Below are 166,715 nucleotides of genomic sequence, written 5' to 3'. Positions count from 1 at the left end.
TTTTATGTACGACGCTGACCTCTTGTGGGAGCGGGCTTGCCCGCGAAGGCGGTGTGTCAGGCGACATTGATTCTGGATGTGACGGCCTCATCGCGGGCGAGCCCGCTCCCACATTGGATCAGTGGTGCCGCCAATTTTATGTACGACGCTGACCTCTTGTGGGAGCGGGCTTGCCCGCGAAGGCGGTGTGTCAGGCGACATTGATTCTGGATGTGACGGCCTCATCGCGGGCGAGCCCGCTCCCACAGGATTGAGAGCAGTCAGTTACTTAAGTGGTTTATCGAGCAACCGGAAAAACCGCTCGCGCACCTGCAAGCTGTCGCTGTGCGCCACGTTGAAGCGCAGGAACTGACTGGCATTCGGCCCTTTGCTCAGCAAGGTACCCGGAGCCAATACCATATTGTTCTCCAGCCCTTGGCGAGCCAGGTTCTCGGCGTGCAAGCCGTCTGGCAGCCGCGCCCAGATAAACACGCCTTCGCCGGGCAACGAGGAAAGCGAGCACCCAGCCTCCGCCAACCAACCGGCCACACGACTATTGGACTCATACAACCGGTCCACCGTGCGCCGCGCATGCTTGGCATAGCTGCCGTCGCTGAGCATGGTGCAGGTGATCTGCTCCGCCAGTTCCGACGTCACCCCGCCGCAGGCCATTTTCAGCGCGACCATGCGTGCAGCCAGTTGCGGTGACAGTACGGTGTAGCTGACGCGGCTGTTGGCGGTCAGGGTCTTGGAGAAGCCCGACACATAACTCACATTGTCCAGCCCGCTGGCCGCCAGGCGCGGGGTGCGGCGTTGCTGGATGTCGCAGTACAGATCGTCTTCGACGATGTGCAAGCCATGGCGGTGACTCAGCTCCAGCAAGCGGTAGACCTGGGCCGGGGTGAACGAGTGGCCGGTGGGGTTATGCAGCGTGCTGTTGGTCATGTACAGCACGGGTTTGTGGGCGATCAGCAGTTGCTCGAAAGCGTCGAGGTCCATGCCGTCGCAATCCCGGGCGATGGTGATGACCTTGGCCCCGTGCAACGCCAGGTTGGCGTGCATGTTGAAGTAGCAAGGGTCGTCGAGCAGCACGGTGTCGCCGGGTTTGACCAGCAGGCGCATCAGCAGGTCGATGGCCTGCATGGTGTTGGCGGTGGTGATGATCTGGTCCACCGGCGCTTCGATGCCGAAGGTGGCCAGCTTGACCCGCAAGGCCTGACGCAATGGCAAGTAACCGCCGGCCACGCCGTACTCGCCCATGCGCAACGATGTTGCTCGCAGGGTGGCGCGCACGGCTTTCTGCAATTCTTCGGCGGGTAGCCACGAGGTCGGCAGAAAACCGCAGCCGGGACGCAGCGTGCCGTTGTCCAGCAGCAGGGCGCGACGAATCACGCTGAGGGTGTCCTGGGGTTGCAGGTCCGGGCCGGTGCCACTTTTCAGCGCCGCTTCGGAGCGATGCACGTAATGTCCGGAGCCCTGGCGAGACACCACCAGCCCCTTGGCCCGCATGCGGTCCAAGGCATCGACCACCGTGGACTTGCCTACGTTCATCAAGTCGGAGAGTTCGCGAATCGGCGGCAGCTTGGCGCCGTGGGGCAGGCCACCGGTACTGATCGCCTGGGTCAGTTGATCGACGATCTGCTGCACCAGCGGCGCGCCGGGCTGGAATTCAATGGCGGCAATGACTGCGCGTTGAACCTGCATTTTACTGGTCTCTCCGGCAGTAAAGTTCGTTGGATTCTATACGAACTTGCCCTGATCAGGACAAGCCTCTCTCTCTACCATGCCCTTACAGACTTTTCTGAATGTCGGCCTTTGTCGGCGGGCGTTCACCCGGTTCCTGAGGTGCTGCATGAGTGTCGAAACAACGGTCGCGGTAGCCAAACCGGTCATAAACCTGCGGTTATTCACGATCCGGATCATCACCGCCGTCTCGCTGTTCGCGGTGCTGGGCAAGGCCAACGTCTGGCTCGACACGGCCACCAACAGCATCCTGGCCCTTGGATATCGCGCCCTGTTGCTGCTGTTACCCCTGACTTTACTGGTGCTTGGCCGTCGTTCACTGAGCGTCACGCTGCTGTGTGCAGGGCTCGGGCTGGTGCTTCTTGCGATCACCAGTAACCAGGGCATGGTGATGTTTGCTGCCGCACTGTTTGCCTACGGCATTGCCATTGCCGGTTACCTGATCAAGAGCGAAGCGGCCCAGACCAAGGAAGGCGCGGCCTACAACCGCGTGGCCATGAACATGGGCAGCCTGGTGGCCGGTTTGATCCTGCTGTCGCCGTTGCTCACGCCTACGATGTTTTTCCTCGGTGCGGCGGCGTTCGTGTTGCTGTGCCTGCCGATCGCCCTCGGCGCGACTTTTACCACCGAACCGGTGCTGGCCCGCCCGGCCAATCAGGTCGGCAGCAACTGGGGCAACAAACTGCCGTGGGTGATCGCCGGCATCATCATGGGCATCAAGCTGTTCGGGGTGTTCTCGATCCTGCCACAGGCGATCCTGCTCAAGACCGGCGAGCTGCCGGCCTGGTACGGCTTGATGCTGATCCTCAACAGCGCCGTGGTGGTGTTTGCCCAGGTGCCGGTGATGAAGCTGATCGAGCGCACCGGGCGCTTCAAGGTCGTGGCGGTGATCGGGATCATCGTCGGCGGCTTTGCCGTGCTGTCTTCGCCCGCCGCGTTCCACGTCGAAACCCTCGCCGGGGCGTTGATCTGGGTGGCGCTGCTGTCCATCGCCGAATGCGCGTTCAGCTATCTCGATTACTTCTCGGTCAAGCAGAACAACATGTTCGTCAAGGAAGTGTCCCTGGGTGTCGGGGCCGGGTTGACGGTGTTGATCATGCGGGTGGTGCCTGCGCCCTACAACGCGCTGGTGCTGGCCGTTATCGGTGCCGGAGGGATCCTGGCCTGGTACTGGCTCAACCGTAAATCCAATGCGTCGTTGCATGACTGAGTCATCGCCGTTGCGGTTTTCACTTTGCAGGTCGGGGGCATTAATGAATACGACTTCATGCGTAGTAGTGGTCGGTTACAACGGCAATCGGGTTCACGATATCCAGAAACTGCGCGAGCTGTGCAAGTCGCTCTACAACGCCAGGCTCATCCTGCTGGTCGAGAAAATTCAGCCCCATGACGACCAGGTGGCCGATCACGTCTGCAGCACTTCGCTGGCCGAAAAAGATGTGGCGGCGTCCCTTGAACTGGTGGTGGGGTGTCTGAATGCCGACAACTGGAAACTGATCGGCGTACTGCCATTCTCCGATCGCGGCGTGCTGCTTGGTGCAGCGCTGGCCAGCCACTTCGGCCTGCCGGGCATTACCCCGGACGAAGCGCGGGCGGGGCTGGACAAGCAGATCTTTCGCCGGCTCGAAGCGGCGGCCGGCACCTCCCCAGAAGAATACCGACCGGTGTTTTCCGCACGAGTCGAAAGCCTGGCGGAACTGCGCCAGCGCGTCGTTGAACTGGGCGGCAAAGCCTTCATCAAACCGGCCTGCGAAGGCGCCAGCCGGGGCTGTCGCGTCATCCATCACCCTTCGGAATGCGATGACGCCTGGCTGGCCCTGAAGCCTTACCGCGAAGGCGGCATCGTCCTTGAAGCGCTGGTGCAGAACGCCCGGGAATACAGCTGGGACTACGTGGCCGGCAGCACCTGGGTGACGGAAAAAACCACCACCGAAGGCGCCTACCGCGCAGAGATCCAGCAAGTCGTGCCCGCACCGCTTGCGACTGAGGTACAGACGCGTTTGATGGCAGCCGGTCGACATATGTCGGGTCTGGTGTCCCGGGACAACGGCGCCTGGCACAACGAAGTGTTCCTGCGTAGCGACAACCTGACTTCCGCCGTGGAGACCAACATGCGCCCCGGCGGCATGCACATCTGGGACCTGGCCAAACGAGCCTTCGTCAATTTCGATCCGTGGGAACGCTGGGTGCGCTGGGCGGTAGAAGGCCGGACCGAACAGCATGAGCCAGTGGCCCGCGGTTACTGCGGCATTCGCCTGCTCAGGGCGCCGACAGGCGGCATCCTGCGCGCGACGCCAGACATCGAGGCCCTGGCCCGCGCCCTGCGTATCGACCTGGTGGAAGGGCAGTACGCCAAGCGTGTCGGTGACTCGGTCAGCGCGCAGATCAAGGACAACTTCTCATTCATCGGCCACATCGTGCTGTTCAACGAACGCTACGGGCAACTGAGCAACGACCTGTTGCGTCTGGCCGAGGCGATTGAGTCACGCATCGAGGTGACTTGCCCGGCACCGGCCACCCGCGCCGTGGGCTGAGCCCGCAAGCACCCGTTTTTTGCATTACTGATCAAGAGGGTTCGATCAATGATCCAGCACATGACCTGCGATGAACGCTTCATCGCCCTGGCCAAAGAGTTCGGTTATGACATCTACGGCGAAAACACAGCAGGCGGGCATTACGCGCCGCTGATCCGTCATCACGATGAGCTTTACATCAGTGGCCTGGTGCCGCGCATGAACGGCAAGATCCATTACCCCGGCCGGGTCGGGCTGGACCTCAACATGGCCGATGCGCAAGCGGCGGCCAGCATCAGTGCGATGCGCGGCCTGGCGCTGATCGTCGATGCCATTGGTTCGCTGGACAAGATCAAGTCATTGATCCGGGTCACGGTCTATGTGAAGTCCACGGCGGACTTTGTCGATTTAAGCGAAGTGGCCAACGGCGCCTCGGATGTGTTCAGCCATGTGCTGGGCGATGCCGGTAAACATACACGCACCACGATAGGTGTGTATCAGTTACCCAAGAATGCGGCGATAGAAGTGGACATGATCGCCGCCTTGCGTCCATCGGTTTTATAAATTATTCCCCCGGCTTTACAGCGCTGAACCGTTAACTTAAGGTTTAGCGCTAAAGTATGGGGAATAAAAAGAAAGGGCGTGCGAATGGATAACTTTCAAGGTGCGTTTTTTTCATATAAGGACTTTCGTCAGAGCCTGCACCATCAAGCGGTAAGTGCCAAAGTGTGGAAAGGCACCGAACTGGCGGGTATGCGTCAGGCCCTTGAAGCCAGCGACATTGATATTGTCGCATTGGCTCACGACAAGAGCATTGAAGGCTGTGAGGTGACACCTGGCATGGCGATCGCCATGCAATGGCTGAACCCCGGTGTGACGCTCAACGGTCATGCCCATTCCTGGTGGCACCTGTTTGTCATCCAGTGTGGCAGTGGCGTGTTGACCCTCGGCGATGCCGACGGGGTCAACGTCAACAATGGCGACGTGTTGCTGGTACCGGCGTGGACCAGACACGGCTTCGTCAACACCAGCAAACACGAGCCACTGGCGATGCTGAACATGAGCAACATGCCGCAAATGGCGCTGCTCTCGAACTTCGCCGACAGCCATGGCCTGATCACCACCCAGGCGTAATTTCCCCCCGCAAACGCCCAGGGAGCCCACCTTCGTCGGCTCCCTTTTTTTGTTTTCAAGACCTGCCCCCTGTATCGCTTTTTGCAACGTTGTTGCCGGGGTTTTGGTTGTGTGTCTGTCGGTGGGAACCAAATTTCTGTATCGATTGAAACGGGCAAATTCTGTATCTATCCAGCTTTGATCCAACTAACTACGATCACTTCCAATGCACGTCAATCCCTGCAGTTGGTCAATGGAGTGTTCTATGGAAAACAGGAAGCTAAAACTGTATGTCGGCGCAGACTATGTCAGCGCTTTTGCGATGTCGGCTTTTGTGGCGCTCAAGGAAAAGCAACTTTCATTTGAACTTGTTAGTATTGATCTGAAAGCGCGCGAAAACTATTTGGCGAGTTATCGCGATCTTTCGCTGACCTGCAAGATTCCAACGTTAGTTCACGATAATTTTGCCTTGTCGGAATCATCGGCGATTGCCGAATACCTCGATGAACTCTCCCCGGGGCATAAAAAGCTCTACCCGCAGGACCTCCGGCAGCGCGGCCGTGCCCGTCAATTGCAGGCTTGGTTGCGCAGTGACTTGCTGGTGGTGCGCAAGGAGCGGCCGTTTGACCTGGTGTACTTCGGCAAGAAAAACACCGCGCTGTCCGACGAGGCCCAAACCGCCGTCGAGCGCCTGTTCTTCGTCGCCGAGCATTTGCTGGAAGAGGGCGCCGAGCATCTGTTCGGTGACTGGAGCATTGCCGACACCGACCTGGCAATCATGCTCAACCGACTGGTTGCCAACGGCGATCCGGTGCCGGCGCGGCTCGCGGCGTATGTACGTCGCCAGTGGGATCGCGACAGCGTCCGGGCATGGATGGACATAGAGCGCAAAGCGCCGGCCATCGCGTAACAACACTCAGGGCAATCACCAGGAGCGCGGTCATGCAAGGACTGTCGGAGCACGAACGCTACAAACCCTATAACTCACGCACCATCCGCGACACACCTTACTGGCACAAGCTGACGCCGGCGTTGCAGGAGGCGATGACCGTGGTGGCCCGGGTCATGCCGTTTCGCACCAACGAATACGTGTTGGGCACGCTGATCGACTGGAACAACATTCCGGACGACCCGATTTTTCGCATGACTTTCCCCCATAAGGACATGTTACTGGCGGAGGAGTATGCCTCGCTCAAGCAATTGATCGAGCTGGATGACAGCGCGGCGATCAAGCGGCGGATCGAGGCGATCTGGCGGCGCATGAACCCGCATCCGGCCGGGCAGTTGACCCACAACGTTGCCACCCTCAACGGCAAAGTCCTGCCGGGCATCCAGCACAAGTATCGCGAGACCGTGCTGTTTTTCCCCGGTGCCGGTCAGACCTGTCACGCGTACTGCACCTTCTGTTTCCGCTGGGCGCAGTTCATCGGCGAGGAAGAACTCAAGTTCAATGCCCGCGAATCCCGGGAGCTGGTCAGTTACCTGAGGGTGCATACCGAAGTGACCGACGTGCTGATTACCGGCGGCGACCCGATGATCATGAACACCCGCTCCCTGGCCGGTTACATCGAGCCGCTGCTGGCGTTGCCACACCTGAAGAACATCCGCATCGGCACCAAGTCCGTGGCGTACTGGCCCCAGCGTTTTGTCAGCGACAAGGATGCGCCTGAGCTGCTGGAGCTGTTCCGACGCATCGTCGCGGCGGGGAAAAACCTGTCGATCATGGGCCACTACAACCACCCGGTGGAGATCCGCCAGGTCATTGCCCGCCAGGCCATCGAGCGCATTCGCTCGACGGGCGCGACGGTGCGCATGCAGGCGCCGGTGATCCGCCATATCAACGAAAACCCCGCCGACTGGGCCGCGTTGTGGACTGAGGGAGTGCGGCTTGGGGCCGTGCCTTATTACATGTTCGTCGAACGTGACACCGGCCCCAGCCATTATTTCGCAATGCCGCTGGCCCGGGCCTTCGAGATCTTCCAGGCGGCGTACCGCACGGTGTCGGGGCTTGCGCGCACGGTGCGCGGGCCGTCCATGAGCACCTTCTACGGCAAGGTGTTGATCAACGGCATCGAGACCGTCGCCGGGGAAAAGGTGTTCGTCCTGCAGTTCCTCCAGGCCCGCGATCCGCAATGGGTGTTGCGCACGTTCTACGCGCGCTTCGATCCACAGGTGACCTGGTTCGACGACCTGCAACCGGCTTTCGGCGAGCGTGCGTTCTTCTTTCAGACCGAGCTCACCGCCGTGCCGGAATTGATACCCGTGTTGCTGGAAACGGCGTAGGAAAATTCATGAACAATGGGGAGATATGGATATGAGCAGTATCCCGTTTGATCAACGCGAGGGCGTTATCTGGCTCGACGGCGAGTTCGTCGAGTGGTCCCAGGCGCAGTTGCATGTGCTGACCCATGGCCTGCATTACGCGAGTACCGTGTACGAAGGCGAGCGGGTCTACAACGGCAGGATCTTCAAGCTGCGCGAACACAGCGAGCGCTTGTATCGCTCGGCGCAACTGATGGATTTTGCCATCCCCTATGGGCTGGCTGAACTGGAAGCGGCCAGCCATGAGCTGCTGCAACGCAACAAGGTCGTTGAAGGCTACCTGCGCCCGGTGGCCTGGCGCGGCAGCGAGATGATTTCCACCTCGGCGCGTTTCAACCGTGTGCACCTGGCCATCGCGTGTTGGCAGTGGCCGAGCTATTTCGACCCGGCGGCGCGCATGGCCGGCATCCGTTTGAAGACCGCGACCTGGCGTCGTCCGCCGCCGAGTAGCAGTCCGTTCGAAGCCAAGGCCTCCGGGCACTACCAGATCGCCACGCTGAGCAAGCACGACGCCGAGAACAATGGCTACCACGATGCGCTGATGCTCGACTGGCGCGGCCATGTTGCCGAAGCCACCAGTGCCAATGTGTTCTTCGTCAAAGGCCGGACGCTGCACACACCGGCACCGGATTGCTTTCTCAATGGCATCACCCGCCAGACGGTGATCGAACTGGCCAAGGCCCTGGACTACCAGGTGGTCGAACGCACGATTTTGCCTACAGAGCTTGGCGACTTCGACGAGTGTTTTCTCACCGGCACCGCCGCCGAAATCACCCCGGTGCAGAGCATCGATGGGCAACGTTACCGACCGGGTGACGCCTGCCGCGACTTCATCGCCGCCTACACCTCCACCGTCAACGCCGGTTAACCCGCCAGGAATCTCACCATGTCAGACCAAGGGATTGTTGCGTCTCAACCTTGCATTTCGCTCGGCCATCGTCATGAAGAACTGTCGACGTTGGGCTGGACGGTGCTGACCCCGGACGAATTTTCCGATGATGTCGTAGGCACCTTGCGCGAGTTCGGCCCGATCATTCCGCAGTTCAACGGCCAGATGGCCTTTGCCATTACCCGCAAGCCGGGTTACGAAGACTTGCCGTATTCCCAGAGCATGAACGGCATTGGCCCGCACACCGAAGCGCCGGTGTACGGGCCGCCGCCGCGCTACCTGGCATTGCATTGCCATAAACAGGCCAGGTGCGGTGGCGGGCACACCGGTTTGGTGGACGGTTACGAGTTTCTCAAGTCCCTGGAGCGCAGTGAGCCAGAACTGCGTGAGTGGCTGGATGACACGCCGGTAGAATTCGTCGCCACCGCCAAACCGGGGGAGCCGGGACAGCGGCGGGTCAAGGAGTACATCCTCACGCCTACGCAAGACGGGGATATTTTCCGCTTCAGCTACAACCAGTTTCACTACGGCGACGTGAACCCTCCCAAGGAAGCGTTGCAGCAATCGCTGGTGACCAACAGCACCTCGCCGCTGGCCAGGTTTGCCGTGCTCGGTGAAGCGTATTTCGTCGAGCACAACGTTCCGGTGCTGATTCCCGACGGGTGCCTGTTGATTTGGGACAATTGGCGAATGATCCACGCCCGCAGTCGTTACACTGACCCGGCGCGCAACCTGACCCGCTATTGGCTGGCCTGATTTTTCCGGCGCCCTTCATTCTTTTGGCGTACCCCTTGGCGGGTACGCGTCTTACAGGTATCGCGTCATGCAAACAGCAATCGAGATCGCCCAGGTCGATCATCAACTGATCGTGCGGCTCAATCAGGCCTGGACCAAGCGCGCCACGGTGTGTTCGCCGGACAGGGGACAGGTCAACGAGGAATTCGACCCGACGCGCCCGGACTACCCGGAGTGCATGGTGCCGTTCTTCCATCATCCGAAATTTCAGGCCTTGAGCGACGAGCTCAAAAGCAGCGTGGTGACCTGGGGCTGGATCGGCTACAACCTGCGCACCGTCACAGCCGAAGAACATGTGGTCAATCCGGCGCTGAGCGTCATCGCCAATCAGTACCTGGGCAAGGATGACTGGCATTTTCGCGAGGCCATGCAACAGACCCTGATCGACGAGCACTACCACACGCTGATGCACCTGCGCGCCATCGAGCGGACAAAGCTGGACCGGGCGCTGGATCAGGATCTGGACTTGCCGCCCTCCGTCACCTACCTGCGCCTGAAAGCCCAGCGGGAAGCACTGCCCGAGCAATGGCAGCGGGATCTGGCGGCGATCACTTTTGCGGTGGTGGCCGAGATCAGCGTCAACGCCTATCTGGACTTGCTGGCAGACGACCAGACCATCCAGCCGCAGAACCGCCGGGTGGCCGAGCTGCACAATCGTGACGAATATGCCCACAGCAAGGTGCTGGCCGAAGTGTCCAAGGTCATGTACGCGAACATGCCGCCCATCCAGCGGGAATTTTTCGCACGCAACCTGTCGGTGGCGCTGAGTGCTTTTATTGCTCAGGACTACTCGATGTGGGAGGCGATTCTGACGCAGCTCGGGGTCGAGGATGCGGCGCTGATCATTGCCGACACCCTCGAGAGCAACAAGAACGCGACCATCATGCGCGACTACAGCGGTCTGCATAAGTTGGCCCATGACCTGGGCATCAGCGACCAGATCGATTTCGATTTCCGTCCGACCCTCAAAACCACGGCGGCCGCCTGAACCCGGAGGTGTCCATGTCTGCTCCTGTGTACGAAGTGTTCGCTATCCGTGTCGGCGCAAACGCCCAGCGCACCGCCAGGGAGAATTTTCTCTACGATGCCTGCTGCGGTGATCCGAATGCGCCGATGCCGCTGGACTACTACTTCTGGATCATCCGCAATGAGCAGCAGGTGATCGTGGTCGACACCTGCTTCCAACCGGCCACGGCGGACCGGCGCAATCGCCAGATGTACCGCCTGCCGGAAGAATCCCTGCGGCAACTGGACATCGATCCGGCCGAGGTCGATCACCTGATCCTGACCCATTTGCACTGGGATCATGCCGGCAACCTCGGACTGTTCCCGAAGGCGACCGTGCATTTGCAGGAAGCGGAACTGCGTTTCTGCACCGGGCCGAAAATGGCCCATCGCACGGTGAACAAAACCTACGAGGTCGAGGACGTGATGTCGGCACTGCCGCCGCTGTTCGAAGGGCGGATGCGTTTACACAACGGTGTTGTCGAGGTAGCTCCCGGCGTGACCCTGCATCCGGTAGGCGGACATACGCCGGGCAGCCAGGTGGTACGGGTCAATACCGGACGCGGCTGGATTGTGCTGGCCTCGGATGCCGCGCATTTGTGGGTCAACATTCGCGAGCGCAGTCCGTTTCCGATTCTCGATGACCTGGCGCAGACCCTCGAAGCCTTCACCGAGATCGACCGCCTGGCCGACAGCGAAGACCACGTCATCCCCGGCCACGACCCACTGATCGCCGAGCGTTTCCCGCACTGGAATGACGACCCACATATCATTTGCCTGCACCAACCCCCGATCTGAACCCCACCCCAAAAACCTGTGGGAGCGGGCTTGCTCGCGAAGGCGTCAGCACATTCAACATTGATGTGTCTGACACAACGCTTTCGCGAGCAAGCCCGCTCCCACAGGTTCGTGGTCAACCCTGTTTTTTCAGGATTTGGCCCAACGTCTGCAAAGCCTCATCAATCCGCGGCGTATACGGCGTGCCACAGCCTATGCGCACAAAGTGATCGAAGCGATTGGCATTGGAAAAGATATCCCCAGGCGAAATCTGGATACCGACGTTCAACGCATCATGAAACAACGCCATGGACGAATGCCGGCGAGGCAGTTCCACCCATAACAGCGTGCCGCCCTGGGGGTTGGTCACGCGGGTGCCGAGGGGGAAGTAACGAATAATCGCCTCGCTCATCTGTTGACGTTGTTGGGTCAGGGTTTTCCTCAAGCGCCGCAGGTAGCGTTCGTAGGAGGGTGTACGCATGAATTCGTTGGCCGCCAGTTGCGATAACGCCTCGCACCCCCGCGATTGCGCATGCTTGAGCATCTCCACGCGGTCGTGCCATTTGCCGGCGCTGATCCAGCCCAGGCGCATGCCCGGTGCCAGGGTTTTGTTCAGCGAGGCGCAATAAATCACGTTGTCGGTGCTATCCCAATGTTTGAGCGTGGACAGCGGCCGCTCGGTGTCCACCAGGTCGCCGTAGGTGTCGTCCTCGATCAGCACGGTGTTGTGCTCTGCACACAGTTTCACCAGCCGGGCCTTGTTGGCGTCGGGCATGATGCTGCCCAACGGGTTTTGCAGGTTGGGGATGACGATCAGCGCCTTGATCCGTTCGGGGCCTTGCAACAGCCGTTGCAGGGCCTGCAGATTGAGCCCGGCATGGGCCGAGGCCGGGACTTCCAGCACGCGCAGGTTCAGGCTTTCGAGAATTTGTAGCAGGCCGTAGAAGGTCGGGGACTCCACGGCCACGGTGTCGCCGGGGCAGGTGACCGCGCGCAAGGCCAGGTTGATCGCTTCGGTGGCGCCGTTGGTGATCACGATCCGCTCGGGGGCCAGGTGGGTCTTGCTGGCCAGTGCCCGCCGGGCCAGGATGCTGCGCAATGCACTGTTGCCGCAGGCGCCGCCCGCTGCGCCGATCAGGCAGGTGTCGTTGCGCAGGGCCTTGATCATGTTGTCTTGCAAGGTCTTCAGTGGGTAAAGCTCAGGTGCGCAATAGGCGCTGGCGAAGTTGACCTTGATCGTCGCGCGCTGGCTGGCCTTGAGCACCGCGCAGACCTGTTCATGAATGCCGACATACGCGCGGGTATCCAGCGCCGGCGCCAGGGCAATCGGGGCGGGCCTGGGCAGGGTGTCGGGCTGGCGAATGTAGTTGCCGGAGCGCGGCCGGGCTTCCAGCACACCGCAGTCTTCCAGTTCCCGGCATACCTGCACGGCGGTCGACAGGCTGACGGCGTGTTTTTCCATCATCAAGCGGATCGAGGGCAGGCGTTCACCGGTTTTCAGGGTGCCGCTGCGGATAGCGTCCAGGTAGTGGTTGGCCAGCTGGCGATACAAGGGGGGCGTGTTCATGACGACCTCGGCAGTTGCACCACTGAGGTCTGGGCTGGAAAGTGAGTTGACGCTCCCCGCAGGCGGACCCGTGGTGCTCATGGGTGAAGGGAAGTGGTGTTCTGCGTCGATACTGGAAGAGTAATCGCGGTTTTGCCCGAATCACGGGCAATAAAAAGCCCCGCTCTGATGGCGGGGCTCTTTAGGGGGCGCTGAGGACAGTGTGGCGAGGTTGCCTTACTGTGCGGCGATGGAATAACCGTCGAACGCGGTCTGCTGTTGCAGGGCGGTGATGATGTTCTTGCGGTTGACGGCCAGTTCGGCACCGCTGTTGTCCAGGAACGTCTCGCTTTCCAGTTCAGCTTCGTCGCCTTCGCCAACGAAGGTGAAACCGAGGAATTCCAGGGCTTCACGGTCGACGTTCAGGCGCGAGCGCGGGGTGCGCAACGGCAGGGTGACGCTCATGCCGTCCTTGCTGATGGTGAACACTTCGACTTCTTTCTTTGCCTTGGCGGCTTTGCCCTTGCCGCCGCTCGGGTTGCTGATGGCCTGGTGGGTCTGGTTCAGTACTTTCAGGGCCAGGCCGTAGACGATTTCCTGGAACGCCGGGTCGTCCTTGAAGCTGGACAGGATGCGGCTGATCGGGAATTTGCTGCTCAGGTCTTCGAGGGCGGCGATGTCGGCAGCCTCGGCGTCCTTGAGTTGCTTGAGCTGGCCCATCAGTTCGTAGGCTTTGTCATCGTCGAAGCTGTCGTGGGCCTGGCGGATCGCGGCACGCAGTTCGCGGATCTGGTCGCTTTCGCGGGTGGACTGGAAAGCGTCCAGCACCATCTCGCTGATGGTTTTTGCCTGGGGTACGTGTTGTGAAAGATTGATGGAGTTTTCGTATTCCGCTTTGGACGACAAGGTGACTACGGTTTCAGCGGTGTTGGAATCGGACATTGAAATTTCACTACTTCTATAACTTGAATAGGGGCGAGAAAGCCCGGCGGCTTTTTCAGGTCGCCTAATCTATTGGACCGGGGCGGCGTTGTCACGGCCCAATAGACGAAGCCCCTGTAGGAGCTGCCGCAGGCTGCGATCTTTTGATCTTGAAAAATCAGGATCAAAAGATCGCAGCCTGCGGCAGCTCCTACAGGGGCGCGTATTCAGTCAAGGATGCAGGAGTTTCTGCGCGCGCTTGTCCGCCAGATGCTGAACCACCAACCGGCCGATCAGTACCAGCAAGGTCAGGCTGATCAGCAACACCGAAATCGCCGCGACGCTCGGGTCGACGTTATCGCGCAAGCCGCTCCAGATGCGCTTGGGCAGGGTGTCGACGTTGACGCTGGTGATGAACAGCGTGACCGCCACTTCTTCCCAGGACAGGGCGAAACCCAACAGCGCGGTGGAGGCCAGACCCAACTTCAGGTTCGGCAGGATCACCATGAATGTGGTCTGCATCAGGCTGGCGCCAAGGTTGCGCGAGGCCAGTTCGATACGCCGGTCGATCTGGCTGAGGGCCACCAGCATGGTCACTACGCCGTATGGCACCACCATGATCACGTGGGCAATCACCACGCCGGTCAGGGTGTCGTAGCCCATGCCCGGCGCGAAGCGACCGAGCTTGGTTTCCATGAAGTACAGCACCAGCGCGGAGATCACCGGCGGGATCGCCATTGGCAACAGCACCAGGCCGATCAGGGCCGTGGCCCATTTGGAGCGCATGTACCAGATACCGAGGCTGAAACTGGCGGCCAGCAAGGTGGCGATGACGCTGGTGGCGAAGGCGATGGTCAGGCTCTGGCTGATGGCGTGGAACCAGTCCGGGTTGCTCACCAGCGCTTCGTAGTGGCGCAGCGACCAGTTGCCTTCGGGCATCGACAGGAAGCGTTTGCTGGTGAACGACACCGGAATGACCGTCAGCAGCGGGAACAGCATGAAGGCCATGGCGACCACGGCCAGCAGCCGCGTACTCAGGCTTGTGCGATGGGTATTCATAGTGATCTCAGCCTACCAGTCGGTTGACGCGGGTCATTTTCAACAGCACCCAGATCAGCGCGCTGACCAGGGCCAGCAACACCACGCTCAGTGCCGCGCCCAGGCCCCAGTTGCTGGTCTGGAACATTTGCAGGAACACATACTCGGCGATCATCACCGTTTGCCCGCCACCCAACAGCACCGGGGTGATGAAGAAGCCCAGGCAAAACACGAAGACCATGATGAACGCGCCCAGAATGCCCGGCAGGGTCTGCGGCAGCAGCACTTGCCAGAAGGTACGCAAGGCACCGGCCCCCAAGCCGCGCGAGGCCATGAGCACACGTTGGTCGAGTTGACGCATGGTCGACAGCAGCGGGAACACCGCGTACGGGATCATCACGTGGAGCATGCCGATGACCACGCCGATTTCATTGCGGCTCAGTTGCAGCGGTTGATCGATCAGGCCCATGCCCATCAAACCGTTATTGAGCACGCCGTTGCTGCGCAGGGCGATCAACCAGCCAAAGGCCCGTACCAGCACGGAAATCCAGAACGGGATGAAGATGCAGATCTCCACCACGCGCTGCCAGAACGGCGGGCTGAACACCCAGCAGTACGCCAGCAGGTAACCGATCATCAGGGCCAGGCCACTGACGGTCAGACACAGGCGCAAGGTGCGCCAGAGCATTTCGTGGATCGCAGGGTCCGTGGCGATGCGCTGGTACTGCTCGATGCCCGGAGTAGGCAGCGAGAAGCTCCAGCCGACCACGCCGAGAAACGGCAGCACGTAGAAGACCAACAGCAACACCGGCAGCGGGAACAGCAGCAGGCCGCGCTCCAGGCCCGGCGAGCTGAAGCGGGGCTTGGGGGTGGTCAGGGTTGAGGTCAGGGTGGTAGTCATGGTCACAGGCTCACTTGGACAACCGTGTCAGGTACTCTTCCAGGGCTTTGGAGTAGTTGTCGGCGTACCACTGGGCGTTGAGAGCGATCTGTTTTTTCAGATTGTCTTCGGACGCACAGTTGCCTTCCAGTTGCTTGGCCGACATCAGTTTTTCCGTGGCGCTGTTCGACGGGCCGTTGCCCAGCAATTCAAACAGCTTGAGCTGGCCTTCGGGTTGCAAGGCTTGCTGGATGAACTGCATGGTCGGTTGAGTGCCGCCCGGGTTACCGTTCAGCACGGCCCAGCTGCTGGAATTGATAAAGCCGTTGTCGAAGCTCCAGCGCACGCGGTTGTCGGTGTCTTCGCTGAGCAGCTTGGCGCGGGTGTGCCAGATCGCGCCCACCGACACTTCGCCGTCGACCATCAATTGCTGACTCTCGGCCCCCGAGCTCCAGAACGACAGGACGTGAGGTTTGATCTCGTCGATCTTCTTCATCGCCCTCGGCACGTCCAGCGGGTACAGCTGATCGGCCGGAACTCCGTCGGCCAGGAGCGCCGCTTCGAGCATGCCGTTCATCCATTTGTACAGCGTGCGCTTGCCGGGGAATTTCTTCACGTCCCAGAAATCGGCCCATGTCTTGGGCCCGTTGTCGCCGAATTTTGCGCTGTCCCAGGCCATGACATAGCTGAACTGGTAGCTGGCGATGCCGAAATCGGAGGAGAGCGCCGGGGCCACTTGATCGCGCTTGATCACGTTGTAGTCCAGCGGCTGCAGGATCTTTTCCCGGCCCAGCACGATGGCGCTGTAGCTCTCGACGTCGACCACGTCCCAGCTTGGTTGACCGCTGGCCAGTTGCGAGCGGATTGCGCCCTCGGTCGGGCCGGCGCCGTCGATGCGCACCTGGATGCCGGTGTTCTTGGTGAAAGTGTCGGTCCACGCCGAGCGGAACGCGTTGAGAGCATCGCCACCCCAGTTGACCACCACCAGCGGTTTGTCCGCCGACCAGCTGATGCCGCTGCGCAGCGCCAATGGCACCGCAGCCAGCAGGCCCATGGCCTGAATGAAGGTGCGACGGTTGATCTGACCGTCACGGGCCTTTTCGATAAGCACTTCGATGCAGTCTTGTTGGTGATCCTGGCGCATGGGCAAGTCCTCAGTTGGCGGGTGTCTGCGTGGACACCGGCCTTTTTGTTGTCATTGGAAGAGAGCTTTGTGACGCAGTTTTTTGTGGTTCAGGCCTGTAGCAGAAAGCTTTGCTGCACCGGCCAGCTCAGCCACACCGGCGCACCGCTGGCCATCGACGCGCCCGGGTGATTGCCGGGGACGGACAGGTTGATCGGCAACGTATCGCCGCCGACCTTGAGTGCCAGATGGGTACTGGAGCCTTGATAGACCTTGTCGGTGAGTTGTGCGGGCATCACGTTGTAGCCGTCCCGGGTCGGACACTCGCTGTGCAGTTCCATGTGCTCGGGGCGCACGGCCAGCACGATCGGCGCCTGGCTCAGTGCGTTCGGCGCCTGGGCATGCAATACGCTGGTGCCGCAGCGGCCGCTGGCGGTCTGGCCGTTGCGGGTCAGGTTGTCCAGTGGGAACAGGTTCATCTTGCCCAGGAACTCGGCGACGAAACGACTCTCGGGGCGGTTGTAGATGTTTTCCGGGGTGTCGACCTGAGTCAGCTTGCCGTGGTTGAAGATCGCGATGCGCGAGGACAGTGCCAACGCTTCGTTCTGGTCGTGGGTGACGAACACGAAACTGGTGCCGACCTGACGGTGGATGCGTTGCAACTCGGTTTGCAGCTGTTCGCGCAGGTTCTTGTCCAGCGCCGACAGCGGCTCGTCGAGCAGCAGCAGTTCCGGCTCGAACACCAGCGCCCGGGCAATCGCCACGCGCTGCTGCTGACCACCGGACATCTCGGCGGGCTTCTTGTGCATGTGCGCACCGAGGCCGACCACTTCAAGGATGTGCTTGACCCGGCGGTTGCGTTCTTCGGCCGGGACTTTACGGATGCGCAGCGGGTAGGCGACGTTGTCGGCCACGCTCATGTGCGGGAACAGCGCATAACCCTGGAACACCATGCCGTAGTTCCGCTTCTCGGCGCTGCGCTTGATGATGTCGACGCCTTGTTCCATCAGCTTGCCCGAGGTCGGGCTGAGGAAACCGGCAAGGATCATCAGCAAGGTGGTCTTGCCCGATCCGGACGGACCCAGGAGGGTAAGAAATTCGCCTTGGCGAACGTCGAGATCGACGTTATCCAGCGCCGCGAAACGGCCGTAATACTGGCTGATACCTTGAGCGCTGAGCTGGATCGCTGAACGGCTGGACACAATGAGGTTCCTCTTTTTATTGCCCATATGACGTACGAGGACGGATGTGAATCCGAAATGGGCTTTGGGCTCATTATTGTTAAAAGTATCGCTACATCAATGGAATTATTTTGCCCGTATTGGTTAGTTTTTTTACCCGATTTCCCCTGATCAAAAACATCCCTGTAGCAGCTGGCGAAGCCTGCGTTCGGCTGCGCAGCCGTCGCAAGGCTTGAATGCGCGGTCTTGAAGTAGAACTGCGTTGTTTGAATCAACGACTGCTGCGCAGCCGAACGCAGGCTTCGCCAGCTGCTACATACGTGTGCATTTCAGAGGGTGTCCTGCCAGGTCTGGCGGGACGATTGCAGCTGCGTCTTGACCCAGTTGCTGAAGGCCTGGACCACCGCGCGGTCCGCCTTTTGCGGGTCGGTGGCCAGGTAATAACCACGGTGCAGATCGATGCTGATGTCGAACGGCCGCACCAACAAACCCTTGGACAAGGCATCGCCGCTGATCAGGTTGTCGCCGATGGCGATGCCCTGGCCGGCAATGCAGGCGGACTGTGCGCAGTGCGCATCGGAGAACAGGATGCCGCTCAGCGCGTTGACCCCCGAAGCACCGGCGGCGGTCAGCCAGATGCGCCAGTCCGAGTAGTCGGTCATGTGCAGCAAGGGGTAAGTGCTGAGCTCCTGTGGGTTTTTCAGTCCGCCTAGCGCGTTGATCAAACGTGGGCTGCACACCGGGAAGAAGCGCAGAGCCACAATCTCTTCAACATTCATTTCCGGCCAGTCGCCAATCCCGTAGGCGATGAACAGATCGACGTTGGGGTTGTTGGTGTCGTCCGGCGTGCGCGGGGAAATCAGCTGCAGCTGCACTTGCGGGTACTGCCGCAAAAACGCACCGATGTGGTGGCACAACCAATAGGTGGCGAACCCCGGCGCACAACTGACGCACAGCCGGCCGGAGACTTCCTGATCGTCGATCAACTGCCCGGCATCGAGCAGGTTCAACAGGATTCCGTGCACCTCCCGTGCATAACGCTCGCCCTGGTACGTCAGGCCAATGCCACGGCCAATACGTTCGGTCAGGGCGAAGCCGACACATTCCTCCAGCTTGCTGATCTGGTGGCTGATGGCGCTGCGGGTCAGGTTCAGCTCACGGGCCGCTACAGAGACGCTGCCGAGGCGGGCAACTGCATCAAGGGCGCGCAGGGCTGTCATTGAAGGAAATCGCATAAATCATCCCGTTCAAAGGTGGAAGAAAGGCCTGCAGACACCGGTCACCGGTGGCTTCCCATATGGTGAGGTAAATCGAACGGTCAGGCCAAAAAAAATCGATTGTTGTATCGGTTGATTCAACAATACTAGCGCTAATTGTCATCGGCCGGTCAGGCCCACCCTCAAACCGGGGGCTGCCCGCGACCTTTCCTGCTGACTGGAACAACAGTTTTTTCAGGTTCCCGACCCGCCTGGCGCCCGGTGGACCTTTCAATCTCCTGAACTCAAAGGTGGCTTACATGGCTGAGTCCGATAACTTTTCCTCTACCCATTCCGTGCAGGGGACCTATGCCGACCTGATCCTCGCCAACGGGCGTATCTACACCCAGGACCCCGCTAATCCATGGGCCGAGGCCGTGGCCATCCGCGACGGCAAGTTGATCGGTGTCGCCAGCCTCGGCCAGATCGAGATGTACAAGGGCCCGAACACTCGCGTGCATGACCTGCAAGGCGCGTTCTGCATGCCCGGCCTGCACGACATGCACACCCACCCCGACCTCGCACTGGCGCCGCGCTACAGCGACGACCTCGACGTCGGCATCGAAGACCCGACCCCGGAACAACTGCGCGAAAGCATCCTCGCCTACGCCGACAGCCATCCCGGCGACGGTTGGATCTACGGCCAATACTGGGTGCGCTACACCTTCCGCGAGGCAGGTTTAACGCCGGGCCGCGAGTGGCTCGACAGCGTGATGCCGGACCGCCCGGTAGCGCTGCTCGACCGTATGTGGGGCACCATGATGGTCAACTCCAAGGCCCTGGAACTGGCCGGCATCGACCGGCACACGGCCGACCCGCGCAACGGCTATTTCGAGCGTGACGAACTGACCGGCGAACCCACCGGCCTGATGATCGACGGTGCCTACGCGATGATCCACGCCGCCATGCCACCGACGCCGGTCAGCGTGCTGCGCCGCGCCTATCGCGATGGCGTGCATTTCCAGAGCTCGCGCGGCGTCACGGCGAGTAAATACGTACACGTCTGCGAGCAGCGTTTGCAGGCCCTCAAGGAACTGGACGACAGCGGCGAACTGACGGTGCGCATCGAAGCGGCGATCAGTTGGCAGGACGACATCTTCCCGGTGCGTCGTCGCTGGGAGCTGCTGGCCGGCGAACGTCACTACTACCGCAGTGCGCGCCTGAGCGCCAACGCGGTGAAGTTCCATTTCGACGGCACGGTCGAGCCGAAGTCCTCGTACCTGCTGACGCCATGGCCGCAGGAGTCGAGCTGGCGCGGCAAGCTCAACCTGACCCCGGAACACATCACCGACATGGTGGTGGACATGGACCGCAAGGGCATCCGCGTGATTGCCCACTGCACCGGTGACGGCGCGTCCGACGTGTTCCTCGATGCCGTGGCCGAGGCCCGTCGTCGCAACGGTTTCAGCGGTGTACGCCACCAGTGCGCCCACAGCACCTTGCTGCACCCCGGCAACCTGCCGCGCTTCAAGGAACTGAATGTCATCGCCGAATTCTCCCCGGCCGCCTGGTACCCGACGCCGTTCGCCAGCGGTGCACGCTCCGGCTACGGCCAGGAGCGACTCAAGCGCATCTACGATTTCAAAGGCGTGCTCGCCGCAGGCGGCACCGCGGTGATGGGCACCGACTGGCCGGTGGCGTCCATCGACCCGTGGCTGGCGCTGGAAACCATGATCACCCGGCAAAACCCGTGGAACGACGACCCGGCCTGCTTCGGCGACCCGATCAGCCTCGAACAGGCGCTGACCGTGATCACCAGCAACGGCGCCGTGGCCATGGGCCTGGAACACAGCACCGGCAGCCTGCAAGTGGGCAAGGCGGCGGACCTGATCGTCATTGACCGCGACCTGTTCGCCAAGCCGGCGCGCAACTACATCCACAAGACCCAGGTGCTGCTGACCTTCGTTGAGGGGCAACTGGTCTACGACCGTCATTCGGCGCTCGAAACAGTCGGCCTCAAGGCGGTGTGGCAGGGCGAACCACCGGTGCTGGAGGGCAAGGCAGAATGACTTCCCCACGCATCGCCGTGACCGTGGTGTCGGGGTTTCTCGGCGCCGGTAAAACCACACTACTCAACCGCATGGTGCGCCGTGCCGAAGGCAGTCGGCTGGCGGTGATCGTCAACGATTTCGGCGAGCTGAACATCGATGCGGCCATCGTTTCCGAAGTCACCGACGCGGTGTACAGCCTGCAAAACGGCTGCATCTGCTGCACCGTGCAGGAAGACCTGCTGGCGCAGCTCGGCAGCCTGGCGCAGCTTGAACCAAGGTTGGAGCGCATCGTCATCGAGTGCAGCGGTGTGTCCGACCCGCAGCGCATCGTGCAGACCCTGGCCTACCCGCAACTGCGCAGCCAGATGCAATTGGACATGGTCATCACCGTGGTCGACGCCACCCGTCATCTGCAACTCGACGGTGAGTGCGCGCGCCTGGCTCGCGCACAAGTGGCCGCTGCCGACTTGCTGTTACTGAACAAGACCGACCTGGTCGACGAATCACAGCTGCAGGCGCTGCGCGATGCCTTGGGCGCCAGGACTCGCGTGCATGAAAGTGTGCAGGCCGAACTGCCCGATGCGCTGTGGCTGGATACCGACCTGGACCTTGAGCCCCGGGCGCTGAAACCGCTGACGCGGGTTTCCGACGGCGATCATGGCGAGATGTTCAGCAGCTGGTTGTGGCAGAGCAACGCGGCCCTCGACGTCGAAGGCTTGCGTGGCTGGTTGAAGGCACTGCCCAGCGATGTATTCCGGGTCAAAGGCTTGGTGCTGCTGACGCCGGGCAGCACGGCGCACTGGCTGCAACATGTCGGCACCCGCAGTCAGTTTCTGCCGGCACTGGATGATGCCCAGGCCAGCGCCACACGCCTGGTGTTCATCGCTCGCCGCGGCTTCAATGGCTGGGAGGCATTGGGACAAGGGCTGGAAGATTGCACCGTGAAAGACTGCACCGTGAAAGAGAGTACCGTGGCATGACATCGACAGAACAACGTCTGCGTGAAGAGTTGGCGGCCTGCTACCGCTTGATTGCGCACTTTCGCATGACCGACCTGATCTTCACCCACATCTCGGTGCGCATTCCGGGGCCGGAGCATCACTTTCTGATCAACCCTTACGGGCTGATGTTCGATGAGATCACTGCGTCCAACCTGGTGAAGATCGACCTCGATGGCCACGCCGTCGAGCCGTCGCCGTACCCGGTGAATCCGGCCGGTTTCGTGATTCACAGCGCGATCCACGGTGCCCGTGAAGATGCGCAGTGCGTGTTGCACACCCACACCAGATCCGGGTGCGCGGTGGCGGCGTTGAAGTGCGGGTTGTTGCCGGTGAACCAGATTTCCATGGAGTTCTACGGTCGCGTCGCTTATCACGATTACGAAGGCGTAGCGCTGGACTTGAGTGAGCAACAACGGCTGGTGGCGGACATGGGTGACAAGCCGGTGCTGATGCTGCGCAACCATGGCTTGCTGACGGTGGGCGAGACCGTAGGGCAGGCGTTTATGCGCATGTATTACCTGGAAAAGGCCTGCGACATTCAATTGGCGGCGCAGGCTGCCGGTGAACTGGTGCTGCCGTCGGCGGAGGTTTGCGCGCACACCGAACGGCAGTTCAATGATCCGGGGCGGCCGTTGGATGAGGGTGAGTTGAGTGATCCGGATGCCATGCAATTGGCCTGGGCGGCGTTGTTGAGAATGCTGGATCGTGTGGCGCCGGGGTATCGCGACTAGCTCTGCCCTTGTGTTGAACGGGCCGGCCCCTTCGCGGGCAAGCCCGCTCCCACAGTGTTTTCGGGTGTTCACAGATCTTGCGTACACCCACTAACCCTGTGGGAGCGGGCTTGCTCGCGAAGCAGGCTCCTCGGTCTGTCAGGCCTGCCGCGGTGTATTGAGGTTCATCGACCGCACCGACAATGCCGACGCTGTCTCTTCATCGATCGGCAACGAAAACCGGAATGTCGCCCCGCGCCCCGGCACATCGATCAACTGAATCTCGCGCCCGTGCAATTGCAGGATGCGATGCACGATCCGCAGTCCCAACCCGCCATCACGCCGTGCGCCGCCAATGTTGAACGGCCGCAGGAACAACCCTTCGCGCAGTTCCGGGGCGATGCCGGGGCCGGTATCGCTGACCGTGACTTCGATGAATGAGCCTTGCGGACGCAGGCCCAGTTCGACCTCGCCACCGGCCGGAGTATGGCGCAGGGCGTTGTCGAACAGGTTGGTCAGCACCCGCTCGATCAACCCTAGATCCGCGCAGGCCGCCGAGGCATTTGGCGCGAACGTGGCCTTGAGTTCGACTTTGCGCGCTTCGGCGGTGAGTTCGAATTTCTGGAAGATGTCCTGGGCCAGGTCGGTCAGGGAAAAGCGTTCCAGCACCGGCTGCACAAAACCATGTTCCAGCCGCACCAGTTCCAGCAGCGACTGCGCCAGACCGCCGACCTTACGGCTCTGGTCCAGGGCGATGCCGAGGTAGCGACGGCGGTCGGCAGGGGACAGCGTGGCGTCCTTGAGCGACAGGGTTTCCAGATAACCGTGCAACGAGGCCAGCGGCGTGCGCAAGTCGTGGGAGATGTTCGCCACCAGTTCGCGGCGCTCCTGATCCTGGCGGGTCAACGAACGCCATTGCTCGCCCAGGCGTGCCTGCATCTGCCGGAACGCCGCATCGAGCACGGCGATTTCATCGTGGCTGGCAGCTTTTTCCACCGCGACGGGCAGGGCCGGTGTGACCGGCACGCCATCGATGTCGAACTGGCTGACGGTTTCAGTCAGGCGGCGCAACGGCCGGGTAATCAGGGCAAACGCCGTGAGACCGGCAATCAGGCACAGCAGCGCCACCAGGCCGATGGACAACAGCGCCGTGTTGAGCGCCGCGCTGGTCGCGCCACGTTCGGCCAGGCGGTCGTGATCCTCACCGAGCAGCACCACGTAGAGATAACCGGCCGGCTTGCCGTCGACCTTCAGCGGTGCAGCGCTGAACACCTTGCGTGCATCGACGCTGCGCGGGTCGTCGCCGGGAATCGGCAGCGGATCGCCCCGCAGCAGGCGCTGGATCGGCGCGAGGTCGACCCGCTCCCGACGGATCCGGCCCTCGGGCGCGGCACTGCCGACAATCTTGCCCTCGGTGTCGAGCAAGTACACCTCGACACTGGGGTTGACCTGCATCAGCTTGCTGAACAAATCGCGCACGGCATTGGGCATCAGGCCCTGGGTGTCCATCAGCACCGTGTCGCTGGCGATGTGCTGCGCCAGGTCGCGGGACAAGCCTTGCACCACTTCCTGTTCATGCATCTGGTTGGAGCGCACCTGCATCCACGCCGACGTGCCGCAGCACACCAGCAGCAGCACGGCGAACACCAGGGACAGGCGTTGCGTCAGGGTCAGCCTCATGGCTGCGGCTCCTCGCCTGTGGCGAATTTGTAGCCGCGCCCCCAGACCGTGAGGATGCGCACCGGTTGCGCCGGGTCGGCCTCGATCTTGGCGCGCAGGCGGTTGATGTGGGTGTTGACCGTGTGCTCGTAGCCTTCGTGGCTGTAGCCCCACACGGCGTTGAGCAGGTCTATGCGCGAAAACACCTTGCCGGGTTGGCGGGCGAAGAAGTACAGCAAGTCGAATTCCCGGGGCGTGAGGTCCAGGCGACGTCCGTCGAGGGACACCTCGCGGGTGATCGGGTCGATCGCCAGGCCGTCGGTGAGCAGGCTGCCGGCGTCCATCTTCAGGTTGCGCGCCATGGCATCGACCCGGCGCAGCAACGCCTTGACCCGGGCCACCAGTTCGAGCATGGAAAACGGCTTGGCCAGATAGTCGTCGGCACCCAGTTCGAGGCCGAGAATCCGGTGCACTTCGCTGGAGCGCGCGCTGGTAATGATGATCGGCGTGTAGCGGGCCATGGCGCGGGCGCGGCGGCAGATTTCCAGGCCGTCGACACCGGGCAGCATCAGGTCGAGGACCAGTGCGTCCCAGTTGCCTTGCTGCAGCAGGCGCATGCCTTCATCGCCATCGGCGCTGTGCACCACCTCGAACTGCTCATCGCGAAGATGCAGGCAGATCAGGTCGGCGATATGCATATCGTCCTCGACCACCAGGACGCGTTTGGTCTGTTCCATCCAGCTCAATCCTTCGGTGCAATGGGCGCATGCCATTCGGCTTATGTTCAAAAAAACCTGTAGGAGCGGGCTTGCTCGCGAAAGCGTCAGGTCAGCCAGTATCACCCTCGACTGACACTGCGCCTTCGCGAGTAAGCCCGCTCCCACAGCAATAACAGTGTTCAAGGTTGACGATATTCATTGTGCGGGTTTTTCGGGGTCTGAGTTATCACGAATTGTTTAACTTCCCGTGAGGATTTGGCGATCACCCAAAGCCTAGGCTGTGTTCCATGAAGCACCCCTGGATTTTTGGAGGCGAGCATGTTTTCACGACGGCAATTTCTTGTAGCGAGCGGCGGGCTAGGGGTGACAGCCCTGGCGATCGGCCTGTTGCCGAAGTTTTCCACAGGCACTGCATTGATCAGCGAGGCCAGCGCAGCGGAGGCATTCGAAGTGACCCACAGTGACAAAGAATGGCACGCCATCCTCAGTGACGAGCAGTACGACATCCTGCGCGAAGAGGGCACCGAAAGGGCCTACAGCAGCCCGCTGAACAACGAGCACCGCGACGGCACCTTCGTCTGTGCCGGATGCGAGTTGCCGCTGTTTTCCTCGGCGACAAAGTTCGACAGCCGCACCGGTTGGCCGAGTTTCTGGGCACCCCTGGACAAGGCTGTGGCAACCCGCCAGGACCGAGCGTTCGGCATGGTCCGTGAAGAGGTTCATTGCCGGCGCTGCGGCGGGCATCTGGGTCATGTCTTCGACGACGGCCCGAAACCCACCGGCCTGCGCTACTGCATGAACGGCCTGGCGATGAAATTCGTGCCCCAGACGGTGTGATTCCCCTCCACTCACTTTTTGCAGGTAATCGCCATGTGGCTGCTGGTCCTCGCTTATCTCGGTGGTGTGCTGACGATTGTCAGCCCGTGCATTCTGCCGGTGTTGCCGTTTGTCTTCGCCCGCACCGGGCAACCCTTCGTCAAAAGCGGACTGCCGCTGCTGGTGGGCATGGCGCTGACCTTCGCGCTGGTCGCCACGTTGGCGGCGGTGGGCGGTGCCTGGGTGGTGCAGCTCAACCAGTACGGGCGCTGGCTGGCGCTGGTGTTCGTGGCGCTGTTCGGACTGACATTGTTGCTGCCGCAATTAGCCGAGCGCCTGACCCGGCCACTGGTAGCGGCGGGCAGTCGTTTGTCCGAGGTGGCTGGCGCCGATGCGCGGCCACGTCCTGGTGCTTCGTTCCTGATCGGCGTGGCCACCGGCCTGCTGTGGGCACCCTGCGCCGGGCCGATCCTCGGTTTGCTACTGACCGGTGCGGCGCTGCAAGGCGCCAGCATTCAAACCACCCTTTTGCTGCTGGCGTATGCCGCCGGTGCCGCCACGTCCCTCGCGCTAGCCTTGTTGCTGGGCGGCAAAGTCTTCGCCGCGATGAAGCGCTCCATTGGCGCGGGCGAATGGGTGCGTCGCGGTCTCGGCGCGGCGATGCTGGCCGGTGTGGCGGCGATTGCCCTGGGGTTGGACACGGGGGTTCTGGCGCGGTTTTCCACGGCGTCGACCGGTGGTGTCGAGCAAGCGTTGGTGGAAAAACTGTCCGGCAAGTTACCGCGTAACGGCGGCGCGATGATGGCGCAGAACACGACCTCCGGGGGCACGGTGCAAGTGGCCGAGAAATCCCCGGGCACCTTGCCGGTCGAAGGCAACCTGCCGCCACTGGATGGCGCCGAGCAGTGGCTCAACTCGCCACCCCTCGATGCCCAGGCGCTGAAAGGCAAGGTCGTGCTGGTGGATTTCTGGACCTACTCCTGCATCAACTGCCTGCGTTCGCTGCCCTATGTGAAAGCCTGGGCCGAAAAATATCGCGATCAGGGCCTGGTGGTGATCGGCGTGCATGCGCCGGAGTTTGCCTTCGAGCGCGACGTCGGCAACGTCACCAAGGCCATGAAAGACCTGGGCATCAACTACCCGGTGGCCATCGACAACGAGTTCAAGATCTGGCGCGCCTTCAACAACGAATACTGGCCGGCGCACTATTTTGCCGACGCCCAAGGGCGTATCCGCTATCACCATTTTGGCGAAGGCGCATACGACGAATCAGAGCGGGTCATCCAGCAACTGCTGCGTGAGGCCGGTGCCGCCAAAGTCTCGGACGGGCTGATCAATGCCAAGGCCGACGGCGTGCAAATGGCGCCGGACAGCAACGAAGTGCAGTCGCCGGAAACCTATGTCGGCTACCAGCGCGCGGAACATTTCGTACCGGAAACCGCGCTGGTGCCGGACAAGGTCGCGGCCTACAACCCACCGACACAACTGGCCCTCAACGACTGGAGCCTGGGCGGCCAGTGGCATGTCGGCCCGGAGCGGGCCACCGCCAGCGCACCGGCCAGCCGCATCGTCTATCGCTTCCACGCCCGTGATTTGCATTTGGTGCTCGGCCCTGGCGCCGATGGCAAGCCGGTGCGCTTCAAGGTGCTGATCGACGGCAAGGCTCCCGGCGATGCCCACGGCATGGACGTGGCCCCCGATGGCAGCGGCACCGTGACGGACCAGCGCTTGTATCAACTGGTGCGCCAGAGCGGCGGCGTGACCGACCGGACCTTCAGCATCGAGTTTCTTGATCCGGGTGCGTCGGCTTACGCCTTCACCTTCGGCTGATTACTTTCCAACGCTTCAGGAGTTCGCCCCATGAAAACACTCATCACCTGGCGCCGTACCCTGCTGGGGCTGGCGGCTGCCGGCATCATCAGCCAATGCTCGGCCTTCTCCTTCGGTGGCGCTGAAGAAGGGGTCATCCTTCCACCGCCGGCCCTCGACGAAACCACCCAGGCCCGTAGCGAAACCGCGGTGTTCGCCGGTGGCTGCTTCTGGGGTGTTCAAGGGGTGTTCCAGCATGTCAAAGGCGTGAAGAACGCCGTCTCCGGCTACGCGGGCGGGGCGGCCGATACCGCGCAGTACGAGCGCGTCAGCAATGGCAATACCGGCCATGCGGAGTCGGTCGAAGTCACGTTCGATCCCGCTCAGGTCAGCTACGGCACCTTGCTGCAGATCTACTTTTCGGTGGCGCACAACCCGACCGAACTCAACCGCCAGGGGCCGGACAGCGGCACCCAGTATCGCTCGGCGATCTTTACCAAAAGTGCCGAGCAGCAGCGGGTCGCACAGGCCTACATCGCCCAGCTCGACGCCGCCCATGCCTTCGACAAGCCGATCGTGACCCGGCTTGAAACCTTCAACGGTTTCTACCCGGCGGAGGAAGAGCATCAGGATTTCCTGACCGAACATCCGACCTATCCGTACATCGTGATCAACGATTTGCCGAAGGTCGCGCAGTTGAAGCAGCTGTACCCGAATCGTTATCAGGAACAGCCGGTGCTGGTGAAGGCGGGGATGTAAATGGCGATCAGCGAATGCATGGCCTATTCGGCCGACGGGTGCTTGCCCCACCTCTGTACGGCGAATTCGACGAAACGCCGCAGTTTCGGCAAACGGTGGCGATCCTGGGCATAGACCAGGTGCATCGGCCGACTGGGCGGGCAGTAATCGGGCATCAAGGCCAGCAGCTTTCCGTCCTTGAGGTCCTGCTCGACCAGGGCGTCGGGCATCATCACGATGCCCATGCCGGTGCGCGCCGCTTGATGCAGTCCCGCCGAACTGTTGATCAGCATCGGCCCGCTAACCCCCACGCTGACTTCGCCATCGGGACCGGCCAGGCGCCATTCCTTTTGCACCGATTGCCAGTCATCCCCAGCGGGATAGGCAAAGGACAGGCAGTCGTGCTGTCGCAGGTCTTCAGGCGTTTGCGGTGTGCCCCGACGGGCCAGGTACTCCGGGGATGCGCACATGGTCAGGGTGTAGTCGATCAGCGGGCGGGCGATCAGGTTGGAGGGCTCCAGCGCACCCAGGCGAAACGCTACATCCAGACCGTTTTCCAGCAGATCCGGGCGCCGGTTGGTCAGTACCACGTCGAGTTTCACCCGCGGGTTTTGCCGGCTGAACTCACTCAGTGCCGGCGCCAGGCGTTCGGTGCCGAAGGTCAAGGGCGCGGTGATGCGCAAGGTGCCACTCGGTTCGTCCAGAGCCTGTTCGGCCAGTCGCTCGGAATCGGCCACCAACCCCAATACTTCCAGGCAACGCTGGTAATACGCGGCACCGAACTCGGTCAGCCGCTGGCGCCGCGTCGTGCGGTTGAGCAGGCGTACACCCAGCCGCTGCTCCAGGGCCTTGAGGTGGTTGCCGACCATGGTCGTGGACATATCGCACTGCAACGCGGCGGCGGTCATGCTGCCGGTCTCCACTACTTTCACGTAAACGGTCATTGCCTGGAATAGATCCATTATCAAGCTCAACTTTAAAATGATTGAAGATTTCCAGCATTTATCCAGCTCAGGTGGCTAACCATACTGCAAAAACACCGACCCTTGCTGGAGCTTGATGTCATGACCGCCGCCTGCCTGATGAGCACTTACCAACCCCTGGCCCTGAGTTTCAACAAGGGCCTGGGCACTCGCCTGTGGGATCAGGCCGGTCGCGAATACCTGGATGCAGTCGCCGGTGTGGCGGTGACCAATGTCGGCCACTCCCACCCGAAAATCGTCGCCGCCATTACCGAACAGGCCGGGTTGCTGCTGCACACCTCGAATCTCTACAGCATCGACTGGCAGCAACGGCTGGCGCAGAAACTGACCCGCCTGGCGGGCATGGACCGGGCGTTTTTCAACAACTCCGGGGCCGAAGCCAACGAAACCGCACTGAAAATCGCCCGGCTGCATGGCTGGCACAAAGGCATCGAACAGCCGCTGGTGGTGGTCATGGAGAACGCGTTCCATGGCCGCACCCTCGGCACGTTGTCGGCCAGCGATGGCCCGGCTGTGCGCCTGGGTTTCAACAAGCTGCCGGGGGATTTCGTCAAAGTGCCGTTCGGCGACCTCGACGCGCTGGACAAGGTGCAACAAGCCCATGGCTCGCGGATCGTGGCGGTGCTGATGGAGCCGATCCAGGGCGAAAGCGGTGTGCAACTGGCGCCACCGGGCTATCTCAAGGCCGTGCGCGAACTGTGCAACCGGCGCTCATGGCTGTTGATGCTCGATGAAATCCAGACCGGCATCGGCCGCACCGGCCAATGGTTTGCGTTCCAGCACGAAGGCATAGTCCCGGACGTCATGACCCTGGCCAAAGGCCTGGGCAACGGCGTGCCTATCGGCGCGTGCCTGGCCCGTGGCAAGGCAGCCGAACTCTTCACGCCGGGTAGCCACGGCAGCACCTTTGGCGGCAATCCGTTGGCCTGCCGGGTCGGATGCACCGTGCTGGATATCGTTGAAGAACAAGGGCTGCTGGAAAACGCCCAGGTTCAGGGAGAACGCCTGCTCGAAAGATTGCGTACAGAATTGGCGGGCAACCCGAACGTAATGGCGATCCGTGGCCAGGGGCTGATGATCGGCATCGAACTCAAGCAACCGATCCGCGACCTGAGCCTGATCGCCGCCCGGGATCACGGTTTGCTGATCAACGTCACACGGGGCAAAACCATTCGCCTGCTGCCGCCGCTGACGATTGATGAGCGGGAGGTGGAGATGATTGTCAGAGGGGTGAGTCTGGCGATTTTGCAAGTTCTCGATTGACTTGAGTAATCGTTCAGCGTTGGCTTTGGAACTTAGTAGGTAAGCAGTTTCATCAAGCACGTCGACGCTAGCCGGCGTGTTCTTTTTCCTACCGCAATGACTCAACAAGTATTGGATAAATCGCATGGTCTTCTCCGCATCTGGATAGATGTTCAGTATCCGTTTGCATTTCAAAAGACGTTTCCGCGAGTGCTGTAGTCCAAATCCGGTTTGAACGGGTCAGATGCAGTGGTTACCCTGTGTTCGTATTACGCCGAAAAAATCCGTGATTTCAGCTCGATCCATCAACTGAATTTTTGCACCGGTAAACCCTTCGAACAAACGCTGATGCTCCGCAAACCCACTGGACCCTTGCCGCTGGCGATAACTGCCCGCCCACTCCAGCAAGGCGATCAGTAACAGATCCTGTTCGTCGCGCCCGGCCTCGCGTTGTCGAATGTTGATCACGCAATCCTCGTCCCCGACGCTCAACCAGATCAGCGCAGTCGCCCGTGACAGGAGTTCGCTGACGATCCAGCCATACACGCCTTCGATCACCCAGCGCTCTTGTTTGGCCGCGATCCGCGCAATGGTCAACGCTTCGGCGCGGGGGCGGGGGATGCTGTGTTCGTCGGACAGCCAGTGAATCCGGTCGAGATCGGTCCAGGGCTCACGCAATTGCTCGGCCAGCCGCTGCGCCAGCCAGCTTTTGCCGGAGCCGGAGTTGCCGATGATCAGGGTGCGGGTGAGGTTCATGAGAGACACCGATGAATAGTGGGGCGAACCTGCTCGCGAAAGCGGTGCTTCAGTCAGCATTGATGCTGGATGTGCTGGTCTTATCGCGGGCAAGCCTACAGGTACACCAGAATCCACCGGCTTGTGCGCCTTGAGGTCCATTGGTAACTTGCCGTGCGTCACTGCTCATCATTACTGTAAGCCCTTTTATAGTGTCAGTTTTTAGACATTGCCGTGATGTGGGAGTTTGTAGTGAGGGCGATCAGGTTGGCTCAGTTGTGAGTTGGGCTTACCTTTACTGCCGGGCTCAGGAAGTCTATGTGATAGCCAGAAGAACCGTCCCCAATTGCTATATGAACTCCATTAATCCCTTCGTTTAATTGAGAGTTAATTTTGTAGTCAATGCTATTTGCGATTGTGTCGTTTACTCCAATAGCAAACTCAGTCAGCTTAAGACCTCTAGGCCCTGCTGCAAGATCCAATAGTTTTATGTGTTCATTGCCATTTATTTTTAGTGAGGTGATTGTATTGTCTTCAATGGCTAATAGTGCACCTTCTTCAGATATGCGATCGCTCAACCATTTTAAAGAGATTTTTAAGCCTTCTGGTAATGTTGGGTTGGGTCTTCTAAGAACTGTAAGTATTCCGGATATCTTTAAAGTTCCACGAAATGAAAATGGGCTCGGTTCTTGTGGGTTCATGTGAGCATAATGAACTTCAAAAAACTCCGCCACGGACTGAATGAAGTTGTTTTCTATGTCCTCTGTAATTAAAGCGTAAGGTTGAGCGTGAGGGGCTATCGTTATTTGCGCGTCAGCATCATTTCCGCTCAAAAAAAATGAGTTGTGTGAGTTTAGCATGTTCAGTATGCGTCTTTGTGTACTTAATGCTCGTTCAAAGTCGCTTATTAATAGTAGGTTTAAGCTATATAGTGCTGCTTCTAAAGTAGGTTCGAATACTTGTGTTGCACAAAAGATGCTTTTTTTGTGTTTGGTGTTTTTCGCAATATCAAATGTTTTTTTCGCTGCGTCATTAGTGAATGAAAAAATGATGCTGCTTTTTGGGAGTCTGTCGATGTCAGAGATGTTGATGGACTTGAATCCTAGCTTCGAGCACTCTTGGAGAAACTCTTCAGAGTCTGCAATTATAGAAGGCTCTTCTTGACAAAAAAGTGTTGATATCATCGTTTTGGATAACATTGGTGCCTCTTTGATTTTTCGATGGGCGGCAAGAGTGATCTTGACGCCCATCTTTATCATTTACTCTTCAGTATGAGCCCAAGCTAACGGCGCCCAGCCAAAGTTTTCCGGGCCGGAAGTTATGCGAGTAAGCTTTTCTTTAATGGCACTTTTCTTTTTCATTTGATCATCCTTTTTCATTTTGTTGGTTTTGTGCTCCCTGGTGGTCTTGAAGGGGGCGAAATAATTAATACAGATTTTTTTGATCTGTTAAATAGGTGGTTTGAGGTTTTTTTAGAATTAATGATGCTCGTTAGTCGTCCTGTAAGATGCTCTTGGTTATTTGCGTAAGTAGTGTCTGTAGTCCTCTTCCGAAAAAATAGTATTTCGCCGAATTTGGTTGTGATGGACGATCTGAAATCGTTAGGTTGGTCTATGAGGCTTCTTTTTAAGAGGAGCTCTACATTCAATCGTTAATAAGGGGCTGTCTAGTGCAGGAATCAAAGAAATATCTGACGGATACATCCGTACACCAAGCCTTGCTACTGGCTGATCTAACAGATCCCGCCGCACCCGATCACGCCATTCGATTATTACTGAAGGAGGTTCTTCAGGGATTAGCGGATAAAGGCTGGCCACAAGCGCAAGTGCAGACGGGCCCGAGAATTGTCTCTGCTGAAGAGAACTACGGATTGCTTGGTTATGACCCATCTGAGATTACGCTTGGTAGTGCACACACTCGATGGGTTGACGAGTGGTCTCTGTTACGGACGCAAACCACTAGCCAAATTCCATCTGCGCTTCAGAGAGCGGCCCAGCTACGACAACCGGGGCAGTCAATATTATTGGCTGCACCTGGCATCACTTTTCGTCGCGACAGCCGGGATCGTTGGCATTGTGCGGAACCGCATCAGATGGATATCTGGGTGCTCGGCGATCCTGATTTGTCGACGCATGAGCATTTGCTTTGCCTGGTCGGCGATATCCTCGAATCTGCCGTGCCTGATATGCCTTGGATCTACAGTGATAGTCCGCATCACTACACTGAGGGCGGGATCGAAGTAAATCTGTTGAATGACGGCGTCCCGGTAGAGGTTCTGGAGTGCGGTCGAATTGCCAAATCTTTGTTGGAGCGACTGAAGATCGATCCTTTGCGCCATGGAGGACTGGCGCTGGGAATGGGGTTGGATCGCTTGACTATGCTGCGAAAAGGCATCCCCGATATTCGTTTGCTGCGTGATCAGAACGAACGAGTACAGGCACAGATGCATGATCTGAATCCGTGGAGTGCCGTCTCTCGGTTGCCTTCGATAACTCGTGATATTTCGTTAGCGGTAACGCCGGGGCTAAGCGAGGAAGTGTTGACTGAAAGGATGTTGCAGGCGGCTGGTGATTGTTCAGATTGGATCGAGGAAATGCAAATCAAAGGGCGCTGGGAGTTCACAGAACTGCCTTCGCAGGCCATCGATCGCCTCGGATTGCTGCCGGGGCAGGAGAATGTGCTACTACGTGTTGTACTGCGTGATTGTTCGCGATCAATCACCACAGCTGAAGCGAATGCCTTGTATTCGAAAATTCAGGTGGCACTTCATGAAGGTACGCCGGGGGCGGGTTACAGGATGGATTTCCCCAATATTTAACTGGCCTCTTCGCGAGCAGACCCACAGGATCTGGAAATAGCACAAGAAGTGCGTACGCCAGAAATCCAGTGTGTGCGAGCCTGCTCGCGAAAGCGGTATGACAGTCACAATTGTAGAGGCTGAAAGACAGCCTTCGCGAGCAGGCGGGATCAGCACACCGTCGTTCCCACAGTTTTGTGGTGTTTTCTCTACCTCAATCATCGCCTTGCGGCGCAACCATCCTGGTCTTCGGTGCTCCGTTCGAGTTGTGCTGATAGATCGTCTGCGGCTGCCCCAGCTCATTGAAAAACACCTGCCCGATCCCCGCCGAGTTCCACAGCCGCTCTCCGGCTTCGGCGTGTTCGGGCACATGCGGCACGATGCGCATGCGTCGACGTTTGGTCAGCCAGTTCAGCGGCGAGCGTGGCGAGTACAGCCAGCGGTTGAGGCGGTCGAACCACTCGAGCAGGGTGGCCGGGAATTCGTTCTTGATGCCGCTGCTGGTGATCTGCCAGATGCGCGGCCCGGCCTTGCGGTGGCGGATCAGCACTTCGTAGACGAAGGAATAGTGCACATCGCCTGACAGCACCACGTAGTTACCCGGCGTGCGTGAGTGGCGGAAAATGTTCAGGATCACCTGGGCCGCGCCGCGATGGGCCATCCAGTTTTCCGCGTCCACCAGCAGTGGATAACCGCACCAGCTGAATACCCGCTGCACGGTTTCAATCAGTTTGACGCCGAAGATCGGCGCCGGTGAAACGATGATCGCACTCGGGTGGTCCAGCAGTTCCTGTTGCAGTTCGCTCAGGGCTTCCCAGTCGAGCAAGCCGGAAGGCTGCTTGAGGTTCATCTCGCTGCGCCAGCGCCGGGTACGGGTGTCGATCACCACGATGGCGGGGGTGGTGGGCAGCACGTAATGCCAGTGCTGAAACTTCAGCAGATCACCGATCAAATCATCCTGAACGGCGCTGTCGAGGTGACTCTGATGTGCGCTGGTGCTCAACGCACAGGCCTTTTCCAGCACGGCAGTGAACGCATCCGGATTGTTGCCCCAGCCCTGGCACAGCATGTACGCCAGCAGCGCGTTGCCGATGATGCGCCGGGAGAACGGATGGCTGTAGGCCGTTTCCTCCCATTGCGCGGAAAGGTTCCAGTCATCGGTGATGTCGTGGTCGTCGAAAATCATCAGCGTCGGCAGATGCGCCAGTGCCCGCGCGACGTTGCCAAGGCCTGCCTTGAAGGCATCGATGTGCGTCTGTTCAAGGGCGTAGCGTTTGAGCCGTTCCGGTGTCAGCGTCGGTGCCTGGGGGGCGATCAGGGTCCAGGGCACTGGCGACCAGACCAGCAAATACATGGCCATGACTTCGGCGAAGGTCACCAGGTGATTGTCGGCACTGCTGCTGGTGAAAATCGGCTTGCGCGCGCCACCGAAAAAACGCTCGCGCAAGGTTTCATTGCTTTGCAGTGCCGGCAGCAGATCCGCGCGGTGGTAGTAACTGGCCGGATGCTCGTAGAGCCTGGCGCTGTCGCTGACCACCGCGCCTTCGAGGTGCTCCCCGAACAGGCCCAGACGCTCGATCAAGGCGTGAATCGCCCGCAACATCGGCCCCGCGACATCGTCGGCGTAGACCTGATCACCGGTCATCATCAGTAGCGCCGGGCGGTCCTTGGCGGCGTGTTTTTGCGCCAGCAACTGGTCGACGCAGAGCAATCCGTCAACGGCCGGGTGATGAGGTTTGCGGCAAGAGCCGTGCAGCAATTGATCGACCCGCGCACGCAGGACGAAGTTCGGGCAACGGGCATCGCCATACAGCAGGTGCGGCGCCCAGTCGGCGATACCTTGTTCTGTGCCATCGATCAGCAGGTCATAGTCGATCGACTCGTCGCTGGGCAGGGCGCAATCGAGGTGCACATCGATCAAGTGCACAAAGGCATGAGCCCCCACTGCAATCACCGTGCATTGCCCGGCATCCAGGCAGACATCGCCGACGCCCTGCAGGCGCAAGGTCAGCGCCAGCGCCCGGGAACCCACCAGCCACAGCACCAGCCGCGTGGGCTCCAGGCGCCGCAACAGCGGGCCGGCCAGGACCGGGGGCAAGGCATGATCATCAGGCAGTGGCAGCGTTTCGGACATCCGGCTTCAAGACTCTTGGGGCGTGGAAACGGGCGATGATAGCGCAGGTGGCGACGGCACCGGCTAGTCGATCCCGTTTCTGCCTGTCACCAAATGAAAAGCCATTGTCGTCTGATGAGAAGCGTCTCAACAGGCCTCGTCCTACAGTCCAATCAGCGCAATTCGATGCAACACGCCCACATTGCAGATTGGAGAATAAGAAAAATGGCCAAAGCCGTACGCTTTTACGAAACCGGTGGTCCCGAAGTTCTACGTTATGAGGACGTCGAAGTCGGCGAACCCGGTCCCGGCCAGGTTCGGCTTCGTCATGTGGCAGTCGGCCTGAATTATGCCGACACCTATTTCCGCAACGGCACCTACCCGATTCCGATGCCCAATGGCATGGGCGTCGAGGCCTCTGGCGTCGTCCAGGCCGTTGGTGAAGGGGTCACCAACGTTGAAGTCGGTGATCGCGTCACCTACACCGGTTTCCTCAACACCCTCGGCGCCTACAGCACCGAGCGCCTGATCCCGGCCGCGCCGCTGATCAAGCTGCCGGAAACCATCAGCTTCGAGACTGCTGCCGCGATGACCATGCGTGGCCTGACGTCTTCGTACCTGATGCGCCGCATCTACGACTTCAAGCCGGGCGACAGCATCCTGTTGCATGCCGCCGCTGGCGGTGTCGGCCTGATCGTTTCGCAGTGGGCCAAACTGCTGGGCCTGAACGTGATCGGTACGGTTTCGACCGAGCAAAAGGCGGAAATCGCACGGGCTCACGGTTGCGACCATACGATCAATTACAGCCATGAAGATGTCGCCGCTCGCGTTCGCGAACTGACCGATGGCGTGGGCGTCAACGTGGTGTTCGACAGTGTTGGCAAGAACACCTTCATGGGGTCGCTGGATTCGTTGAAACCCCGTGGCCTGATGGTTTGCGTGGGGACCGCGTCCGGCCCGATCCCGGCGTTCGACCCGGTGATGCTGGCGATGAAAGGTTCGCTGTACCTGACCCGTCCGGCCCTGGCCAACTACATCAGCGACCCGGCCGAAAAAGCCGCCCTGGCGGGCGAACTGTTCGACCACGTCGGCAGCGGCCGGATCAAGATCGAGATCAACCAGCACTACGCCTTGCAGGATGCCGTGCAGGCCCATCGCGACCTTGAATCTCGCAAGACTACCGGCTCATCGATTTTCGTCGTTTAAGGAGCGACCAGCCATGAAAGTCGAACAATTGACCTGCAGCATTGGCGCCGAACTGATCGGTGTCAACCTGGCCGATGCGGTGCATGACGACGGTCTGTTTGCCGAGATTCGTGCCCAGTTGCTCAAGCACCGCGTGGTGTTCCTGCGCGACCAGGACATCACCCGCGCCGAGCACGTGGCCTTCGCCCGGCGCTTCGGCGAGCTGGAAGATCATCCGGTGGCCGGCAGTGACCCTGATCATCCGGGGTTGGTGCGGATCTACAAGAATCCGGACCAGCCGATGGACCGCTACGAAAACGCCTGGCACACCGACGCCACCTGGCGCGAAGCACCGCCGATGGGCTGCGTGCTGCGTTGCGTGGAATGCCCACCAGTGGGCGGCGACACCATGTGGACCAACATGGTGCAGGCCTATGCGAACTTGCCGGAAGACGTAAAGGTCAAGATCGCCGACCTGCGTGCCCGCCATAGCATCGAAGCGAGTTTCGGTGCCGCCATGCCGATTGAAAAACGCCTGGCACTCAAGGCGATGTACCCGGACGCCGAACACCCGGTGGTGCGCACCCATCCGGAAACCGGCGAGAAGGTGCTGTTCGTCAACGCTTTCACTACCCACTTCAGCAACTACCACACCCCTGAGCGGGTGCGCTTCGGCCAGGACGCCAACCCCGGCGCCGGCGAGTTGCTGCGTTACCTGATCAGCCAGGCGTACATCCCCGAGTATCAGGTGCGCTGGCGCTGGAAGCCCAACAGCATCGCCATCTGGGACAACCGCAGTACCCAGCACTACGCCGTCATGGATTACCCGCCGTGCCATCGCAAGATGGAACGCGCCGGGATCATCGGCGACAAGACGTTCTGATCGAACGCCACCTGCATCCGCACTCGCAGCATTCGCACTCGTAAACACGTCTGCCCGGCACGACCCCGGGTGGGCGCAACAATCATAAGAACTGGCATAAGAACTGGAGTAACCCATGCAATTCTTCGACGATTCCCTGCACCCGGAAAACATGGAAAAGGTAGTCATTACCGTGGCCCCGTACGGCCCGGAGTGGATGCCGGAAGATTTCCCGGAAGACATCCCGCTGACCATGGACGAGCAAGTCCAGAAAGCGGTCGAATGCTATGAAGCCGGCGCCACCGTGCTGCACCTGCATGTGCGCGAACTGGACGGCAAGGGCTCCAAGCGCCTGTCGAAGTTCAACGAGCTGATCGCCGGTGTGCGTGAAGCCGTGCCGGACATGATCATCCAGGTCGGCGGTTCGATTTCCTTCGCTCCGGAAAGCGATGGCGAAGCAGCCAAGTGGCTGTCCGACGACACCCGCCACATGCTGGCCGAGCTGACGCCTAAACCGGATCAGGTCACGGTGGCGATCAACACCACCCAGATGAACATCATGGAGCTGCTGTATCCGGAATACCTGGAAGGCACCTCCCTGGCCAACCCGATGACTCAGGCTGCCTACAGCGAGATGACCGTACCGGCAGGTCCTGCCTGGGTTGCCGAGCACCTCAAGCGCCTGATGGACAACGGCATCCAGCCGCACTTCCAACTGACCGGCATGCACGCCATGGAAACCCTCGAGCGCCTGGTGCGCCGTGGCGTTTACAAAGGCCCGCTGAACCTGACCTGGATCGGCATCGGCGGCGGTTTCGACGGCCCGAACCCGTTCAACTTCTTCAACTTCATCCACCGCGCGCCGGACGGTTGCACCCTGACCTCCGAGTCGTTGCTGAAAAACGTCATGCCGTTCAACACCATGTCGATGGCCATGGGCATGCACCCGCGTGTGGGCAACGAAGACACTATCATTGATCACAAGGGCGACCGTTTCGGCTCGGTTGCACAGATCCAGCAAACCGTGCGCATTGCCCATGAACTGGGCCGTGAAATCGCCACCGGCAAAGAAGCCCGCGAGATCTACCGCATCGGCGTGCAGTACGAAACCATCGAAGAAACCCTGTTGGCCAACGGCATGGCCCCCAACCGCAAGGCTGGGCAGAAAGGTACTCCGCAACGCGGTTGACCGTGGGTCGGGACGAGAGGCCGTGACCTCTCGTCCGCCTGACCGTTACACGCTTGATAACAAAAATAAAACAAAGCTCTTGAGGAGGCTGCATGGCCTTTCACCCAATCGCCGCCGACGATGACGACTCCAGCGGAGTCGGCGTTGCGCGCCAATATGCCTGGATCGTCTTTGCCTTGACGTTCGGCCTGTTGATTTCCGATTACATGTCGCGTCAGGTACTGAACGCGGTCTTCCCACTGCTTAAAAGTGAGTGGGCGTTGAGCGACGGACAGCTCGGTCTGCTCAGTGGCATCGTCGCCCTGATGGTCGGCCTGCTGACGTTTCCCCTGTCGTTGCTGGCAGACCGCTTCGGCCGGGTCAAGAGCCTGGCGCTGATGGCGTTCCTGTGGAGCGTGGCGACCCTGGGTTGCGCGTTGGCCCAGGACTACCAGCAGATGTTCATCGCGCGGTTCATGGTCGGTGTCGGCGAAGCCGCCTACGGTAGCGTCGGCATCGCGGTGGTGATTTCGGTGTTCCCCAAACACATGCGGGCCACCCTGGCCAGTGCCTTCATGGCAGGCGGCATGTTCGGTTCGGTGTTGGGCATGGCTTTGGGCGGTGCGATTGCCGCCAAGCTGGGCTGGCGCTGGTCGTTCGCCGGCATGTCGCTGTTTGGCCTGTTTCTGGCGGTGCTTTATCCGCTCATCGTCAAGGAAGCGCGCATCGCGCCACAACGTGCCGCGCAAATTGCGAACAAGACGGCTGCCGCGGTCAAGCGTCCACTGCGCACGCTGTGGTCCAGCCGTTCGGTAGTGTCGACCTACATCGCCAGCGGCTTGCAGTTGTTCGTCGGCGGTACGGTGATGGTGTGGATTCCCAGCTACCTCAATCGCTACTACGACATGCCCACCGACAAGGCCGGCGGCATGGCGGCGGTCATCGTGTTGTGCAGCGGCGCGGGGATGATCCTGTGCGGCATGCTCAGCGATCGCCTGTGTCGCAATTCGCCGGAGCGCAAGGTCAGCCTGGCCATCGGCTTCTGCCTGGGCAGTTGCCTGCTGTTGTCGGCGGCGTTTGCCTTGCAGGCAGGGCCAGTGCAACTGCTGCTGATCTGCCTGGGCATGGCGATTGCTACCGGCACCACCGGCCCCGCCGGCGCGATGGTTGCCAACCTGACGCATTATTCGGTGCACGGTACGGCGTTCGCCACGCTGACCCTGGCCAACAACATGCTGGGGCTGGCACCGGGACCGTTCATCACCGGCCGGGTGTCCGACCTCATCGGTCTGCATGCCGCGTTTCAACTGGTGCCACTGGTCAGCCTCGCGGCGGCGGCGGTGTTCTTTTATGCCAAGTGTCACTACCACAAAGATATTGCCCGGCTTCAGGGTCAGAGCGTGCCTGACCCTGTCGGTGAAGCGGGTTTAGAGGTGAAGTTGTGAGTCGTCGTTTACGTATTGATGTGTTTTTCGATTTTATCTGCCCCTGGTGCCTGATCGGCAAACGCCAACTGGAGCATGCGCAGGTACAGTTTCGCAGTCGCCACCCGGATGTGCAGATCACCACGGCGTGGCATGGCGTGCAGTTGCTGCCCCAGATACCGGTAGAAGGTGAACCCTTCGCCGATTTCTATCGCAAGCGCCTGGGCAATGCCGACGCCATGACCATGCGCCAGGCCCAGGTACAGCAGGCTGCCAGTGCGGTTGGCCTGGCCATCGACCTCAGCCGTATCGAGACGATGCCCAACACCGCAGACGCCCATCGCTTGTTCGAGCGTGTCAGCGAACTGGGCAATGCCAGTCAGCGTGAAATGGTTCTCGAACGACTGTTCGCCGCTTATTTCCTGAGGCGCGAAAATCTCGGCTGCCGCGAGACCTTGCTGGCCATTGCCCGCTCCTGCGGCATCGCTGCGGACGGGCTGCTCGATTGCCTGAAGGGCGATGCCACGCCGTTCGAAGGATCTCCCGGCGCGACCAGTGGCGTGCCGAGCTTTCAGTTCGACGGCCGCATGACGGTGATCGGTGCACAACCTGCCCAGGCGCTGCTCGGGGCCATGAACGAGGCCCTCAAGGAAAGTGATCGCGAGCGGCAGCCAGCATGAGCCGGCGCATTCCCGTGCCAGCCGGCAAGCACCCGCAGGCCGGTGGCCGGGCGCTGTTCGAGTTCGAAGACAAAAGCCTGGCGTTGTTCAACGTCGACGGGCAGTTGTTTGCCATTGACGACAGCTGCCCGCACCAGGGTTCTTCGCTATGCGGAGGGCGTCTTGAGGGTCGGGTGATTCAATGCCTCGCCCATGGTTTGCGCTTCGATTTGCACAGCGGCTACCTGCTCAATTCCAGGCAGGTCAAAGTCACCAACTACCCGGTCGAGATCATCGACGGCCAGGCGTTTATCGTCATCGCTACCGAGGAGTCCGCGCCATGAGCGCCATTGCTCTTACCCGCATCCACAGTCGCACGCGCGAACTGGCACCGGGGTTTATCGTCAGCCTGATCGTGGCGGCCGCCGCGTCGTTTTTGTCCGAGCACTACGGTGCGCCGGTCATGCTGTTTGCCTTGCTGCTGGGCATGGCCCTGAATTTTCTCGCCGATGACGGCCCCTGCAAGGCCGGTATCGAGTTCACCGCCCGCACCGTGCTGCGCATTGGCGTGGCGCTGCTGGGCATGCGCATCACCCTGGAGCAAATGGCGGCGCTGGGCTGGAAGCCGATCGCGCTGGTGGTGATCCTGGTGGTGGTGACCATCAGCGTGTCTGTGATCGCCGCCAAGGCCCTGGGATTCCAGCGCCTGTTCGGCATGCTCACCGGTGGCGCCACGGCCATCTGCGGCGCCTCGGCGGCCCTGGCGCTGGCAGCGGCGCTGCCGAACCATCCGCAGAAAGAGCGGGCGACCCTGTTCACGGTCATCGGCGTGTCGGCGCTGTCGACTCTGGCGATGATCGTCTACCCGATGATCGCCAACTGGCTGGAGTTGTCACCGCAGGTGGCGGGCGTGTTCCTCGGCGCCACGATCCACGACGTGGCCCAGGTGGTCGGCGCCGGCTACAGCATGTCGACCGAGACCGGTGACACGGCCACGGTGGTCAAGCTGATGCGTGTTGCGATGCTGCTGCCGGTGATCGTCACCGCGGCGATGATCACCCGCATGCAAGGCGCCGATCCGACCGGCAAGCGCCCGCCGCTGTTGCCGTGGTTCGCCGTCGGTTTTCTGATTCTGGCCTGCATCAACAGCACCGGATGGATAGCGCCCGCGGTGCAAGGATCGGTCAACGAACTGTCGCGCTGGTGCCTGGTGATTTCCATCAGTGCCCTGGGCATGAAGACCCGGCTCAGGGAGCTGGCGGCAGTCGGGATCAAGCCGATTCTGCTGATGGTGGGGGAGACGGTGTTCCTGGTGGTGCTGGTGCTGTTGTTGCTGCACTGGGGGCTCTAGGCCCTGTCAAGAAAGCCTGTTTGCGAAGCCTCTTTTGTAGCAGCTGGCGAAGCCTGCGTTCGAGGACGAAGTCCTCGCAAATCCGGTATACGTGGGTTGACTGACACACCGCGTTGCATGGTTTTACGACTGCTTCGCAGCCGAACGCAGCCTCGCAGGCTCGGCAGCTGCTACAGAGAGCCGAACTGCGTCTACTCCTCGCTGGTGCCTGGTGATTTCCATCAGTGCCCTGGGCATGAAGACCCGGCTCAGGGAGCTGGCGGCAGTCGGGATCAAGCCGATCCTGCTGATGGTTGGAGAGACGGTGTTCCTGGTGGTGCTGGTGCTGTTGTTGCTGCGCTGGGGGCTCTAGACCCTGTCAAGAAAGCCTGTTTGTGAAGCCTCTTTTGTAGCAGCTGGCGAAGCCTGCGTTCGAGGACGAAGTCCTCGCAAATCCGGTATACGTGGGTTGACTGACACACCGCGTTGCATGGTTTTACGACTGCTTCGCAGCCGAACGCAGCCTCGCAGGCTCGGCAGCTGCTACAGAGAGCTGAACTGCGTCTACTCCTCGCTGGTGCCTGGTGATTTCCATCAGTGCCCTGGGCATGAAGACCCGGCTCAGGGAGCTGGCGGCAGTCGGGATCAAGCCGATCCTGCTGATGGTTGGAGAGACGGTGTTCCTGGTGGTGCTGGTGCTGTTGTTGCTGCACTGGGGGCTCCAGGCCCTGTCAAGAAAGCCTGTTTGTGAAGCCTCTTTTGTAGCAGCTGGCGAAGCCTGCGTTCGAGGACGAAGTCCTCGCAAATCCGGTATACGCGGGTTGACTGACACACCGCGTTGCATGGTTTTACGACTGCTTCGCAGCCGAACGCAGCCTCGCAGGCTCGGCAGCTGCTACAGAGAGCTGAACTGCGTCTACTCCTCGCGCAGTGCGGCGCCCGGCCGGTGTCACAAACACCGGTCTTTCGCGGCGACTGTACCAGCAGTCGCCGTTTTTTTGTGCGGTCGACTCAGGATTCTTTCGGGCCGGTGACAGGTTTAGCTGTGGATTGTTTTTGCGCACGCCATGAAGCCGGCGGCATACCGAACTGACTGATAAACCACCGCGTAAACGAACTCGCCATCGAATAGCCGAGCATGTCGGCAATCCGGCTGAGCGAATAGTTCGGGTTGTCCAGGTAACGCAGCACCAGGTCTCGGCGCACGTCGTTGATCACGTCGTTGAAGGCGCAGTTGTCGTCCTTGAGGCGGCGTTGCAGGGTGCGTACGTTCATGCCCTGGCTTTGGGCCACCTGTTCGATGGTGGCGCGCCCCATGGGCAGCAGCAGGTAGATGGCCTTGCGCACCTCGAACAGCATCGAGGTGCCTTCGTGGTTCTGCAGCGAGTCGAGGTAGCTCTGGGCGTAGCGGGCCATGGCCGGGTCGGCGTTGGGGTTGGTCATGTCCAGGCTGATGTCAGGGCAGACGATGCCGTTGAACTCGCTGCCGAACTCCAGGTTGCAGCCGAACAGGCGGCGGTGCAGGTGCAGGTTGTCCGGTGGCTGGTGCATGAAGTTGACGCTGTAGGGATGCCAGTGTGAGCCGAGCAGGGCCGAGCACAGCCGGAACATCACGCCAATGGCCAACTCCGTGGCCTGGCGGCTGGGCATCGGCGTTTCGGTGACCACCTCTTCGCGAATGATCACCATCTTGCCGGCCTCTTCAATGAAGATGGCCAGCGAGTCATTCATCAGGTGCCGGTAATCCACCACGACCTGCAAGGCATCGCGCAGGGTGCGCTGGTGGCTGAGCAGCAGGCTGACCACGCCGAAGTCCGAGAGCTGGCGCGACTCGGCCATGCTCAGGCCGAAGGTCTGGCAGCCGCTGGCGGTGGCCGAGTCTTCCAGCAAGCGGACGGCGGCATCGATATGGATGCGGTGTTCAGGGGCTTGCAGTTGGGCCTTGCTCAAGCCGACTGCTTCCAGCACGTCGCGCGGGTTGAAACCCAGGTACTGGGTGACCTCCAGGTAGTTGGTCAAGACGGCGGCGCGAACAAGCTTGGTCATGCAAAGTCTTCCCTGGGCCGATGGCGTTTGGCGTGAGCGTGGCGACTATATCCAGCGTATCAACAGTTGAACAGTTGTCATGTCGTTGATGGATTTCATGCTGTCCGGTCACCCATCTTCTACGCTGCATGGAGCCACCGGCGCTCATCCGTTGATTACAGTGACCTTGCGCCAACCTGCGAGGTTTTTAGACCAGTGGTCGCACTGTCCAAGTGTCCGACAATTTGTCATCAAAAGAAAAGTGCCTGACGTCCAATGTAAAGCGCTTCGGGTGGGCGCTCTTTAATGTCGACACTACAAAAAGCCCCTGGCGAAAACAGCCAGTCGAGTTATCGAGAAAGCGAAGGTGTTGACCGTGGACAAACTGCAAACTGCCGCCACCATTCTGATCGTTCCGGGTCTGCGCGAGCACGTGGCCGAACATTGGCAAACACTGCTTGCCGCCAGGCTGAGCAACGTGCGCAGTGTGGCGCCGCTAGAGACCGACAAGCTCGACTGCATGGCCCGTGTGCGGGCGATTCAACACGAACTCGAACAAATCGACGGCCCCGTGATTCTGGTGGCCCACAGCGCCGGCGTGCTGATGGTTGCGCACTGGGCTGCGCACTACAGCCGACCAATCAAGGGCGCTTTGCTGGCCGCGCCACCAGACCTCGATGCGGTCTGGCCGTCGAACTATCCATCTTCCGAAACCCTGCGTAGCCAGGGCTGGAACCCATTGCCACAAGGCCAGCTGCCATTTCGCAGCATCGTGGCCGGCAGCACCAACGATCACCTGGCCAGTCTGGCTGCGGTCACCCGCATGGCAGAAGGCTGGGGCGCCGAGTTGCTCAATCTGGGCGAAGTCGGCCATCTCAATCCGGCCGCAGGATTTGGCCATTGGCAGCAAGCTGAAGCACTCATCCTGGAGCTGGATCGCTAGTACAAGGAGCTGGACTGGCAGTACGCCAACCGGCATTTGCCCTCATTCCTTAAACGCAAACCCGAAGAGGTTTGTGCGAGGGCGGCTGCGCTTAAAACAAAGACAAAAAGGCGGAGACAACGCAATGCACAACAATAAGAGTCACGGCTTCACCGCGCCACGCTGCACCTTGCTGGCCTCGGCCATTCTCGCGGCAACCGTACCGGCGGCCCATGGGGCCGAGATCGAGACGGGGAATCCGGACTGGAACGTACGCGTGGATAACACCATCAAGTACAACTACGGCGTGCGTACCGAAAGCGCCGACAAGCGCATGTTGGGAACGCCGAACAACAACGACGGCGACTACAACTTCCGCAAGGCCGGTACCAACATCACCAACCGTATCGACCTGTTGACCGAAATGGACGTGGTCTACAAGAACGCCATGGGCTTTCGCGTCAGCGCCGCCAGCTGGTACGACAAGGCCTATGACAACACCGGTTCCAACTCCAACCCGTTCGTCAACGGCAACGATGCGCGTTCGGGCCTGATCGCCAACGATCCGCGCCTGGCCGGGGTCACCCATGACAACGTCGGCAACGGCAGCCCGCACCTGAGCAATTATGCCCAGCGCTACTACAGCGGCCCTTCGGGCGAAATCCTCGATGCCTTCGTGTTCTACAGCACCGAAGTGGGCGAGGAGTCGATGTTCAGCGTCAAGGCCGGCCAGCACAACGTGTTCTGGGGCGAGACCATTCTCAACCCGGTGCACTCGGTCAGCTATGGCCAGTCCGGCCTCGACCTGGCCAAGCTTGCCGCGTCGCCGGGTACCGAAGCCAAGGAGCTGTTCGTTCCGCGTAACCAGCTGTCGATGACGTTCACCGTCAATCCCGAGCTGACCGTGGGTGCCCAGTATTTCCTCAATTGGGATGCCGCGCGCCTGCCGGAAGCGGGTACCTATTACGGTGGTTCCGACCTGGTTGGCTTCGGCGCGCAATCGTTCCTGTTGGGCAACACCAACGGCGTGGTACCGGGCAGCCCGCTGGGTTGTGGCCTGGCGCCGTGCAACGCCTTGACCAATGTGCGTCGTGGCAAGGACCTGACCCCGCATGACAGCGGCGACTGGGGCGTCATGGCCAAATGGTCGCCGGCGTGGCTGGATGGCACCCTCGGCGTCTACTACCGCGAAACCTCGGAAATCCTGCCACAAGCCTGGCTGGACGCCAGGGGTATTACCTCGGCCAACCCGAACGGCACCCGTCCGGCGGGGCAAGTGCCTGCGGTGATCAATACCCTCAATTCGCTGGACACCGCCACCTATCAACTGGCCTATGCCGACAACATCAAGATCCTTGGCCTGAGCCTGTCCAAGGACGTGGGTGGAATCAGCGTGGGTTCGGACCTGAACGTCCGCCACAACATGCCGCTGGCCAGTATCCCGGCGATCGTCAGTACCCGCAGCCCGCTGGGCCTGGGTCAAGGGCTTGGCCTGCTGCCAGCGCGTACGGACGCCACCGGTGTGGTCTATGACACCCCGAGCCGTGGCGACAGCATGAGCGCCACCGGTGACACCCTGCACTGGACGCTCAACGGTCTGATGACCTTGCCTAAAACAGCTGTGTTCGACCAGGCAACCGTGCTGGCCGAGTTGTACTACAGCAACCTGCTCAAGCTCGATAGCGAAAACGAGGCGCTCTACAAAGGCAAGGGCAGCTATCGCGGTATCGACGCGCCGACCCGTGACAACTGGGGGCTGGCAGTCAACTTCACACCGACCTGGTACCAGGTATTCCCGGGTGTCGATCTCAACGCGCCGATGTCGGTCAACGTCGGTCTCGACGGTGTGTCGCCGGTCTCCGGTGGCGGTGCCAAGGACACCGGCAACTATGCCGTGGGCGTGGGCGCCATTGTCTACAACAAATACTTTGTCGACCTGAAGTACGTGGACTCCTTTGGCCAGACCGACAAGTGCAACAAGAGCGGTGTAAGCACCGGCCCAACCGGTGGTGACGGCTCCACCCCGAACGCCTTTAGCGGCAACGAAAACTACGCCTGTTACGCCGGCGGCTACTCGTCCTTCTCCGGAGGTGGTGCCACGACTGAGGACCGTGGCGCCGTGTACCTGACGATGAAAACTACATTCTGATTCACCACTGATTTGCTTAACGCAAGCAGGAGAATAACAAGATGAAATTTGTAAAAACCGTGTTGGCCGCTTCGCTGGCCATGGTCTTCGCCGCTCAGGCACAGGCTGCTGTTTCAACTCAGGAAGCTGCCAGGCTTGGCACCAGCCTGACCCAGGCAGGGGCTGAAAAAGCCGGGAACGCTGATGGTTCCATTCCTGCCTACAACGGTGGCTTGACCACGCCGCCGGCCAGCTTCAAGGCCGGCGACAGCATGCGCCCGGATCCGTTTGCCAGTGAAAAGCCTGTGCTGGTGATCGACGGCAAGAACGTCGATCAGTACAAGGGCCTGCTCACGGCGACCACGGTTGAACTGGCCAAGCGTTTCCCGACGTTCCGTGTCGACGTGTTCCCGACGCACCGCACCGTGTCGCTGCCTCAAGCGATACTGGATAACGGCGTGAAGAACGCCAGCGGCGCCAAGTCCCTGGAAGGTGGCCTGGCCATCGACAACGTGCTGCCGGGCATTCCATTCCCGATTCCGCAGTCGGGCAACGAAGCGATGTGGAACTTCCTGTTGCGCTACCAAGGCGTCAGCATCAGCTCCAAGTACGACTCCTGGAACGTTGACTCCGCGGGCGTTCCTAGCCTGGCGACCACCGGGCAAGCGAACATTTCCTACCCGATCTATGAAAACCTCTCGCAGCCGATCAGCAGCGCCGACGTGTACTACCAGATGAAGCTGGCGTACACCGGCCCTGCGCGCCGTGCCGGCGAGGCGATCATGCTCAAGGACGCCGCCAACCCGTTGCAGCAACCGCGTCGCGCCTGGCAGTACCTGCCGGGCCAGCGTCGGGTGAAACTGGCGCCGAGCCTGGCTTACGACACGCCAAACCCGGGTACCGCAGGTGCGGGCACCTACGATGACGTGTTCGTGTTCAACGGTGCGCTGGATCGCTACGACTGGAAACTGGTCGGCAAGCAGGAAATGATCGTGCCTTACAACACCTACAAGCTGACCTACGTCCAGGATCCGAAGTCGCTGACCACCGCCAATCACTTGTCACCGGACTTCGTGCGTTGGGAAAAACACCGTGTATGGGTCGTCGAAGGCAACCTCAAGGCCGGTGCCCGTCACATCTACGCCAAGCGCCGCTTCTACCTCGACGAAGACAGCTGGACCGCTTTGGCCTCGGATCAATATGACGCCCGTGGTCAGCTCTATCGCGGTTCCTTCGCCTTCCTGAGCCAGAGCTACGACAAGCAGGTTCCGGACTCGACGCCCTTCATGATCTACGACCTGGTCGGCGGTTCCTACAACATCAACGGTGTAGTCGGCCCTTACGGCGGCATCAAGTACATCGAGCCGCTCTCCAAGGCGCAGTGGTCTTCGGAATCCCTGGCCGGTGCCGGTATTCGCTAAGCCAACCGCAAGCAAACGGTCGCACGATCCACTGTAGGAGCGAGCTCGCTCGCGATGGACTCGAGAACACCGCGGGGAACCAGGCTCCCCGCGTCATCGTTAACGCCCATCGCGAGCAAGCTCGCTCCTACAAACGGCATGACCTGCACGGCGTGAGGTTTTACCGTCAGGCACACGCAAGTGTGCCTCGACGCGGTTTTCCGAAGAGGACGCAGCATGTGTTCGTATAAAAATAATATTTTGCGTTTGGCGTTCGGCGTTGTGCTCGGCCTGTCGCAGGGCGTCGCCCAGGCGGCCGATTACGTCGATGTGCTGGACCTGCCCGCCAGGGTCAGCGCCTTGGCCATCAACAGCCCGTTGTCCGGCATGACCCGCGCCGGTGGGCGTGTGATTACCGTCGGCCAGCGTGGCCATATTCTGTTTTCCGATGATTCGGGAAACCACTGGCAACAGGCCGCCGTACCGGCCAGTGCCGACCTCACTGCGGTGAATTTTCCGACCACCACCCAAGGCTGGGCGGTGGGTAATGACGGCGTGGTGCTGCACAGCAGCGACGCCGGCGCGACCTGGCAAAAGCAGCTCGACGGTCGTCAGATCGGCGCCTTGCTGGTCAAGCATTACACGGCGCTGGCCAGCGCCGAACCGGGCAACGAGCAATGGCCCCAGTTGGCTATGGAAGGCCAACGACTAGCCGATCAGGGCGCGGACAAACCGCTGCTCGACGTCTGGTTCGCCAACGACAAGACCGGCTATGTGGTCGGGGTATTCAACCTGATCCTGCGCACCGACGACGGTGGCCTGACCTGGACGCCATTCCAGGACCGCACCGACAACCCCCAGGGTTTCCACCTCAACGCCATCGCCTCCACCGGCGACGGTGTGTACATCGCCGGCGAGCAAGGCCTGCTGCTCAAGTGGGACGACAGCGCCCAACGCTTCAATGCCGTGCCGACGCCTTATCAAGGCAGCTTCTTCGGTGTGCTCGGCAAGCCTGGCGAGGTGCTGATCTACGGCCTGCGCGGCAACGTGCTGCGCAGCACCGACGGCGGCCAGAGCTGGACCGCACTGGACACCGGCCTGCACGTCAGCATCACCGCGGGCCTGATCGATGCCCGTGGCAATTATCGCTTGTTCACCCAGGGCGGGCAGATGCTGGTCAGCCAGGGGACGGGCGCGCAGTTGCATCTGAAGCAGCAACCGGCACCGACCCCGGTCGCCGGTGCCACCCAGTCCGCCGATGGCGCATTGGTGCTGGCCGGCAGCCGTGGTGCCCGGACGCTGTCCGCCGATCCAGCCCTCGAACCCTAAGAGCGAGAACCCAGACATGGGCAATATCAAACAAGACGCCATGCCGGTGATCCGCGAACTGCGGGATTTCGACCACCGCTCCGGCAACCTTCTCGAACGGCTGGTGTTCAACTACCGCCCGCTGTTCATGCTGTTGATGGCACTGGCCACCGTGGTGCTGGGCTTCATGGCCGTGACTCGCCTGGAGCTGCGCCCAAGCTTCGAAAAAATGATTCCCCAGAGCCAACCCTACATCCAGAACTTCCTGGAAAACCGCCAGTCGTTGCGCGGGTTGGGCAACTCGGTGCGGGTGGTGGTCGAGAACACCCAGGGCGATATTTTCGACCCCGAGTACCTCGACGTGCTCAAGCAGGTCAACGACCAGCTGTTCCTCACCGAAGGCGTCGACCGTGCGTGGATGAAGTCGCTGTGGAGCCCGGCCGTGCGCTGGACCGAAGTCACCGAGGACGGTTTCCAGGGTGGCCCGGTGATGCCCGACACCTACTCGGGGCAACCTGAGCAGATCGAGCAGTTGCGCCAGAACATCTCCCGCGCCGGCATCGTCGGCAGCCTGGTGGCCAGCGATTTCAAGTCGACCATGCTGATCGTGCCGCTGCTGGACAAAGCCGCGGCCGGTGGCCAACGAATCAATTACCACGCGTTCTCGCAGATGCTCGAAGAGCAGTTGCGCGACAAGATCGAATACGCCGGCGACAGTGCTGCGCGAAAATCCGGGGTCGAAGGCACCGGCCATTACAAGGTGCGGGTGATCGGCTTCGCCAAACTCATGGGCGACCTGATCGACGGCCTGATCCAGGTGATGATGTTCTTCGGCCTGGCCGTCGTCACGTCACTGGCCATCATCTACGCCTACACCCGTTGCGTGCGCAGCACCCTGCTGGTGGTCGGCTGCTCGCTGATCGCGGTGGTCTGGCAACTGGGCATCGTCGCCTGGCTCGGATACGCCATCGATCCGTACTCGGTGCTGGTGCCATTCCTGATCTTCGCCATCGGTGTGTCCCACGCGGCGCAGAAGATGAACGGCATCATGCAGGACATCGCCCGTGGCACCCATAAGCTGATCGCCGCGCGCTACACCTTCCGCCGTCTGTTCATCGCCGGTGTCACCGCGCTGCTGGCCGACGCCGTGGGCTTCGCCGTGTTGATGCTGATCGACATTCCGGTGATCCAGGACCTGGCAATCACCGCCAGCATCGGTGTCGCGGTGCTGATCTTCACCTCACTGCTGCTGATGCCGGTGGCCCTGTCCTATGTCGGTGTCGGCGCGAAAGCCGCCGAGCGTGCGCTGAAAATCGACAACCGCGCTGAGAAGCACAAAGGCTTCGGCAAACTGTGGGACGCGCTCGATCGCTTCACCACCGCCAAGTGGGCCACGGGTGCCGTTCTGGTCGCGGTGTTGATGGGCATTGGCGGTTTCATGGTCAGCCTGAACCTGAAGATCGGCGACCTGGAAAGCGGGGCGCCGGAGCTGCGCGCCGACTCGCGCTACAACCGCGACAACGCCTACATCACCCAGCATTACGCGCTGTCCAGCGACCTGTTCGCAGTGATGATCAAGACCGCGCCGGAAGGCTGCCTGAACTACAAGACCCTGGTGCTCGCCGACCGCCTGGCCTGGGAGCTGCAACAGTATCCGGGCGTGCAGGCGACCGCGTCCTTGGTCAACGCAGTACGCCAGATCACTGCCGGTACGTATGAGGGCAACCCCAAGCTCAACAGCATCCAGCGCAACCAGGACGTGCTCAACTACGCCGCCCAGCAGGCCTCGGTCAACTCCCCGGAACTGTTCAACACCGATTGCTCGCTGATGCCGGTGATCACCTTCCTCAAGGATCACAAGGCTGAAACCCTGGACGCGGTGGTGGCGATTGCCGACAAGTTCGCCAAGGAAAACAGCACCGCGGATCGCCAGTTCCTGCTCGCTGCCGGCAGCGCCGGTATCGAGGCGGCGACCAACATCGTGGTGCGTGAAGCCAATCACACCATGCTGTTGTACGTGTACGCGGCGGTGACGCTGTTCTGCCTGATCACCTTCCGCAGCTGGCGGGCCACGCTGGTGGCGCTGTTGCCACTGGTGCTGACCTCGATCCTCTGCGAAGCCTTGATGGTGGCCATGGGCATCGGCGTGAAAGTCGCGACCCTGCCGGTGATCGCCCTCGGCGTGGGCATCGGCGTGGACTACGCCTTGTACCTGCTCAGCGTGCAATTGCACTTCCAGCGCCAGGGCCTGCCGCTGTCCCAGGCTTACCGCAATGCCGTGTCGTTCACCGGCCGGGTGGTCGGGCTGGTGGGCATCACCCTCGCCGCCGGCGTGGTGTGCTGGGTCTGGTCGCCGATCAAGTTCCAGGCCGACATGGGCATCCTGCTGACCTTCATGTTCCTGTGGAACATGCTCGGCGCGCTGATCCTCATTCCGGCCCTGTCCTACTTCCTGCTGCGCGAACGGGCCCCTCAGCCTGGTTCTGTCGCGGCAGCCGTAAACACTGAATCCACTGAACGTCCCGGCATGCCGCATGCCGTGACCACTTCCGAGTAAGCCAAGATGTCTGATTACAAAGCACCCCTGCGCGACATGCGCTTCGTACTCAACGAAGTTTTCCAGGTGTCCCGGCTCTGGGCACAATTGCCCGGCCTGGCCGACGTGATCGATGAAGAGACCGCCGCCGCCATCCTCGAAGAGGCCGGCAAGATCAGCGGCGAAGTGATCGCGCCACTGAACCGCGCCAGCGACGAACAGGGCTGCACCTGGAACGACGGCGCGGTCACCGCCCCGGACGGTTTTGCCCAGGCCTATCAAGCCTTCGCCGAAGGCGGTTGGGTGGGTGTCGGCGGTGATCCGCAGTACGGCGGCATGGGCATGCCCAAGGCCATTTCGGCCCAGGTCGAAGAGATGGTCAACTCGGCCAGCCTGTCGTTCGGCCTGTACCCGATGCTGACCGCCGGTGCCTGTCTGTCGATCAAGGCCCACGCCAGCGAAGAACTGAAAGCGGCTTACTTGCCGAACATGTACGCCGGCACCTGGACCGGTTCGATGTGCCTGACCGAAGCCCATTCCGGTACCGACCTGGGCCTGATCCGCACCAAGGCCGAACCCCAGGCCGATGGCAGTTACAAGGTCAGCGGCAGCAAGATTTTCATCACCGGCGGCGAGCACGACCTGACCGAGAACATCATCCACCTGGTGCTGGCGCGATTGCCCGATGCACCGGCCGGCCCGAAAGGCATCTCGCTGTTCCTGGTGCCGAAAGTGCTGGTCAACGCCGACGGTTCGCTGGGTGAAAACAACGCGCTGTCCTGCGGCTCCATCGAACACAAGATGGGCATCAAGGCCTCCGCCACCTGTGTGATGAACTTCGATGGCGCCACCGGCTGGATCGTCGACGCACCGAACAAAGGCCTGGCGGCGATGTTCACCATGATGAACTACGAGCGTCTGGGCGTGGGTATCCAGGGCCTGGCCCAGGGCGAGCGCTCGTACCAGAACGCCGTCGCCTACGCCCGTGACCGTCTGCAAAGCCGCGCACCGACCGGCGCGCAGCACAAGGACAAAGCGGCCGACCCGATCATCGTGCATCCGGACGTGCGCCGCATGCTGCTGACCATGAAAGCCTTGAACGAAGGCGGCCGTGCGTTCTCCAGCTACGTGGCCCTGCAACTGGACATTGCCAAGTACAGCGAAGACGCACCGACACGCCAGCGCGCGCAGGATCTGGTATCGCTGCTGACCCCGGTGGCCAAGGCATTTCTCACCGACATGGGCCTGGAAACCACCATCCACGGCCAACAGGTGTTCGGCGGCCACGGCTACATCCGCGAATGGGGCCAGGAGCAACTGGTGCGCGACGTGCGCATCACCCAGATCTACGAAGGCACCAACGGCATCCAGTCCCTGGACCTGGCCGGGCGCAAGATCGTCGGCAGCGGCGGGGCGCTGTACCGCTTGTTCGCTTCGCAAATCCGCGAATTCACCGCCGGCGCCGGCGCGGACCTCGGCGAGTTCACCCAGCCGTTGAACGCCGCCGTCGACACCCTCGACGACCTGACCGCGTGGCTGCTGGACCGGGCACAAAACAACCCGAACGAAATCGGCGCGGCCTCGGTCGAGTACCTGCACGTGTTCGGCTACACCGCGTACGCCTACATGTGGGCGCGCATGGCCAAGGCCGTCATGAGCGGCGATGCCGAGGACGATTTCTACACCAGCAAACTGGCCACCGCGCGTTTCTACTTCGCCCGGTTGCTGCCGCGTATCCACTCGTTGAGCGCATCGGCCAAGGCCGGCAGCGACTGCCTCTACGAGCTGCAAGCCGATCAGTTCTGATCGAAAGGACAAGGAACCTTAAACATGATGGCGACAAAAATAATTCCGCCCGCCGACGGCGCCTATGCCTATCCCTTGCTGATCAAGCAACTGCTGCTGTCCGGCGTGCGCTACGAGCCGGGCCGGGAAATCGTCTACGCCGACAAGCTGCGCTACAGCTACCAGACCCTCAACAAGCGTATTCGCCGCCTGGCCAATGCGCTGACGGCGGCCGGGGTCAAGGCCGGTGACACGGTGGCTTTGCTCGACTGGGACAGCCACCGCTACCTGGAATGCTTCTTCGCCGTGCCGATGATCGGCGCGGTGCTGCACACAGTGAACATTCGCCTGTCGCCGGAGCAGGTGCTGTTCACCATGAACCACGCCGAGGATGACCTGGTGCTGGTGCATGATGATTTCCTGCCCCTGGTCGAGCAGATCCACGATCGGCTGGAAACCGTAAAAGGCTACCTGCAGCTCACCGATGACGAGGCGACCACCACCTCGCTGCCGGTACTGGGCGAGTACGAGCAAGTGCTGTCCCTGGCCCCGGACCAGTACGACTTCCCCGATTTCGACGAGAACTCGGTCGCCACGCTGTTCTACACCACCGGCACCACCGGCGACCCGAAAGGCGTGTACTTCAGCCATCGGCAATTGGTGTTGCACACCCTGAATGCCGTCGGCACCCTGGGCGTCTATCAGGGCCAGCCGCTGCTGCGTTCCGACGACGTGTACATGCCCATCACGCCGATGTTCCATGTGCATGCCTGGGGCGTGCCGTACGTCGCGACGCTGATGGGCATCAAGCAGGTCTACCCTGGCCGCTACGAACCCAATAGCCTGGTCAGGCTGTACCGCGAAGAGAAGGTGACCTTCTCTCACTGCGTGCCGACCATCCTGCAGATGATCCTCAACTGTGAAGAAGGCAAGGCGACCCGTTTCGACGGCTGGAAAATGCTCCTGGGCGGCAGCGCGCTGACCCTGGGCGTGGCCAGCGAAGCCAATGCCAAGGGCATGGTGGTGCACGCCGGTTACGGCATGTCCGAAACCTGCCCGTTGCTGTGCCTGACCTACCTTCGCGACGAGGACCTTCAGCTATCCGCCGAAGCCCAGCTGCCGATCCGCATCAAGACCGGCACGCCGGTGCCGCTGGTCGACCTGAAGATCATCGACGCCGAGGGCAACGACGTGGCCCATGACGGCGAGTCCCTGGGCGAGATCGTGGTGCGCGCACCGTGGCTGACCCAGGGCTATCTGAAAGCCCCGGACAAAGGCGCGCAGCTGTGGCACAACGGCTGGCTGCACACCGGCGACATGGCCTCGATCGACAAACTGGGCGGCGTGGAAATCAAGGACCGCATCAAGGACGTGATCAAGACCGGCGGCGAGTGGATCAGCTCCCTGGACCTGGAAAGCCTGATCAGCGAACACCCGGCCGTCATGTCCGTCGCGGTGGTGGGCATCGTCGATGAGCAGTGGGGCGAACGGCCCATGGCCATGGTGGTGTGCGAGCCGGGGCAATACCTGGACCGCAAGATCCTCGAGACACACCTGCAAGCCTTCGTCGACGGCGGCCGCATCAACAAATGGGCGATCCCCAAGCAGTTCAAGTTCGTCGCCGAAATCCCCAAGACCAGCGTTGGCAAGATCAACAAGAAGCTGATCCGGGAAACTGAAGCGAACTGAGGGATAAACCTGGCACTGTTGTTGTAGGAGCGAGCCTGCTCGCGATGGACTAAAGAGCGCTGTGTTTAACCAGGAAATACGCGCAATCGTTAACGACCATCGCGAGCAGGCTCGCTCCTACAGGAATTCACCGGCGCCGGGCGGTTTCTGGATAGCCCGGTTGGCGTCATCTTTGTCATAGTCCTGGCCAGAGATAACACCCCGTTGGTCGCAGTTTTCAGCGCTTGTGCCAAGCTGAACGGGGTGTTGAACCGCCGTGCATCAGTCAAACCCCAGGAAGCCCACGACATGAACCTCACCCGTGCATCAAGCGTCCGCCACGAGTTCTACAAGGCCGTCTGGTTCTACTTCAAAGTGGTGTGGCCGATCTTCTCGATATTGCTGCTGGTGATCATTGCGTTCGGCCTCATCATCGCCCACCTCGAAGGGTGGAGCCCGTATGACGGCGTCTACTTTGCCTTCGTGACCGGCTTGACCATCGGCTATGGAGAACTGGTGCCCAAACTGGGCGTGTCACGAGTGCTGGCGATCTTGCTGGGTTTCAATGGGGTGCTGATGACGGCGACATTTGCGGCGATCAGTGTCCGGGCGATTGAAGTGACGGTGACGGCGTCAGCGAAGGACAAGGAATAGGGGCAACCAACACGCACTCTCCTGTGGGAGCGGGCTTGCTCGCGAAGGGGCCAGTACATTCAACATCAATGTTGCCTGGACCGACGCCTTCGCGAGCAAGCCCGCTCCCACAGTTTTTGCAGCCGGCAGGCTAAGCCTCCCAACCCGCCCCAGTCACCGCCGCCTGTACCAGCGGGTGCAAGTCCGCCCCTTTATGTTCCGTCTGCCAGGCCAGCAACTCCCTGCGCATACTCGGCGCCCAGTACATCTGCATATGATTGCGCACGCTGAGCACCGCCTGTTGCTGGTCCGGCTGGCTGGCGAAGTACTGGGCGATCTGGTTGGCCATCTTGATCAGGTTGTCCGTGCTCATCGGCGTACCTCCGCTTTGGCGCCACGGGCCCGGTCCTTGAGCAGACGATGCTGTTCATCGCTGAACTCCTGGAAGCGCTTCTGCCACTCCGAAGGGTGGTAGACGCGACTGACCTCCACGGCAGTGACCTTGTACTCCGGACAGTTGGTGGCCCAGTCGGAGTTGTCGGTGGTGATCACGTTGGCGCCCGATTCCGGGAAGTGGAAGGTGGTGTACACCACGCCCGGGGCGACCCGTTCGGTGATCCGCGCCCGCAGCACGGTCTGCCCGGCGCGGCTGCCGATGCCGACCCAGTCGCCTTCGTTGATACCACGGCTCTCGGCGTCGGTCGGGTGGATTTCCAGACGATCTTCGTCATGCCAGGCGACGTTGTCGGTACGCCGGGTCTGGGCGCCGACGTTGTACTGGCTGAGGATGCGCCCGGTGGTCAGCAGCAGCGGGTAGCGACTGTTGACCTTCTCCTCGGTGGGCACGTAACCGGTGAGCATGAAGCGCCCCTTGCCGCGCACAAACTCTTCGATGTGCATGGTCGGCGTGCCGTCCGGTGCCTCGGCGTTGCACGGCCATTGCAGGCTGCCGTGGCGATCCAGTTCGGTGTAGCTGACGTTGGTGAAGGTCGGCGTCAGGCTGGCGATCTCATCCATGATTTGCGACGGATGTTTGTAGTTCATCGGGTAACCGAGGGCATTGGCCAGGGCCACGGTGCCTTCCCAGTCGGCCTTGCCGCCCAGCGGCTCCATGACCTTGCGCACCCGGGAGATGCGTCGCTCGGCGTTGGTGAAGGTGCCGTCCTTTTCCAGGAACGAACTGCCCGGCAGGAACACATGGGCGAACTTGGCGGTTTCGTTGAGGAAAATATCCTGCACCACCACGCACTCCATGGCCGACAGGGCTGCGGTGACGTGCTGGGTATTCGGATCGCTCTGGGCGATGTCCTCGCCCTGGCAATACAAACCCTTGAAACTGCCGGCCAGGGCCGACTCGAACATGTTGGGGATGCGCAGGCCCGGGTCGGGTTGCAGGGTGACGTTCCAGGCTTGTTCAAACTGCGCCCGTACTGCTTCGTTGGAGATGTGCCGGTAACCGGGTAGCTCGTGGGGGAAGGAACCCATGTCACAGGAGCCCTGCACGTTATTCTGCCCGCGTAGCGGGTTCACGCCCACGCCTTCGCGGCCGATGTTGCCGGTGGCCATGGCCAGGTTGGCGATGCCCATCACCGAGGTGCTGCCCTGACTGTGTTCGGTGACGCCAAGGCCGTAGTAGATCGCCGCGTTGCCGCCGGTGGCATACAGGCGAGCAGCGGCACGGATATCGGCAGCGGGCACACCACAGACAGGGCCAAGCGCTTGCGGCGAGTTTTCCGCGCGGCTGACGAACTCACTCCAGATCGCGAAATCGCTACCCTCGCAACGGGCGTCGATAAAGGCCTGGTTGAGCAGGCCTTCAGTGACGATAACGTGGGCCAGCGCATTGAGCATGGCGACGTTAGTGCCAGGGCGCAGGGCCAGGTGAAATTCGGCACGGGCATGCACCGTATCCACCAGATCGATGCGTCGTGGGTCGATGACGATCAGCCGCGCGCCTTCACGCAGGCGGCGTTTGAGTTGGGAGGCGAACACCGGGTGGGCGTCGCTGGGGTTGGCGCCCATCACCAGGATCACGTCGGCCTGCATCACCGAGTCGAAACTCTGGGTGCCGGCGGACTCGCCCAGGGTTTGCTTCAGGCCATAGCCGGTCGGCGAGTGGCAGACCCGCGCACAGGTGTCGACGTTGTTGTTGCCAAAGGCCGCGCGCACCAGCTTTTGCACCAGGTAGGTTTCTTCGTTGGTGCAGCGGCTGGAGGTAATGCCACCGATGGAGTCGCGGCCGTATTTTTGCTGCAGCCGACGGAATTCGCTGGCAGCGTAGGTCACCGCTTCATCCCAGCTGACTTCCTGCCAAGGGTCGCTGATGTGCTTGCGGATCATCGGCTTGGTGATGCGATCCGGGTGGGTGGCGTAGCCCCAGGCAAAGCGCCCCTTGACGCAGGAGTGGCCGTGGTTGGCCTGGCCGTTCTTGTCCGGAACCATGCGCACCAGTTGGTCGCCTTTCATCTCGGCGCGGAACGAGCAGCCCACGCCGCAATAGGCACAGGTGGTGATCACACTGCGTTCGGGCTGACCGAGTTCGACCACGCTTTTTTCCATCAGGGTCGCAGTAGGGCAGGCTTGTACACAGGCGCCGCAGGACACGCACTCCGAGTCGAGGAAGTTATCCCCACCGGCAGCGGCCACCCGGGATTCAAAACCGCGCCCGGTAATGGTCAGGGCGAAGGTGCCCTGGGTTTCCTCGCAGGCACGCACGCAGCGGTTGCAGACGATGCACTTGCTCGGGTCGTAGTCGAAGTACGGGTTGGAAGTGTCCTTCACGTCGGCCAGATGGTTGTCGCCCTCATAGCCGTAACGCACCTCCCGCAGGCCGACCTGACCGGCCACGGTTTGCAGTTCGCAGTTGCCGTTGGCCGAGCAGGTCAGGCAGTCCAGCGGGTGATCGGAGATGTACAACTCCATGACATTGCGCCGCAGCGTCGCGAGCTTGGGCGTCTGGGTGTGCACGCTCATGCCTTCGCTGACCGGCGTGGTGCAGGACGCCGGGTATCCGCGCATGCCGTCGATCTCCACCAGGCACATGCGGCAGGAGCCGAAGGCTTCCAGGCTGTCGGTGGCACAGAGTTTCGGAATGGTGGTGCCCAGCAGCGCAGCGGCGCGCATCACCGAAGTGCCTTCGGGCACGCTGATGCTGCGGCCGTCGATGCTCAGGGTGACTTGCACCTGGCTGTCGCGGGCCGGGGTGCCCAGATCGATGTCTGTGTTCGGGTCGAAGAGAGTGATCATTGCTCGGCCTCCGAGGGCTGCAAGCCGAAGTCGGCGGGGAAGTGCTTGAGGGCGCTGGCGACCGGGAAGGAAACCATGCCGCCCAACGCGCACAGCGAACCGTATTGCAGGGTGTCGCAGAGGTCCTTGAGGATGATCACCTGCTCATCGCGACCGTTCTGGTCAGGCGCGGCCAGCAGGCGATCGATCACCTCGACGCCGCGGGTCGAGCCGATGCGGCAAGGCGTGCATTTGCCACAGGATTCCTCGGCGCAGAACTCCATCGCGAAACGCGCCATATGGGCCATGTCCAAGGTGTCGTCCGCCACCACCACGCCACCGTGACCGAGCATCGCGCCGATGGCCATAAAGGCTTCGTAATCCAGCGGCGTGTCGAATTGCGAAGGTGGCACCCAGGCGCCGAGCGGGCCGCCCACCTGCGCAGCCTTCAGCGGACGACCACTGGCAGTCCCTCCGCCGTAGTCTTCCACCAGTTCCCGCAGGGTCAGGCCAAAAGCCCGTTCCACCAGGCCGCCGTGACGAATATTGCCAGCCAACTGGAAGGGCATGGTGCCCAGGGAACGGCCCATGCCGTAATCGCGATAGAACTGCGCCCCCTTGGCCAGAATCAGCGGCACCGAAGCCAGGGTCAGCACGTTGTGCACCAGAGTCGGCTGGCCGAACAGGCCCTGCAACGCAGGAATCGGTGGCTTGGCGCGAACGATCCCGCGCTTGCCTTCGAGAGAGTCCAGTAGCGCGGTTTCTTCACCGCAGATGTAAGCACCGGCTCCGACGCGTACTTCCATATCGAAGGCCTGGCCACTGCCGCCGACATCGGCGCCCAGGTAACCGGCTTCCCGGGCGATGTTCAACGCTGCACGCAGCGTGGCCACGGCATCCGGATACTCTGAGCGTACGTAGATGTAGCCGAAGGTGGCACCGACGGTAATGCCGGCAATCGCCATGCCTTCGATCAGCAGGAAAGGGTCGCCTTCCATCAACATGCGATCGGCAAAGGTGCCGGAGTCACCTTCGTCGGCGTTGCACACGATGTATTTCTGCGCAGCTTGAGTGCCGCGCACCGTGCGCCATTTGATCCCGGCAGGGAAGGCCGCGCCGCCACGGCCACGCAGGCCCGAATCGAACACCGCCGTCGCGGTCTGCTCGCCGCCAATGGCGATGGCCTGGGTCAAACCCTCGAAACCGCCGTGGGCCCGGTAATCCTCCAGCGACAACGGCCGGGTAATGCCAGCGCGGGCGAACAGCAGGCGTTGTTGAGTCTTCAGATAAGGCAATTCTTCCACCAGGCCCAAGGCCAGTGGATGGGTAGCCGGCTCGCCTTGGAGTGCGTCGAGCACGGACGGTACATCGGCAGCCGTCAGCGGGCCGAAGCCGATACGACCTTGCGGGCCGTCAACTTCCAGCAGCGGTTCCAGCCAATACAGGCCGCGCGAACTGGTGCGCTGAAGCTCCAGTGGCAGATTGCGTTCCTTCGCCTGAGTGATCAGGGCCGTCGAGACCTCGTCGGCGCCCACAGCACGGGCAAGAGAATCACAGGGCAGATAAAGAGTCGGCATCACGCGTCCTCCCGGCAAGCGTCGAGCAATGCATCCAGACGCTCGGCACTGAGCCGCGCATGCACCCGGCCATCCAGCTCCAGAGCCGGCGAACAGGCGCAAGCGCCAAGGCAATACACCGGCCGCAAACTGATGCTGCCATCGGCGCTGCTGCCGTGATCGTCCAGTTGCAGGCGCTCACGCAACTGCGCAGCCAACTGTTCGGCGCCACGGCTCTTGCACGACTCGGCCCGACACAGCCGCAGGATATGCCGCGCAGGCGGCGCAGTACGGAAGTCATGGTAAAAACTGATCACCCCACGAACCTCGGCCTGGCTCAGGTTCAGGGCATGGGCAATCTCGGGGACGGCGACATCGGGGATGTACCCAATGCGCTCCTGAATATCATGAAGAATGGGCAACAGCGCACCCGGAGTACCCTTGTGGCGCTCCAGCAGACTGTTGACCACAGGCAGGTGCAACATCTCATCAGGCATTCAGCAATCCTCACGGTCACGGACAAACCAGAAGGTCGTCGGTCGTCCGAAAGTGTCGGCTGCGGCACTCACACCACGTCACGGTATCGTGGCAATTTGGCCGTTGGCCAGGGCACCCTGAGCGGGCATCTTGTTGTGCCCGGCACGGTCTTCGCCGCACCTCTACTGGGCATAAAGGGCAGCTTGCCACGCTGCTATTGATTGAACCGCACCAAAGCGACGTGCTCGGTTCTGCCTACGACTATCCATTAAGTCTAGATGAGTGGTGCACGGGGCGTTCACGCACTGGCCTAATGCCCGGAGGGCTTGTCGATGGCTGATGTATAGCAAGCAATACAGGTGAGAAGAAGCATCAGAGCCGTGGCCAATTCTACGGAGCAGACGCGCTGAAGTATTCCGCTGCAGCCCCAACGCACAACCCCTGTAGGAGCGAGCTTGCTCGCGATGGCGCCAGCCCAGCCAACATCAATACCGAAGGTGCACCGCAATCCCTGTGGGAGCGGGCTTGCCCGCGAAAGCGCCAGCCCAGCCAACACAAAAGCTGAATCAGCTGCCACCCTAGCAAGCCACCCACACCCCACAGGCCTCAACCACTAAGCTTCAGCCTTAGCCCCCGCCCGCTTAGACGCCAGCCCATTATCTCGATCCCGCACCGACACTTTCATCACATCATCCACCACTGCCTCAATCCCGCTAGAAATGAGTAATGAAGTTGAGTCTCAGTCGTCTATGTTTGCGCGTCCTACAGCTCAGAGCCAACACAGAGTAGGAAAAATCTGATTTCGCCCATTAGCGGCTTATGGATGAGTCATACCTGCCTGGAAGAACGTAGATTCCCTCCTGCAAATTTTACTTGCCAAGGAGAGGTCGTATGGCGTTTGACGCTTTTATCAAAATCGAAGGTATTCCAGGCGAAGCGCTTGACGAAAAATACCGCAACTGGATCGAAGTGAGTGGCTACAGCTTTAGCACCTATCAAAGCACTTCAGCCACCGCCAGCTCTGCCGGTGGCGCAACTGCCGGCCGGACAACGTTGAGCCATTTCACTTTTACCAAAACGCTGGACAAGTCCAGCTGCAAACTGATGGAAGCCAGTTGCGCCGGTGAGCACCTGAAAGAAGTCACTCTGGTGCTGAGCCGTGCGGGTACCGAGAAGCTCAAGTACTACGAGATCGTGCTCGAGGAAGTCATCATCGCCGACTACACGCAAAATGCCGCAGCCGGCATTCCAGTTGAAATCGTACAACTGAATTACGGCCGCATTAAAACCGTGTACACCCAGCAAAAACGCAGCGATGGTGCAGGCGGCGGAAACATAGCTGGCGGCTGGGATCGCATCGGCAATAAAAGATATTCGTGAGGCACAGATGACAGAGCCTCTAGCGTTTATCAACTCCCGAACCCAGTTTTTTGAATCCCTCAAGGCCGAACTGCGACTAACTGGCATCGCAAGAACCAAGTTTGACGCACTCAACAGCCATATCGCCAACACTGTGGTGTTGGCAGGTGAGTTAGTGATCATCGGTGATGTAACGACCGCATCCAGTACCTATCAAGAGGCGTACTTGATGACCAAAGCGAGGGACATTCACCTCGCTCTGCTGACTAATCAAGTCGACGCCGACGACTTCTTTCTCGACAACTTCGAATTGCTGCAGGACTTACTCGGCTATGGCGCTATTGGCGCCGGGGTTGTCAGTGATGGGTGGAGCAAACACATGGCTGCGATCAAGACTACGCTAGAGGAGATCGAGCAGGCCCATGAAAACTATCTGCGCAGCGGATCTATTGCCCCCAGAGACAGGTTCTACAGCGAACGCGCCAGGTTGTTCGTCAAGCTGGAAAAACAACTGGGCAATGTAGCCTCCTACGGCTCGGGGCTTCGTTCCCAAGGTTCGATAAAACGAATGCTGGGGATTTCGACCAAGAGTTACATGAGTACTGGAGAGATTGCCGGATATGCGCAGAAGGTCAGTGGCGTGGCCAGGGCGGCGAAGCTGATCAAGCGAGGAGTCTACATTGGCACTGCGTTGGAGGTTGCCTCTGCCGGGCTGAAGATCAAGCAGGCATGTGCGTTGGGACGGGAGGATGAGTGTACGAAGGCGAAGTCCGTCGAGGGTTCTTCTTTGGCGGGAAGCCTTGTTGGTGGAGCCGTTGTAGGAGCCATTGGAGGGCAGGCAACAATCTTTGGGTGCATGTTGGTGTTAGGTGTCGCAAGTGGCGGGCCTAGTGCACTCGTATGCGGCGTAGTTGGCGGTGCAGTGGGTGGGGTCGAAGGAGGGAAGATAGGCGAAATGGCAGGTGAATATATTGGCGAATACCTCTTTGAGAAAATAGCGCAGTGAATAACGCCCACGTCGGTTTGATATTTTTAATAATACTTGGTCCACTTTTATTTGTAGCGATATGGTTGATTTATATTGTGCAAGCTCACACCGAAAAAGCGGAAGCGTTGCTGTGTAATAGTCATTTTGTGAAAGTTAACAAGGCCGCATTTTCTAATTTCGGTGTTGTTGGGAAAGTTATGCGCAGTGGGGTTCTCACTATGGTTTTGATGATGCCGGGAATTTCCGTCAGACGAGGTATCGTTAATGCTGCTGAAGTCGAAAAATTTCCCAAGGGTTTGAAACGAATTCTAGTTGTCTCATGGGGGTTGTGTTGGCTATTAAGTCTTGTTTTTATTATTTTTGGGGGCTGCGTGAAGTATATTAAGTGAATTGGGCGAGTGGCAGATATATTGCTGGCTGGAAAATGGCTTATGCCGTGATTGGAGGAAACGTAGGCGGTTGGTTGTAGGTGAGATCGGCGAAAAGTTTGGAAATTCGTGTAGAGAAGCTGTTTATGAAGTCTTGCCATAATGAATAATGTTGCGCTGGCGATCATCGTAATATCGATACTTTTTCTTGGAGTCGTATCGGCGTGCTGGATTCTTTTGTCTTCATATCGTTTTACTGAGATGGTAGAAAGTTACCTGAATAAAAGTAGGTTTGTAGAGAATAATCGCAAGGTGCTTTCCCATGCGGGTTTGATGGGGCTGCTCATCAGGAATTGCGCAATGGCACTAATGTTTTTGATTCCTCGACTCTGTGAAAGGCGTGGCCTAATAGAAAAAGATGAGTTGTTGAATCTGCCGATTCACCTAAAGCGAAAGTTATTGGTGCCATGGTTTATTAGTGGTGTCTCGTTATTTGCGGCATTTATCTATTGGCTTTTTGTCGTTTAATTCTAAAGCGTAATTGGAACCGCTTTCCCATGGGTCGGCCTTGCTTAGACACCATAGAAGTAGGGGGGGTGGCAAGTTACAAATCGGGAACGGCTAAAAGGGGACAAATTTATTTTCTTTTTCGGCTTGAGAAATAAATCTTTCCCCTTTCTTCCCCTGTGGCTATCGGATACGTTATAGGGGGCGCCGGATTACTGGGGTGTGCTGTGGCTGGCGGTGGGCAAGGTTGGCGAGAGTACTGGAGGATGGGTAGGTGAAGTGGTTTATGAGTCATTGCAACAATGAGTGATCTTGCATTGGCAGGTATCGGGATTCTCATAATTTTTTTCGCAATGGTGACCTCATGCTGGATGTATGTATTTTCTTATCTGTTTACCGAGTTGATAGAGAGTTACCTCAATAAGAGTAAATTTGTAGCAAGTAATCGTAAGGCTTTGTCCGGGTTGGGATTGCTCGGTAAGCCGGTCAGAAATGGTTCGGTGGCATTGATTTTTTTATGTCCTAAACTTTGCGAGAGGCGTGGTCTAATTGAAAAGGATGAGTTGTTGAATTTGCCAATAAGCCTAAAGAGAAAGTTGTTGGCGCTCTGGATTTCTGCTGGAGCTTTGCTTTTTGTGGCGTATGTTTTTTGGATTTTTGTCCTTTGATTTTAGTACGTAGTAAAGGGCGTCCTTATTACCTTTGTGTTGGTTTGGCTTTTACTCTATTTAGCAGCAAGGAAGTGCTAGCGGAAAGTTATATGTAACGAAGGGCGTTGACTGATGGCTCGTGGAAAAGTTAAGCCGATATCAAGAAAATGCAGGTTTTGCGGAGCGATAAATGAAGCAAACTCAAGAGGAATTAAAGGCGGTCTCTGCTATGGATGCAGAAAATCAAGGCATGAGCGAGTGGGAGCTATTGTGTCGAGGGCGCAAAAACTCCGCTTAACGGTTGTGCTTAGCGTTATTTCTGTCTTTTTTTTAACATTGGCCGGTTATGCAATTTATTTCAAACACATCGTGCTGCCTTATGGAAGTCGAGTGCGATCCAGCTTATTGGAGTTCGACGGCTTGGGGGTTATATTGCCAGCGCTGTCGCTGATTCTGCTCTCGGTGGGTACTTTATCTATCATTGCGGTCAATAATTGTTCTAACGGAAAGGTGTATGAGAAAATAATGAATATCAGTCTGTGTGCAGGCTTGTTCTTGTATTCAATAATTATTTTCTTTGGTAGCGAGTTTCACTACAGGTTATTTAATTAAGGTGGGACTGTCGGGACTGTCAGATTTTTTGTGTTCGGGCCCGTGTCTCTTTGGCCGCCCACCCTCATTCATTGAATGTCTTTCAAATAATCCTTGAGCGCGATGAGCGGACCATCAAGCTGCTCCATCGTCTGAATCCCGGAAAACTCCCCCGCCAACCTCCCCAACTCCCGCCCCAGCGGCTTATCCACACCCCCAACAGCCTCCAACGCCAACCCCACACACTCACCCACCTTCACCTGAATCCCCTCAACATCCCCCCGCCGTACCAGCAACTCAAACACATCCCGCTGGTAGTCACCCATGACCAGATCGTCACGCAAAATCGGGCTTGAATCGTCCGATTCGTAAGCCAGCTTGAGGGAGAAGAGGGCGACGGTTTCCAGGTGCAATTCCATGGGGGGAATCCTTGATGTATGTCGTTTTGACCGAGGATGCGAAGATCAAAAGCATCGCTGGCAAGCCAGCTCCCACAGGACGGCGGTGGGGCAGGTGCTTTTCTTTGGGCGAAAAAAAAGGCCTTGCTAAGCAAGACCTTTCTTAATTTTGGTGCCCGAGGGAGACTGTAGGCATCCATATAATTCGTGGCTTGCAGCAAGATTTTAACAGTAGGGATACAAGCAGGGATACAGATTCATTCCGGCTGCGTCGTTACCATTGATGGGTAGAGTAATTTAAAACGAGCCAGGGCGACAGAAGACTCAATGTTTTCAACAAAAGTTCTCACATTCTCCATCGCTTCCATAACCCAGCTTGCTGGAAAGGAGTGCTCCTCTCCGTCCTTGTCCTTTCCATTCCGATGAACGACGTCGTGCCTGATCTGTACAAAGCTAAGAAGTCGGACCTTGAGATCCTCGTCTGGAAAAATATCTATCTCTAGGGCGATCTTAAACATCGCCTCGATTTTAGGGAGGTTGTGATACAGCAATCCCTTGAGATACGTACGGATCTTGTCGCTAACGACATTAGGGTTAGCCAAGATGACACTTAGCGGGACCTTCTCGGCTGAAAGCTCCTTATCCTTGACCGCTAGGCGTTGCATGGCTTTACCGCTGGTTAGCACCGCTCCTTGGAGTGTGTCGCCTAGGTATGCCTCCATCGAGCTAATCGTATCGGCAAAAATCATCCTTTGAATTACTTCCGCCGAGCGTCTAAAAACACCTTCTTCGCTGCCTGAGCACTCTGCTAGCACGTCGCCCAGATGAAAGTAATTAGAGAGATAGACTTCGTAAGGTCTCTGCGGAATAGAGTTATTGAGCCATTCGTTTTCTTGTGAGTCATCTGATGCAAAGGGGGCTTCATCTGCATCGACATTCACATGGGGATGATCAATCAGTTCGATGAAGCAACCAGCAGGTGAGTTCTGAATGTGAATGTTGAAAAACTCTCCGCATTGATCGCATTCCATTTCACCATCATCTTCAGATAGGGAGTCCGAGAGAGGCTCAACGCACCAATCTACCTCCGGCACCTCGACTGTGGTGCAGGCTTCTTTCTCACATACTGGACATTCAAATCTTGCTGTGGTCGTTAACAGACTCATGGAGTGCTCAGTCGTTTTGATGGGGTGGATCGCGATCAGCGTAGATCACGACTACGAAAATCGCCGGGGCCCCTGGAGCATACGCGAAGCTACGGGGTCGGAAACCCGCGGGATCGTGGTAGCGGCAGCTTACCCAGCTTACTGAAATTTCAATGTTGAAATTGAAGGGATTGTCGAAGAAAAAGGGTCACCTTTACCGCATCTGTAAAGGTGTCCCGTCGTGTTGATGATTGTGAACACCAGGGCACCGTCAACCGCGGGGATCGATGTCAACTACGTCAACCTGTCAACCAATGTGAAAAAACCTACCACTAACACGAAGGCGCGGGTTCTCTGCCCCGTGTCTATCCGAAATAACCAGGGTCCCCAGCGACATCCCAAGTCATAGTGCAGATGCACTGGTGAAAAGCAGTTCACTAAGCTGGGCATTTTTCCGCTAACACGATCACGCGGGTTTCGACCCCGTGTCGAACTAAACACTCCAGGGGCCCTCGCCCGACAACGTCCGAACTCGGGGGCGCAGTTTTCAGCCTCCGGTGTGCTTCTACATCCCCGGGACTTCGGGGAAATTTTCAAGGGCAAATGAATGTTGCGCATTAAGAACATGACGGTCGATTTTCTGTCGCTGGGGGCATCCCGGAAAATGGGGGCGGGGGTGCATTGCCATTAGCGCTTAATAAGCGTGTAACTCGTGTAATGCGTGTAACAAATATCGATAAGTAATTGAAAATATTAGATTATTTATAAGTTACACGTCCGTCGCCTGTTCCGTTCGCCGTATGTAACATGGGGAGCCTGTGTAACGCTGAAGCAAGAAGGACTTGTGCGACCTGTTGGGCTGCTTGATGAGCGTGAAAAGCTGGTTTTGGGCAAAAGCAGTCACAAACCGATTCTAGACCGCAAGACGTCTCAATCACCATCGGGCATCCCCCGTGGCTCTTGACGTAAGATTTCTCTAGGCGAGGTTCGGATGCTAACGGTACAGTCGACTTAGCGCATATTGGTTTGGAGTTTTTGCTCCTGTATTTCACCTCTGTTCCCCGATCTGGTTTGGGTTCACACCTCGTGGCAACAGCATCCAAGATTAAAATGATTCAACTAAACAGAGAGCAATTTTCTTGAGTCTCCGGTTTTCTACAGAAGGTCCAGCATTCCCTGAGCAACTGGTTGATTCGTTGCTGACTGGAGAGGTGGTTTTTCTTTGCGGTGCGGGCGTGAGTGCGCCGCAACTTCCAGATTTCAAAAGCTTAGTCGAGCAATGTTTTAAGCGGCTAGGAATGGAAAAGAGCGCCTCCGAGGAGCAGTCATTTGAAGATGGGCGCTTCGAAGAAGTGCTGGGCTCTCTCAGTCGTCGTATTGTCGATCCAGCTGATATGACAAAGACAGTGGTGGACTTACTAAAACCCCGAGAAAAACCTGATCTCACTCATCACCGCACCATTTTGCGCCTATCACGCAATCTCGAAAATCGTCCAGTTATCGTCACTACTAACTTCGATACGATGCTTGAAAAAGCTCTTCTCGAATTCGAGAGTGTCGATCAGACACGGCAGCTAAGCTTTGCGGGGCAGGACCTACCGACGCCAGGTAGCGCTAATTTCGGTGGAATCATCCATCTCCACGGCCGCATAGCTGATGCACAAATTGATTTAGAAGAAACACCGCTTGTCGTAACCAGTGCAGATTACGGCGACGCCTACATGCGTTCAGGATGGGCGTCTCGTTTCTTGTTCGACTTGTGTCGATGTAAGACCATCGTACTTATCGGCTATAGCGCAGGTGACGCTCCTGTTCGTTATTTCCTAAATGTTCTTGAGTCCGATCGACAGAGATTTCCAGATTTGCGCGCAGTCTACGCGTTAGATTCGGTCAATGCGCGAGAGGAACCTGATGCGCGTTGGAGTGCACTTGCGGTCCAGCCGATCGTGTACGAAGTAATTACCGACTCTAAAACTGGCAAGCGAGACTACAGTGCATTGTGGCGTGACCTAGATCTGCTCGCTGACGTTGTAGAGCGGCCGCGAATAACCCGGCGAGCATGGGCTGAGGCTATTTTGAGGAAGCATTTTTCTGATGCTCAGCCGTCCGAGCTCGATCGAGTTTTGTGGCTGCTCAGAGGAAATCGCGATGTTTGGCCAGTCGCAATTTCTACCATTGAGGATGTCTCTTGGCTGGAATTCTTTGTCGAACGAAAGGCTTGGTGTAATGAAGATGCAGCGTGGATTTTCGCTGCATGGCTCAACCGCGATCTCCAGTCTGCTGCCCGATTTAGCGTAGCTGTTGCTTGGCTGAAACGGCTTGGAAAACCTTTCGCGGAGGCTATTGCTCGTCATATTCGTCAGACAAAGGGGCTACCAGAGTTGTGGCTGCGAGCTTGGCGCTTGCTTTCGAGTTCTCAGCCGCTTGATAGGAGCTTTGAGGAGCAGTCCTTCGCCATACAGGGTAGGCTCAGTAGTCAAGTGGTGCTGAGCGCTGATCTTTACAAGGCTGTCGAAATTCTTGCGCCGGTGCCTGAACTAACTTCTCGTGGCGATTCTCAATCTGTCCCCTATCGAGTCTCCGACATACTTGGGGTGAGATGGTCGGTTCAGGACCAGGGTGAAATTAAAGACCTATTGGACACCCTTGTTGCGATCGAACAACCAAATGTCATCATGGCTATTGCCACAGCTAAACTTCAAGAAATCGTATGTATGTCAGTTGATTTTGATTCAATTGATGAAGATTTCGATAGTATTGAGTTTTCGGTCCCATCGATTGAGCCGCACACTCAAAATGATCACCATGGGGGGGTAATATTCCTCGTCGAGCTACTTGCACGTTTACTTCCGGAGGGTACTCAGGCGGGTAGAGCCGTGTGCCGGTCTCTGGCAGAGTCTTGGCGTGGAATCACAGGCTTTCTTGGAATTCGCTTGTGGCTTCACGCGTTGCGTAACCCTGCACTCTTCACCGCAAATGAGGCCATAGCTGGAATAGAGGCGCTCCCACGTAATGCTTTTTGGCATATACAGCGTGAGCTCGCACTCGTACTGCGTGAGCGTTCGAAAGATGCGAATCCAGAGTTAGTTGCTCGGATTGAACGGCGGGTTCTTACTGAGGCTGATACCTATTTTGAACGTTACACGATCGAGGAAGGGCAGGTCGATTGGCGCAGCCATGCCTCTGATGCCGAAGTGTGGCTGCGCCTTAGTATGCTCGAGGCTGCAGGTGTTTTGTCTGAAACTGGATGCGCCGTTCTCATCGAAATTAAAGGACGTCGTGAATACCTTAATCGTGAAGTGGAAGATCGGGACCTCTTCAGATCCTACTCGACTGGGGTGCGCATGGTTGTGGGCGATGTCCAACCGATTGTCGACGCAGAAGACGATGAGCGTCTTGAGATTGCAAAGGCGGTAACTCAAAGTTCTGATATCAGGAAGCAACTCGGATGGAGTGTTTATTGCCGCACTGATCCCAGTGGTGCGTTTGATACTCTTAGCGGGGCGCCGCTTGACTCCTCAAACGTTCCGCTGTGGGGCGACCTGATCGGTTCCTTGTCGTTTCGACAGGAGGAAACTGATTCAATAGTTCGCGAGCTGACCATTAGTGTTTTCAGGGCTCTTGAACTAGCATCTGACGCTTTTATTGCACCCATAGTCAGTCGATTAGCAGACCTTTATTTCAGTGCGCCAAGGCAATCGGCGCCAGAGATTGTGAAGTGGTGGAAACGGTTGTTCGATATTGCCTTAGCTCAAGACATTGAGCCTATGGATGCTAGCCGCGAGCTATTTTCTGACGCTATTAATTCTCCAGGTGGGCGCCTTACCGAAGCCGAGCTGCTTGATATCCATCAGAGTCGCCAGGCAGGAGAAATAATTGGGGCGAGTCGGCTGGATTTAATCCTTCATGCGACTACTGCCGTGGGCCGTCAAGGCGTGTTTGCACGCGCGATTCTCATCCGAGATGCTGCCTTTATCCTATCGATGGACTGTCGGACTATCGTCAACGCTCTTGATTCTGCGCTTGACGGAACATCGAGCGAGGCCATGGCGTTGCGAGCAGTACTAGTTAGTCAGTCAGGGGTGTCGGCAGTTGTATCTTCGGCATTCAGCCAGCACATTCTACTAGGTGTCATCGAAGACAATGGACGGGAACGTAGGTCTCTTGGCGCAGCTGCAAAGATCCTTGCTCCGGCGTTGGCGATAATTCGCCAAGAACAAGATGCCGCCCAGTGGGGTATCGGACTTGAGCAAACGGCTTCATCGCTACGTCGCGGCGCACCGGCATTGCGCGAGGGGGCGGCACAGGTACTCAAACAGTGGATCTGGAAGTTAGACGGTGGACCTGGGGACGCATGGCGCACCTGCATAGGTCCATTGCTTTCTAGCATATGGCCGCGTGATCGTGCCTTGTGCGAGAAACAATTAACAGTCCATTTCGCTGAGTTGGCGATCGCATCGGCCGATGCATTTCCTCAGGCGCTAAAGCAATTGCTTCCTTATTTAACGCAGGTTGATGGTCACTTCAGCCTGCATACCATCGAGAAATCTGACATGCCTGAGAGGTTTCCTCAAGAGACGTTGATTCTACTGTGGCGCATCTTTGGCCCCGGCTGCGCCGGCGTCTATGGATTACCCAAGATACTTGAGCGCATGATCAAAGCCGAAGCGGCTATTGAGTTGGATCGCCGACTTCAATGGCTTGATCAGAAGGCGCTCCGATTCGAGTAGAGGCAATACGACTCGGCAGGTTTGCCGCTAGACTTTTCGCACGGCGCTCTTTTGATAGCTCTTGAGCTGCGAAAAATTAGGATGAGTCAGTTTCAAATGCAAGGATAGTTTCATGAAAAAACAAATATTGATGATAACGTCTGAAAATGATCTTACTTGTGATTATTTGATAAAGTCGTATTCGGATGTTTCATTTTTTAGGCTTGATTTTGACAGGTTTTCAAAATACGGCATGGCTGTTAGCGAAAATGGATTTCACATCGAATCAAATGAAGGGTCAATAGACTCTGAAACTTGTCGGTCAATTTACTACCGCAAGCCAGTTGTTGAGGATTTGTGTGGTGTATTCGAAAAAAAGTATCATTCATTTGTACATAAGGAAGCATATTCATTAGTTGAGGGTATTGCCGAGTCCTTTGAGGGGCGCTGCTTGACACGGCCCTCGGTGATGAGGAGAGCAAATAATAAAGTTGTTCAACTCATTCTTGCCAAAAAAATTGGCTTCAAACTGCCATTATCTTCTATTACGAACTGTCCATCTAATATCGTAGCGGTCTGCAAAGGGGATAAGATAGTAAAACCGTTGGCTGTTGGTACTGTAGTCAGTGATGGTGTGAAGGAATTTGTGCAAACAAATGTCTTTGATGATCGTATTACAACTGAAAATTTAAAGTATTCGCCCGCCTATTTTCAAGAATATGTAAGTAAGGACTATGAGGTTCGATCTACTTTCGTCGATCAGATAGAGTTTTCAGTGAAGATCCAGTCGGAAAATAAAATCGACTGGAGGAAAATGAATAATAAAATTCAGTATGAGGAAATCCGGCTGCCGGATAATATTTATAGTATGTGTGTTCTTTTTATGAAAGAGCTGAATATGTCATTCGGATGTTTTGACTTTATAGTTCGAGACGGAGAATTTTATTTTCTAGAAATGAATGCCAATGGTCAATGGGCATGGCTGGAGTTAGAGGTAGGCGTAAAAATATCAAAAAAACTTGTGGAGTACTTGGGTGAGTAAAATTATAACCGCTTGCTTCTTGTTTTTGTGCAAGTCACTAAACTGGATACCTTTTTTTCATCTTTCTTGTGATGATCGTTACGGCTCCTACGCGGTCACTACCACAGCAAGATTTTCGGTGTTGGCATTGTCGGTAGGTATGTATAAGGTTTATTTTTTAACTTGGTGTAATAAAAAATTTTCACCTTGGTTTGTATTGGATTTTCGTTCCGTAATGGCTTATCCCTCGACTCAGGTAGTCGACCTGAAAGCCGAGAACTATTTCTTAGAAATGAAGAGTACTAACCGATCTGAAGAGGAGTTGAAGGTTCAATACGAGTTTCTTAAAGAGGGCTACAATAATGCCTGCGCAAGTAAGTCGTCGATGTTATCTAAGGTTTCGTCTCATGCATCTACCTACTTAGTTCTCGCTGGGTTCTATGCTTATGTATTTAATGAGCTTTGGAAGCTTGATGGTTGGCCAAAAGTTTCTGCAGCGGTATTTATTTTTATTGGTGTTTTATTTTTGATTACAGCAGGGGTTTTTACATTTTCATTTTTGCAGGTTTCGAGTGAGATACGATCAAGATTTAGCGATGTTAAGGCTCCTGATGGCTCAAGCTATCTTGCTCAAGCTAAACATGCGTATGTTAATTGGTATGCGTCGAAGCTTGAAAATACGGTTTTAGCCTCAAAGATAAAGAATATTGAGCTAAATATGGTTGTTGCATTTCTATTAGTCGCGTCTCTATGGGTCTTTGTATTTGTTTCTGGCAGTGACCAGAATAAAACACAGGGTGCTCAGTTGACGACAGATCTGGAGATTCAGATTTTAAATAGCGAGGGGGTATTAGATAAAGAGGGGTTGAGTAAATTTTTTAATATTATCAGCGGGCCCAAGAATCGCCCTGCCGATCAGTATGTTATCCTGAGTAGTAACTCTGCGGATTCTGAAATTTATTCCAGTTTGGTAGGCGTCGCTAGGTCTATAGTTGGAAGTGATCATGTGTCGGAGCTCCGGCTTTCAAACTCTTCTGGTTTGAAAAGTAGCATCATTGTTAAGATAAAAAAGGAGGACGTAAAATGAAGCCGTATGTGTTGAACTATAGTGAGTCGCTCATAATGCCATCAGGATGTTCCATTAAACACCTTGCTGATAGCACTTTGGTGACAAGTGTTGTTGAGCCAAGTGATCCTGATGAGATTTATGCAGATTCCACTTTGATCACTAGGACGCTTGAGCCAGATGATAGTGATGAGGTTTTGTTCGGGTCTACTTTAATCACGAAGACACTTGAGCCCACTGACGATGATGATCTCATTGCTATGAACTATTTTAATCGGCAAAATATGAGCACTATGATAACAGAGACTATTGAGCCGGCCGACCCGGATGAGATTTTCCACTAGTTTATAAGTCTGAAAGGCTCTGCGTAGCAAGTTAGGGCTCAACAAGCCTAGGACTGACTAGTCGTAGCAAAACAGCCCGCGAGCGCGGGCTGATTCGGGGTTCACGCTGTTAGAAGATTTGCTAGTGAAATGTTGCGGGCGGCGACTGCTAGGTCGGAACTGTCAAGTTTCGAATGGAAGGGACCGAAGCGAGGCACTTCAAGTCCGGACAAAGCATCTCCCATCCCACCCTTTGCGTAACTCACGGCAAGTATCCGCGCTCCCACAGCTACTAATAGCTTCGTTGCTGCATTCCACTCTTCATCTAATCTAAACCCTATCGCGTTCAAAGCCGCTTTTTTGGCCTCATCCCCACGTTGTTGCGCGTTTGAAATTTGAGTTTCGATGGTGTCGAGTTCGGCTTGCAGGGCGGTGAGGATGAGTTCTTGCCTTCTCACTTGCTCATCCGTTATTGCAAGTTGCTTGGCGGCTTTCTGGATTTCGCTATTCGCGGTTTTTTCACCTTCATTGTCGCCACTGGCAAGGCTCCGGGCGTAGAGGCTGGCTGCGTCTCGCTCGGCTTGCTGTGCTTTTTCCAGAGCTTGTTCTGCCTCCGATTGAATCGCCCGAAGGCGCTCATTCAAGTGCGCTTGTGTCCGTTCCAATGCTTCGACCTGGGAGGCTGATTCGGACATCGCTTGGACGGATTCCGTTTTGATTTGGTCGACCCGCTCTAGGCGGTCTAGGTGAGTGAGCTTTTGTTCAATTCGTTCCAGCTCGCTGGAGATGGCGCGTACACGGCTTTGGGCGCTCGATAGTCTGTCCTCGGCGGCTCTGCCCTCTGGGCTTCCTATCATATTGCCGATAGGACTGTAGTTGCTGGGCGCATTGCGCCAAGCTGCCTCCAAGTGGGGGAGACTGTTTTCCAGCGTTTCGCGTTCAGAGATTAAAGCCGCCTGTTGCTGTTTCAATTCGTTCATGGTCAGTCCTAAAGTCAGATTTTTGGTTGTGTGTGCCTGGCTGGCGAGGCCGGAATAAGCCGGCGCTACCTCATGAATTAGGCAGCGACTTAGGCGGCCTGCGCTTCGCGCTCGCCTTGCTCAGGTACTGCTACAACCACGTAGCAACGCTGCAAACCAAGTCCAGGCAGGCGCACAGCGGTCGACGCTTTGCCATCGGCTCCCGGCTCCAATACGCCTCGACGTAACAGCTCCTTGTTAACCGCGTTGATGTTCATGCCCTTGAATACTTCGGAGCGCCAAGCTTCGGGCAGTACGTAGTAAGTAGTCGTCGTATGCAGCGTGTCGCCCATTCCGTGTTCCAGCGACTTGCGAAAACCCAGTCGGTCAATGGTGCGCGGACCGTGCTCGTCGATCTTCGCGGCGGCTGACTCCCAACGGGTAAAACGACTTTCACCGAAGCGCTCGATCACCTGGCGCAACCGCGCCAAAATTGCGTCCCCTTCGAAGTTACCGGCGCCGCCGCGCTCATTCATCCAGGCACTGAGGCACACCCGGGCTGCGGTGGTGGCCGTGCCGTCAGGCCAGCCGGTAATCCCCATCGCGGTGGCCAGCTCTCCGGCTGCGGCAGCCAACCCAAAGCGGGCAGCCGCTCGATGTGCCTGACCGCTGGCCGATGCTGGGAGTGCTTTAGCGATAAAGCCCTCCAGGGTGTGGCGCAGGATCGCCGCCCAGCCATGCTGCTTACCGGGCTCACAGAGGACCGACAGGAAGGCGGTCAATGGTGTGCCGTAGTACTTGGCCACCCGCGCCTTGAGCGCATCCGACAGGGCGGCCGCGTCATCAAAACCGTTCAGCACATCGAACATGCCCAGGCCTTTGCTGGCATCCGCTGGCACGGCGAGCATCCGCACTTCCATGCCGGCTTTCAGCTCCTTGTTGGCTTCGGCCATGTGCTGCGCCAACGTCTTCTCGCCGGTCGAGAGAAAGAGCAAGCGCCACTCCTGCACCTGTCGGCCCGCTTGTCCTCGATCATTGGCGCGAGCCTTCCCGGTTCCGTTGCCGAGCATGTACACCGTTTCGCCAATGATGCGCGGGTCGCACATGCCGATTTCATCCAACACTAGAAGCCCATCCGAATGCGCGGCGGCGATGGATTCCAAGGCGTTATCCGTCGAGCGCCAGGAACGCACCAGACGCGGCCCGCCGTAGATCGAAGCGGCCACTTGCAGGTGGGTGGTCTTGCCGCCCGAGCTGTCGCCGTAAAGGTGAAAGCCGCCGGATTCATGGCCGAGCATGTGCAGTAGTGGACCGGCAAACGCTACGCTGGCCACAAACGCCAAGCGGTGATTACCGATGCACAGGGCGCCGATCTGTTCTTGCCACTGCTCCAGAGTGCCGGCTTCACTGATGGGTGGAAGCTGTGCGCCGGCCTCATAGAAGTGCAGGTGTTCAGTGTGTGAACCGATCTGTTGTTCGGGCAGCAAGAAGGCGCTGTCGTGCCAGCCCAAGCGGGTCACCAGTCGAGCGCGTTGAGCGCTGTCGAAGCCGCCAAGGTAACTCTGCAGGTCGTTGCGGGCATTGCGACCGGAGCGACTGCCGGCTAGGCGCAGCCCCATGTCCACCAGCGGTCCGAGCACGTCCTTGCCGAAGTCGCCGGTCATGGTCCGCGCCGGGATGTTCCAGCGTTTTTTCGCCCCGTCCGGATCGTCGAACTCGACCAACAAACCCCAGTTGTGACCCTGCGCATCTCGGGTGCGAGCCAGGATCTCCAGCGGGGAGCACACCGGGCGCGCCTCGCCATCGTCACCGGAATAAAACACGCCTTCTGGCGTCAGGCGGAAGCCGCCGGGCAGCAGATCGTTTTTGGGTTTCGCGGCACGCTTGGTCATTGGCTTGGGTTTCACTTCAGGTGGTTCGGCCGGTGCTTGCTCCGGCTCAGCGCCGAACAATTCACCGCTACGCTCCAGCTTGGCGAAGTGCGCCGTCGTCCAACCTTTGGCTTGGGCATCGGCGGCGTCGTCGCCGTTATCCCATTGACCACCCTTGGCGAAGGTTGGTTGGTCATTCTTGAGGGTGGGCCTACGTTTGAAGACGTCCAGGGCGATCACGCGCACCGACGCGGCGCCGGCTTGTTGCAGTTGTTCGGCGACGGAGTCCATGCAGCTTATGCCACTGGCGTCGTTGTCTGGCCACAACACCACGGACCGACTTTTGAGCGGTGTCAGGTCGGCCTTGTGCCAGGAGTTCGAGCCGTTCGGCCAGCATGTGGCCACGTAGTTTGGCAGCAGATCCGCCGCGGCGTCCGCAGCCTTTTCGCCTTCGCACAGAATGACCGGAGCCCCGACGCGTTGCGCCAGTTCATCTAGACGCAGCAGAGGACGCGGCTTTGGCAGACCCTGCCAACGCCATTGCTGCGTTTGACTGTCGGCACGCTGGCACCAAGTCAATGGTGCAAACACCTTGCGCGGTTTGCCGTCTTCATCCGGGCCCAAGTCGAAGCGATAGAGCGCCATGACTGGTTGGCCTTGAGTATTGCGATACATCCAGACTTTGGACGGCGTACCGTGTTGCCGGTGTTTGGTCGGGCATTTACTCATGGCCTCAGCCGGGATCGGCTGAATGGCGAGCCATTCCGGTGTTTTGCTTTTGCTGGGTTCCGGCTTCGCTTGCACGGCCCCAGCGGAAACGCTCAGCAGGTCCGCCAGCTTGTTGCAGGCCTCGACGTCGGTGCCGCCATCCAGATAGCGCACCAGATCGATCAGATCACCGCCCTTGTCGTTAGTGGCAAAATCCGCCCAGGTGCCCTTGCTCAAGTTGACCTTGAGCGAGCCGGCGCGCTTGTCGGCGCGGGTTGGATTCGGAGCGGTGTATTCCTTGCCTCCATCCACGCGCTTGCCGTTGGGCAGCCAGTGAGCAAGCACACGATCAATGTTCTGCAACGCAACAGCTTTGACTTGAGCGAACGTGGGTCGACGGACGTTGGAAGTAGAGGCAGTCATGCGCCACCTCCTTGGGCCAATTGCAACCCACTGGTGACGTCGTCAATGATCGCCTTGGCCATCTCACTCAAATAATGCGAAGCCCAGACCATTGAGGCGTTGTCATTCTCCATACCGCTCAGGAAAGTGAGTTTGTTCACGCAATCCATGAGCAGGGAGGCTTGTTCAAGCGCTTCTTCGCACGAGATGCCGGCATTGATTCGGAACAATGGCTGGTTCTGAGCGTTGCACTTGGCAAAGGTGGCGCCGCCAACGGTATTGATCATCATCGAAGGATTCATTGCGCGCCTCCGCCCATGGCTTGCCGGGTGGAGTTGTCGGCGTGAACGGCGAGGGTACGGATCAATCCCAAGGTGCCCCGAACGTCCCACAGGGCGGCCGCGATGACATGGTTGGCTAGGCGGGGGCCGTTACAGTCGAACTGATCTTCAAGCAGCAAAAGCACAGAGTTGGCCCGTTCCACAGCACAGGTAAGGGCATCAATTGGAACACCGGCTTCGGCGTCGTTGTGGACGCAAAGCAAGTCCTCGGGCAGGGCGAAACTGAGAGCGGAATTCATTGGGCACCGCCTGCGGCTTCGAGAGCGCGAGCTTTGACCATGTGAGCGTTGTAACGGGTGAGGCGTGTAGCGAGACTGGAGTTGGCGTGTAAAGCGGCGAGAGCCATTGCACGGTGTGCAGCAGCGCGAATTTTGGACGGATTGAGGGCGTGCATGGGGTGAAACTCCTATTGTTGAGGAGCTACCACCGTCCGCCGTCAAACGAATTAGGGTGGTAGCTGTGCGCAGGTTGACGGACCGGGACAATAGGAACCCGGCAGACCCGAAGGTCTCCCACGCACAGCCACCATAAAACAGGAATGCGGGCACAAAAAAAGCGCCTGCAATCGTAATGGGGGCGCCTGTGCGCCTATTGTTGATCGGGCCGTCAAACCCGGTCGCTGATTTTGCAGCGACGGCCAGAGAGTAACGCCGTGTTTTTAAAAGTGCAACCGTGCGGAGATCTTGCGCATTTTTTCGAAGCGTCATAAATTGTGCGGGCATATAGATTTACCTCAACGCCTCCGGATCGCTCCCGGGGGCGTTTTCGTTAGTGCTGGGTAGTGACTGGGCGGGCGAGGGTGAGCCATTGCAAGTGGTATCCTCGGCGTGCCCTTTGCTGCATCTGCTGTAGCGCTTCGGGATTGCGCAGCAGGTTTGGAATCAGCTCGCGAGCGTCACTGATCACCACGTCTGCTGGCGGCTGAACCGCTAACAACGTCCACTCCAGGTTCTGCCACAGCACGATCAACACCTGAGCGCCGGCTGAGATCGCCTGATCGCGGAGGGCAAGCAAGCGCTGGCGACCTTTGATCTCTGCTGATGAAGGTAGAGACGCTTCAAGTACGCCTACGAGATCCAATGCTTGGTGGGGAAGAAAGGTCGGAGTCATGCGGCCTCCTGCACGCAGGCAAACAGTGGCGGCGGTGTTTCGCCTTTGAGCCAAGCCAGGATCTTGCTGTCCTCGGCGCACCGTCGGCGATGTTCTACCGCGAGCAAATCGCGTCGTTGTGCCAGGCATTCATCGACATAGCTGGTCAGATCGGAGGTCATGCGCATTTCACGATGAAGGCGTTCGCTAGCGTTTTTTTCATCCGCAAGATCCTGCTCTGTGAGGTGTCGCCACACCGTGGGATCGTTGGCGTAACCAGTCGATTGATCAACCAACCAGTACGTGACCCAGTCGGTCAAACCAAGCGATTTCAAGGCAGCGCGGCGGCCTTCTTTCATCGCGAAATGCCCAGTGCCGTGAATGCTGGAAAACTCTCTGCGCACCGCGTTTTTGCGGATCAGTTCAGGCAATTCCCAAGGATTGGGTTTAAGCGGAAGGACCAGGCCATCAGGGTTGAAAAAGAAGGCTTCTTGTTCCTCCCCGTTCCAACTCACACCCGCGATGGTGCGGTGCCGCCAGTTGATTGCATCAGGTTGATAGAGTCGGAATCCGACGCTGTAGGAGTCGAGAAACGGCCCCTTGAATGGGCTGTAGTTGCGCTTCATGCGGCCACCTGGTCACGCGCCTCGATACGGCTGCGCGCCCATGCCTGAACTTCGGAAAGAACCCAAGCGACAGGTGCCCCGCGAGCGTTGCTGTTGCTCAATTTGACGGGCTGGGGAAAGCCGCAATCGGGACGCTGCATAAGCTTGTAGATGGTCGAGCGTTTCATGCCAACGATGCCCTCGACTTCGGGCATGCGGATCAAAGTCGAAGACGCATCGAATAGTGGGCTAGCAGTTGCAGAGGTGAGGCGGGGGAATTCGGTAATTGAGGTTTTCACAGATCTTGCTCTCGATAGGTTTGGACGAGAGCAATGATCTAGGTGAGGAAAAACGGTGAGCAGTTCACTTCCAATTGAAATTTCTGGTTTACAGCACGAGATTGCGTATGAGGATGGTCTCCACGCTCTTACGTGTCAGTGCCTTTTCGGTTTCGAGGGTGATCCATTTGGGACGCTGGTTCGGTGATTTAGCGACTTCTCGTTCCAGCCACGCATGCACAGCCGTTTTGATGTTCCTCTCAGGCATTCCGCTCGCCAAGTAGTGGCGGGCCTGATTAACGATTGCCGCGTCGCGGGCACTGATGTCCTTAGTACGCTCGATTCCACTGAAGATGCCGCCTTTTTTGCGGATGGCATTCTTGATAGCCCGATCAGCGATGGGCGACAGCTCGTCATTGATCAAGCAGGGTAGGGAGGTGATCGGCTCCAGATGGAGGACATACTGATCAAGTGCCTGGGTGCGTTCGCCCGGGTCGATCTGCATCTCCACGAACTGGCAGTAGAAATCCCACGGCCAGTCAGTTGGAGGTTCAGCTACATGTAACCACGCCTGTTGATCGGCGACACGCATCCAATCGGCCAAGATCCCTAGCGCTTTCACGGCACAGGCCATGATGTATGCAGCATGCGCCTCTCGCTCCGACGCCGAATAACAGTTGGTGTACTGGCGAACCCAATGCGCGAGGCGCGCTCTGTGGTCGGTGGAGGCATACTGGAAAATTGTCTCTTCATGCACCGTTGCCTTGATGCACATGCTGCTTAAATCGCTATCGATGTCGCCGGTCTGAATGCGCAGACAGCACTGATCGATTAAATAACACACGTCAGTGAGCTGTTCGCGGCAGAGTCCGTAGAGCGGTTGGGCAGAGAGATACGCGATCAGGCCAGACGTCAGCGCTGTACGAGGAGTGATTTGGTGGTCAATCATCGCCAAGTATCTCTTGTATCGCGTAACGCTTGATCCCACGCCCTACGTTTTGCAGGCGTAACCAGCGAGAGTCGTGCTGTAGCCGAGTACGCCGAGCATCGGCCCGCAGCAGGCGAGGGCTTGTTCTGACGTTACACGTTAGGTCGGCGTTACATCGGGTGTACGGAAAGTCGCGCAAGCGTGTAACAGCTGTGAAAGCCAATGAAGCTGGGTGTTTGGCCAAGGCCGTTACACGAGTAACACCCGTAACACGCATTTTTGAGGGTGGCTGTATGGACGTACTCATACCGCTTTCCCGAACTGTCCCTTGATAACCTTTCCGCTTGCTAACGCATCGAGGTGATCCGCATACCACTGCATCATTTTCACTCGGTGCTCAAGGTATTGAGCCTTGTTGTATACACCAGAGATTCCCTCTTCTTTGTGAGCAAGCTGCGCTTCGACATGCTCTTTCGGCCAACCGTGTTCCCTGAGCAGAGTGCTAGCGGTATGGCGAGTACCATGGCCAACCAAGCGACCTTTGTAACCAACAGTCGCAAAGACTTTGTTGATGGTGTTTTCACTGATGGTCGGGTTCTTAGCGCCGACTCCGGGGAACAGCCATCGACTGCGCCCGGTGAGACAGTGGAGTTCTTTGAGTGCGGATAGCGCCTGCTTAGGAAGTGGGCACACGAAATCCCTGCGCATCTTCATCTTCGCGGCAGGTGTCGTCCAGATCGCTTTATCAAGGTCGAACTCTTTCCATTCAGCTAAGCGAACCATTCCCGGTCTCGATGCCGTCCATATGCAAAGCCATGCCGCAGTTCGGGCTGTTAATCTGCTGGGTGTGTTTTTCAGCGCGGTCAGAAAGTCACCAAGCTCAGGTTCCAGCAAATGAGGATGCTGTTGAGTTTTTGGTGCTTGGGCGGCGATATCACGAAGACGGCTCCCTGGGTCGTTTTCGGTCAAGCCCAATCCAATGGCTCTACCGAAGATCTGATTGATCCAGGTGCGACACTTTTCCGCTACGTTGTGAGCGTCTCTCGCTTCTATGGATGCTTGGAGATCTGCGCAATCTGTGCGGGTAATTTCGTCGAGAGGTTTATCCCCCAGCGCGGGGAGGATGTCCTTGTCGAGGTACGTCCGGATCTTATTGAGGGTGGAAGGGGCAAGACCCTTTTCTTCTTTCGCCTTTAGCCAGGCGTCGGCAGCCGCGCGGAAGGTTCTAGTTTTAGCCGCATCGATTGCAGCTTTCGCGGATCGCTTTTGCTCAAGGGGGTCGGCACCGCTACTCACTACCTTTCGTAGATCAGCAGCTTTGTCCCGTGCCAACGCACCACTTACTTCCGGGTAACCCCCGAGCCCCATCCAAGCCCAATTGCCCGCCGGGCGTTTGTAGCGGAGCTGCCAGGATTTACCACCATCTGGTTTAACCCTGAAGTAGAGGCCGTTTCCGTCTAGCTCTCGGTATTCCTTTGATTCCGGCTCCAGTCCCGCAAGTGTTGTGTCAGCGAGAGGGCGGCGCTTGATGTCTGCGCGCTTCATCCTTGTATCCCAAAGTTCGGTATTTTTCTCAGGATACAAGTAGGGATACAGGGATACAACGGATATGGGGAGACAGGGGTAGACAGACAGGCACAAAAAAACCGGCCAAGTGGCCGGTTTCTCTGGGTCTGAGAGGCTGGTAGAGACTCTCAGATACTGCTATGTGGTGCCCCGAGGGAGACTCGAACTCCCACTCCTTTCGAAAACGGATTTTGAATCCGCCGCGTCTACCAATTCCGCCATCAGGGCTCAATGGCGGCGAAGTATAGAGATGAGATAACCGCTGGTCAATCAGGTACATGGAGAATTTTTGATAATTCCGCTAGACTTCCCGGCCCTGCTAGACGAACCCCATCATGCGCGTTGCTGACTTTACTTTCGAGCTCCCCGATTCGCTGATCGCCCGCCATCCTTTGGCCGAGCGTCGCAATAGTCGCCTGTTGACCCTTGATGGGGTCAGCGGCGCCCTGGCACACCGTCAATTCACTGATTTGCTGGAGCATTTGCGCCCCGGCGATTTGATGGTGTTCAACAATACCCGGGTGATTCCGGCGCGGCTGTTTGGCCAGAAGGCTTCCGGCGGCAAGCTGGAAATCCTGGTGGAGCGGGTGCTCGACAGTCATCGCGTGCTGGCCCATGTGCGTTCCAGCAAGTCGCCCAAGCCTGGGTCGAAGATCCTGATCGACGGCGGTGGCGAGGCCGAGATGCTGGCGCGGCACGATGCGTTGTTCGAACTGGGGTTTGCCGAGGAGGTGTTGCCGCTGCTCGACCGTGTCGGGCACATGCCGCTGCCTCCTTATATAGACCGCCCGGATGAGGGCGCCGACCGTGAGCGTTACCAGACCGTCTACGCCGAGCGTTTGGGCGCGGTGGCGGCGCCGACGGCGGGGCTGCATTTCGATCAGGTGCTGATGGAGGCGATTGCCGCCAAGGGCGTCGAGACGGCGTTCGTGACCTTGCACGTTGGTGCGGGTACGTTCCAGCCGGTGCGGGTCGAGAAGCTCGAAGACCACCATATGCACAGCGAATGGCTGGAAGTCGGCCAGGACGTGGTGGATGCCGTTGCCGCCTGTCGCGCTCGCGGTGGTCGGGTGGTGGCGGTGGGGACCACCAGCGTGCGTTCCCTGGAAAGCGCCGCCCGCGATGGCGTGCTCAAGCCGTTCAGCGGCGATACAGACATCTTTATCTACCCTGGCCGGCCGTTTCATGTGGTCGATGCCCTGGTCACCAACTTCCATTTGCCCGAATCCACGCTGTTGATGCTGGTTTCGGCGTTCGCCGGTTATCCCGAGACCATGGCCGCCTATAAGGCCGCCGTCGACAACGAATACCGCTTTTTCAGCTACGGTGATGCGATGTTTATCACCCGTAACCCCGCACCACGTGGCCCAGAGGAAACAGAATGAGTCGCCAATGTCGTATGTCTTTCGAGCTGCTGGCCACTGATGGCAAGGCTCGTCGCGGTCGTTTGACCTTCCCGCGCGGTACCGTCGAGACCCCGGCCTTCATGCCGGTGGGCACCTACGGCACGGTCAAGGGCATGCTGCCACGGGATATCGAGGCGACTGGCGCTGAAATCATTCTGGGCAACACCTTCCACCTGTGGCTGCGCCCGGGCACGGAAGTGATCAAGAAGCACGGCGACCTGCACGATTTCATGCAGTGGAAAGGCCCGATTCTGACTGACTCCGGTGGTTTCCAGGTGTTCAGCCTGGGCGCCATGCGCAAGATCAAGGAGGAGGGCGTGACTTTTGCCTCCCCGGTCGACGGCGCCAAGGTGTTCATGGGGCCGGAAGAGTCGATGCAGGTCCAGCGTGACCTGGGCTCCGACATCGTGATGATTTTCGACGAATGCACGCCGTACCCGGCTGATGAAGATGTCGCCCGTATTTCCATGGAATTGTCTCTGCGTTGGGCCAAGCGTTCGAAAGAAGCCCATGGCGACAACACGGCGGCGCTGTTCGGCATCGTACAGGGCGGCATGCACCAGGACCTGCGCATGCGCTCCCTGGAAGGCCTGGACAAGATCGGCTTCGATGGCCTGGCCATCGGCGGCCTGTCGGTGGGCGAGCCCAAGCACGAGATGATCAAGGTGCTGGATTACCTGCCGGGCATGATGCCGGCTGACAAACCTCGTTACCTTATGGGCGTTGGCAAACCGGAAGACTTGGTTGAGGGTGTGCGCCGCGGTGTGGACATGTTCGATTGCGTGATGCCAACCCGTAATGCCCGCAACGGGCATCTGTTCATTGATACCGGCGTGCTGAAGATCCGTAACGCGTTCCATCGCCATGATGATTCGCCGCTGGATCCGACCTGCGATTGCTATACCTGCCAGAACTTCTCCCGCGCTTATCTGCATCACCTGGACAAGTGCGGCGAAATGCTGGGAAGCATGCTCAATACCATCCATAACTTGCGCCATTATCAAGTGCTTATGGCTGGTTTGCGCGAGGCTATTCAACAGGGTACATTGGCCGCCTTTGTCGATGCCTTCTACGCCAAACGCGGGTTGCCTGTTCCGCCTTTGGACTGAGTTTTCTGACCCCAAGATTCAACATTTGCAACTGGAGTGCTAAATGAGCTTTTTTATCTCTAATGCCATGGCAGACGCTGCTGCACCTGCGGCAGCCCCTATGGGCGGCGGTTTCGAGTGGATTTTCCTGGTCGGCTTCCTGGTCATCTTCTACCTGATGATCTGGCGTCCACAGGCCAAGCGCGCCAAAGAGCAGAAGAACCTGCTGAGCAGCCTGCAAAAGGGCGACGAAGTTGTGACCACCGGCGGCATCGCCGGCAAGATCACTAAAGTGGCCGACGATTTCGTCGTTCTGGAAGTTTCCGACACCGTCGAAATGAAATTCCAGAAAGGCGCCATCGCCGCGACGCTGCCAAAAGGCACGCTCAAAGCGATCTAAGTTTCAACTTCATTTTCAATCGACGGGGCGCGCAAGGCGCCCCGCGTCATAAACGGGCGGCGTGATGCTGAACAAATATCCTCTGTGGAAATACATTCTGATCCTGGCGGTGCTGGCGGTCGGTCTGATTTATTCCGCTCCCAATCTTTATCCTGATGACCCGGCCATTCAGGTCAGCGGTGCAAGCACTGCGCTGCAGGTCAATCAGGCTGATCTGGATCGCGTGAGCGCTGCGCTCAAGGAGTCCGGGATCAACGTCAAGGCTGCCACGCTGGCAGAGGGCGGCAAGGGCGGGCTGATTCGCCTGACCAAGGCTGAAGACCAACTGCCGGCCAAGGACGTTGTGCGCAAGGCGTTGGGTGATGACTACGTCGTTGCATTGAACCTGGCACAAACCACCCCGCAATGGCTGCGCAACCTCGCTGCGCACCCGATGAAGCTGGGTCTGGACTTGTCCGGTGGTGTGCACTTCCTGCTGGAAGTGGACATGGACAAAGCCCTCGACGCACGCCTGAAAGTCTACGAAGGCGACGTCAAGAGCCTGCTGCGTAAAGAGAAGCTGCGCTATCGCAGCCTGCCGCAACTGGGCGGTGCCATTCAGCTGGGCTTCGCAGATGAAGACAGCCGCGAACAGGCCCGTTCGATCATTCGCAAGAACTTCAACGATTTCGACATTGTTCCGGCCGACCTCAATGGTCAACCGGTGCTGCGTCTGGCGATGACCCCGGCCAAGCTGGCGGAAATCCGTGAATACTCCATCAAGCAGAACTTGACCACGGTACGTAACCGCGTCAACGAGCTGGGTGTTGCCGAACCGATCGTCCAGCGTCAGGGCGCCAACCGCATCGTGGTTGAGCTGCCGGGCGTGCAGGACACCGCCGAAGCCAAGCGTATCCTCGGCAAGACGGCCAACCTCGAGTTCCGCCTGGCCGCTGAGCCTGGCGCTTCGAAAGCCACTTCCGAGTCCTTCGAGTTCCGTGAAGGCGGCCGTCCTCCAGCGCTGATCGAGCGCGGCCTGATCATCACCGGTGACCAGGTGACTGACGCCAAGGCCGGCTTCGACGAGCACGGCAGGCCAGAAGTGAATATCCGTCTGGATGGCCACGGCGGCGAGCTGATGAGCCGTGCGACCCGTTCGAACGTTGGTCGCAGCATGGCTGTGATCTTCATCGAGCAGCGTCCGGTCACCACCTACACCAAGCAAGTGGTCAACGGCGTCGAGAAAGACGTGCCGGTCCAGAGCTTCAAGGAAGAGAAGAAGATCATCAGTCTGGCGACCATCCAGTCGCCGCTGGGTGCTCAATTCCGCATCACTGGCCTGAACGGCCAGGGCGAGTCGTCCGAGTTGGCGCTGCTGCTGCGTGCCGGTGGTCTGGCTGCACCGATGTACTTTGCTGAAGAACGCACCATTGGTCCAAGCCTGGGTGCCGACAACATCACCAAGGGTATCGATGCGTCGCTGTGGGGCATGCTGTTCGTCTCGCTGTTCATCATGGCCATCTACCGCTTCTTCGGCCTCATCGCCACCGTCGCGCTGGCGGTGAACATGGTGATGCTGCTGGCCCTGATGTCGCTGCTGGGTGCAACGCTGACCCTGCCGGGTATCGCCGGTATCGTGTTGACCATGGGTATGGCGGTCGACGCCAACGTGCTGATCTTCTCGCGGATCCGTGAAGAGATCGCCGCCGGCATGACCGTGCAGCGGGCAATCAACGAAGGCTTCGGCCGGGCATTCACCGCGATTCTCGACGCCAACCTGACCACTTTGCTGGTCGGCGGCATCCTCTTTGCCATGGGCACAGGTCCCGTCAAGGGCTTCGCAGTGACCATGTCCCTCGGGATCTTTACCTCGATGTTCACGGCCATCATGGTGACCCGCGCGATGGTCAACCTGATCTTCGGCGGTCGTGACTTCAAGAAGTTGTGGATTTAAGGGGCTGCCATGTTACGTACAATCAACTTCATGGGCGTTCGCAACTTCGCGTTCGGCGTCACATTGTTTCTTACCGCACTGGCAATATTCAGTGTCTTCCATAAGGGCATGAACTGGGGCCTGGACTTCACCGGCGGTACGCTCATCGAGCTGACCTACGAGCGTCCGGCCGACGTTACCAAGGTGCGTGAGCAACTGGTGACCGCCGGTTATCACGAAGCCATCGTGCAGAACTTCGGTGCAACCACCGACTTGCTGGTGCGCATGCCTGGCGAAGACCCGCAGCTGGGTCACCAGGTAGCCGAAGCCTTGCAGAAGGTCGGCGGCGAGAACCCGGCGTCGGTCAAGCGTGTCGAGTTCGTCGGCCCGCAGGTGGGTGAAGAACTGCGCGACCAGGGTGGCCTCGGCATGCTGATGGCGCTGGGCGGCATCCTGATCTACCTGGCGTTCCGCTTTCAGTGGAAGTTCGCGGTCGGTGCGATCGTTTCCCTGATCCACGACGTGATCGTGACCATCGGTATCCTGTCGTTCTTCCAGATCACTTTCGACCTGACGGTGCTGGCGGCGGTACTGGCGATCATCGGTTACTCGCTCAACGACACCATCGTGGTATTTGACCGGGTTCGTGAGAACTTCCGTGTACTGCGCAAGGCCGACCTGATCGAGAACATCAACATCTCGACCACGCAAACCCTGCTGCGGACCATGGCGACTTCGATCTCCACCTTGCTGGCGATCGCGGCCCTGTTGTTCTTCGGTGGCGACAACCTGTTCGGCTTCTCCATCGCTCTGTTCATTGGTGTTCTGGCGGGTACTTACTCGTCGATCTACATCGCGAACGTGGTGCTGATCTGGCTGAACCTGAGCACGGAAGACCTGATTCCTCCGGCCAACACCGAGAAGGAAGTCGACGATCGTCCTTGAAGGCAAAGTCTTCAAGTGATGTAGTCCAAAAAAGGCGCGAGTTGAACTCGCGCCTTTTTTTGTGCTCCAAGGCAGGGAGAAGCGCGGGTTTATCCCGCATGTGATGGTCCAGGAGGTTCATGTGAACAAGTCGATGCTGGTTGGTGCGGTACTGGGTGCTGTCGGTGTAACTGCCGGGGGTGCTGTGGCCACCTACAGCCTGGTTAAAAGCGGTCCGGAGTACGCACAAGTACTCGCCGTTGAGCCGGTCAAGACACAAATCAAGACTCCACGTGAAGTGTGCAAGGATGTAACGGTCACCCGGCAGGCGCCGGTGAAAGATCAACATCAGATCGCCGGTACGGTGGTCGGTGCGTTGGCAGGTGGATTGCTGGGTAACCAGATCGGTGGCGGCACCGGTAAGAAAATCGCCACGGTCGCGGGTGCTGTCGGTGGTGGTTATGCCGGCAACAAGGTGCAGGAAGGCATGCAAGAGCGTGATACCTACACCACGACCCAGACCCGCTGTAACACTGTTAACGACATCAGTGACAAGGTTGTAGGTTACGACGTGCGTTATTCGCTGGACGGCAAGGAAGGCAAGGTGCGCATGGATCGTGATCCGGGCAACCAGATTCCGGTGGATAAGGAAGGCAAGCTGATCCTGTCGGAGAATCAGGCGGCTCAGTGATCTGCTGAAGCCGGATTGAAAAAGAAGCACCCTGCGGGGTGCTTTTTTTGTGCCCACAATTTCTGCATCACCACCAATCCCCCTGTGGGAGCGGGCTTGCTCGCGAAGGCGGTCCAACATTCAATATCCATGTTGGCTGATACACCGTCTTCGCGAGCAAGCCCGCTCCCACATTGGGTTTGTGGTGTTTTGAAGGGCAAATTCCAGGCATAAAAAAAGCACCCCGCAGGGTGCTTTTTCTGTCGCTGGAAGCTTAGCGCTTCAGCGAGGCCGGCAGGTGCGGCTGGATCGCCGTCAGCACTGCCTTGAAGCATTTGGTGTTGCCGGCAACGACGTGGCCTTTCTCAAGGAAGTCGTGACCGCCGGTGAAGTCGCTCACCAAACCGCCGGCTTCCTGGATCAGCAGGGCGCCTGCAGCCATGTCCCACTCGGACAGACCCGACTCCCAGAAGGCGTCGAAACGGCCGGCGGCCACGTAGGCCAGGTCCAGGCTCGCCGAACCTGCGCGGCGGATGCCGGCGGTCTGGCCAACCAGGGCGCGGAACATGCCCAGGTAGTTGTCGAGGTTGTCCATCTGGTCGTCACGGAACGGGAAGCCGGTACCCAGCAGGGCGCCGTCCAGGCTGGTGCGGCCGCTGACGCGCAGGCGACGACCATTCAGTTGAGCGCCGCGACCACGGCTGGCGGTGAATTCTTCCTGGCGAACCGGGTCCAGAACAACAGCGTGTTCCAGGCGACCGCGGTATTTGCAGGCGATGCTGACAGCGAAGTGAGGAATGCCGCGCAGGAAGTTGGTGGTGCCGTCCAGTGGGTCGATGATCCACAGGTACTCTTCGCCTTCGATGCCGGTGCCGGCGTGCATGCCGGTCTCTTCACCCAGGATCGAGTGATTCGGGTAGGCCTTGCGCAGGGCGTCGATGATTTTCTGTTCGGCGGCGCGATCCACCTCGGATACGTAATCCTTGGCGTCTTTTTCGTCGACCTTGATGGTATCCAGGCGCTCGATGGAGCGGAAGATCAATTCACTGGCGCTGCGGGCGGCGCGCAGCGCGATATTCAGCATGGGCTGCATGGATGTGTCACCTAAGGTTGTTAAAGAAAGCCGGGCATTCTATCAGAAAGTTTCTACAGGAGAAGGACGACGTTCGCTTTCATGGCTTAACGGTAGGTTCAGCTGTAAGATTCTGCTCCCGATTATTGTGTTCGAGAGCGCCTCCCTTGCTGCAAAACATTCGTGTCGTCCTGGTCAATACCAGCCATCCGGGCAATATCGGCGGGGCTGCGCGTGCCATGAAGAACATGGGGCTGTCGCGGCTGGTGCTGGTCGAGCCTCGTGTGTTCCCGCATCACGAGGCCGATGCCCGTGCCTCCGGTGCCGGGGACATCCTTGAAAACGCGCAAGTCGTCGCCACCTTGGAAGATGCCCTGGTCGGTTGCAATCTGGTGCTTGGCACCAGTGCTCGCGACCGGCGCATTCCCTGGCCGCTGCTCGATCCCCGTGAATGCGGAACGAAGGTGGTGGAGGAAGCCGGGCAGGGCGCGGAGATCGCCCTGGTGTTCGGTCGTGAAGATTCCGGCCTGACCAACGAAGAGCTGCAGCGATGTCATTATCACGTGCACATTCCATCAGACCCTGAGTTCAGTTCGCTGAACCTTGGGGCGGCGGTGCAGGTGTTGGGTTATGAAGTGCGCATGTCCTGGCTGGCGGCCCAAGGTCAGCCGAGCAAGGTCGAGAAGGAAGAAGTGGCTTCGGTCAAAAGCGCTGAGCTGGCGACCATGGACGAGCTGGAACGATTCTATGAGCACTTGGAGCAGACTCTGGTGGCCATCGAATTCCTCGATCCGGAAAAGCCACGGCACTTGATGGCGCGCCTGCGCCGGTTGTACGGACGCAGCTCGGTCAGCCGGGCGGAAATGAATATATTGCGTGGCATCCTCACGGAAACCCAGAAAGCGGCCCGTGGTGAGCTCCTTAAGCGGAAGGATTAATGATGTTCGAGCGTTTGCGTGAAGATATCCAGAGCGTATTCCACCGAGACCCGGCGGCGCGTAACGCTTTTGAAGTCCTGACCTGCTACCCCGGCATGCATGCCATCTGGATTCACCGTTTGTCGGCAATGCTGTGGCGCGCTGACCTGAAATGGCTGGCGCGGCTGGTGTCGAATTTCGGCCGCTGGCTGACCGGGATCGAGATCCATCCGGGAGCCAAGGTCGGGCGTCGTTTCTTCATTGACCATGGCATGGGCATCGTTATCGGTGAAACCGCCGAGATCGGCGATGACGTGACCATTTATCAGGGCGTGACCCTCGGTGGTACCAGCTGGAACAAGGGCAAGCGTCATCCGACCCTGGGTGATGGCGTGGTGGTCGGGGCGGGCGCGAAGGTGCTCGGCCCGTTCACTGTCGGTGCCGGGGCCAAGGTGGGTTCCAATGCGGTCGTGACCAAGGAAGTGCCGCCGGGTGCCACTGTGGTGGGGATTCCGGGGCGGATTATCGTCAAGCCCGACGAAGAACAGGACGCCAAGCGCAAGGCCATGGCCGAGAAGATCGGTTTTGATGCCTACGGTGTGACTGAAGATATGCCCGACCCGGTGGCGCGTGCCATTGGTCAGCTGCTCGATCACCTGCAAGCGGTCGATGGGCGTCTGGAGGGGATGTGCGGGGCGCTGAAGGACCTGGGCAGTAATTACTGTGCGAAAGATCTGCCTGAGCTGCGCGAAGAAGATTTCGCGTGTGTGAAGGACAAGGATCAGAGTCAGGCCAGCTAGACCGCGCCGCTCCCTTCGCGAGCAAGCCCGCTCCCACATTGGATCGCGTCCGTCTGGACAACTCGGTCAGCTGTGGGAGCGGGCTTGCTCGCGAAGAACGGTAACGCGGTATTGCTGGTCGTTCAGCCCCAGCCTTTGCTATGATGCGCGCGCTCTTTTGCGGGTAAACCTGACTAAAGTACTAGGTCTTATAGTTGACTTAAATACTCGGGAATTGCATACTCGCCTCATTCCGAACTCCGTGGTAATTGTCCATGCGACTGACTACAAAAGGCCGATACGCCGTGACCGCCATGCTTGACCTGGCGTTGCACGCGCAGCACGGGCCCGTGTCCCTGGCCGATATCTCCGAGCGCCAAGGCATCTCCCTGTCCTACCTCGAACAGCTTTTCGCCAAATTGCGCCGCAGTAATCTGGTGTCCAGCGTGCGTGGTCCGGGCGGTGGCTACCAATTGTCCCGCGACATGCAGGGCATCCAGGTCGCCCAGGTGATCGATGCGGTGAACGAATCGGTCGATGCCACCAAATGCCAGGGGCAGGGTGATTGCCATCAAGGCGACACCTGCCTGACCCACCACTTGTGGTGCGACCTGAGCCTGCAGATTCACGAATTTCTGAGCGGTATCAGCTTGGCTGACCTTGTGACTCGCCGTGAGGTGCAAGAAGTAGCCCAGCGTCAGGACCAGCGCCGTTGCAACAGCAAGGTGCCACGCCTGGACAAGATTGAAGCGTCCGCCGTCGAATGACAGCCAAAGAGCTAGCGGCACGCCAGCCAGCCTGATTTAGGAGATAGTCCATGAAATTGCCGATTTACCTTGATTACTCTGCGACCACCCCGGTTGATCCGCGTGTCGCGCAAAAGATGAGTGAATGCCTGCTGGTCGACGGAAACTTCGGTAACCCGGCGTCCCGTTCCCACGTGTTCGGCTGGAAAGCTGAAGAGTCCGTTGAAAACGCCCGTCGTCAGGTGGCCGATCTGGTCAATGCCGACCCGCGCGAAATCGTCTGGACCTCCGGTGCCACCGAATCCGACAACCTGGCAATCAAGGGTGCGGCACATTTCTACGCCACCAAAGGCAAGCACCTGATCACCACCAAGATCGAGCACAAGGCTGTCCTGGACACCATGCGCCAACTGGAGCGTGAAGGTTTCGAAGTGACCTACATCGAGCCTCGTACCGATGGCCTGGTGACCCCTGAGATGATCGAAGCCGAACTGCGCGACGACACCATCCTGGTTTCGGTCATGCACGTGAACAACGAAATCGGCACCATCAACGACATCGCAGCGATCGGCGAACTGCTCCGCTCCAAGGGCATCCTGTTCCACGTCGACGCCGCTCAGTCCACCGGCAAGGTCGAGATCGACCTTTCGAAGCTGAAAGTCGACATGATGTCGTTCTCCGCCCACAAGACCTACGGTCCTAAAGGCATCGGCGCCCTGTACGTAGGCCGCAAGCCACGCGTACGTATCGAAGCGACCATGCACGGTGGCGGTCATGAGCGCGGCATGCGTTCCGGTACCCTGGCGACCCACCAGATCGTCGGCATGGGTGAAGCTTTCCGCGTAGCCAAGGAAGACATGGCTGCCGAGAACGCGCGTATCAAGGCCTTGAGCGACCGTTTCTACAAGCAGGTCGAGCACCTGGAAGAGCTGTACATCAACGGCAGCATGACCGCCCGCGTTCCGCACAACCTGAACCTGAGCTTCAACTACGTTGAAGGCGAGTCGCTGATCATGGCGCTCAAGGATCTGGCGGTTTCGTCCGGTTCGGCCTGCACCTCGGCGTCCCTTGAGCCTTCGTACGTACTGCGCGCCCTGGGCCGCAACGACGAACTGGCACACAGCTCGATCCGCTTCACCTTCGGCCGTTTCACCACCGAAGAAGAAATCGACTACGCCGCGCAGAAAGTCTGCGAGGCCGTAACCAAGCTGCGCGCTCTGTCGCCGCTGTGGGACATGTACAAAGACGGCGTCGATATCTCGAAGATCGAGTGGGCGGCACACTAAACAAAGAAGCCGCCGGATACAGGTCCTGTAGCAGCGCGGCGGTAAACGCAGCGCAACTGCAGGGTCTCAAGAGCGGCCCTGATGAGTGAGGATTGAGAATCATGGCTTACAGCGAAAAGGTCATCGACCACTACGAAAACCCGCGCAACGTCGGCAAGATGGACGCGGAAGATCCTGATGTCGGCACCGGCATGGTCGGCGCTCCGGCGTGCGGCGACGTGATGCGCCTGCAGATCAAGGTCAACGACGCCGGTATCATCGAAGATGCCAAGTTCAAGACTTACGGCTGCGGTTCGGCTATCGCTTCCAGCTCCCTCGCCACCGAGTGGATGAAGGGCAAGACCCTGGACGAAGCGGAAACCATCAAGAACACCCAGCTGGCTGAAGAACTGGCCTTGCCGCCAGTGAAAATCCACTGCTCGGTACTCGCTGAAGACGCCATCAAGGCGGCGGTTCGCGACTACAAGCAGAAGAAAGGCTTGATCTAAGCATTTGGCGACGAGTAAGGAGTCAACGATGGCTATCAGCATGACAGAAGCGGCGGCTAAGCACGTGCGACGCTCCCTCGACGGGCGCGGCAAAGGTGAAGGGATTCGTCTGGGTGTTCGCACCACGGGCTGTTCCGGCCTTGCCTATGTGCTGGAGTTTGTCGACGAGGTGGTTGCTGAGGACCAGGTGTTCGAAAGTCACGGCGAAAAAGTGATCATCGACCCGAAAAGCCTGGCCTACCTGGACGGCACCGAGCTCGATTTCGTCAAGGAAGGGTTGAACGAAGGCTTCAAGTTCAACAACCCCAACGTGCGCGGTGAATGTGGCTGCGGCGAAAGCTTCAACATCTGAGGCTTGTCGTGGGTACTCCTTGTCATTTCGCTTTATTCGAGCTGCAACCGAGTTTCGATCTGGACCTCGATCAGCTGGCTACGCGCTACCGTGAGTTGGCGCGCAGTGTTCATCCGGACCGCTTTGCCGACGCTTCCGAGCGTGAGCAGCGGTTGGCGCTGGAGCAATCCGCGAGCCTCAACGAGGCCTACCAGACGCTCAAGAGTCCACCCAAGCGCGCGCGTTACCTGCTCGCCTTGAATGGTGGCGAGCTGCCGCTGGAGGTCACGGTGCATGATCCGGAGTTTCTGTTGCAACAGATGGAGTTGCGCGAAGAGCTCGAAGACCTGCAGGACAGCGCCGACCTCAATGGCGTTGCCGTCTTCAAGCGTCGCCTGAAGGCAGCCCAGGATGAGCTGAACCAAAGCTTCGCAGCTTGCTGGAACGATGCCGCGCACCGTGAACGGGCCGAACGCCTGATGCGGCGCATGCAGTTCCTCGACAAGCTCACCTACGAAGTGCGCCAGTTAGAAGAGCGCCTCGACGATTAACCCAGTGCCGCTCCGGTCGCACGCCTGATATACAGATAAGTCCTGATAACGATGGCCCTACTGCAGATCGCCGAACCCGGCCAAAGTCCTCAACCGCACCAGCGTCGTCTGGCTGTGGGGATCGACTTGGGCACTACCAATTCGCTGGTCGCTGCATTGCGCAGTGGTCTTTCCGAGCCACTTGCCGACGCAGAAGGGCGGGTCATCCTGCCGTCTGCCGTGCGCTACCACGCCGATCGCGTCGAGGTTGGCGAATCGGCCAAGCTGGCTGCCGCCACCGACCCGTTGAACACCGTGCTGTCGGTCAAGCGCTTGATGGGTCGTGGTCTGTCCGACGTCAAGCAATTGGGCGAGCAACTGCCGTACCGCTTTGTCGGTGGCGAGTCGCACATGCCGTTCATCGACACGATCCAGGGCCCGAAAAGCCCGGTCGAAGTCTCTGCCGATATCCTCAAGGTCCTGCGCCAGCGCGCTGAAGCGACCTTGGGTGGCGAGCTGGTCGGTGCGGTGATCACGGTTCCGGCCTATTTCGACGACGCTCAGCGTCAAGCCACCAAGGACGCGGCCAGGCTGGCCGGTCTGAACGTGCTGCGCTTGCTCAATGAGCCGACCGCGGCTGCCGTGGCTTACGGTCTGGATCAGCACGCCGAAGGCCTGGTCGCGATTTACGACCTGGGCGGCGGTACCTTCGATATTTCGATTCTGCGCCTGACCGGCGGTGTCTTCGAAGTCCTGGCTACCGGTGGCGACAGCGCCCTGGGCGGCGATGACTTCGACCACGCGATCGCTGGCTGGATCATCGAGAGCGCCGGTCTGTCCGCCGACCTCGATCCGGGTGCGCAACGCAATTTGCTGCAAGCCGCCTGTGCGGCCAAGGAAGCCCTGACCAACGCTTCGGCTGTTGAGGTTGCCCATGGCGACTGGAAAGCCGAGCTGACCCGCGAAGCCTTCAATGCGCTGATCGAGCCGATGGTCGCCCGCAGCCTGAAAGCCTGCCGCCGTGCGGTGCGTGATTCCGCTATCGAACTGGAAGACGTGCACGCCGTGGTCATGGTTGGTGGTTCGACTCGCGTGCCTCGCGTTCGCGAAGCCGTCGCCGAAGCCTTCGGTCGCCAGCCACTGACGGAAATCGACCCGGATCAAGTGGTCGCCATCGGTGCTGCGATCCAGGCCGATACCCTGGCCGGTAACAAGCGTGACGGCGGCGAATTGCTGCTGCTGGACGTGATTCCGCTGTCCCTGGGGCTGGAAACCATGGGCGGCCTGATGGAAAAGGTGATTCCGCGCAACACCACCATCCCCGTCGCCCGCGCCCAGGACTTCACTACCTATAAAGACGGCCAGTCGGCCATGGCCATCCACGTATTGCAGGGCGAGCGTGAGCTGATCAGCGACTGCCGCTCCCTGGCGCGCTTCGAGCTGCGCGGCATTCCGGCGATGGTGGCTGGCGCGGCGAAGATCCGCGTGACCTTCCAGGTCGATGCCGACGGTCTGCTCAGCGTTTCCGCCCGGGAACTGGGTTCGGGCGTTGAAGCCAGCATTCAGGTCAAGCCGTCCTACGGCCTGACCGACGGCGAAATCGCCAGGATGCTCAAGGACTCGTTCCAGCATGCCAATGACGACAAGGTCGCCCGCGTACTGCGCGAGCAGCAGGTCGACGCCCAGCGTCTGATCGAAGCGGTGCAGGCAGCTCTTGAGGCCGACGGCGAGCGCTTGCTCGACGCCGAAGAGCGCATGGTCATCGACATGCAGATGCAGGAACTGGCCGAACTGATGAAAGGTACCGATGGTTACGCCATCGAGCAGCAGACCAAGCGTCTGTCGCAAGTGACCGATGCTTTTGCTGCCCGCCGCCTGGACTCGACGGTGAAAGCCGCGCTGGCGGGCCGCAACCTGAATGAGATTGAGGAATAACGATGCCGCAGGTCATTTTTCTGCCACACGAGAAGTTTTGCCCCGAAGGCATGGTTGTTGAAGCTGAGACAGGTATTTCCATCCTCGAGCTGGCCCATGAGCACCACATCGAGATGGAAAGCGCTTGCGGCGGCGTCTGCGCCTGCACCACCTGCCACTGCATCATCCGCGAGGGTTTCGACTCGCTGGAAGAGGCTGACGAGCTGGAAGAGGACTACCTTGACAAAGCCTGGGGCCTTGAGCGCGAGTCCCGCCTGGGGTGCCAGGCCAAGGTTGGTACCGAAGACCTGACGGTCGAAATTCCGAAGTACTCGCTCAATCACGCCGCCGAAGCGCCGCACTGATTCAAGGAATTGTCATGAAACTCAAGTGGACTGATGTGCTGGAGATCGCGATCCAGCTGGCTGAAAGCAAGCCCGACGTGGACCCTATGTCGGTCAACTTCGTCGATCTGCGTAAATGGGTGATGGAATTGCCCGATTTCGACGACATGCCTGAGCATTGTGGCGAAAAGATCCTGGAGGCCATTCAGGCCCACTGGATCGAAGAACGCGACTGAGCCACGCCGCAGGTTAGGCAATACCCGAGAACCCGCGTATAATTCGCGGGTTTAATTTTTCGTAAATTACCGTTTCTGGAGTTACACCATGGCTGTTCAACGTACTTTCTCCATCATCAAGCCTGACGCCGTTGCTAAAAACGTTATCGGCGAGATCACCACTCGTTTCGAAAAAGCTGGCCTGCGCGTTGTAGCTTCGAAACTCAAGCAACTGTCCAAAGCCGAAGCCGAAGGCTTCTACGCTGAGCACAGCGCTCGTGGTTTCTTCAACGACCTGGTTGCTTTCATGATCTCCGGTCCGGTTGTCGTTCAGGTTCTGGAAGGCGAGAACGCTATCGCTCTGAACCGTGAGCTGATGGGCGCTACCAACCCTAAAGAAGCTGCTGCCGGCACCATCCGCGCTGACTTCGCTGACTCCATCGACGCCAACGCCGTACACGGTTCGGACTCCGAAGCCGCTGCCGCTCGCGAAATCTCGTACTTCTTCGCAGCTACTGAAGTAACCACTCGCTAAGCATTGGCTTAAGAGTGAAGGTGAATCCATGACTACATCGACTGTAAAAACTAACCTGCTGGGTCTGACCCAGCTGGAAATGGAAAAATTCTTCGACTCAATCGGGGAGAAGCGTTTCCGTGCCGGTCAGGTAATGAAATGGATTCACCACTTTGGTGTCGATGATTTCGATGCCATGACGAACGTCAGCAAGGCCTTGCGCGAAAAGCTCAAGTCTGTTGCCGAGGTCCGTGGTCCGGAAGTGGTCAGCGAGGACATCTCCAGCGACGGCACCCGCAAGTGGGTGGTGCGCGTGGCGTCCGGCAGCTGCGTCGAGACCGTGTACATTCCCCAGGGCAAGCGCGGCACCTTGTGCGTTTCGTCCCAGGCAGGCTGTGCCCTGGATTGCAGTTTCTGCTCCACCGGCAAGCAAGGCTTCAACAGCAACCTCACCGCCGCCGAAGTCATCGGCCAGGTGTGGATTGCCAACAAATCCTTTGGCAGCGTCCCGGCAACCGTCGACCGTGCCATCACCAACGTGGTGATGATGGGCATGGGTGAGCCGCTGCTGAACTTCGACAACGTCGTCGCGGCCATGCATTTGATGATGGACGACCTGGGCTACGGCATTTCCAAGCGCCGTGTGACCCTGTCGACCTCCGGCGTGGTGCCGATGATCGATGAGCTCTCCAAGCACATCGACGTCTCCCTGGCGTTGTCCCTGCACGCACCGAATGACGCATTGCGTAACCAATTGGTGCCGATCAACAAGAAGTATCCGCTTAAGATGCTGCTCGAGTCGTGCCAGCGCTATATGTCGAATCTCGGCGAAAAGCGCGTGCTGACCATCGAATACACCTTGCTCAAAGACATCAACGACAAGGTCGAGCACGCCGTGGAAATGATCGAGCTGCTCAAGAACATCCCGTGCAAGATCAACCTGATTCCGTTCAACCCGTTCCCGCACTCCGGTTACGAGCGCCCGAGCAACAACGCCATTCGGCGTTTCCAGGATCAGCTTCATCATGCCGGTTTCAACGTCACCGTCCGCACCACCCGTGGTGAAGACATCGATGCGGCCTGTGGTCAATTGGTAGGGCAGGTGCTGGATCGCACCCGTCGCAGCGAACGTTATATCGCCGTGCGTGAACTGAACGCCGAAAACGATATGGCTCAAGACGCTGCGAATAAGTAACCAAGAGAGGATCTCTATGTCCCTGCGCTTTGCGCTGCTTTTGCTGTTGGCCAGCCTGTGTGCTGGCTGCGTGCTTTCGGGCGATTACAACCCGATGAAGACCAGCAAGGGCCGTGATGAAGCGCGTGAGGCCTATGTGCAACTCGGTATCGGGTATTTGCAGCAAGGCATGACCGAGCGGGCCAAGGTTCCGCTGAAGAAAGCGCTGGAGCTGGATGGCTCCGACCCGGATGCCAATGCGGCGCTGGGGCTGGTGTTCCAGGCCGAGATGGAACCGGAACTTGCCGACGAGCATTTTCGCAAGGCGCTGGCTTCCCGTCCCGCCGATGCACGAATCCTCAATAACTACGGCAGTTTTTTGTTCGAGCAGAAACGTTACAAGGAAGCCTACGAGCGCTTTGAACAAGCCGCTGCAGATTCCCTGTATCCTGAGCGTTCGCGGGTGTTCGAGAACCTGGGCATGACCGCTGCGATGCTCGGTCAGCGGGATCTGGCCCAACAGCAACTGGAAAAAGCCCTGCGCCTGAATCGCCAACAACCACGTGCATTGCTGGAAATGGCTGAGTTGTCTTACGAAGACAGGCATTATGTGCCCGCGCGTGACTATTACGACCGTTTTAGCCAGCTCTCCGAACAAAATGCACGTAGTCTATTGCTCGGCGTTCGGCTGGCAAAAGTGTTCGACGACCGCGACAAGGCCGCAAGTGCAGGCCTGCAACTAAAAAGACTCTATCCCGGTACGCCGGAATATCAGCAATACCTGTCGGAGCAATGATGAAAGCGGCGCATCCCGAAGTTGTAGCAGCGAATCGCGTAAACCCCGGTGAGACTTTGCGCCAGGCCCGCGAAAGCAATGGCTGGTCGCTGGCCGAAGTGGCCCTCAAGCTCAACCTCACCACCACTTCCCTGAGCAATCTGGAAGCCGGCGCCTTCGACAAGCTGCCCGGGCATACTTTTGCCCGCGGTTACATTCGCGCCTATGCCAAATTGCTCGGCATGGACCAGGCCGTTCTGGTCCAGCAATTCGATCAGTCCACCGGTACCGATTCCCAGGGCAGCAATGTCCACAGCCTGGGTCGTATCGAAGAGCCGGTCCGGGTTTCCCACACCATTTTGCGAATCGTCAGCCTGCTGTTGCTGGTCGCGGTGATCGGTGGCGGTTTCGTCTGGTGGCAGGATCAGACCTCGATGCGCACCAAGGACCTGATCGGTCTGGCACCAGAGCACGTTGAAGTCGAAGGTGCCGACGGTACGACACAGATTCATCCGCTGGACGAGCCGGAAGACCAGGCCGTCGCGGAAGGTCAGACTGACGGCGGAACCGCCCTTGCGCTGCCACAGGCCGACGTTCCGGCTGAAGCGCCAGAGCAGGCTCAGGCTCAATCGACTGCGCCAGCCACCCCGGCAGCGCCGACCACGCCAGCTGCACCCGCGCACACCACCGCGCCCGCTGTCGCAGCGCCGGTGGCCCCGGCAACTCCGGCTCCGGCAGCTCCAGTTGTTCCAGCCCCGGTTACGACTGCACCGGTAGCCCCTGTTGCTCCTGCTCCTGCTCCAGCGCAAGCCGCGCCAGTGGCCGGTCAAGGCCAGGTTCAGGTGCAGTTCACCTCCGATTGCTGGACACAAGTGACCGACGGTAGCGGCAAGGTGCTGTTCAGCGGTCTCAAACGCAAAGGCGACAGCCTGGCAGTCAATGGCAAACCACCGTTCGCCGTGCGTCTGGGCTTTGCCCGCGGCGCTCAGGTCAGCTACAACGGCCAGCCGGTTGATGTCGCTCCGTTCACCAGTGGCGAGACTGCTCGCCTGAAGTTGGGTCAATAAGTCATGCACGGCGAATCTCCAATCAAACGTCGCGAATCCCGCAAGATCTGGGTCGGTAACGTGCCTGTTGGCGGCGATGCGCCTATCGCTGTGCAGAGCATGACCAACAGCGACACCAACGATGTCGCGGCCACGGTCGCGCAAATCAATCGCCTGGAAGCGGCCGGCGTCGATATCGTGCGGGTTTCCGTACCGGACATGGACGCCGCCGAAGCCTTCGGCAAGATCAAGCAGCTGGTCAAGGTGCCCCTGGTTGCCGACATTCACTTCGACTACCGCATCGCCTTGCGCGTAGCTGAACTGGGTGTCGATTGCCTGCGGATCAACCCGGGCAATATCGGTCGCGAAGACCGTGTGCGCGCGGTGGTCGATGCCGCCCGTGACCGCGGGATCCCGATCCGTATCGGCGTGAACGCCGGTTCCCTGGAAAAAGACCTGCAAAAGAAATACGGCGAGCCGACGCCGGCGGCGCTGGTCGAGTCTGCCTTGCGCCACGTCGAGCACCTTGAACGCCTGAACTTCCAGGACTTCAAGGTCAGCGTGAAAGCCTCCGACGTGTTCATGGCCGTCGAAGCCTACCGCCTGCTGGCCAAGGAAATCGTCCAGCCGCTGCACCTGGGCATCACCGAAGCCGGTGGTTTGCGTTCCGGCACGGTGAAATCTGCCGTGGGCCTCGGTATGCTGCTCGCCGAAGGGATTGGCGATACTATCCGCATCTCGTTGGCGGCCGACCCGGTCGAGGAAGTGAAAGTCGGCTACGACATTCTCAAATCCCTGCACCTGCGTTCCCGTGGCATCAACTTCATCGCCTGCCCGAGCTGCTCGCGGCAGAACTTCGATGTGGTCAAGACCATGAACGAGCTGGAAGGGCGCCTCGAGGATTTGCTGGTGCCGCTGGATGTCGCGGTGATCGGTTGCGTGGTCAACGGCCCGGGCGAAGCCAAGGAAGCCCATATCGGCTTGACCGGCGGCACGCCGAACCTGATTTACATCGACGGCAAGCCGTCGCAGAAGCTGACGAATGACAATCTGGTGGATGAGCTTGAGCGCTTGATCCGGCAGAAGGCGGCCGAAAAGGTCGAAGCTGACGCTGCCGTTATTGCGCGCGGCTAAGCCTGGCTAAAAAGAGCCGAACGAATTAAGGAATTTAAGTGAGCAAGTCTCTGCAAGCCATTCGTGGCATGAACGATATCCTGCCCGAACAGACTCCCCTGTGGCGTCATTTCGAAGGCACCGTTTCGCGCCTGCTGGATAACTACGGTTACAAGCAGATCCGCATGCCGATCGTCGAGTTCACCGAACTGTTCAAGCGTTCCATCGGTGAAGTGACCGACATCGTCGAAAAAGAGATGTACACCTTCGACGACCGCAACGGCGACTCCCTGACCCTGCGCCCCGAAGGCACGGCGGCCTGTGTGCGCGCGGTGCTGGAACACGGCATCACCGGCGGCGGCCAGGTTCAGAAACTCTGGTACATCGGCCCGATGTTCCGCCACGAGCGTCCGCAGAAAGGTCGTTATCGCCAGTTTCACCAGATCGGTGTCGAAGTATTCAACCTCGACGGCCCGGACATCGACGCCGAACTGATCGTGCTGACCTGGCGCCTGTGGGGCGAACTGGGCATCCGCGATGCGGTCAAGCTCGAGCTCAACAGCCTGGGCACCAGCGAATCCCGTGGTCGTTATCGCGAAGCTCTGGTCGAGTTCCTGTCCCGGCATCTGGACAAACTGGACGAAGACAGCCAGCGCCGCCTGAAGACCAACCCGTTGCGGGTCCTGGACACCAAGAACGCCGAGACACAGGCGATTCTGGTCGATGCGCCGAAAATGGCCGATTACCTCGACGAAGAATCCCGCGTGCACTTCGAAGGCCTCAAGGCTCGCCTGGACGCCGCCGGCATTCCCTACGTGATCAACCCGAAACTGGTTCGCGGGCTGGATTACTACAGCAAGACCGTTTTCGAATGGGTCACCGACAAACTCGGCGCCCAGGGCACCGTATGTGCCGGTGGCCGTTACGACGGCCTGGTGGAGCAGATGGGCGGCAAACCGACCGCCGGCGTTGGCTTTGCCATGGGCATCGAGCGACTGGTGCTGTTGCTGGAAACCCTGGAGCAGATCCCGCAAGAGATCTCCCGTCAGGTCGACGTCTACCTCTGCGCCTTCGGTGAAGCCGCCGAACTGGCTGGCCTGACCCTGGCGGAGCGGGTTCGCGACCAGTTGCCCAACCTGCGCCTGCAAGTGAATGCCGGCGCCGGCAGTTTCAAAAGCCAGTTCAAGAAGGCCGACAAGAGCGGTGCGCTGTACGCGCTGATCCTCGGTGACGACGAAATGGCCCAGCAAGTGGTAGGTTTCAAACCCCTGCGTGGCCAGGGCGAACAACAAAGCATTGCCTGGGATGCGCTTGCTGCACACCTGGCCACCTGCGTCGTGCAGGGTTGAAGCTGTCTAAACAGCCGAATTAGCGATTAAGGAGTATTGGGGTGTCGAGTACCGAAGACGAACATTTGATGGAATTGAAGGAATGGTGGTCACGCAACGGTAAGCCCCTGGTCACTGGCGGCCTGTTGGCGCTGGTCATCGTGTTCGGCTGGCAGGCGTTCCACAAGTATCAGAGCAATCAGTCGCAAGGCGCCTCGATTCTCTATCAGCAATTGCTCGAAACCACGCTGACGCCTGACGGCAAGCCTGATGCGGCCCGTGTTTCGGACCTGGCCGGCAAGCTCAATAGCGAGTTCGGCGGCAGCGCCTACGCGCAGTACGGCAGCCTGTTCGTGGCCAAGGTTGCGGTCGACAGCGGCAAGCTGGACGACGCGGCCAGCGAGCTCAAAGCCATTGTCGCCAAACCGGCCAACCCGGCGCTGGGCGAAATCGCCCGTCAGCGTCTGGCCCAGGTACTCGGCGCGCAGAACAAGGCCGACGAAGCGCTGAAGCTTCTCGAAGGCGATGCCGACAAGGCATTCCTGGCCACTCGCGAAGAGCTCAAGGGCGACCTGCTGGTGCAGTTGGGTCGTACCGACGAGGCGAGCGCGGCGTATCAAAAAGCCAAGGCGGCACTGTCGGATGAAGCGGCGGTCGGTGGCCTGCAAATCAAGCTGGACGACCTGGCCAAAGGGGATGCGTGACGTGATTCGTTGGAAACATGCAGCATTGCTGGCCCTGGCCATTTTGGCCGCGGGTTGCAGCAGCAACAGCAAAAAAGAATTGCCACCAGCCGAGTTGACCGACTTCAAAGAAGAAGTGGTTCTGCACAAGCAATGGAGTCGTTCGATCGGTGACGGTCAGGGCGAAACCTACAACATGCTGGTTCCGGCCATCGATGGCGATACCATCTATGCCGCCGACGTCACTGGCGTGTTGATGGCGATGGACCGCAACACCGGCGATGTCAAATGGAAGAAAGACCTCGAACTGCCTGTCTCCGGCGCCGTTGGTGTCGGTTACGGTCTGGTCACCATCGGTACGATCAAGGGCGAAATCGTTGCCCTGGACGCCATCAACGGTGAAGAAAAGTGGCGCGCTCGCGTGTCCAGCGAAGTACTGGCGCCGCCAGCCAACAACGGTGACGTCGTGGTGGTTCAGACCCAGGATGATCGTCTGATCGGCCTGGATGCTTCCACCGGTAACCGTCGCTGGATCTATGACAGCACGCCTGCGGTACTGACCCTGCGTGGTACCAGTGCGCCGATCGTGACCAACCGCCTCGCGGTGGCTGGCCTGTCGACCGGTAAAGTGGTTGCCGTGGACATCTCCAACGGCGTACCGGTGTGGGAACAGCGCGTAGCGATCCCGCAAGGTCGTTCGGAGCTGGAGCGCGTGGTCGATATCGACGGTGGCTTGCTGCTGTCGGGCGAGACGCTGTATGTCGCCAGCTATCAGGGTCGCGTTGCCGCTCTGGACTTGCAAAGCGGCCGTCAGCTCTGGCAGCGTGATGCTTCCAGCTATGCCGGTGTCGCCCAGGGTTTCGGTACCGTGTATGTGAGCCTGTCTTCGGGCACCGTTGAAGGCGTCGACGAGCGTTCCACCACAGCCTTGTGGAGCAACGACTCGCTGGCCCGCCGTCAACTGTCGGCTCCGGAAGTGTTCTCCAGCTACGTTGCAATCGGTGACCTGGAAGGTTACCTGCACCTGCTGAGTCAGGTGGACGGTCGTTTCGTCGGCCGCGAGCGCATCGACAGCGACGGCCTGCGTGCCCGTCCGCTGGTGGTGGGTGACACGATTTATGTGTATGGCAACAGCGGCAAACTGGAAGCCCTGACCATCAAGTAAAGGTTTGACTATGCTTGGGGTTAACCACCCCAGGCTGCTTCACTTGTGGGAGCGGGCTTGCTCGCGAAGGGCGTCAACGATGACGCGTACAGCCTGGATAAACACGGTGCTGTTACGGTTTTTTGCGAGCAAGCCCGCTCCCACAGTGTTGCCCCGAGCACCAGCCGCTGCCTCGCAGCGGCTTTTGTATTTTCTGAAATAACGAAGTGGAGAGCCGCATGGTTCCCGTAATCGCCCTGGTGGGCCGACCGAACGTCGGCAAGTCCACCTTGTTCAACCGCCTGACCAGGACTCGTGACGCCATCGTCGGCGACTTGTCCGGTCTGACCCGTGATCGCCAGTACGGTGAGGCCAAGTGGCAAGGGCGTTCCTACATTCTGATCGACACCGGCGGTATCTCCGGTGACGAGCACGGTATGGACGAAAAGATGGCCGAGCAATCGCTGCTGGCCATCGAAGAAGCAGATGTCGTTCTGTTCCTGGTAGATGCCAAGGCCGGTTTCACCGCCGCCGACCAGATGATCGCCGAGCATTTGCGCAAGCGTAACAAGCGTTCCCACGTGGTGGCCAACAAGGTCGACAACATCGACCCGGAAATGGCCCGCGCCGAATTCGCCCCGTTGGGCATGGGCCATGCGATCCCGATCGCCGGTGCCCACGGCCGTGGTATTACCCAGTTGCTGGAAATCGCCCTGAGTGACTTCCCGAAAGACGACGACGAGCTGGAAGAAGGCGAGGAAGAAGACGTCGCCGAAGGCGAGGAAGCCAAGCGCATTCCTGGCCCAAGCGAAAAAGACGGGATCAAGATCGCGATCATCGGCCGTCCGAACGTCGGCAAGTCGACCCTGGTCAACCGCATGCTCGGGGAGGACCGGGTAATCGTCTACGACCAACCCGGCACCACCCGCGACAGTATCTACATCCCGTTCGAGCGTAACGACGAGAAGTACACGCTGATCGACACCGCCGGTGTGCGCAAGCGCGGCAAGATCCACGAAGAAGTCGAAAAGTTCTCCGTGGTCAAAACCCTGCAGGCGATCAAAGACGCCAACGTGGTGATCTTCGTGATGGACGCCCGCGAAGGCGTGGTGGACCACGACCTCAACCTGCTGGGCTTTGCCCTCGAGGCCGGTCGTGCATTGGTCATCGCGATCAACAAGTGGGACGGCATGACGCCAAGCGAGCGCGACTTCGTCAAGATCGAGTTGCAGCGTCGTCTGTTCTTCGTCGAGTTTGCCGATATTCACTTTATTTCGGCACTGCACGGCACTGGCGTGGGCAACCTCTACGCGTCGGTACAGAACTCGTTCAAGTCCGCGGTTACCCGCTGGCCGACGAGCCGCCTGACCCAGATCCTGGAAGACGCAGTCAGCGAGCACCAGCCGCCGATGGTCAACAGTCGCCGGATCAAGCTGCGTTATGCCCACCTCGGTGGCGCGAACCCGCCGATCATCGTGATCCACGGTAACCAGATCGAGAAGGTGCCGAAGTCCTACGTGCGTTACCTGGAAAACACGTACCGCCGTGTGCTGAAGCTGGTCGGTACGCCGATCCGCATCGAGTTCAAGGGTGGCGAGAACCCGTACGAAGGCAACAAGAACACGCTCACCGACCGTCAGGTCAACAAGAAGCGTCGTTTGATGTCGCACCACAAGAAGGCCGACAAGAAGCGTCGCGACAAGCGCTGATTGAGGTTTTTCCCGTGGGATGGAAAGGGCGCCAATGGCGCCCTTTTTCATGCCTGCCGTTTGGGCTATCCTCGGATTCCCCCGCGCCGCCGTAGAGCCGGGTGTAGAGCAGGGAACCACCGATGATCACCAGCAAGCTGCCGAATGTCGGCATCACCATCTTCACGCAGATGTCTCAGCTCGCGGCACAGACCGGCGCGCTCAATCTGTCCCAGGGTTTTCCCGATTTCGCCGCCCCGCAGGCCCTGTGCGATGCGGTTGGCCGGCATATCGCCAGTGGCCATAACCAGTATTCGCCGATGACCGGGCTGCCGGTGTTGCGTCAGCAGATTGCGGTGAAGATCGCCCGCAACTATGGCACGCAGGTGGATGCGGATACTGAAGTGACGGTCACCCCAGGCGCGACTGAAGCGATTTTCTGTGCCATTCAGGCGGTTATCCACAGCGGTGACGAAGTCATCGTGTTTGACCCGGCGTACGACAGTTACGAACCTTCGGTGGAACTGGCCGGCGGTCGTTGCGTGCACGTACAACTGGGCTTGAACGATTTCAGTATCGACTTCGAGAAGCTTGCCCAGGCACTGAGCCCGCGCACGCGGATGATCATTCTCAACACCCCGCACAACCCCAGCGGCGCATTGATCAGCCGTGCCGAACTCGACCAGTTGGCAGCCTTGATCCGCGATCGCGACATCTATGTGATCAGCGACGAAGTCTACGAACACCTGGTGTATGACGGTGTGCCTCACGTCAGCGTGCTGAATCATGAAGAGCTGTATCAGCGTGCCTTCGTGGTCAGCTCGTTCGGCAAGACCTACCACGTCACCGGCTGGAAAACCGGCTACGTGGTCGCGCCACCGGCCCTCACGGCGGAGTTGCGCAAGGTGCACCAATACGTCAGTTTCTGCGGCGTGACCCCGCTGCAATACGCCTTGGCCGATTACATGGCCGAGCATCCCGAGCATGTCGAGGAGCTGCCGGGTTTCTATCAGGCCAAGCGCGATTTGTTCTGCGATCTGCTGGCGCCGTCGCGATTCAGTTTCACCCGGGTGACCGGCACCTATTTCCAGTTGGTCGATTACTCGCAGATCCGCCCTGACCTCAATGACGTCGAGATGGCCCTGTGGATGACTCGCGAGCATGGCGTGGCCAGTATCCCGATCTCGGTGTTCTACCAGACGCCACCGGTCGGCCAACGCCTGGTGCGGCTGTGCTTTGCCAAGCGTGAGGAGACCCTGCGTGAAGCAGCGGAAAAACTATGCGTGATCTGAGTGCATTGCCGAAACTGACCGTTGCGCTGATCCAGACCTCTCTGGTCTGGCACGACCGCCAGGCCAACTTCGAGCATTTCGAGCCATTGCTGGAACAGGCTCGCGGAGCGGACCTGATCATTCTGCCGGAGATGTTCACCACCGGGTTCTCCATGGAATCCGAGACCCTCGCCGAAGCGGAAAACGGCCCCACCAGCAAGTGGCTGCGGGTTCAGGCGGCAAAGCTTGATGCGGTGATCACTGGCAGCGTGATCGTCCAGGCCGCCGACGGCAGTCATCGCAATCGCCTGCTGTGGGCACGCCCGGATGGCGAGGTGCTGCATTACGACAAGCGTCACCTGTTCCGCATGGCCGGTGAGCATAACCACTACACCCCTGGCGAGCGCCAAGTGCAGTTCGAGCTCAAGGGCTGGCGAGTGCGGCCGCTGATCTGCTACGACCTGCGCTTCCCGGTGTGGAGCCGTGACGCCCAGGACACGGATCTGTTGCTGTACACCGCCAACTGGCCAGGTGCGCGGCGCCAGCACTGGAACCGCTTGTTGCCTGCGCGGGCGATCGAGAACCTGTGCTATGTGGTGGCGGTGAACCGCATCGGGACTGATGGCAAGGGCTTTGCCTATACCGGTGACAGCCAGGTGCTGGATTTCCAGGGTGAGACGTTGCTCAGTGCCGCAGAGGCTGACGGGGTGTTCAAGGTGGTGCTGGATGCGGCAGAGCTGGCGGCGTACCGGCAGCGGTTTCCGGCGAATCTGGATGCCGATACTTTTGAGTTCACCTGAGGTTTTCGCTGCCTGACAGGACCTCTTCGCGGGCAAGCCCGCTCCCACAGTTGACCGTTGCGAACACAAATTTTGTGTGCGCCCACATACCCTGTGGGAGCGGGCTTGCCCGCGAAGGGGCCGGTTCAGACAACAAAAATGGCAGGCAAACAAAAAGGCCCCGAGGTTCACACCCCGGGGCCTTTTGCATTTCAGCGATGGTTACGCCGCTTTCGCTTCCGGTTGGCTCAGTGAACGGTTCAGTGCGCTGAACAGGGCCTTGAAGCTGGCGGTGGTGATGTTTTCGTCGATGCCGACGCCATGCACCGCACGTTCACCGTTCACACGCAGTTCAATGTAGGCCGCAGCCTTGGCATTGGTGCCCGCGCCGATGGCGTGCTCGTTGTAGTCCATGATTTCCACCGGTACCGGCAGGCCGGCCACCAGTGCTTCCAGGGCGCCATTGCCCTTGCCGCGCCAGTGCAGGTTGGTTTCGCCCTGACCTTTGCTGGCCACTTCCACTTCAACGGCACTGTGACCGTTTTCTTCCTGCAGGCGATGGCTGACCAGCGCGTACGGGGTGTTGGCCTGCAAGTACTCGCTGTGCAGCAGGGCGTGGATCTGCTGGGCGGTCATTTCCAGGCCCAGGCGGTCGGTTTCACGCTGCACGACCTGGCTGAATTCGATCTGCATGCGACGCGGCAGGCTGATGCCGTACTCCTGCTCCAGGAGGTAGGCGATGCCGCCCTTGCCCGACTGGCTGTTGACGCGGATGACCGCCTCGTAGCTGCGGCCGATGTCGGCCGGGTCGATCGGCAGGTACGGTACTTCCCAGAGTGCATCGGATTTCTGCTGGGCAAAGCCTTTGCGGATCGCATCCTGGTGCGAGCCGGAGAATGCGGTATGCACCAGGTCGCCGACGTACGGGTGACGCGGGTGCACCTGGATCTGGTTGCACTCTTCGACGACTTTGCGCACGCCGTCGATGTCGGAGAAGTCCAGCTCAGGGTTCACGCCCTGGGTGTAGAGGTTCAAGGCCACGGTCACGAGGTCGACGTTACCGGTACGCTCGCCGTTGCCGAACAGGCAGCCTTCGACGCGGTCGGCGCCGGCCATCAGGCCCAGCTCGGTGGCGGCAACGCCGGTGCCACGGTCGTTGTGGGTGTGCAGGCTGATGATCACGCTGTCACGACGGTTGATGTGACGGCCGAACCATTCGATCTGGTCGGCATAGATGTTCGGGGTCGCGCATTCCACTGTGGCCGGCAGGTTGAGGATCATCTTGTGCTCGGGCGTCGGGTTCCAGACCTCGATCACCGCATCGCAGACTTCCTTGGCGAACTCCATTTCGGTGGCGCTGAAGGTTTCCGGCGAGTATTCGAAGGTCCACTCGGTGTCCGGCTGCATGGCCGCGTATTTGACGAACAGCTTGGCGGCGTTCACGGCGATGGCCTTGACCCCGTCCTTGTCCTGGTTGAAGACAATGCGGCGGAAGGAAGGGGAGGTCGCGTTGTACAGGTGAACGATGGCTTTCTTCGCACCGCGCAGGGATTCGAAGGTGCGCTCGATCAGGTCTTCACGGCCCTGGGTCAGCACCTGGATGGTGGTGTCGTCAGGGATGTGGTTGCCTTCGATCAGGGTGCGGACGAAGTCGAAGTCGGTTTGCGAGGCGGCCGGGAACGACGCTTCGATTTCCTTCACGCCGACCTGCACCAGTGTTTTCCAGAAGCGCAGCTTCTTGACGGCGTCCATCGGCTCGATCAGCGACTGGTTGCCGTCGCGCAGGTCTGAACTGCACCAGATCGGCGCGGCGGTGATGGTTTTCGACGGCCAGGTGCGGTCTGGAATGTCGATGGTCGGGAACGCGCGGTATTTCGAAGACGGGTCTTTGAGCATGCTCATCGGGAAATCCTTATTGTGTGGGCCGAAAAAAGGCGGCCTGCCGGTGGATCAAAAGTTCTTGGACTGACGCTTGGGACGAGGCACCACGATTCAGCCCGGCAGTCGTGCGCTGACGAGGCACAGGCTGCGGTGCTGGCGGAGCTGAATGAGGGTGTGAGAGGTTTTCATGCCCTCAACCCTAACCTTGGGGGGGAAGGTTGGCAAGCAGTCGAAAAAAATTGAGAGGAATACTCGTGAGCGGGTGTTTATCGAGATTTTATTGCTTCAAATGGTTGCGATGATCTTGTTTTTTGCACGAGGTTTGAGCGGTGCGCAATTGAGTGAAGCACGATTTCAGGGGGCGGCCTTGGGTTTTCTGGTGACTGGAATGCCGCCTTCGCGGGCAAGCCCGCTCCCACAGGTACAGCGCAATATCTGTGGGAGCGGGCTTGCCCGCGAAGGGGCCAGAAGCCTCGGCGAAGATTCAGGGCTGAAACGCACCAATGAAGATAGCCGGATCGACCCGCGCATCGTTCAGGCTGATGTTCCAGTGCATGTGCGGGCCGGTCGCGCGGCCGGTCGCGCCGACTTTGCCGACCACGTCACCACGGGCCAGTGGCTGCCCCACCTTCACATCGATTTTCGACATGTGGCAGAACATGCTGATAAAGCCTTGGCCATGGTCGACGAACACCGTGTTGCCATTGAAGAAGTAGTTGCCGATCAGGATCACCTTGCCGGCGGCCGGGGTCTTGATGGGCGTACCGCCGGGCACGGCGAAGTCCAGTCCGGAGTGGGGATTGCGCTCTTCACCGTTGAAAAAACGGCGTACGCCGAACTTGCTCGACAGTGGCCCGTTCACCGGTTTGTCCAGCAGCAGGTTGCTTGGGGTGTTGGGGCTGAACGTACGGTAGGCAGTAATCTGCTCGGCCAGTTCACGCTCGATGCGCTTGAGATTTTCCGGGTCCGGATTGACCTGTTGGGTGTTCTTCAGGGTGATGCGCTGTTCCGGGTATTTCTTGTTGCCAACCGTAAAACTCAGATTGCGACCGCCGCTGCTGACCGATTGAGCCCCCGGCTTGACCGTCAGCGGTACGCCGACAATGGCCAGCCAGTTGTTCTGTTCCTTGACCACCAGTACCGGTTTGCCTTGGTAAGTGGCTTTTGGCGCCTGGGCGGAGGTGCCCAGGTCCACCACGGCCACGCCGCCCGGCACCGGTTTGTTCAGCTGGCGGGTGATGTAGCTGTCGGCGTGTGCGTTGAAGGTCAGGAGCAGCAGCAACAACGGAGCAAAGAAACGCGGCATGGATCAATCCAGTAAAGAAAGGGTGACGGGCGTCAGGTGATTGTCTTCGACCCGTACTTGCAGTTCGCCTTCGCCCAGTTTGGCCTTCAGGCGTTGGCCGGTATGGGTTTGCGCGGCGTTGCGGATCGCGTTGCCGCGCTCGTCCAGCAAGATGCTGTAGCCGCGGCCGAGGGTCGCCAGCGGGCTGACTACATGCAATGTCTGCATCTGGCTGTGCAACTGCAGGCGACGGTTCTTCAGCCCTTCGCGGATGGCGCGCGGCAGGCGTTCGGCCAGGCTGTCGAGGCGCTGGCGCAACATTGCCAGTTGCCGGCCAGGATGTTGTGCGGCCAGACGGGTTTCCAGACGGATCAAGCGTTCGCGACGGGTGTTGAGGCTGCGCTCGAACGCGCGACGCATGCGCATGTCCAGGTCGTCCAGGCGTTGCGCTTGCTGGCGCAGGCGCTCGCCGGGATGACGCAGGCGACGAGAGATACCTTCCAGACGCAGGCGGTCGCGCATCAAACGGTCACGCATGCGCATCACCAGCCGGCGGTGCAGGCTCTCGACCCGACGCACCAGGTCGCTTGAGTCCGGTGCCAGCAGTTCGGCGGCGGCGGAGGGCGTCGGGGCGCGAACGTCGGCGACGAAATCACTGATCGACACGTCGGTTTCATGGCCGACCGCGCTGACAATCGGTGTCACGCAAGCGTCCACGGCGCGGGCCACGGCTTCTTCGTTGAAACACCAGAGATCTTCCAGCGAACCGCCGCCCCGGGCCAGGATCAGGGCGTCGAAACCCCGGGCATCCGCCAGTTTCAGGGCGCGGACAATCTGTGCGGTGGCTTCGCGGCCCTGTACGGCGGTGGGGATCAGCGTCAACTGCACCTGCGGTGCGCGACGGCGGAACACGCTGATGATGTCGCGGATCACCGCCCCGGTGGGCGAACTGATGATGCCGATGCGTTGCGGATGCGCCGGCAGCGGCACCTTGCGTTCGGCACTGAACAGGCCTTCGGCGCTGAGCTTTTCCTTGAGTGCATCGAAGGCCAGGCGCAAGGCGCCATCGCCAGCCGGCTCCACGGTGTCGAGGATCAGCTGATAATCACCGCGTCCCTCGAACAGCGAGACTTTGCCACGGACCTTGACCGCCAGGCCGTCCTTCAAGGCCTGGCGAACCCGTGCCGCGTTCTGCCGGAACAGCGCGCAACGCACCTGGGCGCCACTGTCCTTGAGGGTGAAATACACGTGGCCGGACGCCGGGCGGGCGAGGTTGGAGATTTCGCCTTCGACCCAGATGTTGCTGAACACGTCTTCGAGCAACACCCGCGCGCGGCCGTTGAGCTGGCTGACGGTCAGGACTTCGCGGTCAAGGCCGAGTCTTGCAAAGGGATCTTTAATCATGGGGCGCAGTTTAAAGGCATTCGGTGGTCAATCTCCATGTGTCGGCACAATTCCCTTGTGGAGCCGCTTGATGTGGGAGCGGGCTTGCTCGCGAAGAGGGTGTGTCAGCCACATTGATCCGGGATGTCAGTCCGCTTTCGCGAGCAAGCCCGCTCCCACAAAGGTAAAGTCACCGCCGGGTATTCAAGGAAGATACGTGAATGAATGTGTTCGAACTGTTGAACCAATGGCCCTTCGGCCCGCTGGACTGGCTGGTAATCGGTGCCGGCATCGCCCTGGCCTACATCGTGTTCGGCATCGCCGGCTTTGGCACCGCGCTGGTGGCGGGGCCGATTCTGATTCTGTTCATGCCACTGTCGAAAATCGTGCCCTTGCTGGTGCTGCTCGATTTTGTCGCGGCATTCGGCAATCTGTTGCCTTCGCGACGCAATGTGGCCAGGCCGGAGCTGTTGCGGTTACTGCCCTGCATGGCCGTGGGGTGCACGCTGGGGGTGATTTTCCTGCTGAACCTCAAGTCCGACCTGTTGCTGTTGTTGATGGGGTTGTTTATCAGCGCCTATGCCATTTACAGCCTGTGGATAAATGTCCGTCCGGCGCAGTTGTCCGCCGCGTGGGCGCTGCCGATGGGGACGGTGGGCGGAATGTTTGGCGCGTTGTTTGGCAGCGGCGGCTTTCTCTATGCGATCTATTTGAACAGCCGGCTGCCCAAGGAGGCGGCGCGGGCGACCCAGAGTGCGCTGATCAGTTGCAGTACGGTGGTGCGTCTGAGCCTGTTTGCCATCGCCGGTGTGTATGCCGATTTGCCGTTGCTGGTGCTGGCGGTTTGTCTGTTACCGGCGATGGTGCTGGGGCTGTGGTTCGGTCGACGGCTGACCATGCGCTTGTCCCGCGAAGCGTTCGTGCGGCTGGTGACGTGGCTGGTGCTGGCCAGCGGGGTTGCATTGATCGGGCGCTATCTCGGCACCTGAAGATTCAAGCTGTGGCGGGGGCTTTTTGTGGGAGCCCCCCAGTGCAAGTTGTTCAGTCGTTGTACTGGCTCAACAACCGCTCCAGTCGTGCACTGAGGCGGCGTTTGATTTCGGTCTCGATGTGCGGGGCGAAATCGTCGATCACGTCTTGCATGATCAACTGCGCGGCGGCGCGCAATTCACTGTCCAGGTGCAGCAAGTCATCCGGGTTCTTGCTGGCGGCAGGCGCCGGCGTCGCCGTGGTGACGGGGTCAACGATGGGGGCAGGGGTTGTCGCTACGACGGGGGGCGAAGGCTCGCTTACGGCGTCGAACAACATGGGAATCTGTTCCTGGTCACCTTCCTCGACCGTGTCGGTCAGCAGGGGCGGTTGCAGGTTGTCATCGCCGAGCAACTGGCGGATCGACTCAAGGTCGTCCAGCAGGTGCGCGGACTGTTGCAGCGGTTTTGGAGTGTCCATTGAAAGGCTCAGAGTCGCTGTAAACGGTGATCTTGCAGAGGATAGCCCTGTTCGCGGTAGAAACGGAAACTCTCCCGCGCGGCCGCTCTGATCGTCGGATCTTCCACCACCACTTCCGCCACTCGGGCGAACCTGTTGGCGAAGGCCGGGACTTTCAGGTCGAGATTGACCAGCAAATCCTGATGCTGACCGCAGTCATCGCCCAGCCCCAGGACAATCAAACCCTCAGGTTCGCTGTCGGCGGGGCCGTGGGGCACGAAGCTTTCGCCCTTGAACGCCCACAGCCGCGCATCAAGATCGTCACGCTGGGCCGCGTCACTGCAATGCAGGTAGATGCGGTGGCCCATGCGCCAGGCTTTCTCGGTGAGCTTGCAGGCAAAGTCCAGGCGTGCCGAAGGATCGGCGCTGGGCAGGATATAGAAGTCGACTTTGGTCATTGCGGTTCCAGAGCGGCAAGCGGCGTCACCGGGAAGTGACACCGCCGCCCTTCAGCGGTTTCAGGCTTTGGCGCGGTCCAGCAGGTATTGGGTCAGCAGGGGAACCGGACGGCCAGTGGCGCCCTTGTCCTTGCCGCCGCTGGTCCAGGCCGTGCCGGCGATGTCCAGGTGCGCCCAGTTCAGGTTCTTGGTGAAGCGCGACAGGAAGCAGGCTGCGGTGATGGTCCCGGCTTTCGGGCCGCCAATGTTGGCGATGTCGGCGAACGGGCTGTCCAGCTGTTCCTGGTACTCATCGAACAGCGGCAGTTGCCAGGCACGGTCGTCGGCGGCCTTGCCGGCGCTCAGCAGTTGATCGATCAGCTCGTCGTTGTTGCCCAGCAGGCCAGAAGTATGGGAACCCAGCGCAACTACGCAGGCACCGGTCAGGGTGGCGATGTCGATGACCGCTTGCGGCTTGAAGCGCTCGGAGTAGGTCAGGGCGTCGCACAGCACCAGACGGCCTTCGGCGTCGGTGTTGAGGATTTCCACGGTCTGGCCGCTCATGGTGGTGACGATGTCGCCCGGGCGCGAAGCGTTGCCGCTCGGCATGTTTTCGGCGCAGGCCAGGATGCACACCAGGTTGATCGGTAGCTTCAGTTCGAGCACGGCACGCAGGGTGCCGAACACGCTGGCGGCGCCGCCCATGTCGTACTTCATTTCATCCATGCCGGCGCCCGGCTTGAGGCTGATGCCGCCGGTGTCGAAGGTGATGCCCTTGCCGACTAGCGCGTACGGCTTCTCGGACTTCTTGCCGCCGTTGTATTGCATGACGATCAGGCGCGGAGGCTGGGCGCTGCCCTGGCCGACGGCGTAGAACGAGCCCATGCCCAGGGCCTTGATCTTCTTCTCGTCGAGGACTTCGACTTTGAGGTCCTTGAATTCTTTGCCGAGGTCTTTGGCCTGCTCACCGAGGAAGGTCGGGTGGCAGATGTTCGGCGGCAGATTGCCCAGGTTGCGGGTCAAAGCCATGCCGTTGGCGATGGCGGTGGCGTGGGTCACGGCGCGCTGTACTTCAGCCTGGGCAGCCTTGATGGTCAGCAGGGTGATTTTCTTCAGCGCGCGGGGTTCGGCTTTCTGGCTCTTGAACTGGTCGAAGCTGTACTCGCCGTCCACCAGGGTTTCGGCCAGCAGGCGGGATTTGCCATAGCTGTCGCGGCCTTTGACCACGACTTCGTCGAGGGCCAGCACTGCATCGCTGCCGCCCAGGCCTTTGAGGGTGTTGAGGATGCCGGCGATGATCTTGCGGAACGGGCGGTCACCCAGCTCGTCGTCCTTGCCCACACCCACCAGCAGCACGCGCTCGGCCTTGAGGTTCGGCAGGCTGTGCAGTAGCAGGCTCTGGCCGACCTTGCCGGCCAGGTCGCCGCGCTTGAGCACAGCGCTGATCGCGCCGCCGCTCAGTTCGTCGAGTTGTCGGGCAACAGCGCCGAGCTTGCGGCCTTCGCCGACGGAGACCACGAGAGTGGCGGTCTTCAACGTTTCGGGGTTGACGCTTTTTACAACCAGTTCCATGTCCGGGTCCCTGAATTGATGGTTATCACGCATGCGCCCGACACCTTATGTGCGTCGATTGCTTATAAACAGAAAGGCGCCAGGATCGACCGGCGACAAAGGCCGCAGTTTGAACCTCGCTACCGGCGGCTGACAACCCTCGGTTGTACGATTGTGGGAGTGAGCCCGGGATGCATTGCGCAGTGACAGGCGCACTCAATCACAGGATAATGCGCCATCTTTTTTCGGCGGCTCTGCCTTGCGGGCTGTCCGATACGTTTGCTTGTTTGGCCGCCTTAGCCTGACAACCCTGGAGTGTCTGGTTTGATCGTCTTCCGTTATCTATCCCGCGAAGTCCTGTTGACCTTGAGCGCCGTCAGTGCCGTGCTGCTGGTCATCATCATGAGCGGTCGCTTCATCAAATACCTCGCCCAGGCGGCTTCGGGCCTGCTGGATCCGGGTTCGTTGTTCCTGATCATGGGTTATCGCCTGCCGGGTTTCCTCCAGCTGATCCTGCCGCTGGGGCTGTTTCTCGGGATCCTGTTGTCCTACGGGCGCCTGTACCTCGAAAGCGAAATGACCGTGCTCTCGGCCACCGGCATGAGCCAGCAGCGGCTGGTTTGCATGACGCTGTTCCCGGCTACCCTGGTTGCGCTCATCGTGGCGTGGCTGAGCCTGAGCCTGGCGCCACAGGGGGCCAATCAGTTTCAGTTGCTGTTGAACAAGCAGGATGCCCTGACCGAATTCGATACCCTGGAGCCGGGGCGCTTCCAGGCTTTGCGTGACGGCACCCGGGTCACCTATACCGAGAGCATGTCCGATGACCGCGTCAATCTGGCGGGTGTGTTCATCTCGCAGAAAAACATCAGCTCCAATAACAAGGATCGCGGGATTTCCGTGCTGGTGGCGGAAAAGGGACGCCAGGAAATTCGTCCGGACGGCAACCGCTACCTGATCCTTGATAACGGCTATCGCTATGACGGTAGTCCGGGACAGGCCGACTATCGGGCGATCAAGTACGACGAGTACGGCGTATTGCTGCCAAAGCCGGACGTCAGCGACGAAGTCACCGACCGTGATGCGATGCCGACCAGTACGTTGATCGGCAGTGACGACATTCGCCTGCGCGCCGAACTGCAATGGCGCATGTCTCTGCCGTTGCTGGTGTTCATCGTGACCTTGATGGCGGTGCCGCTGGCGCGGGTCAATCCGCGTCAGGGCCGATTCCTCAAATTACTGCCGGCGATTCTTCTTTATATGGGTTACCTGACCATTCTGATTGCCGCCCGCGGTGCCCTCGACAAGGGCAAGATCCCCGCGGTGTTTGGCTTGTGGTGGGTGCACGGGATTTTCCTGTCCATCGGCCTGGGCTTGCTCTACTGGGAGCCCTTGCGCTTGAAGAGGGCGAGTCGCCGCAGCGCGCAGGAGGTGGCCCGTGGTTAAGCTGGATCGCTACATTGGTAGCAGTGTGTTCGTGGCGATCCTGGCGGTGCTCGGGATCATTCTCGGTCTGGCGACCCTGTTTGCCTTTATCGACGAGATGAGTGAAGTCAGCGATACCTACACCCTGGTCGATGCGCTGAGTTATGTGTTGTTGACCGCGCCGCGCCGGATGTACGAAATGCTGCCGATGGCTGCGCTGATCGGTTGCCTGATCGGTTTGGGCAGCCTGGCCAGCAACAGTGAGCTGACCATCATGCGCGCCGCCGGTGTATCGATCGGCCGGATCGTCTGGGCGGTCATGAAACCGATGCTGGTATTGATGCTGGCCGGTGTGCTGGTCGGCGAGTACGTCGCACCGCCCGCTGAAACCACAGCGCAGGCCAATCGCTCGCTGGCCCAGGGCAGCGGTGATGCACAAAGCGCCAAGCACGGCTTGTGGCACCGCCAGGGCGATGAGTTCATTCACGTCAACTCGGTACAACCCGACGGCATTCTGTATGGCGTGACCCGTTATCGCTTCGACAACGAACGGCACATGCTGTCGGCGAGCTTCGCCAAGCGTGCCGACTTCGTAAACGAGCACTGGGAATTGTCGGATGTCACGACCACGCTGTTCCACGAGCGCAGCACCGAAGTGGTTTCGACCCCGGTAGAGCGCTGGAACATTGCGTTGAGCCCGCAGTTGCTGAACACAGTGGTCATGGTGCCCGAGTCGCTGTCGATCAGCGGCTTGTGGAGTTACATCCACTATCTGGCGGACCAGGGGCTGAACAACGGCCGCTACTGGCTGGCATTTTGGGTCAAGGTTTTGCAGCCGGTGGTGACGGCCGCGCTGGTGTTGATGGCGATTTCCTTCATCTTTGGTCCGCTGCGTTCGGTGACCCTGGGTCAGCGGGTGTTCACCGGCGTTCTGGTGGGCTTCACCTTCCGCATCGTTCAGGATCTGCTGGGGCCTTCGAGCCAGGTATTCGGCTTCCCACCGTTGCTTTCGGTGCTGGTGCCGGCGGGTATTTGTGCTGTGGCGGGGCTCTGGCTGTTGCGTCGAGCAGGTTGATGGCGGGTTGATGGCGGGCATTTTCCGACCGCTTTGACGTTAGAAAACGCCCTTGTCGCAAGACCGGGGCGTTTTTGTAGGCACCGTCTGACCTGCGAACGTGACGCTTGCGCCGTGGATCAGGTACAATTCCCGGCTATTTTTCGGCGGGCCATGCCTGCAGCCTTTTTGAGTGTTGATCCGTGAGTGATTTGAGTCATATCCGCAATTTCTCCATCATCGCCCACATTGACCATGGCAAGTCGACGCTGGCCGATCGCTTCATCCAGATGTGTGGCGGCCTCGCCGAGCGCGAAATGGAAGCCCAGGTCCTGGACTCCATGGACCTCGAGCGTGAACGCGGGATCACCATCAAGGCGCACAGCGTCACCCTGTATTACAAGGCTCGCGACGGTATCAACTACCAGCTGAACTTCATTGATACCCCCGGCCACGTTGACTTCACCTATGAGGTGAGCCGTTCGCTGGCCGCCTGTGAAGGCGCGCTGCTGGTGGTCGATGCCGGTCAAGGCGTTGAAGCGCAGTCGGTTGCCAACTGCTACACGGCGATCGAGCAGGGCCTGGAAGTGATGCCGGTGCTGAACAAGATCGACCTGCCACAGGCCGATCCGGACCGCGTCAAAGAAGAAATCGAAAAAATCATCGGCATCGATGCCACCGATGCGGTCGAGTGCTCGGCCAAGACCGGCCTGGGCGTCGACGAAGTGCTCGAACGCCTGGTCGCCACCATTCCTGCACCGACCGGCAACTACGAAGATCCGCTGCAAGCGTTGATCATCGACTCCTGGTTCGACAACTACCTGGGCGTTGTTTCCCTGGTACGTGTGCGCCACGGTCGTGTGAAGAAGGGCGACAAGATCCTGGTCAAGTCCACCGGCAAGATCCACCTGGTAGACAGCGTCGGTGTATTCAACCCGAAGCACACCCCTACCGCTGACCTCAAGGCCGGTGAGGTGGGCTTCATCATCGCCAGCATCAAGGACATTCACGGTGCGCCAGTGGGCGACACCCTGACCTTGAGCACGACGCCGGACGTTGATGTACTGCCAGGCTTCAAACGTATTCAGCCGCAGGTTTACGCCGGTCTGTTCCCGGTCAGCTCCGACGACTTCGAAGATTTCCGCGAAGCCCTGCAAAAACTCACGCTCAATGACTCGTCCCTGCAGTACACCCCGGAAAGTTCCGACGCCCTGGGCTTCGGTTTCCGTTGCGGGTTCCTCGGCATGCTGCACATGGAAATCATCCAGGAGCGCCTGGAGCGCGAGTACAACCTGGACCTGATCACCACGGCGCCGACGGTAATTTTCGAGCTGCTGCTCAAGACCGGTGAGACGATCTACGTCGATAACCCGTCGAAGCTCCCGGACCTGTCCTCGATCGAAGACATGCGCGAGCCGATCGTGCGCGCCAATATTCTTGTGCCGCAAGAGCACCTGGGCAACGTCATTACCCTGTGCATCGAAAAACGTGGTGTGCAGGTTGACATGCTGTTCCTCGGTTCCCAGGTACAAGTGACCTACGACCTGCCGATGAACGAAGTGGTGCTGGACTTCTTCGATCGCCTGAAGTCCACCAGTCGCGGCTATGCTTCGCTGGACTACCATTTCGATCGTTATCAATCGGCCAGCCTGGTGAAACTGGACGTGCTGATCAACGGTGACAAGGTCGACGCCCTTGCGCTGATCGTGCACCGTGACAACTCGCACTACAAAGGTCGCCAGTTGACCGAGAAGATGAAAGAACTGATTCCGCGGCAGATGTTCGACGTGGCAATCCAGGCCGCCATTGGCGGGCAGATTGTGGCGCGGACAACCGTCAAGGCGCTCAGAAAGAACGTATTGGCCAAATGCTACGGTGGTGACGTCAGCCGTAAGAAGAAGCTGCTGGAAAAGCAAAAGGCCGGTAAGAAACGCATGAAGCAGGTCGGCAACGTGGAAATTCCACAGGAAGCCTTCCTTGCCGTGCTCAGGTTGGATAGTTAGGTCCTATGTCGCTAAATTTCCCGCTGTTGCTGGTCATTGCCGTGTTCGTCTGCGGCCTGTTGGCGTTGCTCGATCTGTTGATCCTGGCCCCGCGTCGGCGTGCCGCCATCGCGTCCTATCAGGGCAGCGTCAGCCAGCCTGACATGGTCGTGGTCGAGAAGCTGAACAAAGAGCCGCTGCTGGTTGAATACGGCAAGTCGTTCTTCCCGGTGTTGTTCATCGTGCTGGTGCTGCGTTCGTTCCTGGTGGAACCGTTCCAGATTCCTTCCGGTTCGATGAAGCCAACCCTGGATGTCGGCGACTTCATCCTGGTGAGCAAGTTTTCCTACGGGATCCGCTTGCCGGTGATCGACAAGAAAGTCATCGAAGTCGGTGATCCGCAGCGCGGCGACGTCATGGTGTTCCGCTACCCGAGCGACCCGAACGTCAACTACATCAAGCGTGTGGTTGGCTTGCCGGGCGACACGGTTCGCTACACCGCCGACAAGCGCCTGTTCGTCAACGGTCAATCGATTGCCGAACAACTGGTCGGCTCCGAGCCGGGCACGCTGGGCAGCGCTGAGCTCTACAAGGAAAAACTCGGGGTGGCCGAGCACATGATCCGCAAGGAAATGAGCCGCTACCGCGCCATGCCGGACCATTCGTGGACCGTGCCGGCCGGGCACTACTTCATGATGGGCGACAATCGCGACAATTCGAACGACAGTCGCTACTGGGATGATCCGAACATTCCCAAGGATCTGCTGGGCATGGTTCCCGACAAGAACATCGTCGGCAAGGCCTTTGCGGTCTGGATGAGCTGGCCGGAACCCAAACTCAGCCACCTGCCGAATTTCTCGCGGGTTGGCCTGATCAAGTAATCAGACACGGCGCTGTTGAACACAGCGCCGAATGCATTTCTGGAACCGGCACAATGGGCGCCAGAGGCATGAAAACAATGATATTCAGGACGTTATTTTTGAACACAGCTTTAATTGTCCCAAGCCTGCGCCGCCTTACGGCGATGGCGGTGGAATCCAGCCACGAACTCAGCGTGGGTAAATCGTGAGCGTCTCCTTAAGCCGTCTAGAGCGTCAGCTCGGCTACACCTTCAAGGATCAGGAACTGATGGTCCTGGCCCTGACTCACCGCAGCTTTGCCGGGCGCAACAACGAACGCCTGGAGTTCCTCGGTGATGCCATCCTCAACTTCGTCGCCGGTGAGGCGTTGTTCGAGCGATTCCCTCTGGCCCGCGAAGGCCAGTTGTCGCGTTTGCGCGCGCGTCTGGTCAAAGGTGAGACCCTGGCCGTACTGGCCCGTGGTTTCGATCTGGGCGAATACCTGCGCCTGGGCTCGGGCGAGCTGAAAAGTGGCGGTTTCCGTCGCGAGTCGATTCTGGCCGATGCCCTCGAAGCATTGATCGGTGCGATCTACCTCGATGCCGGCATGGAAATGGCCCGCGAGCGTGTGCTTGCCTGGCTGGCCGGCGAGTTTGAAGGCCTGACACTGGTCGACACCAACAAAGATCCAAAGACCCGCCTGCAGGAGTTCCTGCAGTCCCGTGGTTGTGAGCTGCCGCGTTACGAAGTGGTGGATATCCAGGGTGAGCCGCATTGCCGGACGTTCTTCGTCGAATGCGAAATCATCTTACTGAATGAAAAAAGCCGAGGTCAGGGTGTGAGCCGTCGTATTGCCGAACAGGTAGCGGCCGCCGCAGCACTGATTGCCCTGGGTGTGGAGAATGGCAATGACTGATACAAACGCAACTCGCTGTGGCTATGTTGCCATCGTCGGCCGTCCGAACGTGGGCAAGTCCACGCTGCTGAACCACATCCTGGGTCAGAAGCTGGCGATCACCTCGCGCAAACCGCAAACCACCCGTCACAACATGCTCGGTATCAAGACCGAGGGCGATGTGCAGGCGATCTACGTCGACACCCCCGGTATGCACAAGGGTGGCGAGAAGGCCCTGAACCGCTACATGAACAAGACCGCTTCGGCGGCGTTGAAAGACGTCGACGTGGTGATCTTCGTGGTCGACCGCACCAAGTGGACCGAAGAGGACCAGATGGTTCTCGAGCGCGTCCAGTACGTGACCGGCCCGCTGATCGTGGCGTTGAACAAGACCGATCGCATCGAAGACAAGGCTGAGCTGATGCCGCACCTGAGCTGGTTGCAGGAGCAGTTGCCGAATGCGCAGATCATCCCGATTTCCGCACAGCACGGGCATAACCTCGATGCACTGGAGCGCGTGATTGCCGAGCACCTGCCGGAAAACGATCACTTCTTCCCGGAAGACCAGATCACCGACCGCAGCAGCCGTTTCCTCGCCGCGGAGCTTGTGCGCGAGAAAATCATGCGCCAGATGGGCGCCGAGCTGCCGTACCAGATCACCGTTGAAATCGAAGAGTTCAAGCAGCAGGGCAAGACCCTGCATATCCATGCCCTGATCCTCGTCGAGCGCGATGGCCAGAAGAAAATCATCATTGGCGACAAGGGCGAGCGCATCAAGCGTATCGGCACCGAAGCGCGCAAGGACATGGAGCTGCTGTTCGACTCCAAGATCATGCTCAACCTGTGGGTCAAGGTTAAGGGCGGCTGGTCCGATGACGAGCGGGCATTGCGTTCGTTGGGTTACGGCGACTTGTAAACCCGATTGGCATTGCACCGTAGAACCCTGTGGGAGCGGGCTTGCTTGCGAAGAGGATGTAACATTCAGCAGTGATGTTGACTGTTACGCCGCCTTCGCGAGCAAGCCCGCTCCCACATTGGTTTTGGGTTGTATGTAAAACGGCATTCCTTCATTGAGCACTGCGATTTTTATGTCCCAACCCATCGCCCAACTCGCCTACGTCCTGCACTCCCGCGCCTATCGCGAAAACAGCGCTTTGGTGGACTTCCTCACGCCGCAAGGTCGGCTGCGGGCGGTGTTGCGCAGTGCACGGGGCAAGGCCGGGACGTTGGCGCGGCCGTTCGTGCCGCTGGAAGTCGAGTTCCGGGGCAAGGGCGAGCTGAAGAATGTCGGGCGCATGGAGAGTGCCGGGGTTTCCACCTGGCTCAATGGCGAGGCGCTGTTCAGTGGGCTTTATCTCAATGAGCTGCTGATTCGCCTGTTGCCCGCTGAAGATCCGCTCCCTTCGGTGTTCGATCATTACGCCGCCACCTTGCTGGCCTTGGCCGAAGGTCGCCCACTGGAGCCCTTGCTGCGCTCCTTCGAGTGGCGTTTGCTCGATGACCTCGGCTACGGTTTTTCCCTGACTGCTGATATTCATGATCAGCCCATCGCGCCGGACGGTGTGTACCGCCTGCAAGTGGATGCGGGGCTGGAACGGGTCTATCTGCTGCAGCCTGGCCTGTTCAATGGCGCCGAGCTGTTGGCCATGGCCGAAGCCGACTGGTCCGCCCCCGGCGCTCTGTCCGCCGCCAAGCGCCTGATGCGCCAGGCGTTGGCCGTTCACCTGGGCGGCCGTCCGCTTGTCAGTCGCGAGCTGTTTCGCAAGCCCTGATCACACCGTATGCTGTGCACCGAACTTTCTCTTCTTCTGGAGCGCTTCCGTGACCACCAGCACCCGTATTCTTCTTGGCGTGAACATCGACCACGTTGCCACCCTGCGTCAGGCCCGGGGCACCCGTTACCCGGACCCGGTCAAGGCGGCACTGGACGCGGAAGAGGCGGGCGCCGACGGCATCACCGTGCACCTGCGTGAAGACCGTCGGCACATTCAGGAGCGCGACGTGCTGCTGCTCAAGGACGTGCTGCAAACCCGCATGAACTTCGAAATGGGTGTCACCGAAGAAATGATGCAGTTCGCCGAGCGCATTCGTCCGGCGCACATTTGCCTGGTGCCGGAAACCCGTCAGGAACTGACCACTGAAGGCGGTCTGGACGTGGCGGGGCAGGAAGCGCGTATCAAGGCGGCGGTCGAGCGCCTGTCGAAGATCGGCTCCGAAGTGTCGCTGTTCATCGATGCCGATGAGCGCCAGATCGAAGCCTCCCGCCGTGTCGGCGCGCCTGCCATCGAGCTGCACACCGGGCGTTATGCCGATGCCGAGACGCCGACCGAAGTCGCCGAAGAGCTCAAGCGTGTGGCCGATGGCGTTGCGTTTGGTTTGGCCCAGGGCCTGATCGTCAATGCTGGCCATGGCCTGCACTATCACAACGTTGAAGCCGTGGCGGCGATCAAGGGCATCAACGAGCTGAACATCGGCCATGCGCTGGTGGCCCATGCGCTGTTCGTTGGCTTCAAGTCGGCGGTTTCGGAGATGAAGGCGCTGATTCTGGCGGCGGCTGCCAAGGCCTGAAGAACGACACAAAACCAATGTGGGAGCGGGCTTGCTCGCGAAGGCGGAGTGTCAGTCAACGGAGATGTTGAATGATAAGCCGCTTTCGCGAGCAAGCCCGCTCCCACATTTGATCCAGGTTGTTCTGTCAGAGCGGCGAAGGTTCCTGCGCCGGCTTGCTCTTGTCGATCCCCGGAACAAGCAGTTTGCCCTCGGCGACCTGATCGCCCTCAAGCTGCGGCTGGGTTACCCAGGTCAGGATGTCGTAGTAGCGACGGATGTTTGCCACGAAATGCACCGGTTCGCCACCACGGGCGTAGCCGTATCGGGTTTTGCTGTACCACTTCTTTTCCGACAGACGCGGCAGGATCTTCTTCACATCCAGCCATTTGTCCGGGTTCAACCCTTCCTTGGCCGCCAGTTTGCGTGCGTCATCCAGGTGGCCGCTGCCGACGTTGTAGGCCGCCAGGGCAAACCAGGTCCGGTCCGGCTCCTGAATCGAATCGTCGAGCTGGTCTTTCATGTAGGCCAGGTACTTGGCGCCGCCCATGATGCTCTGCCTGGGGTCCAGGCGGTTGGACACGCCCATGGCCTGCGCGGTGTTCTGGGTCAGCATCATCAGGCCGCGCACGCCGGTCTTGGACGTGACCGCCGGTTGCCACAACGACTCCTGGTACCCGATGGCCGCCAGCAGGCGCCAGTCGACTTTCTCTTTCTTGGCGTACGACTTGAAGTGCTGTTCGTACTTGGGCAGGCGTTGCTGCAAGTGTTGGGCAAACGTGGTGGCGCCCATGTAGCCGAGGACGTCGACATGCCCGTAGTAGCGGTCCTTGAGGCGTTGCAGGGTGCCGTTCTTCTTGACCTTGTCGAGGTAGTCGTTGATTTCGTTGAGCAGGCTGTTGTCGTCGCCCGGGGCGACGGCCCAGCTCTGGTTGCTGGCGTCACCGAGGTCGAAGGCGACCCGGATGTTGGTGAAGTACACCTGGTTCATCGCCACTTCGTTGGAGTCGACCAGGGTCAGGTCGATCTGACCTTCGTCCACCATGCGCAGGAGATCGACGACCTCGACCGCGTCAGACTCTTCGTATTCGATGCCGGGAAACTTCTGTTTCAGCTGCGCCAGTTGTTCGGCGTGGGTGCTGCCTTTGAGCACCATGATCTTCTTGCCCACCAGATCCTTCGCATCGGTCGGCCGTGACTGGCCGTTGCGGTAGATGATCTGCGGGGTGACTTCCAGATAGGAGTGGGAGAAGCGCACCTGCTTCTTGCGCTCTTCGCTGCTGACCAGGCCGGCCGCCGCCAGCACCGGGCCATTGGGCTTGCCGACCTGGTTGAACAGGTCATCGAGGTTGTCGGCGGTCTCGATCTTGAGCTCGACCCCCAGATCGTCGGCGAAGCGCTTCACCAGCTCGTATTCGAAGCCGGTTTCACCGTTGCGATCCTGAAAGTAGGTGGCGGGGCTGTTACGGGTAACCACCCGCAGCACACCATCCTCCTTTACGCGCTCGAGCGTGTTGGGTTTATCAACACAGCCACCGAGCATCAGGAAGAGTCCGGTTGCGATCAGCCATTTGGCGTACCGCGGACGCAAAGCCGTTGGGAAAAACATCTGCGCAGTATACGCAAAGGACCACGGGCGCCATATCTCGACAGCGAGGGGGTTGTCTGCTAGAGATCACAAAACCGGCCGAAACCCCGCAGGAATGGGCTTTGCCTGCATTTTGTTACAGTAAAAATAAGCTGTCGCCACACGCCCAATTAATCTGACTTTCGAGGCAGAAACACAGATCGACACCCGAGTGCAACCGTGCGTAGCGTTTCGGGTGATGTCGCGGGCTGTTTAGGCTAGAATGCACGGCCTCAAAGCACACCCCTTCCCGAGGCTGTCCCGAAGATGTTGATCCTGCGCGGCGCTCCTGCCCTTTCTGCCTTTCGCCACAGCAAACTCCTTGAGCAACTGAGCCAGAAGGTTCCGGCTGTCAGTGGCCTGTATGCTGAATTCGCTCACTTCGCCGAAGTTACCGGCGTCCTGACCGGCGACGAACAGCAGGTGCTTGCGCGCCTTCTGAAGTACGGTCCAAGCGTTCCGGTACAGGAACCGACCGGTCGTCTGTTTCTGGTGCTGCCGCGTTTCGGCACCATCTCGCCATGGTCGAGCAAGGCCAGCGACATCGCTCGCAACTGTGGCCTGGCGAAAATCCAGCGCCTGGAGCGCGGTATTGCGTTCTACGTGGCCGGCCAGTTCAGCGACGCTGAAGCCCGGCTGATCGCCGACGGTCTGCACGACCGCATGACCCAGATCGTCCTCGGCAACCTCGAACAGGCTGCCGGCCTGTTCAGCCACGCCGAGCCAAAACCCCTGACCGCCATCGATGTGTTGGGTGGCGGCCGCGCCGCGCTGGAAAAGGCCAACACCGAGCTGGGCCTGGCCCTGGCCGAAGACGAGATCGACTACCTGGTCAACGCCTTCGTCGGCTTGAAGCGCAACCCGCACGACATCGAACTGATGATGTTCGCCCAGGCGAACTCCGAGCACTGCCGTCACAAGATCTTCAACGCCAGTTGGGACATCGACGGCGAGAGCCAGGAAAAAAGCCTGTTCGGCATGATCAAGAACACCTACGTGATGCATAGCGAAGGCGTTCTGTCGGCTTACAAGGACAACGCTTCGGTGATCGTCGGCTCCGTGGCCGGTCGTTTCTTCCCGGACCCTGAAACCCGCCAGTACGGCGCGGTGCAGGAGCCGGTGCACATCCTGATGAAGGTTGAAACCCACAACCACCCGACCGCGATCGCCCCGTTCCCGGGCGCGTCCACCGGTTCCGGCGGCGAAATCCGCGACGAAGGCGCGACCGGTCGTGGCGCCAAGCCGAAGGCCGGCCTGACCGGCTTCACCGTGTCCAACCTGCAGATCCCGGGCTTCGAACAGCCGTGGGAAGTGCCGTACGGCAAGCCTGAGCGCATCGTGACCGCGCTGGACATCATGATCGAAGGCCCGCTGGGCGGCGCTGCGTTCAACAACGAATTCGGTCGTCCGGCCCTGACCGGCTACTTCCGTACCTTCGAACAATCGATTACCACCCCGCACGGTGACGAAGTTCGCGGTTATCACAAGCCGATCATGCTGGCTGGCGGCATGGGCAACATCCGTGAAGAACACGTCAAGAAAGGCGAGATCGTCGTCGGCTCCAAGCTGATCGTGCTCGGCGGCCCGGCGATGTTGATCGGCCTGGGTGGCGGCGCGGCTTCTTCCATGGCCACCGGCACCAGCTCGGCAGACCTCGACTTCGCTTCGGTACAGCGCGAAAACCCGGAAATGGAACGTCGCTGCCAGGAAGTCATCGACCGTTGCTGGCAGCTGGGCGACAAGAACCCGATCAGCTTCATCCACGACGTGGGTGCGGGCGGTCTGTCCAACGCCTTCCCGGAACTGGTCAACGACGGCGACCGTGGTGGCCGTTTCGAACTGCGCAACATTCCAAACGACGAGCCGGGCATGGCCCCGCACGAAATCTGGTCCAACGAATCCCAGGAACGTTACGTTCTGGCGGTCGGTCCGGCTGATTTCGAGCGCTTCAAGGCGATCTGCGAACGTGAGCGTTGCCCGTTCGCCGTGGTCGGTGAAGCCACTGCCGAACCGCAGCTGACCGTGACCGACAGCCACTTCGGCAACAGCCCGGTGGACATGCCACTGGAAGTGCTGCTGGGCAAGGCTCCACGCATGCACCGTTCGGTGGTTCGTGAAAACGAGCTGGGCGACGATTTCGATCCGTCGACCCTCGACATCGCCAACTGCGTCGAGCGCGTTCTGCATCACCCGGCCGTGGCCAGCAAGAGCTTCCTGATCACCATCGGCGACCGCACCATCACCGGCCTCGTGGCCCGTGACCAGATGGTCGGCCCGTGGCAAGTGCCGGTGGCCGACGTTGCCGTCACCGCCACCAGCTTCGACGTCTACACCGGTGAAGCCATGGCCATGGGCGAGCGCACTCCGCTGGCACTGCTGGACGCCCCGGCGTCGGGCCGCATGGCCATCGGTGAAACCCTGACCAACATTGCGGCTTCGCGCATCGGCAAGATCTCCGACATCAAGCTGTCGGCGAACTGGATGTCGGCGGCCGGTCACCCGGGTGAGGACGCACGCCTGTACGACACCGTGAAAGCGGTCGGCATGGAACTGTGCCCTGAGCTGGGTATCACCATTCCGGTGGGCAAGGACTCGATGTCCATGGCCACGCGCTGGAACGATGAAGGCGTGGACAAGTCCGTCACGTCGCCAATGTCGTTGATCGTGACCGGTTTCGCGCCAGTGACTGACATCCGTCAGACCCTGACCCCGCAACTGCGCATGGACAAGGGCACCACCGACCTGATCCTGATCGATCTGGGTCGTGGTCAGAACCGCATGGGCGCCTCGATCCTGGCTCAGGTTCACGGCAAACTCGGCAGTCAGGCTCCGGACGTCGATGACGCCGAAGACCTCAAAGCCTTCTTCGCGGTGATCCAGGGCCTCAACGCCGACGGTCATCTGCTGGCTTACCACGACCGTTCCGACGGTGGTCTGCTGACCAGCGTTGTCGAGATGGCCTTCGCCGGTCACTGCGGCCTGAGCCTGAACCTCGACGGTCTGGCGGAAACCAGCGCCGACATCGCCGCCATCCTGTTCAACGAAGAGCTGGGCGCCGTGATCCAGGTTCGCCAGGACGCTACCCCGGACATCCTCGCGCAGTTCAGCGCTGCCGGCCTGGGTGACTGCGTGTCGGTGATCGGTCAGCCAGTCAACAATGGCGAGATCGGCATCACCTTCAACGGTGACACCGTATTCGAAGGCCAGCGCCGTCTGCTGCAACGCCAGTGGGCCGAGACCAGCTACCAGATCCAGCGTCTGCGTGACAACGCCGACTGCGCCGAGCAAGAGTTCGACGTGCTGCTGGAAGAAGACAACCCTGGCCTGAGCGTCAAGCTGAGCTACGACATCAACCAGGACATCGCCGCGCCTTACATCAAGAAAGGCATTCGCCCACAGGTTGCCGTACTGCGTGAGCAGGGCGTCAACGGTCAGGTGGAAATGGCGGCTGCGTTCGATCGCGCCGGTTTCAACGCAATCGATGTGCACATGAGCGACATTCTGGCCGGCCGTGTCGACCTGAACGAGTTCAAGGGTATGGTCGCCTGCGGTGGCTTCTCTTACGGTGACGTGTTGGGTGCCGGTGAAGGCTGGGCGAAATCCGCGCTGTTCAACAGCCGTGCCCGCGATGCGTTCCAGGGCTTCTTCGAACGTAACGACAGCTTCACCCTCGGCGTGTGCAACGGTTGCCAGATGATGTCCAACCTGCACGAGCTGATCCCGGGCAGCGAGTTCTGGCCGCACTTCGTGCGCAACCGTTCCGAGCAGTTCGAAGCCCGTGTTGCCATGGTGCAGATCCAGGAGTCGAACTCGATCTTCCTGCAGGGCATGGCCGGTTCGCGCATGCCGATCGCCATCGCCCACGGTGAGGGCCATGCCGAGTTCTCCAGCGAAGAGGCACTGCTGGAAGCCGATCTGTCCGGTTGCGTGGCGATGCGTTTCGTCGACAACCACGGCAAGGTCACCGAAAACTACCCGGCCAACCCGAACGGCTCACCGCGCGGGATCACCGGTCTGACCAGCCGCGACGGTCGCGTAACGATCATGATGCCGCACCCGGAACGTGTGTTCCGCGCCGTGCAGAACTCGTGGCGTTCCGATGACTGGAACGAAGATGCACCGCTGATGCGCATGTTCCGTAATGCTCGTGTGTGGGTGAACTAAGCGCTGTGTACAAGCTCAGCTTTTTTGTTCCCGACAGTCATGTCGACGTGGTCAAGAGTGCCGTGTTCGCCGCCGGTGGCGGGCGGATCGGTGCTTACGACCACTGTGCATGGCAGGTGTTGGGCCTTGGCCAGTTTCGTCCACTGGATGGCAGTCAGCCGTTCATTGGCGAGGCAGGGCAGGTCGAGCAGGTCGAGGAATGGAAGGTTGAGCTGGTGGTGGCGGATGAGTTGATTCGCCCGGTGGTGGCGGCTCTGAAGCAGAGCCATCCCTACGAGACACCGGCTTATGAAGTCTGGCGACTGGAGGATTTCTGATTCTCCGGTGCTGAAATGAAAAACCCGCTGAAAGTGATTTCAGCGGGTTTTTTGTTGCTTGCGATTCAAAGGATGTACACCGATCCAGTGTGGGAGCGGGCTTGCTCGCGAAGGCGTTCTAATCGGCAACATTGATGCTGAATGTGATGGCCTTTTCGCGAGCAAGCCCGCTCCCACATTGGTTCGGTGTGTTTCCGAAATCTAGACCTTGGCACTGACTTCGCTACGATTGACCAATGCTTCCAATGCATCACTCAAACTCGGCGCCTTGTCACCAATCAGCAGATGCCAAACGCCACCGTCCAGCTGACTCACACCCTGGCAACCCAGCGCTTTCAAATCACATTCCGACAAGGCCTTGCCATCGGCCAGTTGCAGGCGGATGCGGGTCATTGCGATGCAATCGAGTTGCAGCACATTGTCGCCACCGCCCAGCGCATTGAGCCATTGCTGCGCCTCGGGTGTCGCCACGGCGGCAGGTTGCGTTGCCTCGATTTCTGCCGCCGGTGAAGACACGATGGCGCGACCCAACGCCGGCATCGCCAGGCGAATCTCGTCGGCGATGGCATCGGCCATCGGCCCGACCACCACCTGCAAACTCCCGCCCTTGCCCGGACGCACCACGGCCATGGCGCCGAGCGCTTTCAAATCTGTATCCGAGGCCTTGTGGCGATCCACCATGTCCAGGCGCAAGCGCGTGGTGCAGGCGCCGACGGTGATCAGGTTTTCGGCACCGCCCAGGGCCTTGATGTAAGCCCCGGCGCGTTCATTGTCGGCCACCGCCACCTGCGGGGCGGCAGCGCTGGTTTCGCGGCCCGGTGTCTTCAGGTCGAAACGACGGATGCAGTAATCGAACACCATGTAATAGATCACGGCATACGCCAGGCCCACCGGGAACACCAGCCAGCCGTTGGTGGATTTGCCCCAGCCCAGCACCATGTCGATGAAGCCGCCGGAGAACGTGAAGCCCAGGTGAATGTTCAGCGCATTGGTGATGGCCATCGACAGACCGGTCAGCAACGCATGCAGCAGAAACAGCAGCGGCGCGAGGAACATGAAGGCGAATTCGATCGGCTCGGTCACGCCGGTCAGGAACGCGGTCAGGGCCATTGACAGGAAAATCCCGCCCATCACCTTGCGTCGTTCCGGCAGGGCGTTGCGGTACATTGCCAGGCACGCGGCGGGCAGGCCGAAGATCATCATCGGGAACATGCCGGTCATGAACTGACCGCCTTTCGGGTCACCGGCGAAGTAGCGCGACAGGTCGCCGGTGACCAGCGCACCGGTGGTGGGGTCGGTGAAATTGCCGAACACGAACCACGCCATGTTATTGAGGATGTGGTGCAGGCCAGTGACGATCAGCAGGCGGTTGAACACGCCGAAGACGAACGCACCGATGCTGCCACTTTCCATCATCAGTGTGCCGAAGCTGTTGATGCCGTGCTGGATCGGCGGCCAGATGTAGCCGAACACTACGCCCAGGCCCACAGCGGCGAACCCGGTGACAATCGGCACGAAACGCCGGCCACCGAAGAATGCCAGGTATTCCGGTAGCTTGATGTCCTTGAAACGGTTGTACAGCGCGCCGGCCATCAGACCGCTGACGATCCCGGCGAGCATGCCCATGTTGATGCTCGGGTCGAGCACTTTGAGCGTGGCGATCATCACCAGGTAGCCGATCACCCCGGCAAGCCCCGCCGTACCGTTGTTGTCTTTGGCGAAACCGACCGCGATGCCGATGGCGAAGATCATGGCCAGGTTGGCGAAAATCACCTGACCGGCGTCGTGGATGATCGCGATGTTGAGCAGGTCGGTATCGCCCAGGCGCAGCAGCAGGCCGGCAATCGGCAGGATCGCGATTGGCAGCATCAGTGCGCGGCCGAGGCGTTGCAGGCCTTCAATAAAGTATTGGTACATGGCGGTTCTCCCTGGATTCTTGTTGTTCTTTAGCTCAGAGGCCAATGCTGGTGGCAGGCATGACGCACGGCGCTGGCACTGCTCAGCTTGAGCAGGCCCAGGCTGATGCGCCGGCATTCGCTGGCATCGAGATGGCGCACGCGGTCCTTGATTTCACCGATCTGTACCGGGCTCACCGACAATTCGCTGACTCCCAGGCCGATCAACACCGGCGTGGCCAGTGGATCGGACGCCAGTGCACCGCACACGCCGACCCAACGTTTGTGCTGCGCCGCACCGGCGCAGGTCTGGGCGATCAACCGCAGCAGGGCCGGGTGCAACGCATCGACGCGTGCGGCGAGACCGGCGTGGTCGCGGTCCATGGCCAGGGTGTATTGCGACAGGTCATTGGTGCCGATGGACAGGAAATCCGCGTGCTCCGCCAGTTGCTCGGCCAGCAGCGCGGCGGCCGGCACTTCAATCATCACCCCCAGCTCCGGGCGTTGCGCCAGACCGAGTTCACCGCACAAGGCGTCGAGGCGCTGGCGAATGTGCAGCAGTTCATCAACTTCAGTGATCATCGGCAGCAGGATCCGGCAGCGTGACAACGGGCGCAGGTGCAGTAGTGCGCGCAGTTGCTGGTCGAGCAGTTCCGGGCGAACCTGGGCCAGACGAATGCCGCGCAGGCCGAGCACCGGATTGGCCTCGGCGGGCAGTGGCAGGTAGTCCAGTTGCTTGTCGCCACCGACGTCGATGGTGCGGATGATCACTGACTTGTCGCCCATGGCATCGAGCACCGCTTGATAAGCCTGGTGTTGTTCCTGTTCATCCGGGGCAGTCAGGCGGTCGACGAAGAGAAATTCGGTGCGCAGCAAGCCGACGCCGTCGGCGCCATTGGCCAATGCGTCTGCCGCTTCCGTGCTGGATGCCACGTTGGCCGCGACTTCAATTTGCAGGCCATCGGTGGTCAGTGCCGTTGTATGCGCCTGGGCCTGTTGTTCGGCGCGGCGTTGTTGCTGTTGCTGTTGCAGCTGGCGCACGTCCGCCAGGCGCTCGGCATTGGGTGTCAGTTCGAGGCGACCGCCGTCGGCGTCCAGCACCACCGGTTGCCCCTGTCGTTGATCCAGCAGCGTCGAACCCAGTGCGACCATGCACGGCAGGCCTTTGCCCCGGGCCAGAATCGCCACGTGGGAAGTCGCACCACCCTCGGCCATACACAACCCGGCGACGTCTTGCTGGCTCAGTTGCAGCAAATCGGAAGGCGTCAGTTCATGGGCCGCGACGATGGCGCCGGCCGGCACGTCGTAATGCCAGGTATCGCCGAGCAATACGCGCAGCACCCGTTGCTTGAGGTCGCGCAGGTCATTGGCGCGTTCGGCGAGCAATGTGCTACCGGTTTGCTGGAGGACTTCGCATTGCGCGTCGATGGCCTGGCTCCAGGCATGAGTCGCGGCCGTGCCTTGGGCGACGGATTGACTGGCGGCGTCCAGCAAGGCCGGATCTTCGAGCAGCGCCAGGTGTGCGGCGAAGATCGCCTCTTCGGCGCTGTCCTTGTGTTTTTTCGCCAAGGCCAGCGTGTGGTCGATGTCGCTGCGCACCTGGCTCAGTGCCGCGTCCAGAACCTGGCGTTGCTGCTGCGGATCATGATGGCCGGCATCCACCGGCAGGCTGATCGCATTCAGGCGAAACAGCGGCCCGCCGACCAGGCCGGGCGCCGCGCAGACGCCGTGCAACACACCGGCTTCGGCGGGGCGATTGCGTTGGGCAATCGTCGGTGGCGCGGTGGCGTGACTGTCTTCGGCCAAGGCTGTGGATAACGCGGTCAGCAAGGCTTGCAGCGCGGCTTCGGCATCCGGGCCTTGGCAACTGACCTGGACTTCTGCCTGCTCGCCGATGGCCAGCCCCATCAGGCCGATCAGGCTGTCGCAGGTTGCCGACTTGCCGGCGAAATGCAGCCGCGATTTGCTTTTGAAACCTTGCGCGGTCTGACGGATCAACGCGGCCGGCCGCGCGTGCAGACCACCACGGTGAGCAATGCGTGCGAGGCCGACAATCTCTGCGCCGGCAAACTCGACATCGACCTCTGCGGTCGATGTCTGTCGACGAATGATGTGCAGCAGCGGCTCACCGACTTTCACCGATTTGAGGGTGATGGGCCGCGCCTGAAAGTCCTGGCTGTTAGTGAGGATCAGCAGGCTGACCAGGCTTTTGCACTGTTGCGCGACCTTGTCCAGGTCGTAGCGCAGCAGGGGTTGGCCATTGGCGACGCGCGCACCTTCCTTGACCAGCATGGAGAAACCCTGACCCTGCAATTCGACCGTGTCGAGGCCCAGGTGCAGGAGCAATTCCGCGCCGTTGTCGGCTCGCAGGGTCACCGCATGACCAGTGCGGGCGACATGCACCACCACGCCCGCGCAGGGGGCGTGAAGCGTGTCGTTGAGCGGATCGATGGCGATGCCGTCACCCATGGCGCCGCTGGCAAACACCGGGTCCGGGACTTTGGCGAGCGTGAGCACCGGGCCGCTGAGCGGGGCGCTTAAAGTCAGCTCTTTATTGTTGTTGTGCATGGCTCGGTCTCATAAAAATGCAGTTCAGATCAACTCGCGATCCTTCTGTAGGAGCGAGCTTGCTCGCGAAGAACCTGAGAACAACGCGTTCATTCAGGAAACACGCGTTATCGTTAACGTCCATCGCGCGCAAGCTCGCTCCTACAAGGGGGGTTAGTGCGTACGAGTGACTTTGCTCAAGTGCCGTGGCTGGTCCGGGTCCATGCCGCGGGCCACGGCCAGGCCGGCGGCCATCACGTAGAAACTCTGGATCGCCAGAATCGGGTCGAGTGCCGGGTGTTCGGCGCGGGTCAGCGTCAGGTCGCGTTCGGGCACGTCATCCGGTGCGGCCAGCAGGACACGGGCGCCGCGCTGGCGCATGTCGGCCGCCAGGCTCAGCAAACCGGCCTGCTCGGCACCCCGTGGGGCGAACACCAGCAGCGGGTAGTTGTCGCCGATCAGGGCCATCGGGCCGTGACGGACCTCGGCGCTGCTGAAGGCTTCGGCCTGGATCGCCGAGGTTTCCTTGAACTTGAGCGCGGCTTCCTGGGCGATGGCAAAACCGGCGCCACGGCCGATCACCATCAGCCGCTGGCAATCGCGCAAGGCGTCGATGGCCGGGCTCCAGTCCTGTTGCGCGGCGTCGCGCAGGCCATCGGGTAAGGCAGAGCCGGCCTCGAGCAGTTCGGCGTCTTCTTTCCAGTGGCCAATCAGCCGGGCGCTGGCGCTGAGGGTGGCGATAAAACTCTTGGTCGCGGCGACGCTGCTTTCAGTGCCGGCACACAGCGGCAGGCTGAATTCACAGGCTGCTTCGAGCGGCGAGTCCTCGGCATTGACCAGCGAAATGCTCAAGGCACCGCGCTTGCGCAACAGGCGCAGGCTGTTGACCAGGTCCGGGCTTTGCCCCGATTGCGAAAAAGCGAATGCCGCCTGGCCGCTGACCTTCAACGGTGCCTGCTGCATGGTCACCACTGACATCGGCAACGACGCCACCGGGATGCCCAGCAGTTGCATGGTCAGGTAGGCGAAGTAGCTGGCGGCGTGGTCGGAGCTGCCGCGGGCCACGGTCATGACCACTTGCGGCGGCTGACGGCGCAGGCGTCCGGCGATCTCGATCAACTGCGGGTCGAGTTGTTGCAGCTGGGCTTGCACGGCCTCGAACGAGGACAGCGCCTCTTCAAGCATTTTTGAAGTCAATGTCTTCTCCTTCGACCATGACAGCGGTCAGTTTCAGTGAGCGATCCAGCCGCACGCAGTCGGCCCAGGCCCCCGGTTGCAGGCGCCCGCGTTCGGTGATGCCGAGGTAGTCGGCGGGGAATTGCGACAGGCGCTGCGAGGCTTCGGCGATGGGCAGGCCGATCTTCACCAGATTGCGCAGGGCCTGATCCATGGTCAGGGTGCTGCCGGCCAGGGTGCCGTCGGGCAGGCGCACGCCGCCCAGGCATTTGGTCACGGTGTGGCTGCCGAGTTTGTATTCGCCGTCGGGCATGCCGGCGGCGGCGGTCGAGTCGGTGACGCAGTACAGGCACGGGATCGAACGCAGGGCCACGCGGATCGCACCGGGATGCACGTGCAGCAAGTCCGGAATCAGTTCGGCGTATTGGGCGTGGGCCAGTGCCGCGCCGACGATCCCCGGTTCGCGGTGATGCAGCGGGCTCATGGCGTTGTAGAGGTGGGTGAAGCTGCTGGCGCCGGCTGCCAGCGCAGCCACGCCTTCTTCGTAACTGCCCAGGGTGTGGCCGATCTGCATGCGGATGCCGCGGGCGCTGAGGTCACGGATCAAGGCGTCGTGGCCGGCAATTTCCGGGGCAATGGTGATCACCCGGATCGGTGCGAGCGCCAGGTACGCTTCGACTTCGGCCATCAGCGCGGTGTGGGCGAAGTTGGGTTGCGCGCCGAGTTTGCCGGGGTTGATGTAGGGGCCTTCGAGGTGCACGCCGAGCACCCGGGCGCAGCCTTGGGGTCGCTGCTCACAGAATTCGCCGACGGCCTTGAGCACGCGCAAGATCTCTTCGTTCGGTGCGGTCATGGTGGTGGCCAGCAGCGACGTGGTGCCGAAGCGTACGTGGGTGCGGGTGATGGTTTCGAAGGCCGGCGTGCCCTCCATGATGTCTTTGCCGCCGCCTCCGTGCACGTGCAGGTCGATGAAGCCCGGCAGCAGGTACGGCAGATCGTTGTCCGCTGGATCGCAGGACACGCCTTCGATGGCGACGACCTTGCCGTGTTCGTGAACCAGCCGGCCGCGAACCCAGCCGTCGGGGGTGAGGATGTTGTCTTCGGACATGTGGGGATCTCGGTGTTTAGCGACGCAGCTCTTTATCTACGAAACTCTTTATCTACGAAGCTCTGCGACAAAGTCGTAGTAGTCGTTGCGGCAATAGGTGTCGGTGACTTCGATCGGTGTGTTGTCTTCCAGGTAGCCGACCCGTGTCATCAGCAGCATGGCGGTGCCGGGGGCGATACCGACCAGCGCGGCGAACTCGTCCGAAGCGTTGATCGCCTGGATATGCTGCAAGGCGCGGACAACCGGTTTGCCGATGCCGTCGAGGAATTGGTAGAGGGAGTCGCCGATCATTTGCGGCTTGGGAATGATCGAGGCGGGCAGGGTGCTCATCTCGATAGCCATCACGGTGTCGTCGGCTTTACGCAGGCGTTTGAGGCGCACGACTTTGTCGTTGGGCGACAGGCCGAGGCGGATCAGTTCTTCGTGGGTCGGCAGGGTGATTGTCCGCTCCAGCCATTGCGAACTGGGAACAAATCCCTTGAGGCGCAGCATTTCACTGAAGCTTGAAAGGCGCGACAGCGGTTGTTCGAGGCGCGGCGTGATGAAGGTGCCGGAGCCCTGGTTGCGACGGATCAGGCCTTGTTCGAGCAGCACTTCCAGCGCCTTGCGGGCAGTGACGCGGGAGATGCCCAGTGTCTCGCTCAGGTTGCGCTCCGAAGGCATGGCCTGCTCGGCTTTCCACTGGCCGGCATGGATCGCCGCTTCCAGGTTGCGCGCCAGTTGCAGGTAGAGCGGCGTGGGCTGGGTGTCGTCGGGGCGCAGGGCGTGGAGATCGTTCATGGCGGTGTCCGGGGCGGATATTGGAGTGTTGTCACCCTTGAATGGAGCAAAAACTAATACCACTTAAATACCATGTCAATGCCACTGACTGGCAGGGGCGCAGTAAATCAGGCTCTGAAGAGCGATTGAAATGGGAAGGTGTTCGAAGTGGTATTAGAGGTTGGGAGTTCAATAGCAAAGATCGCAGCCTGCGCCAGCTTCTGGGAAGGGAACTGGTATCTCCCCGGCAGGTGCTGTCGCAGGCCGCGATCTATTGAATTTATTTTTTCGAGGGCGACCGACGGTGGCGGTCAGAGGAGGAATTTCGACCTGTAGCAGCTGGCGAAGCCTGCGTTCGGCTGCGTAGCAGTCGTAAAACCTGAGTGCGAAGTATTCCTGACACAACGCGTCGGCTGATTTCACGACTGCTTCGCAGCCGAACGCAGGCTTCGCCAGCTGCTACAAGGTGGGTGGTGCTATTACGGACGAATCTCGATCATCGTGCCGTCCGGCACCAGGTTCCAGACTTCGCGCATGTCCATGTTGCGCATGGCGATGCAGCCGTCGGTCCAGTCCAGGGTGTGGAACAGGTCTTCCGGGGTGTCTTCGCTGTCCGGGGTGCCGTGGATCATGATCATGCCGCCGGGCTCGACGCCTTCACGACGGGCGCGGGCAGAGTCGCTGATGTTCGGGTAGGAAATGTGCATCGCCAGGTTGAAGCGGTCGCTGATCTTGCGCCAGTCGACCCAGTAGAAACCTTCCGGGGTGCGCTTGTCGCCTTCCATCAGCTTGGGCCCCTTGGGGCGCTTGCCCAGGGAAATGCGATAGGTCTTGAGCGGCTTGCCGTCATTGATCAACTGCAATTGATGGGAAGACTTGAGAATCAGGATCTTCTCGATGACCTTGCCGTCCAGGGTTTCCACGGCAGAAGCCTGGGACACCGTGACGAACGACAAACAGAACAGGGCAAGCAACCAGCGCATTGAAACGATTCCCCAGGAGGTGTCGCGACTATTTATGTATAGAAGTTTTTGCAGGAGCTGCCGCAGGCTCGTGCCGCGTTCGGGCGGTCTTTCGGCGCCTTTGAGTGATGCCGGGATGACATCAGATAATGGCAGGCTGAGCAAGTGGCGGGATCGATTCAGACCGAACGGGATAGACCTCGGTCCGCCGGTCAGCGAAGAAGCATTCTAAGGTACGGCCCACCGTGCGGAAAGCCAGCTCATCCCATGGAATGTCCGCTTCGTCGAATAGTTGCACTTCCAGGCTCTCGGGGCCGGCGGAAAAATCCAGGTCCGCCAGTTCGGCACGGAAGAACACATGCACCTGGCTGATGTGCGGCACGTCGATCAGGGTATAGATGCTCAGGTTGCGCACCCGGGCGCAAGCTTCCTCGGCGGTTTCGCGAATGGCTGCCTGCTCGATGGTTTCGCCGTTCTCCATGAAACCGGCGGGCAGGGTCCAGTAGCCGCGACGTGGCTCGATGGCTCGCCGGCACAACAACACCTTGGTGCCCCAAGTCGCCACGCAGCCGGCGACGATGTTGGGGTTCTGGTAGTGAATGGCCTGACAGCTGTCGCAGACAAAACGCAGGCGCGAATCGCCCTCGGGAATGCGCTGGGTTACCGGGTTACCGCACTGGCTGCAAAATTTCATGCTGGGGTTCCTGAATGCTGCGCCTATCTTGGCGTGCGGCAGTGCCGGTCGGCAAGTTGTCGTTTCGCGACATGGGACGGTTGCGGGGGTTGGGCGGCCGCAGCGATTGGTGCATGATGCCGGGTAAGGCACAAATCGAGAACACTCATGCTGGACGAGCTACTGCATCGGGTTAGTAACCACACTCCACGCACACTGGAGACCGATCGTCGTTTTCCCGAGGCCGCGGTGCTGGTGCCCATCACCCGCAGTGACGAGCCCGAGCTGGTGTTGACCCTGCGTGCCAGTGGCCTGTCGACCCATGGCGGCGAAGTCGCCTTCCCCGGTGGTCGCCGCGACCCCGAAGATCCCGACCTGATTTTCACCGCCCTGCGTGAAGCCGAGGAAGAAATCGGCCTGCCGCCGGGGCTGGTCGAGGTGATCGGCCCGCTCAGCCCGCTGATCAGCCTGCATGGCATCATGGTCACGCCCTATGTCGGGGTGATCCCGGATTTTGTCGAATACCGGGCCAACGATGCCGAGATCGCCGCGGTGTTCAGCGTGCCTCTGGAGTTCTTCCGCAAAGACCCCCGCGAACATACCCATCGCATCGACTATCAGGGCCGCAGCTGGTACGTGCCGAGCTATCGCTTTGGCGAATACAAGATCTGGGGGCTGACGGCGATCATGATCGTCGAGTTGATCAACCTGCTGTATGACGCCAAAATCAGCCTGCATCAGCCTCCCAAAAGCTTTATCAATATCTGAAGCCATCGTTCGAATGGCACTGCCCGAGCCCTGAGGAAAACAACAATGAAATACCGCCTGGGCGACGCCCGTGTCGAAACCCATCCACAGAGCTGGGTCGCCCCCAATGCCGTGCTGGTGGGCAAGGTCAAGCTGGAAGAGGGCGCCAACGTCTGGTTCAACGCCGTGCTGCGCGGCGACAACGAATTGATCCTGATCGGCAGGAACAGCAACGTCCAGGACGGCACCGTGATGCACACCGACATGGGCTACCCGCTGACCATCGGTACCGGCGTGACCATAGGCCACAACGCCATGCTCCACGGCTGCACCGTCGGCGACTACAGCCTGATCGGCATCAACGCGGTGATTCTCAATGGCGCGAAGATCGGCAAGAACTGCATCATCGGCGCCAACTCGCTGATCGGCGAAGGCAAGGAGATTCCGGACGGCTCGCTGGTCATGGGCTCGCCCGGCAAAGTGGTGCGCGAATTGACCGAGCCGCAAATCAGGATGCTGGAAGCCAGCGCTGCTCACTACGTGCACAACTCGCAGCGCTATGCCCGCGACCTGGCCGAGCAGGAAGAATGACTGCCGCTGAACGCCCGGTAGCATCGCCCTGCGTGAACATTTGTGCGCTGGATGACGATGACATCTGCACCGGTTGCCAGCGCACGGTGGAAGAAATCACCCGCTGGAGCCGCATGGACAACGCCGAGCGGCGCAAGGTGTTGGGGTTGTGTCATGAACGGGCGAAGGCCAGCGGGTTGATCTGGATGCTCAACAAAACACCGAACCGGTAGCAGCTGGCGAAGCCTGCGTTCGGCTGCGAAGCAGGCGCAAATTCTGAGTCCCCAGTCTTCCAGAAAGTCCGCGTTGCCTGATTCCACGACTGCTGCGCAGCCGAACGCAGGCTTCGCCAGCTGCTACAAGGATTGCGTTGCATCATGGTTCGAAGTTCGCCGGGGTCGCCGCCGTGTGGCTGATCATGGCCTGGCGTCTGCGCAAACAGGCTGTCGTCGGCTGAAGTTCATGTAAAATGCCGCGCTTTCTCCCTATGGGAAGCGTGCTTCCCTCGATGATCCGCTTCTTTGAGGACCTTCAGATGACCCGTATCGGAACTCCATTGTCGCCCACCGCGACCCGCGTATTGATGTGTGGCTGTGGCGAGTTGGGCAAGGAAGTGGTGATCGAGCTGCAACGCCTGGGCGTTGAAGTGATTGCCGTGGACCGTTACGCCAACGCGCCGGCCATGCAGGTGGCGCACCGCAGCCACGTGATCAACATGCTCGACGGTGCCGCCTTGCGTGCCGTGATCGAAGCCGAGAAGCCGCACTTCATTGTCCCGGAAATCGAAGCCATCGCCACCGCGACCCTGGTGGAACTGGAGGCCGAAGGCTTCACCGTGATCCCGACTGCCCGCGCCGCGCAGTTGACCATGAACCGCGAAGGCATCCGTCGCCTGGCCGCTGAAGAGCTGGACCTGCCAACCTCGCCGTACCACTTCGCCGACACCTTCGAGGACTACAGCAAAGCCGTTGAAGACCTCGGTTTCCCATGCGTGGTCAAGCCGGTCATGAGTTCCTCGGGCAAGGGCCAGAGCTTGCTGCGTAGCGTCGATGACGTGCAGAAGGCCTGGGACTACGCCCAGGAAGGTGGCCGTGCCGGTAAAGGCCGGGTGATCATCGAAGGCTTCATCGATTTCGACTACGAAATCACCCTGCTGACCGTGCGCCACGTCGGCGGCACCACCTTCTGCGCGCCGGTCGGCCACCGTCAGGAGAAGGGCGACTATCAGGAATCCTGGCAGCCGCAAGCCATGAGCCCGGTTGCCCTGGCTGAATCCGAGCGTGTCGCCAAAGCCGTAACCGAAGCCTTGGGTGGTCGTGGCCTGTTCGGCGTCGAACTGTTCATCAAAGGTGATCAGGTGTGGTTCAGCGAAGTCTCGCCGCGCCCGCACGACACCGGTCTGGTCACGCTGATTTCCCAGGACCTGTCGCAATTCGCCCTGCATGCACGGGCCATTCTCGGTCTGCCGATTCCGTTGATCCGTCAGTTCGGGCCTTCGGCTTCGGCGGTGATCCTGGTGGAAGGGCAGTCGACCCAGACCGCTTTCGCCAACCTGGGCGCTGCCCTGAGCGAGCCGGATACCGCGCTTCGCCTGTTCGGCAAGCCTGAAGTCAACGGCCAGCGCCGCATGGGCGTGGCCCTGGCGCGCGACGAGTCGATCGAAGCCGCCCGCGCCAAGGCAACCCGTGCTTCGCAAGCGGTTGTCGTAGAGCTGTAAAACTTCTCGGGCAAGTCTGCAATCCCTGTGGGAGCGGGCTTGCCCGCGAAGGCGTCGGCACATCAAACATGGGTGTTGACTGACCCACCGTCTTCGCGGGCAAGCCCGTTCCCACAGGATCGGTGCCAGGCATCAGGTCCGGGTCGACCTATAATTTGTGGATGCCCAAGACCCTTCATCAAAGCTTCAGGCCTTTACCCCATGAATTCCCAAAGCATCATCGTCCCGAAAATCTCCACCCTGCCGGTGCACGAACCCCGGGCCCGGGCCGTTGTGCGCTGGCTGGTGCGCAAGAACATCATCCAGGAAGAACTGACCACTTGCGGTCGCACCGGCAATCGCATGGCCCACGCCATCGCCGACGGTGCCCGCGCAGTGGTCCTGCACCCCGAAGCCCTGCCGTTCGGCGAGCCGATCAATGGCCTGGAGATCATCACCAAGCGTTGTATCTATACGCCAGCCAAGGGGTTCCTTGAAGAGGCGGGCTGCGCCGAGTGTCGCAAGGAAGTCGGTGAAGCGCTGTTCGAAAGCCTGGAAGACTGGATGCCGGGGCGTACCGACAACTTCACCTGCCCCGAATGCGGGCATGAAGACGACATCAACGGCTTTCTGTTCCTGCAGGAATGCGGCTTCTCCAACCTCGGTTTCATCTTCAATAACTGGGCCGAAGCCGGGTTCAAGCAGAGCTTTCTCGACGAATTCGCCGATTGGCTCGATCAGCCGGTCAGTTGGGTGAAAGTCGAGTTGTAGGCGGCGCCAATCCCCGTATGTCAGTAATGCCAATAATAGACAGAGTTTTACATTGAACCCGAGAGGGTGTCTGACTATAATGGCGCGCTTCCATTTTCCCGCTCGGGAGCCCCCGCGATGCTGCGTATCAGCCAAGAAGCTCTGACATTCGACGACATTCTCCTAGTGCCCGGTTATTCCGAGGTGCTTCCTAACGAAGTCAGTCTCAAGACCCGCCTTACCCGTGGCATCGAGCTGAATATTCCACTGGTCTCCGCCGCCATGGACACCGTCACTGAAGCCCGTCTGGCAATCGCCATGGCTCAGGAAGGTGGTATCGGTATCATCCACAAGAACATGACCATCGAGCAGCAAGCTGCCGAAGTGCGCAAGGTCAAGCGTTACGAAGCCGGTGTGGTCAAGGACCCGATCACCATCGTCGCCGACGCTACCGTGCGCGAACTGTTCGAATTGACCCGCATGCACAATATCTCCGGCGTTCCGGTGCTGCACAATGGCGACCTGGTCGGCATTGTCACCTCCCGTGACGTGCGTTTCGAGAACCGTCTGGAAGCCACTGTCCGTGAAGTGATGACGCCTAAAGAGCGTCTGGTCACGGTCAAGGAAGGCGCCGACAAGAACGATGTGCGTGAACTGCTGCACAAGCACCGCATCGAACGCGTGCTGATCGTCGACGACAAATTCGCCCTCAAAGGCATGATGACCGTCAACGACATCGAAAAAGCCAAGGCTTACCCGCTGGCCAGCAAGGACGATCAAGGTCGTCTGCGCGTTGGCGCTGCAGTCGGCACCGGTAAAGACACCGGTGACCGCGTTGCAGCCCTGGTCGCCGCCGGCGTTGACGTGGTGGTGGTCGACACCGCTCACGGTCACTCCAAAGGCGTGATCGACCGCGTTCGCTGGGTCAAGCAGAACTTCCCTGAAGTGCAGGTCATCGGCGGCAACATCGCCACCGGCGCTGCCGCCAAGGCCCTGGCCGAAGCCGGCGCTGACGCCGTCAAGGTCGGTATCGGCCCTGGCTCGATCTGCACCACCCGTATCGTCGCCGGTGTCGGCGTGCCGCAAATCAGTGCCATCGCCAACGTTGCCGCTGCCCTTGAAGGCACGGGTGTGCCGTTGATCGCCGACGGCGGCATCCGTTTCTCCGGTGACCTGTCCAAGGCCATCGTGGCCGGTGCCTCCTGCGTGATGATGGGCTCGATGTTCGCCGGTACCGAAGAAGCGCCGGGCGAGATCGAACTGTTCCAGGGCCGTTCGTACAAGGCTTATCGCGGCATGGGTTCGCTGGGCGCCATGTCCCAGGCCCAGGGTTCCTCCGACCGTTACTTCCAGGACTCCTCGGCAGGCGCCGAGAAGCTTGTACCTGAAGGGATCGAAGGGCGTGTTCCGTACAAGGGCACCCTGAGCGCGATCATCCACCAGTTGATGGGCGGCCTGCGTTCCTCGATGGGCTACACCGGCAGTGCCGACATCGAAGAGATGCGCACCAAGCCCGAGTTCGTGCGGATCACCGGCGCCGGCATGGCCGAATCCCACGTTCACGACGTGCAGATCACCAAGGAAGCGCCAAACTACCGCGTAGGTTGAGCCTTCAAGCAACACGTTAAGCAACCGGGGCTGTTTTATTCAGCCCCGAGTTGTTTCTGAATCACGACTGTTTCCGAATTTTTTAGACGAGACTGAATCATGGCCCTCGACATTCACGCTCACCGCATCCTGATCCTCGACTTCGGTTCCCAGTACACCCAGCTGATCGCCCGCCGCGTGCGTGAAATCGGTGTGTACTGCGAACTGCACCCGTTCGACATGGACGAAGATGCGATCCGCGAATTCGCTCCTAAAGGCGTTATCCTCGCCGGCGGCCCGGAGTCGGTTCACGAAGCCAACAGCCCTCGCTGCCCGCAAGCCGTCTTTGACCTGGGCGTCCCGGTCTTCGGTATCTGCTACGGCATGCAGACCATGGCCGAGCAACTGGGCGGCAAGGTTGAAGGTTCCGAGCTGCGTGAGTTCGGTTACGCCCGCGTTGACGTGGTCGGCAAGAGCCGCCTGCTCGACGGCATCGAAGACCACATCGACGCCGATGGCCTGTTCGGCCTCGACGTATGGATGAGCCACGGTGACAAGGTCACCCGGATGCCGGAAGACTTCCACATCCTGGCCAGCACCCCGAGCTGCCCGATCGCCGGCATGTTCAGCGACGAGCGTCGTTACTACGGCGTGCAGTTCCACCCGGAAGTGACCCACACCAAGCAGGGCGGTCGCATCCTGTCGCGCTTCATCCTCGACATCTGCGAGTGCGAAGCCCTGTGGACCCCGTCCAAGATTGCTGAAGACGCCATCGCCCAGGTTCGCGCCCAGGTCGGCACCGACAACGTCCTGCTCGGCCTGTCCGGCGGCGTGGACTCGTCCGTGGTTGCCGCACTGCTGCACAAGGCCATCGGCGACCAGCTGACCTGCGTGTTCGTCGACAACGGCCTGCTGCGCCTGCACGAAGGCGAGCAAGTGATGGCCATGTTCGCCGAGAACATGGGCGTCAAGGTGATCCGCGCCAACGCCGAAGAGCAGTTCCTGGGCAACCTGGCCGGCGAAGCCGACCCGGAGAAGAAGCGCAAGATCATCGGCCGCACCTTCATCGACGTGTTCGATGCCGAATCCTGCAAGCTGGACAACATCAAGTACCTGGCCCAGGGCACCATCTACCCGGACGTGATCGAGTCGGCTGGCGCGAAAAGCGGCAAGGCCCACGTGATCAAGTCGCACCACAACGTGGGCGGCCTGCCGGAAGAAATGAACCTGAAACTGGTCGAGCCACTGCGCGAGCTGTTCAAGGACGAGGTCCGTCGTCTGGGCCTGGAACTGGGCCTGCCGTACGACATGGTCTACCGTCACCCGTTCCCGGGCCCGGGCCTGGGCGTGCGCATCCTCGGTGAAGTGAAGAAGGAATACGCCGACCTGCTGCGTCGTGCCGACCACATCTTCATCGAAGAACTGCGCAAGGCCGACTGGTACCACAAGGTCAGCCAGGCCTTCGTGGTGTTCCAGCCAGTGAAATCGGTTGGCGTGGTGGGCGATGGCCGTCGTTACGCCTGGGTCGTGGCCCTGCGTGCCGTGGAAACCATCGACTTCATGACCGCGCGTTGGGCACACCTGCCTTACGAACTGCTGGAAACCGTCAGCGGCCGCATCATCAATGAAATCGAAGGCATCTCCCGCGTCACCTACGACGTGTCGAGCAAGCCGCCGGCGACCATTGAGTGGGAGTGATCCACTGCAGGCCCTGATGGCCTGAAGACTGGACCAAATAGAGCCGCGTGAAACCAGAGTTTCACGCGGTTTTTTTGTGCGTGGCTCGCAGGTCAACGTCTCAGGGAACCCGGGTCAGTGTCATGCCCATGCCGGTGAGGGCGTCCATCAATTCCTTGAACGTACCAAAACGCTGGTTGTTGATACTCCACTTGGCGTTTGTGATGTAGAAACCTTTGACATCGCGTGCGATAGGCGTGTGCACCAAGAGTCCCGCCCTGCTGCGATGAACCAATTCAAATTCGCTGCCGATTTTTTCCAGGGTAATCATTCCTGGCTCTTTGAGTACAACGCTCAGCGCCTGTTCCCTGACCAGCCCAGGCGGCAACTCCAGTTGTAGCCGCAAGTCGTTTTTGACGAAGACTTGCGTCAGGTGTTCCGAATGTGTTCCGGTTCTTCCCGGATCTGGCTCGATACCTCTGGCCTGACCTGCTTCGGCACTTTCGATGCGCAGGCCGATACCACCCTCGAGCTCGCTGATCCCCGGAACTCCGTTAAAGGTATTGGCGTGAGATTCACCGACCAGCGCCACCCAACGATGCGCACCCCTGGCTGCCTGGTCGGCATCGATGACCGTCTTGGCGAAGTAGTTCATCATTTCTTGCCGATAGTTGGCGGATGCGCCGGAAATTCCTTTCGATTGATAACTGGCCGTGCAGTCAATGGCCTGCACGCGGATGTGGTTTTTTTGTGCAGCCTTGACCACTTCGCGAAAGGAAAAACGACCGGAAGGGTCAGTTCCGTGGCCCTTGTCGAGCTGTTTCAGGTAGCTCTCCAGATCCTCCGACAGATCGCCACCCCGGTTGAAGATGTCCAGGTCGGCCTGGTGATAGTCAGTGAGCAAATGCTCCATGTACAAGGTCTTGACCTTTTGCTTGGCGAGTATGTCCATGTTTTCGATGAGGAATTGCTTGCTGCCGACGCTCGAGTGGTTTTCGCCGATCACCAGGCCTGGAGATTCCTTGAGCAGCGTCTTGATGATGTCTTTCGGTTTGCTGGCCGCGCTCAGAGCCGGGATGGCGGGGTGTGGCGGCAGTGAAGCGTTGGCAAAGTAGTCATGTGCATCCCGGTACAAAGTTTTGCGCAATGCCTTGAACTGGCTGGTGGGCCCCTCCGGATTTCGGATGTTGACGAAATGGTCATTCAAAGTTTTTTCATCCACTTCGTTCCAGGCCACGGGCTTGAGTTCCTGTCGTAACTCGGTGGGAACATCGTAGGGTGTTGGGGCGCTATCGATGTCGGGCAGAGGGGCGGCCGGGCGTCCCCACGGCAGTTGGTCGAAAAATTTCCCGCCCCCCTTCAGTCCGGGGCGACCGAGAAGTTCCCACTCACCTTCGGCGTTCAGGCGAACCGGCAGGTTGCGGTGGAAGGAGAATGGGTTGGCCGGGTCGATGATCACCCAGGTTTTCATCTCGTTGACGTAGCGGACCTGATAGTAGGAATAGTCGATCCCGATGTAGTTGCCGCCAGTCGGGGGCTGGTAAATGTTGCGATACTTGCCTTCGTCGCTGACCACTTGCAGACCATCGAGAATTTCATTGGTCTGGAAAGGGGCCAGCGCGCTTTCGCTGTCCAGGGGCGGGACTGGGCGTGTGGTGATCACCGAGGGGCGGGGCGTGGCGCCGGCGGTGTATTCAGGCTCGGCGAGGTTTTCCTGGGGAGTGAACTCTTCCTTGGCGCTGCCGACTTCCGATATTTCAACGGCGCCGCGCAGGGCCAACAGGTTGAAAAGGCTGTCGATAGAGGCGGTGATGGCGCCAATGACCCCGCTTTTGCGATCGGCAACGCTGTGTCCATTGACGGCTTCGGCGATGTTCAGGCCAATGTTGGCCAGGCCGGCACCGACGGCCGCAAGGGCGACCGGCCAGCCAGCGACGGCCATGGCGCCAAAAAGTCGGGTAAATGTTGAAAGATAGCCGATCCACATTTTCTCCCGCAGATCGCCATTGGATCGCAGCGACAGATCGGCATCGTCGAACATGCGCTCCCTGACAGAGTCGCGAAGCCAGGTAAAGGCATCCATTTCCAGCGCCGGCCAATCCAGGTTGAGCTGACTGTTGTCGTAGGAACCGCCGAAAAAGAGCAAATCGATGGTGTGGTTAAGACCAACGTTGTCGCCATCCTGTTGTTGGGCCGACAGAGGGAAATGCGCCATGAAACGTGCGCGTTTGTCGGCCTTGTTGTTCTGGTTCATCAGCCACCAGTGCAAATCGTGGGGCGTGCCGAATACATGAAATGCATCCAGCTCGCCGGGCGTATAGACGATCTGGTAACCCTTTTGATCGACGATGCACAGGATGTCGGTGGATTGGTAATTGCCGATGGTCAGGGGCATGACCCGAAGGCCTGTGACGACGGGCGCTTCGGCCTTGAGCATGTCCAGGGTGATCGGCCAGGAGATATTGCCGGCCACGGCCTTGAGCACGGTCTTGAGGTTTTCGTTGCTCAGGCGTGAGCCATCATGTTCTTCCAGGGCCTTGGAGATGAAGTTGAGTTTGGCCAGGGTCCGATAGTCGTCCGAATGGTTCACCCAGAAGCTACCCATCTTTTTCCAGTAGAGGTCGTGAAAATTGATGCGCCACAGGTCCTTGATGACCACGCTTGGGTACATCTTCACTTCGTTGGTTTCGTTGTAGATCCGGGCGTTGGCCCCCTCGTTGTAGAACCCTCCGTCACTGTCCAGCAGGTCGGCGTTGTCCTGGTCGTGGGCTTGAAAGCGCTGGATCACCAGTTGCGGCAAGGTCAGCGACTCAATGGGCTTGGGGTAGTGTTCCCAGAACAGGAAGGCCTTGGTGCTTGTCACCGAGGTGTTGTCGAATCGGTGCCACCAGACGTGGTCCGGGTCGATGTGCTGGATGCCGTACTTGTCCAGAATGCCACGGGCTTCGATATGGGCCATATCGTGCATGTCGGGGCAGGCTTCCACGAACGGGATCACCAGGTCTCTGAGGGCCTGCTCGTCATCGGGGTCGGGAAGTAGGAATTGTGAGTTTGTATCTGTGGAATTCATTTCTCTCTCCTTGAGAAATGGATGGGTTTGAAGTCGGCACTATGGAGGGCGGACTACAGCCTGGTCTGTAGGAATAACGGTGCGCAGTGTCAGGTATTGATGGATCTGTGCTGTCAGAGACAGATCCAGACAGAGTGCCGTCCGGCTGTGGCCCGTCGTCACGCCCGCTTTGCTGTTTCTTTCACAACTGCGGGTGTATCGTATTCGCCTTTTGCGGGCCCAGGGCCTGCCGCGTTCAAGTGAGGTAGTTGAGTTCATGTCCTTTACCCGTCGCCAAATCCTCGGTGGCCTGGCTGGTCTTGTTGTCGTTGGTGTCGGTGCGGGTGGTGCGTCGCGATACTGGTTGGGCAAGATGGCCGATGCGGATGCCGGTCACGACTATGAGCTGATTGCGGCGCCGCTGGACGTGGAGTTGGTGGCCGGGCACAAGACCCAGGCCTGGGCCTTCGGCCCGTCGGCGCCGGGCACCGAGTTGCGGGTGCGTCAGGGTGAATGGCTGCGGGTGCGCTTCATCAACCACTTGCCGGTGGCGACCACCATTCACTGGCACGGCATCCGCCTGCCGCTGGAAATGGACGGCGTACCCTACGTCTCGCAATTGCCGGTGCTGCCGGGCGAATACTTCGACTACAAATTCCGCGTACCGGATGCCGGCAGCTATTGGTATCACCCGCACGTGAACAGCAGCGAAGAACTCGGTCGTGGGCTGGTCGGGCCACTGATCGTCGAAGAACGCGAGCCGACTGGTTTCAAGTATGAAAAAACCTTGAGCCTCAAGAGCTGGCATGTCGACGAGGCGGGCAATTTCGTCGAGTTCAGCATTCCCCGGGAAGCGGCTCGGGGCGGCACGGCGGGGCGCTTGTCGACCATCAACGGAGTCTCGCAGGCAGTGATCGAGTTGCCCGCCGGGCAGATCACTCGCGTGCGCCTGCTCAACCTCGACAACACATTGACCTATCGCCTGAACATTCCCGGCGTCGAAGCGCAGATCTATGCACTGGACGGAAACCCCATCGAGCCACGGCCGCTGGGCAAGGAATACTGGCTCGGCCCCGGTATGCGCATTTGCCTGGCGATCAAGGCCCCGCCAGCCGGTGAGGAGTTGTCCCTGCGTAACGGTCCGGTGCGCCTGGGTACCTTGCGTTCAGTGGCCAATACCGACGCACCGAGCGAATGGCCACCGGCATTGCCGGCCAACCCGATCGCCGAACCGGACCTGGCCAATGCCGAGAAACTCAACTTCAATTTCGAATGGGTTGGCTCGGTGTCGGTCAACGTCGACAATGGCAAGCCGCCGAGCCTGTGGCAGATCAACGGCAAGGCCTGGGACATCACCGACAAGACCTGCGCCGACCGCCCGATCGCCAAGCTGGAAAAGGGCAAGAGCTACATTTTCGAATTGAAGAACATGACTCAATATCAGCACCCGATTCACCTGCACGGCATGAGCTTCAAGGTGATCGCCTCGAACCGGCACAAGGTGATTCCGTACTTCACCGACACTTATCTGCTGGGCAAGAACGAGCGCGCGCAAGTGGCGCTGGTGGCGGATAACCCCGGGGTCTGGATGTTCCACTGCCATGTGATCGATCACATGGAAACCGGCCTGATGGCCGCCATCGAGGTGGCGTGATGCGTCAGATTCGTCCCGCCGCCATCATCGACCGCAGCCGTGATCGCGAATTCATGCGTGAAGCCCTGGCCCTGGCCGCCCAAGGTGCGGCCCTGGGCGAAGTGCCGGTGGGCGCGGTGCTGGTGCAGGATGGAGAGATCATTGGTCGCGGTTTCAACTGTCCGATCACTGGCAGTGACCCGAGCGCCCATGCCGAGATGGTCGCCATCCGGGCTGCCGCCCAGGCCGTGAGCAACTACCGCCTGCCGGGCAGCACGCTGTATGTGACACTGGAGCCGTGCAGCATGTGCGCAGGCCTGATCGTGCATTCGCGGATTGCGCGGGTGGTGTACGGTGCTCTGGAGCCGAAAGCCGGGATCGTGCAGAGCCAGGGGCAGTTCTTTACCCAAGGCTTTCTGAATCATCGGGTGCTGTATGAAGGCGGGGTGTTGGCGGAGGAGTGCGGGGCGGTGCTCAGCGAATTCTTCAAGGCTCGTAGAGCAAAACCGGCAGACTAAACACGGACTCATTGTGGGAGCGGGCTTGCTCGCGAATGCGGTGTGTCAGTGACTTATATGCCAACTGACACTCCCTCTTCGCGAGCAAGCCCGCTCCCACATTTGATCTTCAGTGGCCGTTACTTGCGAGCCACAATCACTGCCCGCATCGGCGCCGGCAGCCCTTCAATCGTCTTGCTGTGATCTTCGGGATCGAGGAAATCACTGAGCGACTGATACTTCATCCACTCCGTCCCGCGCTGTTCCTCGACCGTGGTGGTGCTCACATCCACGCACTTCACGTCCGTGAACCCGGCACGACGCAGCCACAATTCCAGCGCCGGCACCGACGGCAGGAACCACACGTTGCGCATCTGCGCGTAGCGGTCTTCCGGCACCAGCACCTGGTGCTTGTCGCCTTCGACCACCAGGGTTTCCAGTACCAGTTCACCACCTTTGACCAGGCAATCCTTCAGCGCCAGCAAATGCTCGATGGGCGAACGGCGGTGGTAGAACACCCCCATGGAAAAAACCGTGTCGAACCCTTCGAGGTTCGGCGGCAGGTCTTCGAACGGGAAGGGCAGGTGCCAGGCATTCGGCTCGGACAGGTAGCGCTGCACCGCCTGGAACTGGCAGAAGAACAGCCAGTTCGGGTCGACACCGATCACGCTGTCGGCACCGGCGCCGAGCATGCGCCACATGTAATAGCCGTTGCCGCAGCCGACATCGAGGATGCGCTTGCCCGCAAGGTCCAGATGCGGGGCGACCCGCGACCACTTCCAGTCCGAGCGCCATTCGGTGTCGACGTGCACGCCGAACAGGTCGAACGGCCCCTTGCGCCATGGCGACAGGCCCATCAGCGCGGTGCGCATTTGCGCGCGGGTCTCGTCGCTGCAATCGGTGTCCAGCTTCAAGCCATTGAGCAAGTCGATTTCACTTGGCTGGATCTTCGGCAGGGCGTCCAGCGCGCTTTGCCAGCGTTCCAGGTCGCCATGGCCTTTTTCCATTTTCTTGTCGAGTTGCGCCTGCAGGGTGTTGGCCCATTCGGCCAGCGGTGTGCCGGTCAGACGGCGGGCGAGGGGAGACAGATCAATCATGGCAGGGCAATCAACGAGGCAAAGTTAAGACACTGGAACCACGGCACGACTTTCGAGAACCCGGCGGCCAACAGGCGTTCGCGGTGTTCTTCGAGGCTGTCGGGCTTCATGACGTTTTCGATGGCGCTGCGCTTCTGGGCGATTTCCAGCTCGCTGTAGCCGTTGGCGCGTTTGAAGGCGATGTGCAGGTCGGTGAGCAACGCGTGTTCCTGCTCGTCTTCGAAGCGCAGTTTTTCCGAGAGGATCAGGGCACCGCCGGGCAACAGCGACTGACGAATGCGCGAGAGCAACGCGGTGCGTTGGTCCGGGGCGATGAATTGCAGGGTGAAGTTCAACGCCACCACCGAGGCCGGTTGGAACTCCAGCGCCAGGATGTCGCCCTCGATCACCTCGACCGGCAGCAACTCCTGGAACATCGAGTCCTGGCCATTGAGGTATTCGCGGCAGCGCTCGACCATGGCGGCGGAGTTATCCACAGCGATGACGCGGCAACCGTCGGTGCGCACATGCCGGCGCAGGGCCTGGGTCACGGCACCCAGCGACGAGCCCAGGTCGTAGAGCACGCTGCCCGGTTGGGCGAACTGCGCGGCGAGCACGCCGAGGTTTTCGACGATGGTCGGATAGCCCGGCACCGAGCGCTTGATCATGTCCGGGAACACCCGCACCACGTCCTCGTTAAAGGCGAAGTCAGGCACCTGGGCCAAAGGCTGGGCGAAAAGGCGATCGGGTTCTTTGCTCACGGCAGTTCCAGCGGTATCGGTGAAAAGGCCGGCATTTTAGCCAAGTTGGCGCGGGGATGCGCGGGTTGTCTGATAAACCGCCAAATGAGCGCGCAATCCAGGTAGCAGCTGCCGAAGGCTGCGTTCGGCTGCGAAGCAGTCGTAAATCTTGCGACTCGTTTTTCAGGTGGACTGGATGGCGAGGGCTTCGCCCTCGAACGCAGCCTTCGGCAGCTGCTACAAAGTGCGGCGGGACTGGGGAAATGCCGAGGCAGTGATGCCCCATTGCCCCAGCCAGTAGCTGAGAATGATCACATAAGCCGCCGCGTCGAACGGCACCACGAACCGGCTGATGCCAATCACACTGTCCGAAAACACAAACGCCACCGCACCACCGGCAGCCAGCAAGGCCGAACGCTTGGGCACATCACTGCCAAGCCGCGCCAGCGCGCGCCAGAGCATGGCGCTGATCGCCAGGCCGTAGACGATCACCGGAATCAGCAATGGGCCCAGCCCGTGAGCGATCAGAATCCCCAGCAGTACCGCGCCGACACCGAGGGCGATGATCAGGGGTAAAAGAGCCAGACGCCGGCAATCGCTCAAGTAGGCTTTCAGATACGCCAGGTGGGCGACCAGAAATGCGCCCAGGCCAAACACGAACAAGTCCCCCGGCCAGGCCAGCAACACGTCGCCGAGCAAGGAAAAGATCAAGCCCAGGCTGATCCAGCGCCGATATTCGCCGGGCGGTGCGTCATGCAGCCAGCCGAGCAGGGCCAGCACCGGCAGCGGCTTGACCAGCAGACACAGCAGAGAGGCATGCACGCTCAGGCCATAAAGAAAGGTCACCGCGCCCATCAGCGCCAGAATCAGCCAGCCCACGGTCAGTTAACCGAGATCGCGCAGTCGAACGATTCCACCGGCAGCACTTCCGGTGCCCACGGCTGTTGCGAGGTCAGGCGCAGACGTCCCGTACCGGTCGCAAAAGCCTGGAAGCGCCAGGTCGAAACCCCGGCCGAACCGACGATGCCGGCATCTTCCGGATTTCGATACACCTCTGGCCCCAAGGCGTGCAGTACGCCGCCGGCCGAATCCTGGATCGCCCAGCGATAACCCGTGGTCGGATTGCTCGGCAGGGTCAGGATCAGGTTTTGCCCGTTGGTGAGTTTCACCGGGCATTCGCTCTGTTTTTCCACAGTCACGTTGTGTGCAGGTTGCGTGGCGCACGCGGCCAGCAAGGCGAGGGCGAGGGGGACAAGCAGGCGAATGGAGGACATAGGGTCGGGGGCTCCGGCGTTCACGACGAACGGCGAGCATAACTTAAGATGAGACAAAGTGTGACAGTCAGCCTGGACGGTGGTGTCAGGACTGACGCCTTCGCGGGCAAGCCCGCTCCCACAGGGAATCGAGGCGGTCACAAAACTTGTGTACAACCTCAATCACTGTGGGAGCGGGCTTGCCCGCGAAGACGGCAGTACAGGCGCTACAAGAACATCAGAACAACACCTTCGCCACATCCGCAAAGCGCCTGGCAAAGTGCACGGTAATACCGTCCTTTAAATACTCCGGCAGCTCCTCGAAATTGCCCTGATTCGCCTCCGGCAGTATCAGCTCGAAAATCTTTTGCCGCCGCGCCGCAATCACCTTTTCCCGCACCCCGCCAATCGGCAGTACATGCCCGGTCAACGTCAATTCACCGGTCATGGCCACGCCTTTCTTCGGTGGCTGGTTGCGCGCCAGCGATAGCAGGGCGCTGGCCATGGTCACACCGGCGCTCGGGCCGTCTTTCGGCGTGGCGCCTTCCGGCACATGCAGGTGGACGAAGGCTTCGTCGAAGAACTTCGGATCGCCGCCATAGGACTTCAGGTGCGAGCTGACGTAGCTGTAGGCGATCTCCGCCGACTCTTTCATCACGTCACCCAGTTGCCCGGTGAGCTTGAACCCACGGTTGAGGGTGTGGATGCGCGTGGCTTCGATCGGCAGGGTCGCGCCGCCCATGCTGGTCCAGGCAAGGCCGGTGATCACACCGACACCCGACAGCACTTGCTCGTTGCGGAACACCGGTTTGCCGAGGGACGTTTCGAGGTCTTTCGGGCCGAGCTTGATCACTGCCTTCGGCTCGTCGAGCAGTTTCATCACCGCTTTGCGCACCAGTTTGCCGAGGTTTTTTTCCAGCTGGCGCACGCCGGCTTCACGGGCATAGCCGTCGACCAGCGCCTTGAGCGCGCTGTCGCTGATGCTCAGGCTGCCCCTGGACACGCCGGCCTTCTCAAGCTGCTTGGGCCACAGATGGCGCTTGGCGATGGCGACTTTTTCTTCGGTGATGTAACCCGACAGGCGAATCACTTCCATGCGGTCGAGCAACGGGCCGGGGATCGAATCGAGGGTGTTGGCGGTGCACACGAACAACACCTTCGACAGGTCCATCCGCAGGTCCAGATAGTGGTCGAGGAATTCGACGTTCTGTTCCGGGTCGAGTGTTTCCAGCAAGGCCGAAGCCGGGTCGCCCTGATAGCTTTGGCCCATCTTGTCGATTTCGTCGAGCATGATCACCGGGTTCATCACTTCGACGTCTTTCAACGCCTGCACCAGTTTGCCCGGCTGTGCGCCGATGTAGGTGCGGCGATGGCCCTTGATCTCGGCTTCGTCGCGCATGCCGCCGACGCTGAAGCGGTAGAACGGCCGACCCAGGGACTCGGCGATGGATTTGCCGACGCTGGTCTTGCCCACGCCCGGCGGCCCCACCAGCAATACGATGGAACCACTGATCTCGCCTTTGTAGGCGCCGACTGCGAGGAATTCGAGGATGCGGTCCTTGATGTCATCGAGGCCGGCGTGGTGTTTGTCCAGTACCTTGCGCGCGTGCTTGAGGTCGAGTTTGTCCTCGCCGTACACGCCCCATGGCACCGAGGTTGCCCAGTCGATGTAATTGCGGGTGACCGCATATTCCGGCGAGCCGGTCTCGAGGATCGACAGCTTGTTCATTTCTTCTTCGAGGCGTTTCTGCACCTGCGTCGGCAGGACTTTGCCCACCAGCCGCTGCTCGAACTGTTCGAGATCGGCGCTACGGTCGTCCTTGGTCAGCCCCAGCTCCTGCTGGATGACCTTGAGTTGCTCCTTGAGGAAGAACTCGCGCTGATGTTCACCGATCTTGCGGTTAACTTCGGCGGAAATCTCTTTTTGCAGGCGCGCGACCTCGACTTCCTTGCGCAGCATCGGCAGGACTTTTTCCATGCGCTTGAGCATCGGCACGCAGTCGAGCACTTCCTGCAGCTCACTACCGGTGGCCGAGGTGAGCGCGGCGGCGAAGTCGGTCAGCGGCGACGGGTCGTTGGGGCTGAAGCGGTTGAGGTAGTTCTTCAACTCTTCGCTGTACAGCGGGTTGAGCGGCAGCAGTTCCTTGATCGCATTGATCAGCGCCATGCCGTAGGCCTTGACCTCGTCGGTCGGCTCGGTGGGCTGGTGCGGGTATTCGACTTCCACCAGGTACGGCGGGCGGTGATGCTTGAGCCAGGTCTTGAGGCGGACGCGGGTCAGGCCCTGGGCGACGAATTGCAGTTTGCCGTTTTCGCGGCTGGCGTGGTGCACCTTGACCAGGGTGCCGTAGAGCGGCAGGGCTGAGGTGTCGAAGTGGCGCGGATCTTCCTGGGGCGTGTCCATGTAGAACAGGGCCAGGGAATGGTGTTCGGACTTGGCCACCAGGTCGAGGGTCTCGGCCCACGGTTCTTCGTTGACGATGACCGGCAGCACCTGGGCCGGGAAGAATGGCCGGTTGTGGATCGGGATGATGTAGACCTTGTCCGGCAGGTTCTGGCCAGGCAGGGCCAGGCCTTTGCCAGGTTTGTGCTGAGGGGCGTTTTCCGGATCGGCGTATTCGCTTGGGTCTTCAGGGAATTCTTGCTGGTCGCTCATGGGGGCACCTGCGCAATGGGTATGGGTCTTAGATGGGGCAGGTTGGCGGTGGTTTCAACGGGCATTTTCTGCAAGGGCGTGTTTCGACGGCGTGTTCAGCGCAGAGACAGGTTAGCTGAACCATGGCTGTGCGCGGTCAATTGTGGGAGCGGGCTTGCTCGCGAAAGCGCTGGTTCAGTCAACATTGATGTTGAGGCTGCCGGCCCCTTCGCGAGCAAGCCCGCTCCCACAGTGGTCCGGGGGTGTTTTGAAATCTGCGGCCACAAAAAAGGCGACGTCCTCACGGGCGTCGCCTTTGTTTTGACTGCCGCTAAAACTTACTCGGACAGTTTGTACGCAATCACATAGTCACCCATTTTGGTGCCCAATGAGCCGTGGCCACCGACGACCAACAGCACGTACTGCTTGCCGTCCTTGCCGGTGTAGGTCATCGGCGTAGCCTGGCCGCCAGCCGGCAGGCGCGCTTTCCAAAGCTCGTTGCCGGTGTTGACGTCATAGGCGCGCAGGTATTGGTCCAGCGTGCCGCTGAGGAAGCCGACGCCGCCGGCGGTGACCATCGAACCGCCCATGCTTGGCACGCCGAGTGGCAGGCCGATAGGCAATGGCGAACTGTCGCGGCTGGTGCCGTTCTTGCGTTTCCACACGACTTTGCTTGTGGTCAGGTCGATGCCGGCCACGTAGCCCCAGGCCGGAGCCTGGCACGGTACGCCGAACGGCGACATGAACGGGTGCATGATCACCGCGTAAGGTGCGCCGGTGTTCGGTTGCACGCCCGCTGTTTCGCTTTCGCGTTTGCTGCCGGCCGCGACTTCGGCGCGAGGCACCATCTTCGAGACGAAGGCCATGTAGTTCGGGCTGGTGAACAGCATGTGGCGAACCGGGTCGACCGACACTCCGCCCCAGTTGAAGACGCCGACGTTACCCGGATAGATCAGGCTGCCCTGTTCCGACGGCGGGGTGTACTGGCCTTCGTAACGCAATTCCTTGAACTGGATGCGGCACAGCATCTGGTCGAACGGGCTGGCGCCCCACATGGCTTTTTCGGTCAGTTGCGGGGCCAGCAGGTTCAGGTCCGAACGGGCCTGGGTCGGCGCGGTGTGGTCACCTTTCACGGCGCCTTGCGGAACCGGGACTTCCTTGATCGGGATGATCGGCGTGCCGTCACGGCGGTCGAGTACGTACAGGCTGCCTTGCTTGGTCGGTTGGATCACGGCCGGCTTGATGCCGTCGGCGGTTTTCATGTCCAGCAGGGTTGGCTGGCTGCCGACGTCCATGTCCCACAGGTCGTGGTGAGTGAACTGGTAGTTCCAGCGCACCTTGCCGGTGGCCAGGTCCAGCGCGACCAGGCCGGCACTGAACTTCTCGGCGCCCGGGGTGCGGTCCGCGCCCCACTGGTCAGGGGTCTGGTTGCCCAGTGGCAGGTAGACCATGCCGAGTTTTTCGTCGACGCTGGCCAGCGACCACATGTTGGCCGAATTGCGGCTGTAGTGTTCGCCCTCTGGCAGCGGTTCGGTCGCGTCGGGATTGTTGCTGTCCCAGTTCCACACCAGATGACCGTCGTGTACGTCAAAGGCACGGATCACGCCGGATGGCTCGTTGGTCGACTCGTTGTCGGTGACGTGGCCACCCATGATCACCAGGTCGCGGGTGATCGCTGCCGGCGAGGTGGCGTAGTAGCCACCCGGGGTGAACGGTCCGATGCCTTGAGTCAGGTCAACCACACCGTTTTTACCGAAACCTTCGCAGACCTTGCCGGTGTCGGCGTTGAGTGCGATCAGGCGTGCATCGGCGGTTGGCAGGTACAGACGACGCGGGCAGGCCTGGGCGACGGCTTTGCCGGCCTCGGAAATCACTGCGGAGGCGGCGTTTTCAGACTTGGCGTAGGCCGCTTCGTCGTAGTACGACACGCCACGGCAGGTCATGTGGGCGAAGCCCTTGAAGCCCACCGGGCTCTTGATCTGCGGGTCGAAACGCCACAGTTCCTTGCCGGTGTCCGGGTCCAGCGCCAGCACCTTGCTGTGGGCGGTGCAGGCATAGAGCATGCCGTTGGCCTTGAGCGGGGTGTTTTCGTTGGTCAGTTCCACCGGGTCATCGGCGGTTGGCAGATCGCCGGTCTGGATACGCCAGGCTTCTTGCAGCTTGCCGACGTTGGCCGGGGTGATCTGCTTGAGCGGCGAATAGCGGTCACCGAATTCGCTGCGACCATAGGCCTGCCAGTCGCCTTCGGGCATCTGCGGCGCGGTGCTGGTCATGTCCGCGGTGTCGCGGCCCAGTTCGCCCAAGGTCTCGCCTGGGTGGGTGAACTGGCTGGCGACGGCGGTGGCACCGGCCAGGACCACGGCCATGCTCAAGGCGCCCGTGCCCACAGGGGCAGGGCCGTTGATCAGCAATGGACGACGGAACCACGGCAGCAGCATCACCACGCCGAGGGCGAACCACAGCGCCAGGCGCGGCACCAGTTGCCACCAGTCGAGGCCGACTTCCCACAGCGCCCAAACGGTACTGGCGAACAGCATCAGTGCGTACAGGCCCAGCGCCGCGCGACGGGCGGCGATCAACAACACGCCGCTCAGCGCGATGCCGATACCGGCCAGCAGGTAATACAGCGAGCCGCCGAGCATGCTCAGCTTGACCCCCCCGGCCAGCATGGCCAGGCCCATTAGCAGAAGCAGGATACCGAGCAGGCTCGGCAGCAGACGGCTTCGACTCAAGGCACCATCAGTGCTCATAGTGTGGTTCTCCGTGACGTTTCAAGTAGTCCCGCGCAAGTTCACTGTAGATGACGATCTTGTGCGGGCATGGTTCAGATAAAAGCTGTTGGGTTCACGCAATCCCTTGTGGGAGCGGGCTTGCTCGCGAAAGCGCTGGTTCAGTCAACATTGATGTTGAGGCTGCCGGCCCCTTCGCGAGCAAGCCCGCTCCCACATGGGTTTTGTGGTGTTGGTCAGAACGACGACTGGACCTTGATCCCGCCGATCAGAGCGTCATCGACCTCGTTCACGCCTCCGGGATGGCGGATGTATTGCAGGTTCGGGCGCACGGTCAGCCAGTTGGTCACGTGCACGCCGTAATAGAGTTCGGCGCTGTATTCGGTGTCCTGCGGCGGCAGGAAGGCCGGGTCGTCGTAGTCGAAGACGGCGTGTGCCTGATTGGTCGCCTCGGCATTCTTGCGAAAGGCCGGGTTGACGTGGACGCGGGCCATGGCGAAACCGATGTCATCCCGGGCGCGCGCGTCGAACGGGCCTTTGTAGACGAGGCCCGCCTGGACGTAGTTGTCGATCGCGTTGGTCTTCTTGTCGTGCATCGTGCCGTTGGCGAACAGGCTCAGGCCGCGGGAGTGATCGCTGGCCAGGCTGGTGACTTGCTGCTGAAGGCCGAGCCACACGCCGTGTTTGCTCGAGGCGCTGCGGTAGGCTTCGCCACTCAGTGCGGCAGGCTGGCCATTGCTGTCTTTGTAGACATCGGTGGCGTTGGCGCTGCTGTAGTAGTAACCGGCGCGGTATTCACCTGGCAGGCCGTTGAGCTTCGGCGTCCACACCAGTTCTACCGGCAGGACCGCGCCCTGGGTGCCGCTGCCGCTGAGCTTGAAGCCGTTGCCGCGATCGAGGTTCGACGGGTTCTGCTCGTACGCGCCGACCTGTGCATAAAGCTCTGGCGTCAGATGATATTTGACCCGCATCGCCCACTGGCTGACCGGCCAGTTGTACCAGATGTCGCCCGCCCAGTTACCGACCTGGGAGCCGCAGAACGCCAGGTTCTGGAAGTCGCAGGGGAAACTGTTGAAGTCTTCGCCTTCACCGAAGCGGCCGACCTTGATGTCGAGTTTTTCTTCGAGGAATTTCTGCTGATACCACATCTGCGTCAGGCGCCAGGTCTGGCCACGGCCCCAGACTTCCTGGGCCGAGGTAAAGCCGCCGACACGCGGATCGTTGATGCGGTCGTTGCTGATGTTGTTGCCGCTGCGTTCGGTGATGGTCAGCTGGAACTCGGCGGCGTCCCAGCCGAGGATCTTCTGCAAGTCCAGATGAGTGCCAAGGGCAAACTGGTCGCTGTAGCGCGCGGTGCGATCGTGATCGTAACCACCGTGCAAATTGCTGCCCATTTCGCCGGTGTAATCGACTTTGAAGTCGTAGCCTTTTTCCGCAAGCTCGGTACGAGTGCCGTTCCAGTCGCCGAGCATCCAGGGGGAGTCGCTATCGAAGGCCGGAGCCGAGTGAGCGCAAGTGGCAAGGCCCAAAGCGGTGAAGCCGCCTATCAGGGTCAAGGTTTTGCGGCAGGCAACAGGCTTGAAGACAGCGCTGTCTTTCGAAAGTTGGAAATCAGGCATAGAGAAGAAATTCTTGATTTTTTTCTGGGGATTAAACGGAATAAATGGCTAGCAGAAGCGTTTCAGCTAAAGCGGGCGCAAGGATAATGATCTGTTACAAATAGAGAAAGGGCTTTTACTGACATGCATCCTTTCGGATTCGGTAACAGTTGTAGGAGCGAGCAAGCTCGCTTCTACAAGTTCACCTACATTTGATAGATCGCTTCCCCCCAACGAAGCCCTCGGCTAAGGTGCGCGGCTTCCAATTCCCACTCTGCTCGAAGGCCCGGCATGACTGAACACAACTCCGATCCGTTGCATGGCGTGACGCTGGAACAGATCCTCAACGCGCTGGTTGAACACTACGAGTGGTCGGGGCTGGCCGAGCGCGTCGATATCCGCTGCTTCAAGAGCGAACCGAGCATCAAGTCGAGCCTGACGTTCCTGCGTAAAACCCCGTGGGCCAGGGAGAAGGTCGAACGTCTGTATGTGAAGTTGATGCGCACCAAACGACCGCTTTGAACAGGGTCAATCCGTCGGTGTTACGCCGTCGTCTGGTGGCCGTGGCTGCCGTGCTCGGCTGGGCGGGATTGAGCATCCAGATGTACCTGATTTTTTATTCACGCTGGACGCTGGGTGCCAGCTTGATCGGCGGGCTGGTCAGCTTTTTCAGCTTTTTCACTGTGCTGAGCAACACCTTGGTGGCGACGGTGCTGACCTGTGAACTGACCTCCCGCGAGTCCGCCGCGCGACGCTGGTTTTTACAGCCCTGGGTCAGTAGTGGCGTTGCTGTGAGCATCACTGTCGTCGGCCTGGCGTACAGCGTATTGCTTCGCCATCTATGGCATCCCGAAGGCTGGCAATGGCTGGCCGATGAGCTGTTGCATGACGTCATGCCGCTGCTGTTTCTGGGCTATTGGTGGACTTGCGTGCCCAAAGGCACATTGCGCGTGTGGCATATCGCAGTGTGGGTGATTTATCCGCTGCTGTACTTCGCCTACTCGCTGCTGCGTGGGCATTTGCTGGCGACTTATCCGTACCCGTTCATTGATGTGGAGAAGCTGGGTTATCCACAGGTGTTTATCAACGCTGGTGGGTTGTTGCTGGGGTTTGTGTTAGTTGCACTGTTGCTGATCGGACTGGATCGCTGGCGTGCCACGACACGCTCTTTGTAGCAGCCTGCGTCCGGCTGCTCAGCAGTCGTAGAACCCGAGCACCCGGTCTGACTGATGCTCCACATCGTCTGACTTCACGACTGCTGCGCAGCCGGACGCAGGCTACGCCAGCTGCTACGGATCGCGGATGACTGGAACGACTGCTGCGCAGCCGGACGCAGGCTGCGCCAGCTGCTACCCACAGGTGTTTATCAATGCGGGTGGGTTGTTGCTGGGGTTTGTGTTAGTTGCACTGTTGCTGATCGGACTGGATCGCTGGCGTGCCACGACACGCTCT

At 59.8% G+C, this 166,715-nt stretch carries 144 protein-coding genes, 1 tRNA gene and 4 pseudogenes; 95 read left to right on the top strand and 54 right to left on the bottom strand.

The window, feature by feature from the left end; genetic code table 11:
• Positions 1–264 precede the first annotated feature (264 nt).
• Positions 265–1,683, bottom strand: a complete 1,419-nt coding sequence (locus AC07W4_RS01765) for an aminotransferase-like domain-containing protein (protein ID WP_008046742.1) — start codon at positions 1,681–1,683, stop codon at positions 265–267.
• Between the two features lie 148 nt (positions 1,684–1,831).
• On the opposite strand from AC07W4_RS01765, the gene AC07W4_RS01760 reads away from it, so the two are divergent.
• From AC07W4_RS01760 to AC07W4_RS01715, 10 genes are all read left to right on the top strand, one after another.
• Positions 1,832–2,932: an MFS transporter gene (locus AC07W4_RS01760; RefSeq protein ID WP_495031285.1), complete on the top strand. Its 1,101-nt coding sequence runs from the start codon at positions 1,832–1,834 to the stop codon at positions 2,930–2,932.
• Positions 2,933–2,975: 43 nt separating this feature from the next.
• The gene (locus tag AC07W4_RS01755; RefSeq protein WP_495031284.1) at positions 2,976–4,256 is read left to right on the top strand and encodes an ATP-grasp domain-containing protein; all 1,281 of its coding nucleotides are present in this window, start codon (positions 2,976–2,978) and stop codon (positions 4,254–4,256) included.
• A 48-nt stretch (positions 4,257–4,304) separates the two neighbouring features.
• Positions 4,305–4,799 carry a RidA family protein gene (locus tag AC07W4_RS01750; RefSeq protein WP_007986839.1) on the top strand — a complete coding sequence of 165 codons (495 nt, stop codon included), beginning with the start codon at positions 4,305–4,307 and terminating at the stop codon, positions 4,797–4,799.
• A gap of 84 nt (positions 4,800–4,883) precedes the next feature.
• Positions 4,884–5,369, top strand: a complete 486-nt coding sequence (locus AC07W4_RS01745) for a cupin domain-containing protein (RefSeq protein ID WP_495031283.1) — start codon at positions 4,884–4,886, stop codon at positions 5,367–5,369.
• A gap of 244 nt (positions 5,370–5,613) precedes the next feature.
• A complete protein-coding gene (gene yfcF, locus AC07W4_RS01740) occupies positions 5,614–6,258 on the top strand; it encodes a glutathione transferase (RefSeq protein WP_495031302.1) in 645 nt (214 codons plus the stop codon).
• Positions 6,259–6,290: 32 nt separating this feature from the next.
• Positions 6,291–7,631: a KamA family radical SAM protein gene (locus AC07W4_RS01735; RefSeq protein WP_495031282.1), complete on the top strand. Its 1,341-nt coding sequence runs from the start codon at positions 6,291–6,293 to the stop codon at positions 7,629–7,631.
• A 31-nt stretch (positions 7,632–7,662) separates the two neighbouring features.
• Positions 7,663–8,538 carry a branched-chain amino acid aminotransferase gene (locus tag AC07W4_RS01730; RefSeq protein WP_495031281.1) on the top strand — a complete coding sequence of 292 codons (876 nt, stop codon included), beginning with the start codon at positions 7,663–7,665 and terminating at the stop codon, positions 8,536–8,538.
• An 18-nt stretch (positions 8,539–8,556) separates the two neighbouring features.
• A complete protein-coding gene (locus AC07W4_RS01725) occupies positions 8,557–9,315 on the top strand; it encodes a TauD/TfdA family dioxygenase (protein WP_495031280.1) in 759 nt (252 codons plus the stop codon).
• A gap of 67 nt (positions 9,316–9,382) precedes the next feature.
• Positions 9,383–10,342, top strand: a complete 960-nt coding sequence (locus AC07W4_RS01720; RefSeq protein ID WP_008046731.1) for a diiron oxygenase — start codon at positions 9,383–9,385, stop codon at positions 10,340–10,342.
• Between the two features lie 14 nt (positions 10,343–10,356).
• The gene (locus AC07W4_RS01715; RefSeq protein WP_495031279.1) at positions 10,357–11,157 is read left to right on the top strand and encodes an N-acyl homoserine lactonase family protein; all 801 of its coding nucleotides are present in this window, start codon (positions 10,357–10,359) and stop codon (positions 11,155–11,157) included.
• Between the two features lie 115 nt (positions 11,158–11,272).
• Here AC07W4_RS01715 and AC07W4_RS01710 read toward each other — a convergent pair whose 3' ends face one another.
• From AC07W4_RS01710 to AC07W4_RS01680, 7 genes are all read right to left on the bottom strand, one after another.
• The gene (locus tag AC07W4_RS01710; RefSeq protein ID WP_495031278.1) at positions 11,273–12,703 is read right to left on the bottom strand and encodes an aminotransferase-like domain-containing protein; all 1,431 of its coding nucleotides are present in this window, start codon (positions 12,701–12,703) and stop codon (positions 11,273–11,275) included.
• A gap of 216 nt (positions 12,704–12,919) precedes the next feature.
• A complete protein-coding gene (locus AC07W4_RS01705; protein ID WP_495031277.1) occupies positions 12,920–13,624 on the bottom strand; it encodes a hypothetical protein in 705 nt (234 codons plus the stop codon).
• 210 nt (positions 13,625–13,834) lie between these two features.
• Positions 13,835–14,662 carry an ABC transporter permease gene (locus AC07W4_RS01700; RefSeq protein WP_015093575.1) on the bottom strand — a complete coding sequence of 276 codons (828 nt, stop codon included), beginning with the start codon at positions 14,660–14,662 and terminating at the stop codon, positions 13,835–13,837.
• 7 nt (positions 14,663–14,669) lie between these two features.
• The gene (locus AC07W4_RS01695) at positions 14,670–15,542 is read right to left on the bottom strand and encodes an ABC transporter permease (protein WP_495031276.1); all 873 of its coding nucleotides are present in this window, start codon (positions 15,540–15,542) and stop codon (positions 14,670–14,672) included.
• A gap of 10 nt (positions 15,543–15,552) precedes the next feature.
• Positions 15,553–16,665, bottom strand: a complete 1,113-nt coding sequence (locus tag AC07W4_RS01690) for an ABC transporter substrate-binding protein (RefSeq protein WP_007984193.1) — start codon at positions 16,663–16,665, stop codon at positions 15,553–15,555.
• An 89-nt stretch (positions 16,666–16,754) separates the two neighbouring features.
• Positions 16,755–17,846: an ABC transporter ATP-binding protein gene (locus tag AC07W4_RS01685; RefSeq protein WP_108229059.1), complete on the bottom strand. Its 1,092-nt coding sequence runs from the start codon at positions 17,844–17,846 to the stop codon at positions 16,755–16,757.
• A 308-nt stretch (positions 17,847–18,154) separates the two neighbouring features.
• On the bottom strand, positions 18,155–19,060 hold the full coding sequence (locus AC07W4_RS01680) for a LysR substrate-binding domain-containing protein (protein WP_008050038.1): 906 nt from the start codon (positions 19,058–19,060) through the stop codon (positions 18,155–18,157).
• 281 nt (positions 19,061–19,341) lie between these two features.
• On the opposite strand from AC07W4_RS01680, the gene AC07W4_RS01675 reads away from it, so the two are divergent.
• From AC07W4_RS01675 to AC07W4_RS01665, 3 genes are read left to right on the top strand one after another with little or no spacing between them, the layout of a single operon-like run.
• Positions 19,342–21,090 carry an amidohydrolase gene (locus AC07W4_RS01675; protein ID WP_495031275.1) on the top strand — a complete coding sequence of 583 codons (1,749 nt, stop codon included), beginning with the start codon at positions 19,342–19,344 and terminating at the stop codon, positions 21,088–21,090.
• Complete coding sequence (locus AC07W4_RS01670; protein WP_495031274.1) at positions 21,087–22,052, top strand: CobW family GTP-binding protein; 966 nt, start codon at positions 21,087–21,089, stop codon at positions 22,050–22,052. The genes AC07W4_RS01675 and AC07W4_RS01670 overlap by 4 nt, the downstream gene beginning before the upstream one ends.
• The gene (locus tag AC07W4_RS01665) at positions 22,049–22,804 is read left to right on the top strand and encodes a class II aldolase/adducin family protein (protein WP_495031273.1); all 756 of its coding nucleotides are present in this window, start codon (positions 22,049–22,051) and stop codon (positions 22,802–22,804) included. The genes AC07W4_RS01670 and AC07W4_RS01665 overlap by 4 nt, the downstream gene beginning before the upstream one ends.
• A 138-nt stretch (positions 22,805–22,942) precedes the next feature.
• On the opposite strand, the gene AC07W4_RS01660 is transcribed toward AC07W4_RS01665, so the two are convergent.
• The gene (locus AC07W4_RS01660) at positions 22,943–24,463 is read right to left on the bottom strand and encodes a sensor histidine kinase (protein ID WP_495031272.1); all 1,521 of its coding nucleotides are present in this window, start codon (positions 24,461–24,463) and stop codon (positions 22,943–22,945) included.
• Positions 24,460–25,179 carry a response regulator transcription factor gene (locus AC07W4_RS01655; RefSeq protein ID WP_495031271.1) on the bottom strand — a complete coding sequence of 240 codons (720 nt, stop codon included), beginning with the start codon at positions 25,177–25,179 and terminating at the stop codon, positions 24,460–24,462. Before AC07W4_RS01655 ends, AC07W4_RS01660 begins: the two co-directional genes overlap by 4 nt.
• 300 nt (positions 25,180–25,479) lie before the next feature.
• Between AC07W4_RS01655 and msrB the strand changes: the two genes are divergently transcribed.
• Genes msrB through msrA form a run of 3 tightly spaced genes read left to right on the top strand, consistent with a single transcriptional unit; the run spans position 25,480 to position 28,545 of the window.
• Entirely contained in the window at positions 25,480–25,998 is a 519-nt protein-coding gene (gene msrB / locus AC07W4_RS01650; protein ID WP_495031270.1) for a peptide-methionine (R)-S-oxide reductase MsrB, read from the top strand.
• A gap of 33 nt (positions 25,999–26,031) precedes the next feature.
• Complete coding sequence (locus tag AC07W4_RS01645) at positions 26,032–27,807, top strand: cytochrome c biogenesis protein DipZ (protein WP_495031269.1); 1,776 nt, start codon at positions 26,032–26,034, stop codon at positions 27,805–27,807.
• A 30-nt stretch (positions 27,808–27,837) separates the two neighbouring features.
• On the top strand, positions 27,838–28,545 hold the full coding sequence (gene msrA / locus AC07W4_RS01640) for a peptide-methionine (S)-S-oxide reductase MsrA (RefSeq protein WP_008050028.1): 708 nt from the start codon (positions 27,838–27,840) through the stop codon (positions 28,543–28,545).
• A gap of 23 nt (positions 28,546–28,568) precedes the next feature.
• Here the strand turns inward: msrA and AC07W4_RS01635 are convergent, their stop codons facing one another.
• Complete coding sequence (locus AC07W4_RS01635) at positions 28,569–29,486, bottom strand: LysR family transcriptional regulator (RefSeq protein ID WP_495031268.1); 918 nt, start codon at positions 29,484–29,486, stop codon at positions 28,569–28,571.
• A 102-nt stretch (positions 29,487–29,588) separates the two neighbouring features.
• On the opposite strand from AC07W4_RS01635, the gene AC07W4_RS01630 reads away from it, so the two are divergent.
• Positions 29,589–30,770, top strand: coding sequence for an aspartate aminotransferase family protein (locus AC07W4_RS01630; protein ID WP_495031267.1), 1,182 nt, complete (start codon positions 29,589–29,591; stop codon positions 30,768–30,770).
• A gap of 219 nt (positions 30,771–30,989) precedes the next feature.
• Here AC07W4_RS01630 and AC07W4_RS01625 read toward each other — a convergent pair whose 3' ends face one another.
• Complete coding sequence (locus AC07W4_RS01625) at positions 30,990–31,505, bottom strand: P-loop NTPase family protein (protein ID WP_495031266.1); 516 nt, start codon at positions 31,503–31,505, stop codon at positions 30,990–30,992.
• Between the two features lie 251 nt (positions 31,506–31,756).
• Complete coding sequence (locus AC07W4_RS01620) at positions 31,757–32,734, bottom strand: CgnE/CgnB domain-containing protein (protein WP_495031265.1); 978 nt, start codon at positions 32,732–32,734, stop codon at positions 31,757–31,759.
• A gap of 419 nt (positions 32,735–33,153) precedes the next feature.
• Here AC07W4_RS01620 and srmL point away from each other — a divergent pair, with 419 nt between their 5' ends.
• Complete coding sequence (gene srmL / locus AC07W4_RS01615) at positions 33,154–34,302, top strand: PheS-related mystery ligase SrmL (protein ID WP_495031264.1); 1,149 nt, start codon at positions 33,154–33,156, stop codon at positions 34,300–34,302.
• 193 nt (positions 34,303–34,495) lie between these two features.
• Here srmL and AC07W4_RS01610 read toward each other — a convergent pair whose 3' ends face one another.
• Entirely contained in the window at positions 34,496–36,415 is a 1,920-nt protein-coding gene (locus AC07W4_RS01610) for an alkaline phosphatase D family protein (RefSeq protein ID WP_495031263.1), read from the bottom strand.
• Between the two features lie 204 nt (positions 36,416–36,619).
• Between AC07W4_RS01610 and AC07W4_RS01605 the strand changes: the two genes are divergently transcribed.
• The 9 genes and pseudogenes from AC07W4_RS01605 to AC07W4_RS01565 all read left to right on the top strand — a co-directional run.
• Positions 36,620–37,600, top strand: coding sequence for a quinone oxidoreductase family protein (locus AC07W4_RS01605; RefSeq protein ID WP_008050013.1), 981 nt, complete (start codon positions 36,620–36,622; stop codon positions 37,598–37,600).
• A gap of 13 nt (positions 37,601–37,613) precedes the next feature.
• A complete protein-coding gene (locus AC07W4_RS01600; RefSeq protein WP_007979208.1) occupies positions 37,614–38,462 on the top strand; it encodes a TauD/TfdA dioxygenase family protein in 849 nt (282 codons plus the stop codon).
• Positions 38,463–38,577: 115 nt separating this feature from the next.
• Complete coding sequence (locus AC07W4_RS01595; RefSeq protein WP_008050011.1) at positions 38,578–39,630, top strand: beta-keto acid cleavage family enzyme; 1,053 nt, start codon at positions 38,578–38,580, stop codon at positions 39,628–39,630.
• A gap of 92 nt (positions 39,631–39,722) precedes the next feature.
• Complete coding sequence (locus AC07W4_RS01590) at positions 39,723–41,054, top strand: MFS transporter (protein WP_495031262.1); 1,332 nt, start codon at positions 39,723–39,725, stop codon at positions 41,052–41,054.
• The gene (locus AC07W4_RS01585) at positions 41,051–41,713 is read left to right on the top strand and encodes a DsbA family oxidoreductase (RefSeq protein ID WP_495031261.1); all 663 of its coding nucleotides are present in this window, start codon (positions 41,051–41,053) and stop codon (positions 41,711–41,713) included. The genes AC07W4_RS01590 and AC07W4_RS01585 overlap by 4 nt, the downstream gene beginning before the upstream one ends.
• A complete protein-coding gene (locus tag AC07W4_RS01580; RefSeq protein ID WP_495031260.1) occupies positions 41,710–42,036 on the top strand; it encodes a Rieske (2Fe-2S) protein in 327 nt (108 codons plus the stop codon). The genes AC07W4_RS01585 and AC07W4_RS01580 overlap by 4 nt, the downstream gene beginning before the upstream one ends.
• Entirely contained in the window at positions 42,033–43,043 is a 1,011-nt protein-coding gene (locus tag AC07W4_RS01575; protein ID WP_495031259.1) for a YeiH family protein, read from the top strand. The genes AC07W4_RS01580 and AC07W4_RS01575 overlap by 4 nt, the downstream gene beginning before the upstream one ends.
• A 199-nt stretch (positions 43,044–43,242) precedes the next feature.
• Positions 43,243–43,395, top strand: a pseudogene (locus AC07W4_RS01570) (putative sulfate exporter family transporter); the annotation flags it as partial.
• A gap of 199 nt (positions 43,396–43,594) precedes the next feature.
• Positions 43,595–43,744, top strand: a pseudogene (locus AC07W4_RS01565) (putative sulfate exporter family transporter); the annotation flags it as partial.
• Positions 43,745–44,033: 289 nt separating this feature from the next.
• Here AC07W4_RS01565 and AC07W4_RS01560 read toward each other — a convergent pair.
• Positions 44,034–45,068 (bottom strand): AraC family transcriptional regulator, encoded by a 1,035-nt coding sequence (locus tag AC07W4_RS01560; RefSeq protein WP_008053295.1) that lies wholly within the window; start codon positions 45,066–45,068, stop codon positions 44,034–44,036.
• Positions 45,069–45,423: 355 nt separating this feature from the next.
• On the opposite strand from AC07W4_RS01560, the gene AC07W4_RS01555 reads away from it, so the two are divergent.
• From AC07W4_RS01555 to AC07W4_RS01520, 8 genes are all read left to right on the top strand, one after another.
• Positions 45,424–45,990 carry an RBBP9/YdeN family alpha/beta hydrolase gene (locus AC07W4_RS01555; protein ID WP_495031258.1) on the top strand — a complete coding sequence of 189 codons (567 nt, stop codon included), beginning with the start codon at positions 45,424–45,426 and terminating at the stop codon, positions 45,988–45,990.
• 124 nt (positions 45,991–46,114) lie between these two features.
• Positions 46,115–48,118, top strand: a complete 2,004-nt coding sequence (locus tag AC07W4_RS01550; protein WP_495031257.1) for a DUF1302 domain-containing protein — start codon at positions 46,115–46,117, stop codon at positions 48,116–48,118.
• A gap of 41 nt (positions 48,119–48,159) precedes the next feature.
• Positions 48,160–49,518, top strand: coding sequence for a DUF1329 domain-containing protein (locus tag AC07W4_RS01545; RefSeq protein WP_495031256.1), 1,359 nt, complete (start codon positions 48,160–48,162; stop codon positions 49,516–49,518).
• Positions 49,519–49,734: 216 nt separating this feature from the next.
• Positions 49,735–50,826 carry a WD40/YVTN/BNR-like repeat-containing protein gene (locus AC07W4_RS01540; protein ID WP_495031255.1) on the top strand — a complete coding sequence of 364 codons (1,092 nt, stop codon included), beginning with the start codon at positions 49,735–49,737 and terminating at the stop codon, positions 50,824–50,826.
• A 16-nt stretch (positions 50,827–50,842) separates the two neighbouring features.
• Positions 50,843–53,362, top strand: coding sequence for an efflux RND transporter permease subunit (locus AC07W4_RS01535; protein WP_495031254.1), 2,520 nt, complete (start codon positions 50,843–50,845; stop codon positions 53,360–53,362).
• A 6-nt stretch (positions 53,363–53,368) separates the two neighbouring features.
• Positions 53,369–55,147: an acyl-CoA dehydrogenase C-terminal domain-containing protein gene (locus AC07W4_RS01530; protein WP_495031253.1), complete on the top strand. Its 1,779-nt coding sequence runs from the start codon at positions 53,369–53,371 to the stop codon at positions 55,145–55,147.
• A gap of 24 nt (positions 55,148–55,171) precedes the next feature.
• A complete protein-coding gene (locus AC07W4_RS01525; RefSeq protein ID WP_495031252.1) occupies positions 55,172–56,815 on the top strand; it encodes a fatty acid--CoA ligase in 1,644 nt (547 codons plus the stop codon).
• Positions 56,816–57,103: 288 nt separating this feature from the next.
• Positions 57,104–57,448 (top strand): potassium channel family protein, encoded by a 345-nt coding sequence (locus AC07W4_RS01520; protein WP_495031251.1) that lies wholly within the window; start codon positions 57,104–57,106, stop codon positions 57,446–57,448.
• 130 nt (positions 57,449–57,578) lie between these two features.
• Here AC07W4_RS01520 and AC07W4_RS01515 read toward each other — a convergent pair whose 3' ends face one another.
• From AC07W4_RS01515 to AC07W4_RS01500, 4 genes are read right to left on the bottom strand one after another with little or no spacing between them, the layout of a single operon-like run.
• Positions 57,579–57,800, bottom strand: coding sequence for a formate dehydrogenase subunit delta (locus AC07W4_RS01515; RefSeq protein ID WP_495031250.1), 222 nt, complete (start codon positions 57,798–57,800; stop codon positions 57,579–57,581).
• Positions 57,797–60,673, bottom strand: coding sequence for a formate dehydrogenase subunit alpha (gene fdhF, locus AC07W4_RS01510; RefSeq protein ID WP_495031249.1), 2,877 nt, complete (start codon positions 60,671–60,673; stop codon positions 57,797–57,799). Before fdhF ends, AC07W4_RS01515 begins: the two co-directional genes overlap by 4 nt.
• Positions 60,670–62,229, bottom strand: coding sequence for a formate dehydrogenase beta subunit (locus tag AC07W4_RS01505; protein ID WP_495031248.1), 1,560 nt, complete (start codon positions 62,227–62,229; stop codon positions 60,670–60,672). Before AC07W4_RS01505 ends, fdhF begins: the two co-directional genes overlap by 4 nt.
• On the bottom strand, positions 62,229–62,705 hold the full coding sequence (locus AC07W4_RS01500; protein ID WP_008053272.1) for a formate dehydrogenase subunit gamma: 477 nt from the start codon (positions 62,703–62,705) through the stop codon (positions 62,229–62,231). The genes AC07W4_RS01505 and AC07W4_RS01500 overlap by 1 nt, the downstream gene beginning before the upstream one ends.
• 871 nt (positions 62,706–63,576) lie before the next feature.
• Between AC07W4_RS01500 and AC07W4_RS01495 the strand changes: the two genes are divergently transcribed.
• The 5 genes from AC07W4_RS01495 to AC07W4_RS01475 all read left to right on the top strand — a co-directional run bounded on the left by AC07W4_RS01495 (position 63,577) and on the right by AC07W4_RS01475 (position 67,169).
• The gene (locus AC07W4_RS01495; protein ID WP_495031247.1) at positions 63,577–64,065 is read left to right on the top strand and encodes an Hcp family type VI secretion system effector; all 489 of its coding nucleotides are present in this window, start codon (positions 63,577–63,579) and stop codon (positions 64,063–64,065) included.
• 7 nt (positions 64,066–64,072) lie between these two features.
• Positions 64,073–65,050, top strand: coding sequence for a hypothetical protein (locus tag AC07W4_RS01490; protein WP_495031246.1), 978 nt, complete (start codon positions 64,073–64,075; stop codon positions 65,048–65,050).
• The gene (locus AC07W4_RS01485) at positions 65,047–65,421 is read left to right on the top strand and encodes a hypothetical protein (RefSeq protein ID WP_495031245.1); all 375 of its coding nucleotides are present in this window, start codon (positions 65,047–65,049) and stop codon (positions 65,419–65,421) included. The genes AC07W4_RS01490 and AC07W4_RS01485 overlap by 4 nt, the downstream gene beginning before the upstream one ends.
• Before the next feature lie 788 nt (positions 65,422–66,209).
• Complete coding sequence (locus AC07W4_RS01480; protein ID WP_495031244.1) at positions 66,210–66,575, top strand: hypothetical protein; 366 nt, start codon at positions 66,210–66,212, stop codon at positions 66,573–66,575.
• Between the two features lie 114 nt (positions 66,576–66,689).
• Positions 66,690–67,169: a hypothetical protein gene (locus AC07W4_RS01475; protein ID WP_495031243.1), complete on the top strand. Its 480-nt coding sequence runs from the start codon at positions 66,690–66,692 to the stop codon at positions 67,167–67,169.
• Positions 67,170–67,237: 68 nt separating this feature from the next.
• Here AC07W4_RS01475 and AC07W4_RS01470 read toward each other — a convergent pair whose 3' ends face one another.
• Together AC07W4_RS01470 and AC07W4_RS01465 are read right to left on the bottom strand one after the other, a co-directional pair.
• Positions 67,238–67,567, bottom strand: coding sequence for a hypothetical protein (locus tag AC07W4_RS01470; RefSeq protein WP_495031242.1), 330 nt, complete (start codon positions 67,565–67,567; stop codon positions 67,238–67,240).
• A 236-nt stretch (positions 67,568–67,803) separates the two neighbouring features.
• On the bottom strand, positions 67,804–68,712 hold the full coding sequence (locus AC07W4_RS01465) for a hypothetical protein (RefSeq protein ID WP_495031241.1): 909 nt from the start codon (positions 68,710–68,712) through the stop codon (positions 67,804–67,806).
• Between the two features lie 1,118 nt (positions 68,713–69,830).
• Between AC07W4_RS01465 and AC07W4_RS01460 the strand changes: the two genes are divergently transcribed.
• The 4 genes from AC07W4_RS01460 to AC07W4_RS01445 all read left to right on the top strand — a co-directional run bounded on the left by AC07W4_RS01460 (position 69,831) and on the right by AC07W4_RS01445 (position 75,831).
• Positions 69,831–73,421, top strand: coding sequence for an SIR2 family protein (locus AC07W4_RS01460; protein WP_495031240.1), 3,591 nt, complete (start codon positions 69,831–69,833; stop codon positions 73,419–73,421).
• 112 nt (positions 73,422–73,533) lie between these two features.
• A complete protein-coding gene (locus AC07W4_RS01455) occupies positions 73,534–74,442 on the top strand; it encodes an MvdC/MvdD family ATP grasp protein (protein WP_495031239.1) in 909 nt (302 codons plus the stop codon).
• A complete protein-coding gene (locus AC07W4_RS01450) occupies positions 74,435–75,508 on the top strand; it encodes a hypothetical protein (RefSeq protein ID WP_495031238.1) in 1,074 nt (357 codons plus the stop codon). Before AC07W4_RS01455 ends, AC07W4_RS01450 begins: the two co-directional genes overlap by 8 nt.
• A complete protein-coding gene (locus AC07W4_RS01445) occupies positions 75,505–75,831 on the top strand; it encodes a hypothetical protein (RefSeq protein WP_495031237.1) in 327 nt (108 codons plus the stop codon). The genes AC07W4_RS01450 and AC07W4_RS01445 overlap by 4 nt, the downstream gene beginning before the upstream one ends.
• Before the next feature lie 101 nt (positions 75,832–75,932).
• On the opposite strand, the gene AC07W4_RS01440 is transcribed toward AC07W4_RS01445, so the two are convergent.
• The 10 genes from AC07W4_RS01440 to AC07W4_RS01395 all read right to left on the bottom strand — a co-directional run bounded on the left by AC07W4_RS01440 (position 75,933) and on the right by AC07W4_RS01395 (position 84,785).
• Complete coding sequence (locus tag AC07W4_RS01440) at positions 75,933–76,790, bottom strand: hypothetical protein (protein WP_495031236.1); 858 nt, start codon at positions 76,788–76,790, stop codon at positions 75,933–75,935.
• Between the two features lie 89 nt (positions 76,791–76,879).
• Entirely contained in the window at positions 76,880–79,771 is a 2,892-nt protein-coding gene (locus AC07W4_RS01435) for a DUF927 domain-containing protein (RefSeq protein ID WP_495031235.1), read from the bottom strand.
• Complete coding sequence (locus AC07W4_RS01430; protein ID WP_495031234.1) at positions 79,768–80,052, bottom strand: DUF3077 domain-containing protein; 285 nt, start codon at positions 80,050–80,052, stop codon at positions 79,768–79,770. Before AC07W4_RS01430 ends, AC07W4_RS01435 begins: the two co-directional genes overlap by 4 nt.
• Positions 80,049–80,330 carry a hypothetical protein gene (locus AC07W4_RS01425; RefSeq protein ID WP_495031233.1) on the bottom strand — a complete coding sequence of 94 codons (282 nt, stop codon included), beginning with the start codon at positions 80,328–80,330 and terminating at the stop codon, positions 80,049–80,051. The genes AC07W4_RS01430 and AC07W4_RS01425 overlap by 4 nt, the downstream gene beginning before the upstream one ends.
• 529 nt (positions 80,331–80,859) lie before the next feature.
• A complete protein-coding gene (locus AC07W4_RS01420; protein WP_495031232.1) occupies positions 80,860–81,201 on the bottom strand; it encodes a hypothetical protein in 342 nt (113 codons plus the stop codon).
• Positions 81,198–81,806 (bottom strand): hypothetical protein, encoded by a 609-nt coding sequence (locus tag AC07W4_RS01415; RefSeq protein WP_495031231.1) that lies wholly within the window; start codon positions 81,804–81,806, stop codon positions 81,198–81,200. Before AC07W4_RS01415 ends, AC07W4_RS01420 begins: the two co-directional genes overlap by 4 nt.
• Positions 81,803–82,084 carry a helix-turn-helix transcriptional regulator gene (locus AC07W4_RS01410; protein WP_495031230.1) on the bottom strand — a complete coding sequence of 94 codons (282 nt, stop codon included), beginning with the start codon at positions 82,082–82,084 and terminating at the stop codon, positions 81,803–81,805. The genes AC07W4_RS01415 and AC07W4_RS01410 overlap by 4 nt, the downstream gene beginning before the upstream one ends.
• An 88-nt stretch (positions 82,085–82,172) precedes the next feature.
• Positions 82,173–83,012 carry a hypothetical protein gene (locus tag AC07W4_RS01405; protein ID WP_495031229.1) on the bottom strand — a complete coding sequence of 280 codons (840 nt, stop codon included), beginning with the start codon at positions 83,010–83,012 and terminating at the stop codon, positions 82,173–82,175.
• A gap of 282 nt (positions 83,013–83,294) precedes the next feature.
• Positions 83,295–84,536, bottom strand: a complete 1,242-nt coding sequence (locus tag AC07W4_RS01400) for a tyrosine-type recombinase/integrase (RefSeq protein WP_495031228.1) — start codon at positions 84,534–84,536, stop codon at positions 83,295–83,297.
• Positions 84,537–84,700: 164 nt separating this feature from the next.
• Positions 84,701–84,785: transfer RNA gene (locus AC07W4_RS01395), tRNA-Leu, on the bottom strand.
• Positions 84,786–84,892: 107 nt separating this feature from the next.
• Here AC07W4_RS01395 and queA point away from each other — a divergent pair.
• The 6 genes from queA (at position 84,893) to AC07W4_RS01365 (ending at position 90,978) form a co-directional block, all read left to right on the top strand.
• The gene (queA, locus tag AC07W4_RS01390) at positions 84,893–85,942 is read left to right on the top strand and encodes a tRNA preQ1(34) S-adenosylmethionine ribosyltransferase-isomerase QueA (RefSeq protein WP_414929709.1); all 1,050 of its coding nucleotides are present in this window, start codon (positions 84,893–84,895) and stop codon (positions 85,940–85,942) included.
• A 14-nt stretch (positions 85,943–85,956) separates the two neighbouring features.
• Complete coding sequence (gene tgt / locus AC07W4_RS01385; protein ID WP_162130301.1) at positions 85,957–87,072, top strand: tRNA guanosine(34) transglycosylase Tgt; 1,116 nt, start codon at positions 85,957–85,959, stop codon at positions 87,070–87,072.
• Positions 87,073–87,115: 43 nt separating this feature from the next.
• A complete protein-coding gene (gene yajC, locus AC07W4_RS01380; RefSeq protein ID WP_007956696.1) occupies positions 87,116–87,451 on the top strand; it encodes a preprotein translocase subunit YajC in 336 nt (111 codons plus the stop codon).
• Between the two features lie 64 nt (positions 87,452–87,515).
• Positions 87,516–89,384 carry a protein translocase subunit SecD gene (secD, locus tag AC07W4_RS01375; protein WP_495031227.1) on the top strand — a complete coding sequence of 623 codons (1,869 nt, stop codon included), beginning with the start codon at positions 87,516–87,518 and terminating at the stop codon, positions 89,382–89,384.
• Between the two features lie 9 nt (positions 89,385–89,393).
• Positions 89,394–90,308, top strand: coding sequence for a protein translocase subunit SecF (gene secF, locus AC07W4_RS01370; RefSeq protein WP_495031226.1), 915 nt, complete (start codon positions 89,394–89,396; stop codon positions 90,306–90,308).
• Between the two features lie 121 nt (positions 90,309–90,429).
• Positions 90,430–90,978 carry a glycine zipper 2TM domain-containing protein gene (locus tag AC07W4_RS01365; protein ID WP_223460234.1) on the top strand — a complete coding sequence of 183 codons (549 nt, stop codon included), beginning with the start codon at positions 90,430–90,432 and terminating at the stop codon, positions 90,976–90,978.
• A gap of 253 nt (positions 90,979–91,231) precedes the next feature.
• Here AC07W4_RS01365 and suhB read toward each other — a convergent pair whose 3' ends face one another.
• A complete protein-coding gene (gene suhB / locus AC07W4_RS01360; protein WP_008053258.1) occupies positions 91,232–92,050 on the bottom strand; it encodes a type III secretion system regulator SuhB in 819 nt (272 codons plus the stop codon).
• A gap of 146 nt (positions 92,051–92,196) precedes the next feature.
• Between suhB and trmJ the strand changes: the two genes are divergently transcribed.
• The 21 genes from trmJ (at position 92,197) to AC07W4_RS01255 (ending at position 111,115) form a co-directional block, all read left to right on the top strand.
• Positions 92,197–92,967, top strand: a complete 771-nt coding sequence (trmJ, locus tag AC07W4_RS01355) for a tRNA (cytosine(32)/uridine(32)-2'-O)-methyltransferase TrmJ (RefSeq protein ID WP_008053257.1) — start codon at positions 92,197–92,199, stop codon at positions 92,965–92,967.
• A 2-nt stretch (positions 92,968–92,969) separates the two neighbouring features.
• Positions 92,970–93,746, top strand: a complete 777-nt coding sequence (cysE, locus tag AC07W4_RS01350) for a serine O-acetyltransferase (protein WP_095945783.1) — start codon at positions 92,970–92,972, stop codon at positions 93,744–93,746.
• A 254-nt stretch (positions 93,747–94,000) separates the two neighbouring features.
• Positions 94,001–94,492 carry a Fe-S cluster assembly transcriptional regulator IscR gene (gene iscR, locus AC07W4_RS01345; RefSeq protein ID WP_007974010.1) on the top strand — a complete coding sequence of 164 codons (492 nt, stop codon included), beginning with the start codon at positions 94,001–94,003 and terminating at the stop codon, positions 94,490–94,492.
• A 50-nt stretch (positions 94,493–94,542) separates the two neighbouring features.
• Positions 94,543–95,757, top strand: a complete 1,215-nt coding sequence (locus tag AC07W4_RS01340; protein WP_495031225.1) for an IscS subfamily cysteine desulfurase — start codon at positions 94,543–94,545, stop codon at positions 95,755–95,757.
• A gap of 101 nt (positions 95,758–95,858) precedes the next feature.
• Complete coding sequence (iscU, locus tag AC07W4_RS01335; protein ID WP_007974006.1) at positions 95,859–96,245, top strand: Fe-S cluster assembly scaffold IscU; 387 nt, start codon at positions 95,859–95,861, stop codon at positions 96,243–96,245.
• 28 nt (positions 96,246–96,273) lie between these two features.
• The gene (gene iscA / locus AC07W4_RS01330; protein WP_007974004.1) at positions 96,274–96,597 is read left to right on the top strand and encodes an iron-sulfur cluster assembly protein IscA; all 324 of its coding nucleotides are present in this window, start codon (positions 96,274–96,276) and stop codon (positions 96,595–96,597) included.
• Positions 96,598–96,605: 8 nt separating this feature from the next.
• The gene (hscB, locus tag AC07W4_RS01325) at positions 96,606–97,127 is read left to right on the top strand and encodes a co-chaperone HscB (RefSeq protein ID WP_150813623.1); all 522 of its coding nucleotides are present in this window, start codon (positions 96,606–96,608) and stop codon (positions 97,125–97,127) included.
• A gap of 51 nt (positions 97,128–97,178) precedes the next feature.
• Positions 97,179–99,041: a Fe-S protein assembly chaperone HscA gene (gene hscA / locus AC07W4_RS01320; protein WP_495031224.1), complete on the top strand. Its 1,863-nt coding sequence runs from the start codon at positions 97,179–97,181 to the stop codon at positions 99,039–99,041.
• A 2-nt stretch (positions 99,042–99,043) separates the two neighbouring features.
• Positions 99,044–99,385 carry an ISC system 2Fe-2S type ferredoxin gene (gene fdx, locus AC07W4_RS01315; protein ID WP_007998670.1) on the top strand — a complete coding sequence of 114 codons (342 nt, stop codon included), beginning with the start codon at positions 99,044–99,046 and terminating at the stop codon, positions 99,383–99,385.
• Between the two features lie 14 nt (positions 99,386–99,399).
• The gene (iscX, locus tag AC07W4_RS01310) at positions 99,400–99,600 is read left to right on the top strand and encodes a Fe-S cluster assembly protein IscX (protein ID WP_007973999.1); all 201 of its coding nucleotides are present in this window, start codon (positions 99,400–99,402) and stop codon (positions 99,598–99,600) included.
• A gap of 88 nt (positions 99,601–99,688) precedes the next feature.
• Positions 99,689–100,114: a nucleoside-diphosphate kinase gene (ndk, locus tag AC07W4_RS01305; RefSeq protein ID WP_007903599.1), complete on the top strand. Its 426-nt coding sequence runs from the start codon at positions 99,689–99,691 to the stop codon at positions 100,112–100,114.
• 28 nt (positions 100,115–100,142) lie between these two features.
• The gene (gene rlmN / locus AC07W4_RS01300; protein WP_008053250.1) at positions 100,143–101,288 is read left to right on the top strand and encodes a dual-specificity RNA methyltransferase RlmN; all 1,146 of its coding nucleotides are present in this window, start codon (positions 100,143–100,145) and stop codon (positions 101,286–101,288) included.
• Positions 101,289–101,304: 16 nt separating this feature from the next.
• A complete protein-coding gene (gene pilW / locus AC07W4_RS01295) occupies positions 101,305–102,063 on the top strand; it encodes a type IV pilus biogenesis/stability protein PilW (RefSeq protein ID WP_495031223.1) in 759 nt (252 codons plus the stop codon).
• On the top strand, positions 102,063–103,109 hold the full coding sequence (locus AC07W4_RS01290) for a RodZ domain-containing protein (protein ID WP_495031222.1): 1,047 nt from the start codon (positions 102,063–102,065) through the stop codon (positions 103,107–103,109). Before pilW ends, AC07W4_RS01290 begins: the two co-directional genes overlap by 1 nt.
• Before the next feature lie 3 nt (positions 103,110–103,112).
• Positions 103,113–104,222 carry a flavodoxin-dependent (E)-4-hydroxy-3-methylbut-2-enyl-diphosphate synthase gene (gene ispG, locus AC07W4_RS01285; RefSeq protein WP_003185136.1) on the top strand — a complete coding sequence of 370 codons (1,110 nt, stop codon included), beginning with the start codon at positions 103,113–103,115 and terminating at the stop codon, positions 104,220–104,222.
• 38 nt (positions 104,223–104,260) lie between these two features.
• Positions 104,261–105,550 (top strand): histidine--tRNA ligase, encoded by a 1,290-nt coding sequence (gene hisS / locus AC07W4_RS01280; RefSeq protein ID WP_008053247.1) that lies wholly within the window; start codon positions 104,261–104,263, stop codon positions 105,548–105,550.
• Between the two features lie 41 nt (positions 105,551–105,591).
• A complete protein-coding gene (locus AC07W4_RS01275; protein WP_008053246.1) occupies positions 105,592–106,233 on the top strand; it encodes a tetratricopeptide repeat protein in 642 nt (213 codons plus the stop codon).
• Positions 106,226–107,377 carry an outer membrane protein assembly factor BamB gene (gene bamB / locus AC07W4_RS01270; RefSeq protein WP_032829872.1) on the top strand — a complete coding sequence of 384 codons (1,152 nt, stop codon included), beginning with the start codon at positions 106,226–106,228 and terminating at the stop codon, positions 107,375–107,377. The genes AC07W4_RS01275 and bamB overlap by 8 nt, the downstream gene beginning before the upstream one ends.
• A 218-nt stretch (positions 107,378–107,595) precedes the next feature.
• Positions 107,596–109,065, top strand: a complete 1,470-nt coding sequence (gene der / locus AC07W4_RS01265) for a ribosome biogenesis GTPase Der (protein WP_008053244.1) — start codon at positions 107,596–107,598, stop codon at positions 109,063–109,065.
• A gap of 122 nt (positions 109,066–109,187) precedes the next feature.
• Positions 109,188–110,336 carry a pyridoxal phosphate-dependent aminotransferase gene (locus AC07W4_RS01260; protein WP_495031221.1) on the top strand — a complete coding sequence of 383 codons (1,149 nt, stop codon included), beginning with the start codon at positions 109,188–109,190 and terminating at the stop codon, positions 110,334–110,336.
• The gene (locus AC07W4_RS01255; RefSeq protein WP_495031220.1) at positions 110,324–111,115 is read left to right on the top strand and encodes an amidohydrolase; all 792 of its coding nucleotides are present in this window, start codon (positions 110,324–110,326) and stop codon (positions 111,113–111,115) included. Before AC07W4_RS01260 ends, AC07W4_RS01255 begins: the two co-directional genes overlap by 13 nt.
• A gap of 201 nt (positions 111,116–111,316) precedes the next feature.
• On the opposite strand, the gene leuA is transcribed toward AC07W4_RS01255, so the two are convergent.
• From leuA to xseA, 3 genes are all read right to left on the bottom strand, one after another.
• Positions 111,317–112,996 carry a 2-isopropylmalate synthase gene (gene leuA, locus AC07W4_RS01250; RefSeq protein ID WP_495031219.1) on the bottom strand — a complete coding sequence of 560 codons (1,680 nt, stop codon included), beginning with the start codon at positions 112,994–112,996 and terminating at the stop codon, positions 111,317–111,319.
• Between the two features lie 463 nt (positions 112,997–113,459).
• The gene (locus AC07W4_RS01245; protein ID WP_008053237.1) at positions 113,460–114,281 is read right to left on the bottom strand and encodes a M23 family metallopeptidase; all 822 of its coding nucleotides are present in this window, start codon (positions 114,279–114,281) and stop codon (positions 113,460–113,462) included.
• Between the two features lie 3 nt (positions 114,282–114,284).
• Positions 114,285–115,664: an exodeoxyribonuclease VII large subunit gene (gene xseA / locus AC07W4_RS01240; protein ID WP_008053235.1), complete on the bottom strand. Its 1,380-nt coding sequence runs from the start codon at positions 115,662–115,664 to the stop codon at positions 114,285–114,287.
• A 200-nt stretch (positions 115,665–115,864) separates the two neighbouring features.
• Here xseA and AC07W4_RS01235 point away from each other — a divergent pair, with 200 nt between their 5' ends.
• Positions 115,865–116,632, top strand: coding sequence for a sulfite exporter TauE/SafE family protein (locus tag AC07W4_RS01235; RefSeq protein ID WP_495031218.1), 768 nt, complete (start codon positions 115,865–115,867; stop codon positions 116,630–116,632).
• A gap of 52 nt (positions 116,633–116,684) precedes the next feature.
• Here AC07W4_RS01235 and AC07W4_RS01230 read toward each other — a convergent pair whose 3' ends face one another.
• The 3 genes from AC07W4_RS01230 to AC07W4_RS01220 are packed head-to-tail and all read right to left on the bottom strand — an operon-like array spanning position 116,685 to position 119,080.
• Entirely contained in the window at positions 116,685–117,092 is a 408-nt protein-coding gene (locus tag AC07W4_RS01230; RefSeq protein WP_008053228.1) for a hypothetical protein, read from the bottom strand.
• A gap of 8 nt (positions 117,093–117,100) precedes the next feature.
• A complete protein-coding gene (locus tag AC07W4_RS01225; protein WP_095945770.1) occupies positions 117,101–117,529 on the bottom strand; it encodes a DNA polymerase III subunit chi in 429 nt (142 codons plus the stop codon).
• 60 nt (positions 117,530–117,589) lie between these two features.
• Entirely contained in the window at positions 117,590–119,080 is a 1,491-nt protein-coding gene (locus tag AC07W4_RS01220) for a leucyl aminopeptidase (RefSeq protein WP_495031301.1), read from the bottom strand.
• A gap of 303 nt (positions 119,081–119,383) precedes the next feature.
• Between AC07W4_RS01220 and lptF the strand changes: the two genes are divergently transcribed.
• The 8 genes from lptF (at position 119,384) to pdxJ (ending at position 127,819) form a co-directional block, all read left to right on the top strand.
• Complete coding sequence (gene lptF / locus AC07W4_RS01215) at positions 119,384–120,502, top strand: LPS export ABC transporter permease LptF (protein WP_495031217.1); 1,119 nt, start codon at positions 119,384–119,386, stop codon at positions 120,500–120,502.
• Positions 120,495–121,556, top strand: a complete 1,062-nt coding sequence (gene lptG / locus AC07W4_RS01210) for an LPS export ABC transporter permease LptG (RefSeq protein WP_495031216.1) — start codon at positions 120,495–120,497, stop codon at positions 121,554–121,556. The genes lptF and lptG overlap by 8 nt, the downstream gene beginning before the upstream one ends.
• A 182-nt stretch (positions 121,557–121,738) precedes the next feature.
• Positions 121,739–123,538: a translation elongation factor 4 gene (gene lepA, locus AC07W4_RS01205; protein WP_150754497.1), complete on the top strand. Its 1,800-nt coding sequence runs from the start codon at positions 121,739–121,741 to the stop codon at positions 123,536–123,538.
• A gap of 5 nt (positions 123,539–123,543) precedes the next feature.
• Positions 123,544–124,398, top strand: a complete 855-nt coding sequence (gene lepB / locus AC07W4_RS01200; RefSeq protein WP_057716283.1) for a signal peptidase I — start codon at positions 123,544–123,546, stop codon at positions 124,396–124,398.
• 184 nt (positions 124,399–124,582) lie between these two features.
• Positions 124,583–125,272, top strand: coding sequence for a ribonuclease III (gene rnc / locus AC07W4_RS01195; protein ID WP_008053221.1), 690 nt, complete (start codon positions 124,583–124,585; stop codon positions 125,270–125,272).
• The gene (era, locus tag AC07W4_RS01190; RefSeq protein ID WP_007973959.1) at positions 125,265–126,167 is read left to right on the top strand and encodes a GTPase Era; all 903 of its coding nucleotides are present in this window, start codon (positions 125,265–125,267) and stop codon (positions 126,165–126,167) included. Before rnc ends, era begins: the two co-directional genes overlap by 8 nt.
• 172 nt (positions 126,168–126,339) lie before the next feature.
• Positions 126,340–127,023, top strand: coding sequence for a DNA repair protein RecO (gene recO, locus AC07W4_RS01185; RefSeq protein ID WP_495031215.1), 684 nt, complete (start codon positions 126,340–126,342; stop codon positions 127,021–127,023).
• A 49-nt stretch (positions 127,024–127,072) separates the two neighbouring features.
• A complete protein-coding gene (pdxJ, locus tag AC07W4_RS01180; protein ID WP_008053219.1) occupies positions 127,073–127,819 on the top strand; it encodes a pyridoxine 5'-phosphate synthase in 747 nt (248 codons plus the stop codon).
• Between the two features lie 127 nt (positions 127,820–127,946).
• On the opposite strand, the gene mltF is transcribed toward pdxJ, so the two are convergent.
• Positions 127,947–129,407, bottom strand: a complete 1,461-nt coding sequence (gene mltF, locus AC07W4_RS01175; RefSeq protein WP_495031214.1) for a membrane-bound lytic murein transglycosylase MltF — start codon at positions 129,405–129,407, stop codon at positions 127,947–127,949.
• Between the two features lie 285 nt (positions 129,408–129,692).
• Between mltF and purL the strand changes: the two genes are divergently transcribed.
• A complete protein-coding gene (gene purL, locus AC07W4_RS01170) occupies positions 129,693–133,589 on the top strand; it encodes a phosphoribosylformylglycinamidine synthase (protein ID WP_495031213.1) in 3,897 nt (1,298 codons plus the stop codon).
• Between the two features lie 5 nt (positions 133,590–133,594).
• Positions 133,595–133,906, top strand: coding sequence for an NGG1p interacting factor NIF3 (locus AC07W4_RS01165; protein WP_495031212.1), 312 nt, complete (start codon positions 133,595–133,597; stop codon positions 133,904–133,906).
• A gap of 201 nt (positions 133,907–134,107) precedes the next feature.
• Here the strand turns inward: AC07W4_RS01165 and nagE are convergent, their stop codons facing one another.
• The 7 genes from nagE to AC07W4_RS01130 form a co-directional block, all read right to left on the bottom strand.
• Entirely contained in the window at positions 134,108–135,823 is a 1,716-nt protein-coding gene (nagE, locus tag AC07W4_RS01160) for an N-acetylglucosamine-specific PTS transporter subunit IIBC (RefSeq protein ID WP_495031211.1), read from the bottom strand.
• Between the two features lie 29 nt (positions 135,824–135,852).
• Positions 135,853–138,369, bottom strand: a complete 2,517-nt coding sequence (gene ptsP / locus AC07W4_RS01155; protein WP_495031210.1) for a phosphoenolpyruvate--protein phosphotransferase — start codon at positions 138,367–138,369, stop codon at positions 135,853–135,855.
• 153 nt (positions 138,370–138,522) lie between these two features.
• Entirely contained in the window at positions 138,523–139,545 is a 1,023-nt protein-coding gene (locus tag AC07W4_RS01150; protein ID WP_495031209.1) for an SIS domain-containing protein, read from the bottom strand.
• Positions 139,526–140,632 (bottom strand): N-acetylglucosamine-6-phosphate deacetylase, encoded by a 1,107-nt coding sequence (gene nagA, locus AC07W4_RS01145; RefSeq protein ID WP_495031208.1) that lies wholly within the window; start codon positions 140,630–140,632, stop codon positions 139,526–139,528. The genes AC07W4_RS01150 and nagA overlap by 20 nt, the downstream gene beginning before the upstream one ends.
• 48 nt (positions 140,633–140,680) lie before the next feature.
• Positions 140,681–141,412 (bottom strand): GntR family transcriptional regulator, encoded by a 732-nt coding sequence (locus tag AC07W4_RS01140; RefSeq protein WP_495031207.1) that lies wholly within the window; start codon positions 141,410–141,412, stop codon positions 140,681–140,683.
• Positions 141,413–141,870: 458 nt separating this feature from the next.
• Positions 141,871–142,374: a L,D-transpeptidase family protein gene (locus AC07W4_RS01135; RefSeq protein ID WP_007982819.1), complete on the bottom strand. Its 504-nt coding sequence runs from the start codon at positions 142,372–142,374 to the stop codon at positions 141,871–141,873.
• Positions 142,375–142,495: 121 nt separating this feature from the next.
• Positions 142,496–143,047 (bottom strand): NUDIX hydrolase, encoded by a 552-nt coding sequence (locus AC07W4_RS01130; RefSeq protein ID WP_008016748.1) that lies wholly within the window; start codon positions 143,045–143,047, stop codon positions 142,496–142,498.
• 147 nt (positions 143,048–143,194) lie between these two features.
• Here AC07W4_RS01130 and AC07W4_RS01125 point away from each other — a divergent pair, with 147 nt between their 5' ends.
• The 8 genes and pseudogenes from AC07W4_RS01125 to guaA all read left to right on the top strand — a co-directional run bounded on the left by AC07W4_RS01125 (position 143,195) and on the right by guaA (position 150,074).
• A complete protein-coding gene (locus AC07W4_RS01125) occupies positions 143,195–143,794 on the top strand; it encodes a CoA pyrophosphatase (RefSeq protein ID WP_008053214.1) in 600 nt (199 codons plus the stop codon).
• 45 nt (positions 143,795–143,839) lie between these two features.
• Positions 143,840–144,364 carry a gamma carbonic anhydrase family protein gene (locus AC07W4_RS01120; protein WP_008053213.1) on the top strand — a complete coding sequence of 175 codons (525 nt, stop codon included), beginning with the start codon at positions 143,840–143,842 and terminating at the stop codon, positions 144,362–144,364.
• Positions 144,361–144,576 carry a DUF1289 domain-containing protein gene (locus AC07W4_RS01115; protein ID WP_495031206.1) on the top strand — a complete coding sequence of 72 codons (216 nt, stop codon included), beginning with the start codon at positions 144,361–144,363 and terminating at the stop codon, positions 144,574–144,576. The genes AC07W4_RS01120 and AC07W4_RS01115 overlap by 4 nt, the downstream gene beginning before the upstream one ends.
• Positions 144,577–144,725: 149 nt before the next feature.
• Positions 144,726–144,800, top strand: a pseudogene (locus tag AC07W4_RS01110) (preQ0 transporter); the annotation flags it as partial.
• A 78-nt stretch (positions 144,801–144,878) separates the two neighbouring features.
• Positions 144,879–146,060 carry a formate-dependent phosphoribosylglycinamide formyltransferase gene (purT, locus tag AC07W4_RS01105; RefSeq protein WP_046040988.1) on the top strand — a complete coding sequence of 394 codons (1,182 nt, stop codon included), beginning with the start codon at positions 144,879–144,881 and terminating at the stop codon, positions 146,058–146,060.
• A gap of 201 nt (positions 146,061–146,261) precedes the next feature.
• On the top strand, positions 146,262–146,810 hold the full coding sequence (locus AC07W4_RS01100) for a sugar ABC transporter ATPase (RefSeq protein WP_095964850.1): 549 nt from the start codon (positions 146,262–146,264) through the stop codon (positions 146,808–146,810).
• 117 nt (positions 146,811–146,927) lie between these two features.
• Positions 146,928–148,397 (top strand): IMP dehydrogenase, encoded by a 1,470-nt coding sequence (guaB, locus tag AC07W4_RS01095; protein ID WP_008053208.1) that lies wholly within the window; start codon positions 146,928–146,930, stop codon positions 148,395–148,397.
• Positions 148,398–148,496: 99 nt separating this feature from the next.
• Positions 148,497–150,074 carry a glutamine-hydrolyzing GMP synthase gene (gene guaA, locus AC07W4_RS01090; protein WP_008053207.1) on the top strand — a complete coding sequence of 526 codons (1,578 nt, stop codon included), beginning with the start codon at positions 148,497–148,499 and terminating at the stop codon, positions 150,072–150,074.
• Positions 150,075–150,174: 100 nt separating this feature from the next.
• Here guaA and AC07W4_RS01085 read toward each other — a convergent pair whose 3' ends face one another.
• Positions 150,175–153,123, bottom strand: coding sequence for a membrane-targeted effector domain-containing toxin (locus AC07W4_RS01085; RefSeq protein WP_495031205.1), 2,949 nt, complete (start codon positions 153,121–153,123; stop codon positions 150,175–150,177).
• A gap of 256 nt (positions 153,124–153,379) precedes the next feature.
• Here AC07W4_RS01085 and AC07W4_RS01080 point away from each other — a divergent pair, with 256 nt between their 5' ends.
• Complete coding sequence (locus tag AC07W4_RS01080) at positions 153,380–154,756, top strand: multicopper oxidase family protein (protein WP_495031204.1); 1,377 nt, start codon at positions 153,380–153,382, stop codon at positions 154,754–154,756.
• Positions 154,756–155,253: a tRNA adenosine(34) deaminase TadA gene (gene tadA / locus AC07W4_RS01075; RefSeq protein ID WP_495031203.1), complete on the top strand. Its 498-nt coding sequence runs from the start codon at positions 154,756–154,758 to the stop codon at positions 155,251–155,253. Before AC07W4_RS01080 ends, tadA begins: the two co-directional genes overlap by 1 nt.
• Before the next feature lie 119 nt (positions 155,254–155,372).
• Here the strand turns inward: tadA and cmoB are convergent, their stop codons facing one another.
• The 7 genes from cmoB to AC07W4_RS01040 form a co-directional block, all read right to left on the bottom strand.
• The gene (cmoB, locus tag AC07W4_RS01070; RefSeq protein ID WP_495031202.1) at positions 155,373–156,329 is read right to left on the bottom strand and encodes a tRNA 5-methoxyuridine(34)/uridine 5-oxyacetic acid(34) synthase CmoB; all 957 of its coding nucleotides are present in this window, start codon (positions 156,327–156,329) and stop codon (positions 155,373–155,375) included.
• Positions 156,326–157,069: a carboxy-S-adenosyl-L-methionine synthase CmoA gene (cmoA, locus tag AC07W4_RS01065; protein WP_008053199.1), complete on the bottom strand. Its 744-nt coding sequence runs from the start codon at positions 157,067–157,069 to the stop codon at positions 156,326–156,328. The genes cmoB and cmoA overlap by 4 nt, the downstream gene beginning before the upstream one ends.
• A 216-nt stretch (positions 157,070–157,285) precedes the next feature.
• A complete protein-coding gene (locus AC07W4_RS01060) occupies positions 157,286–157,927 on the bottom strand; it encodes a lysoplasmalogenase (protein ID WP_495031201.1) in 642 nt (213 codons plus the stop codon).
• A 2-nt stretch (positions 157,928–157,929) separates the two neighbouring features.
• Positions 157,930–158,322, bottom strand: coding sequence for a protease inhibitor I42 family protein (locus AC07W4_RS01055; RefSeq protein WP_008053197.1), 393 nt, complete (start codon positions 158,320–158,322; stop codon positions 157,930–157,932).
• A 217-nt stretch (positions 158,323–158,539) separates the two neighbouring features.
• Entirely contained in the window at positions 158,540–160,957 is a 2,418-nt protein-coding gene (gene lon / locus AC07W4_RS01050; protein WP_495031200.1) for an endopeptidase La, read from the bottom strand.
• A 317-nt stretch (positions 160,958–161,274) separates the two neighbouring features.
• Positions 161,275–163,686: a glucose/quinate/shikimate family membrane-bound PQQ-dependent dehydrogenase gene (locus AC07W4_RS01045; RefSeq protein WP_495031199.1), complete on the bottom strand. Its 2,412-nt coding sequence runs from the start codon at positions 163,684–163,686 to the stop codon at positions 161,275–161,277.
• Between the two features lie 215 nt (positions 163,687–163,901).
• Positions 163,902–165,284 (bottom strand): carbohydrate porin, encoded by a 1,383-nt coding sequence (locus tag AC07W4_RS01040; protein WP_495031198.1) that lies wholly within the window; start codon positions 165,282–165,284, stop codon positions 163,902–163,904.
• 270 nt (positions 165,285–165,554) lie between these two features.
• On the opposite strand from AC07W4_RS01040, the gene AC07W4_RS01035 reads away from it, so the two are divergent.
• The 3 genes and pseudogenes from AC07W4_RS01035 to AC07W4_RS01025 all read left to right on the top strand — a co-directional run.
• A complete protein-coding gene (locus tag AC07W4_RS01035) occupies positions 165,555–165,785 on the top strand; it encodes a VF530 family protein (RefSeq protein WP_495031197.1) in 231 nt (76 codons plus the stop codon).
• Between the two features lie 35 nt (positions 165,786–165,820).
• On the top strand, positions 165,821–166,438 hold the full coding sequence (locus AC07W4_RS01030) for a Pr6Pr family membrane protein (RefSeq protein ID WP_495031300.1): 618 nt from the start codon (positions 165,821–165,823) through the stop codon (positions 166,436–166,438).
• Positions 166,439–166,613: 175 nt separating this feature from the next.
• Positions 166,614–166,715 (top strand): annotated as a pseudogene (locus AC07W4_RS01025) (Pr6Pr family membrane protein); the annotation flags it as partial.

Source organism: Pseudomonas sp. GW821-FHT02A08 (assembly GCF_059422045.1).
The sequence above is the reverse complement of the archived record's forward strand: the minus strand, read 5'-3'. Positions and strand labels throughout refer to the sequence as shown.

Excerpts from the sequence above, each read along its gene's own strand:
- AC07W4_RS01765 (WP_008046742.1), bottom strand. The coding sequence starts at position 1,683 with ATGCAGGTTCAACGCGCAGTCATTGCCGCCATTGAATTCCAGCCCGGC.
- AC07W4_RS01760 (WP_495031285.1), top strand. The coding sequence starts at position 1,832 with ATGAGTGTCGAAACAACGGTCGCGGTAGCCAAACCGGTCATAAACCTG.
- AC07W4_RS01755 (WP_495031284.1), top strand. The coding sequence starts at position 2,976 with ATGAATACGACTTCATGCGTAGTAGTGGTCGGTTACAACGGCAATCGG.
- AC07W4_RS01750 (WP_007986839.1), top strand. The coding sequence starts at position 4,305 with ATGATCCAGCACATGACCTGCGATGAACGCTTCATCGCCCTGGCCAAA.
- AC07W4_RS01745 (WP_495031283.1), top strand. The coding sequence starts at position 4,884 with ATGGATAACTTTCAAGGTGCGTTTTTTTCATATAAGGACTTTCGTCAG.
- yfcF (WP_495031302.1), top strand. The coding sequence starts at position 5,614 with ATGGAAAACAGGAAGCTAAAACTGTATGTCGGCGCAGACTATGTCAGC.
- AC07W4_RS01735 (WP_495031282.1), top strand. The coding sequence starts at position 6,291 with ATGCAAGGACTGTCGGAGCACGAACGCTACAAACCCTATAACTCACGC.
- AC07W4_RS01730 (WP_495031281.1), top strand. The coding sequence starts at position 7,663 with ATGAGCAGTATCCCGTTTGATCAACGCGAGGGCGTTATCTGGCTCGAC.
- AC07W4_RS01725 (WP_495031280.1), top strand. The coding sequence starts at position 8,557 with ATGTCAGACCAAGGGATTGTTGCGTCTCAACCTTGCATTTCGCTCGGC.
- AC07W4_RS01720 (WP_008046731.1), top strand. The coding sequence starts at position 9,383 with ATGCAAACAGCAATCGAGATCGCCCAGGTCGATCATCAACTGATCGTG.
- AC07W4_RS01715 (WP_495031279.1), top strand. The coding sequence starts at position 10,357 with ATGTCTGCTCCTGTGTACGAAGTGTTCGCTATCCGTGTCGGCGCAAAC.
- AC07W4_RS01710 (WP_495031278.1), bottom strand. The coding sequence starts at position 12,703 with ATGAACACGCCCCCCTTGTATCGCCAGCTGGCCAACCACTACCTGGAC.
- AC07W4_RS01705 (WP_495031277.1), bottom strand. The coding sequence starts at position 13,624 with ATGTCCGATTCCAACACCGCTGAAACCGTAGTCACCTTGTCGTCCAAA.
- AC07W4_RS01700 (WP_015093575.1), bottom strand. The coding sequence starts at position 14,662 with ATGAATACCCATCGCACAAGCCTGAGTACGCGGCTGCTGGCCGTGGTC.
- AC07W4_RS01695 (WP_495031276.1), bottom strand. The coding sequence starts at position 15,542 with ATGACTACCACCCTGACCTCAACCCTGACCACCCCCAAGCCCCGCTTC.
- AC07W4_RS01690 (WP_007984193.1), bottom strand. The coding sequence starts at position 16,665 with ATGCGCCAGGATCACCAACAAGACTGCATCGAAGTGCTTATCGAAAAG.
- AC07W4_RS01680 (WP_008050038.1), bottom strand. The coding sequence starts at position 19,060 with ATGCGATTTCCTTCAATGACAGCCCTGCGCGCCCTTGATGCAGTTGCC.
- AC07W4_RS01675 (WP_495031275.1), top strand. The coding sequence starts at position 19,342 with ATGGCTGAGTCCGATAACTTTTCCTCTACCCATTCCGTGCAGGGGACC.
- AC07W4_RS01670 (WP_495031274.1), top strand. The coding sequence starts at position 21,087 with ATGACTTCCCCACGCATCGCCGTGACCGTGGTGTCGGGGTTTCTCGGC.
- AC07W4_RS01665 (WP_495031273.1), top strand. The coding sequence starts at position 22,049 with ATGACATCGACAGAACAACGTCTGCGTGAAGAGTTGGCGGCCTGCTAC.
- AC07W4_RS01660 (WP_495031272.1), bottom strand. The coding sequence starts at position 24,463 with ATGAGGCTGACCCTGACGCAACGCCTGTCCCTGGTGTTCGCCGTGCTG.
- AC07W4_RS01655 (WP_495031271.1), bottom strand. The coding sequence starts at position 25,179 with ATGGAACAGACCAAACGCGTCCTGGTGGTCGAGGACGATATGCATATC.
- msrB (WP_495031270.1), top strand. The coding sequence starts at position 25,480 with ATGTTTTCACGACGGCAATTTCTTGTAGCGAGCGGCGGGCTAGGGGTG.
- AC07W4_RS01645 (WP_495031269.1), top strand. The coding sequence starts at position 26,032 with ATGTGGCTGCTGGTCCTCGCTTATCTCGGTGGTGTGCTGACGATTGTC.
- msrA (WP_008050028.1), top strand. The coding sequence starts at position 27,838 with ATGAAAACACTCATCACCTGGCGCCGTACCCTGCTGGGGCTGGCGGCT.
- AC07W4_RS01635 (WP_495031268.1), bottom strand. The coding sequence starts at position 29,486 with ATGGATCTATTCCAGGCAATGACCGTTTACGTGAAAGTAGTGGAGACC.
- AC07W4_RS01630 (WP_495031267.1), top strand. The coding sequence starts at position 29,589 with ATGACCGCCGCCTGCCTGATGAGCACTTACCAACCCCTGGCCCTGAGT.
- AC07W4_RS01625 (WP_495031266.1), bottom strand. The coding sequence starts at position 31,505 with ATGAACCTCACCCGCACCCTGATCATCGGCAACTCCGGCTCCGGCAAA.
- AC07W4_RS01620 (WP_495031265.1), bottom strand. The coding sequence starts at position 32,734 with ATGGGCGTCAAGATCACTCTTGCCGCCCATCGAAAAATCAAAGAGGCA.
- AC07W4_RS01610 (WP_495031263.1), bottom strand. The coding sequence starts at position 36,415 with ATGTCCGAAACGCTGCCACTGCCTGATGATCATGCCTTGCCCCCGGTC.
- AC07W4_RS01605 (WP_008050013.1), top strand. The coding sequence starts at position 36,620 with ATGGCCAAAGCCGTACGCTTTTACGAAACCGGTGGTCCCGAAGTTCTA.
- AC07W4_RS01600 (WP_007979208.1), top strand. The coding sequence starts at position 37,614 with ATGAAAGTCGAACAATTGACCTGCAGCATTGGCGCCGAACTGATCGGT.
- AC07W4_RS01595 (WP_008050011.1), top strand. The coding sequence starts at position 38,578 with ATGCAATTCTTCGACGATTCCCTGCACCCGGAAAACATGGAAAAGGTA.
- AC07W4_RS01590 (WP_495031262.1), top strand. The coding sequence starts at position 39,723 with ATGGCCTTTCACCCAATCGCCGCCGACGATGACGACTCCAGCGGAGTC.
- AC07W4_RS01580 (WP_495031260.1), top strand. The coding sequence starts at position 41,710 with ATGAGCCGGCGCATTCCCGTGCCAGCCGGCAAGCACCCGCAGGCCGGT.
- AC07W4_RS01575 (WP_495031259.1), top strand. The coding sequence starts at position 42,033 with ATGAGCGCCATTGCTCTTACCCGCATCCACAGTCGCACGCGCGAACTG.
- AC07W4_RS01560 (WP_008053295.1), bottom strand. The coding sequence starts at position 45,068 with ATGACCAAGCTTGTTCGCGCCGCCGTCTTGACCAACTACCTGGAGGTC.
- AC07W4_RS01550 (WP_495031257.1), top strand. The coding sequence starts at position 46,115 with ATGCACAACAATAAGAGTCACGGCTTCACCGCGCCACGCTGCACCTTG.
- AC07W4_RS01545 (WP_495031256.1), top strand. The coding sequence starts at position 48,160 with ATGAAATTTGTAAAAACCGTGTTGGCCGCTTCGCTGGCCATGGTCTTC.
- AC07W4_RS01540 (WP_495031255.1), top strand. The coding sequence starts at position 49,735 with ATGTGTTCGTATAAAAATAATATTTTGCGTTTGGCGTTCGGCGTTGTG.
- AC07W4_RS01535 (WP_495031254.1), top strand. The coding sequence starts at position 50,843 with ATGGGCAATATCAAACAAGACGCCATGCCGGTGATCCGCGAACTGCGG.
- AC07W4_RS01530 (WP_495031253.1), top strand. The coding sequence starts at position 53,369 with ATGTCTGATTACAAAGCACCCCTGCGCGACATGCGCTTCGTACTCAAC.
- AC07W4_RS01525 (WP_495031252.1), top strand. The coding sequence starts at position 55,172 with ATGATGGCGACAAAAATAATTCCGCCCGCCGACGGCGCCTATGCCTAT.
- AC07W4_RS01520 (WP_495031251.1), top strand. The coding sequence starts at position 57,104 with ATGAACCTCACCCGTGCATCAAGCGTCCGCCACGAGTTCTACAAGGCC.
- AC07W4_RS01515 (WP_495031250.1), bottom strand. The coding sequence starts at position 57,800 with ATGAGCACGGACAACCTGATCAAGATGGCCAACCAGATCGCCCAGTAC.
- fdhF (WP_495031249.1), bottom strand. The coding sequence starts at position 60,673 with ATGATCACTCTCTTCGACCCGAACACAGACATCGATCTGGGCACCCCG.
- AC07W4_RS01505 (WP_495031248.1), bottom strand. The coding sequence starts at position 62,229 with ATGCCGACTCTTTATCTGCCCTGTGATTCTCTTGCCCGTGCTGTGGGC.
- AC07W4_RS01500 (WP_008053272.1), bottom strand. The coding sequence starts at position 62,705 with ATGCCTGATGAGATGTTGCACCTGCCTGTGGTCAACAGTCTGCTGGAG.
- AC07W4_RS01495 (WP_495031247.1), top strand. The coding sequence starts at position 63,577 with ATGGCGTTTGACGCTTTTATCAAAATCGAAGGTATTCCAGGCGAAGCG.
- AC07W4_RS01490 (WP_495031246.1), top strand. The coding sequence starts at position 64,073 with ATGACAGAGCCTCTAGCGTTTATCAACTCCCGAACCCAGTTTTTTGAA.
- AC07W4_RS01480 (WP_495031244.1), top strand. The coding sequence starts at position 66,210 with ATGAGTGATCTTGCATTGGCAGGTATCGGGATTCTCATAATTTTTTTC.
- AC07W4_RS01475 (WP_495031243.1), top strand. The coding sequence starts at position 66,690 with ATGGCTCGTGGAAAAGTTAAGCCGATATCAAGAAAATGCAGGTTTTGC.
- AC07W4_RS01470 (WP_495031242.1), bottom strand. The coding sequence starts at position 67,567 with ATGGAATTGCACCTGGAAACCGTCGCCCTCTTCTCCCTCAAGCTGGCT.
- AC07W4_RS01465 (WP_495031241.1), bottom strand. The coding sequence starts at position 68,712 with ATGAGTCTGTTAACGACCACAGCAAGATTTGAATGTCCAGTATGTGAG.
- AC07W4_RS01455 (WP_495031239.1), top strand. The coding sequence starts at position 73,534 with ATGAAAAAACAAATATTGATGATAACGTCTGAAAATGATCTTACTTGT.
- AC07W4_RS01445 (WP_495031237.1), top strand. The coding sequence starts at position 75,505 with ATGAAGCCGTATGTGTTGAACTATAGTGAGTCGCTCATAATGCCATCA.
- AC07W4_RS01440 (WP_495031236.1), bottom strand. The coding sequence starts at position 76,790 with ATGAACGAATTGAAACAGCAACAGGCGGCTTTAATCTCTGAACGCGAA.
- AC07W4_RS01435 (WP_495031235.1), bottom strand. The coding sequence starts at position 79,771 with ATGACTGCCTCTACTTCCAACGTCCGTCGACCCACGTTCGCTCAAGTC.
- AC07W4_RS01430 (WP_495031234.1), bottom strand. The coding sequence starts at position 80,052 with ATGAATCCTTCGATGATGATCAATACCGTTGGCGGCGCCACCTTTGCC.
- AC07W4_RS01425 (WP_495031233.1), bottom strand. The coding sequence starts at position 80,330 with ATGAATTCCGCTCTCAGTTTCGCCCTGCCCGAGGACTTGCTTTGCGTC.
- AC07W4_RS01420 (WP_495031232.1), bottom strand. The coding sequence starts at position 81,201 with ATGACTCCGACCTTTCTTCCCCACCAAGCATTGGATCTCGTAGGCGTA.
- AC07W4_RS01415 (WP_495031231.1), bottom strand. The coding sequence starts at position 81,806 with ATGAAGCGCAACTACAGCCCATTCAAGGGGCCGTTTCTCGACTCCTAC.
- AC07W4_RS01405 (WP_495031229.1), bottom strand. The coding sequence starts at position 83,012 with ATGATTGACCACCAAATCACTCCTCGTACAGCGCTGACGTCTGGCCTG.
- AC07W4_RS01400 (WP_495031228.1), bottom strand. The coding sequence starts at position 84,536 with ATGAAGCGCGCAGACATCAAGCGCCGCCCTCTCGCTGACACAACACTT.
- queA (WP_414929709.1), top strand. The coding sequence starts at position 84,893 with ATGCGCGTTGCTGACTTTACTTTCGAGCTCCCCGATTCGCTGATCGCC.
- tgt (WP_162130301.1), top strand. The coding sequence starts at position 85,957 with ATGTCTTTCGAGCTGCTGGCCACTGATGGCAAGGCTCGTCGCGGTCGT.
- yajC (WP_007956696.1), top strand. The coding sequence starts at position 87,116 with ATGAGCTTTTTTATCTCTAATGCCATGGCAGACGCTGCTGCACCTGCG.
- secD (WP_495031227.1), top strand. The coding sequence starts at position 87,516 with ATGCTGAACAAATATCCTCTGTGGAAATACATTCTGATCCTGGCGGTG.
- secF (WP_495031226.1), top strand. The coding sequence starts at position 89,394 with ATGTTACGTACAATCAACTTCATGGGCGTTCGCAACTTCGCGTTCGGC.
- suhB (WP_008053258.1), bottom strand. The coding sequence starts at position 92,050 with ATGCAGCCCATGCTGAATATCGCGCTGCGCGCCGCCCGCAGCGCCAGT.
- cysE (WP_095945783.1), top strand. The coding sequence starts at position 92,970 with ATGTTCGAGCGTTTGCGTGAAGATATCCAGAGCGTATTCCACCGAGAC.
- iscR (WP_007974010.1), top strand. The coding sequence starts at position 94,001 with ATGCGACTGACTACAAAAGGCCGATACGCCGTGACCGCCATGCTTGAC.
- AC07W4_RS01340 (WP_495031225.1), top strand. The coding sequence starts at position 94,543 with ATGAAATTGCCGATTTACCTTGATTACTCTGCGACCACCCCGGTTGAT.
- iscU (WP_007974006.1), top strand. The coding sequence starts at position 95,859 with ATGGCTTACAGCGAAAAGGTCATCGACCACTACGAAAACCCGCGCAAC.
- iscA (WP_007974004.1), top strand. The coding sequence starts at position 96,274 with ATGGCTATCAGCATGACAGAAGCGGCGGCTAAGCACGTGCGACGCTCC.
- hscA (WP_495031224.1), top strand. The coding sequence starts at position 97,179 with ATGGCCCTACTGCAGATCGCCGAACCCGGCCAAAGTCCTCAACCGCAC.
- fdx (WP_007998670.1), top strand. The coding sequence starts at position 99,044 with ATGCCGCAGGTCATTTTTCTGCCACACGAGAAGTTTTGCCCCGAAGGC.
- iscX (WP_007973999.1), top strand. The coding sequence starts at position 99,400 with ATGAAACTCAAGTGGACTGATGTGCTGGAGATCGCGATCCAGCTGGCT.
- ndk (WP_007903599.1), top strand. The coding sequence starts at position 99,689 with ATGGCTGTTCAACGTACTTTCTCCATCATCAAGCCTGACGCCGTTGCT.
- rlmN (WP_008053250.1), top strand. The coding sequence starts at position 100,143 with ATGACTACATCGACTGTAAAAACTAACCTGCTGGGTCTGACCCAGCTG.
- pilW (WP_495031223.1), top strand. The coding sequence starts at position 101,305 with ATGTCCCTGCGCTTTGCGCTGCTTTTGCTGTTGGCCAGCCTGTGTGCT.
- AC07W4_RS01290 (WP_495031222.1), top strand. The coding sequence starts at position 102,063 with ATGAAAGCGGCGCATCCCGAAGTTGTAGCAGCGAATCGCGTAAACCCC.
- ispG (WP_003185136.1), top strand. The coding sequence starts at position 103,113 with ATGCACGGCGAATCTCCAATCAAACGTCGCGAATCCCGCAAGATCTGG.
- bamB (WP_032829872.1), top strand. The coding sequence starts at position 106,226 with ATGCGTGACGTGATTCGTTGGAAACATGCAGCATTGCTGGCCCTGGCC.
- der (WP_008053244.1), top strand. The coding sequence starts at position 107,596 with ATGGTTCCCGTAATCGCCCTGGTGGGCCGACCGAACGTCGGCAAGTCC.
- AC07W4_RS01260 (WP_495031221.1), top strand. The coding sequence starts at position 109,188 with ATGATCACCAGCAAGCTGCCGAATGTCGGCATCACCATCTTCACGCAG.
- AC07W4_RS01255 (WP_495031220.1), top strand. The coding sequence starts at position 110,324 with ATGCGTGATCTGAGTGCATTGCCGAAACTGACCGTTGCGCTGATCCAG.
- leuA (WP_495031219.1), bottom strand. The coding sequence starts at position 112,996 with ATGAGCATGCTCAAAGACCCGTCTTCGAAATACCGCGCGTTCCCGACC.
- AC07W4_RS01245 (WP_008053237.1), bottom strand. The coding sequence starts at position 114,281 with ATGCCGCGTTTCTTTGCTCCGTTGTTGCTGCTGCTCCTGACCTTCAAC.
- xseA (WP_008053235.1), bottom strand. The coding sequence starts at position 115,664 with ATGATTAAAGATCCCTTTGCAAGACTCGGCCTTGACCGCGAAGTCCTG.
- AC07W4_RS01235 (WP_495031218.1), top strand. The coding sequence starts at position 115,865 with ATGAATGTGTTCGAACTGTTGAACCAATGGCCCTTCGGCCCGCTGGAC.
- AC07W4_RS01230 (WP_008053228.1), bottom strand. The coding sequence starts at position 117,092 with ATGGACACTCCAAAACCGCTGCAACAGTCCGCGCACCTGCTGGACGAC.
- AC07W4_RS01225 (WP_095945770.1), bottom strand. The coding sequence starts at position 117,529 with ATGACCAAAGTCGACTTCTATATCCTGCCCAGCGCCGATCCTTCGGCA.
- AC07W4_RS01220 (WP_495031301.1), bottom strand. The coding sequence starts at position 119,080 with ATGGAACTGGTTGTAAAAAGCGTCAACCCCGAAACGTTGAAGACCGCC.
- lepB (WP_057716283.1), top strand. The coding sequence starts at position 123,544 with ATGTCGCTAAATTTCCCGCTGTTGCTGGTCATTGCCGTGTTCGTCTGC.
- era (WP_007973959.1), top strand. The coding sequence starts at position 125,265 with ATGACTGATACAAACGCAACTCGCTGTGGCTATGTTGCCATCGTCGGC.
- recO (WP_495031215.1), top strand. The coding sequence starts at position 126,340 with ATGTCCCAACCCATCGCCCAACTCGCCTACGTCCTGCACTCCCGCGCC.
- mltF (WP_495031214.1), bottom strand. The coding sequence starts at position 129,407 with ATGTTTTTCCCAACGGCTTTGCGTCCGCGGTACGCCAAATGGCTGATC.
- purL (WP_495031213.1), top strand. The coding sequence starts at position 129,693 with ATGTTGATCCTGCGCGGCGCTCCTGCCCTTTCTGCCTTTCGCCACAGC.
- nagE (WP_495031211.1), bottom strand. The coding sequence starts at position 135,823 with ATGTACCAATACTTTATTGAAGGCCTGCAACGCCTCGGCCGCGCACTG.
- ptsP (WP_495031210.1), bottom strand. The coding sequence starts at position 138,369 with ATGCACAACAACAATAAAGAGCTGACTTTAAGCGCCCCGCTCAGCGGC.
- nagA (WP_495031208.1), bottom strand. The coding sequence starts at position 140,632 with ATGTCCGAAGACAACATCCTCACCCCCGACGGCTGGGTTCGCGGCCGG.
- AC07W4_RS01140 (WP_495031207.1), bottom strand. The coding sequence starts at position 141,412 with ATGAACGATCTCCACGCCCTGCGCCCCGACGACACCCAGCCCACGCCG.
- AC07W4_RS01135 (WP_007982819.1), bottom strand. The coding sequence starts at position 142,374 with ATGCGCTGGTTGCTTGCCCTGTTCTGTTTGTCGTTCGTCACGGTGTCC.
- AC07W4_RS01130 (WP_008016748.1), bottom strand. The coding sequence starts at position 143,047 with ATGAAATTTTGCAGCCAGTGCGGTAACCCGGTAACCCAGCGCATTCCC.
- AC07W4_RS01125 (WP_008053214.1), top strand. The coding sequence starts at position 143,195 with ATGCTGGACGAGCTACTGCATCGGGTTAGTAACCACACTCCACGCACA.
- AC07W4_RS01120 (WP_008053213.1), top strand. The coding sequence starts at position 143,840 with ATGAAATACCGCCTGGGCGACGCCCGTGTCGAAACCCATCCACAGAGC.
- AC07W4_RS01115 (WP_495031206.1), top strand. The coding sequence starts at position 144,361 with ATGACTGCCGCTGAACGCCCGGTAGCATCGCCCTGCGTGAACATTTGT.
- purT (WP_046040988.1), top strand. The coding sequence starts at position 144,879 with ATGACCCGTATCGGAACTCCATTGTCGCCCACCGCGACCCGCGTATTG.
- AC07W4_RS01100 (WP_095964850.1), top strand. The coding sequence starts at position 146,262 with ATGAATTCCCAAAGCATCATCGTCCCGAAAATCTCCACCCTGCCGGTG.
- guaB (WP_008053208.1), top strand. The coding sequence starts at position 146,928 with ATGCTGCGTATCAGCCAAGAAGCTCTGACATTCGACGACATTCTCCTA.
- guaA (WP_008053207.1), top strand. The coding sequence starts at position 148,497 with ATGGCCCTCGACATTCACGCTCACCGCATCCTGATCCTCGACTTCGGT.
- AC07W4_RS01085 (WP_495031205.1), bottom strand. The coding sequence starts at position 153,123 with ATGAATTCCACAGATACAAACTCACAATTCCTACTTCCCGACCCCGAT.
- AC07W4_RS01080 (WP_495031204.1), top strand. The coding sequence starts at position 153,380 with ATGTCCTTTACCCGTCGCCAAATCCTCGGTGGCCTGGCTGGTCTTGTT.
- tadA (WP_495031203.1), top strand. The coding sequence starts at position 154,756 with ATGCGTCAGATTCGTCCCGCCGCCATCATCGACCGCAGCCGTGATCGC.
- cmoB (WP_495031202.1), bottom strand. The coding sequence starts at position 156,329 with ATGATTGATCTGTCTCCCCTCGCCCGCCGTCTGACCGGCACACCGCTG.
- AC07W4_RS01055 (WP_008053197.1), bottom strand. The coding sequence starts at position 158,322 with ATGTCCTCCATTCGCCTGCTTGTCCCCCTCGCCCTCGCCTTGCTGGCC.
- lon (WP_495031200.1), bottom strand. The coding sequence starts at position 160,957 with ATGAGCGACCAGCAAGAATTCCCTGAAGACCCAAGCGAATACGCCGAT.
- AC07W4_RS01045 (WP_495031199.1), bottom strand. The coding sequence starts at position 163,686 with ATGAGCACTGATGGTGCCTTGAGTCGAAGCCGTCTGCTGCCGAGCCTG.
- AC07W4_RS01040 (WP_495031198.1), bottom strand. The coding sequence starts at position 165,284 with ATGCCTGATTTCCAACTTTCGAAAGACAGCGCTGTCTTCAAGCCTGTT.
- AC07W4_RS01035 (WP_495031197.1), top strand. The coding sequence starts at position 165,555 with ATGACTGAACACAACTCCGATCCGTTGCATGGCGTGACGCTGGAACAG.